The following is a 222100-nucleotide window of genomic DNA, read 5'->3' as shown; positions in this document are numbered from 1 at the left end:
ACTCGGGCAGGAAGTGCGCACTGCACTCCTCGCAGAAGTAACTGGCGATGCCCGCACCGCACTCGGGGCAGCGGCCCTGGAGCCAGCCGCCCACCACCCAGCGGTCCGACGCCGGGCAGTGGGGCACGCGCTCGGTACGCGTCAGCACCGCGCCCCGGGCCGTCAGCCGCTCGATCGAGGCGGCGACCTCCTGCTCGAACTGCTCCCGCCAGGGCTCCTGATCGGGGACGATGAACGCGTCCACGCCGATGCGCATCGCGGCCAGGTCGTCCTGGATGCGCTGCCCGTAGCGGGCGGCGACCTCGCCGGGCGTGGAGTCCTCGGCGTGCGCCCTGAGCGACACGTACGACTCGTACACATCGCTGCCGGTGATCACCAACGGCAGGTCGCCCCGGACCCGCAGATGCCGCGCGATCATGTCCGACCACAGGAAGGGGCCGCCGATGTGGCCGAGGTGCAGGGGGCCGTTGGGAGTGGCCTCGGGCGGCACCAGGAGGTAGTGCCGAGGGGTGTGGGTGCCCCCGGTCAGCAGGCTCATGTGCGCGCTCTCCCGTCTAGCAGGTTCAGTGCGTCCTCGGCCATGGCCGGGGCGAGTCGGTAGCCGGAGCCGGAGCCGCCGATGGCCATGACCACGCCGTCGCCGACCGTGTCCACGACCGGCAGATGGCCGGGGGTGAAGCAGTCGCTGAAGACCCGGCCGCCGAGCAGGTGCGGCAGGAATCCCGGTACATGCCGGGCGAGCAGGTCCCGGGCGAGTTCCCGGTCGCGGGTGTCGATGGCGAGCGGTTCGTCGGGGCCGCGGTCCCAGTCGGGCGAGGTGATGCTGAAGATCCAGTGGCCGCCGGGGCGGTGGGGCAGCAGGAAGGCGTCGGCGTCCTCCAGGACGAGTGCCGGGGCGCCCGCAGGGGGCGGCGTCATGATGTGGAACGCCACCACCTTCTTGACCCGGGCCCCGCGCTCGCGGGCCGCCGCCGCCACGGGGCCGTCGAGGACCCAGGGGCCCGGCGCGAGGACGGCCTGGGCGGCGGTGATCCGGCTGCCGTCGGCGGCGACCAGTTCGACGCGCCCGCCCGTACGGCGTACTTCGGTGACCCGAAAGCCCTCCAGGAGGACGTTGTCCGGGCGGCCGAGGACCTCGTCGAGAAGCCGGTCGGCGAGCCATTGGGGCCGGCCCGCCGTCATGGGAGCGGTGGCCAGCAGGACTTGGTCGTCGCCGTGCGAGAGCCCGGGGAACATCCGGTCGAGAAGGGCCCGCTGCTCTTGGGTGACAGGGCGGGTGCGGCCGCCGTCGGCCATGGTCGCGTCGAGGGCGGCCGCGTGCTCGCGCGCCACCAGCCAGCGGACGTCCACCGGGGCGCGTCCGGCGTCGCCGAGTCCGGCCGAGAGCTCGTCGAAGAGCGCGGTGCTGCGGGCGGCCAGGGCGCGCTGGGCCGGGTTGTGCCCCGTGGGCGTGTCGAACCCGGCCGAGAGACGGGTCGCGCCCGCCCCCCGTCCGGCGTGCGTGATCACGACGACGCGGCGGCCCGGATCCCGGCGCACGGCGTAGTACGCGGCGAAGGCACCCACCGCCCCCGCGCCGACGACCGCGAGGTCGTAGTGGGGCGCCTCACCGGCCCCCGTGGTGCGCTCACTCATCGGTCGCCGACCACCAGAAGGAGTAGATGACCAGTTCCTCGCCCTGGTCGGCGAAGATCTCATGGACGCTTTGCGAGGCGAAGCCCACCAGGGAGCCGGGCCCGACGAGCGACCGCTCGCCGTCCACCTCCAGGGTGCCGGATCCGGCGTGGACCACCCAGATCTCCTGGACCGCGTGCTGGTCGGGCGAGCTGGTACCGCCCGGCGGCACGGTGAAGCGGGCCGCCTTGAACGGCACGTGCGGGAAGACCGACCGGGCGAAGTCCGCCTCGGCGACGGTCACTCCGTCGGGTTCCACCTCGGTCGGACCGAAGGGGACCAGGGCGCCGAGCGCCTCGGGCTGGAACCGCGGGACCTGACGAGCGGTCATACCGGATACCTCGTCTCACCGAGCATGCTGTTGAGGATGACCGCGCTGCGCCAGGGGAGCAGGCTGAGGTTGGGATCGGCGACGCCCCAGGAGTGCCGGGCGCCGTTCTGGAGGTAGATCCGGTTCTCCGCGGGCCCGTCCCATGCGACCGAGAAGTCGTCGCCCACGACGAGCATCCCGCCGTCCCGCCGCAGCCGCGCCTGCAGCGGAGCCATGAACTCCGGCAGCTCGTAGGCGTATCCGGTGCTCAGGATCACGATGTCGGCGGCGAGCACGGCGGGTGCGTCCGGGCCCGAGGACTCGACGACGAGCTTCCATTCGTCGGGGCCGCCCTCGATCGCGGTGACCGCGCAGTCCGCCAGGAAGCGCAGCCTGCCGGGGTTGTTCTCGATGAACTCGTCGCGGTAGCTCAATCGGTAAATGTCCTGGAGGACTTGGAGGTCGATGCCGTCGCTGGTGTACTTCTGCCGCTCCAGGAGACGGACCTTGTGGTCGGCGGGCAGCGCGTGGAAGCGGCGTACGTAGTCGGGCGTGTAGAGGTCGTTGGCGAACGGTGAGTCGTCCATCGGCAGGAACGACGGGCGCCTGCTGACCCAGGTGATGCTCCGGGGCGCCGCGCCGGCCGCCAGATGGCGCACGATCTCCGCGCCGCTCTGGCCGCCGCCGACCACGACGACCCGCTGTCCGGTCACCTCGGGGGCCCGCAGCAGGAACTCCCCGGAATGGAAGACGGTGGGGCCGAGGAAGGGGCGGAACGGAGTGGGTACGGACGGGGTGAGCCCCGTACCGAGCACGAGGTGACGTGCCGTCACCTCGTCTTGTGCGGTGCGGAGATGGAAGGCACCGTCGTGGAAGTCCACGCTGTGCACGTCCGCCCCGAACGTCAGGCTCGGCAGCCGCCCGGCGACCCACTGGAGGTACTGGTTGAACTCGGAGCGCAGGACGGCCGGGAAGTCCGCGGCCAGGAACCGGTAGAGCCGGCCCTCACTCGCGAGGAACGACAGGAACGAGAAGGGGCTGGTCGGATCGACCAGCGTCACCAGGTCCTTGAGCAGTGAGACCTGGAGGGTGGCCTCGGGCAGAAGCAGTCCGGGGTGCCAGGAGAAAGTCTCACGGCGTTCCAGGTGGGCGCCGCGCAGCCCTTCGACCGGATGCGCGAGCGCGGCGAGGCTCATGTTCGCGGGGCCGACGCCGACGGCCGCGTAGTCGAGTATGTGTGCGTTCATGGTGGGAACCGCCGGCTCAGGCCGGGACGACGAGGTCGCCGAGCGCCTGCCAGCGGTCCAGGGCGCCCTGCGGCGAGTCGGCGGTGAACAGGGCGTGTCCGAGGCGCGAGCGGCAGTCCTCGACGCCCGGGATGGTCTCACCCGGTGCGAAGTACACGGCGGTCTCGGTGACTTCGGGCAGTGCCTCCAGCTCGGGCCACCCGGTGAGCTCCCGGTACGAGGAGCGGCCCGCGGCGGTGAAGAAACGGATGCCGGCGCTCGCGGCTTGCGGCCGCGCGAAGGCACCGGCCGCCTCCAGGCCGACGCCGAGCGCGGTGGCGACGGCCACCCTGGGCAGGCTGACGCCCGTCACGAGCCGCAGCAGCTCCACGATCCGGTCGCCCGGAAGCCGGGCGCCGATCTCGATGAGCACCGGGCCGTCGGCGGTCACACGCAGTTCGCAGTGGAAGGGGCCGCTGGTGATGCCGACGGCCCGGACGACGTCGCCGACGTACGCCTCGACGTCCTTCAGGGTGGCGTCGTCGACGAGCGCCGGGGTCAGGTGGCCCAGCTCCACGAAGTCGGGCTCGGGGCCGAGCAGCGTGCGGCTGAGGGCGACGACGGTGACCTCGCCGCTCTCCAGGACATAGCCGTCGGCGCTGAACTCGGGCCCTTGGACGTACTCTTCGACGAGGACCCGGTGCTCGTGCAGCTTGCCCATGTCGGGCTCCGGGTCGGTCACGAGCCGCTGGAACGCGGCGGTGAGCTGGTCGAGGTCGTCGGCGCGGCTGACGTGGATGCTGCCGGAGCAGGCGACCGGCTTCAACACGCAGGGGAAGCCGACCCGTTCGGCCGCGGCGCGCAGTTCGGCGTCGGTGGTCGCCTGGGCGAAGCGCGGGGTGCGCAGCCCGGCCTCCGCCACGGCGGCTCGCATGACGCTCTTGTCCCGGACCCGGTCGACGGTCGCCACGGGCAGACCGGGCAGGTCCAGGGCCGCGGCGACGCGCGCGGTCGCCGTCACGTAGATGTCGGAGCCCGGCAGCACGGCCTCGAACGGCTCGGCCCGGTGCAGTTCGAGGACGGCCGCTTCGAGGGCGGCCTGGTCGTTGGTCTCCACCGTCAGCACCGAGTCGGCGGCCGCGCGCACGGCGTCGGAGAGCCGGCGGTCGCCGGAGTCGGCGGTGGCGACGACGACCCGCAGTCCCATCTCGGCCGCGACGCCGATGAGCGTGGCGCCTCCGGAGGAGGCGGGTTCGACCACCAGAACGCGGGCAGGACGAAGTGCATCTGTGTGCGGCAAAGCGAAATCCCCCGGGGTGCAGCTGTTGGACCGGACTCGGATCGCGGTCCTGGTCGTGATCTTTCTATCCGGGCGTCTTGGTCCCGGTCAATGGATCACCGCAAAATCGTCTGCGAGAGCGAGCCCGGGCCGAACATTTTCCGGAACGGGGGCCCCGTCAGTGTCAGTTCGACTCCCGGAAGCGACCGAACGCCTTGGTGAAGGTGCTCAGCGGCGCGACGTCCCCTCGGCCGGCCGGGCACGGGCCAGGTATCGCCCTGCTCCACAAGGAACAGCACTCTCTCGCGGCCCGGCTCGCGTGCTCCTGACGACAGAATCGCGATCGCGCATCCCCGAGCACCTGCGGCGCGACCCGGTGGCCGGGTGGTCTCGCGCACCAGCGCGGTGCACCCGTACGCCGACTGTGCGGCAACCGTGGGACCCGACCTGCCGCGGCAGTCCCGCAGGCCGGCAGGAGCGGTCGCGTGTGGCAAGAATGACCCCATGCACATGGTGATCGCGGGTGGACACGGAAAGATCGCGCGCCGGCTGACCAGGCTGCTCTCGGCACGCGGCGACAACGTCACAGGGTTGATTCGCAACCCGGACCACGCAGACGACCTGCGCGCGGACGGTGCGGAACCGGTGGTGTGCGATCTGGAGCACGCCTCGGTGGACGAGGTGGCCGGCCACCTTGGCGGTGCCGACGCGGCACTGTTCGCGGCGGGCGCCGGACCGGGCAGCGGCGCGGCCCGCAAGCAGACGGTGGACCGGAACGCGGCCATCCTCCTCGCAGACGCGGCCGAGCGCGCCGGTACGCGCCGCTTCCTGGTGATCTCCGCGATGGGCGTGGACAGCCCGCCGCCGCCCGGCACCGACCCGGTGTTCGCCGCCTACCTGAAGGCCAAGGGCGAGGCGGACGCCGACATCGCCTCCCGTCCGGGACTGGACTGGACGATTGTGCGCCCGGGCACGCTGACCGACGACCCCGGTATCGGCCGCGTCACGCTCGCCGAGCACACCGACCGCGGCCAGGTGCCGCGCGACGACGTGGCTGCGGTGCTCGCCGCCCTGCTCCACGAGCCCAGGACCGCCGGCCGCATCCTCGAGCTGATCAGCGGATCCACCCCGGTCGAGGAGGCGGTGCGCGCCGTGGCCGGCGGCTGACGGTACACCCTTCGAGCACCAGTCGATCGGCTTCGCCTTCGGGTACGTCGAGGCGATGTCGGAGAAGGCGCACGTCGCGGAGGCCCCGGAAAGGCTGGGAGGATGGACGGGAGCGACGAAGGAGGCCCGTCATGAAATCCGGAGCCCCTGATTACGACGCCTGGTACTCGCGCACACCCTCGCAGGCCGAGGGCGAGCGGGACGAGACGGGCGAGCGCACCGCAACGGAACGGCACCCGGACGTCCCCCGGAGCGAGCCGTCCCAGGCCGAGGGCGAGCGGGGCGACGACGCTTAGCGCCACCTGGGCGAACCACCGCTGCACCCACCGGAAGGGCAGCCTTCCGCGGGGCAGCGCCGGGCGTCCACGAACTGGTCGGTCTCTCCCGCGGCCTGTTCGGCACTCCGTACGTAGTCGAGATCTTGCGCCTGGCCATGGACCACATAACCGCCGCGGGGCCTACAGGGCCGAGGCCGGATACCTCAACGTGTGCGGCGGCCTCCCCAGTCCAAGGCGCCGCCACGTGAGGACGCGCTGGAGCGTCGCATACCTCGGAATGGGCCTGCCCTCCGGCCTGTCCAGCATCGCCCGCTCGCCCCTCCTCACCTCCCTCCAGCGCGTGCGACACGGCCGTCTGGGAGGCGCGGACCTGGGCACCCGGTGCTGGTGCGCGTGACACGGATCCGCGGCGGACGGGAGGCCCGAGATGTCTGCGGAATCGGCCAGAACGATCGCGCTCCCCGCCGGTGAGGAGATCGCGGCGCTCGGGCAGGGCACCTGGTACCTGGGCGAGGACCCGGCCCGGCGTGAACAGGAGATCGCCGCACTGCGGCTGGGCGTGGACCTGGGGATGACCGTCGTCGACACGGCGGAGATGTACGGCGACGGCGCAGCCGAGGAACTCGTCGGGGAGGCCCTGCGCGGACGCCGGGAAGAGGTCTTCCTCGTCAGCAAGGTGCTGCCCGGACACGCCGACCGGAAGGGCACCGTCGCCGCCTGCGAGGGCAGCCTGCGCCGGCTCCGTACGGAACGGCTGGACCTGTACCTGCTGCACTGGCGGGGACGGTGGCCGCTCGAGGAGACCCTGGCCGGATTCACCGACCTGATGGAGGCGGAGAAGATCCGTTACTGGGGCGTGAGCAATCTGGACGTGGCCGACATGAGCGAGCTGACCACCCTCCCCGGAGGCGATGCCGCGGCCGTCGACCAGGTGCTGTACAACCTCTCCCGGCGCGGCATCGAGTGGGACCTTCTCCCTTGGTGCCGCGAGGCCGGGGTGGCGGTCATGGCCTACTCCCCGATCGAGCAGGGGCGGCTCCTGAAGGCCGAGGCACTGGGTGCCGTGGCCCGGGCCCTCGGAGCAACGCCGACCCAGGTGGCACTCGCCTGGGTGCTGGAACAGGGGGTGGCCGCGATCCCGCGTTCCGGATCACCCGACCACGTCCGGGAGAACAACGGCGCAGTGGATCTCCACCTTCCCACCGAGGCGCTCGACGCCCTCGACGAGGCGTTCCCGCCACCCGGCGGGCCCACGCCCCTGGAGATGCTCTGAAGGAGTTGACAGGATGACGCGCCCACTCGTCGTCGGCATGGGGGGTTCGCTGCGCACCCCGTCGACCAGCCTCACCGCACTGAGTGTGGCGGTCGAGGGGGCGGCCGACGCGGGCGCCGGCACCCTGGTGATCGACCTCAAGCGGCTGGCTCTTCCGTTCTACACGTCCGAGGACGGGGCCCCCGCCTCCGCCCGCCGGCTCGCGGACACCGTTCAGGCCGCCGACGCCCTGCTGTGGAGCAGCCCGACCTACCACGGGTCGGTCAGCGGCGCGTTCAAGAACGCGGTGGACTGGCTCGCCCTCCTGGCCGACCACGACCCGCCCTACCTCAGCAACAAACCCGTGGGGATGCTGACGACCGCCGGTGGAGTGCAGGGCCTGCAGGCGATCAACGCGATGGAATTCATCGTGCGGTCGCTGCGCGGCTGGGCCGTGCCGCTGGTGCTCGCGGTCCCGCGGTCCTCCCGGGTCTTCGACGGCGACGGACGCCTCACCGACCAGGCGGTCGCGGACCAATTGCGCGGCCTCGGCGCGGAGGTGACCAGGGCGGCCCTGCAGTTCCGGGCGGAGGGTACCTGCGACTACGCGCAGGAGCGGCCGTCCGGGGCCGTCCGTGACTGACCCCGGCCCTGTCACGCAGGGGGCGCCGGGGTCGTGCTTCCTCGGGGCCCGGTCCGCTCCACGGGCCGGCTCTCGCCGCGCGCCCCGGAGCGCCCGGGTGGGAAGTGCGGCAGCACATGTTCGGCCAGTTCGTCGATCACCTCGGCGACCGGACGGCGGCTGTGCTTGAAGTTGATCATCAGCTGGTCGATGCCGATGCCCTGCCAGGCCCGCATCATCGCCAGGAACGACACCCGGCCCACCGAAAAGCCCTGGTGGATGCGCCGGGGCAGGGCCAGCGGGTCCTCGGTGAGGTCCAGATAGGTGGCCTGCGCGAACGGCTTGAACCCGTCGCCGTCGCCCCGGGTCAGCTCCCGCCACCGCTCGATGTTCTCGGCCTGCTGCTGGAGCGGCGGGGTGTAGTACAGCCAGCCGTCCGTGTTGTCGGCGATCCACCGGACGTCCTGCCGGCCGCGTCCCGTCATCAGTACGGGGATCCGCCGGTACACCGGCTTGGGCAGCAGATCGGTGCCGCGCATCCGGCCGAGCGGCGATTCCACGTGCGGGAAACGGTGCTCGAGGACGACACGAAAGTACTCCAGCGACTCACGGAACCTCTCGGCCCGGCCGCCCAGGTCCTGACCGAAGGCCGGGAACTCCACGGGCCGGTCACCGGTGGCCACCCCGAGCAGGAGCCGTCCGCCTGACAGCTGGTCCACCGAGGCGGCCGCCTTGGCGGTGTGCAAGGGATGCCGCAGCGGCATGACGATGCTGGCGGTCCCCAGAGTGACCGAGGTGGTGCGGGCACTGAGCAGCCCCAGGTACACCCAGGGGTCGAAGACCTGCCCGGCGTCCCCGAAGCTCGGGTCCAGCAGCGGCACGTCACGGACCCACACCGAGGCGAAGCCAGCCCGCTCGGCGTGCTGGATCCGCTCGATGTGCCCGGCCAGGGACGGCACGGGCCCTTCGAAGCCCTCCAGGGGCGTGATGGCACCGACGGTCATCCTGCCGCCGGGATACGCCCTGGCCATGGCCGCGTGCTCGGAGAACGGCCGCTGCGCCCCGCCTTCGACGTCCACCGGTGCGCCGGCTGAAGGAACTGCCGATTGCGTCATGCGATCCTCCGGCGATTTCATGCCGAGTCCGAGTCCGCCTCGGACGGATCTGCCAGTCGGAGATGACCCGCACGTCACGGAGAAACGGCCCCTGCGAGACCTCGGCCTCGATGTCGCCAGAGGTGCCCGGGACGCACGACGTCCGCCCCTCGACCAGGGTGAAGGTGGCCGCTGTGAGTCCGGCCGTTTCCGTCTCCTTGAGGGCGCCGACCTCGTCGGTCATGGCTCCTTCTAGCCCGGGGCGCCGACGAGAGCCTCGAAGTCCCGGGGCAGCTGGGACATCACCTGGCGGAACTCGCCGTCGCTGACCGCGTCCTTCAGGGTGCTCAGCTCGGCCCGTACGCCCTCGCGGGCCTCGTCCGGGCTCACCCCTGCTCGCTGGCTCACCCGGTTGATGAACTCGTCGAGTCCGAAGCGTTCGGCCTCCGGAGTGGGGGAGACCAGCGGTTCCTTCATCGGCTTGGGCAGTTCGGACGCGAGGTCCTCCGCCTCACCCCTGGTGAGCCGCTCGGCCAGGGTTGTCAGGGTGGCGCGGGTGAGGGGCTCCGCCTTCTCCGGGGGGACGGGGGCGCGCCGGGTGATGGTGTCGAGGAAGGTGTTGTAGTCCATGAGCCGTTCCCTTTCCGAAGCTTTGCCACTGCCTGGGGTCGGACCTGAGACAGCCGCCGAAAGGTGCGTCGTGCGTGTGGGGCGACGGGCTGATGCGCGTCACGCTGCATGCGCCTCAGCAGGGGCCATCTCCATGCTCCGGATGTAGGCCACGCCCTGCCTGCTCCCGACGGGCGGAAAAGCGGCGGGCTCCATGGACCTCGGAGCGCAAGTCCAGACGGTTCCGCCCGATCTCCTCGCGCCAAGGCGACGTTCGCGTCCCGACAGCCGCCAAGCGAGCCGGGCGACGCCGGTCCCCGGAGTCAAGCCCCGTCGAACGGGCCGAAGGGGCTCGTTACGCCGGACATGCCGCTGTCCATGGCGCCCGGGGTCAAGGTCGGCTCACAAACCGGGATCATCGAACTGGTCGAGGTCGAACTGGTCGAGAAGGAAGTCGACCGGTGCGAGGCCCGAGGCGGTGGATTCGCCGTCGTGAAGAAGCTGCTCCGTCCAGATGACCTTGCCGCGGGTCGTGTACCGCGTTCCCCATCGCTGCGCGAACTGCGCCACCAGAAAGAGCCCCCGCCCGCCTTCGTCGGTGGTCGCCGCCCGCCGCAGGCGCGGCGAGGTACCGCTGCCGTCCGAGACCTCGCAGATCAGACAGCGTCCGTGCAACAACCGCACGCCGATCGGCGGCGAGCCGTACCGGATCGCGTTGGTGACCAACTCGCTGACGATCAGCTCCGTGGCGAATCCGGTCTCCTCCAGCCCCCACTCCCGCAACGTCTCCCTGCAGCGCGCCCGCACCGAGGGAACCAACGCCGGATCGGGCGCCACGTCCCACTCGGCCACGCGCGAGGGCGGGAACACCCGGGTACGTGCCGTCAGCAGCGCGATGTCGTCGGAGGGGCGTGACGGCTTCAGCGCGTCGATCACCGCCTGACACATCTCCTCCGGGGTGCGGTTCCCGGACCCGCCCAAAGCCCGGCGCAGCCTCTCCAACCCGACGTCGAAGTCGTGGGCGCGGTTCTCCACCAGACCGTCGGTGTACAGCACCAGTTGTGAACCCTCCGGCAGGGACACCTCGGCGCTCTCGAAGGGGTAGCCGCCCAGACCGAGGGGCGCCGAGACCGGCACCCCGAGGCAGGTGACCGTCCCGTCCGGGCGCACCACCACCGGTTCGGGGTGTCCCGCACGAGCCATCGTGCAGGTCCCCGCCACCGGGTCGTAGACCGCGTACAGGCAGGTCGCTCCCGTCACCGCCTCCCCTTCGTGGCCCTCCATGGCATCACCGCTGTTCTCCTCGTTGTCCATGCGCACGACCAGGTCGTCCAGGTTCCCGAGCACCTCGTCCACGGGCAGGTCCAGGGTGGAGAAGTTGTGCACAGCGGTGCGCAGCCGACCCATCGTCGCCGCCGCGTGCAGCCCGTGACCGACGACGTCACCCATCACCAGCGCCACGCGCGCACCCGGAAGCGGGATGACGTCGAACCAGTCCCCGCCCACCCCCGCCTCCGAGGGCAGATACCGCCAGGCCACCTCCAGCGCGTCCTGCTCCGGCTGTCCCCGCGGCAGCAGACTGCGCTGCAGCGCCACCGCCATCGCGTGCTCCCGGGTGAACCTCCGGGCGTTGTCGATGGCTACCGCCGCCCGTACGGCCAGTTCCTCCGCGAAGGTGACATCCTCCGGCTCGAACGCAGGGGAGTCCGCCGTCCGGTAGAAGTTCGCCACGCCCAGCGGTACGTTCCGCGCCTGCAGCGGCACGGCCACCAGCGACCGCAGCCCGCCCTCCAGGGCCTTCCGGGCACGCTCCGGGTCCTGTTCCCGCCAGCCGTCTGCCCGGCGCAGGTCGGTCTCCAGCATCCCCCGCCCCTCCTGCAGCGTCCGCATCTGCGGGGTGCGGGGCGAGAACGCGATCACTTCGTCCAGCGGATACACCGGCATCATCCGCTGTTCGCCGCCGATCGCCGCCCGGCGCAGATGCCGCCAGCCCCCCGCCGTCGGCTCCCACCCCCGCAGCACCGCGTCGAGCAGATCCACCGTCACGAGGTCGGCGAACTGCGGCGCCGCCACGTCGGCCAGTTCCTGGGCCGTATGCCTCACATCCAGCGTCGTCCCGATCCTCACCCCGGCCTCGTACAGCAGCTTCAGCCGCTCCCGCACGACCTCGGCCCGACCCGAGACCTCCGCCAGCTCCGTGGTGTCCCGGAGGGTCACCACGCTGCCTCCGCGGTCGCCCTGCGGGTACGTCGGCCGTTTGTTCACCGCCAGCAGTCGGTCCCCCGCGCGAAGCACCTCGTCGGTGACCTCCTCCCGCGACGACAGCAGGCTCATGACCGGCTCCGGCAGTCCCAGCTCCCGCACCGAGCGCCCCCGCACGTCAGCCGGCAGTCCGAGAAGCCGCGTCGCCTCGTCGTTCGCCAACAGCAGCCGTCCGTCGGAGTCGGTGATCAGCACCCCTTCCCGCACCGCGTGCAGGACCGCGTCGTGGTGTTCGTACAACTGTGCAAGCTCCACCGGAGCCAGGCCGAAGGTCTGCCGCCGCAGCCGCCGGGACACCAGCGTCGTTCCCGTCACGGCCAGCGCCAGCGCGACCGCGCCGCTGGCCAAGATGATCGGCAACTGCGGCAGCCACAGCCCCACCACGTTCTTGACCGTGATTCCGGCGGAGACCAGGCCGACCACCTTGCCGCGCGAGTCGGTCACCGGGACCACCGCCTGCACGCCCGTCCCCCGGCCCGTGGGCAGAGGCGGCCCGCCGGCCTGCTCGACGACGGTACGGCCCTTCAGGGCCGGTGCGATGGCGCCGACGAACTTCTTCCCGATCTCCCGCGGATAGGGGTAGGTGTAACGAATCCCCTTCGTGTTCATGACGACGACGAAATCCATGCCTGTGCGCTTGCGCGCCGCCTCGGCCCGCGGCTGGAGCACCGCTGAGGGGTCCCGGCTCTGCAGTGCCGCGGCCACGCCGGGGGCACTCGCGAACGACTGGGCCGCGATGACCGACTCCCGTCGCCCCTGCTGCAGAGCGTCATTCGCCGCCTGGAGCACCATGCCCACCACCGCGGCCACCACCAGCAGGACCACGATGACGACCTGGAGGAGGAACACCTGACCGGCCGCACTGCGCAGGGCGCGACCTTTGCGCGAGCGTCCGACGGGTGGATGACGTTCCGGGCTCAGAGGGCGTCCGGAGAATGCCTCCATACACCCTTGATAGCACCATTGTGGGCAAGCCGACGCTGATCCGATCCGTCGCGCGGCTGCCGCGTCGCAGCAGCACAGGGCGTCGGTGCAGGAAGGAACGAGCTGATGAGCGGGGGCAGGGCGTCGAGAGCAGATACCCCTCGGCGCCGCATCGCCGGCGAGGTCGTCTGCTCACCGGGAGCAGACCCAGCCGTAACACGGCTTCCAGCCACCTACGCGGAGCGCTCCGGAGCCCCGGGGCGCCCACAGCGGACGGCGACGGCCGCGATGTCGTCATCAAGCCGTCCCCCGCTGTAACGGAGTCGGTCTCGGTGAAGCCGGTCCAACCGAGGCTGATGGAACTATGGAAGTCCCCCTTTCCGGCCTGGTGACCTGGCGGCGGGAAGGGACGCGGCCTCTTCGTGTTGTCGGGTTCGGCCGGGCGGCGGTAGGCGATGTGAACCGCCCCGTGATCGCTGAGCGAGGGCAACCGCACGGCACTGGCCGGGGCGTCTTCCGCTACGGCGTCGAGCGACGATCGCCTGGCTCCGCGGCTGTTCTGGTCCCTCGACTCACCTGATGACTCACCAGGTGAGTCGAGCGATCCAGTCAGCATGGGGCCCGGACAGTCATCCGCGGGCGAAGGCATGCCGATGTACACTACGGGCGCCCCTGACCTGCAGAAGCCGGCAGGGAGCCGTCTTCCAGGAGTTCAACATGCTGCGCACCATGTTCAAGTCCAAGATCCACCGAGCCACCGTCACCCAGGCCGACCTGCACTACGTGGGGTCCGTGACCATCGACGCCGATCTGCTGGACGCCGCCGATCTTCTGCCCGGCGAGCTCGTGCACATCGTGGACATCACCAACGGCGCCCGCCTCGAGACGTACGTCATCGAGGGCGAGCGCGGATCCGGCGTGATCGGGATCAACGGTGCCGCCGCCCATCTCGTCCACCCCGGCGACCTCGTGATCATCATCAGCTACGCCCAGGTGACGGACGCCGAGGCGCGGGCACTCGCCCCCCGGGTCGTGCACGTCGACCACGACAACCGGATCGTGGCCCTGGGCGCCGACCCGTCCGAGCCGGTGCCGGGCTCGGACCAGCAGCGCAGTCCGCAGGCCGTCGGGGCCTGACGGACGCACCCGCAGCACAGGAGGAGCGTGTCCATGAGCGACCCGGAGATCCGCGACGACCGGGCGGCAGGCCGGCTGGAGGCCGTGTCCGGCGGCGAAGTCGTCGGCCGCATCGAGTACTTCGTGCTCGAAAGCCCCCGGCGTGCGCTGGTGCCCGTCCACACGGTCGTCGAGCCGGCCCACGAGGGCAAGGGCATCGCCGGTTCGCTCGCGCGCGAGCTGTTCGCCCTCGCCGGGCGTGAGCACAGCGCGGTCGCCTCGCTCTGCCCGTACGTCACCAAGTGGATCGAACGCCACCCCGACGAGGCCTCCCCGGCCGATCAGGACCTGCTGGCGGCGGCAAAGGACTGGCTGAGGGCCCACCCCGGCCGCTTCTGACCCCGGTTGCTGCTGACCCGGGCCACCGTCGCCACCCCAACGCCCTTACCTCCACCTGGTCCCGTCACCGTCCTGCGCGGGAGTGACTGTCGAGGCGGCGGCCGGGTAGGCGGGGAGAAGTCCAGAGCCGGAGTCGTCCTACTGGCTGGAGGACCTGATGACGAACCCGATCCCCGACCCCGTGCCGCCCGCGCCCACGCCGGGCCCGGATCCGCAGCACCCGGATCCGCACCCCGACCCCGTGCCGAACCCGCAGCCCCCGCCCGGCCCGGAGCCGACCCCGCCGCCGCCTGCGCCCACCCCTCCGGCGCCCCCGGGCCCCGGCCCCGTGCCGGGCCCCGACCCGTCTCCGATCCCCCCGGGACCGGAACCGGTGCCGAACCCGGAGCCCGGGCCGCCCCTGTCCTGAACCCGGGTACGCGTGCGGGGCGGTGGACGGCCTTTCCTGCCGTCCACCGCCCCGCGCCGCTGCGTCGGCGGCGCCGCCTACGCGGAGGTCTCCGACCGGTCCCCGCCCCACAGGGTGTGGAACGAGCCGTCACGGTCAACCCTCCGGTACGTGTGCGCACCGAAGTAGTCCCGCTGCCCCTGCGTCAGGGCCGCCGGCAGCCGCTCCGCGCGCAGGGCGTCGTAGTAGGCGAGAGCCGCGGCGAAGCCGGGCGTCGGCACACCCTGGCGGGTCGCGGAGACCAGCACCTCACGCCAGTCGTCCTGCGCGTCCGCGATCTCCTGCGCGAACGTCGCGTCCGACAGCAGGCTCGGCAGGTCCGGCCGGGCGTCGTACGCGGCCCGGATCCGGTCCAGGAACGCCGCACGGATGATGCAGCCGCCCCGCCACAGCGCCGACACCGCACCGAGGTCGATGTCCCAGCCGTACTCGTCGCGCGCCGCGTCGATCTCGTGGAAGCCCTGCGTGTACGACACGATCTTCGACGCGTACAGGGCCTGCTCGACCCGGTCCGCGAACGCCCGGGCCTCCGCCTCGCTCAGCGGCTTCGCCTTCGGGCCGGCCAGCTCGCGCGAGGCCTCCCGCAGCGCCGCGTGGCCCGACAGGGAGCGCGCGAACACCGCCTCGGCGATACCGGACACCGGCACGCCCAGGTCCAGCGCGATCTGCACGGTCCAGCGGCCGGTGCCCTTCTGCTCCGCCTGGTCGACCACGACGTCCACGAACGGCTTGCCCGTCTCCGCGTCCACGTGCGACAGCACCTCGGCCGTGATCTCGATCAGGTAGGAGTCGAGACGGCCCCGGTTCCAGGTCCGGAAGATTTCCGCGATCTCGGCGGGGGAGTACCCGGCGACGTCCCGCAGGAGCTGGTAGGCCTCACCGATGAGCTGCATGTCGGCGTACTCGATGCCGTTGTGCACCATCTTCACGAAGTGCCCGGCGCCGTCCGGACCGACATGGGAGACGCACGGTGAGCCGTCGGCCGCCTTGGCCGAGATCTTCTCCAGCATCGGGCCCAGCGAGTCGTAGGACTCCTTCGGGCCGCCCGGCATGATGCTCGGCCCGTTCAGCGCGCCCTCCTCGCCGCCGGAGACGCCCATGCCGACGAAGTGGATGCCCTGCTCGCGCAGGTCCCGCTCCCGGCGCCGGGTGTCCGCGAAGTGCGCGTTGCCACCGTCGATGATCATGTCGCCGGGCTCCAGCAGCGGCGCGAACTCCTGGATCACCGCGTCCGTCGGCTCACCGGCCTTGACCATCACGACCAGACGCCGCGGCCGCTCCAGCGCCGCGACGAAGTCCTTCGCGCTCTCGCACGCGACGAACTCCCCCTCGTCGCCGAACTCGTCCACCAGGGCGTGCATGCGCGCAGGCGTCCGGTTGTGCACCGCGACCGTGTAGCCGTTGCGGGCGAAGTTGCGGGCGAGGTTGCGGCCCATGACCGCGAGACCCGTGACGCCGATCTGCGCTGTACTGCTCATTCGGTTCGCTCCTAAAGACCTCGGTATCGGTGCTGCTGGTGGGGCCCCACCAGCATGCCCCCGTCGACCATCCTGACGTGCCGCTACTTCGTCCGCACGCGCGGGTCGCACGACGTCGCGCAGGCTGATACGGACGAGAGCCCCGACGCACTCAGCCGAGGCATGCGTCCCCGCGCACGCCGCACCCGCGCACCGGGTGCCGTACACGGTGCACCGCCGGGGCGCACGTCGCGCAACAGGGGCCTCATACCGGCCATTTGGGCTCCCGGGCGGCGAAAAGCCGTCTTGTTCTGGCCGGTTCGCAGCGCTTACTTTTGCCCCTCCTGACGCATGTCTAGGGGGGCTTTCGATGGCCGTACGCGGCCGGCACCGCCGGTATCAGCCGAACAGGATCAACCGCGCCTCACTCACCGTCACGGCGGGCGGGGCGGGCATGGCACTGCCGTTCATGGGCACCGGCGCCGCCCAGGCGGCGGACATGGACACCTGGAACAAGGTCGCCGCCTGCGAGTCGACCAACAACTGGAGCATCAACAGCGGCAACGGCTTCTACGGCGGACTGCAGTTCACCCAGTCCACGTGGGAGGCCTACGGCGGACGCGCCTACGCGGCGCGCGCCGACCTGGCGAGCAAGGACCAGCAGATCGCCGTCGCCGAGAAGGTGCTCGACGGGCAGGGCCCGGGCGCCTGGCCCATATGTTCCGTACGGGCCGGACTGACCCGGGGCGGCGGTGAACCCGACATCCGGCGGGCCACCGAGCGCACGAAGCAGAGGGAAGCGAAGCGGGACACGAAGAAGAAGACCTCCATCGAGGAGGTACGGCCGCAGTCCACGCCGCAGTCCCGGGCGGGCAACGCCGAGATGTACACCGTGGTCCGCGGCGACACCCTCTCCGGCATCGCGGACGACCAGGACGTCCGGGGCGGCTGGCGGGGCCTGTACGCCGCCAACCGGTCGGCCATCGGGTCCGACCCCGATCTGATCGTGCCCGGCCAGCGCCTCGCGCTGCGCGGCGAGGGCGCCACCCGGACCCGCCCGGCGCACAAGCCGTCGGCGAAGCCCACCACGAAGAAGCCGGCCCAGGACCGGGTCACGGAGCGGTCGAAGGAGCGGACCCGGGACAAGAGCGACGAGCGGGCCGGCCGGTCGACGGCCACCCGGCACGGTCTGGTCGCCCCCGTGAGCGCCTCCCTCGGGACGCCCTACCGCAAGGCGGGCTCCTCCTGGTCGAAGGGCTACCACACCGGCATCGACTTCCCCGTGCCCACGGGCACGTCGGTCAAGTCGGTCGCGGCGGGCAGCGTGGTCAGCGCCGGCTGGGGCGGCTCGTTCGGCTACCAGGTCGTCGTCCGGCACGCCGACGGCCGCTACAGCCAGTACGCCCACCTGTCCGCGATCTCGGTGCGCGACGGGCAGTCGGTGAGCGCCGGCCAGCGCATCGGCCGTTCCGGTTCCACCGGCAACAGCTCGGGCCCGCATCTGCACTTCGAGGTGCGGACGGGGCCCGGTTTCGGCTCGGACGTCGACCCGGTGGCGTACCTGCGGGCCGGCGGCGTCACGATCTGACGCGTATGCGATGCCGGTCGACCGTGGGGAGCGGGACGAACGGGATGTCGTAGAAGGGCACGTAGGGGAGCGGGCGTTCGTCGGCGGCGGCCGGCGCCGCCGGCTCCCCGCTCCCGTAGTCGGCATCCGTACCCGTCGCCCCGGCGGCACCCGGCACCAGCACGGCGGCCGGTGCCGGTACGCGCACGGCGGCGGGCGACCTCGGCACGGGGGCGAGCAGCGCCGCCGCCGTCCCGGGTACCGGCACGTCCTCCGCGAGCGGCCGACCACCGGCACGCACCGCCCCGGCCGGCCCGGGCACACGTCCCGGACGCTGCGGGAGCCCGTCCAGCGGCCCGGGCAGGGCCGCAGCGCTCTCCGCCGCCCCGCCCACCGACTCGGGCAGATCGCGCACGTCCGTCTCGTCCGACTCCTTCGCGGAACCCGGCACGGCCGCCGGCTGCTCGTGCGTGAGGCGCTCCGTGGTCAGCAGGATCAGGCCACCCGCCGCCACCACACCGCAGCTCAGGGCGAGCGCCGTCCCCGTCGTGCCGTAGCGGAAGGTTTCACCGAACATCGTGATGCCGATCGCGGCCGCCACCACCGGGTTCACGACCGTCAGCGTGGCCAGCGGCGCCGCGAGGCCCGCACCCCGGTAGGAAGCCTGCGACAGCAGCATGCCGGCCGTGGCGAGGACGCCGATCACGGCGAGGGAGGGCACGTCCGCCGCCGACACACCGCCGGTCCAGTCGACCGCGACGGTCTTGGTGAACACCGAGGACATGCCGAACGCGATACCGGAGGCCGTCGCCAGCAGCAGGCTGCGGACCGCCGGATGACGGTGCGCCGCCCGCGCGGCGGTCATCAGCGCCACGACGACACCCGCCGTGGCGACGGCGACGGCCACCCGCTGGGTCGTGTCCAGGGACCGCGCGTCGGACGCGGCGACCAGGGACAGCAGACCGGCGAGTCCGACGGTCGCCATGATCGCGCCCCGCCAGGCCGTGGCACCGGCCCTGCGGCCGACGAACAGTGCCGCCATGGGCAGCGCCAGCACGATGGTCAGCGCACCGAGCGGCTGCACCAGGCTCAGCGGACCGTAGGCCAGCGCCACCACGTGCAGCAGTCCACCGAGGCCGTTCAGCGCGACCGCCGCCCACCAGCCCGGCCGGCGCAGCGGCGCGTACTGCTCACCCGGCGAGGTCTCCGCGACCCGCTCCTGCACGATCGCCCCGCCCGCGTAGGCGAACGCGGAGACGACGGACAGCAGAACGGACAACGCGAGGGCGCTCATCGGCTGCTCCTCTGCGGGAGGCGGGGGCGCTCGGCCCGGCGCGGCGAAAGGTCGGCTTTCATGACCAACACCCTGCCCTGTCCGGGTGTTCCCGTCGTCGTCCCTGAGCACTCATTGGGTCCTACTGCCGATGGAGTACGAAGGGACCCCCGTCATCCCCAGGGTGGGGGAGTCCGGGCGGGGGCCACCGGGTCACGTCCCTTAGGGGCCTTGGTACTACTGCTCTTCGTGGACCTCGACCCCGAACTCGCGGCGCTCCGCCCGCTCGCCGGCTTCTTCGTGCTGCGCACGGGAGGAGCACCGGGCGGGTCTCTTCCCACTCTCGCACAGGCGTACGCCGCCGCGTCACCGGACGTGTCAGGAAATCCGCTGATTTTTCGTGTTCGGAAAGTGGCGACCGCCCTGCGGGTCCCGGAGGCGCGGGTCGCCGCGTCCCTCACTCACCAGGGCCTCGCGGCCCGGCTGTGGTCGATCGCCCTCGGCTGCGCCGCGCTGTACGGCCACGTCCCGGACCTGGACGCCCGGTTGCTGCACTGGGACGCCGACGGCAGCGCCCCCGACGACCTGTGGCTCACGGCCGTGAGGCCCCTTCCCGGCGACGCGCCGACGGTCGCGGGCGTCGTCCTGCGCGGCCACCTCGTCCCCCTGGCGACGGCCCTGCGCGCCCGCCACGGCCTCGCCCCGGGCCTGCTGCGCGGCAACGCCGCCTCCGCGCTGGCCGGCGCTGCCGGGGAACTGGACCGCTGGGCCCGGCGGCACGGCCGTACGGACGCCGCCGCCCGGGCCCGTTCCCTGGCCGCCGAACTCCTCGCGCACCCGCTGCTCGACGGCACCGGGACCCTCACCGGCACCGCCTTCCGGCGCCGCAGCTGCTGCCTGTACTACCGGGTGCCCGGCGGGGGCGTCTGCGGCGACTGTTGCTTCACACGGCCTCCCCGCTCTTCCCCGCGCGCGCCATCTGGGTGACCATGAAAGGGAACGGCCGCTGAGAGCAGGGAGTTGCGGGTGCGCGTCGGACTGCTGACCCGGGAGTACCCGCCGGACGTGTACGGCGGTGCAGGCGTCCATGTGGAGTTCCTCGCCCGCGAGCTCAGAGCGCTCGTCGACCTGGACGTGCACTGCTGGGGCGAGGGCCGCGCCGACGGCGTACGGCGGCACCGGACCTGGTCCGCGCTCGACGGGGCCAACGACGCGCTGCGCACGTTCTCCGTCGACCTCGCCATGGCCGCCGCCCTCGAAGGCCGCGAACTGGTCCACTCCCACACCTGGTACGCCAACCTCGGCGGCCACCTCGCCAAGCTCCTGTACGGCATCCCGCACGTGATGACCGCGCACTCCCTGGAGCCGCTGCGCCCGTGGAAGGCCGAGCAGCTCGGCGGCGGCTACGACCTGTCCAGCTGGGCCGAACGCACCGCGATCGAGGCCGCCGACGGGGTGATCGCCGTGTCCGCCGCCATGCGCGAGGACATCCTCGGCTGCTACCCGGCGCTGGACCCCGAGCGGGTCCACGTGGTGCACAACGGCATCGACACGAGCCTGTACCGGCCCGACCACGGCACGGACGCCCTGGACCGGATCGGCCTCGACCGCACCCGCCCGTACGTGCTGTTCGTCGGCCGGATCACCCGCCAGAAGGGCGTGCCGCACCTGCTGCGCGCGGTGCGGGACATCGACCCGGCCGCACAGGTCGTGCTGTGCGCAGGGGCCCCGGACACACCGGAGATCGACCAGGAGTTCCGCGAGCTGTTCGGGGAGCTGAGCGCGGTCCGCGACGGTGTGTTCTGGATCCCGAAGATGCTGCCGCGCCCGGAGGTGATCCAGCTCCTCACGCACGCCGCCCTGTTCGTCTGCCCGTCGGTGTACGAGCCGCTCGGCATCGTGAACCTGGAGGCGATGGCCTGCGGCACGCCGGTGGTGGCCTCGGCGGTCGGCGGCATCCCCGAGGTCGTGGACGACGGCACGACCGGGCTGCTCGTCCCGGCCGGCGACGGATTCGAGGCGGGTCTGGCCCGGGCCATGGACACCGTCCTGGGCGATCCGGGCGCCGCGCGGCGGATGGGCGAGGCCGGGCGGGAGCGCGCGGTCGGTGAATTCGGCTGGGACGCGGTGGCCCGGCGCACGGTCCGGCTCTACGAGGAGATCGTCAAACAGGCTTAGTGGGTACTGCTCAGGGGCAGGCATCGGGAAATTCGGCGTGAGGGGAGCGGCCATGCGTGGTGGTGGTCCTTCGGTCCTGGGGATCGTGCTGGCGGGCGGCGAGGGCAAGCGGCTGATGCCCCTGACCGCGGACCGCGCCAAACCGGCGGTGACCTTCGGCGGCACGTACCGTCTGGTCGACTTCGTCCTGTCCAACCTCGTCAACGGCGACATCCTGCGCATCTGCGTCCTGACGCAGTACAAGTCGCACTCGCTGGACCGGCACGTCACGACCACCTGGCGGATGTCCAACCTGCTGGGCAACTACGTCACGCCCGTCCCGGCCCAGCAGCGCCTCGGCCCGCGCTGGTACCTGGGCAGCGCGGACGCGATCCTGCAGTCGCTGAACCTCGTCTACGACGAGCAGCCCGAGTACGTCGCCGTCTTCGGCGCCGACCACGTCTACCGCATGGACCCGCGCCAGATGCTCACCCAGCACATCGAGAGCGGCGCGGGTGTCACGGTCGCCGGGATCCGGGTGCCGCGCACCGAGTCCTCGTCCTTCGGGGTGATCACGCCGGGCTCCGACGGGCAGACGGTGGAGCGCTTCCTGGAGAAGCCGACGGAGCCGCCCGGTCTGGCGGACGACCCCGACTGCGTGTTCGCCTCGATGGGCAACTACATCTTCACCACCAAGGCCCTCATCGAGGCGCTCAAGCGGGACGCGGAGGACGAGTCGTCCGTGCACGACATGGGCGGCTCGATCCTGCCCCAGCTCACGGACCGGGGCGAGGCGGCGCTGTACGACTTCAGCGCCAACCACGTCCCGGGCGAGACCACCCGCGACCAGGGCTACTGGCGCGACGTCGGCACGCTGGACGCCTACTACGAGGCCCACATGGACCTGATCGCCGAGCGCCCCGCCTTCAACCTGTACAACCGCAGCTGGCCGATCTACACGCACTCGTACCAGCTCTCGCCGGCCCGCTTCAACGCCGGTGGCATCGCCAGCGAGTCGATCATCAGCGCCGGCTGCCTGGTGCGCGGACAGGTCACGCGGTCCGTGCTGTCGCCGGGCGTGGTGGTCGACCCGGGGGCCGTGGTGCAGGGCTCGGTGCTGCACGACAACGTGCACATCGGCCGGGGAGCGGTGGTGCGCGGCGCCGTCCTCGACAAGAACGTCGCGGTGCCGCCCGGCGCGACGATCGGCGTCAACCCGGAGCGGGACGCGGAGCTGTACACCGTGTCGAAGGGCGGGGTCATCGCCCTCGGAAAGGGGCAGTTGGTCACCTGAGGCGGGGCGGCCCCGGGACTTTGTCCTGCCTCTGGACGAAGAGCGGAATCCGTGGTGGCATGCAACCTCCTGTACATGACAACGTTGGCATGGAGGTTCCGTGCGTCCCCGACGCCCCAGAAACCGCCTCGCGTTACTGCTCTGTGCGCTCCTCGCCCTCACCGGCCTGGCCGCGGCACCCGCCCCGGCGGACGACCCCTCCGAGATCCACGGCCTCAAGGGCGAGTACTACACCCAGTCCGCCCCCGGCGCCTTCGACTTCCACACCCTCAAGGCGACCGCCTTCGACCAGGACCTCGACTTCGACAACCTGGAGCCGCGCCTGAACTTCACCACCGGACGCTTTGACGACGTCAGCGTCCGCTGGACCGGCAGGATCGTCCCGGCGGAGACCGGCCCCCACACCTTCTCGATCACCGGCGACAACGGCTTCCGCCTCTGGATCGACGGACGGCTCGCCATCGACCACTGGGTCGACGACTGGGACCGCGAGCAGACGTCCGAGCCCGTCGACCTGACCGCCGGCCGGGCCCACGACATCAAGGTCGAGTACTTCGAGCACTACGGCGGCTCCAGCCTCCACCTGCGCTGGACCCGGCCGGGCGCCGCCAAGGAGCCCGTCCCGCAGTCGGCGTTCCGCCTCCCGGACGATTTCGACTACGACGGAGCCCTGGCGGCCACCGTCCAGGCAAGCGGCCGCAGCCTGAAGCTCGACTTCGCCCAGCCCCTCGCCGCGCCCCCGGCGGACCTCACCGATCACCTCGACGCCGTGATCGGCGGCGCCGTGTGGCCCATGGGCTCGGCCCGGCTCGACCCGTCCGACCCCACGTCCCTCCTCGTCGCGCTGGACGAACCGGTCGTCGGAAACAAGACCGGCACGGCCCGCGGCACGGCGGACCTCCGCTACGACGGCGAGGGTGGCCTCTCCGACACCGAAGGCAACGTTGTCAAGGCCTTCTGGACCAGCGGCCCCAACCGCTCGACCCACCAGCTGCGCACCCGCTGGGCCGACGACGTTGGCCCGGGCAACGCCCACCCCGAGTACCCGCGTCCCCAGCTGACCCGGGACGCCTGGCAAGGTCTCAACGGCCGCTGGCAGTTCGCCGCCGCCGAGCCGGGGGAGCAGCCGCCCGTCGGGAAGATGCTGAAGGAGCGCATCCTCGTCCCGTACCCGGTGGAGTCGCAGCTCTCCGGCATCGAGCGGCACGAGGACCGCATGTGGTACCGCCGCACCTTCACGGTCCCGGCCGGCTGGGACATCGGCTCCGGCAAGCGGCTCAAGCTCAACTTCGGCGCCGTCGACTGGCGCGCCGAGGTCTACGTCAACGGCACGAAGGTCGCCGTGCACGAGGGCGGCTACGACAAGTTCAGCGCCGACGTCACCGACGCGCTGAAGCCCGGCCGCACCCAGGAACTGATCGTCGGCGTGTACGACCCGACCGACGCGGCGTCCGGCGAGAACCCGCCGCTCGGCAAGCAGCGCCTGGACCCGAGCGGCATCTGGTACACCCCGTCCTCCGGCATCTGGCAGACGGTCTGGATGGAGCCGGTGGCCCGCGACCACGTGGACTCCCTGAAGCTCACTCCGGACGTGGCCGGCGAGAAGCTGACCGTGGAGGCCCGGGGCGTCCGGGACGGCGTACCGATCACGGCGACGGCGTACGACGGGCGGCGCAAGGTGGCCACGGCGAGCGGCCGCACCGGCCGGCCGCTGACCCTGGCCGTCCACGACCCGCACCTGTGGTCACCCGACGACCCCTTCCTCTACCGCCTGGAGGTGAAGGCCGGCGCCGACCGGGCCGGCAGCTACTTCGGGATGCGCTCGATCGCCGTCGAGAAGGTGAACGGCGTCCCGCGCACGGTCCTGAACGGCGAGCCGGTCTTCATGATGGCCACCCTCGACCAGGGCTTCTGGCCGGACGGCCTGCACACCGCACCCACCGACGAGGCCCTCGCGTACGACCTGAAGGCGCACAAGCGGCTCGGCTTCAACTCCGTCCGCAAGCACATCAAGGTCGAGCCGGACCGCTGGTTCTACTGGGCCGACCGGCTCGGGCTGCTGGTGTGGCAGGACATGCCCGCGATGACGGCCGGGGTGAATCCGAGCGCCGCCTCCCGGGCCCGCTACGAGCGCGAGATGAAGGAGATGATCGACGAGCACGTCAGCAGCCCGTCCGTCGTCATGTGGGTGACCTTCAACGAGGGCTGGGGTCAATACGACGTGGGCCGGGTCGCCGACCAGGCCAAGGCCTGGGACCCGACCCGGCTGGTCAACAACCAGTCCGGGCTGAACCTCGGTGCCGACGGCGGCACCGGCGACCTTATGGACGAGCACGGCTACCCCAGCCCCGCCCTGCCGCCCCGGCCGGACGGCGAGCGCGCCCTGGTCAGCGGCGAGTACGGCGGCCTCGGCCTCGCGGTGCCCGGCCACGCCTGGTCGGTGCAGCAGTCCTACGTCGACGTCGACCCCGCCACCTACACCGAGGACTATCTGACGAAGCTGGACGAGGTCCGCGCGCTGGTCTGCAAGGGGAGCAACGGGGCCGTCTACACCCAGATCACGGACGTCGAGGGTGAGCTCAACGGCTTCCTCACCTACGACCGCGCGGTGCTGAAGCCCGACACGGGAAAGCTGAGGGCGGCGCACGAGGCGTTGATCCGTGACGCCTCCCGGGTGACTCCCACGAGGTGCCCGGCGGCGCAACCTGTGCTGGACTGACGGCACATGCACCATAAGTCCCGCCCCATATCCCGGGGTGGGACTTAATCTGCTGTTAACTGTACGTAGCCTGATCGTACTTGACCGTAATCGGCTGGGGGCGGTTGACTGCTGGCCCACCCGTCGTCGACGCGAGGCAAGCCCTTGACTGCTGATCTGCTCGCCCCTCTGGACCTGGCGTTCTGGAACCTCGAGTCCGCCGAGCACCCGATGCACCTCGGCGCGCTCGGGATCTTCTCGGCCCATTCGCCCGCCGCGGGCGCCCACGCGGCGGACCTGCTCGCGGCCCGGGCCGCCGGGGTCCCCGGGCTGCGGATGCGCATCCGCGACGTGTGGCAGCCGCTGCCCGCCGCGCTGCGCCGCCCGCTCGCCTTCGGCGGCGCGGCCCGCGAGGCGGACCCGGACTTCGACCCCCTGAACCACGTACGGCTGCACGCCCCGACCGCCGACTTCCACGCGGTGGCGGGCCGGCTCATGGGACGCCCCCTGGAGCGCGACCGGCCGCCGTGGGAGGCCCATGTGCTGCCCGGCGAGGACGGCGTCTGCTTCGCCGTGCTGTTCAAGTTCCACCACGCCCTGGCCGACGGGCTGCGGGCGCTGACCCTCGCGGCCGGCGTCATGGACCCGATGGACATGCCCCCGCCCCGGCCGCGCCCCACCGCGGCCCCGCGTGGCCTCGTGCCGGACGTGCGCGATCTGCCCGGGATGATGCGCGGGGCCCTGTCCGACATGAGCCGCGCCCTGGACATCGGCGCCGCCGTCGCCCGCTCCTCCCTCGACGTGCGCTCCACCCCCGCCCTGACCTGCGAGCCGAGCGGCACCCGCCGCACCGCCGGCGTGGTGCTCGACCTCGACGACGTCCACCGCGTGCGCAAGACCGTCGGCGGCACCGTCAACGACGTCCTCATCGCGGTCGTCGCCGGCGCCCTGCGCCGCTGGCTCGACGCGCGCGGGGACGGCAGCGAGGGCGTCGCGCCCCGTGCGCTGATCCCCGTCTCCAAGCGCCGCCCGCGCACCGCGTACCCGCAGGGCAACCGGCTCTCCGGGTACTTGATACGGCTTCCGGTGGACGACCCGGACCCGCTGGCCCGCCTGGCCTCGGTCCGGGACGCCATGGACCGCAACAAGGACGCCGGCCCCAACCGGGGCGCGGGCGCCGTCGCCCTGCTCGCCGACCACGTCCCCGCCCTCGCCCACCGGCTCGGCGGCCCCCTGGTCGGCCAGGCGGCCCGCCTCTGGTTCGACCTGCTGGTCACCAGCGTGCCCCTGCCCAGCCTGGGCCTGAAGCTCGGCGGCCACCCCCTCACCGCCGTCTTCCCCTTCGCCCCGCTGGCCCCTGGCCACTCCCTGGCGGTCGCTGTCTCCACGTACCGGGGCAGCGTCCACTACGGCCTGGTCGCCGACGGCGAGGCGGTCCCCGACCTCGATCTGTTCGCCACGGCCGTGTCGCAGGAGGTGGCGACGCTGATCAAGGCCTGCCGGTCGTGATCGGGGCGGGTTTGGCGGTGCGGCCCGGCCCTGAAGTAAAATCCGCCCTTCGAAAGCGGGCGCGACCGGCGCGCCGCGAGGGCAGAGCAGGGAACGACAGCGGCGATGACGGTGACACAGGACGGTCCGCAGGCCATGGACGAGGCCGACGGGCTCTCGTACGGACCCGGCATCGACCCGGAGCGCCTGGCCGTCTGCCTCAGTGTGCTCGAGGAACTCGACAAACTGGAGGTCGACCACCCGGACGCCATCGCGGTGCGCCGGGCCACGGCCGGTATCTACCGCACGGTCAAGCAGCGCCGCCGCCAGGAGCGGCGGGCCGCCAAGACCGCCCACGACAAGGCGGTCACGGAGGCCACGGCGACCGGCTCCGCCCAGCGCATCGACGACGAGACCGAGGGCCTGCTGCCGACGTCGGCCACCGAGGAGGGCAGGATCGCGGGGATACTCCAGCGCCCGCGCTCCTGCTACACCTGCAAGACCCGGTACGTGGAAGTCGACTACTTCTACCACCAGCTCTGTCCGGACTGCGCCCGGCTGAACCGCGACAAGCGCGACGCCCGCGCCGACCTCACCGGCAAGCGCGCCCTGCTCACCGGCGGCCGCGCCAAGATCGGCATGTACATCGCGCTCCGGCTGCTGCGCGACGGCGCGCACACCACCATCACCACGCGCTTCCCCAAGGACGCCATCCGCCGTTTCAAGGCCATGGACGACTCCGCGGACTGGATGCACCGCCTGGAGGTCGTCGGCATCGATCTGCGCGACCCCGCACAGGCCGTGGCCCTCGCGGAACAGGTCGCCGAGTCCGGCCCGCTCGACATCCTCGTCAACAACGCGACGCAGACCGTGCGCCGCCTGCCCTCCGCGTACGCCGCCCTCGTCGAGGGCGAGAACGCCCCGCTGCCCGCCGGCGAGCTGCCCGCCCACCACGTCATCGGCGCCTTCAACTCCGGCGCGGTCGACGGCATCGCCGCGCTGCCGCTCGGCACCAGCGGGCTGGATGCGCAGAAGGTCGCCGACCTCGCCCTGGTCGCGGGCAACGCCAGCGTGGAACGGCACCTGGACGGCACGGCGATCGACGCGGGCGGCCTCCTGCCCGACGTGGTGGACTCCAACACCTGGGTGCAGACCATCGAGCAGATCTCGCCCGTGGAGCTGCTGGAGACGCAGCTGTGCAACTACACGGCGCCCTTCATCCTGATCAGCGCGTTGCGGCCGGCCATGGCCGAGGCCGCGAAGAAGGCGGAGAGCGGACGCGCGTACGTGGTCAACGTGTCCGCCATGGAGGGTGTCTTCGGGCGCGGGTACAAGGGCGCCGGGCATCCGAACACCAACGCCGCCAAGGCCGCGATGAACATGGTGACGCGGACCAGCGCGCAGGAGATGTTCCAGACCGACGGCATCCTCATGACCTCGGTCGACACGGGCTGGATCACGGACGAGCGGCCGCACTACGACAAGCTGCGGCTCGCCGAGGCGGGGTTCCACGCGCCGCTCGACCTGGTCGACGGCGCGGCCCGGGTCTACGACCCGATCGTGCGGGGCGAGGCGGGAGAGGACCTGTACGGGATCTTCCTGAAGGACTACGCGCCCGGCAAGTGGTAGGCACGGCCCCCTGGGGAGCATGCCGCCTGCCAGGAGCCCGACTTGGGGCTCCCGGCAGGCGGGTCGTGACCCGGCCAACCGGGCTTGAACTGCGCAACCGTCCGGAGAGCGCGGTGGCCGACGTACGCCGTTCGAGTGATTCGCACATCGCCCGCACCTCTACAAATCAGGACGTAGACCGGAGTTGAACACCGGATGACGCGCGATCGTTACCGGTTGTTTTCAGCCCCATCGAGCGGGGCCCTGCTCATTTGGTTAGTCTGATGCGGACGGACAGCAGCACGGGGTCCTACCCACACCCACGGTCCGTCATGGGACCAGCCGGTTCACCACGGCCTGCTCTCCCGTGAGTCGACCGGCGCCACCGCGTCCGAACTGCATTTGACATAGAGGCCCGAGTGGGCGTCAGGCGCAGCAGGACCGGCGCGTACGTCCCGAGGGTGACCGACACATAAGGAGTGCGCGGTGACACCGGAGAAGACGAATCGCGATCAGCGCCCCAAGGAACGTAGCGAGCGCGCCGGCCGACGGGCCGACGAGCTCGGCAGCCTCGACGTGTGGGCCCGTTCGGCCCCGATCCGCCTCGCGGGCTACGAGGACGACCTCGCAGAGCCCCACATCCTGCCCAGCGTCGACTGACATCGGGCGCACCCCTCCGCGACCTCCGAGCGCAGGGCCGTGCCAGACTCACGGCCATGCTGATCAGGGAAGCGACGGCTGACGACTGGCCTCGCATCTGGCCCTTCTGGCACCGCATCGTCGCCGCGGGCGAGACCTACGCATGGGACCCGGGCACCTCCGAGGAGGAGGCCCGGGTCCTGTGGATGAACCCGGCGAAACGCGTCTACGTCGTCGAGGACGACACCGGCGCCGTCGTCGCCTCCGCCTACCTCACCCCCAATTACGGCGGCCCCGCCGCCGGTATCGCCAACGCCGGTTTCATGGTCGACCCCGGCAAAGGCGGCCGGGGCTACGGCCGGGCCCTGGCCGAACACCTCCTGACCGAAGCCCGGACCGCCGGCTTCCGGGGCATGGTCTTCAACGCCGTCGTCGAGACCAACCCCGCGGTGGCACTGTGGACTTCCCTCGGCTTCACGATCCTCGGCACGGTCCCGGAGGCCTTCGACCATCCGCGGCACGGCCTGGTGGGGCTGCACATCATGTACCGGGCGTTGTAGAGCGACGGAGGAACCCATGACCGGCCTTCGGACGGAGCCCCTGGACGCCTCCGCCTGGCCGGACTTCGCCGGTCTGGCCGAGCGGCACAAAGGCGTCCGGGGCGGCTGCTGGTGCATGGACTTCCACTCCGAGGGCCCCAGCCGTGACCGGTCCCCGGACCGGAACCACTCCGCGAAGGAGAGCCAGGCGCCTGGGCGAGCACCACTGGGTGGTCTCCCGCGACGTCCCGGCGGAGTCCGTCAGGGCCGGGCGTACGGCCGGGTCATGATCTCCATGTTGTGGCCGTCCGGGTCCTCGAAGTAGGCGCCGCGGCCGCCGAAGAGGTCGTTGACCCGGCCCGCGCGGGTGTGGTTCGGGTCTGCGTAGTAGGTGACACCGAGCGCCTCCAGGCGGTCGATCATGCCGTCGAACCGATCCTCGGGCACGAGGAACGCGTAGTGCTGCGACTGGATCGGCTCGTCGGTCTTCTCGTAGTAGTCCAGGGTCACGCCGTTGCCCAGGTCGACGGGCAGGAACGGGCCGAAGGGGGCGCCGACCTCCAGACCCAGGACCGCCGCGAGGAACTCCGCGGACAGGCGGCGGTCGGAAGCGTAGACGGCGGTGTGGTCGAGGCGGGCGACCGTGGTCGGGAGTGCGGGGGCCTGAGGGGTGTAAGACATGCGTGCGTTCGTCTCCGGGTGTCGGGATCCGTGCGGAAGCGCCGATGAGGGGCGCGGGGAGGAGGACACGAAGACGGGAGGCGGGGCGCGTGCCCTCTCCGGCTCTCGGGCGGGCCCGGGCGGGGTGATCCCCGCCGCGCTCACTCCGAGGCCGGGCGCCTCACTCGTGCATGGCCTACGGCCGACCCGGCAGTCACCCGGCCGACCCTAGTCCATCGGCGCCGTGCGCTGCCACGGGTTTCGCTCCTCCAACTGCCCGGCCAGAGCCAGGAGTCGGGACTCAGTGCCGGGGCGGCCCACCAGCTGCACGGCGCACGGGGCGCCTGAGGGGAGGGTGCCGCAGGGGACGGACATGGCGGGCCAGCCGGTCAGGTTCCACGGCGGCGTCAGGGGCGAGTAGGTGGTGTTCGCCAGCACGTTCCTCAGCCAGCCCCGCTCGTGCCATGGCCCGGCCTTCGGAGAACGGCGGGCGAGCGCGGGCGTCAGCAGCACGTCGTGCTCGGCGAAGAACGGCTCCAGCCGGCGGCGCAGCCGCTCACGGCTCGACCCCGAGCTCACCGTGCGCAGGAAGGGCCGGCCGAGCCGGGCGTGGACGCGGGTGCGGCGCGTCAGCAGCCGGGGGTCGAGCGGCAGGGCGTCCGCGGCGGTGCCCGCCGTCCAGTGCGTCAGCGAGGTCGTGGCGAGGGACATCGGGTAGGGCGGGTCGGCACGCCGGACCTGATGGCCCGCCCTCATCAGCAGCCCCGCCGCGTCCCGGGCGGCCGCCGCGAACGGACGGCTGACGGTGACCCCGGCCAGCGGACTGCGCAGCGACACGGCCACCCTGAGGACGCCGGGCTCGGGCGCGGGGCCGGGCTCGGTGCCCGCCAGGACCGAGAACATCAGGCGTGCGTCCTCGACGGTCGTGGCGAGCGGCCCGTTCTCCGCCATGCCGAACCAGGTGCTGTCCCCTTCGCCGGTGGGGATCACTCCCTGGCCCGGTTTGATGGTCACGAGGCCGCAGTTGGCGGCCGGAATGCGCAGGGAGCCCATCCCGTCGTTGCCGAGGGCGATCGGCACCATCCCGGCGGCCACGGCCGCCGCGCTGCCGCCCGAGGAACCGCCTGCCGAACGTGTGGGGTCCCAGGGGTTGCGGGCGATGCCCAGCACGCCGTCGGTCGTGCCGAAGACGCACAGCTCGGGGACGTTCGTGACCCCCACGACCACCGCGCCCGCCGCCCGCAGCCGGGCGACCGTCACATGATCGCGCGCGGCCGGCGTGTCCGGGGTGGCGGCCGAGCCGATCCGCCGGGACTCGCCGCGCACGGCGAGGTTGTCCTTGACGGCTACGGGCACCCCGGCCAGGGGCAGTTCGGCGAAGTCGCCGCGCGCCGCGACCTCGTCGGCCTCGGCCAGGGCCGCCTCGGCGCGCACCGCGCGGAACGCGCCGACCCGGCCGTCGAGCCGCTCGATCCGGGCGAGGTGCTCGGCGACCACCTCGCGGGGCGTGACCCGCTTGTCGCGTACGGCGGCGGCTATCTCGGCGGCGGTACGGCCGGCCCAGGTGGTCACAGCGGCTCCTCGGAGGGGAGAGGGCGGACTTACTGACGAGTACGTAGGGAGAAACTGTGCACCAGGCGGGGACCGCGCGTCGAGGCCGCCGACCGCGCCGGGCCGGCCGGTGCCGCCGGCGAGGGGCCTGCCGCGGCCGGCTCAGCGCAGGTGGCGGGCGAGGAAGGCCTCGGTGACGTCCATCGAGGCGGCCCACTTCGGCCCGAACGTGTGCCCCTCACCGGAGACCGTGCGCAGTTCGACGTCCTTGCCCGCCTTGCGGAACGCGGCGGCGGCCTCGCGCGACCAGGCCAGGGGGCAGGTGTCGTCCGCGGTGCCGTGCTGGATCAGCAGCGGCTCGGTCATGCGGGCGGCGTGGGTGAGGGGCGAGACGCCCCGCCAGAACGCCGGGTCGTCCGCGGGCGTGCCGTGCCTGTCCTCGATCTCGGCGACGAGGGGGTCGCCGTCGGGCCGCTGGAAGTGGTCGATGTTCTCGTCCGGCCGCGCGCTGACCGGGGCGTACGCCACCGCCGCGTCGAACAGGCCCGGCGCCACGACCAGGGTGTTGTACACGACCCCGCCGCCCATCGAGCGCCCGAACAGCCCGATGCGGTCGCCGTCGATCTCCGGTCGCCCGGAGTCGCGCAGGGCCAGGGCGGCGCCGATGACGTCCTCGGTGTAGCCGAGCCGCAGGTTGACGTCGTTGTCCGGGTCCTTGCCGGAGCGGGCGTGATTGCGGTAGTCGGTGTGCAGGACGACGTATCCGCTGCGGGCCAGGCGGTCCTGCTCGCGCGGCATGCCCTGGCCGCTGACGTAGACGTCGGGGTCGATGTAGCCGTGCGCCAGCACCACCGCCGGGAACGGGCCCTCGCCCCGGGGGATGTTCATGATCCCCGAGATCGTCAGGCCGTTCGCCTCGTACGTGACGGCGTACCGGGTGTAGGCGTCCGTGCGATCGAGCACCGCGCCGAGGCGCAGGCCGGAGCCGGTGTGCTCGCGCCGCATCAGGGCCTGGAGGGAGACGGGGTCGGCGGGGGTGGGGGAGGGCGCGCTGCGCGGGCTCTCCCCGGTGGCCCGTGCCGGTGTCGGCGCGGCCTCGGACACACCGTCCCCCGCACCGCCGGTACAGCCCAGCGCGACGGCCAGCAGCAGTCCGGCGGCCGCGTGGGCCGTGCCCCGAAGCCGCATACCGCCCAGTGTGACCCCCGTCGGCGCCGCAGGACAGGGCCGGCCCTCCCCGGGCCCCAGTGCCTATGGCGCAGGTCACATACGCCCGTGTCACATCGGGAGGGGGCCGCCGCCTCATAGGGGTGAACGGCACCGACAACGGCAGAGGAGCTCACCATGAGCGCACGACTGGACGTCTTCGCCATCCCGAGCGCGAGCAAGGTCGTCAAGCAGTTCCACTCCCTGGGACGGCTGGTGGCGGAGTCGCCGCTGCCGGCCACCACCCGGGAACTGGTCTCCCTCCGCACGAGCCAGATCAACGGATGCGCCGTCTGCATCGACATGCACACCAAGGAAGCCACCGCCGCCGGGGAGAGTTCCGTACGTCTCCATCTCGTCGCGGCCTGGCGGGAGGCCACGGTCTTCACCGAGGCCGAGCGGGCCGCGCTGGAGCTGGCCGAGCAGGGCACCCGGATCGCCGACGGCGCCGGTGGCGTGCCGGACGCGGTGTGGCGGCGAGCCGCCGAGCACTACGACGAGGAACAGCTCATGGCGCTGGTGATCCTGATCGCCTTCATGAACACCGCGAACCGGCTCAACGTCATGCTCGAGCAGCCGGCGGGCGACTACCGGCCCGGCCAGTTCGGGTAACCGCCCAGCGCCGGGGCCGGGTCACGCCCTTGGCCCCGGCCCCGTCAGCCGGGTCGGCGGCAGGTACTCCCGCACGTACGTCCGCTCCCACCACGCGCCCGTCTCCCGCAGCTCGCGCCACGACGTGAAGCGGTAGCGGAACAGGCGGGCGCGCACGTACCGCGGGGGTTCGTCCGGCGGGAACGGGGAGCGCCGCAGCAGCTTGAGGGTCTCCCGGTCGTTCTCCAGCAGCCGTTCCACCAGCACCCCGAACCAAGACTCCGCGTAGGCGGGGGAGAGGGCCGCGAACCACATGAGCCAGTCGAGCCGCAGATGGTAGGGCGCGAACTGGCGCGGCCAGCGCCGCGGATCGCCCGGCTTGCCCTTGAACTCGTACTCCCGCCACCCCGACTCCGCGTGCGGCACGTCGTCCGCGGTGCCCTCCACCACTACCTCGTACCGCACCCGGCTCACACTGCCGAACGCCCCGTAGGTGTTGACCAGATGGAGCGGGTCGAAGGAGCGGTTCATGACCTGGCGGCGGGAGAGCATGTTGCGTACCGGCCGGTAGCCGAGGCCGAGCAGCAGCGCCGACACCGCGAGCACCACGACGACGTACCACAACGGGGCGTCGGGCACCTGCGGCGGATCGGCAGGGAACCGCACCGCCGACAGCGCCAGCACGATCGTGATCCAGTTCAGCCAGGCGAAGTTGCCCGAGAGCACCAGCCACAGCTGGGTGACGATCATCAGGCAGGCGGCGGCCGTCGCGACCGGCTGCGGGACGAACAGCAGGAAGGGCACCGCGAGCTGGGTGACGTGGTTCGCCGCCACCTCCACGCGGTGCAGGGGCTTCGGCAGACGGTGGAAGAACCAGCTGAGCGGGCCCGGCATCGGCTGGGTCTCGTGGTGGTGGTCCAGGCAGGTGAGCTTGCGCCAGCAGACGTCGCCGCGCATCTTGATCAGCCCCGCGCCGAACTCCACCCGGAACAGGATCCACCGCAGCAGGAACAGCACGACGACCGGTGGCGCCACCTCGTCGTTGCCGAGGAACACCGCGAGGAACCCGACCTCCAGCAGCAGCGACTCCCAGCCGAACGCGTACCAGGTCTGCCCGACGTTGACGATCGACAGGTACAGCGCCCACGGCACCAGCCACAGCGCCATGCCGGCCCACAGCGGCAGCAGCGAGTCCAGACCGGCCAGCAGCGCCGCCGACACCGCGCAGCCGGTCCAGGCGCACACCGCGAAGAAGCGGTCCGAGTAGTGCCACTGGAACAGGCTCGGAGCCCGCTTGAACGGCACGCGCTCGACGAACCGCGGCACCGGCAGCATGCCGCGCCGGCCGATCAGCGCGCGGAACTGGAGCGCCGCCGTCAGGAAGGCGACCAGATACACGGCCGCCAGGGCCCGCTGGAAGACCAGCCGGGTCACCCAGTAGTCGGATGCGGCGAACCATTCCACGGCCGTGGGGCCCTCCTTCCCGTACGACGTGGGGCCCGGCCGTCACGCTCGGTGTCACGTCGCCCCGGTTACGTGACCGTGAGCGACCGAAGCACACCATAGCGCCGGGCCCGGCCTCGTACCGGACACCCCCGATCCGGCCGTTGAAACCGGGCCGGTGTCCGGCGACCGGGCCACCGAGCGCATCCCCGGCGGCCCCTCGGGTGTCTTCAGTAACCGAGGGCCGATCCGGCACAGCGGCCCGTAGACTCGGCCCATCCGGTCGAAGAATCGGACGAACCCTGGCAAGGTGGGCCCATGGCTGATCGGGGAGCGAGCGCCCTGTCCCTCCCGGACGACTGGCCCGCCCACCCGGATCGGATCCTCGCGCTCAACCGGATGGGCAGCTTCGACTGGGATCTGGACACCGGCCTGATGCAGATGGACGCCCAGGCCCACGAGGTCTTCGACGTGCGCGCCGACGAGTACGACGACCACCCCGAGACCCTCGCCAAGCGCGTGCCGCCCGACGAGTCCCGGCGCCTGGACACGGCGGTCTCGCAGGCGCTCAAGGACGGCAGCGAGAATTACGGCGCGTACTTCCGCATCCGCCGCCGCGACGGCAGCCTGCGCTGGACGCACACCCAGGGCTACATCCGGCGCGACGACACCGGCCGCCCCCGCCGCATCATCGGCATCATCCGGGACGCCACCCAGGAACTCGGCGAGATCGACGCGCGCCGGGACCAGGCCGCCAAGGACGAAGCCCGCCGGCAGCAGACCAGCGTCGTCGAGCTCACCACGGCCGCCCTCGCCCACGCCCGCACCGTCCAGGACGTCATCGACGTCCTGAAGGACACCCACGGCCTGGTCCACCTGGGCGCCACCAGTCTCGTCATGGGCCTGGTCGAGGCCGGCCGCATCCGCCTGGTCGCCGAGGGGCCCTCCGACAGCTTCGTCCCCGGCACCCGCGTCACCCGGATCGACGAGCCCTATCCGATGAGCGAGGCCGTCCGCACCCTCGGTCCGTGCTTCATCGAGTCGCCGGAGGAGTTCGCCGAGCGCTATCCGATCCTGTGGCCGCACATCACCGGCCTCGACATCACCTCGGCCGCCTATCTGCCGCTGATCGTCCAGGCCCGGCCGATCGGCGTCATGGGCCTGCTCTACAGCGACCGGTACGGCTTCACGTCCGAGGAGCGCAACATCCTCGTCGCCCTCGGCAGCAGCATCGCGCAGAGCCTGCAGCGCGCCATGTTCTACGAACAGGAGATGGACCTCGCGCAGGGCCTCCAGCAGGCCATGCTGCCCCGGACCATCCCGAGCGTGCCCGGCGCCGACGTCGCCGTGCGCTACCGCGCCGCCACCATCGGCGGCTCCGTGGGCCGGGACATCGGCGGCGACTGGTACGACCTGATCCCGCTGCCCGGTGGCCGGGTCGGCGCCGTCATCGGCGACGTCCAGGGCCACGACACGCACGCGGCCGCCGTCATGGGCCAGCTGCGCATCGTGCTGCGCGCCTACGCCGCCGAGGGACACCCCCCGGCCACCGTCATGGCCCGGGCCTCCGTCTTCCTGCGCGAACTCGACACCGACCGTTCCGCGACCTGCCTCTACGCGGAGGCCGACCTGTCCACCGGCGTGCTCCAGGTGGTCCGGGCCGGCCACATCGACCCGCTGGTGCGCCACCCCGACGGCTCCTGCCGCCGCGTCATCGTCCCCGGCGGGCTGCCGCTCGGCCTGTCCGCCGAGTTCGGCCGCCTCGACTACCCCGTGACCACTCTGGAGCTCGACCCCGGCGACACCCTGCTGTTGTGCACCGACGGCCTCGTGGAGCAGCCGGGCGCCGACCTCGACGACGGCATGCGCACCCTGTGCGTGCTCGTCGGCACCGGCCCCGACGACGTACGGGACCTCGCCGAGCGGCTCATCGACGTGGCCGACGAGCGCGGCGGCGACGACGACGTGGCGTTGCTCCTGCTGCGCCGGCGCGGACCCGAGGGCCCGCAGTCCGGCCGTCGGCTCCAGCGGCGCGTGGCACCCGGCGACCCCGGGGCCCTCGCCGAGACCCGGCACATGATCCGCACCGCGGTCGCCGCCTGGGGTGCGGGCGAGCGCGCCGACGAGATCGAACTGGTCGCGGACGAGCTGATCACCAACGCCCTGATGCACACCGAGGGCTCCGCGGTCGTCACCCTGCGGGCCTTCACCGGCTCCGAGCGACGGCTGCGCGTCGAGGTCGAGGACTCCTCGAGCGCTCTGCCACGCCGCCGTGAGGCGGGCGACTCGGGCGTCTCCGGGCGCGGCCTGCTCCTGGTCGAGCTGCTCACCGATGTGTGGGGCGTGGAGGCCCGGGGCGGCGGCAAGGCCGTGTGGTGCGAGTTCGTGGTGCCCGGCCGGGACTGACCCCGCGTGGCACTCTGGACCTATGCCGGAACTCCCCGAGGTCGAGGCGCTCAAGGACTTCCTGACCGAGCACCTCGTCGGCCACGAGATCGTACGGGTGCTGCCCGTCGCGATCAGCGTCCTGAAGACGTACGACCCTCCCCTGTCCGCGCTGGAGGGCCAGGAGGTCACCGCCGTACGCCGCTACGGCAAGTTCCTCGACCTCGTGACCGCGGACGGCCCGCACCTCGTGACGCACCTGGCCCGCGCGGGCTGGCTGCACTGGAAGGACCGCCTCCCCGACGGCCCGCCCCGCCCCGGCAAGGGCCCGCTCGCGCTGCGCGTGGCCCTGGAGACCGGCGCCGGGTTCGACCTGACCGAGGCCGGCACCCAGAAGCGGCTCGCGGTGTACGTGGTGGGCGACCCGCAGGAGGTCGAGGGCGTGGCCCGGCTCGGCCCGGACCCGCTCGCCGACGACTTCGACGAGCGGCGCTTCGCGGAGCTCCTGGCCGGGGAACGGCGGCAGCTCAAGGGCGCGTTGCGCGACCAGAGCCTGATCGCGGGCGTGGGCAACGCCTACAGCGACGAGATCCTGCACGTGGCGAGGATGTCACCCTTCAAACTGGCGGCGTCCCTGACCGACGAGGAGACCGGGCGGCTGTACACGGCGCTGCGCGAGACGCTCACCGAGGCGGTCGAGCGTTCCCGCGGTGTGGCGGCGGGGCGGCTCAAGGCCGAGAAGAAGAGCGGACTGCGTGTGCACGGCCGCACCGGTGAGCCCTGCCCGGTGTGCGGCGACACCATCCGTGAGGTGTCGTTCAGCGACTCCTCGCTCCAGTACTGCCCGACCTGCCAGACGGGCGGCAAGCCCCTGGCGGACCGCAGGATGTCCCGGCTGCTCAAGTGACCGGCGCCTGGGGCCCGCGTCACCGGGACGGCGGCGACCACTCGAACATCAGGATGGTCGCGTCGTCCCGCAGCCGGCTGGTCGGCGAGTCCAGGATGGAGTGGACGAGCCGCCGCAGCGTCTCGGACGGCAGCTCGCCCGCGGCCAGGGCTCCGATGATGTAGTCGGCGAACTGCTCCAGTCCGAACTCCGCGCCGTCGACGGCCCTGGCCTCCGTGACCCCGTCGGTGTACATCAGTACCCGGTCGCCGGGCTTCAGCGCGATCTCGTGCGTCTCCCGTCTCCGCCCGGTCAGCAGGGACGGCATCCCCATCGGCAGGTCCGGCTCGCGCCGCATGGCGTCGACCAGCGGCCGCCGGTCGCGGATGAGCAGCGGGGTGGGGTGCCCGCAGTTCACCCACCGCAGCATCCCGGACGCCAGGTCCAGCTGGGCGAGGACACCCGTGCAGAACTGGTCGGGGAGCCACTGCGACAGCGCGTCGTCGACGCTCTCCACCAGCTCGGGCAGGTCCGCCCCGGTGCGCCGGGCGTTGCGGCACGCGGCCAGCGACACCGCCGTGGTGAGTCCGGACGCCAGGTTGTGTCCCATGGCGTCGAGCACCGCGACGTGCAGCGTGGTCTCCGTCAGGGAGTGGTCGAACCCGTCGCCGCCGAGTTCGTAGGCGGGCTCCAGCACGGCCGTCGACACGACGTCGGAGGTGCCGATGGTCCGGGGCGGGAGGAAGGCCCGCAGCATCTCGGCGGGCAGGCGCATCGGCCGGGTGCGCAGACGCCGTACGAAGGAGTCCTGGTACGCCCGCGTCGACGTGATCATCATGGCGAGCAGTGTGGCCAGGGCGCGGGCGCGGCGCAGCACGTCCGGTGTCAGCGCGGGGGAGTCGACCGCGATGACGCCCAGGCGTTCGGCGCCGTCCACGAGCGGGATCCAGGCCGTCATACCGCCCTCCTCGGACACCGCCACGCGCAGGGACTGGGTGCGGTAGGTCCAGCCCGCGAGCGAGTCGTCGACGAGCAGCGGGGTGGCCACGTCGGTGAGCGGTACCAGCCGGCGCTGCTGGATGTCCGAGAGGTAGACCACGGAGCTCTGCAGGCCGAGGGCCCTGGTGCAGCGGGCCGCCGCGGTGGGCAGGTCCAGGGTCGCGTTCTCCGGGTCGGCCAGGAACTCCTCCAAGCGGCCGTCCCCGGTCGCTGCCGTCACCGCGTCTCCCCTCGCCGGGACCCCCGGTACCGGGCGGTCTCCCGGGTCCGTCGTCCAGCAGTCTCACACCGGGGCGCGCCGGGCGCCCGGTGACAGGGGCGGACGGATGGTCAGCTCGGCTGGATCCTCCACAGGACCTCACCGGCCGCCGAGCGGATCTCGTAGCGGGCGATGTCCTCCGGATGCAGGGAGGAGCTGGCCATCATCGTGTTGGGGTGGTCGTGCCCGGGCCCCTGCCAGCTGGTGGCGGTCTCCTCGGTGCCGTCGTGCCCGATGATCACCAGATGGCAGGCGCGCGGGCCCGAGCCGTCCTTGACCTTCAGCTCGACCTGGCTGCCCGAGGCCTCGTCCTCCGTCGTGACCTGCGCCCACACTCCCGTCCGAGTGTCGGTCGCCGCGACGATCCGGGGCTGCTCCTCGGCGCTGCCCTCGGCCATCATCGCGATGCCGGGGACCGACGCCGCGAAGACGACCGAGGCGGCCAGTGCGAACAGCAGCCGTCTGCGTCCGGCCCGGCGCCGGGTCGCCACCTCGGCCAGCAGCCCGTCCAGCATGCGCGGCCCGGGCTGGGCCAGCGGGTGCACGAACCGTGGCGTCGACCGCCGGTACAGCATCAACTGCCGTGTGGTCGCGCCGAATTCCGTCACCTCTGCAGCGCACCGAGGGCACTCCATGAGGTGGTCCTCGAAGCGGAAGGCCTCCGCCTCGTCCAGCACGCCGAGCGCGTAGGCCGCGACGTCGCGATGCCTCTCCAGGGACCTCATGCCGAATCCTCGTGCCGTTGGGTGCGGGTGGGGTTACTCCTTGCTCCCACCGGTACGGACCAGGCAGCGGAATCACTCAAGCCGGTGACACAATCGCAACCAAAGGATTCGGAGCCCTCCGGCCCGCGGATTGGTCCGGGACCGCAGAAATCTAAAAAAGATGGATCGCGAGGTGTCCCAGCGGCAGCCCGAGCTGCCAGGCGGGCGTCCAGACCTTCGGCCCCTCGTCCTCCCCGACCACCGGCGCGCCCCCCGGCACCGCGTTCAGATCGGGTGCGAGCAGCTCCGTCTCCTGCAGCCAGCGCCAGGCCTCCTCGGCGAGGTCGAGGTCCGGCGCGGACCCGCCCGACGCCGCGGCGCCGGTGGCGAGCTCGGCCAGCCGCTCGCGCACCCACTCCTGCCACGGCTGGTCGTAGGCGGTCAGCGACAGCCACGTCTCCAGCTGGGTGACGACCCGGATGCCGGAGAGCTCCCCGTCGGTGTCGGACAGGAAGATGGTCAGCGCCAGGGCATCGCGCCCGGCGCGGAACTCGAAGGACGTCGGCGGCATCAGATCGCCGGTCCGCAGGAGCTCGTCGGCGATGTACTCGGCGTACAACCACGCCATGGGGACGGCCAGTTCACCGTCGGCACCGTCCGTGCTCCCCTGCTCTTCGTCCAGCATCCCTTCCTGCCTTCCTCCGGTACGTGCGCGTCGCCCGACACCGGGCCCCGGGAGCGCTGACGGCCCCCTCCGGAACACGGATGAGAACAGCCGATTACTCAACCGGGGTCATCGGCAAGGCGCTTTACGGAGGCTTGACCCACCCATCGGTTTCAACGCAGGTCGGCGGCGTATCCCGGTAGCACCCTGCGCAGGGCGCGCAGCGCGTAGTACGCGCGGGACTTCACGGTACCGGGCGGGATCCCGAGGGCTGCCGCTGCTTCCGCCACACTCGCCCCCTGGAAGTACACGAGCACCAGGACTTCACGGTGCTGCGGAGTGAGTGTCTTCACAGCCTCGCGGACGTCGAGCATCGCCGCGGCCCGCTCGGCGTGGTCGGAGATGACCCGCGCGTGCTCCAGCACCGCGTCGCCGACCTCGGGCGGACGGGCCTGGCGGGCCCGCCGGGCGTCGATCGCGAGCCGGCGCGCGACGGTCATCAGCCAGGGCCGCACGGAGTCGAAGTCGTCGGCGCGCAGGGCCTCGGGGTGCTGCCAGGCACGCACCAGCGTCTCCTGGACGAGGTCCTCCGCCCGCTGCCGGTCGCCGTCGCAGAGCCGCAGCAGCAACGCGAAGAGGGGCCGGCCGTGCTCGCGCTGCAGTGCTGCGAGCTCGTGCTCGGCGGTCGTTCCGTTCGTGAGAGTGGATCCGGCCGTCATGGCCGTATGGCACCGCAGCGCGCGGCCCCGGCACAGGGCACGTACCGGGCTGTGCGACGGACGGTCGATCGCGTCGACGAACGGTTCGACGAACGGTCGGGCCCCCGGCCATGCGGGTGCCGGACGGGCTGATGAGCGTGTCGGAGACACGCGGGACACCAGAAGCCTTCTTTCCTGATGGTGCGTAAATATGACCACAACGCCCATAGTGGGGTGAATGCATGCTCGCGCGCAGTCGACAGATCGCCCTGGTCCTGACCGTCGTCCTCGCCGCAGGCGCCGCCTGCCAGGCCCGCGACCACGACAAGCCCGACCGCGGACGCCCGGCACCGGCCGCCGGGCCCCGCGGCTTCACACTCGTCGCCTCCGGTGACGTCCTCCCGCACAGCACGATCATCGACCGGGCCGGCTTCGACGCCGGCGGCACCGGCTACGACTTCCGGCCGATGCTCGCCGGGATCCGCTCCGTCGTCTCACGTGCCGACGTGGCCCTGTGCCACATGGAGACGGTCTACGGCGCGAACGGCGTCTACACCGGCTACCCCACCTTCAAGTCTCCGCCCGAGGTGGCCGACGCCCTCGCCGCCACCGGCTACGACGGCTGCTCCACCGCCTCCAACCACACCCTCGACGACGGGGCCGACGGAATCCGCCGCACCCTCGACGCCCTCGACCGCGCGGGCGTACGGCACGCCGGCTCGGCACGCACCGAGGAGGAGGCACGCACCACGACCGTCCTCCGAGCGGGTCCGGCCGAGATCGCCCACCTCGCCTACACCTACGACACCAACGGCATCCCGTTCCCCGACGGGCAGCCCTGGGCCGTCAACCTCACCGACGAGAACAGGATCGTCGAGGACGCCCGGGCCGCGCGCCGGGCGGGCGCCGACGTGGTCGTGGTCTCCCTGCACTGGGGCACCGAGTGGCAGGACGCCCCCGACGACCGGCAGCAGACCCTGGCCCGGAACCTCACCGCCGCGCGCACCGGCAACCGCCCCGACATCGACCTGATCCTCGGCACCCACGCGCACGTCCCGCAGGCCTACGAGAAGGTCAACGGCACCTGGGTGATCTACGGCATGGGCGACCAGATCGCCGGCGAGATGACCAACTACGAGGGCGCCAAGGACCCGCGCGGCAACCAGTCCACCCTCGGCCGCTTCACCTTCGCCCCGCCGGCCCGGCCGGGAGAGCGCTGGCAGGTGACCAAGGCGGAGTTCGTCCCGCAGCTCTTCGACGTCGACGCCGGACGGGTCGTGAACCTCAACCGGGCGCTCGCCCGGGGCGCCGACGTCGGAGCCGTGCGCGACCGCATCCGCGACGTGGTGCTCAGCCGCGGCGCGGCCCAGGACGGACTGGTGATGGGGGAGTAGCGGCCCCGACGGCCCGGGTGCCGTACGGCCCTACGGCACCACCGTCACCGGCCAGCGCCCCGCCTTCACCAGGCGCACCGCCACCGAGCCCACGATGCGGTGGCCCGCCTGTTCCGAGGCGCCCACGACCACCGCGTCCGCCTTGAGTTCGTCGGCCGCCGTCACCAGGCCGTTGTAGGGGTCGCCGCGGAACGTGTGAAACTCCCAGCGGACCTCGAATATCCCCTTGAGCCGCTCGGCCGCGTCCCGGATCTGCGCCACCAGGTCCTCGGCGATCTCGTCCGTCGCCTCCGCCACCGGCACCCCCAGCGCCGCACCGGCCGCCAGCACCGGCTGCACGTACACCACGGCGAGCAGCGCGTGCTGGCGCCGCGCCAGGCCGGCGGCGTAGGCCGCGGCCCGCAGGGAGGAGTCGGAGCCGTCGACCCCGGCCACGATCACCTTCGGCCCGTCCGTGCCCCGCTCGAACCGGGTGGAGTGCTGTTCCGTCACGCCGCGAGGCTATCGGAACCGTCAGGGCCGGCCGCCGGGCGGGACGGGGTCCGGCGGACCGCACCCGGGGCCGGTGAGCCGCCCGCCGCCACGCAGGACTCGTGGTCTCGGGCCGGGGTTCCTGTGCCGCGTGGGACGTGAGCGCTCGACGGGCGAGGTGGCGCGGGTGTTCCTAGAGTCGAAAGCATGAGTGTCATCGCGGACACCCGGACGGCCGAGGACACCTCCGGCGCCATACCACCGCCCCACCGGGCGCACGGCTTCCTCAGCCGGGTACCCCAGGGCTTCGCCGTCCTCTTCGGCGCCCTCGGTCTGCTCTGCGCACTGCTGGCGCTGATCCCCCCGCTGCGCACCGGGCTCCGCCCCCTCGTCCACTTCCTGGACCTCCTGCTCGTCCCGGTCAGCGCCAACCTCGCCTACGCGGTCTTCCTGTTCCTGCTGGCCGCCGCCACCGGCGCCCGCAAGAAGATCGCCTGGTGGCTGGTCGTCGTCTACCTGGGCCTGCTGGTCCTCACCGACATCCTCGGCATGGCCGTCGGCGAGTTCGCCGAGTCGGTCCCCTCCTTCGTGGTGTGCGGCCTCGCCCTGATCCTGCTGATCCACGCCCGCAAGGAGTTCTACGCCGCCTCCCGCCGGGCCGCGGTCCGCCGGGCCCTGGCCGTCCTGGTCGCCGGACTGGTGGTGGCGATCCTGGTCGGCTGGGCCCTGGTCGAGGCCTTCCCGGGCAGCCTGCCCAGCGGACAGCGTCTGGCCTGGGCCGCGAACCGGGTCTGCGGCGGTCTCGTCCCCGCCGGCAGCTTCGACGGCCGGCCCCCGCACGCCCTGTACTTCCTGCTCGGCCTGTTCGGCGCGCTGGCCCTGCTCAACGCCGCCACCACCCTGTTCCGCTCCCAGCGCCTCGAAGCCGCCCTGCACGACGACGAGGAGACCCGCATCCGGGCCCTCCTCGGCCGCTACGGCGACCAGGACTCGCTCGGCTACTTCGCCACCCGCCGCGACAAGGCCGCCGTCTTCTCACCCAGCGGCAAGGCCGCCGTCACCTACCGCGTCGAGGCCGGGGTGTGCCTGGCCAGCGGCGACCCGGTGGGCGACCGCGAGGCCTGGCCGCGCGCGATCGCCGCCTGGCAGGAGGTGGCCCGCCGCTACGCCTGGGTCCCCGCCGTGATGGGCGCCTCCGAGGAGGGCGCCCGGGCCTACGTCCGCGCCGGGCTCGGCGCGCTCCAGCTCGGCGACGAGGCCATCCTGCACGTCCTCGACTTCGACCTCGACGGCCGCGACATGCGCGTCACCCGCCAGGCCGTGAACCGGGTCCGCCGCACCGGCGTCACCTGCCGGGTCCGCCGCCACTCCACCCTCTCCGAGGAGGAGATGCGCCAGCTCGTCGAGCGCGCCGACGCCTGGCGCGACACCGAGACCGAACGCGGCTTCTCCATGGCCCTGGACCGCCTCGGCGACCCCGCCGACGGCGACTGCCTCCTCGCCGAGGCCCTCGACCGGGACGGCCGGCTCCTCGCCATCCAGTCGTTCGTGCCCTGGGGCAAGGACGGCGTCTCCCTGGACCTGATGCGCCGTGACCGCACCGCCCCCAACGGCGTCATGGAGTTCATGGTCGCCGAACTGTGCGCCGTCGCCCCGAAACTGGGCGTGCGCAAGGTCTCACTGAACTTCGCCGTGTTCCGCTCCGTGTTCGAGGAGGGCGCCCGCATCGGCGCCGGTCCGGTGCTGCGCCTGTGGCGCCGCCTGCTGCTGTTCTTCTCCAAGTGGTGGCAGCTGGAGGCCCTGTACCGCTCCAACGCCAAGTACCACCCCGAGTGGTACCCCCGCTTCCTCTGCTATGCGGAAGCCGCCTCCCTCGCCCGGGTCGGCCTCGCCTCCGGCATCGCCGAGGGCTTCGTCTCCGTACCGTCGATGCGCACGTTGTGGGGAAAGGGAAAGGGGCACCCGAAGGGCGGGCAGCGGCCCGCCACCACGGAGGGGCTGCCGTCGTTGGCGGCGCTCGGCCTCGCCGGAGGGGACGGGACCGAGCCCGCCGACCCCCTCTCCGGTCTGTCCGACCAGGTCCGCGTCCGGCACCACAAGCTCGACCGGCTGCGCGCCGACGGGACCGACCCCTACCCGGTGGGCATCCCGGCCCGCACCCACACCCTCGCCGAGGTCCGGCAGGGCGAGGAGGTCACCGTCGCCGGCCGGATCATGCTGGTCCGCGACTTCGGCGGCATCGTCTTCGTCGTCCTGCGCGACTGGTCCGGCGACCACCAACTCGCCCTGACCCGCGCCGGCTCCGGCCCCGCCCTGGACCGCTTCACCGCCGACACCGACATCGGCGACCACATCACCGTCACCGGCCGGGCGGGCGTCAGCGACAAGGGCGAGCCGACCGTCTTCGTCACCTCCTGGCAGCTCACCGGCAAGTGCCTGCGCCCGCTGCCCGACAAGCGCAAGGGCCTCGCCGACCCGGAAGCCAAGGTCCGCCGCCGCTACCTCGACCTGGTCGCGAGCCCCGACGCCCGCGAGGTGATCCGCGCCCGCTCCACCGCCGTCCAGGCCGTGCGCCAGGGCCTGCTGGCACGCGGCTACCTGGAGGTCGAGACGCCGGTGCTCCAGCAGATCCACGGCGGAGCCAACGCCCGGCCCTTCACCACGCACATCAACGCCTACGACCTCGACCTCTACCTGCGCATCGCCCCCGAGCTGTACCTCAAGCGGCTGTGCGTGGGCGGCGTGGAGAAGGTCTTCGAGATGGGCCGCACCTTCCGCAACGAGGGCACGGACTACAAGCACAACCCCGAGTTCACGATCCTGGAGGCCTACCAGGCGTACGCCGACTACGACGTGATGCTCGACCTCGTCCGCGAACTCATCCAGGGCGCCGCCACCGCCGCCTTCGGCAGGCCCGTCGCCCACAAGGACGGCAAGGAGTACGACATCTCCGGGCAGTGGCCCGTCAAGACCGTCTACGGCGCCATCAGCGAGGCCCTCGGCGAGGAGATCCACCCCGGCACCGAACTGCCGGAGCTGCTCCGGCTCTGCGACCGCGCCGACGTGCCGTACACCCCCGACGACGGCCACGGCGACGTCGTCCTGGAGATGTACGAGCGGCTCGTCGAGGAGAGGACCGAGCTGCCCACCTTCTACAAGGACTTCCCGACCGACGTCTCCCCGCTCACCCGCCAGCACCGCACCGACCCGCGGCTCGCCGAACGCTGGGACCTCGTCGCGTTCGGCACCGAACTCGGCACCGCCTACTCGGAACTCACCGACCCCGTCGAGCAGCGCCGCCGCCTCACCGCGCAGTCCCTGCTCGCCGCCGGAGGCGACCCCGAGGCGATGGAACTCGACGAGGACTTCCTCGACGCCCTCGAATACGCCATGCCCCCCACCGGCGGCCTCGGCATCGGCGTCGACCGGCTGGTCATGTTCCTCACCGGCCTGACGATCCGCGAGACCCTGCCCTTCCCCCTGGTGCGCCGCCGCTGACCCACTCGCGTGAGCCGGACGGGTGAATGTGTGCCGCCGCACCGGTGTTGCTCGTGTGCGTCGGCCGTCCGCCGGGCGACTGATGAGTCATGAAGAAGGATCAGTTGCTCACCCGGTTGCTCACCCGGCGCCGGGCGTTGCTCGCGGGCGCCGGAGCCGTGGGAGCGGCCGCGACGGCCGGAGTGGTCACGGCGGTCACCGGGGACGCACCCGCCCCCTCCACCCCCGCCGCGGGCCCCGAGGCCCGACGCCCCGTCACGTCGTCGGCGTACCGGCTGCAACCCCTGACCGGCTTCGGCCCGCCGCGCGCCGCGCCCCACCGGACCCTGGTGCGCCGTGAGGCGCCGCTGCGCGTGTCCGGCCGCGGCCGCACCCTGGTGCTGACCTTCGACGACGGCCCCGATCCCCGCTACACCCCGCACATCCTGGACACCCTGGCCGAGTACGACGTGCGGGCGATGTTCTTCGTGTGCGGCCAGATGGTCGCCGGCGGCCGGAACCTGCTGGCCCGCATGGCCGACGAGGGCCATGTCGTGGGCAACCACACCTGGTCCCACCCGTTGCTCACCCGGCTCACCCGACGCCAGATCCGCTCCGAGATGGAACGCACCAGCGACGTCATCGAGGACGCCTACGGGCAGCGCCCCGAGTGGTTCCGCGCGCCCTACGGCGCCTGGAACCGGGCCGCCTTCCAGATCGGCGCCGAACTGGGCATGGAGCCCCTCGCCTGGACGGTCGACACCCTCGACTGGGCCACCCCCGGGGTCAGGACCATCGCGAACCGGGTGGAACGGGGCGCCGCACCCGGGGTCGTGGTGCTCTCGCACGACGCCGGCGGCGACCGCTCGCAGAGCGTGCGGGCCCTGCGCCGCTATCTGCCCGAACTGCTGGACTCCGGCTACCACGTCACCGTGCCCCGGCGGAACTACGCCTGAGACGCCCCGGGGCCTTCGCCCGCCGGGCCGGGAGCGCTCAGCGCACCGCGACCAGACGGGCGAAGGCCACGACGTTCCCCGCGTACCCGTCCTGCTTGGAGAAACCGCCGCCGCAGGTGATGACCCGCAGTTCCGGAGCGCCCTTGGAGGCGTAGACACGGTCGCCGGGGAAGTTGTTCTTCTCGAACACCTCGACGCCGTAGATCTCGAACTCGGCGGTCTTCCCGTCCTGCCGCGCGACCTCGACGCGATGGCCCTTCCTCAGCGCCCCCAGTCCGTAAAACACGGCGGGGCCCTGCTGGTTGTCGACATGGCCGACCACGACCGCCGTGCCCTTCTCGCCGGGAGTGACGGCACCGGTGAACCAGCCGGCCAGGTTGGGGTCCTCCGGCGGCGGCGCGCCGACCCAGCCGTCCGTGTCCAGACCCACCGGGATCATCGGTGCGTCGACCTGGATCGCCGGGATCCTGACCCGGTCCGGGAGGGCGTAGGGCAAGGGACGGACGGCACCCGCGAACATGCCGCCCGGTACCCGGCTGTCCGCAGCGGCCGCCGTCGCCGGCTGGGGCGGACCCTCGTCGAACTCCCCCGAACCGTTGCGGATGAGCGCGAGACCGGTCAGCAGAACCAGCGCTATCACGCCCCACGGGGCGCGCTTCCTGGGCCGGGCCTCCTCTTCCGCCTGGGCCAGCTCGGACGCAGACATTCGCCATCCCCTCTCGACGCGGCCGTCGCCGTGTCCATCGCGCATAGCGACACGCTAAGTGGCGTGCGGGAAACCGGCGACGGGGCGGCGGCGAACGGGTGGCCGGGGGCGGTGAGGGGCGGTGCGGCGACATGAGGTGCGCCATCCGAGTTGCCACCGCAAGGAAAATTATGACGGTACGTGACCTGCGGCGATGTCCGCATGGGAGCTATTCGGGCACGGCCTTCGCTCACCGGGACGGACCATTCCCGAAATGCGACGCGGGGCACGGCAACTGACTGTCTTTCTGGGAGGCGCTTTCTCGCCGATCGACCGGGGACGGGTCCCGGGGCGTCTTCCGCGGAGGTTCACATGCGTAACACTCGTGCCCTGGCGGTCGCCGGCGCAGCGGTCGCCGCCCTCGGCCTCTCCGCCCCCGCGGCCGTCGCGTGGGACACGCCCAGCAACATCACCGCCCTGCCCAGCGTGATCGCCCCCGGCGGCCAGCTGACCATCACGGTCGACGGCTGCCGGGGCGGTGGCACGGCGACGTCCAACGCGTTCTCGCCGACGAGGCTCTCGCCGGTCGGCGGCGGCGGTAAGGGCAACGAGGGCGACCGTGGCGGCGGCGGCAACGGGACCGCGCGGGGCACCGCCGTCATCAACAGCGACGCCCGCCCGGGGTCGTACGACATCACGGTCGACTGCAACGGCAGGCAGATGACCAGGCCGCAGGCCTTCACCGTCATCGGCGGTGTCCGCGGCGGTATCGGCGGCAGCAGCACCACGGGTGCGACCCCGACGGACATGGCCATCGGCGGCGGTCTCGTGGCCGCGGCGCTCGTCGGCGGAGGCGTGTTCTGGATGCGCCGCCGGGCCGAGCGGCGCATCTGACGCGGAGGCGTGTTCTGGATGCGCCGCCGGGCCGAGCGGCGCATCTCACACGGACGCCTCGCCGCCCGTCGTCCCGACGGCAGGACGTCGCCCCGCACGGGAACGCCTCTCGCCCCGGCTCCCTCTCACCAGGAGAGCCGGGGCGAGAGCCTGCCGCGGGGTGTGTCAGCCGGCGTCCTCGTCGGTGCGGCGGCGTGAGAAGTGGTAGGCGACGCCGAGCGACCCGGCGATCAGAGCGGCGCCGAGGCCGATCTCCTTGAGGTCGAAGCCGGCGAGGGTGCCGCCCTCACCGGCGTGCACCCCCTTGTGGGGGTGGTGCGTCGGGTGGTGGGTGGGGTGGTGGGTGGGGTGGTGCGTCGGATGGCCGCCCGCGATCGTCAGCCGCGCGGTGCCGCTCGACTTGTCACATTCGAACTCGACGTCGTACACGGCACCGGGTTTGGCGTCCCAGTCGACGACCGCCGTCGCCCAGGACTCGTCCGGCGGGATGGTGACCAGGTCGAACACCTGCGAGTTGACCGCAGCCTCACCCTGGCACGCCCGGTTGCGCACCACTTGCACGGTGACCTCGCCCCCCGGCGCCACGGTGGAGGGCATGACGCTGAAGCCGAAGTCGCTCCGCGTCGCCGCGTCGGCGGGCACGCAGGAGGTGAGGGCGCCGGCGCCCAGCAGTACGGCCGAGGCGAGGTGTATCGCGCGCATGGTCAATCCTCCGGGTTCCGAGGAGCAGCCGCGGACCTGTTCCGCTCACGTCATACATGCACCTCGATGCCCGAAACGCTAAGAAAGTGCGCTTTCCGGCGCGATCGCAGTAGCGCAAATGGGGCACGCGTGTGGGCCGCTCGGGGGAACGCCGCTGACGCGGCCGGGGGACCGCGACGGCGTGTCGCGCGTCCCCCGGCCGGTGCCCGTGGTGCGGGGCGCCGTCAGTCCCCGACGCCCGGGAAGAGGTTCAGGAACGGGTCCGCCGAGGCGGTCACGCCCCTGCTGTAGGGCGCATCGAAGTCCCAGATCAGGAACAGCAGGAAGGCGATCAGCGCCGAGAACAGCCCGGCGAGGACCAGTTCGCGTGTCGTTCTGCGGATCTGCAGCGCGAAGATCATCCCGATGGTGATGACGGCCCCCGCGATCAGCCCGAACCACACCACTCCCGGCATGGTCTCCCCGGTCGACTCGGCCCGGGCGATCCGGGCCTGGCTCGCCGCGGTCACCTGGTCCAGCAGCGGCTGGTAGGCCTGCGCCTCGAAGTCCGTCGCCGGCTCGTAGTCGGTGACGTCCTGGCGGATCCGCTCGAAGAGCTCGGTGCCCCGCCCGGTGACCTCGCCCCTGTCGGCCATGGTGTCCCACTCGGTGGTCACGACATGGCTCACGTACGTCCGGATGTCGTCCCGGATCCGGTCGCGTTCCTCGGCCGGATACACCCGGACCCGCTCCGAGATCTCGTGCAGCGCGGTCGCCTCCGCCTGGACGTGGTCCTGCGCGGCGCTGCGGCCCTCCCATACGCCGGCGATCGCCAGGCCCAGGACGATGGCGTAGACCACGCCGATCCACATGGTCATGTACTCGATGACGTCCGGGGTCTCACTGGGATCCTCGTCCTCGGGTGCCGCGCGGTGGCGTACGAAGGTGATGACGACCACCACGGCGCAGGCGGCCAGCATCGCGAGGGTGAGAACAAGCCATTCCGGCAAGAGGTACCTCCAGGGCTTCCGGGATCAGCGCGCGCGCAGCGCGGCGACGGTCATCACCGCGGGCACCGTGACGAGCAGGACGAAGGTGAGCGGCGACACTGTGCCGTTCGCCCGCCGTGGCCGCGGCGGTGCGGCGCGGTAGCGCGGGTAGTGCACGGGCGCCGCGGACGGCCCGGGTGCGGCCGTGGCCCGCGGAGCCGGTGCCGGGGATGCGGGCGTCGTCGTCACGGGCCGCGCGGCCGGCCGGGACGTGACCGGCGTCGGGCGGGGCGTGGGGCGCGCGGGCGCGGGCCCGGCCGTGGGGGTCGGATCCGGGGGCCGGGGCTTCGGTGAGGGCCGCGGATCCGGCGGCGGCTTCGACGGCGTCGGCTGGTGCGTGGGGGAGGGGGACGGACTCGCCGTGGGGGAGGGAGTCGGACTGGGGGAGGGGGTCGGCGTGGGTGTCGGGCACGGCCAGGTCTTCCTGCTCCCGGCGTACGCCACCGCCTCCGTGCCGTCCGGCCCCGTCGAGGCGTACGCACAGGCGTCGGCCACCGCGACCCCGGCCGGTGCGCCGACGAGCGCCCAGGTCAGCGTCGCCGCCGCCAAGGTCCGTGCCGCCAGGGCGGTTTGCGTCGAAAGGGGTCCATGCACGACGAAGATCATGAGCCCTGCGCCGCCCGGACGTGCCGGGGAGCAAGGGGATTGCCCCGAAAGAGGGGCATCCGCGCATCGCCGGTTTGATCGGTGGCTGCCTGTGAGGGGACCGAGGCGCGCAGATGTACGAGGGCGCGGCGGAGGTTGTCGGGGGCTCCGGAAAGATTTTTGGCCGACGGTTGAACACAATCGGTGTCCCCATGCGTACTCATGACCGTGCGGCGGCGCAGCAGGGCGCTGCAACACCCTTGCGAATATGGGGAGTTGACGATGAAGACCTCCTGGCGGAGCGCCTCACTCGTGGCGAGCGCCGCGGCGGTCCTGGCGCTGACGACGGCGTGCGGTCAGGACAGCCCACCGGCGGCAAGCCAGAACGTGGGCGCCACGGCCGCGCCCGGGGACTACGGAAACATCGGTGCGGGCACCGGAAACGGAGCCGCCGGCACCGCGACCGGCCAGCCGGCCGCGCCGAGCGCCTCCAGCTCAGTCAATCCCGCCGGCAAGCTGTCCGTCTCCACCGCCGAGAAGGTCGGCAAGGTGGTCACCGACAGCCTCGGCCTCACCCTGTACCGGTTCGACCAGGACACCGAGCAGCCGCCCAAGTCGAACTGCGACGGCGACTGCGCCAAGACCTGGCCGCCGGTCCCGGCCGACGACGCCGAGGCCGGCGAGGGCATCGACAAGGCGCTGCTCGGTTCGGTGACCCGGTCCGACGGTACCAAGCAGCTCACGGTCGGCGGCTGGCCCGCCTACCGCTACGCCAAGGACGTCAACGCCGGTGACGTCAAGGGCCAGGGAGTGGGCGGCAAGTGGTACGCGCTCGCCCCCGACGGCAAGAAGGCGCAGGGCGGTGCGGGCGGCGCCGGTGAGGCGGACCAGGCCGGGCTGTCCACGCGCAACGACCCCAAGCTCGGCGAGATCGTCGTCGACAAGAACGGCATGACCGTCTACCGGTTCAAGAAGGACGAGGCCTGGCCCAAGCCGGTCTCCAACTGCACCGGTGCCTGCCTGGAGAAGTGGCCGCTGGTGGAGCCCGTCGACTTCGCCGACACCAAGGGCATCCAGAAGAAGGGCTACATGATCTTCGACCGGACCGACGGCAAGGGCAAGCAGCAGACGATCAACTGCTCGCCCATCTACACCTTCGCCGGGGACAAGGCTCCCGGCGACACCAACGGCCAGGGCGTCGGCGGCACCTGGTACGCCGTCCGGCCCGACGGAAAGCTGGTCGGCGCTTCGGAATAGCGGTGAAACCTCCCCAGGGTTGATCGTCTCGTCCACCCGAAGCGCAGACCCGGTCCGCCCCTCCGTTCCCCACGGAGGGGCGGACCGTTTTACCGTGGTTCACCGGAACTCAGCGAATTCCCCCCGTTCTCTCCCCTTCCGTGCCTGAACTCTCCGGAATGCCTCGGACACGGTTCGTCGCATGTTCGAAGGGCATGTTCAGGGGTATCAATGCGGCACGTGCCGCAGGCAGTGACCGGGAACGGATGGTCAATTTCCGTTTCGGGTCGCTCCATTGGCGGGCGATCAGTAGCCTCTGCTCGAACACCGGATCGCCTACGCCTTGGAGAGATAGATGGAGCGTCCCGCCTGGGCCCCACGGAGCATCGACGTCTCGGTGCCCAGCGTTTCCCGGATGTACGACTACTACCTGGGCGGATCGCACAACTTCGAGGTCGACCGGGAAGCGGCCCGCAGGGCCATGGAGTTCATGCCGGGGCTTCCCAAGATCATGCAGGCGAACCGCGCGTTCATGCGCCGCGCCGTGCGGTACGCGGTCGACCAGGGCATCTCCCAGTTCCTCGACATAGGCTCCGGCATCCCCACCTTCGGCAACGTCCACGAGGTGGCACAGGCCGCCCGGCCCGGAGCCCGCGTGGTCTACGTCGACCACGACCCGGTGGCCGTCGCGCACAGCGAGGCGGTCCTGGAGGGCAACGAGGACGCGGGCGTCGTCGCCGCGGACCTGCGCAAGCCCCAGGAGATCCTGCGCAGCCCCGAGGTGGAGCGGCTGATCGACCTGAATCAGCCAGTGGCGCTGCTCCTCGTTGCCATACTGCACTTCGTGGAGGACGAGGACGACCCGTACGGGGCCGTGGCCGAACTGGGCGAGGCGCTCGCCCCCGGCAGCCTGCTCGTGCTGACCCATGCCTCCTACGAGGGGGTCCCGCTGCCGCAGGAGCGGGCCGGGGGTGCGGTGGACGTGTACAAGAACATCCGCAACCCGTTGATCATGCGCTCGCGCGAGGAGATCGCGCGGTTCTTCGAGGGGTACGACATGGTGGAACCCGGACTGGTGGCGATGCCGCGCTGGCGGCCCGACGCCGCACCGGAGGACGAGGATCCGTACGCGTTCTCCGGGTTCGCGGGCGTGGGGCGTACCGCGTGACCGCGGAACCGGACGGGCCGGAGGACAGACTGCGCCGGTTCGCGACGATCTGGAGCCGGGCCGTCTTCCCCGTCACCTCGACGTCGTCGACCCGCCCCGAGTTCGAGGCTCAACTGCTGCCCCAGGCCCGGCGGCTGAGCGAGGCGCTGCGGGCCCGGAGCTTCGACCCCGAGGCGGGCCGTGCGGTGGGCGCCGCCCTGGTGGACGTGCACTGCACCGACCCGGAGGCGCTCAGTCGCACCCTGGACTGCGTCGACGCCTACCTGGTCCTGTACTGCGGGGGCGACGGCGACCAGGAGGACCTGCGGGCCCGGTGCGCGCGGCTCCAGCACGCGATGGCCGCCGGCTTCGCCCGGGCGCTGCGCGAGCGGACCCTGGCCGAGCAGGAGGCCGTCGCGCAGGCCGCCCTCACGGCACAGGGCGTGGTGGCGCAGGCGCTGCACGCGAGCGAGGCACGGTTCCGCGCCGTGTTCGAGGGCGCGGCCATAGGCATCGGCATGGCCGACCTGGAGGGCAACATACTGCAGGTCAACGGCGCGCTGCTGCGCATGTTCGGGGTCTCCGAACAGACGCTGCGCAGCCGCAACGTCCGGGACTGGACCCATCCCGACGACGCCCCGCAGACCTGGCGGCTCTACGACGAACTCGTCCGCGGCGAGCGGGAGCACTACCACCTGGAGAAGGCGTTCTACCGCCCCGACGGGACCGTGCTGTGGACCAATCTGACGGTCTCCCTGCTGCGTGACGCCGACGGCGATCCGCAGTACCAGCTCGCGCTGATGGAGGACACCACCGAGCGGCGGCTGCTCAACCTGCGGCTGCGCTACGAGGCCACGCACGACGCGCTGACCGGGCTGCCCAACCGGACGTTCTTCTTCGAACGCCTGGAGAAGGCCCTGGGCGCCGGGGAAGGCCAGCGATTCGGGCTGTGCTACCTGGACCTCGACGGCTTCAAGACCATCAACGACAGCCTCGGCCACGCCGCCGGGGACCGGCTGCTGGTGGAGGTCGCCGACCGGCTTCAGTCCTGCGCCACCGCGCCGGGCGAGATGGTCGCGCGGCTCGGCGGTGACGAGTTCGTGGCGCTGACCACGGGGCCCGACACCCAGCGTGGCGTCGACGAGCTCGCCGGGCGCATCATGAACGCGCTGCTCGCGCCGATCAGCGTGGACGGCCGGGAACTCACCGTGCGCGGCAGCATCGGCATCGTCGAGGGCCCGGCCGGGGAACGCAGCCCGGCGGAGGTGCTGCGCAGCGCGGACATCACCATGTACCGGGCCAAGTCGGCGGGCGGCAACCGCTTCGAACTCGCCGACCCCGAGGCCGACGCCCGGGCCATCACCCGGCACGGACTGACCACCGCGCTGCCGACGGCGCTGGAGCGGGGCGAGTTCTTCATCGAGTACCAGCCGCTGGTCCACCTCGGCGACGGCAGTGTGCGCGGCGCGGAGGCCCTGGTGCGCTGGCTGCACCCGCAGCACGGGGTGCTGGGCCCGGACCGGTTCATCCCGCTCGCGGAGCACACGGGACTCATCGTGCCGCTGGGCCGCTGGGTGCTGGAGCAGTCGGTGCGGCAGGCCCGCGAGTGGCGGGAACTGCAGGGGGGCGCCGAGGTGGTGGGGCCGCTGCGGATCAACGTGAACCTGTCGCCGTGCCAGTTGACGCACCCCGGCCTGGTGCAGGACACCGTCGACATCCTGGAGCGCACCGGTGTAGAGCCGGACGCGCTGTGCCTGGAGGTCACCGAGTCGGCGCTGATCGGGGCGGACGACGATCTGCTCAAGCCGCTGCGGCGGCTGGCGGAGATGGGTGTCGACATCGCCCTGGACGACTTCGGGACGGGGTACTCCAACCTCGCCAACCTGCGCCGGCTGCCGGTCAGCATCCTGAAGCTGGACCGCTCCTTCACACAGAGCATGCAGCAGTTCCCGGCCGACCCGGTCGACGTGAAGATCGTCGAGGGGATCGTCTCCCTGGCCCACAGCCTGGACCTCGCGGTGACGGTCGAGGGCGTGGAGACCGGCGCCCAGGCCGAACAACTGCGCGTACTCGGCTGCGACACGGCCCAGGGCTGGTACTACGCAAGGCCGGGCCCACCGGAGAGACTGCACGAGCTGGCGCTGGTCGACGCCACGGGCTGAGTCGACCTATTCGGGGGCGCGGGGAACGGCGCGAACAACCACGATGCACCCGCACCCCCGAAGCCAGCGCACCCCCTACGGCGCTCCCGGCCGGAAACCGCCTCACCGCTCGAGCAACATCCGCTGCAACTCCCGAGCGGCCCGGGGCGGGGCCACGTCACTGCGATGCGCCAGCGCGATCGTGCGGTGCAGGCCGGGTCTGGCCAACGGCGTCACCCGAAGGCCACGCCCCGACCTCGCCGCCACCATCCGGGGCACCACGGCGACCCCCAGCCCGGCCCGCACGAACCCCAGCACCGCATCCATCTCCCCGCCCTCCACGGCGAAATCGGGTTCGAACCCCTCGGCGCGGCACGCGGCCACGGTCAGCTCCCGAAGGTCGTAACCGTGCCGGAACATCACCAGCCGCTCACCCTCCAGGTCGGAGACCCGCACGGTGCGGCGCCCCCGGCCCGGGGGCGAGGCATCCGGCGAGGAGACCACGACGAGATCCTCCCGCAGCAGCTCCACCGTGGTCAGCGCGGGCGACGGGGTCGGCAGGGGCAGGACCACCAGCGCCAGGTCCAGCGCACCGCGCGCCAGTTCCCGTACCAGGTCGTGCGAGCCGCCCTCCTCGATCAGCAGCCGGATGCCGGGATAGCGGTCGTGGAAGGCCCGCAGCACGTCCGGGAGCAGGCCCGTGCAGAGGCTGGGCGTGGCCCCCAGCCGGACCCGGCCCCGGCGCAGCTGCACGAGCTCCTGCACCTCGTGCCGGGCGGTGTCCGCGTCGGCCAGGATGCGCCGGGCCAGCGGCAGCAGCGCCTCACCGGCGTCCGTGAGCGTGATGTTACCCCGGGCCCGCAGGAACAGGTCCGCACCCAGCTCCCGCTCCAGCGCCTTGATCTGCTGCGACAGCGACGGCTGCGCGACGTGGACCAGATCGGCGGCCCGGGTGAAGTGCCGGGTCTCGGCGACGGCCACGAAGTACTGGAGCTGCTGGAACTGCATGCTCCTACGATAGCCCCGGCCTATGGAATCAAGCCGGACCATGTCTTGGACCGATCAGCTGTGCGTCCGTAGCGTGCTGTGCATGGCTCTGGCAACGCGGACGGACCGGCGGCCGTCCTTCGCACGCACCGTGTGGGACTCCACCGTCGGCAAGAAGACCGTGATGGCGGTCAGCGGTCTGATCATGCTGCTGTACCTGGTCGTCCACATGATCGGGAACCTGAAGATCTTCTTCGGGGCGGGCGAGTTCGACCACTACGCCCACTGGCTGCGCACCGTCGGCGAGCCGTTCATGCACTACGAGTGGACGCTCTGGCTGGTCCGCGTCGTGCTCGTGGCCGCGGTCGTCGCCCACGCCGTCTCCGCGTACCAGCTCAGCCGCCGCGACATCCGGGCACGGCCGGGCAAGTACGCGCACAGGAAGGCGCGGGCGAGCTACGCCACGCGCACCATGCGCTGGGGCGGGATCATCCTCGGCCTGTTCATCGTCTGGCACATCCTCGACCTGACGACCGGCACCGTGCACCCCGGCTTCCGGCACGGCCACCCGTACCGGAACGTCGTGGACACCTTCTCCACCTGGTACGGCAACGTCGTCTACATCGTCGCGATGCTCGCGCTCGGCCTGCACGTCCGGCACGGCTTCTGGAGCGCCGCCCAGACCCTCGGCGTCGGCAGCCGCACCCGCGACCGCGCCCTGAAGACCCTCGCGAACGTCCTCGCGCTGCTGCTCACGGCCGGCTTCATCGCCGTACCCGTGGCCGTCATGACCGGAGTGGTGAGCTGACATGACCTCTTACGCGGACTACGTGACCGGCGAGCCGGTCGTCGACGCCAAGGCGCCCTCCGGCCCCGTCCACGAGCGGTGGGACAAGCGCCGGTTCGAGGCCAAGCTGGTCAACCCCGCCAACCGGCGCAAGCACACGGTGATCGTCGTGGGCACCGGCCTCGCCGGCGGCTCCGCCGGGGCCACCCTCGCCGAACAGGGCTACCACGTCGTCCAGTTCTGCTACCAGGACTCGCCGCGCCGCGCCCACTCCATCGCCGCGCAGGGAGGCATCAACGCCGCGAAGAACTACCGCAACGACGGAGACTCCGTCCACCGGCTGTTCTACGACACCGTCAAGGGCGGCGACTTCCGGGCCCGCGAGTCCAACGTCCACCGGCTCGCGCAGATCTCCGTCGAGATCATCGACCAGTGCGTGGCCCAGGGCGTGCCCTTCGCCCGGGAGTACGGCGGACTGCTCGACACCCGGTCGTTCGGCGGCGTGCAGGTGTCCCGCACGTTCTACGCCCGCGGCCAGACGGGACAGCAGCTCCTCCTCGGCGCGTACCAGGCGCTCAGCCGGCAGATCGCCGCGGGCAACGTCGAGATGCACCCGCGCACCGAGATGCTCGACCTCATCGTCGTCGACGGGCGGGCGCGCGGGATCGTGGCGCGTGACCTCGTCACCGGCAGGATCGACACGTACGTCGCCGACGCGGTGGTGCTGGCGTCCGGCGGCTACGGCAACGTCTTCTACCTGTCGACGAACGCCATGAACTCCAACGCCACCGCCGTCTGGCGGGCCCACCGGCGCGGCGCGTACTTCGCCAACCCGTGCTTCACCCAGATCCACCCGACGTGCATCCCGCGCACCGGCGACCACCAGTCCAAGCTGACGCTGATGAGCGAGTCGCTGCGCAACGACGGGCGGATCTGGGTGCCGAGGGCGAAGGGCGACCGGCGGCCCCCGAACGAGATCCCCGAGGACGAGCGCGACTACTACCTGGAGCGCATCTACCCGTCCTTCGGCAACCTCGTACCCCGGGACATCGCCTCCCGCGCCGCGAAGAACGTCTGCGACGAGGGCAGGGGAGTAGGCCCCGGCGGCCAGGGCGTGTACCTGGACTTCGCCGACGCCATCGCGCGGATGGGACGCAAGGCCGTCGAGGCCAAGTACGGCAACCTCTTCGACATGTACCAGCGGATCACCGACGAGGATCCGTACGAGGTGCCGATGCGGATCTACCCCGCCGTGCACTACACCATGGGCGGGCTGTGGGTCGACTACGACCTCCAGACCACCGTCCCCGGCCTGTTCGCGATCGGCGAGGCCAACTTCTCCGACCACGGCGCCAACCGGCTCGGCGCCTCCGCGCTGATGCAGGGACTCGCGGACGGCTACTTCGTCCTCCCCTCCACCATCAACGACTACCTGGCCCGCAACCCGCACCACGAGGCGGTCACCGACGAACTCCCGGTCGTCCAGGAGGTCCTGGCCGACACCCAGGACCGGCTCAACCTGCTGCTGTCCGTCGACGGCGACCGCACCCCCGACTCCTTCCACCGCGAAGTCGGCGAACTGATGTGGGAGTTCTGCGGCATGGCCCGCACCGACTCCGGACTGCGCAAGGCCCTGGAGCGCATCCCGCAGATCCGCGAGGAGTTCTGGCGGCGCATCAAGGTGCCCGGCACCGGCGAGGAGTTCAACCAGTCGCTGGAGAAGGCCAACCGCATCGTCGACTACCTGGAGCTCGCCGAGCTGATGTGCCTCGACGCGCTGCACCGCGAGGAGTCCTGCGGCGGCCACTTCCGCGAGGAGTCCCAGACGCCCGACGGCGAGGCCGCCCGCAAGGACGAGGAGTTCTCCTACGCCGCCGCCTGGGAGTTCACCGGCACCGGCGCGGCTCCCGTCCTGCACAAGGAAGACCTGGTCTTCGAGTACGTCCACCCCACCCAGCGGAGCTACGCATGAAGCTCACCCTGCGCGTCTGGCGGCAGCGCAACGCCGACGCCGACGGCACGATGTCCACGTACGAGGTGGACGGGATCTCGCCCGACATGTCCTTCCTGGAGATGCTCGACACGCTCAACGAGGAACTCATCGTCAAGGGCGAGGACCCCGTCGCCTTCGACCACGACTGCCGCGAGGGCATCTGCGGCGCGTGTTCGCTCGTCATCAACGGCGACGCGCACGGCCCCGAGCGGACCACCACCTGCCAGTTGCACATGCGCTCGTTCAAGGACGGCGACACGATCGACGTGGAGCCGTGGCGGGCCTCGGCGTTCCCGGTGATCAAGGACCTGGTCGTCGACCGGTCGGCGTTCGACAGGATCATCCAGGCCGGCGGGTACATCACCGCGCCGACGGGGGCGGCCCCCGAGGCGCACGCCACGCCGGTGCCGAAGCCGGACGCCGACCTCGCCTTCGAGCACGCCGAGTGCATCGGGTGCGGGGCGTGCGTGGCGGCCTGCCCCAACGGGGCGGCGATGCTGTTCACCTCCGCCAAGATCAACCACCTGAACGTGCTGCCGCAGGGGGCGCCGGAGCGAGAGACGCGGGTGCTGGACATGGTGGAGCAGATGGACGAGGAAGGGTTCGGGGGATGCACGCTCGCGGGGGAGTGCGCCACCGCCTGCCCGAAAGGCATTCCGTTGATGTCCATCACCAGCATGAACAAGGAGTGGTTGCGGGCCGCGCGGAAGGTGAAGCGGTAGCGCCGCTGTGAGGACGGCCGTTGGGCGGCTGCGGGTGGGTCGTGGCCGGTCGCGCGGTTCCCCGCGCCCCTTGCGGGGCGTCGTCACACGCCGGGATCGGCCAGGAGGGGCCCCAGGGGGCCCAGGTCCAGGTTGAGGTCGCTGCGGCGCAGGCCGTGCTGTGCGCAGAGTTCGTCCATCCGCTCGTCCAGCAGCATCAGCGCGGTGCCGAGCCGGTCCTCCTGCTCGGCGCTGAGCGTGCCCTCGTCGAAACGGCGCACCGCCTGGCGTTCCATGAGCTGCCGCAGCAGTTCCACCACGGTCAGGACCAGGGCCGCCAGGTCGTTCGTGACCCGCTCGGGATCGAGGTCCAGCGCGTGGGTGCGCGGCGCGGTCACAGCGGCCCGCTGTCCGGCCACGGCGCGGGGACCCGCTCACTGACCGACGCCAGCAGGGCGTGCAGGGAGATCCGCACCAACGGCACGTCGGCGATGGCCAGCACCAGGTCACCGCTGACCACGACACCGGTGGCCAGCACCCGGTCGAGCAGGTCGACGAGCGGCACCCCGACGGGCGCATACGGGTCCGGGCCGTCCCAGGGCACCGCCGTGCGGCCGGCACCGCCGGCGACCGGTACGGTCATGCGCCGGCCTCCTTCCGCGCGGCGTACTCGTTCTCGTCCGTCCGGGCGAAGGAGTACGGGATCCAGGGCCCTGACATGGTGACCTCCACGGCGGACCGCCGGGCGGCGCGGGCCAGTTCGCCGACGGCCCGGACGAACTGCTCACGCCGTCCGTCGTCGACCAGGTAGGCCGCGTTGAGGAGCTGGGGGACGCCGCGGCCGCTCAGCTGCTCGCTCTGCGGCCGGTGCCGGGTCGCCGCGACGGCGTACCGTCGCAGCTCCCGGTCGACGGCATGGGCCCGTACCAGGGCCTGCTCGCGCTCCTCACGCTCGGTACGCCGCCGGGCGCTCGCCCGCCGCAGGTACGACCGGCCGTCGAGCGGTCCGTCGCCGGTGGCGGCCGAGGCCGGCGCGATCACCGGGCCGTGCACCTTCACCGCCCACTCGGTGCGGTCGCGCAGCCGGTCCAGCACGGCGCGCAGGGAGGCCTCCCGGGCGGTCACGGCCCGTACCGCGTTGTCGTCGTCCAGGTACAGCGTCGCCATCGGCAGGGGGACGGCCGGGCCCGCGCCCGCCGCCGTCTGCACGCCCCGGTGGTGGGCACGGGCGCAGCGCTCCAGCTCGTCGGGCCGGTTGAGCCGCTCGGCGAGCGCCTCCTCGCGGAAGGCCGCCGCGGGCACGTCCTGCACGACCAGGTGCAGCGGACCGGCGGCGAGGACACGCAGCGGACCGCCGCCGTCGTGGCCCGGCGTCGCCGCGCACACCCCGTCCGGCACCGGGGTGTCCGTCACGGCGAAGACACAGGTGAGGGTGGGGCCGGGCAGGGCCGGCGGTGCCGCGTCCGACCGGTCCGCGGAGAGGGTGCTCATCGGGTCGCCTCCGTGGTGTCGGGGTCGGCTTCTCCCAAGGCCTCCAGCCGGGCGCGCAGCCGCGCGTTCTCCTCGCCGAGCGCGTCCCGCGCGGCGCGCGAGGACAACGCGGGATCCGTCTCCCACCAGTCGATGCCCGCCTTCTTGGCGGTCTCGACCGAGGCGATGAACAGGCGCAGACGGATGGTGAGCAGTTCGATGTCGAGCAGGTCGATCTTGATGTCGCCCGCGATGACGATGCCCTTGTCCAGAACGCGTTCGAGCAGGTCCGCGAGGCTCCCGCTGGGCGGCCCGGCGGGCAGTGTCTCCGGTCCCGCGGGCCAGGTGCCGAGGTCGGTCACGAAGCGCCCCCGCGGTGGTGGCCGGTGTACCGGACGGGGCTGTCGAGGCGTGCCAGCAACCGTTCCTCCTCTTCCTCGAAGGCCGCCTCGTCGATGGCGCCCTCCTCCAGGGCCCGGTTGAGCGCCGCCAGCCGGGCCTGCACCGCACGCGGGTCGCCCGTCTGGCGCCGGGCCTCCTGGAGCAGGTGGTCGGCGACCCAGAGCGTGCCGCGCACCGGGGCCAGGGGCAGCAGCAGGAGCCCGCTCACGAGTCCCACCGCGTCACCGGCCTGCCGGAGCGGACGGCGCGTCGACGAAGCTGTAGCACGGCAGCGGACCGGTCACGCCGAGCGTCAGCCGGTCCCCGACGGCACGTGCCCGCTCCGCCACGGCCTGCCGGAAACGCTCCTCGTCGGCGGAGCGCACCAGGAACGACGTGCTCAGCACCTGCTCGTCGTCGACCGGGCCCTGCACCGAGCGCACGGCGAGCGGGCCCAGCCGTGCCAGGACGTCCCGGGCCGCGCTGCGGGCCTCACGCGCGACCCCCTTGGCCAGCGCCTCGCCGAGCCGTACGTTCGCCTCGTAACCGGGACGCTCGCGCGTCCGGCGGGCGAGGGCGCGCAAGGCCTCGTCCCTGCGTACCAGGTCGGCGAAGTACCCGGGCACCACGGTGCCCTTCACGTTCAGCTCGACACAGTCCCGGACCGCGTCGAGCTGGGCCGCCAAGTGGGCCCGGTCGGAGCGCAGTTGGCCGCACAGCGCCTGCGCGTCGGGGGTGAGGACGGCGAACCGCATGGGCAGGACGGGCCCCTGGGCGAGGAGTTCCCCGAGCACCGCCTGGTGGGCCGTCAGGTCGCGTCGCCGCGCCCGGACCGACGCCGGGGCGTCCGAGACCGCCGCGCACAGCCCGCCCTCGGTCAGCAGCCGCACCTCCGCCCCGGCCACCCCGGGGGCACGCGGAGTCCGGATGCCCGCGGGGGCGATGCCGTAGACGTACAGGGTGCCGAGCGTGCCGGCGGTGGTGAGGGCGGCGGTGGCCGTCACGGTCAGTCCTCCTCGGCCTTGCGGCGCCGGGGCCGCGGGCGGTCGTCGTCACTGCGGCGCTTGCGCGCCGGCCGTGCGGCGCGCTCGGTAAGGGCGTCGTCGGCGTCGTCGCGCGCGGTGTCGTCCGCCTCGTCGTCGCCCTGGTCCGGGGTGAGCACGTCGCGCACCTTGTCGGTCAGGGAACGGGCGGTGCGCTTGGCACCCGCCTTGCCGACGGTTCTGGCGACCGGACCGCCGAACAGCTCGGGGACGGTCTTGGACCGCGAGTCGTGCTCGAGGTCCAGGCGGTTGCACGCCTCCGCGAAGCGCAGATACGTGTCGACGCTGGCGACCACGATGCGGGCGTCGACCTTGAGGATCTCGATCCCGACCAGGGAGACGCGCACGAAGACGTCGATCACCATGCCGCGGTCGAGGATCAGTTCCAGCACGTCGTAGAGGGTTCCGGCGCGGGGCGCACAGACGATCTCGTCGCTGTAGACGGTCATGCGGCGGTCCTTCCCGTGGGCGGTTTCGACGGTCCGGTCACTGGTCCTGGGCGCCGCGCCGGAAGCGCGCGACCCGGCGGTACTGCACCAGCTCGCCCGCCGCGTCCAGTTCCACCCGGTACGTCGCGAGCAGACTCGTGGTGTCGGGGATGCGGGCCAGTTCGAGCACGTCGACGTCGACGACCCAGCCGTCGTCCTCGCCCCGGCACACCGCGGACACCCCTTCGAGGCGGTGGCGGATCAGCTCCGTCAGCTCCCCGGCGGCCCGCCGGCCCGCCTCCCCGGCTCCGCGCACGGGACGTCGCCGCTTGGTGGACGGGGCCGAGCCACCTCGTCGCCCGTCGGCTCCGGCTTCTGTCATGCAGCTCACTCTGGCCGCACCGGCCGGTGGGCGCGTGCGCAGCTAGGCCATCCGGGCCGTGCGCCCCGGGCGCGAGCCGTTCAGCAACCTCACACCCGTTCTCTCTGCACATGACACGCGAAGGTCAGCCGGCATCGGAAGAACAGAGTCGTACGACCGCACGACACCGCTCAGCGCCCCGCACCGCCTCACCGACCGGCCCGTGACCAGGAGAGTGCCATGACCGGCGTACTGACCGCCGACCTCCCCGCGCAGCCCGCGGCCCCCACCCGCTACACCGTCGCCCTCGCCCGGAACGAGGAGGACGTGCGCGCCGCCCAGCGGCTGCGGCACGACGTCTTCGCCGGGGAGATGGGCGCCCTGCTGGCCGGCCCGCAGCCGGGCCTGGACGCCGACGCGTTCGACGCGTACTGCGACCACCTGCTCGTCCGGGAGGAGACGAGCGGCCAGGTCGTCGGCACCTACCGGCTGCTGCCGCCGGAGCGCGCGGCGGTCGCCGGGCGGCTGTACTCCGAGGGCGAGTTCGATCTGACCGCGCTCGACGGGATCCGGCCGCAGCTCGTCGAGGTCGGCCGCTCCTGCGTGCATCCCGACCACCGTGACGGCGCGGTCATCAGCCTCATCTGGGCAGGCATCGCCCGCTACATGGTCGACCGCGGCCACGAATGGCTCGCCGGCTGCTGCTCCGTCCCGCTCGCCGACGGCGGCGCCCTCGCGTCCGCCACCTGGGACCGGGTCAGCGAAAGGCACCTCGCGCCGGAGGAGTACCGGGTGCGGCCGCTGCAGCCCTGGGCACCGGGCCCCGCACCCGCCGCCCGCGTCGAACTGCCCGCCCTGCTGCGCGGCTACCTGCGCCTGGGCGCCTGGGTGTGCGGCGCACCGGCCCACGACCCGGACTTCGGCGTCGCCGACCTGTACGTGCTGCTGCCGATGAGCCGCGTCAACGGGCGCTACCTGCGCCACTTCCTGTCCCTCGTGCCGGCCTGATGAGCGCCTGGCTGCCCACCGCACCCTGCACGCCCGAGGCCTGTGTCCGGGCACCGGCGGCCGTGCGGGCGCGGGACGTGCCGCGTGCCGTGCTGCGGCTCGGCGCGGTCGTCCTGCTGCTGCTCGCGGGGATCGCCCTGACGCCCCTCGGGGCCCGGATCCCGGCGTCGCTCATCGGGCGCTGGTGCCGGTGGATCGTACGCGCCGCCGGTGTCCGGGTCCGTATCACCGGCGCCGCCGCCCCCACCGGCGGACTGCTGCTGGTCGCCAACCACATCTCCTGGCTGGACATACCGCTGCTCGCCGCCGTGCGTCCCGCCCGGATGCTGGCCAAGACCGAGGTGCGGCGCTGGCCCGTGGCCGGCGCGCTGGCCGCGCGCGGCGGCACCCTGTTCATCGAACGGGACCGGCTGCGGGCCCTCCCGGACACCGTCGCCCGGATCGCCGGGGCACTGCGCCAGGGCACCGCGGTCGCGGCCTTCCCCGAGGGCAGCACCTGGTGCGGCCGGGCCCAGGGCACCTTCCGCCGGGCCGTCTTCCAGGCCGCCCTGGACGCCGGGGTACCGGTCCAGCCGGTCCGGCTCGGCTACCGGCTCGGGGACGGCACGACCACCACGGCGCCCGCGTACGTCGGCGCGGACACCCTGCTCGCCTCCCTGTGGCGGGTGGCGACGGCCCGCGGCCTGGTCGCCGAGGTCGAGGTCCGGGACCCGATCCCGCCGGGCACCGGCACCGACCGCCGCGCCCTGGCGCGCGCCGCCCAGCCCCCGGAGACGACGGCACCGTCGTGGACGCACACCGTGCTGGTGGCGTAGGCGGCCGCCCCCGGTGCGCTCAGGCGATTCCGGGCCGCCGGCCGGCGGACCCGGACAGCGTGCGGGCCAGATACGGTGCCGTCCGGCTGTCCGTCGCGCGTGCGACCTCGCGCGGCGGGCCCGCCGCCACGATGCGACCGCCCGCGTCGCCGCCGCCGGGGCCCATGTCGATCACCCAGTCCGCGCCCGCGACGACGGACATGTCGTGCTCGACGACGACCACGGTGTTCCCGGCGTCCACGAGGCCGTGCAACTGGCGCATCAGGACGTCCACGTCGGCCGGGTGCAGTCCGGTCGTCGGCTCGTCGAGGAGGTAGAGCGTGTGGCCGCGCCGGCCGCGCTGCAGCTCGCTCGCCAGCTTGATGCGCTGCGCCTCGCCACCGGAGAGCTCGGTCGCGGGCTGGCCGAGCCGGAGATAGCCCAGGCCGACGTCGAGCAGGGTGCCCAGGCTGCGGGCCACGGCCGGGGTGTCCGCGAAGAACTGCGCCGCGCCCTGCACCGTCAGATCCAGCACCTGCGCGATGTTCCGCCCCCGGTACGTCACCTCCAGCGTCGGCGGGTTGTACCGCGCCCCGCCGCAGTCCGGGCACGGCGCGTACGTGCTCGGCAGGAACAGCAGCTCCACACTGACGAACCCTTCACCCTGGCAGGTCTCGCAGCGCCCGCCCGCCACGTTGAAGGAGAACCGCCCGACGCCGAAACCGCGTGCGCGGGCCCCGTCGGTGGCGGCGAACACCTTGCGCACGACGTCGAAGAGGCCCGTGTAGGTCGCGAGGTTCGACCGCGGGGTGCGGCCGATCGGCTTCTGGTCGACCGAGACGAGCCGGCCCACCCCCGCCGACTCCTCGGTGATCTCCCCGATCAGCGTCGACTTGCCCGAGCCGGACACCCCGGTGACCGCGGTGAACACGCCGAGCGGGAACTCCGCCGTCACCCCGTGCAGGTTGTGCCGCGTGGTCGGGCCGGTCTTGAGCCGGCCGGTCGCCTCGCGCACCTTCCGCGCCGGGGCGGGGGAGTGGTCGAACAGGTAGCGTGCCGTCGCCGACTCCGCCACTGCCGCCAGCCCGGCCACCGGGCCGCTGTGCAGCACCCGCCCGCCGTGCTCGCCCGCGCCCGGACCCACGTCGACCAGCCAGTCGGCGCCGCGCATCACGTCCAGGTGGTGTTCCACCACGAACACCGAGTTCCCGGACGACTTCAGCCGCTCCAGCACCGTCAGCAGCGCCTCGGTGTCCGCCGGGTGCAGCCCGGCCGACGGCTCGTCGAGGACGTAGACGACGCCGAACAGGCCCGAGCGCAGCTGGGTGGCGAGCCGCAGGCGCTGCAGTTCGCCCGCGGAGAGGGTGGGGGTGGGCCGGTCGAGGCTGAGGTAGCCGAGGCCCAGCTCGACGACCGGCGCGATGCGGGATCTCAGGTCGTCGGTGAGGACCCGGGCGGCCTCCGAGGTCGCGTCGAGACCGGCGGCCAGCTCCACCAGCGGCAGCGCCGCCAGCTCGGCGATGGTCCGGCCGCCGAACGTCACCGCCATGGCCTCGGGACGCAGCCGGGTGCCCCCGCACGCCGGACAGGGCGCGCTGGTGAGGAACCGCTCGGCCTTGGCCCGCAGGGTCGGGCTCCTGGAGTCCGAGAACGTCTTCATCACGTACCGGTGGGCGCTCATGTACGTTCCCTGATACGGACGTTGGATCCGGTCGGCGTCCCGCACAGGGTGCACGGTGACCACCGGCTGTTCGTCCGTGAACAGGATCCACTCCCGGTCGCCCGCGGGCAGCTCCCGCCAAGGCCGGTCCACGTCGTGGCCGAGCGCGTCGAGGATGTCCCGCAGGTTCTTGCCCTGCCAGGCGCCCGGCCACGCCGCGATCGCCCCGTCCCGGATCGACAGCGACGGGTCGGGGACCAGCAGCTCTTCGCTGGTGCGGTGCACCCGCCCGAGCCCGTGGCACTCCGGGCAGGCCCCCACCGCCGTGTTGGGGGAGAAGGCGTCGGAGTCGAGCCGCTCGGCGCCGGGCGGGTAGGTACCGGCCCGCGAGAACAGCATCCGCAGGGAATTGGAGAGGTTGGTGACCGTGCCGACGGAGGAGCGCGAGGTGGGCGCCGCCCGGCGCTGCTGGAGCGAGACGGCCGGCGGCAGACCGGTGATCTCCCCGACCTTCGGCGCGCCGACCTGGTGGATCAGCCGGCGTGCGTACGGCGCCACCGACTCGAAGTAGCGGCGCTGCGCCTCCGCGTAGATCGTGCCGAACGCCAGCGACGACTTGCCCGAGCCGGAGACGCCGGTGAACACGGCCACTATGTCCCGGGGGAGGTCGACGTCGACGCCCCGGAGGTTGTGCTCTCGGGCTCCGCGGACACGGACGAACGGGTCATGGGGGTCGCGGTCGTGCATGGAAGACGACTCTAACCGGAGGTGATCGCGGCCAGCCGCCGGTAGGAGTGCAGCAGGGCCTCACGGTCGTAGGTGCTGGTGGTGACCAGTACCTCCTGCGCGCCCGTCTCCTTCAGCAGGGTCTCCAGCTCGTGCGCCACCTGCTCCTCGGTGCCGGCGATGTGGCCGTTCAGTCCGGATTCGTAGAAGTCGCGCTCCTTGCCCGTCATGGTGAGTGCCTCCACGCGCTCGGCGGGCGGCAGTGGTGGGAAGGTGCCGTGGGTGCGGGAGTGCGCCATGGACCAGGCCTCGGGGATCAGCAGCCGCCGGGCCGCCTCGGGGGTGCCGGCCACGGCGACGGTGCCCGAGACGACGACGTAGGGCTCCGCGGCCCAGGGGGAGGGGCGGAACGACTCGCGGTACGCGTCGATGCCGCGCCGCATCCGGTCGCGGTTCCTGAGGTCGCCGATGACCATGGGCAGGCCGGCGCGGGCGGCGATGCCGGCGCCCTCGCCCATGGCCAGGACGAACGGCGGTACGGTCAGGCCCTCGGCGGGCCGCGCGTGCACCCCGGTGGGGGAGGTGCCGCGGAACCAGCCGAGCAGCTCCGCGAGCTGGGCCTCGAAGTCGTCGGCGTGGTCCTTGTCACGGCCCAGGGCCCTGCGCACTCCGCCCGTGAAACCGACGGACCGGCCGAGACCCATGTCGATCCGCCCGGGGAACAGCGACTCCAGCACGCCGAACTGCTCGGCCACGACCAGGGGACGGTGGTTGGGCAGCATCACCCCGCCGGTGCCGACCCGGATGGTCCGGGTCGCGCCCGCCACGGCCGCGGCCAGCACCGTCGGCGCGGAGCCGGCGACCCCGGGCACGCCGTGGTGCTCCGAGACCCAGAACCGGTGGTAGCCGAGCCGCTCCAGCTCCTGTGCGAGCCGCAGGGTGTCGCGCAGCGCCTCGGGGTGGGTGTGCCCCTCGCGGGTGCGGGAGCGGTCGAGGACGGACAGACGCACGGAATCCATATCCGGTTCTACGCCGGGCGGGGCCGCCCGTATTCCGCCGCCCCGCCTCGCCCACCGCCGAAAAAACGAGGTGACCGGGCCCGGGCTGGCCAGGACACTGTTCCGGTACCCGTAGCGAAAGGCGGCCGACCGTGACCGTCCCCAACATCCTGCTCTCCGGCATCGTCGGATCGACCGCCTACGGACTGGCCCGCCCCGGCTCCGACATCGACCGTCTCGGCCTGTTCGCCGCGCCGACCGAAGAGCTGCACGGTCTGCGCCGGCCGAAGGAGTCACACGTCAGCACGGCGCCGGACCGCACCCTGCACGAGGCCGCCAAGTGGTGCCGGCTGGCCCTCGGCGGCAACCCGACCGCGATGGAGCTGGTGTGGCTCCCGGACGACCTGTACGAGATCCGCACGCCGCTCGGCGACGAACTCATCGGCATACGTACGGCGTTCCTGAGCGCCAAGCGTGTACGGGACGCCTATCTCGGTTACGCCACCCAGCAGTTCCGGCGACTGGAGGCACGCGGCGACGGCTCGTTCTCCGCCGACACCCGCAAGCGCACCGCCAAGCACGCACGGCACCTCAAACGGCTGTGTGCGCAGGGCCTGGAGCTGTACACCACCGGGCGGCTGTCGATCCGCGTCGAGGACCCGGACGAGTACCACGCCTTCGGCGAGCGCGTCGCCGCCGACCCGTCGGCCGCCCTGCCCCTGCTCAGGCACTACGAGGCCGCGTTCGACGAGGGCCCCACGGCACTGCCGGACGAACCCGGCGAGGCGCCGGTCGAGGCCTGGCTGCGCCGGGTCCGGGCCGGTTTCTGGGCGCAGGCGCGCTCAGCCGTCGGGGCGTAGCAGGCCGCGTTCGCAGGCCTTCACCAGGTTCTGCGGTACGAGGTGCCGGACGCCGTCCACGGTGACGGGGACCAGCGCCGGTGTGGCCGCCTTCCACTGGGCGCGGCGGTGGCGGGTGTTGCTGCGGGACATCTTCCGCTTCGGGACGGCCATGGGGGTCTCCTCCTCGGTGGTCGGGCACTGAGACGCTACATGAAAATGGATCCCATTAACAGTATGCGTCCCGGTGCTCGCCACCGCTGCCCCGGCGAGGTGCCTCAGTCGTCCGCGCCCACGAGCATCCGCACCTCGAACTCCTCGTGCGTGGCGGGATCCTCGCCCGGGCCCCGGTCCAGCACCGTGCCGAGCCAGCCCAGCAGGAAACCCGCGGGGATGGAGACGATGCCGGGGTTCTGGAGCGGGAACCAGGCGAAGTCGGCCTCGGGGTAGAACGAGCCCGGGGCCGAGGAGACGACGGGGGAGAAGACGGCCGGCAGGACGGAGCAGAACAGCCCGCCGTACAGGCTGAGCAGGGCCCCCTTCGCGCTGAAGCGCCGCCAGAAGAGGGTGTAGACGATCGTCGGCAGGATCGCGGACGCCGCGATGGCGAAGGCCAGGAAGGCGAGCGTCGCGGTGTTCGCCCCCCGGGCGACGAGGGCCAGCAGGATGCCGAGGACCCCGATGACCGCCCCGGACAGCCGGGCGACGGTCAGCTCCTCAGTCTCGCCGGCCCGGCCCCTGCGGATCACCCCGCCGTACACGTCGTGGGCGAGGGAGGAGGCCGCGGCCAGGGTGAGTCCGACCGCCACGGCCAGCAGCGTCAGATACGCCAGACAGGTCAGCAGCGCGGTCAGGACACTGCCGCCCAGCTCGTGCGCGAGCAGCAGGACGGCGGCGTTGCCGGTGCGGTCCGTGCTCTCGATGGCGTCCCGGCCCAGCAGCGCGGTGGCGCCGAGCCCCAGGACACCGGCGCCGAGGCAGACCGCCCCGACCAGTCCGACGGCCCACACCACCGAGGAGCGCAACACCCCGGCATTGCGCGGGGTGAGCAGCCGCATCAGCACATGGGGCAGGGCGGCGAGGCCCAGCACGATGGCCAGTTCCAGGCTGAGGAAGTCCAGCTTGTTGCTGACCGTGCCGCCGTAGCGCAGCCCGGGCTCCAGGAAGCTCAGGCCCGAACCGCTGCGCTCGGACGCCCGCTCCAGCAGCGCGCCGGGGTTCCAGTCGAAGCGGTGCAGCACCCAGCCCGCGGTGAACAGCACGCCCGCCACCAGCATCACGGCCTTGATGATCTGGATGACCGTCGCGCCCGGCATGCCGCCGAGAGAGGCGTACAGGATCACGAACACACCGATCACGACCACGCACAGGGTGCGCGTGGTGCCGCTCGGCACACCGGTGAACTGGGTCAGCAGGGCCACACTGCCCACGAGTTGGGCCACCAGGTAGAGCGTGGCGATCGCCAGGACGCACACCGCCAGCGCCACCCGGACCGGCCGCTGCCGCCGCGGCAGGCGCAGCGCCACGGTGTCTCCGAGCGTGAACCTGCCCGTGCGGTGCAGGGGTTCGGCGATCAGCAGCAGCACCGTCATCCAGGCGACCGTGGTGCCGCCGAGGTACATCAGCCCGTCGTACCCGGTCAGGGCGACCAGCCCGGTGCTGCCCAGCAGGGTGGCGGCGGACAGGTAGTCACCGCACAGGGCGAGACCGTTGCGCAGCGGCGACATGGCACGGTCGCCGAGGTAGAACTCACTGATCTCGTCGCGCTGAGGCGCCGTCAGCAGGGCAGTGAACAGGGTGATCACGACCACGGTCAGGAACAGGACGAACGTCAGCTGCAGACTGCTGTCGTCGATGGCGGCGGCGCTCACCACGTGCGGAACCCCCGCGACCCGTGCCGGAGCGGCCGCTGCCCCGCAGTCTGCGGCGGCGGCGCCGAACGGGCACGGCGGCTCTCGGTCTCGCGCAGCCGGGACCGCAGCCCGCGGGCGAGCGGATCCACCCGGGTGCGCATGTGCCGCACATGGCACCGGACGGTCACGCCCATGAGGACGAACTGCCCCAGCCCGAGGACCAGTCCGACCGTGAGACGGCCGAACAGCGGCTGGTTCATCACCGCCGGCACGAAACTCGACAGCAGCACGTACAGCAGGAATCCGCCGACGGACAGGACGGTCGCCCGGACGCCGAACCGGCGCTGCGCACGGCGCAGGGAGTGAAATTCGGGATGGTCGGATATACGAGACGGCGCAGTGTGTTCGATGTGCGGAAGCGGGAATGCGGGAATGTCGTCCCGTTGCGGAGAGAATTCGGGCACAGGCGCACCTTCTTCGCTGCATCGTGCCCCGCACTCGACCCCGAGGGGTCAGTGGACGCGTCCGGTTTCCGGGCAGGGTGAAGGGGCGCCGGACGCGGGATGGGGGTGCGGGCTCTGTGGGGGGCGTGAATCCGTAAAACTGAGAGCGGAGTATGTCAGTGCTGTGCTTTAGACATCAACTGTGAGGGCCTGATTCACCGGTGCCCATGGCTTGTTCACACCCCGCCGAACAGTACGGGCCATTTCCCGGTTCACGCTGTCCCGCATGCGTTTAGGGTGGGCGGTGTGAGTGACGACCGCAGCACGGCCCCGCTGGCCGTGTTCGACCTGGACAACACCCTCGCCGACACCACGCACCGGCAGGGCTTTCTGCAGCGCAGGCCGAAGGACTGGGACGGCTTCTTCTCGGCGGCGCCGCAGGACCCGCCCGTCCCGCAGGGCGTCGCCCTGGTCCGGGAGCACGCGCAGCAGTGCGAGATCCTCTACCTGACCGGGCGGCCCGAGCGCTGCCGGCGCGACACCCTCGACTGGCTCCGGGCGCAGGGCCTGCCCGAGGGACGCGTGTACATGCGGCGGGACGCCGACCGGCGCCCCGCCCGGTTCACCAAGCTGGAGATCCTGCGGCGGCTGGCCCGCACTCGCGAGGTCCGCGTCCTCGTCGACGACGACGAACTGGTCTGCGCCGACGCCCGCCGCGCGGGCTTCACCGTCGTACGGGCCGACTGGGTGACCCGGTCCGCCGAGATGAAGGCGGCGCAGGAGCGCGAAGGGCGGACCTGAGCACTACTGCGTCTCGTCGAGCCGGAAGCCCACCTTGAGCCCCACCTGCCAGTGGGCGATCCGACCTTCCTCGAGCTGGCCGCGCACCTGCGTCACCTCGAACCAGTCCAGGTTGTGCAGTGTCCGGGAGGCCCGGTCGATGCCGTTGCGGATGGCCTGGTCGACGCCGTCCGGTGAGGTGCCGACGATCTCCGTGACCCGGTAGGTGTGGTTCGACATGCCGCTGCTCCTCTTCCAGTGACGTTCCGGTGACGGGAGTGTCACGGTCCTTCCACCGTGCCCCAGGCGGCGGCGATGCGCGAGACGTCGTCTCCCGGCCTCGCCGCCACCCGGGCCTCACCGGGTCAGCGCGCCACGCTCAGCGACAGCGCGAACCGGCCCGGAGCGTCCGTCCACCAGTGGGTCAGGTCGAGGCCCACCGCCGACAGTTCGGCGCGCACGCCCTCCTGGCGAAACTTCGCCGAGATCTCGGTCCGCATCTCCTCACCCGCGGCGAAGTCGACGGCGAGATCGAGCGCCGGCACCTTCACCGTCTGTGCCCTGCGCGAGCGCAGCCGCATCTCGATCCATTCGTGCTCCGCGTTCCACAGCGCCACGTGGTCGAACGCGCCGGGATCGAAATCGCCGCCCAGCTCGCGGTTGATCACCGACAGCACGTTCTTGTTGAACGCGGCAGTCACCCCCGCCCCGTCGTCGTACGCCCGGACCAGCACCTCCTCGTCCTTGACCAGGTCCGTGCCCAGCAGCAGGGCGTCCCCCGGGGCGAGCAGGGCGCGTACGGACGTCAGGAACGCGGCGCGTTCGGCGGGGAGCAGATTGCCGATCGTGCCGCCGAGGAACGCCACCAGCCGCGGCCCCGGTGTGTCCGGCAGGGTCAGCTCCGCGGTGAAGTCGGCGATCAGCGCGTGCACGTCCAGGCCCGGCCGCTCGGCGGCGAGTGCCTCCCCGGCCTGGGTGAGGGCGCTCTCACTGACGTCGACCGGGACGTAGGTGTGCAGGTCGGTGAGGGCATCGAGCAGATGCCGGGTCTTCTCCGAGGATCCGGAGCCGAGCTCGACCAGGGTGCGCGCCCGGGTCGCCGCGGCGATGTCCCCGGAGCGCGCGAGGAGGATCTCCCGCTCCGCGCGCGTCGGGTAGTACTCCTCCAGTTCGGTGATCTTCTCGAACAGGTCGCTGCCGTGCGCGTCGTAGAACCACTTCGGCGGCAGTGACTTGGGGCGGCCCGTCAGACCCCGGTGGACGTCGGCGCGCAGCGCGGCGTCCGTGGCGTCCTCGGGCAGGGTGCGGGTGAGGTGGAACGGGCTCACGTACGGGGCTCCTTCGGTGAGACGGGTACGAAGGCGTCGGCCGGCTCCTTCAGCGGCGTCAGCAGCACATCGGTGCGGCTCGCCGCGAGGAGGGTGCGGTCGGGGACCTCCCGCCAGTACGGATCGTCGTCGTAGGGCTCGGAGGCCACGACGGTGCCGCCGCCGGGCCGGGTGAGGTACCAGAGGGTGTCGCCCCAGGCGGTCGCGGTGATCGTGTCGCCGTTGGTGAGGAGGAGGTTCAGCCGGGAACCGGGGGCCGCGGCGGCGACCTCCAGGACGGTGTCCGCCAGCGCCTGGCCCTCCTCGTCGCCGCCGCGCAGCCGGGCCAGCACCAGCGCCCACACGAGCGCCGAGTCGTTGCGGGCCTCCAGGGACAGCAGGTCCTCGTGCGGCAGCGTCCGGGAGACGGCGGCCAGCGAGCCGGGCCAGCCCTTCACCGCCCCGTTGTGGCTGAACAGCCAGCTCCCGGCGGCGAACGGGGCCGCGGCGGCCTCCGCGTCCGCTCCCGACAGGGTCGCGTCCCGCACCGCCGCGAGCAGCGCCGTGGACCGTACGACCCGGGCGAGATCGGCGAAGGAGAGGTCCGCCCAGACCGGCCCCGCCCGGCGGTAACGCGCCGGCACCGGGTCGCCCTCGGCGTACCAGCCCACGCCGAACCCGTCGGCGTTGACCGTCCCGTACTTCTGGTGCCGGGGCGCCCACGACTGCCGGTACAGCCCGTGCGGGGGCTCGACCAGGAGTCGGCCCAGCGCCTCCGGCGGTCCCACGTACGCCACATGACGGCACATCAGACGTCCTCCGACCGGGCCGTGCGGAACCCGGAGAAGATCTGCCGGCGGATCGGGTAGTCCCAGTTGCGGAACGTGCCCCGGCAGGCCACCGCGTCCACGGCGAACGAACCACCGCGCAGCACCTTGTACTCGGGCCCGAAGAAGACCTCCGAGTACTCCTTGTACGGGAACGCCTTGAAGCCGGGGTACGGCAGGAAGTCGCTCGCCGTCCACTCCCACACATCGCCGATCAACTGCCGTACGCCGAGCGGCGACTCACCGGCCGGGTAGCTCCCGGCGGGCGCCGGACGCAGGTGCCGCTGGCCGAGGTTGGCGTGCTCGGGCCCCGGCTCGGCGTCGCCCCACGGGTAGCGCATCGAACGGTCGCCGGCCGGGTCGTAGCGGGCGGCCTTCTCCCATTCGGCCTCCGTGGGCAGCCGGCGTCCCGCCCAGCGGGCGTAGGCGTCGGCCTCGTACCAGCACACGTGCAGCACCGGCTCGTCCGGTGGGACGACCTCGGTGACGCCGAACCGGCGCCTGAGGAACTGCTTCCCGTCGCGCCGCCAGAACAGCGGGGCGTCGATGCCGTGCCCGCGGATGTGCGCCCAGCCGTCGGCCGCCCACCAGCGCTGGTCGTCGTAGCCGCCGTCCTCGATGAACGCCTGGTAGGCACCGTTCGTGACCGGCGTGGTGTCGATGCGGAAGGGCGCCACCTCACGCCGGTGCGCGGGGCGTTCGTTGTCCAGCGCCCAGGGCTCGGCGGAGGTGCCCATCGTGAACGGGCCGCCCGGGACGAGTACTTCAGAGGGGCCGGTGAACAACGGCGCCGGCTCCGGGTCGGGTGCCGTCAGGGCCTGCGGACCGGTGCGCAGCTGATGGGTGATCAGCATGGTCTCGTCGTGCTGCTGTTCGTGCTGCGCGATCATCCCGAAGGCGAAGCCGGCCTCCGTCAGCCGCGTCCCGTGGAACGCGTGCGACTCCAGCACGTCCAGCGCCCGGCCGCGCACGTCGGCCGCGTAGGCGCGGGCCTCGGCGGGCGACAGCAACGGCAGCTTCGGCCGCTCGGAACGCGGGTGTTCGAAGGCGTCGTAGAGGCCGTCTATCTCGGGGCGTATCGCCTCGTGCCCGGCGACGGCCCGCAGCAGCCACTGCTCCTCCTGGTTGCCGATGTGCGCGAGGTCCCACACCAGCGGCGACATCAGCGGCGAGTGCTGTGCGGTGAGGTCGGGCTCCTCCACACAGCTCGTCAGCAGGGTGGTGCGCTCGCGGGCGACGACGAGTGAGGCGACCGCCCGCTCACGGAGCACCTCGGGGTCGACGGTCCCGGCGTCGACAGCGGATTCGGTGTCGGTCATCGGCGGAAGTCCTTCCCGTGCGCGCGACCGTCGGCGCCGCGCTGTCGGTCGAGCAGGTCGTCGGCGGGACAGCGGCCCAGGACGACGTAGCGGTCCAGATAGGCCGTGACGGCCTCGACGACGTCGGGGCCGGCGCCGAGCCGGGGCAGGGCCTCCAGCGCGGTCGTGAAGCACGTGACGGCGACCTCGCGCAGTTCCGCGTCGGCCAGACCGCCACGGGCCGCGTCGAGCCACAGCGGGTTGTGCGGCGCGGGCAGCCCCAGCGTCCGCTCGGCCAGTGGCTTCACGGCCCGGTAGACGGTCTCGGTGGCCTCAGGATCGTCGAACAGGGCCGCCGTCACGGCCAGCGGCACGACCCAGCCGTCGTCGCCGGGCTGCGCGTCGATCATGCGCAGTTCGAGATGGCCACGCGGCCTGACCGGCGGGAACAGCGTCGTGACGTGGTAGTCGAGATCCTCCCGGGTGGGCGGCCGGGGCTCGCCGGTGCGGATCCAGTCCCGGAGGCTGAGCCCCTCGGGGACGTCCCAGGGGCCGCCCTCCCGCCGTATGCACATCACGGGGGAGTCCAGCACGTGCCGGGCCCAGGCGCCGCGCGGGTCGGTGTCCAGCCGCGGTCCGCCCGCCCGGCCGGCGCCGATGCGGGTCCACACCAGCTGCCGGGTGGACAGCCAGCCGGTCGGCCGGTTGCCGGCGAGCGGGGAGTTGGCGAACGCGGCCACCAGGACCGCGCCCAGGTGATGGGCCAGCCACCAGCGCCGCACCAGGCCGAGCGGCCCGGGCTCCTCGTGACCGGCGTCCAGGCACACCTGCACGGAGGCGGACGTGCACATCATGGCGCGGCCGGCGGGGCCGGTGCGGTCCAGGCACGCCTCCATGGCGTCGTAGCGCGGTTCACGCAGGTAGCGGCGGGGTTCGTGCCAGGGATCCTGGCCGAGGCCGACGAGGCAGAGGCCGTCCTTGCGCAGCACGGCGCGGACGGCGTCCAGGTCGGCGGAGACGGTGGCGACGACCTCCGTCAGGGAGGCGGCGGGGGGCGAGCTCAGCTCCAGCTGGCCGCCGGGTTCCACGGTGAGCGCCGACCTCAGGGGAACGGTGCGCAGGGCGGCGTAGGCCGCTTCGAGCCGTTCGGGTGTGACGGGGAGCTGCGGTGCGCGCAGCTCGTGGACGAGCCATTCCACCTCGACACCGAGGCGGCGTGGCGGGCCGGTCTTGAAACAGATGCCGCGGACGAGAGCCTCGACCTCGGCTTCGGACAGTGAGGTGCGTGGCCGGGTACAGCCACCTACCGAATCGGACATGTCGGGATCCTCCTGAGATTCCACCATGCCACCGGTCCGGGCTCTTCGGCGGCCCGGGCCGGGATCACCGTCCTACCCAAGACGTTCATGCCGCTCCGCACAAGGGGGCGAAGCAGGGCGTTCCCGGGCGGCGACAGCGCGCGGCCCGGCGTTTCCAGGCACTTTCCCCGGCGTTCTCCCTCGGCGAAAACTCTGTTGCACCGGCGATCGGCCATCACCCACGATGCATGCGTGAACATGGCAAGACGGGCCGCGCGGGGCGCGGTCACGACGTGGACGGGGGTCGCGTCGTGAGCGCGCGTCTGCGCGGTATCGCGCGGGAGACCGAGCAGATCGTCGCGGCCGGGGCCTACCGCGCACCGGACGGGCGCGAGGTCTCGATCGCGGCGGAGCTGCGGGCGGCGCGCGAGGGGACGCGCCTGTACGGGCCGGAACCGGTGCCGGTACCCGCCGATCGGGTGACGGGCAGGCGGACGCCCCTGGTCGAGGTCACGGGCGAGAGCAGCCTGGAGGCGGCCCGCCGGCTGGGCGGCCGGGTGGCCGTGCTGAACTTCGCCTCCGCCCGGAACCCCGGTGGCGGCTACCTGAACGGCGCCCAGGCCCAGGAGGAGGCCCTGTGCCGCGCCTCCGCGCTGTACACCTGCCTGGTCGGCGTCCGGGCCTTCTACGACCATCACCGGACCCACCGGGACCCGTTCTACACGGACCGTGTCATCCACTCACCGGCCGTGCCCGTCTTCCGCGACGACCGCGGCGGCCTGCTGGCCGAGCCGTACACCGCGGGTTTCCTGACCTCGCCGGCGCCCAATGCGGGCGTGGTGCTGCGCACGGCGCCCGAACGGGCCCACGAGCTGCCGCGGGTGCTCGCGGTCCGGGCCGAACGCGTCATGGAGACGGCCGCCGCCCACGGCTACCCCCGGCTCGTCCTGGGCGCCTGGGGCTGCGGGGTGTTCCGCAACGACCCCGCGGAGGTGGCGGAGGCCTTCCGGGCGCTGCTCGGGCCCGGCGGCCGGTTCGCGCGGATCTTCGAGCACGTGGTGTTCGGGATCCTGGACCGCACACGGGACCGTGCGACCCTCGCCGCCTTCGAGACCGCGTTCAGCTCCAGCCGTAGCGCTCCTGCAGCCGGCGCCTGACCAGGTTGAACCGCATGCGGTCCAGGGCGCAGGCCTCCCGGCGCATGCCGTCCTCGTGCAGTCGCAGCACCCGGTCCACGTCGACCCACGAGTCCCGGCCCGTACGGTCCCACGGCCCCGTGCCGATCGGCACCCACTCCAGGTCGCCGTCGTGCCGCTTGCTGGACAACTGCACGGCGAGGAACGTCCCGCCCGGCTCGCGGGCGACCACCAGCACCGGGCGGTCCTTGCCCCGGCCGTCGTTCTCCTCGTAGGGCACCCACGTCCACACGATCTCCCCGGGATCGGGGTCGCCGTCGTGCGCGGGGGAGTACTCCGTCCGCACCCGGCCCACCTCGCGCGGGTCGGCCTGGACGGTGGCGGAGGGGCCGTGACGGCCGGGGACGTTCTCGTCGGCAAACGTGCTCACGGGGGCACCTTAGAGGCCGCCGCCGTGAGCACGCCGCCCCGGGTTCACTTGTCGTCCACCGGCACCTCCCGGGCGTGCCCGTTGAGGGTGGAGGCGGAGGCGTCCTGCGGCGCCTGCCCGCCGCGGTCCATCGACGCGAGCAGCTGACGGGCCAGGCCCAGCCCCGTGCCGCCCATGGTGAGCGCCTTGGCGAACAGGTCCGCCATGCCGTCGGCGCCGTTGAGCAGCACCATGTTGTCGACGTTGCCGAACGCGGACGCACCGGCCTGCACGATCTCCGGCCAGTTCTCGGCGAGTTGCTGGGCGACGACGGCCTCCTGGTTCTCCGCCAGCGCGGCGGCACGGGCCTTGATGGCCTCCGCCTGCGCGAGGCCCTTGGCCCTGGCCGCCTCGGCCGCGGCCAGGCCCCTGGCCCGCGCGGCCGCGGCCTCCGCCTCACCGGTGGCCCGGGTCGCCTGCGCGGCCGCCTCACCTCGGGCCTTGGTCGCCTCCGCGTCGGCACCCGCGGCCGTCTTGACCCGGGTCGCCTCGGCGGCCGCCGCGAGCTCCGTCTCCTTCGCCTGCGCCTGGGCCGACGAGATGCGCGCGTCGCGGTCGGCCTCGGCCAGGGTGCGCGTCTCGTAGGCCGCCGCGTCGGCGGGTTTGCGGACATCCGCCTGGAGTTGCTGCTCGCGCCGGTGCGCCTCCAGCTCCGCCACCCGCGTCTCCTGGACCACGACCTCCTGCCGGGCGCCGGCCTCCGCGAGCGGTCCGGCCTGCCGGGCCTTGGCGGCCGCCTTGTCGCGCTCGGCCTGGTAGCCGGCCTGGAGGATCTCGCTGTCCCGGGTGGCCTCCGCCATCCGGGCGAACGACTGCTGCTCGGCCTCGGTGGCCAGCCGGTTCGCCTCGGCCTGCGCGATGCGCGCATCGCGCTGCACGGCCGCCGCGTGCGGCATGGCGAGGTTCTGGATGTACCCGGTCGGGTCCTCGATCTCGTGGATCTGCAGCGAGTCCACGATCAGGCCCAGCTTCTCCATCTCGGTGCCGCACGCGGCCCGTGTCTGCCCGGTGAGTTTCTCCCGGTCCCGGATCATGCCTCGACCGTCAACCCGCCCACGATGGACCGCAGATGACCCGCGAAGACGTTGTGCACCCGTTCCGACATCAGCTTCTGCTGGTCGAGGAACCGGCGGGCCGCGTTGGCGATCGACACGAAGTCGTCGCCCACCTTGAAGATGACGACCCCCCGCACCTTCAGCGGAATGCCCTGGTGGGTCACGCAGTCCACCTGGAGTTCCGTCTCGTTGAGATCGAGCGAGAGTTTGCGCACCGCCTGCACCCCGGGCATCACGAGCGTGCCGCGACCGGTGACGATGCGGAACCCCATGCCCTCCTCGAGGCCCTCCGTGCGGTGCTTGGATCCCGAGATGATCAGTGCCTCGTTGGGTTCGGCGACCCGCCACATGAGCTTGAACAGACCGATCAGCACGAGGACGGCGGCGACCGCCACCCCCGCAACGACGCCGACGACCATCGGCATTCGCCCCCTTTGGATGGTGCCCTCTCGGCACCGAACGAAGGGGAGTGTGCTCCTCGGGGGAGCGCGGGTACAGCCACCGGCGCATCCTTGGCACAAGCTTGACGCGTACGGCTCTCACCTGCGTCGCAGCGGGCTCAACTGGCGTACGCCGCGGTGACGTAGACCGTTCTCGGGGGCAGGTACTCGACCACCATGACGACCGTGCCCGTCTCGATGCGGTCCGTCGCCGACGCCGGGTGGGCGAGGAAGTGCTCGGCGCCGCCGCGCACCCGGACGATCACCTCGCCGACCAGCCCGGGCCCGATCGTTCCGGTGACCCGCCCCATGAGCCCGACCATCGACGCGTCCGCCATGACAGCAGCGTACGGTCGCTCAGGCGGCTGCGGAACGCTCCGGGACCGGCGGCGACGGCCACTTCTCGGCCCAGCGCAGCTCCGCCTCCAACTGCGCGGCCACCTGCACCAGAAGCGGCTCGCTGTTCGCCGGGCCCAGCAGCTGCGCGCCGACCGGCAGCCCGTCCGGCGTGAATCCGGCGGGCACGTTGACGCCCGGCCAGCCCAGCACGTTCCACGGCCAGGCGTAGGGACACGCGGCGATCATCGCCCGGTCGGTGGCGAACCCGCTGAGTTCCAGCAGGGCCCCGATCCGCGGCGGGGGAGCGGCGGTCGTCGGAGCGAGGACGACGTCGTACGAGGTGAAGAAGCCGCCGATACGCCGGTGCAGCACGCTCTCCGCACGCCGGGCCGCCCGCAGCGGGGCCCCGCGCAGCAGCCGCCCCAGCCGGGCCGCGCCCCGGGTGCGCCGGTCCAGCAGGGCCGGGAAGGGCGCCTCGCCGACGCGCTCGGCGATCCCGGCCGTGGCGCGCGGCACGAAGGTCAGCCCGATCTGCCCGTACGGGGGGTCCGCCTCCTCGACGAAGTGCCCCAACGCGCTGAGCCGCTCGGCCAGTTCGACGACCCGGGTGCGCACCTCGGGCAGGAGCCGGGCGGGCACCGCCGTGAAGGGCGGCTTGAGGGAGAGGGCGATGCGCAGCCGCCCCGGGTCGCGGCCGACGGCCCCGGACACGTCGACGGCCGGGGGCCGGTGCGGGTCCTGCGGGTGGTTGCCGCCGGCCGCGTCCAGCAGCAGGGCCGCGTCGGCCACCGTGCGGGCCAGGGTGCCGTTGACGGTGATGCCCTGGAAGGACTCGCCGCGCGGCCAGGTCGAGATGCGGCCGCGCTGCGGCTTGATGCCGACCAGATGGGTCCAGGCGGCCGGGATCCGCACCGAGCCGGCGCCGTCCGAGCCGAGCGCGGCGGGCACCAGACCGGCGGCGACCGCGGCGGCCGAGCCGCCCGAGGAACCGCCGGGCGTGTGGTCGGTGCTCCAGGGGTTGCGGGTCGCGCCGAAGGCGGGCCCCTCGGTGAAGGGCCACTGCCCGAACTCGCAGGTGTTGGTCTTGCCGACGATCACGGCTCCGGCCGCGCGCAACCGCCGCACGGCCTCGCCGTCCTCGGTGACCGGCGGGAACTCCCCGCAGCAGCCGAACGCGGTCGGCTCACCGGCCACGTCCATGTCGTCCTTCACCGCGACCGGTACCCCGAGCAGCGGCTTCCGCGCGCCGTGCGAGGACAGTTCGCGGTCGGCGGTGTCGGCTTCCGCGAGCGCGGCCTCCGCCCGGACGATCCGGAAGGCGTTGAGACTTCCCTGCGTCGCCTCGATCCGCGCCAGCGTCCGCTCGACCAGCTCCCGTGAGGTCACCTCCCCGGCGGCGAGCGCACGGGCGGTCTCCGTCAGGCCTTCGCAACGGTCGAGCGTCATGGGCACCTCCGGAAGCGGCTTCTCTACCGAACGGTAACGTCCGGCGGCCGGTGGTGGAATGCCGACGACGGCAGTGGAGGTACATCCACCGACCGCTCCTTCCTCACTGGGCGTGTGAACCCCGGTTCAAACCCTTGACCGCCCTCCGCCTCGCCTCTACCTTCTGAGCTCCCATATGTGGCCGAGTAGCCGAACCCGGTTCGATATGTCGCACAACGAGCCTCGGTGTCTAAAGGGACCCTCAGGAGATCGTCCCCGGCCTCGCCGACGGCAACGGCTGCTCCTTCCGGGACGCGGCCGGCCCTTACCAGCTCCGCGCGGACCGCTTCCGCCAGGACGGCTCGTTCGTACCGGTGACGGCCGGGGCGTAGGGCCGGCACGGAGAAGCCGGGCCCCACGGTGGCCCGTGGAGCCCGGCTGGAGAGGGGGTCAGCGGGTGAAGGTGATCCGGTGCTCCTTCAGGGAGCCGCAGTTGGAGCCGTACACCTGCACGTAGGTGTTGCCGATGCTGCCGCCCCAGTCCACGCAGTGGCCCTTGCCATAGGCGTACGTCGGTCCGGCGTACGACGTGAACAGGCCCTCGTCGTAGTGGCTTTCCTCGGTGTCCGGGACGGAGACCCAGGCCGACATGTTCACGGCCTTGCCCGGGTTGTTGCGGATGGTCGTGACGCAGTTCTGGCCGTTGGAGGCGTTGTAGGTCAGGTAGACGGTCCCCAACGAGCCGACGGTCGCCGAGTTGACCGTCTTGTAGCCGCTGCCGCAGACCTTCTGCGGTGTGGTGTTGGGCGCGGCCGAGGCCGGCGACGCCATGGCGGTCATGGTTCCCACGGACAGCGCCGCCACGGCGGACGCGGCCAGAACGGAACGGGTGAATCGCATATTTCCCCCATGCAACTCTTCGAGGTGGTTGCTCCTGCATGGTGTGACCCGTCGGGTATCCAAACGGTTGTGCGTCGGTTGCGAGGAAAATCAGGGGAGTTGAGGGATACGGCGGCGCCAGGAGCGGCTGAAGGGCGTGGGCGCCCGAGGGTTCCCCTCCGGCGTCGGTTCTACTCGTGAGTCAGGTGTGGCACACGCGAGATCCAGAGGATCTGTGCAGGGGTGTCACACCGGCTGCACACCGCCCTTTCAAAGTCTCGTTAGCGTTACGGCTCGATCCCACGTGCGAACGTGACCAGGGCGCGGCCGGCGAGCCGCCGGAACAGCCAGATCGGGAACACCACACATGGACTACTGCTCGTCGTGCCGTCGGCACCTCAACGGCGCCCTGGTCTGTCCGGGCTGCGGCGCCTACGCCCCGGACATCGACCCCTCCGTCATCGGAGTCCGTGGCGGCCCGGCCCCCGCGCCCGCCACCACCCCGGGCGGACCGGCCTCCTGGGAACACCCGGCCGACCCCGGCACGTGGCCCGACGGCACCGCGCGGGACGAGCTCCCCGTCCCCGTATCCGCACCGCAGAACCCCGGCGCCGGTCCGTCCGGCGAGTACGAGGCCCCGGACACCGACACCGCCGAGGGCTTCGAAGCCCGGCCGCAGGGGCGCGCGGCCCGGCGCCGTCAGATGGCCCGCTGGAAGAAGAACCAGCGCCGGGCCGTGGTGGCGACCGCGGTCGCGCTCGTCGGCGGCGGCCTGACCGTCGCCGCGATGAACGGGAACGGCAAACCCGGCGTCCAGGCGGCCGCGACGCCGGGCGACACCCCCATGGGGGGCACCCTGAAGGAGGCGCCGACGCTCACCGAACCGACGGCGAGCGAGGCCGACACCCCGGATACCCCGTCGCACACCGACCGCGCGTCGCGCCACCAGCAGTCCCGGGCCGCGGACCCCCGCACCACGCCCACGGACGCGCGGACTGAGGCCGCCGCCACCCCCCGCGAACTGCCGCTGACGACCTCGCCCCGACACAAGACCGTCACGGACAGCGTCGGATCGACCACGAACGACTCCGCTTCGTCGGCGCCGCGGGCCACCGAACCGACGACACCCCCGGCCGCCGCCTCCGGCTCGGACGCACAGCAGCCGCAGTCGCCCTCCGCGCCCCCGCCCGCCGCGACCACGCCAGCCGCAACGTCCCCCTCCGACTCGCAGCCGAAGGAACTCTGCCTGCTGGTCGTCTGCCTCGGCTGACGGCCCGCGGCGGCCGCGGGCCCGCCCTGCCGGACCGGAACCGCAAGCCCCCCCCACAACCGTCTCCGAGCACGTCGCGTGACGTCCGGAAACCGCTCCCCCGAGGCGGCCCCGCCGCCTCCGCGGCAAGCGGAAGCCGACCGTACAATCCTCGCGACCAAAACGGGGGCGACATCAGCGGGGGAGTCCGCGTGGAAACGATCATCGTGCAGTTGCCCGGTACCGCCCAGTGGGGCGGGCACGAGACGGGCAGTCCCGAACTGATCCATCTGGGACCGGGGGACATCGCGGACTTCGGACGCGGCGGGGCGGGGGTCCGCATCGTCCTGGCCGACCCCGGGATCTCCCGCCGGGCCGGGCAACTGGAAGCCGCCGGGGACTACTGGCGGCTGTCCAACTTCAGCCGCAGCGTGTCGTACGTGGTGGAGAACCTGGAGGGTGCCGGCGAGTACCTCACCGTCGCGCCCGGGCGGCTCGGGGCGCCCGTGCCGTTCGAGTTCTCCCGCGTGGTGCTGCCCGCCCTGTCCGGCACCGCCACCTTCAAGGTGTTCGCACCCCAGCACGCCTACCTGGGCGAGCAGTCCCTGCCCGGTGGCGGCGAACAGACCGTCCACCCCTTCGCCCTGGACACGACGTCGAAGTACTTCCTCGTCCTGGTGGCCCTGTGCGAACCCCGGCTGCGCGACCCCTCCGACTCGGCGCTGCCCGGCGTCGGGCAGATCGTGGAGCGGCTGCGGCCGCTGGAGTCCTGCCGGGACCTGACCCGCTCCGCGGTCAACTACCACATCGACTACCTCGCCTTCGCCAAACTCCGCCTGGATCTGGGCGAAGAGGCCACGGCCGCGGCCGAGGGCGGCCGCACCGGCGCCAAGCGCACCCGCCTCGCCTCCGTCGCCCTGCGCTTCGGCCTGGTCCGCGAGGAGCACCTCGGGCTGCTGCCGCCGCGCGGCGCCGGCCGCCTGGGCGCCCCGCAGGAGGCCGGCGCATGACCCCACCGGAGGAACAGGACGACGAGCTGCGGGCACCCCGTCCGCCCGGCCTCCCCGCGGGCTTCCGCATCGAGGACTGGGAGGTGGGCGCGGTCATCGGCTCCGGCGGCTGGGGAACCGTGTACGAGGCAGTGACGGTCGCCGACGGCACGCCCGTCGCCGTGAAGGTGCTCCCGACCGGCGCCCTCGGGCCCGGGCAGCGCGCGGCCCTCGGCGAACTCGTCGCCCGCGAGGTGCGGTTCAGCTCCGAGGCCGACCACCCCCACCTCGTCCGCACCCACGCCGTGTGCACCGTCGAAGCACCCGAACTGCCCACCCTGGACGGTGCCATCGCCCTGGTCATGGACCGGGCCGAGGCCAGCCTCAAGGACGTGCTGGACGCCGCCGGGACGGGCGGGCCGATCGCCGACGCCGACCGCGTCCTGCGCGGGGTCGCCGCCGGACTCGCCCACATGCACGACGCGGGCTGGGTGCACGGTGACCTCAAACCCGCCAACGTCCTGCTGGGACCGGGCGGCCGGGTGTGGCTGGCGGACTTCGGCCTGGCCACCGAACTCGACGGCACCCACGCCCACTTGCCGCCGCTCGGCACCCTCGACCACCTGCCGCCCGAGTGGTGGTCCCAGCGCACCGGCACCCAGGGCGCCGTCGTCCGGCCCACCGCCGACATCTGGGCCTTCGGGGTCCTCGCCCACCAGGTCCTCACCGGCGGGCTCCACCCGTTCCCCGGCGCGACGGCCCGGGCCCGCTCGCTCGCGGCCCAGACCTACGCGCGCGGCGCCGCGCCCCTGCGCCTCGACGCCGGCCTCGACGAGGACATGCGGCGGCTCATCGCCGACTGCCTCGCCCCGGACCACGCCGCCCGCCTCCCGCTCACGGCCGACATCGTCGCCGCCCGGGTCGAGGGCGCCACCGGCGGTCCGCAGCGGCGCCGAAGAGGCCTGGTGCCCGCCGTCGCCGCCGGAGTGGTCGTCCTGACCGCCGCCGCGGTCGTCGGGGCGGCCGTGCTCGGGGGAGGCGGCGGCGCCCAGGACGACGAGCGCGACCGCGGCACCCCCAAGGTCTCCGACACGGCCCGCCCGCCGGCCGGTGAGATCCCCGAGAACTCCGACGTACCCGAGGCGCTGCGCCCCGTCATCGCCCGCGCGGCCCACCGCTGCACCGACGAGGAGATCACGCCCGCCCTGCTCGCCGCGGTGATCAAGGCGGAGAGCAACTTCGACACCAAGGCCTCCCGCCCGCAGAGCGAGGAGTACGGCATCGCCATGTGGACACCGTCGGTGTTCCGCGCCTGGGCGGTGGACGGGGACGGCGACGGCGACAAGGACCACATGTCGCCCCCGGACGCGATCTCCACCATGAGCCTGTACCTGTGCTGGCTCGACCAGCGCTTCAAGCAGGCCGGCCTGCCGAAGAAGGACCTTCCCGCGCTGGTCGCGGCCGGCTACCGCACCAGTGACCGCACGGTCATCGAGGAGCGCGGCGTACCGGAACGGGTACAGCCGCACGTGGACAGGGTGCTGCGCTACCTCGCCGAGTACCAGGGCCCGGACGCGTGAACGCGAGCGGTGGGCAGGGCCGCGGCCCCGCCCACCGCTCGTCCCCCGTTCCCGTCACGGCTGCGGCGCGCCGCACTCCGGGACGTTCGGCAGCCGGTTGTCCGGCGAACTGATGTAGATGTTGGAGATGTAGCCCCCGTACTGCGGCAGATAGGCCCACCACTCGTTGGTGTACGGCGGCACGCTGACCTCCTCGCCGCGGATCTGGCAGCCCACCAGCACCTCGACACCGGCCGGGAGTTGCGTGATCCGGTCGTCGCGCGTGGCCGGGCCCTTGCGGACGTTCACGAACTCGCCCCACGTCCCGAACCAGGTCCCGGCGGGCCGTACGCCGCCCGGCACGATCAGCGAGCGGGTCAGCCGGCCGACGTCGGTGTACGCCTTGCCGTAGGACGTGCCCTCCTGGTGCAGCGTCAGCACGGCCACGATCGTCCGGTCGTCCGCGCCCACCGTGCCGGTGGTGTGCAGAGCGGGTCGGGCGAGGTCCACGGCCGCGGCGGCACGCGGAGCCGGGGCGGCCGGCTCCGCCCGCGTGCCCGAGCCCCCGGCCCCGGGGCCGCACGTGCCCTTCGCGTACGCCCCGGACCAGCCCTGCTTCACCGCCCAGGGCCGGTCGAACGACCCCGCGATGCCGAAGTGCTGGTCGAAGTGGTCGGTGGAGGAACAGCGGGTGGAACGGCGCAGGTTGTCCATGATGAAGTCACGCACCGGCGCGGGGGCCTTCTCCAGGATGTACCGGTAGACCGCCACCGTGTCCCGGGCGGAGAGGGCGGTGTACCCCCAGAAGTCCTCGTACCCGCGGGGCGGTGGCGCGGTGTCGCGCAGACCGAGCGCGGGCCGGGCCGTCATCCGGTCGATGATCGCCGGACCGCCGTACGTCGACCAGTAGTGGTCGGCGGCGTCGTCGTCGCTGCTGCGCAGCATCGGCTCCAGCCGGGCGCGGTCGGCCGCGGGGACGGTGTAGTCGGGCCCGCGGTCCCACAGGAAGTCCAGGACCAGCAGGAGCTTGACGACCGAAGCGGACCGGAACCGCGCGCTGTCGTCGACCTGTTCGGTGAACGTGCCGGTCCGGCGGTCGAAGACGGCCACGCCGGCGGTGACACCGGGCGGGATCCGGGCGGCTTCGGCGGCCCGGACGGCCCCGGCTGCGCCGGAGGCCTGTCCCGACCGGGGGCGTGCCGCCGCACCGCTCGTGAGGGACGCGACCGTGACGACGGCCGCGAGCGCGGCGGCGCCGCGCAGGAGCATGCGCATGGTTGCCCTTTCTGGCTCACCCGGTTGTCCGACGGGACCTCGGCCCGCGTCGCCACCCTAGGGGCGAGGGCGGGGAGGGCGGTCCTGACGAATGTCAGGACTCCGCGGGAGCGGGAGCAGCACGGGCGCACCCTGATAAGTGTCAGGTGCCGGTGGTGCGGTGCCCCCGCTTACGGTCACGACCAGCGAGGACGGCCGAGCCGGGGGCCGGCCGTCACGCACGACCGTTCCATCCGCCGACACAGGAAAGAGGGCTCATGAGCCGCCGATCACTCAGGACACTGCTGGCCGCGGGGGGCGCCGCCGCGGTGATGGCGCTCCTCCCGGTCTCCGCCCAGGCCCAGCCGTTCTCGGGCGGCAACTACGGCCTCTACGGCATGGAGGGGCAGTACCCCACCACCTCGTTCTGCGCGGGCACGTTCCGCCAGATCGGGGCGACCAAGTACGCCGAGGGCATGGCCCTGAAGTACTTCTACTCCGACAAGTGCGGTTCGTTCGCCCGGATCGAGAACTCCCGGCCCGGCTGCGCGGCCGTCCTGCAGCGTTCCGACAACGGCGTGGGCCGCAACGACGGCTGGGTCTCCGAGACCGTCGACTCCGGCATCGACTACGCCTACACGCAGATCGGCAACAACCTCAACGGCCGGGTCTCGCGTGCCCTGCTCGCCTGCGACGGCCACGACCTGGTGAACACCGGCTGGTACTGAGCCGCACCACACCTCGCCGCACGACGAGGAGGAGTCGGTCATGGCGGGGCGACACGGGGCCGACGGGCTCCTGCTGACCCCGCACACACCCGCGGCGGACCACCGTGACACCGGTGGTCCGCCGCAGGCATGTGGGGGGAAGGGACGACGTCAGCAGTCCGGAACCCCGGCGATCTTCTCGCCACCCCGGATGTAGAGGTTGTTCACCCAGGCGATGTCGCTGCCCGAGAACTCCATGACGGCGGTCCACCAGTTGTTGGTGCCGACGGCCGGGTCGTGCACGGTCTGGCCCTGCTTCTGGCACAGTGCGTCCGCCCACCACTGCGAACGCACCGCGAGCCGCGGGGAGTCGGTGGTCGGCTGCTGGCGCAGGTTGACGTCGGTGGCCCAGATGTAGACGTCGGTGAGCGTCGGGTCGCCGCCGTCGGCGGTGGCCGGGGCCGCCTGGGCGGTGGCGGCGAGGCCGCCGACGGCGAGCGCGGCCACGGCGAGGCCCAGGGCGGTACGGCTGATCAGTCGCTTCATGTGTCTGTCCCCCGAAGGACGAAAGGCGAGGATGGTGTGGTCGGAACCGGTCTCGTTCCGGTTCGGCGGTGCGCCGGGACCGGCTGCCTGCCGACGTGCAGAACTGTAGGGAGACCGTGGGCCGCACGGTCCTGACAACTGTCAGGAGCGGAACGCCGGTCGGGGATCGGCGAGACGCGGCGGGCGCTTCGAACACGGCCGAAAACAGCTCGACGGCCCCGACCGCCCCTGCCTACGATCCAGCGCGCGGCATCGCGTGCCGGTCACCGGCCGGGTGAGGCATGGAGGCGCCGCGGAGATGCCCGTGGAGGCATTCAACCGTGTCAGTCGAGTTCAATCACACCATCGTTCTGTCCCGGGACCGGGAGAAGTCGGCCCGGTTCCTCGCCGAGATCCTGGGGCTGGAGGTCGGGGCACCGACGGGGGTGTTCCTGCCGGTGACGACCGCCAACGGCGTCACGCTGGACTTCCTCACCATTGACGCCGACATCCCCATGCAGCACTACGCGTTCCTCGTCTCCGAGGACGAGTTCGACCAGGCGCTGGCCCGCCTGGTGAAGGCCCGGATCCCCGTCCAGGCCGACCCGCACGGCAACCACCCCCGCCGGATCAACCGCAACGACGGCGGCCGGGGCGTCTACTTCCTCGATCCGGCGGGCCACGGACTGGAGATCCTCACCCGCCCCTACGGGACCGATCCCGCCTCCGAGTTGAACGGAGTCACGGAGGACGTGCCCGGGGCGGTGTAGGCCAGACCCGGACGGTCCGGTCCGGGGCGCCGCTGTTCACGCCCCGGACCGTCCCGCGGTCCCGGCGGCGAGGGTCAGCAGCCGTCCGACTCGACCGCCACGGGGGCCGGTTCGGCACCGGCCCCCGTGGCGTCGCTCCGGCGGGGCAGCAGCAGCGGTGTGAGCAGGAGCAGGACACCGGCCAGTGCGATGGCCGTGCGGGGGCCGGTCCGGGCGGCCAGGACACCCCACAGGGCGGTGGCTGCCGCGGTGGTCGCCTTGCCGGTGGCCGACCAGGCGGACAGGGTACGGGTGACCCGGCCGGCCGGGGTGCGGTCCAGACGGTGGGTGGCGAGCACCGGGTTGAACACGCCGCACGAGGTGATCAGCCCGAATTCGACCAGCATGACCAGGACCAGACCGGGCACGCCGGGTCCGGTGAACGCCAGGCCGATCGACCAGCAGGCCCGCAGCGCCCCGGCGGTGACCAGGACCCGGTGCCTGCCGTGGCGCGCCACCAGCCGCGGGGCCAGACGGGACCCGAGCAGACCGCCGGTGCAGGGCACGGCGAAGGCGAACGCGTACTGCCAGGCGGCGAAGTGCAGGTCGTCCACCATCAGCACCAGCAGCGGCGGGGACGCCGCCATGATCAGGGAGTTCACCGGGAGCGTGTTGAGGAAGAGCGGACGCAGCACCGGATCGGCCAGGATGTGCCGCCAGCCCTCCAGCAGGTCGCCGGGCCGTACGACGCTCGCGTGCCGTCCTACGGGCTGCTTCTCCGCGTCACCGATCGCGCGCAGTCCGAACGCCGAGAGCAGATGGCTCACCGCGTCGGCCACCACCGTCGTCACCGGGCCGAACAAGCCGATCGCGGCGCCGCCCAGCGGCGGACCGACCATGCTGGCGGTCCAGCTCGTCGCCTCGAACCGGCCGTTCGCCACGAGCAGGTCCTGCCGCGGCAACAGTTCCTTCAGGAACGCCCCGGCCGCCGCGTTGAAGGTGATGTCGGCCGCCGCGACGGCCACCGACACCAGCAGCAACTGGGCAAGGGTGAGCCGGCCGAGCGCGAACGCCACGGGAACGCTCAGCAGGACGACGCACCGGACCAGGTCCGTCGCCACCATCACCGGTCGTTTGCGGCGGACCTCCACCCACGGCCCGAGGGGCACGGACACCGCCGCGCCCACTGCCGGCCCCACCGCGGCCAGCAACGACACCTGCGCCGGACCGGCGTCCAGCGCCAGGACCGCGATCAGGGCGAACGCGTCGAAGGCGAGCCAGGTGCCGGCCGTGCTGACCGCGTACGCGCCCCACAGCCACCGAAACCGCCGCCCCAGCGATCGCCTGCCCGCCATACCCGGCGCACTCCCCGCTCCCATGGACAACCCGGCGTTGTCCGGGAGTCATCCAAACCAGGAGCGGGCGCGCCGGGCAAACAACCGTCCGGCCCCGCGTCACAACCGACCGTTGTGACGCGACGGTGGGCACGGGCGGCGGGTCAGCGCTGGTACAGCCCCACCAGCGTCCCGTCCGCGATGCGGCGCTTGTCGACCTCCTCGTGCACCTGGTCGGCACGCGGCGCGTCGGGCAGGACACACGGTTCGGACAGGGCGTAAAGCCGGAAGACGTAGTGATGGGCGTCGTCACCCGGCGGCGGATGCGGACCGCCCCAGCCGTGCTGGCCGTAGCCGTTGACGAGTTCCGTGCCGCCCGGTGGGCTCTGCCCGGCCTCGACGCCGTGGCTGCGCGGGTCGATGCCGACCACGACCCAGTGCGTGAAGATGCCCGACGGGGCGTCGGGGTCCTCGCACAGCAGGACCAGTTCCGTCGCGTCGTCCGGTACACCGCTCCAGGACAGCGGCGGAGAGACGTTGGGTCCCTCGTACGCGTACCGGCGCGCGATGAAGGAGTGGTCGTTGAACGCGTTGCTGCTGAGTTCGATGCCGGTCATGTGCCCCGGGGTACCCCCGAGGGCTCCGGGGCACACGGTTCGGGACCGATCCCCCGGGTACCCGCCAGGGCGGGCCGGACCGAGGCGGGGGAGAGAGGAGCCCGACGATGTCTCCCCTGGCAGCAGACTCCGCGACGGACGTCCGCGAGGACCGGCGCGCCCCCGCCCGCACTGCCCGGCTGCGCAGCCGCATCCCCGAGCCCGACGAGGAGCCCGACCTGCTCGGCCAGTACCTCGCGCAGATCTCGGCGACGGCGCTGCTCACCGCTGAGGACGAGGTGTGGCTGGCCCGGCGGATGGAGACCGGCGTGGGGGCGCTGGAGGAGCTCGACCGGGCCGACGCCGGGGAGCATCACCTCGCGGCTTCCCGGCGCCGGGAACTGGAGGAGGCCGTCCGCGACGGGCAGGCCGCCAAGGACCACATGGTCCGGGCGAACCTCCGGCTCGTGGTGTCGATGGCCAAACGGCACGCCCACCGCGGTCTGCCCCTGCTGGACGTCATCCAGGAGGGCAACCTGGGGCTGATCCGGGCCGTGGAGAAGTTCGACCACACCAAGGGCTTCAAGTTCTCCACGTACGCGACCTGGTGGATCCGCCAGGCCATCGAACGGGGCCTGGCCGCGCACGCGCGTTCCGTCCGGCTGCCGATGCACGTCGTGGAACAGCTGCAGAAGATCGCCAAGGTCGAGCGGCGCCTCCGGCTCGACCTGGAGCGTGAGCCGACCGTCGAGGAGGTGGCCCGCGAGAGCGGCTTGGCCGAGGACCGGATCGGCTGGCTGCGCCACGTCGGACGGGACGCGGTCAGCCTGGACACGCCGGTCGACGAGAAGGGCGAGACGGTCGTCGGCGACCTCATCGCCGACACCGAGGTGCTCCAGGCTCCGGAGGTGGCCGAGTTCCGGGCGCTCGCCGAGGAACTCCGCGAGGCCGTCGGCACGCTCGCGCCCCGCGAGGCCATGATCCTCAGCCTGCGGTACGGACTGCACGACGGGCACACCCGCACGCTGAACGAGGTCGCCCGGCGCGTGGGTCTGACCCGGGAGCGGGTGCGCCAGCTGGAGAAGGAGTCGCTCGCGAAGCTGCGGGAGCCGGAGAGCCGCGAACGGCTCGTGGCATGGGCGGGCTGACCTCCGGCACACCCCGCCTCACGCGGCCGGCGCCGCACCTCACGCGGTCGGCGCCGCACCTCACGCGGTCGGCGCCGCACCTCACGCGGTCGGGTTCGCTCCTGGCGCGGTCGGGTCCGCTCCTGGCGCAGTCGGGTCCGCTCCTCGCGCGGTCGGCGTCGCGAGGACCAGCGAACCGTCGGCCGCCACCCGTACCTGCACTCCACCGCTGATCCGGTCCAGCGTGGCGCGCAGCCAGGCACGGTCCGCCCCGGACGCGGGCTCCAGCCGCATCCGCCGGACCCGGAACGGCACCATGCGCAGCCCCGCCAGGCGCCCGCTGTCCGCCTCGACCGACACGAGGAAGGCCACACGCAGGTCGTCGCGGTACTCCTCGTAGCCGGAGATGCCCTCGTAGTCGTCGATGAAGTCGCCGCAGCCGTACAGGACCAGCCGGCCCCGGTACACCTCCAGCGGCCGGGGGTGGTGCGAGGAGTGCCCGTGGATCACGTCGGCCCCGCCGTCGATCAGCGCGTGCGCGAAACGGACCTGCTCCCGGGGCACGCGGAATCCCCAGTTCGAGCCCCAGTGCACGGACACCACCGTCAGGTCACCGGACCGGCCCAGCCGCCGCACCACGGTGTCGGCTGCGGCCGGCGAGAGATCGGGCAGGTACGCGACGCCCGGCCGGTCCGCTGTCGCCGCCCAGCCGGACGGGACACCGCTGGAGTGCGCTCCGAGGGCGAACACCCGCAGCCGCCGGCCACCGGGCAGCGGGACGACCGCCGGTGCGTACGCCTCCTCGGCGTCGCGGCCCGCGCCCGCCGTCCGCAGGCCCGCCCGGGCCAGGGTGTCCAGGGTCTCCAGCAGGCCCCCGCGCCCGAAGTCCAGGACGTGGTTATTGGCGAGGACGGTCACATCCGGCCGGACCACGGCGAGGGCCGGCAGGTTCGCCGGGTGCATCCGGTAGTGGATCTCCTTGCCGGGCGCGAAGGTGCCCGTGCGGGTCACCGACGTCTCCAGGTTCACGATCCGCGCGTCCGGGGCGGCCTCGTCCAGAACGCCGAGCGCCGCACCCCACGGCCACGACGCGGGCGCGGGGACGGGCACCGGGCCGTGCGCCGACTCCGCCAGCCGGACGTAGGAGCGCGCGTCCTCCACGTACGCCTCCCGCAGTGCCGGGTCACCGGGGTGCGCGAGGATCTGGTCGACGCCGCGCCCGAGCATCACGTCACCGCACAGGAACAGCGTCACGACACCGCCGCCCACCACTCCACGGTAGGCGTGCCCCGGCTGCCGGGGTCAGGCCTCGACCCTCACCGCGCACGACCAGCCGTACGGATCGGGCCACATCCGCAGATCGTCCCAGGCCACCGCCGGGACCGCGCCCGTGACCTCCACGTCCGCGAGGCCGGCGACCGCCAGCCGCACGTCCAGTCCGCCGTCGGCCTCGTCCGCCTCCACGTCGACGGGCACCTGACCGTAGACCTCCAGCCGGAAGAGCACCTCGTCCAGCAGCGCGGCGAGCAGGTCGTCGTCGCAGGCTTCCGGCAGCCTCACCCGGTCCACGGCGGTGGGCCGCACCCGGGAGACGTCCGCGAAACACTCGACCACCGCCAGGACGGCCTCCGCCAGACAGTGCTCTCTGCACGCCGCCCACGCCTCGATCCGGATGTCGCCGGGATGGGGCACCGCCCGGTGCCCCCACTCGCCCGGCTGCCGCCCTTGCCCTCCGTCGCTCGTGTCACCACCCATCCACATCGCCTGCCCGAGGCCCGCCCACCCATGCGGCCCCGAACCGGCACGCCACTCAAACGGGCTCGTCCGCCAGGTACGGCGGCGCCGGGTCGTACTGGATGCAGCGCCGCACCGCCCGCGCGTGCTCCCGGCCGTGCAGCCGCCCGACCAGCCACAACGCACTGTCGATCCCGGCCGATACGCCCTGGCTGGTGACCAGGTGGCCATCGACCACGTAGCGGGCGTCCCGGACCACGGTCACGTCCCCCCGCGCCTCCAAGGTGTTCTCCTGGCTCCAGTGCGTGGCGACCCGGCGCCCCCGGGCGGGTCCGGCGGCATGCAGCAGGAACGTGCCGGTGCACACGCCGTGCACCCAGGCGGCCCGCTCCGCCGTCCTCGCGATCCAGTCGGTGACCACTGGGTTGCGCAGCTGTGTCTCCCGCGCGCCCAGCCCGCCCGGCACGTGCAGCACGTCCAGCGGCGGATGGTCGTCGAAGGTGTGGTCGGGCAGCACGCGCAGGCCCTTGTTGCAGCGCACCGGCCCAGGGCGCTCACTCACCAGCACGGCCGAGTCGGCACTGTCCCTCAGTCGCGCGGAGACCGTGAAGACCTCCCAGGGCCCCACGAAGTCGAGCTCCTCGGCGTCCTCGAAGACCAGCAGGCCGTAGGTCGTCATGCGGTTCGTCCTTCCTCTGCCGTGGCATCCGCCGGGGACCCCAGGGACCCCGTGGTGGAGCGGAATCTGGCGCGGTAGTCCGAGGGTGTGACACCGAGCCGGCGGTGGAACGCGCGGCGCAGGGTCTCGGCGGTGACGAAGCCGCAGCGACGGGCGATGGCCTCGACCGGCTCGTCCCCGTCCGTGAGCGCCCGCCGGGCCGCCTCGACGCGCACGCGTTCGACGTACGCCGCCGGGGGCGAGCCCAGTTCGGCGGTGAAGCGGCGCTGCAGATGACGGGGGCTCAGCCCGGCGTGCGCCGCCAGGCCGGCGATGTCGTGCCGGGCACCGGGATCGGCGTGGATCGCGGTGACGGCGGCCCGCACCGGGTCGGTCGCCGGTTGCCGGGACCACAGCGCCACGCTGAACTGCGACTGGCCGCCCGGACGGCGCAGGAACAGCACCAGCCGGCGGGCCACCTCGTGTGCGGTGTCCCGGCCCAGGTCGTCCTCCACCAGGGCGAGCGCCAGATCCATCCCGGCCGTCACGCCTGCCGACGTCCAGATCCGCCCGTCGCGGACGAAGATCGGGTCGCAGTCCACCCGCACCCCGGGGTGCTCCCGGGCCACCTGCTCCGCACGGGCCCAGTGCGTGGTGACCCGCCGCCCGTCGAGCAGCCCCGTGGCGGCCAGCAGAAGTACGCCGCTGCACACCGAGGCCACCCGCCGGGCACCGGCCGCCGCGGCGGCGACCCAGGCGACCAGGTCCGCGTCCTCGCGGGCCCGGTCGACGCCTTGGCCGCCGACCACCACGAGGGTGTCCGTCCCGGCCGGATCGAGGTCGGCCACGCCGTGGGCGGCCTGCACCACCAGCCCGCCGGCCGACCGGACCGGCCCCGCCCGGGTCGCCACGACCTCGCAGACGTACTCGCCCGCGCCGTGGAACACCTCGTGCGGTCCGGTGAGGTCGAGCGGCTGGAAACCGTCGAAGACGACGAAGACGATGCGGCGATCGGTCATGTGCCTCACGCTCCACCGGCGCGCGGCGTGGCGTCAACGACACGCACCGCACAGATCGCGCCATGGGACGTCCGGCCCGGCGTGGGTACCACGGACAACGGGGGAGAGAAGGCCGAAGCGGGGGAGAGGAGGCTGACGATGATCTCCCGGACGGTCACCCTGCCCGTCGGCGGTGCCGGTATCACCGGCGACCTGATGGTGCCGCCGGACGCCCGAGCGGTCGTGCTCTTCGCGCACGGCAGCGGCAGCTCCCGGCACAGCCCCCGCAACCGCGAGGTCGCCGCCGGTCTGCGCGCGGCCCGGCTCGGCACCCTGCTGATCGACCTGTTGACCGAGGAGGAGGAACGCCAGGACGCCGTCACCGCCGATCTCCGCTTCGACATCCCCCTGTTGGGCCGTCGGCTGGTGGCCGCCCTGGACTGGCTGGCGCAGGACCGGGACACCTCGGGCCTGCCCGTCGTCCTGTTCGGCGCCAGCACCGGCGCGGGCGCGGCCCTGGTCGCCGCCGCACACCGTCCCGACCGGGTACGGGGTGTCGTCTCGCGCGGCGGACGGCCCGACCTGGCGGGCGACGCGCTGGACGCCGTGCGGGTCCCGGTGCTGCTGATCGTGGGCGGCCGGGACACGCACGTGCTGCGGCTCAACGAGGAGGCGGCCCGTCGGCTGCCCGGCCCGCACTCCCTGCACGTGGTGCCCGGCGCCACCCACCTGTTCGAGGAACCCGGCGCACTGGACCAGGTCACCGCCACCGCCCGGCAATGGTGCGACGAGCAGCTGACACGAAGCGGAGGTGACCGTCATGCGGTTCCGTGACCGCCGGCAGGCCGGTGAGGAACTGGCCGAAACACTGCGCACCCGGCAGCGTGCAGGGGAGCTGCCCGATCCACTCGTGCTCGCTCTGCCCCGCGGCGGGGTCGCCGTGGCGCGCGAGGTCGCCGCCGCGCTGGACGCTCCGCTCGACGTGCTCGTCGTACGGAAGATCGGGGCGCCCCGCCACGAGGAGCTCGGCGTCGGCGCGATGGCGGGGGACGAGGTGCCCCTCCTCGACGCGGACGCCCTGCGCCACCTGGGGATCCGTGAGGCCGCCCTCGCCCCCGTCATCGAGCGCGAACGCGCCGAACTGCGGCGCCGCGAGCGGTTGTACCGGCAGGGCCGGCCGGCCCCTGACCTGCGAGGGCGGACCGTGATCGTCGTCGACGACGGCCTGGCGACCGGCTCCACCGCCCGCGCCGCGGTGCGCCACGTACGCCGTCAGGCACCCGCGCGGGTGCTGCTGGCCGCGCCCGTCTGCTCCCCGGAAGGAGCCGACGCGCTGCGCGCCGAGGCCGACGAGGTGATCTGTCTGCACCGGCCGGCCGCGTTCATGGCCGTGGGGCTGTGGTACGAGAACTTCGAGCAACTGACGGACCAGGACGTCCTGGAGGCGCTGCGCGTGCCCCATTGACCCGTGGCTCAGCTCACAGGAATGGCGAAAACAAGCCACACGGGCGACGATGCGCCCTCCCCAGTGCCGCCAGGCGGCCGCCGCGGGGCTGCGCTCAGACGACCCCCTCCGCGCGCAGGGCCGCCACCTCCTCATCGGTGCGGCCCAGTTCGGCGAGGATCGCGCCCGTGTGCTCGCCCACCGCCGGTACGGGGTCCATGCGCGCGGGCAGACCGGCCAGGTCGGCGGGTGGGAGCAGCGCCTCCACGGTGGCGCCCGGCACCTCGACCTCGCTCCAGCGGCCCCGCGCGGCCAGCACGGGGTGGTCCAGGAAGGCGGCCACGTCGTTGACCCCGGCGCAGGCGATGCCGATGCGGTCCAGGTCCTTGAGGATCTCGTCGGAGCCGGAGCGGCGGACCCGCTCGGCGACGAGGGCGTTGAGCTCATCGCGGTGGGCGACGCGGTCGGACCCGGTGGCGAAACGCGGATCCTCGGCCAGCTCCGGCCGGCCGAGGAACTCCGCGCACAGTGCCACCCATTCGCGCTCGTTCTGGATGGAGAACAGCACCTCCTTGCCGTCGGCGGCGGCGTACGTCCCGTACGGCGCGATGGTGGCGTGCTGGGTGCCGAGCCGCGGGGGCTGGGTGCCGCCGTGGCGGGTGTAGTAGGCGGGCTGGCCCATCCACTCCGCGAGCGCCTCGAACAGGGACACCTCCACCGGGTGGGCCTCGCCCGTGGTGGCCCGCGTGTACAGGGCCGTGAGGATGCCGCTGTAGGCGTACATCCCGGCGGCGATGTCGGCCACGGAGATCCCCGTCCGGGCGGTCCCCTCGGGGGTCCCGGTCAGCGACACCAGCCCGGTCTGGCACTGCACGAGCAGGTCGTAGGCCTTGCGGTCGGACCAGGGGCCGGTCGTGCCGTAGCCGGAGATCGTGCACGGGATCAGGCCCGGCCGGCGGCTGGTGACCGCGGCGGCGTCGAGACCGAGCCGGGCGGCGGCGCCCGGGGCGAGGTTCTGCACGAAGACGTCGGCGCCGTCGAGGAGGTCGTGGAGGATCTCGTGGCCGCGGGGGTCCTTCAGATCGAGGGTGAGGGACTCCTTGGAGCGGTTGAGCCAGACGAAGTAGCTGGAGTGCCCGTGCACGGTCGTGTCGTACCGGCGGGCGAAGTCGCCGTCGCCCGGCCGCTCCACCTTGATCACCCTGGCTCCGAGGTCGGCGAGCTGCCGGGTGGCGTAGGGCGCGGCCACGGCCTGCTCCAGACTGACCACCGTCACCCCGGCCAGGGGGTACCGCTGCACACTCATGCCTCAAGCTCCCGATCGTGTACGGAGGGCGCTCGGACAGTCTGCCGCAGCGCGGCGGCGAGAAGGCGGCCCGCCGACGCGATCCGGATCACGCCGGTGGGCGGTTTCACCGGCGGGGGTGTCGCTGACGTGCGGCTTCACCGACGCGCGACTTCCACCGACGTGCCGCGTGGCTGTCGCGCGGCGGCCGGTGATGGTCCCGGGGTGTTCAGAGGTGGCGGTGACGACGGCGTTCAGGAGTGCCGCAGGCTCGACGCGGCGCCCGTACGAACGCGGCGACGGCCCCGGGCGACCGCCCTGCTGCGACGGTCACGTGGCGACCAGGCAGCGAGCATGCGACCACTGCCGGACTCACCGGCCAGGGGAGCGGCCTGCCGCCACCCGGCCCGATCGGACCCGCAGGACCTCCGACGCTTCGCGGGGCCCGCCGCCCGGCCCGGCGGGACCGCAGCGCACGCCGCTTCGCGGGGCCCGCCACCCGGCCCGGCCGGACCCGCAGGAACTCTGCCGCTTCGTGGGGCCCGCCGCCCGGCCCGGCGGGACCGCAGAGCTCCGCCGCCCAGCCCGCCGGCCTGGCCGGACTCGCAGGGACTCGGTCGCCCGGCCCAGCCCCCACCCGCCGGGACTCAGTCGTCTCGCAGGGCCCGCTGACCACCCCCGCTATACCCTTTCCTATTACTCAGGCCGATTGATGCGGATCGGTAGTCATCCGGCAGGGATGAGAATGCGGTGACGAGGGAGCAGCGGACGCCTGGGCTGCCCGGCGCACACGACACAGCGCAGACCGACGTGCTGCCGTTCCACCCGCGCGTTCTCACCGCCGCCCGGCGCGTGGCCGAGGGCACGGCGCTGGCGGCCGGTCTGCTGGGTCTCGTGAGCCTCATCGGATGGATGTCGGGGGCCGACGCCCTGAAGGAAGTGCTGCCCGGTGTCTCGGTGGCCATGAAGGCCAACACCGCCGTGGCCCTCGTCGCACTCGGCCTGTCCCTGTTCGTGATCGTCCGGGGCGGGCCCCGGACGGCGGCGCTCATCGTGTCCCGTGCGGCGGCGGTCCTGGTCGCCGTGCTCGGCGCGCTCACGTTCGTCGAGTACGCGACCGGAGGGAGCCTGGGGATCGACGAGCTCCTCTTCCACGACGACACCGCCCACCAGGGCACGGGCCCGCCGGGGCGGATGGCGCCGAACACGACGGGGGCGCTGATGGCCGCGGGGGTGGGTTCGCTGTGCGTCGGTGCGGCCCGCGTCCCCGCCTGGGTCAGTCAGGTCCTGGGCCTGACCGTCGGTGCCCTCGGCATGCTGAGGCTGTACGGGGCCGCCTACGCGGTGCCGGAACTGGAGCAGTTCGGCCCGTACTCGGGCATGGCCCTGCACACCGCCGCGGCGCTGGTGCTGATCGGGACCGCTCTCCTCCTGGCCCGTCCGGGGGAGGGCCCCGCGAGCCTGCTGCTGAACGCGGGTACGACCGGTGCGCTGGGCCGCTGGTTGTTCGTCACCGTCGTGATCGTGCCGCCGCTGCTCGGGTGGGCCGTCCTGAAGGGCGAGGACGAGGGGGTGTTCGGGGAGCGGCTGGGCACCGCGCTGCTCGTCTGCGGCCACGTGGCCGTGTTCACGGCGGTGATCTTCACGACCCTGGCCGTGGGCCGTCGGGTCGAGGTGGCGCACGGCCGTCTGGAGTGGCAGGTACGCCAGAACGAACTGCTGCAGGCCTTCATGGACCACACGCCCGCGGTGGTGTTCATCAAGGACCTGGAAGGCCGCTTCCTCGCCGTCAACACGACGTTCGAGCAGAGTCTTGACCTGCCCCGGCACCGGGTCCTGGGCCGCCGGGACGACGACGTCATGCCGTCCGACCTGGCACGGCAGGCGCGAGCTGCCGACCTGGCGATGCTGGCGGAGGGCAAGCCCGTGCAGCGGGAGGAACAGCTCGTCCTGCCGGGCGGCCCGCGTGAGTTCCTCTCCACCCTCTTCCCGCTCAAGGACGCCTCCGGCACGCCCTACGCCTTGTGCGGTGTCGTCACCGACATCACCGAGCGGGTCGTGGCCCAGCGCGAGGTGCAACGGTCGCACCAGCGGTTCGTCGCGCTGCTGGAGTCCGCCCCAGACGCCACCCTGATCACGGACGGCGACGGCACCGTCGTCATGGCCAACCCGCAGGTCAAACGCTTGTTCGGGCGTGAGCCGGGCGACCTGGTCGGTACCGGGGTGACCGGCCTGGTGCCCGCCGCCCGGCGCCGACGGCACGGCGCCCTCCTGGAGGCGTATCTCCGTCAGCGCGATCCGAGGCCGACGGTCCTGGACACCGACCTGTTCGGGCTGCGCGACGACGGCTCCGAGTTCCCCGTCGAGGTGAGCGTCAGCAGCCTGCGGTCCGAACAGGAGACGCTGGTGCTCCTGACCGTCCGGGACATCACCGAGCGCAGACGCCTGGAGGCCGAGCGCGCCGAGCGTTACGAGCAGCAGCGCCACATCGCCTACACCCTCCAGCACAGCCTGATGGGGGAGCCGCCGCGTCTGGCACACCTGCCGTCCGCCTACCGGTACCTGGCGTCCGTCCAGGACCCGGGTGTCGGCGGGGACTGGTTCGACGTGATCCCGCTCGACGAGCGCCGTACGGGCGTCCTCATCGGCGATGTGATGGGCCGGGGCCTGGAGGCCGCGGCCGTCATGGGGCAGTTGCGTGCCGCATCCCACGCACTGGCCGGCACGGGTGCCACGCCCAGCGGCCTGATGGCGGCCCTCGACACGTTCGTCGGCGACTTGGGGGACCAGCTCGTCACCTGCGTCTACCTGGTCCTGGACCAGGGCAGGCACGAGGTCACCCTGTGTTCGGCGGGGCACCTGCCCGTCATCGCCCTGCCGCCCGACGGGCCGGCCCGCAGACTGAGGGCACCGGTCGGCGTGCCGCTGGGCGTCAACGACGCGAGGAGCGCGGTGCCGTTCGAGGAGGCGACCGAGCCGCTCCGGCCGGGCAGTGCCGTGGTGCTGTACACCGACGGGCTGGTCGAGAGACCCGGCACCGACATCGAGGCCCAGGTCGACATCCTGACCCGCACGGTCGACGTCGTACTGAGGGGCGCCGTCGTCGAGGACCCCGGCACCCTCGACCAGGCGGCGGACCACCTGCTCAAGGCCCTCATCGCGGACACGGACACCTCCGACGACGACGTGACGCTGCTGCTGCTCGGTGTGCCGGGCCCGGCGGCGAAGGGACCCCGGGTCTGAGCGGGCGTCCCGGTTGGCTGCCCTCAGTGGCACGACGGGGTCTTTGTCACGGTCCGGGTACGCCTCGCGCGTCTTTCTGGCCATGCAACCGCAGTGGCCGAAAGATGTGTCTCCGAGCGTGTGGCCCGCCGCTGGGGAGCGGCCGCCTCGGGGGTGGGAAATGAACGCATGGGCGGTGCCCGGGTACACCGAGTCGCTCGAACTCGGTTCAGGGGCCAGCGGCCGGGTCGTGCTCGCCGTGCACGAGGAGACCGGCGTGCCGGTCGCCGTGAAGTACCTGAGCGAATCACTGCGCACCCGGCCGGGGTTCGTGCACGACTTCCGGGCCGAGGCCCGGCTGCTCGGCGGGCTGGAGAGCCCCCATGTCGCCGGCTTGTACGAGTACGTGGAGAGCCCGGACGGCGCCGCCATCGTGATGGAGCTGGTCGACGGCGTCCCGTTGCGCACGCTGCTCAGACGGGAGGGCCCCCTGGACCCCGAGGCCGCGCTCGTCGTCCTCAAGGGATCCCTGCTCGGCCTGGCCGACGCGCACCGCCTCGGTGTCGTCCACCGCGACTACAAGCCGGAGAACGTCCTGGTCGTACCCGACGGGTCCTCCAAGCTCGTCGACTTCGGCATCGCGGTGGACGTGGGCACCAGCGCGGGGGTGGCGGGGACCCCGTCCTACATGGCCCCCGAGCAGTGGACCGGCGCACCCGCCTCGCCCGCCGCCGACGTGTACGCCGCCACGGCCACCTTCTTCGAGTGCCTGACGGGTCACAAGCCGTACGAGGGGGACAACCTCGCGGAACTCGCGCTGCGGCACCTCGACGCGCCCGTGCCCGCCGAGGAGGTCCCCGAGGCGGTGCGGGAGCTGGTGCGGCGCGGGCTGGCCAAGGACCCGGTGGAACGACCCGCGCGGGCCGAGGTGTTCGTCACCGAGCTGGAGACGGTCGCCGGCACCGCCTACGGCCCCGACTGGGAGGAACGCGGCCGGGGCAGGCTCGCCGCGCTGGTGGCCCTGCTGCCGCTGCTCCTGCCGTCGGCCCGCACAGCCCCCCGGAGCACCACGGACACCGCTCGCACGGTGCTGAGCCGGACACCGGGCCCGGGCCGGGCGCGCCCGTGGCTGCCCGGCCGCGCCGGACTGCTCGTGTCCGCCGCGGCCGTGCTCCTCGGCGCCCTCCTGACGTACGGGCTGCCGTTCGATCCCGGCACCGCGGCACAGCGGGCGGCGCAGGCCCTGGCCACCACGGGTGCCGGATCGGGTGCCGGTCCGGCGGCTTCCGGCGCACCCGCCGCCGACTCCCCGACGCCCACGCCGACCACCTCGGACGGCGGGTCACCGTCCCCCACGCCGTCGGACTCCGACCCCGCGGCCACCGGCACGCCCGCGGCTTCCGCCGCCCCGCCCGGCGGCGGCTCCGGCGGCTCCGGTGCGGGGACGGCCACTCCCGCGGTGACGGCCACCGTGACACCACCCACGGCCACGACCACCGCCCCGGCAACGCCCACCGGCCCGGCGGTGGAAGACGTCACCGTGTCCGGCTTCCGGCAGACGGGCCCGACGACCGCCACGGCGACCCTCGGCGTCACCACGGACGGCACCGGCCCGGTGACCATCACCGTCTCCTGGTTCGCGGGCGACACGGCGGGGCAGCCCGGCACCGCGGACGGCGCGTCGCAGACCTTCGAGCGCAGCGGCGCCACCCAGTACACGCTCAGCGTCGACCACACCTTCCAGAACACCGGCTGCTACTGGACGGTGCAGGCCACCACGACTCCGGCCGCCGCCGACGGCGGAGCCTCGCAGCAGCTCCTGACCCGGCGGTGCGACCTGCGATGACCGCACCCGACGACGACCACCGCCCCGACGCCGACGCGGAGTACAGCGCGACGGTGCTCGCCAGCCACTGGATCCAGCGGCCCGGAGCAGACGAGACCCTCGTGGAGCAACCGGAGACGGGGCCGACGCTTCCCGACCGCGTCGAAGGAACCGTGCTGCGTTTCGGGCCGGGCGTGACCGCCGCCGCCCACCGGCGCACCCACCGGACGCTCCCCGCCGTCCCACCGCCGACCCCGGCACCCCGGTCCCGGCGGCTGCGCAGACACGCCCTGCCCGTGCTGGTCCTGGTCTGCGTCCTGGCGTTCCTCGCCTGGCAGCGCCTCGGGCCGCCGCTGAAGGTGAGCGCGGTGACGGTCACGGCCCGGCCCACGTCCCTGGGCTGTGACGCGACCGCGGACCTCGTCGCCGTCGTCACCACCAACGGCCGCCCCGGCACGCTGTCCTACCGCTGGGTCCGGAGCGACGGCACCGCCTCGGGCGTCCTGAAGGACGTGCTGGCCCGGGGCCGGACACAGACCCGTCTTCAGCTGCGCTGGACCTTCCAGGGCCCCGGTCACCGCACCGCACGGGCCGAACTGCGCATCCTCTCGGGCACTCCGCGCACGGCCGGCGCCGCCTTCACGTACGACTGCCCCTGACGACCCACCGCCGCTTTCACGACGACCGCGCCGAAGTGGGCCCTGGTGGCGGACTCAGGCGCTCGCGGCACCCACCGCTGCCGCGGGCCTGCTGCGCGAGACGACGCGTGTCCCGCGCCCGTCGGCCACCCGTACCTGCAGCGAGCCGCATCGGCAGCGTGCCCATTCCGTGTGGCCCGTCGCGGTGAGGTGGCGGGACAGCACCCGGAACGGCCCGGCGCCGTCGGGTCGGCCGCAGTGCGGGCAGGAGGTGGTGTCGGTGCTGGTCATGGCCGGCTCCTCGTCCGTCGTGGCTGGTGGGATCGTCGCGACACACCCAGCGTGCGGCCGCGGATCCGTGTACGTCCAGGTTGACTTCGCGGACCTCACTGTGAAGCCTGGGCTTCATGATTGACCTGCGCAGGCTGCACGTCCTGAGGGCGGTCGCCCACTACGGCACGGTCACCGCGGCCGCCCGGGCCCTGCACTTCACGCCCTCCGCCGCCTCCCAGCAGGTCCGGCAACTCGCCCGGGAACTGGGCGTCGAGCTGCTGGAGCCGCAGGGGCGCGGGGTGCGTCTCACCGCGGCCGCCGAGAGCCTGCTGGCGCACGCCGACGCCATCCAGGCCCGGTGGGACCAGGCCGAACTGGAACTGCGGGCCGATCACGGGGCGCCCTCCGGGGTGCTGCGGGTGACCGGGTTCCCGGTGGCCGTCTCGGTACTGCTGGCGCCGATGACGGCCCGGCTGCGGGAGCTGTATCCGCAGCTGTCCGTCCGGATCACCGAGGCGGGTGTGCCGGAGAGTTTCGACCTGCTCTTCGAGGGCGAGAGCGACCTGGCCGTCGTCGAAGTGACCCCGTACAACCCGCCGTTGAGCGACGCACGGTTCGTCCAGCAACCCCTGCTCGACGACCCGTTCGACCTCGTCGTACCCGAAGGGCACCGGCTGGCGGGGCGGGCACGGATCGATCTCGCCGAGGCCGCGCGGGAGGCGTGGATCGCGCCCGTGCAGGACAGTCCCTGCCGTCCGCACGTCCTGTCCGCCTGCGGCGCGGCCGGATTCACCCCCGAGGTCGTCCACCACGCCCTCGACTGGAACGTCTGCGCCCATCTCGTGGCCCACGGGCTCGGCGTCGCCCTCGTGCCGCGCCTGGCCCAGCTGTCCCCGCAGCTGCCGATCACCCGGGTCCGCTGCACCGGCAACCCTCACCGCAAGTTCCTGACCTGCACCAGGAGCGGCGGCCACGCCCGGCCGGCGGTGACGGCGGCACTGGAGGAACTGCGGACCCTGGCGGCCGCGGCGGTCGCCTGACGGGAGGCCGGAGCGCTCGCGGGTGCCGGCCGGGCCGGCGTCTCACCCCCGGGGCGCACCCACGCGCAGCCCGTCCATGACGAAGTCCAGCAGGCGCGTGGCGCGCGGCTGCCAGTCGGTGCGGGGGTCGATCGTCCAGAGCCCCCCGATGACGAGGAAGAGGTCGTCCGCGGTGACCCCCGGGCGGATGGTGCCGGCCTCCTCCGCGGCCCGGAGCAGCAGTTCGGCCGCCTCGGTCACCGGGGCGTGCCCGGGCTTCGCCGGCTGCCCCGGTGCGCTGGTGGCCTGGCGGATCGCGTCGGCGAGGCCCGCCTTGGCCATGGCGAACCGCGCCAGCCGGTCCATCCACTCGCGCAGCGCCCGGTCCGGCTCCCGGCCCTCCAGCAGCGGCGCCGCGGTGTCGGCGACCTGCTGCATCTCGTGCCGGTAGATCTCCAGGACGAGTGCCTCACGGGTGGGGAAGTGGCGGTAGAAGGTGCCCTGCCCGACGCCCGCCTTCTTCGCGATCGCGCTCAGCGGGACGTCCGCCGCACGCGTCAGTTCCTCCAGTGCCACGGCCAGGATGCGCTCGCGGTTGCGCTGCGCGTCCGAGCGCAGGGGGGTGTCCTTGTTCTGCCGCACTCGTACTCCTCGCGGTCCGCGGCCGAAACCGGACCTTGCTAACCGGACAGTTGTCCGTTACGTTTCCCGAGTAACGGACAACTGTCCGCTTGTTCCATCGTATCGGCGGGCCATCCCTGCGGACACCCCACGTCCGGCGCGCTGTGCTCAGGCGCGCCCCGCCTCCCGCACGGCCGCCGCCCGGCGCCACCGCCGGGCAGCGACACCGCCCCAGACCTCGCGATGTGAGAGAGAAGGCTTCCATGCCCCCATCGACGTCCAGCGACCTCACCCTGTCCGTCAACGGCGAGAAGTACGCGCTGACCGTCGACCACCGCACCACCCTGCTCGACGCCCTCCGTGAGCGCCTGGACCTGACCGGCACCAAGAAGGGCTGCGACCAGGGGCAGTGCGGCGCCTGCACCGTCCTGGTCGACGGCCGCCGCAAGGTGGCCTGTCTGCACCTGGCGGTCGCGGCCGAAGGACGCGAGATCACCACCATCGAAGGCGTGGCCGAGGGCGAGCGACTGCACCCGGTGCAGCAGGCGTTCCTCGACCTGGACGGCTTCCAGTGCGGCTACTGCACTCCGGGGCAGATCTGCTCGGCCATCGCCGTGATCGAGGAGCACGCGGCCGGCTGGCCGAGCGCGGTCACCGGTGACGTCCGGCCCGAGGCGGGTCCCCCGCCGCTGACCCCGGAGGAGATCCGCGAGCGCATGAGCGGCAACCTGTGCCGCTGCGGCGCGTACGTGTCGATCGTCCAGGCCGTGGCCCGGGCCGCTCAGGAGACGAACGGAGCTGCGGCATGAGGGAGTTCGGCTACCAGCGGGCGTACGACGTCTCCGGCGCCGTCGCACTGCTCGACGGCGACCGGGAGGCCCGGTTCCTCGGCGGCGGCACCAACCTCGTCGACCTCATGAAGACCGGCGTCGAACGGCCCGCCCGGCTCGTCGACGTCACCGAACTGCCCCTGAACCGCGTCGAGGAGACCGCGGACGGCGGGCTGCGCATCGGCGCGACCGTCACCAACAGCGACCTGGCCGCCCACCCCGAGATCAGACGCCGCTACCCGGCCCTGACACAGGCGGTGCTGGCGGGCGCCTCCGGTCAGCTGCGCAACATGGCCACCGTCGGCGGCAACCTGCTCCAGCGCACCCGCTGCGGCTATTTCACCGACGTCAACTCCCCGTGCAACAAACGCGTTCCCGGAAGCGGCTGCCCCGCGATCGAGGGCGAGCACCACAACCACGCCGTCCTGGGCGCCTCGGATCACTGCGTGGCCACCCACCCGTCCGACATGGGCGTGGCCCTGGCCGCCTTCGACGCGCGCGTCAGCTACGAAACGGCGGCCGGGCCGGGGGAGTTGCCGCTCACCGACCTGTACCTGCCGGTGGGGGAGACCCCGCACCTGGAGACCGCCCTGCGGCCGGGTGCCCTCATCACCGGCGTGACCCTCCCGGCCACCGCCACAGCCGCCCACTCCCGCTACCGCAAGGTGCGTGAGCGGGCCTCGTACGCCTTCGCCATCGGCTCCGTCGCCGCCGCGCTCGACGTACGGGACGGCCACGTCCACGACGTGCGTCTGGCGTTCGGCGCGGTCGCCTCCCGTCCCTGGCGCGCCCGCACGGCCGAACGCGTCCTGACCGGTGCCCCGGCCGACGCCGGGAACTTCGCGGCCGCCGCCGACGCCGAACTGACGGCCGCCCGGCCCCTGCCCCACAACGGATACAAGGTGACCCTGATGCGCAACCTCGTCGTGGCCGTCCTGAGCGAACTCGCCGAGGAGGCCGCCCGATGACCACCGCCACCAAGGGCGGCGCCGGCACCGCGCACACCCGCGTGGAGGGCCGCGACAAGGTCACCGGCGCGGCCCGTTACGCCGGCGAGATCCCCTTCGCGGACCTCGCCCACGGCTGGCTGGTGCTGTCGACCGTGGCCCGCGGCCGCGTCCGCGCCCTGGACGCCGAGGCCGTGCTCGCCATGCCCGGCGTCCTCACCGTCCTCCACCACGGCAACGCCCCGCGTGTCGACACCGGCTTCACCGGCATGATGGGCGTCCCGCCGGACCCGAGCACCGGTCTCTTCCAGCACGACCGGGTGCCCCACATGGGCTGGCCGGTGGCCCTGGTCGTCGCCGAGACGTCCGAGCAGGCCCGCGAGGCCGCCGAGGCCCTCGTGGTGCACTACGAACGGGAGCCGCACGACGTGGCGTTCTCCGCGCGGCGCGAGTCCGAGGCGTACCCGCTCGACGGGCACGTTCCGGCCGTGATGGAGAAGGGCGACCTGGAGGCCGAGCTCGCGGCGTCCGCCGTCGTGGTGGACGCCGAGTACACCACCCCCGAGGAGCACCACAACCCGATGGAGCCGCACGCGGCGGCGGCCCGCTGGGAGGGCGGACGGCTGGAGGTCGTCGACTCCAACCAGGGCACCGGCTGGGTCGCCGGCGAACTCGCCCACCTCTTCTCCCTCGACCCGGCGTCCGTGCGTGTCCGCTCCGAGCATGTCGGCGGGGGCTTCGGCAGCAAGGGCACCCGAGCGCACCAGGTGGCCGCCGTGATGGCCGCGACCGTGCTGCAGCGCCCCGTCCGGGTCGTGCTGACCCGCCGACAGATGTTCTCCCTCGCCGGCCACCGCAGCCCCACCGCCCAGCGGGTCAGGCTCGGCGCCGACGTGAACGGGCGGCTGCGCGCCCTGGAGCACCGCTCGCTGAACCAGACCTCGACCGTGCACGACTTCGTCGAGCCGAGCGCGGCCGCGAGCCGCTCGATGTACGCCGCCGACGCCCACCACACCGCCAGCCGGCTGGTGAAGCTCGACGTCCCCACCCCCACCTGGATGCGCGCCCCGGGTGAGGCGCCGGGCTCGTTCGCCCTGGAGTCGGCGCTCGACGAGCTCGCCGAGCGGTGCGGCGTCGACCCCATCGACCTGCGGATCCGCAACGAGCCCGCGGTGGGCCCGGTCTCCGGGCTGCCGTTCGGAGGCCGCAACCTGGTCGCCTGCTTCCGCGAGGGCGCCCGGAGGTTCGGCTGGGCCGGGCGGGACCCGCGGCCCGGGTTGCGCCGGAAGGGCCGCTGGCTGCTCGGCACGGGCATGGCGGCGGCCTCCTTCCCCGTGATGGCCATGCCGTCCACGGCCTCCGTGACAGCGGAGACGGACGGCACCTTCACGGTGCGGATCAACGCCGCGGACATCGGCACCGGCGCCAGGACCGCGCTCACCCTGGTCGCCGCGGACGCCCTGGAGGTGCCCGCGGACCGCGTCCGGGTGCGCATCGGGGACAGCGACCTCGGCCCCGCGATGATCGCCGGCGGCTCGGCGGGCACCCGCTCCTGGGGCTGGGCCGTCACGGAGGCGGCCGAGGAACTGCGCCGCAGCCTCGCGCCCGGCGCCGACATCCCGCCGGAGGGCGTCACCGTACGCTCGGACACGAGCCGGGCCCTCGGCGCCCTCGCCCAGAAGGAGCGGCACTCCTTCGGCGCGCAGTTCGCCGAGGTCGCCGTCGACCCCGCCACCGGGGAGGTCCGCGTCCGCCGGATGCTGGGCATCTTCGCGGCCGGCCGGATCGTGAACCCGCTGACCGCCCGCAGCCAGCTCGTCGGCGGCATGGCCTGGGGCATCTCCATGGCCCTGCACGAGGAAGCCGTCCGGGACCGCGCGAGCGGCGGCCTGTACGGCGCGGACCTGGCCGGATACCACGTCGCCGCGCACGCCGACGTACCGCACATCGAGGCCGACTGGGTCGACGACCGCGACCCGGACGACCCGGTGGGCATCAAGGGCATCGGCGAGGTCGGCATCGTGGGCGCGGCCGCGGCGGTCGCCAACGCCGTGTGGCACGCGACCGGGGTGCGCCACCGCGACCTGCCGATCCGGCCGGACCGGGTCCTGCTGGCTGGCGCCGATGCTTGATCTCGCGGGGCCCCTGCACGAGTGGATCGAGGAGGGCCGGGACTTCGCCGTCGCCACGGTGGTCGCCGTCGGCGGCAGCGCCCCGCGCCCTCCCGGCGCCGCGCTCGCGGTCCGGGCCGACGGCACGGCCGTCGGCTCGGTCTCCGGGGGATGCGTGGAAGGAGCGGTGTACGACCTGTGCCTCCAGGCCCTCCAGGACGGCGAGACGGTGGTCGAGCGGTTCGGCTACAGCGACGAGGACGCCTTCGCGGTGGGTCTGACCTGCGGCGGGACGATCGATGTCATGGTCACCCCGTTCACGGGCGGTCGGGCGGCCGAGGCGGCCGCCCTGGCGGCCGCCGCCCGGCAGGAACCCGTGGCCCTGGCCCGGGTGGTCCGGGGCCCGTCCGGCCTCCTCGGCCGGGCCCTGCTGGTCCGCCCCGACGGCTCCTGCGAAGGCGGCCTCGGCGGTGCTCCGGGCCTGGACCGCACCGTGCTCGACCGGGCAGGCGCCCTGCTCGCCGGCGGACGTACCGGCACCGTGGACCTCAGCGAGGACGGGTCACACTGCCCCGGCGGTCTCACGCTGCTCGTCGAGTCGGCCGCCCCACCGCCGCGCATGATCGTCTTCGGCGCCATCGACTTCGCCGCGGCCCTGGTGCGGGCGGGGAAGTTCCTGGGCTACCACGTGACCGTGTGCGACGCCCGTTCCGTCTTCGCGACCCGGGCCCGCTTCCCGGAGGCCGACGAGGTCGTCGTCGACTGGCCCGACCGCTACCTCCGGCGGACGGTGACCGACGGGCGCACGATGCTGTGCGTGCTCACCCATGACGCGAAGTTCGACATCCCGCTGCTCACGGAAGCGCTGCGGCTGCCGGTGGCCTACATCGGCGCGATGGGCTCGCGCCGCACCCACGCGGACCGCGAACGGAGGCTGCGGGAGGCGGGGCTGGGCGAGCCCGAAATCGCCCGGCTCAGGTCTCCGATCGGCCTCGACCTGGGGGCCCGTACGCCCGAGGAGACCGCCGTGTCGATCGCCGCGGAGATCGTCGCGGCACGGCACGGGGGCACGGGCGCTCCCCTCACGGGTTCGGCCAGACCGATCCACCGACGCGACCGCGAGCCGCAGCCGGCCTGAGGTCACCGGTTCGGGCACGCCGATCCCGCCGACCGGGCCCACAAGCCGCAGCCGGCCCTGACGGCTGCCGCCGACGCGCCGGAGGGGCCAGGGCCGCAAACGGCCCCGGCCCCTCCACGGGCGTGAGGGTGTGCGTCAGGCCGCGGCGGGCTCCGAGGCGTGACCGTGCAGACGGGCGATGACCTCGGTCAGCTGCTCGGCGACCTCGGCGTCGTCGGCCGGGTGCGTCTCGGCGAAACGGGTCATCGAGCCGGGGATGGACAGCTTGACGTCCTCCAGGACCTTGCCGCCGGCCACACCGACGGACTTGCGGGTCTCGTCGTGCGCCCAGACACCGCCGTACTGGCCGAACGCGGTTCCGACCACGGCGACGGGCTTGCCGCTGAGGGCACCGGCACCGTACGGGCGGGACAGCCAGTCGATGGCGTTCTTCAGCACGGCCGGGATGGTGCCGTTGTACTCGGGGGTGAACAGGATCAGGCCGTCGGCGGCGTTCGCGGCCTCGCGCAGCCGTGCGGCGGCGGCCGGGACGCTGCCCTCCACGTCGATGTCCTCGTTGTAGAAGGGGATCTCGGCCAGGCCCTCGAACAGGTTCACCTCGGCACCTTCGGGGGCGAGCTTCACGGCCGCCTCGGCCAGCTGGCGGTTGTGCGAACCGGCACGGAGGCTGCCGACGAGGGCAAGGATACGAACGGACATGCTGACTCCCACATCTGAGGCGCTGGTTAGGTCACTGACGATCCGGACCGGGGTCCGTTTATTCGTTCTAGCATCCTAACCGGACCGCGGTCCAGTTTTGTTCCCGATGCTTTACGCTGGCTTCATGTCCGCCGCACCGCCCCCTTTCCCGACGCCCCAGGAGCCCGTCGCCCGCCCCGAGCTGCTGCAGCTCGACACCGCCCTGGAGGGCGACGAGCCGTGCCTGCGGGCCGATGCCGCCCGCAACCGCGCCCGGCTGCTGGAGGCCGCCGGTCGCCTGGTGGCGGAGCGCGGCGCGGAGGCCGTCACGATGGAGGCCGTGGCCGCCGAGGCCTGTGTCGGCAAGGGCACCGTCTTCCGCAGATTCGGCGACCGCACCGGCCTGCTGACGGCCCTGCTCGACCACTCCGAGAAGAAGTTCCAGGCCGCCTTCCTCACCGGTCCGCCGCCGCTCGGGCCCGGAGCACCGCCCGTGGAGCGACTGCGCGCGTTCGGCTGCGCCATGCTGCGCCGCTCCGCCGACGACCTGGAGCTCCAGCTGGCGGCCGAGCCCGGCGCCAGCCGCCGCTTCGTGGCCCCCGCCCGCCGGGTGCTGCGGCACCACATCGAGATGCTGCTGCGCCAGGCCGTCCCCGAAGCGGACTGCGATCTCCTCTCCCATGCGCTGATGGGTCAGCTCGACCCCGCCCTGATCCACCATCTGACCAGGCAGTGCGCGATCCCCCTGGCCCGTCTGGAGGCCGCGTGGATCGACCTGGTCGACCGGGTGACGGGTGCGGGCACCACCTGCCCTTGAGTGCCACCGTACCCCGTGAGCGCTCACGGGTTTCTCACAACTCCCCCGCCGCGAGGGGGCCTTGGGGCTTCTGCCAAGATGCCGTACGTCATGGTGCAGATACCGAAAACGCCCGCGCCCCCGTCCCCCGCACCGTCGCGCTCCGTGCCCACGAGCGCCGATGTGGCCCGCCTGGCCGGCGTCTCGCGCGCGACCGTCTCCTATGTCCTCAACAACACCAGCGCCGTACGGATCAGCGAACCCACCCGACGCCGCGTGCGCGAGGCCGCGAGGGAACTCGGCTACGTCCCCCACGCGGCGGCCCGCAGTCTGCGCGCCGGGCACAGCCGCATGGTGCTGATCCCCGCGCCGACCTTCCCCGTCGGCCCTCTCTACAGCCGGTTCCTCACCGACCTCCAGGCCTCGCTCGCCGCCCTGGACTACACCGTCGTGCAGCACGGCACCGGCGGCCCGCACGGTGACGAAGCGGCCCGCGCCTGGGCCGAGTTGCGGCCGGTGGCCGTGCTCGTACCCGGCTCCGGGCCGGGCCCGCGCGGGGTGGCGGTGCTCAAGCGCTCCGGAGCGCGGGCCGTGGTCACCCTCGGACCGGAGACCATCGAGGGCGCGCACGCGCTGCTCATGGACCACGACGTCGTCGGCCACAGCGCGGGCGCCCACCTCTACGACCGCGGCCGGCGCCGGATCGGCGTCGTCGTCCCGCAGGAGCCGGGCCTGGAGGCGTTCTCCGCACCGCGCCTCGACGGCGTGCGCCAGTCGGTGCGCGGCACGGACGCCACGGTGACCGAACTGCCCCTCGCCTATGACGAACAGGCGGCGGCGCGTCTCGCCGCGCGCTGGCGCATCCTGGGTCTGGACGCCGTGTTCACCTACAACGACGAGTACGCGATGCTGCTGATGCGGGCCCTGCTGGACGAGGGGATCCGCATCCCCGAGGAGACGGCCGTGATCGGCGCCGACGACCTGATGCTCGGCCGGCTGCTGCGGCCCCGCCTCAGCACGGTCCGGCTGCGGCTGCCCTCCGGCCGTGAACTGGCCGAACTGGTCGACCGCGCGGTGCGCAGGCCCGCCACCGAGCCGGAGGCGCACAAGGTGCTGGGGGCCACGGTGCTGCACCGCGAGTCCAGTTGACCCGCAGAGGTGCGCGGCTTGACCTGTAGGGGTTACGACTGACGTGCGCAGTACGCGACTTGACCCGGAGGTGGGCGCGGCGGCCGGCGGTGGACAACGAGGCGGATGGCCCGTTCCGCGGGCGCGGCACGGCTAGGATGTTGCATGCTCAACTAATGGGGACGCGTTCCCGCGCGGGCAGCGGTGCACACCGCCGCGCCCGCACGGTCCGTTCCGCCATGTGACCGCCGAACCGGCCGCGCACGTACGGGAGTTCCGCTTCACCCGTCAGCCGGTGACCGATCGATCGGAGAGCCGTCATGCCGTTGCTCGACACGAGGACCTGGCAGCCCCGCACGCTCACGGGGCCCGGGTACACGGTCACCGAGCCAGCCACCGGCCAAGCCCTCGGCCCCCTCACCCTCGCCGGCCCCCAGGACGTCGAGGCCGCCGCCGGACGGGCCGCCGCCGCCCGGACCGCATGGGCCCGCACCCCGCACTTCGCTCGCGCCGCCGTCCTGCGCAAGGCCGGCGACCTGTTCACCGAACACGCCGCCGAACTGCGCGAATGGCTCGTGCGGGAATCGGGGTCCGTCCCCGGCAAGGCCGACTTCGAGCTGCACGTCGCCGCCCAGGAGTGCTACGAGGCCGCAGCCCTCGCCTCCCGCCCGGCCGGCCAGGTCCTGCCCAGCGAGGCGCCGCGCCTGTCGTACACGCGCCGCGTCCCGGCCGGCGTGGTCGGTGTGATCTCGCCGTTCAACGCGCCGCTGATCCTGTCCATCCGCTCCGTCGCACCGGCCCTGGCGCTGGGCAACGCGGTCCTGCTGAAGCCGGACCCGCGCACCGCCGTCTGCGGAGGGCTGTCCCTCGCCGCGGTCTTCGCCGCCGCGGGCCTGCCGGAGGACCTGCTGCACGTGCTGCCCGGCGGCCCGGACGCCGGACAGGCCCTGGTCGCCGACCCCCGCGTACCGGTCATCTCCTTCACCGGCTCCACCGCCGCCGGGCGGGCCGTGGGCGAGGCCGCCGGCCGTCACCTCAAGCGGGCCCACCTGGAACTGGGCGGCAACTCGGCCATGATCGTGCTGGAGGACGCCGACCTCGACGCGGTGATCTCCACGGCCGCCTGGGGCTCGTTCTTCCACCAGGGCCAGATCTGCATGACCACCGGACGCCATCTGGTGCACGCGTCCCTCTACGACGAGTACGTCGAGCGACTGGCCGCCAAAGCCGACTCACTCGCCGTCGGCGACCCGTACCGGGACCAGGTCCACCTCGGCCCCATCATCGACTCGGGTCAGCTCGCCAAGATCAGCGGCCTGGTCGACGCCAGCACGGCCGCGGGCGCGAAGCTCGCCGCCGGCGGCACCCACGACCGGCTCTTCTACCGGCCGACGGTCCTCGCCCACGTCGACGACCGCACCCCCGCCTACACGGAGGAGGTGTTCGGCCCGGTGGCGCCCGTCCGTTCGTTCACCACCGCCGACGAGGCGGCGGCCCTGGCCGCGCAGAGCCCGTACGGGCTCTCCCTGGGCATCGTCACCAGGGACCCGGCCCGCGGCCTCGACCTCGCCGAGCGCATCCCGACCGGCATCGTCCACATCAACGACCAGACCGTGAACGACGAAGCCGTGGCGCCCTTCGGCGGGGTCGCCGCCTCCGGCACCGGCGCCCGGTTCGGCGGCGAGGCCAATCTGGAGGCCTTCACCGAACTGCGCTGGACGACGGTACGCGGAGACGTCGCTCCCTACCCCTTCTAGGAGCTCCGCCCCCCGCCCGAGGGCCCGGCCGTCCGGGCCCCGTGCCGGGTCACTCGGCCGGCTGCTGGGCCTGCTGCTCGGCGACCGCCTTGCGGACCTCGTCCATGTCGAGATTGCGGGCCTGCCCGATCACGTCCGTCAGGGCGGCCTCGGGCAGGGCGCCCGGCTGGGCGAACACGGCGACCTGGTCACGGACGATCATCAGCGTGGGAATGGACTGGATACCGAAGGCCGCGGCCAGCTCGGGCTGCGCCTCGGTGTCCACCTTGCCGAACACGAGGTCCGGGTTCTCCTCCGCCGCCTTCTCGTAGACCGGGGCGAACTGCTTGCACGGCCCGCACCAGTCGGCCCAGAAGTCGATCAGGACGAACTCGTTGTCCGTGACCGTCTGGTCGAAGTTCTCCTTGGTGAGCTCCACGGTGCTGCTCATGGCGTACATCCCTCTTCCTGGTGTGGGGTCAAGCCGTCGGCACAACACGGCCGACCGGACACGTATTCCGCGCCCCTACCCATGTGGCCAGGGCGCACACCACCCACCAGACTGACCCCATGACGGAAACGGAAACCAACACGTACGACGTCGTGGTGCTCGGGGCCGGGCCCGTGGGGGAGAACGTCGCCGACCGCACCCGCGCGGCCGGACTGACCACCGCGGTCGTGGAGAGCGAACTGGTCGGCGGCGAGTGCTCCTACTGGGCGTGCATGCCCAGCAAGGCCCTGCTGCGGCCGGTGATCGCCCGCGCGGACGCCCGACGCGTGCCGGGCCTGCGCCAGTCCGTGCAGGGCCCCCTCGACGCCTCCGCGGTCCTGGCCCACCGGGACTACTACACCTCGAACTGGAAGGACGACGGCCAGGTCGGGTGGCTCGACTCCATCGGAGCCGACCTCTACCGGGGCCACGGGCGCCTCACCGGCCCCCGCGAGGTGACGGTCACCGGCCCGGACGGCGGTGAGCGCGTCCTGACCGCCCGGCACGCCGTCGCCGTCTGCACCGGAAGCCGCGCCGCCCTGCCCGGCCTGCCCGGACTGGACACCGTCAAGCCGTGGACCAGCCGGGAGGCCACCAGCTCGAAGTCGGTGCCCGGCCGGCTGATCGTCGTCGGCGGCGGAGTGGTGGCCACCGAGATGGCCACCGTCTGGCAGGCCCTGGGCTCGCAGGTCACCCTGCTGGTCCGCGGCAAGGGCCTGCTCCCGCGGATGGAGCCCTTCGCCGGAGAACTGATCGCCGAGGCGCTCACGGAGGCCGGAGCGGACGTCCGCACCGGCACCTCGGTGGAGTCCGTGACCCGGGAGAACGGCACCGTCATCGCCGTGACCGACAAGGGCGACCGTATCGAGGCCGACGAGATCCTCTTCGCCACCGGCCGCGCCCCGCGCACCGACGACATCGGCCTGGAGTCGATCGGCCTCGACCCCGGTTCCTGGCTGCCGGTCGACGACAGCCTCCGGGTGACCGGCCACGACTGGCTGTACGCGGTCGGCGACGTGAACCACCGGGCCCTCCTCACCCACCAGGGCAAGTACCAGGCCCGCATCGCGGGCGCCGCCATCGCCGCGCGGGCAACCGGTGAGACCCTCCTCGGCGAGCCCTGGGGCGCCCACGCCGCGACCGCGGATCACGCGGCCGTTCCCCAGGTCGTCTTCACCGACCCGGAGGCCGCGGCCGTGGGCCTGTCCCTGGCCGAGGCGGAACAGGCGGGCCACCGGGTGAAGGCCGTCGACGTGGACCTGTCCACCGTCTCCGGGGCAGGCCTGTACGCCGACGGTTACCAGGGCCGCGCCCGCATGGTCGTCGACGTCGAGGAAGAGATCCTGCGCGGCGTCACCCTCGTCGGTCCCGGAGTCGGTGAACTCATCCACTCCGCGACGATCGCGGTCGCCGGCCGCGTCCCGATCAGCCGCCTGTGGCACGCCGTCCCGTCCTACCCGACGATCAGCGAGGTGTGGCTGCGGCTGCTGGAGGCGTACCGGGACGCGTGAGGCCCCTCCGCCGACCCCGAGGCGGTCCCGACACCCGCGGGACAGCCTCGGCCGCATGAAGACGACGCCCTGCCGGGCGCCGACGGCGAGGAACCAGATCACGCCTCCGCGGGCACCACCAACTCCCGGTAGTCGTCGTCCCACAGATCCTCCTCCGCCTCCGGCAGCAGCAGCACCCGGTCCGGCCGCAGCGCGTCCACGGCGCCCTCGTCGTGCGTGACCATGACGATCGCGCCCGGGTAGGTGCCGACCGCTGCAAGGACCTCGGCGCGCGAGGCCGGGTCCAGGTTGTTGGTGGGCTCGTCGAGGAGCAGGACGTTGGCGCCCGAGTGCACCAGACCCGCCAGGGCCAGCCGGGTCTTCTCACCGCCCGACAGGACACCGGCCGGCTTGCCGGTGTCGTCGCCGGTGAACAGGAACGCGCCCAGCACCTGGCGGACTTCACCGTCGGTGAGGTGCGGTGCGGCACCGGCCAGGTGCTCGCGGACCGTCGACTCCGGGTCCAGGGTGTCGTGTTCCTGCGCGAAGTAGCCGAGGCGCAGACCGTGCCCGTGCACCACGCGGCCGCCGTCCGGCGTGTCCCGCCCGGCGAGCAGGCGCAACAGGGTGGTCTTCCCGGCGCCGTTGGGACCGAGCACCACCAGGCGGCTGCCCCGGTCTACAGCCAGGTCGACGCCCCGCAGAACGTGCCGGCCGCCGTACGACCTGGTCAGGCGCACCGCGCCGAGTGGGATGCGGCCGCAGGGCGCCGGCTCGGGCAGCCGGATTCTGGCCGTCTTCGCGGCGCGCCGGGCCGGTTCGAGGTCGGCGAGCAGCCGGTCGGCACGGCGGGCCATGTTCCGCGCGGCCACCGCGGTCGAGACCCGGGCCCGCATCCTGCCGGCCTGGGCGTGCAGCGCCGCCGCCTTGCGCTCGGCGTTCGACCGCTCCCGCGCCCGGCGCCGCTCGTCGGCCTCCCGCTGCGTCAGATAGGCGTCCCAGCCGGTGTTGTGGACGTCGAGCGCGGCCCGCCCGGGGTCCAGATGGAAGACCCGGTTCACGGTGCCGGCCAGCAGGGAGGTGTCGTGGCTGATCATCACCAGACCGCCCTGATGGCTCGTCAGGAAGGTGCGCAGCCAGGCGATGGACGCCGCGTCGAGGTGGTTCGTGGGCTCGTCCAGCAGCAGTGTGCCGTACCCGGCGAACAGGATGCGGGCCAGTTCGACGCGGCGGCGCTGACCGCCCGACAGCGCGCCGAGCCGCCGGTCCATCAGCTCTGCCGGCAGGCCGAGACCGGCGGCGACCCGGGCGGCCTCCGCCTCGGCCGCGTAGCCCCCGCGGGCCTGGAACTCGGCCTCGGCCCGCACGTAGGCGTTCATCGACCGTTCCGTGCCGTCGGCCATCGCGGCCTCGGCGCTCCGCAGCGCCCGCACGGCCAGGTCCAGGCCGCGTGCGGACAGGATCCGGTCGGTCACGGTGACCGACTGGTCGGCGGCGCGGGAGTCCTGGGGGAGGTGGCCGACGCCGGCCGTGCGGACGACCGAGCCGGCGGCGGGCCGCAGTTCGCCCGCCAGGGTGTGCAACAGGGTGGTCTTCCCGGCGCCGTTGCGGCCGACCAGGCCGATGCGGTCGCCGGGGGAGACGTGGAAGGAGACGCCGGACAGCAGCAGACGGGCGCCCACGCGCACGTCGACGTCACGAACGGTGATCATGAGAAAACGCTCCGAACCAGCAAGAGGACACACGGGTGGCGTGGAAGTGGGTCCTCGGCTAGGAAATTCGGGGCGTAGACATGCGGATACGGTAACGGGGGCACCGCGTCGGGCGCCTGCCGATTTCGGCGGCACCGCCTGCCGGGCTGTGGCGGCTCGGTTCGCTGCCGGGTGCCTGCGCATCCCGCCGGCAGGCCTGCCGGGCTGTCTCCGTCGCAGGCTCGCCGGGCTACGGCAGGTCGAAGCCGAGTGCCCGTGCCGCCTCGTCGGGGGTCGGCTGGGCCCAGCGCTCCGCCATCGCCTGGTGGGACGAAAGGGAACGCGGCTCGGCGCGGTCCAGGTACAGGACACCGTCGAGGTGGTCCGTCTCGTGCTGCACGATCCGTGCCGGCCAGCCCGTGAACACCTCGTTCAGCGTCCGCCCCTGCTCGTCCTGCCCGGTCAACCGGACCTCGGCCGGCCGCGCCACCACCGCCTGCCAGCCCGGCACGCTCAGGCAGCCCTCGAAGAACGCGGCCCGCGCGTCCCCGACGGGCTCGTAGGCGGGATTGACCAGGACGCGGAACGGCTGCGGCACCCGCCCACGCGCCAGACGTACGTCGTCCGGAACCGGTGCGGGGTCCTCGATCACCGCGATCCTGAGCTCCACGCCGACCTGCGGCGCCGCCAGGCCGACCCCGGGTGCCGCGCGCATGGTGACCCGCAGCGCCTCGACGAACCGGTCCAGCAGGGCGGGCCCCAGTTGACCGTCGTACGGCACGGTGCCGTGCCGCAGCACCGGGTCGCCCGCCGCGACGATGGCCAACGGCAGGCCACTGTCGAGGAGTTGCTCGACCCGCTCGGCCAGGGGTGCGCGATCGCCCGGAGTTCCCATCGCGCCAGGATGGCACGGCACTCCCCACCTCAGTGTGACGCACGTCACGCATGCCTGCCGGGAACTGAACGCCCCGCGGCCCCGACTACTGCACCGCAACAGACGCCGTCCGCACCGCGACGGCCCAGTAGACGTCCCCCGGAGAAGCCCGCCGATGACCACCGCTCCCTCGACCACCACGGACGAGGCCCCGCAACCAGCCGCCCCGGCACCGTCGAGGAGCAGCTGGGCCTCCCTGCGCCCGCTGATCCTCCGCCTGCACTTCTACGCCGGGGTGCTGGTGGCGCCGTTCCTCCTGATCGCCGCCGTCACCGGCCTGCTCTACGCCGGCGCCTTCCCGGCCGAGAAGCTCGTGTACGACCATGAGATGACCGTCCCCGCGGGCGAGCGGAAGCTGCCGATCAGCGAGCAGGTCGCCGCCGCGCGCAAGGCCCACCCCGAGGGCACCATCTCGGCCGTGCGTCCCTCGCCCGAGGCCGACGCGACGACCCGCGTGATGCTGTCCGGCGTCCCGGGCGTCGACGAGGGTCACACGCTCGCGGTGTTCGTGGACCCGTACACCGCGAAGGTGCGCGGCTCCCTCGAACAGTACGGCTCGACCGGCGCGCTGCCGCTGCGCACCTGGATCGACGAGTTCCACCGCGACCTGCACCTCGGGGAGCCGGGGCGGTTGTACTCCGAGCTGGCCGCCAGCTGGCTGTGGGTGATCTCGGCGGGCGGGCTGGTGCTGTGGTTCTCCCGCCGCCGCGCCCTGCGCAAGGTACGGGGCACGAAGGGGCGGCGTCGCACCCTCGGACTGCACGGCACGATCGGCGTGTGGGCCGCGATCGGCTTCTTCTTCCTCTCGGCGACCGGCCTGACCTGGTCCGCCTACGCGGGGGCCACCATCGACGAGCTGCGCACCTCGCTCGGCCAGGCCACCCCGTCGGTGTCGGCGGCCGCCGGCGGTGAACACGGCGGCCACGGCTCCGCAGCGGGGCAGGCGGGCGACGCCGCGCACGGCGTGGGCCTGGACAAGGTCCTGTCGGCCGCACGGGCCGAGGGTCTGGGCGACCCGGTGGAGATCGTGCCGCCCGCCGACGCGAACTCGGCATATGTCGTCAAGCAGGTGCAGCGCAGCTGGCCCACCAAGCAGGACGCCGTCGCGATCGACCCGGCCGACGGGCAGGTCACCGACGTGGTGCGCTTCGCCGACCACCCGGTGCTCGCGAAGCTCACCCGCTGGGGCATCGACCTGCACACCGGCGTCCTGTTCGGCCTGGCCAACCAGATCGCCCTGATGCTGCTCGCGCTGGCCCTGATCCTGCTGATCGTCTGGGGCTACCGCATGTGGTGGCAGCGCGGCCGGGGCAGTGCCTTCGGCCGTCCCGTCCCGCGCGGCGCCTGGCAGCAGGTACCGCCGCAGATCCTCGTACCGCTGATGGCGGGCATCGCCGTACTCGGCTACTTCCTGCCCCTGTTCGGCATCCCGCTGGCGGCCTTCCTCGCCGCCGACATCCTGCTGGGGGAGATCGCCCACCGGCGGGGGAAGCGGTCGTACGGGGCGCCGGCCGGGTAGCGGTCCCGCGGAGCCACGGATGCCCGGCTCCGTACGGAGCCGGGCATCTCCCTGGGGAGGTGCGGGTCAGTGCGGGCCGAAGTCACCCGCGAGCGCCGAGGCGATCCGCAGGTGCGACTCCGCCTCCTCGTGCCGGTTCTGCCGCTGGAGCGTACGGCCGAGCATCAGCCGGGCGTAGTGCTCCACCGGGTCCCGCTCCACGATCGTCCGCAACTCGCTCTCGGCGCGCCGCAGTTGAGCCGAGTGGTAGTAGGAGCGCGCCAGGAGCAGCCGGGGCCCGGTCTGCTCGGGCACCTCCTCGACCAGCCCGACCAGGACGCGCGCGGCGGCGGCGTAGTCCTTGGCGTCGAAGAACAACTGCGCACGCTCCCAGCGCTCGGCCGGGGTTCCGTGGGCGTAGTACGTCGTGTCCTGCGTCGTCGTGTCGTGGGTCGTGTTCACTCGGTGCCTCCTTCGGGGCCGTCAACCGAGCCCCCCGGCCGCTTATTCCGCCGGTCGGAGCGTGGCCGGGGCCGGAGGGCGCGGTGCCCTCCCCGCACCGCACGACCTAGCGGGTCAGGGCGGTCAGCTCGGCGCCGGCCCGCTCCGTGATCAGGCTCAGCACCCGGCCCGTGACGGCCAGGTCCTCCGCCGGGATCCCGTCGTAGACCCGGGCGGTGAGGGGCGCCGTCTCACGGGTGGTCGTGGCGTACAGCTCCCGCCCGGCGTCGGTGATCCGCAGGTCGGACGCCCCCTCCGGGGCCAGCCACTGGGCGGCGATCAGCTGGTCGAGCACGCCGTGCACCTCCGACGCGTCGATCTTCAGCGCGCCGGTGACACCGTCGACGAGCTGCTCGCGCCCGACCGGGCCGTCGGCGACGGCGGCGAGCCGGAGGGTGACGGACTGCTGGAAGGTGATGCCGTGCCGGGCCAGCACGTTCTCGAGGAGGGCGCGGCCGGCGTAGTGGGCCAGGGCGATGACGCGGGGGTCGGCGAGGGGCGTGGTGGTCATGACTGCTCCGTCTCGTTCCGGATGGAGGGATCAAGGGGTGCGTCGAGCAGGGCGGTCAGCTCGCGCTTGAACTCCCGGGTGCGCGCGCTGTCGAGACCGCCGAGTGGGTCGAGGAGCTGCTGGAGGAGTGTGTGGACGACCTCGATCGCCTGACGGGTGACCTCGGTGCCCCGCTCCGTGAGGGCGAGCTGCACCGCGCGCGGGTCGCGCGGGTCCCGGGTGCGCTCCAGGAGGCCGGCCGTCTCCAGGGCGCGGGCCAGCTTCGACACGTAGAGCGGTTCGAGCCCGGTGCGGTCGGCGAGCCGGCGCTGGCTGGGCCGTTCGCCGGAGCGCTGCATGCCGTGCAGCGAGGCGACCAGTGAGTACTGCGCGTGGGTGAGCCCCAGCGGGGCCACCGCGCGGTCGACCGCGACCCGCCATTTCATCGACAGCCGCCACACCAGGAACCCGGGCGTCGCGCCCTCGTAACCGTCGCTCATGAGGAATACCATACATGGCTACTATATCCATGGCTACTAAATGAGGGTGGTCGGTGAGCGCGGCCGCGGAGCGGCCCGAACCCGACGCTGACGCAAACCGTCGCGCCGGACTAGGTTGGGCGTCATGAGCAATCTTGAGCGCGAAGCGGCCCCTTCCCTGTGCGGCGGCCGTGGCTTCGTGGTGGCGGAGCCGGTGCGTGAACTCCTCAGCCCCCGCCGGGTGAAACTGGGCGAGTCCAGCGAGGTCCGCCGGCTGCTGCCCAACCTCGGCCGTCGCATGGTCGGAGCCTGGTGCTTCGTCGACCACTACGGGCCCGACGACATCGCCGACGAGCCCGGCATGCAGGTCCCGCCGCACCCCCACATGGGTCTGCAGACCGTGAGCTGGCTGCACGAGGGCGAGGTGCTGCACCGCGACTCCACCGGCAGCCTCCAGACGATCCGCCCGCGTGAACTGGGACTGATGACCTCCGGCCGGGCCATCAGCCACTCCGAGGAGAGCCCGCGCTCGCACGCCCGCTTCCTGCACGGCGCGCAGCTGTGGGTCGCGCTCCCCGACAGCCACCGCCACACCGACCCGCGCTTCGAACACCACGCCGGTCTCCCGGTCGTCACGGCGCCCGGCCTCACGGCCACCCTGATCCTCGGCGACCTCGACGGGGCGACCTCGCCGGGCACCGCGTACACACCGATCGTCGGGGCCGACCTGGCCCTGACCCGAGGCACGGACGTCCGCCTGCCCCTCGAACCGGACTTCGAGTACGCCGTCCTGTCCATGTCGGGCGAGGCCCACGTCGACGGCGTCCCGGTCCTGCCCGGCTCCATGCTCTACCTCGGCTGCGGCCGCAGTGAACTGCCCCTGCGGGCGGAGTCGGACGCGGGCCTGATGCTCCTGGGCGGCGAACCGTTCGAGGAGGAACTGATCATGTTCTGGAACTGGATCGGACGGACGCAGGGGGAGATCGAGCAGGCGCGGCGGGACTGGATGGAAGGGACCCGGTTCGGGGAGGTGAAGGGCTACGACGGGCACCCGTTGCCGGCTCCGGACCTGCCGGCGACGCCTCTGAAGCCGCGGGGGAGGGTGCGCTGATCCGCAGAAACGGCTGATTGGTGAGTGACGGGTGATGACTCGCCGCCGTGCGTTGTCTTGCGCCGTTCCATCGTGCGCTCTACCGGGTCGGTCCTGATGACATCGGGGCCCACCGCGCCTTGGTGGCCGTCGGCGCCGACGAGCATGGAGGCCGGGTCCTCGGGTGCTACGCGCTCGTCCTCGCCATCGGTGAAGCCCACCCTGAAAACAGTCGGCGGCGGGGAGCACCTGCCTCGCCGTCGCCTTGTGAAGAAGAAGGGCGCAACCGCTTGATCACCCTCGGCCGAGCCTCATGGGCGATCCAGCCCTTCGTTCCGGGCCGGATGTCGGCGCGTTTTGGCTAGCGGCTTCCGTCACGCCGTTATAGCGTTGTGATCAGCAGTCGTGGTTCCGAAGTTCCGTTCGCCCGTGATCGCCATCACGGGCGTTCTTGCTGTTCAGCGCCTCTCCGGACCAGGGCGATCACCTCCCGGTCGCGCAGGGTGCGTGTCCGGTTTCCCGCAAAGGAGCCAGCCATGGCCAAGGGCACAGTGAAGTGGTTCAACAGCGAGAAGGGCTTCGGCTTCATCGAGCAGGAGGGCGGCGGCCCCGACGTCTTCGCCCACTACTCCAACATCGCCAGCCAGGGCTACCGCGAGCTGCAGGAGGGCCAGAAGGTCGAGTTCGACGTCACGCAGGGCCAGAAGGGCCCGCAGGCGGAGAACATCCGCCCCGCCTGATCGCGCGCCTCAGTCAGGGCCCGGCATCCCGGCTTCGGGAGGCCGGGCCCTGCTGCCGCAGTGGTCAGCAGTCTCCATGGGGTCACCTTTGGGGTCACCTTCTCTGAGGGTCGGCGACAGCGTTTTCGCTGCGGGGCGCGTACTCGCCGTGCGCTCGGAGATGGTCGAGCAGCAGGTGGCTCAGCGGCTCGGGCGCTTCCTCGGGGATCCAGTGGCTGACGCCTTGGAGGATCTCGAATCGGTACGGCCCCTTGACCCATCGCTCGGTCTCCTGCGCGGCTGCCGGGCCGAACGCGCTGTCGTCCGTGCTCCAGACGTACAGCGTGGGAACGTCGATGACGCCGATCGCGCCGTCGGGGCGGCCGGCGCGGTACCAGTTCAGCGCAGCGGTGAGAGCGCCAGGCCGGGACAGGTGACGCACATAGGCGTCCGCGCTGTCTTGCGGGACCTTTCCGGCGTAGAAGTCGCGAAGCTCTTGGGCGCCGTGGGCCAGCATGCGCTCTTCGGTCGCGGGCGTTTCGCGCCAGTCGATCATGTAGTGCGAGCGACTGCGCTGGTCCTCATCCGTGCGCAGGGTGGTGGCCAGGGCGCCGGGGTGCGGGGTCGAGACGACCGTGAGGGTGCGCACGCGGCCGGGGTGGGCATCAGCCGTCCACCAGGCCACCGCGCCGCCCCAGTCGTGGCCGACCAGGTCGAACGTTTCCCAGCCCAGTTCCTCCGTGATCGCGACGACGTCGTCGACGAGATGGCTGATCCGATAGTCCTCGGGCCGCTGGGGGCGGGCCCCGGGTGAGTACCCACGCTGGTCGGGTGCCACCACCCGGAAGCCGTGCGCGGCCAACGCCTCGATCTGCCGCCGCCACACCACCCCCGTCTGCGGGAATCCGTGCAGCAAGAGCACCGGGCGGCCCCCGGCGGGACCGGCCGCGATCGCGTCGAACACGCCCGCATGCGTGGAGATGCTCAGCTGAGTCACGATCCACCCCTTCGTACCGACTGGTCGGTACCCTTGCGGTGAGGAGAGGGGCTGTCAAGAGGCCGCGACGGTTGAACCTGACGTCGAATTCAAATATAACCGGTCGGAAGGCCGATACCTGTCACCCCTGCGGCCATGACATGTCCTCGGATCACCCGAGGAGACGGTCAGAGCCATATCCGCACGGCAGTTGGCGTTCGGCACCGTCTACCGGCAATCGAGCCCGGCTCACGGAGCTCGGAGTTTCGGCACCGGAGTCCCCGGACGCACCGGACCGACAGGAAACAGCGAGGCGACATGAGGGAAGCAGTCATCGTTTCGACGGCACGGACGCCGATCGGAAAGGCCTACCGCGGCGCGTTCAACGACACCCAGGCGCAGGAACTCGCCGCCCACGCCCTTTCGCACGCGGTGCGGCGCGCCGGTCTCGAGGGAGGCGAGGTCGAGGACGTCCTCTTCGGCTGCGCCGTGCAGCAGGGGTCCTCCGGTTTCAACGTGGCGCGTCAGGCCGCTCTGCGGGCCGGACTTCCGGACACCGTGTCGGGGATGTCGATCGACCGGCAGTGCTCGTCGGGTCTGATGGCCGTAGCGACGGCCGCCAAGCAGATCGTCACGGACGGCATGCAGGTCGCCGTCGGCGGCGGTGTCGAGTCGATCTCCCTGGTCCAGAACGACCACATGAACACCCATCGCATGACGGATCCCTGGCTGGTCGAGCACAAGCCGGCCATCTACCTGCCGATGCTGCAGACGGCGGAGATCGTCGCCGAGCGCTACGGCGTGAGCCGGGAGCGCCAGGACGAGTTCGCGCTGCTGTCACAGCAGCGCACCGCGGCGGCGCAGGAGGCCGGCCGGTTCGACCAGGAGATCGTCGCGCTCAGCAGCGTCAAGAAGGTCCTCGACAAGCAATCCGGGCACGTACGGGACGAGGAGGTCACCCTGACCCGGGACGAGGGCAACCGCGCGTCGACCACCCTCGACGGCCTGGCCGGCCTGGCACCGGTGCTGCCCGACGGTCAGGTGAGCGCGCACTCCAGCGTGACGGCGGGCAACTCCTCGCAGCTGTCGGACGGGGCGTCGGCCTCGGTGCTGATGGAGGCGAAGGAGGCCGAGCGCCGCGGCCTGGAACCGCTGGGCGTCTACCGGGGTATGACCGTCGCCGGGTGCGCGCCGGACGAGATGGGCATCGGCCCGGTCTTCGCCATACCGAAGCTGCTGAAGCAGCACAACCTCACCATCGACGACATCGGCCTGTGGGAACTCAACGAGGCCTTCGCCTCCCAGGCGCTGTACTGCCGCGACGAACTGCACATCGACCCGGAGCGGTTCAACGTCAACGGCGGCGCGATCTCGGTCGGCCACCCGTACGGCATGACCGGCGCCCGACTGGTGGGGCATGCCCTCATCGAGGGCAAGCGCCGCGGCGTTCGGTATGTGGTGATCTCCATGTGCATCGGCGGCGGAATGGGCGCAGCCGGACTGTTCGAGGTCGCCTGAGCATGGACACGTTGTCGAACGAGGTGGAAAAGACCCGGAACGCGGTCCTGGTGGACTTCGGCGGTGTCATCACCTCCAGTGTGTTGCGGGCCTTCACTGAATTCGGCGCCTCGCTCGGGGGCGATCCGCGCCTTCCGCTGGACCTCCTGAGCCGGGATCAGCCCTCACGCACCCTGCTGGCCGACCACGAGTGCGGCCGTATCGACGCCCCGGCCTTCGAGCGGGGATTCGCCGAACGCCTCCGTGTCCATGGCGCGGAGGTGTCGGCCGAGGGGCTCACGGCCCGGATGCAGGCGGGAATGTCGATCGACGGGGACATGCTCGCGCTGCTCGGTGAGGTGCGAGCCGCCGGTCATCCTGTCGCGTTGGTGTCCAATGCGTTCGGCACCGGGACCTACGACGGCGTCGACCTCGCGGCCGTCGCCGATGTGGTCGTCATTTCGTCCGAGGCCGGTATCCGCAAGCCTTCCCGACGGATCTACGCGATCGCGTGTGAACGCCTCGGCATCGACCCCGAGGAGGCGGTCATGATCGACGATCTGCAGCAGAACCTCGACGGAGCGGCACGGATCGGAATCGGAGGCGTACTGCACACCAGCGCCGCCGACACCCGCCGCCAACTCGCCGAACGCTTCGGGATCGCTGCCTGACCGATACCCATCGATTGACCGGCCGGACGCGCTGAGGTCGGTCATCCGGCCACACCGCCCGAGGACTTGATGGCCAAGCCGGGCAAAGTCACCTCGTCGGCGAGGGTGCGGCCGCACCATCACCTGCTCACATCCCGGAAGGCAGCACCGCCCCATGACCAGCGTTTTCGATCCTGTGTGCCGCCACGCGGCCGTCACCCCCGACAACATCGCACTGCGCGGTGCCACGGATCAGTGGACCTACCTTCGGCTTCGGGACGCGACCATGCGGTACGCGGGCGCCCTGGCAGCAGCCGGCCTGGTTCCGGGGGACCGGGTGCTGCTCGCCGCGCCCTCGGTGCCCGAGTTCGTGGTGGCCTACCTGGGGATCCAGGCGGCGGGCTGTGTCGTGGTGCCGGTCAACACGATGTCCACCCGGGCCGAGGTCGAGTACGTCCTCGGCGACGCCGGATGCTCCTTGGCGATCGCATGGCACGCCCTGGGCCCCGCTGTCGCGGAGGCGGCCGCGGCGCTCTCGGTGCCCTCCTGGGAGTTGTCCCCGGGCACGCCGGTCGGCGCTGCCCCTGCCGACGTCGTCGACCGTGACCGCGACGAGACGGCGGCCATCCTGTACACGTCGGGCACCACCGGGCGGCCGAAGGGGGCCCAACTCACCGTCGGGAACCTGCTGTCCGCCGGGGAGATCGGCGCCGAGTGCAGCCGAGCGTCGAGCGCCGACCGCACCGGCACCGGACTCCCGCTGTTCCACGTGTTCGGCCAGGCATCGGTCATGATGGCGACCTTGACCGTGGGCGGCTCGATGTCGTTGCTGGCCCGATTCGACCCGGCGTCGATGCTGGAGATGCTGCGCCGCGACCGGCTCACCATCATGGCCGGCGTACCGACCATGTGGAACGCGATGCTGCACGCGGCGGGTGATGCGAACCCGGCGGACTTCGCCGGGCTCCGTGTCGCCGTCTCCGGCGGCGCGTCGCTTCCCGGGGAGATCGCCCGGGCCTTCGAGGCCCGCTTCGGCTGCACGATCCTCGAAGGGTATGGGCTCACCGAAACCACCGCGTTCGGCACCTTCAACGACCTCGACCGCGGCGCCAAGACGGGGTACACCGGCAGAGCGGTACCGCGGACGCGGGTGCAGGTGTGTGACGACAACGGCAACGAGTGCCCGCCGGGTACCGTCGGCGAGGTCCGCATCAAGGGGCCCACGGTGATGCGCGGCTACTGGAACCGCCCCGCGGACACCGCCGCGGCCATCTCCGCAGATGGCTGGTTCCGCACCGGCGACCTCGGTGAAACCGACACGGACGGCGACCTGCGCATCGTCGACCGTGTGAAGGACCTGATCATCCGCGGCGGCTACAACGTCTACCCCGGCGAGGTCGAGGAAGTCCTCTACGAGCACCCCGACATCGTCGAGGCAGCCGTGATCGGCGTTCCCGACGACCACTACGGCGAGGAGGTCGCCGCGCTCGTCGCCGCCCGGCCCGGTGCGGACCTCTGTGCCGCCGAGGTGTCGAACTGGGCACGAGAGCGGCTGTCCGCCTACAAGATCCCGCGCATCGTCCGGTTCGTCGACGCGCTGCCCAAGGGGCCGACGGGGAAGATCCTCAAGCGGTCCATCGACCGTAGCGCTCTGACCCGCGACACCGCCCTCGGTGACCTTGCCGTCCGCCGCCCCTGAACCCACGGGAAACCCGGACATCAGCCTGCTCCGTCTGCCCTTGGGGATTCATGACTATGGCGTCGGATTCAAGTAAAGTCGCGGGGATGGACACTACTGCGCCCGAGGAGACCGACAGCGAGCAGGCACCGCCCGTGGCGCCCTTCTCGCAACTTCGCGAGCCGCCCACGACGCAGCGCGGAGCGCGGACCCGGGCCGCTCTGGTGAAGGCAGCGCGCAAGGTGTTCGAACGGGACGGTTACCTCGACACCCGCCTGACCGACATCACCAAAGAGGCCCGGTGCGCGGCGGGATCCTTCTACACCTACTTCGCCAACAAGGAAGAGGTGCTCGCCGCCGTCCTCCTGGAGGCGCAGGAGGACATGATGCACCCCGGCATGGGCCGGGTGCAGGGCACCGACGATCCCCATGCGGTACTCGAGGCGAGCAACCGCGCCTATCTCGCGGCGTACAAGCGGAACGCGAAGCTGATGGCACTGCTTGAGCAGGTCGCCCAAGTGGAGCCGGAGTTCCGTGAGTTCCGAAGGCGGCGCGGGGACGCGTTCATCCGCCGCAACGCCCGCGGTATCGCCGACCTGCAGGCGCGGGGTGTCGCAGACCGTGAGGTCGATCCGATGATGGCGTCCCGTGCGCTGTCCGGCATGGTCAGTGTCATGGCTTACAACGCCTTCGTGCGCAGTGAAGAGCAAGAAGAAGACGCGCCGGTGGACTTCGAGGAACTCGTGTCCACGGTCACCCGCCTGTGGGCGAACGCCCTGCGGTTCCCCGGCCACCGCTGATCCGCCCGCCTCGCAGCCGCTCGTACCCCTGGGGTCGGGCGGCTTCTTCATGGGGTCCGTGCGGCCGGCTATTGAACTTGACGTCGGATTCAATTATACAGGTCGGACGCATCGCACGCCCCGTCAACGGAGAGGGTTGCCGTGAACCTTGCAGACAGAGTCGCCATCGTCACCGGTGGGGGCGGCGGCATCGGCAGCGCGCTGGTCGCACGGCTCGCTCGCGAGGGCGCCCGGGTCGTAGTCGCAGACCTCGACGCGGAGGCCGCTCGGGCGGTGTCGGAGACAGTCAACGCCGGCCATCGGGGCACCACCGTCAGCGCCGGAGCGGACGTGTCGGACACCGAGCAGATCCAGCAGGTGATCGACCTGGCGGAGAGCGCCTTCGGTCCGGTCGACTTCTACTTCGCGAACGCGGGCATCGGCGGCGCGCTCGGCCTCGACGTGAGCGAGGAGGACTGGGATCGCTCGATCGACGTCAACCTGCGAGCCCACATCCGTGCGGCAAGGCTGCTGGTACCCCGGTGGCTCGAGCGCGGTGAGGGCTACTTCGTCAGCACGGCTTCGGCGGCCGGACTGCTCACCCAGGTCGGCTCCGCCACGTACGCCGTCACCAAGCACGCGGCCGTCGCCTTCGCCGAGTGGCTGAGTGTCACCTACGGCGACCGCGGCGTTCGGGTCAGCTGTCTGTGCCCGATGGGCGTGAACACCAGGATGCTGACCGCCGGGGAGGACTCCGGGGACGCGCTGGGAAGAGCCGCGACGCGGGCCGTCACCTCCGCCGGTGACGTCCTGGAGCCGGCCGAAGTCGCCGACGCCGTCCTGGCCGCCATCGAGGACGAGCGCTTCCTCGTCCTGCCGCACGAAGACGTTCTCGAGATGTACCGGCAGAAGGGCTCGGACTACGACCGCTGGGTACGCGGGATGCGCCGCTACCAGAGCTCCCTGCTGGCGCAGGCATGACCGGCGCGCCGGGCGAGCTCGTCCTCGCCGAACGCCGCGGGCAGGTGCTGCTGGTCACGTTCAACCGGCCCGCCAAGCTGAACGCCTGGACCGACGAACTCGAGGACCGCTACTTCACGCTGCTCGACGCCGCCGAGGACGATCGGGACGTACGTGCCGTCGTGGTCACCGGCGCGGGACGCGGATTCTGCGCCGGAGCCGACCTGCAACGGCTAAAGGCGGTCGGCGAGGTCTCCGAGGCGGGCCGGGCCCGGCGCCGTCCCCGGGACCTTCCGCGGACCCTGCGCAAGCCGCTGATCGGAGCGGTCAACGGAGTGGCCGCCGGCCTCGGCATGGTGGAGGCGCTCTACTGCGACCTCCGCTTCGGCTCGCCCTCGGCCCGGTTCACCACGGCATTCGCGCACCGTGGGCTGATCGCCGAATACGGGATCTCCTGGCTGTTGCCCCGGCTGGTGGGGCACAGCCGAGCAACGGACCTGCTGCTGTCGAGTCGCATGGTGGATGCCGAGGAGGCCTTCCGTGTCGGACTCCTCGACCACCTGGTCACCACCGGCAGCGTGGTCGATGCCGCTGTCGCGTACGCCGCCGATCTGGCGGAGCGCTGCTCTCCGGCATCCATGGCCACCATCAAGAGGCAGCTGAGCAACGACGCGGACGGCACCTACGCCGATTCCGTGACCCGGGCGGAGGGCCTGATGCTCCAGGCCTTCGGCGGGTCCGATGTCGTCGAAGGCGTGGCCAGTCACCTGGACAAGCGCTCGCCCGACTTTCCCTCCCTACCCGTCAGGAGTTCGGATGTCCCTGTTTGATGTGTCGGATCGTGCCAAGAAGTACCGGGCGGATCTGCTCGCGTTCATGGATGAGCACATCTACCCCGCCGAGGCGGTGTACGACGAGCAGATGCGCGCGTCGGGCGACCCGCACTTCCACCCGCCGATCCTCGAGGAGCTCAAGGCGGAGGCGCGCAGGCGCGGACTGTGGAACCTGTTCCACCCGCACCCGGAGTGGGGCCCCGGCCTGACGAACCTCGAGTACGCGCCGCTGGCGGAGATCATGGGCCGCAGTCACATCGCCTCCGAGGCGTGCAACTGCAACGCGCCCGACACCGGCAACATGGAGGTGCTCACCCTCTTCGGCACCGACGAGCACAAGGAGAAGTACCTCAAGCCGCTGCTCGACGGGACGATGGCCTCGGCCTTCGCGATGACCGAGCCGCGTGTCGCCAGCTCCGATGCCACCAACATCGAGCTGCGGATGGAGCGCGACGGCGAGGAGTACGTGCTCAACGGCCGCAAGTGGTTCGCCTCGAACGCGATGCACAAGAACTGCAAGGTGCTCATCGTGATGGGCAAGACCGACCCCACGGCGGCCCCGCATCGCCAGCAGTCGATGATGGTCGTGCCCGTGGACGCCCCCGGCGTCACCGTGGTCCGCAACCTCCCGGTGTTCGGGTACGCGGACCGCGAGGGCCATGCGGAGATCATCTTCGAGAACGTCCGGGTGCCGGCCAAGGACCTCCTCAAGGGCGAGGGCGAGGGTTTCGCCATCAGCCAGGCCCGGCTCGGGCCCGGCCGCATACACCACTGCATGCGGGCCATCGGCGCGGCCGAGCGGGCACTGGAACTGATGTGCCGGCGCGCACAGTCACGGGTGACCTTCGGCAGCCCGGTCGCCGAACGGTCGAACATCCAGGACTGGATCGCGGAAGCGCGGATCGACATCGAGATGATCCGCCTGCTCACGCTCAAAGCCGCGTATCTGATGGACACGGTCGGGAACAAGGAAGCGCGTACCGAGATCGCGGCCATCAAGGTGGCCGCCCCCGACATCGCGTTGAAGATCGTCGACCGCGCGATCCAGGTGCACGGGGGAGCGGGAGTGACCGACGACTTCCCCTTGGCGATGATGTACGCCCATCTGCGGACGCTGCGGCTGGCTGACGGTCCCGACGAGGTTCACAAGCGGGCCATCGCCAAGCAGGAACTGCGGCGGTACCGCGACGCGGCGGCGGTGAACTGAGATGGCAGGACTCGACCTCACCGGTCGTACAGCCGTCGTCACCGGGGCCTCGCGCGGTATCGGGCTGGCGGTGGCCCAGTCCATCGCCGAGGCCGGCGCAAACGTCGTCCTCACCTCCCGGACCCAAGAGGCGGCGGAGGCCGCCGCGGCCCAGGTCAAGGGCACAGCGGTCGGCGTGGGAGCGCATGCGGTCGACGAAGAGGCGGCCCGGCGCTGTGTGGATCTGACGCTCGAGCGCTTCGGCAGTCTGGACATCCTCGTCAACAACGCGGGGACCAACCCGGCCTTCGGGCCGGTCATCGACCAGGACCACGGCCGGTTCGCGAAGACCTTCGACGTGAACCTGTGGGCGCCCCTCCTGTGGACGGGTCTGGCCACGCGGGCCTGGATGGGGGAGCACGGCGGGGCGGTCGTCAACACCGCGTCGGTGGGCGGCATGGCCTCCGAGGCGAACATCGGGCTGTACAACGCCTCGAAGGCCGCGCTGATCCATCTCACCAGGCAACTGGCCCTGGAACTCTCGCCGAAGGTCCGCGTCAACGCCGTGGCACCGGGGGTGGTGCGCACAAAGCTGGCCGAGGCTCTGTGGAAGGAGCACGAGGAGGAGGTGTCCGCCTCGGTGGCGCTGGGCCGCATCGGGGAGCCTGCCGACATCGCGTCCGCGGTGGCCTTCCTCGTCTCGGACGCCGCGAGTTGGATCACCGGCGAGACGATGGTGATCGACGGCGGCCAACTGCTCGGTGATGCGCTCCCGTTCAGGCAAGGAGCCGGTATCGGTGTCTAGCGCGGACATCGTCGGAGTCGACGCCGGGGCGGTGGGCCGCTGGTTCGCCTCCCTCGGCGTCGACTTCGCCGGACCCTTGGCCTTCGAGCGGATCGGGCTGGGCCAGTCGAACCTGACGTATCTCGTAAAGGATCAGGACGGCCACAGATGGGTGCTGAGGCGCCCACCGCTGGGTCACCTGCTGGCGTCGGCGCACGACGTGGCCCGCGAGGCGCGGATCATGACCGCCCTGGAAAGCACCGCCGTCCCGACTCCGCGGGTGCTCGGGCTGACCGACGACCCCGCCGTGACCGACGTCCCGCTGCTGCTCATGGAGTTCGTGGACGGCCAGGTCGTCGACACGATGGCGATCGCGCGGTCGTTGACGCCCGAACGTCGCCGGGCGATCGGGATGTCGTTGCCGCGGACTCTGGCGAAGATCCACGCGGTGGATCTCCAGATGACCGGGCTGACCGGTCTCGCCGGCCACAAGCCGTACGCGCAGCGTCAGCTCAAGCGCTGGTCGGCCCAGTGGGAGAGGTCCAGGACCCGCGAGCTGCCCTCCCTGGAGGACCTCACCCGGCGCCTCGTCGCGGCCGTCCCCGAGCAGCGCGAAGTGACCCTCGTGCACGGCGACTTCCATCTGCGCAACGTCATCACCTCCTACGACACCGGGGAGGTGACCGCGGTGCTCGACTGGGAACTGTCGACGCTGGGGGATCCGCTCGCGGACCTCGGCAGCCTGCTGGCCTACTGGCCGGCCAAGAGCGAGAACACCTCGGGCGACTTCGCCGCGACCGCTCTCGACGGCTTCCCGACCCGTGAGGAACTCGTGGCGGCCTACTCGGCGGCGTCGGGACGCGACCTGACGGCGCTGGGCTACTGGCACGCGCTGGGACTGTGGAAGGTCGCGATCATCGCGGAGGGCGTCATGCGCCGCGCGATGGACGAACCGCGGAACAAGGCCGCGTCCGGGACCCCGACCGCGGAGCGCATCGACGCACTGGTGACGAAGGCCCACGACGTCGCGGACACGGCAGGTGTCTGAACCGCTCGCCCGCACACGGGACCTTGACACTCACATACACAGAAAAGGAGCGGTGATGAGCCGAGCAGTCCTCGCGCGTACGCCGATCGGTAAGGCGTGCATGGGTGCGGCAGAGCTGATCGGGGTGGTGTGGTGAACCCCGCCGCGCTGTTCGACGTCAGTGGAAAGACCGTGGTGGTGACCGGCGGTTCACGCGGAATCGGGCTGATGATCGCGCACGGTTTCGTGGCGGCCGGGGCTACGGTGATCATCAGTTCCCGCAAGGCCGACGCGTGCGAAAAGGCGGCAGCGGAGTTGAACGCACTGACGTCCGCCGGCGCCGGAACCTGTCTGGCGCACCCGGCGGACCTGTCCACCACCGAGGGCCTGGAGAGCCTGGCCGAGCGGGTCGCCGAGGTCGCGCCGCGGCTGAATGTCCTGGTCAACAATGCGGGAGCCGTCTGGGGTGCGCCGCTCGGCGAGTTCCCCGACTCGGGCTTCGACAAGGTGCTGAACGTCAACGTCAAGGCCGTCTTCTCGCTGACGCAACGCCTGCTTCCGCAACTGCGGGCGGCCGCCACCGCGGAGGACCCCGCGCGAGTGATCAACATCGGGTCGATCGACGGGCTCGTGGTCTCCGCGTCCGACAACTTCTCCTACGTCGCGAGCAAGGCGGCGGTGCACATGCTGACCCGCAAGACGGCCGCCACACTGGCGAGTGATCACATCACTGTCAACGCCCTTGCGCCGGGCCCGTTCCCGACCAAGATGATGGCGCACGCCCTGGACGACCCCCAGTCGCGGGACGCCGTGGTCGAGCGGGTGCCCCTCGGCCGCGTCGGCACTCCCGAGGACATCGCGAGTTCCGCGATCTTCCTCGCCTCCCGCGCGGGCGCCTACCTGACCGGCACGGTGATTCCCGTGGACGGCGGGATCTCCGGGACGCGGTGACCGGTCGCAGGTGAAGTGATCCGCGCCCCGCGCAAGCCCCTCCACACCCTCCTGAAAGGCGGTTCGGCGGCGATGAGCTGGTTCGACGACAGGCCGTGGACGGCGCAGTACCGAGAGCGGGTCGCCCACTGCCGTGAGCGCCTGGCCGCCTGCAAGGCCCCCCGGACCGTCAGTGTCCGGGGCGAGCTGCCCAAGACCACCGGCGGCAAGATCCTGCGCCGCGAACTGCGCGGGAAGACGTCCGCGTGACGAGTGAGAGGAGCCGAAGCATGACCGGCCTGCCAGAGGTCCTGGCCCTCGACGAGACCGGGCCGGACCGGTTCCGGTCAGGTCCGATCCCCAGCGAGTGGGCGCGGACGTTCGGTGGTCAGATCGCCGCCCAGTCGCTGATGGCAGCGGCGCGCACCCTCGACCGGTCGTACTCGGCCCACTCGCTGCACGGTTACTTCCTGCGGCCCGGCCGCCCGCACGAGCCGACCGGCCATCTGGTCGAGCGGCTCCGCGACGGCGGCAGCTTCTGCACCCGCCGGGTGACCGCGCTCCAGGCGGGGGAGGCGATCTTCACGGTGACGGCGTCGTTCCATCGCGGGGACGAAGGGTTCTCCCACCAGGTGGACATGCCGGCCGTGCCGGCGCCGGACGACATCCCGGAGTCCGACCGCATCAACGGCTGGGGCATGCCACGGCCCGCGGAGTGGAGCCACTGGGAGATGCGATGGGTGCCGGGGGGCGAGAGGGGCCACGTCCCGGGGGCGCCGGCCTGCCAGCGGATGTGGATCCGGTACGGACGCCCGCTGCCGGACGACGGTGCCGTCCACGCCTGCGCACTGACCTATCTCAGCGACATGGCGCTGCTGGGCTCCGCGCGGCTGCCGCATCCCCCAACCGCCGTACAGGGGGCGTCGTTGGACCATTCGCTGTGGTTCCTGCGCCCCTTCCGCGCGGACGAGTGGCTGCTGTACGACCAGGTCTCCCCTTCGGCCGAGCACGGCCGGGCGCTCACCCGCGGAAGGCTGTTCGATACGGGCGGGCGTCTGGTGGCCGCCGTCGCGCAGGAGGGACTCATGCGCTTCGACCGGCCGCGTCCGACGGAGGGCGGTGACCGGGAAATCTCCCTGTCACCCCCCGCTTCAACTGTCCCCGACCCGCGTTGACGACGCGGAAGACCCCGGCATGCCCTGGGACGAGATCGCGCATCGACGTGGTCCACATCACGGGGTACGGCTTCCCGACGTACGGCGGCGTACCGATGTTCTACGCCGAAAGGGTGGGTGCCGCCCAAGTCCTCTCCGCTCTCAGGCGGTTCCACGGAGATGAGGGTTCGGAGCCCGCGTCGTTGCTGATGCGGATGGCTGACGAGGCCGGGTCATTCAACTGACGCCACCATGGCCGGGGTGGGATCCGGCGGTCCCGCGGTCCTGGCTCGGTGCCCCAGACCCCTGGGGACCGGCCCCGCTCAGCCCGTCGTAACCCTCTTGCCCGCCGTGCCGCGCGCCGGACAGGGCCGCGGCCCCTGCCGGGTTTCAATAGGCTTACCGGGTCAGCAGGAGACATCGGCGACCGAGTACGCGGTGGTGTCCAGCGGTGGAGAAGCCGATGACGGAACTCAGCGAAAGCCACGACGATCCGTTCGCCCCGCACCTCGCTGGCTTGGTGGTGCTCGACGACCGGGGAGTAGTGGTCGGGTGGAACCGGCGGGCTCAGGAGCTGCTCGGCCATTCGGACACAGCCGTGATCGGTCGTCCGGCATTGGAGGTGCTGGTCGATCCTCCTGATCTGCCGGCTGTCACCGAGGCCGCGGCGAAGTGCAGGAGAGCCGGTGGCTGGTTCGGCGTGCTCACACTGCGCCACCGCGACGGGCAGCTCGTGGAGCTGGGGCTCAGGGCCCATGAGCTGTCACGCGGTGACCGGGGACGTGAGTGGTTTGTCGCGGGGGCACCCGCGGGTGACGTCCTCGAATGGCAGAGGGACCGGGCGGTCCTCGACGGGTTGTACCGCCAGTGCCCGATCGGCTTGGTCATTCATGGCCCCGACCAGAGGATCCTCCGGGTCAACCGGGCCATCGAACGGTTCAGCGGCGTCCCGGCAGCGGACTTCCGGGGGCTGTCCACCGGCCGGTTCCTCCTCGCCGACGACGCGCGCAAGGCTGTGGACCGTGTGCGCCAGGTGATGCAGACCGGAAGACCCCTGGTCTACTCCGAGCAGTTCGTCCGCCTGGAGCAGGATCCGGCACGAGAGCGGGTCGCGTTGGTCTCGTCCTTCCGGATGGAGGATCCCTCCGGCCGTGTCCTGGGTGTGGCCGAGATGATCGAGGACATCACCGAACGCCATCGGGCCCAGCGTCGGCTCGCGCTCCTCGACCAGATGGGCAGCCGTATCGGAACCACGCTCGACGTGGCCGAGACCGCCCGGGAACTGGCCGAAGTGATGGTGCCCCACCTCGCCGACCATGTGTCGGTGGACCTGCTTCAGGCGGTGACGCGCGGTGAGGAACCGACGCGCGCCGTGGCAGGGCCCGTGGTCCGGCTGGGGACCTGCGGCGTTGGTGCCCAGCAACCCGGCCCGCCCCACCCCGAGGGCCACCCCGTGGAGTTCGGGCCCGACACACCACAGGCCGGATGTCTGGCCGAGGGACGGCCCGTGCTGGAGCCGGTTCTGCCGCCCGACTGGGTGTCGGCGGCGGGCCGTCAGGGGGCCCAGGCTCCGGACCTGGGCGCCCACTCCCTGATCGTGGTACCTCTTGCCGCGCGCGGCCTGGTGCTCGGTGTGATGACCCTGTGGCGCTCGCGCCGCCCCGATGCCTTCGAGACGGACGATCTCACCCTCGCTCAGGAACTCGCCTCGCGCGCCGCCGTCGCCATCGACAACGCCCGGCGCTTCACCCAGCAGCAGCAGACCGCGTTCACCTTGCAGAGCAGCCTTCTGCCCCGGACGGTTCCGGACCAGTCGGCCGTCGAGGTGGCCCTGCGGTACCTGCCGGCCAGCGCGGGCCCGGGCCTGGGCGGCGACTGGTTCGACGTCATTCCCCTGTCCGGGGCCCGGGTCGCCCTCGTCGTCGGCGACGTGGTGGGACGCGGCATTCATGCTGCCGCCACCATGGGCCGGCTGCGCACCGCCGTCCATACGCTCGCCAGCCTTGACCTGGAACCGGACGAGGTCCTCTCCCGCCTCGACGACCTGGTCGACCTGCTGGCGGCCGAACACGAAGCCGTCGGCGAGCGACCCGTGGGTGAGCAGGTCGTCGGCGCCACGTGCCTGTACGCCGTCTACGACCCGGTCTCCGGACGCTGCTCCGTGGCCCGTGCCGGTCATCCGCCGCCGGTGGTGACTGCCCCGGATGGACAGGTGGCGCTGCTCGACCTGCCGGCCGGCCCACCGCTGGGCCTGGGCGGTCTGCCGTTCGAGACCCGGGACATCGAACTGGCCGAGGGAAGCCTGCTGTCTCTGTACACCAACGGGATCATCGGCGAGCGCCACATCGATGCCGACGCCGCCCTGACGAAGCTGTGCGCAGCGCTCGCCCGTCCTGCGGGCGCGCTGGAACGCACCTGCCAAGCGGTGATCGACGCGCTGGTGCCCTCGCGCCCCAGCGACGACGTCGTACTGCTGATCGCCCGTACCCGCATGCTGCCACGGGCCGACGTCGCCTCCTGGCATCTGCCGCCAGAGCCTGCCAGCGCCGGCCGGGCCAGGGCGTTGACCTCGGCCAAGCTGACCGAGTGGGGTCTGGAACACTTGGCGTTCACCACGGAGTTGATCGCCAGCGAACTGGTCACCAACGTCTATCGCTACGCCGGCGGCCCTGCGACCCTGCGGCTGATCCGTGAGCAGTGTCTGGTGTGCGAGGTCAGCGACACCAGCCACACCTCACCACACCTGCGCCACGCCCGTACGACCGACGAGGGCGGGCGCGGCCTGTTCCTGGTGGCCCGGATGACCGAACGCTGGGGTACCCGCTACACCCGCGAGGGCAAGACCGTGTGGACGGAACAACCGCTGACCGGCACGCCCGTCTGACCGTCTCGGGCCGCGGCGCGGGAGGCCGCCTGGAGTCGGCCCGCCCGCGCCGCGGTGGTCATTCGGCTGCGGCGAGAAGCCGTGCCTCGCTCTCCTCGTACAGGCGCCGCTGCTCACGGCTGTCGGCGGCACGGCGTCGGTGGTCCAGACGGCTGCCCAGCCAGCCCGCGAGGTAGCCGAACGGGATGGAGACCAGCCCGGTGGACTGCATGGGGAACAGGTCGAAGTCCGCATGGGGGAAGACGGCGGACGGCGTGCCCGAAACGGCCCTGGAGAAGACCATGAGCAGCAACGCGCACGTCGCGCCGCCGTAGAGGGCGGCGAGCAGGCCGGTGCGCGTGAACCCGCGCCAGAACAGGGAGTAGGTGAGCGCGGGTGCCACCGCTGATGCCCCTATGCAGATGGCCAGAGTGGTCAGCACGCCGACGTCCCAGTTCTGCACCGTGGTGGCGAGCCCGATGGCGACGATCCCGACGGCCACGCTCGTCCAAGCCGCCACCGTCATCTCGGTACGGGGCTCGGCCTGTCCCCGCCGCACCGCGTGGGCGAACAGGTCGTGGGCGAGTGACGAAGCCGCGGCCAGGGTCATCCCCGCGACCGACGACAGCAGGGTGATGAACACCATGCCCGCCACGGCCGAGTACAGGATCGCCGCGCCCGCGGAGCCGGGGGCCCCGCCGAGGACCTGGGACAGCATGAGCACCGACGTCCTGCCGTGCGGGTCCGCCGCGGTGATGTGCTGCGATCCCACCAGGGCCGCCGCGCCCGTACCCATGATGATCACGAGCAGGCAGAACGTGGTGACCGTGCCGACCGCCCATGACATGGAGCGCCGCACGGCCGGTACGTCCTGCGCGGAGTACAGGCGCATCGTGATGTGCGGCAGGCAGGCCACGCCGAGGATGATGGTGATCTGGAGACTGACGAAGTCCAGCCGGCCGCCGGTGGACGTGCCGAGCTGCAGGCCCTGCTGAAGGTACGCGGGGCCCGCGCCGCTGCCGTGCTGAGCTGCCCTGAGGATGTCGCCGGGGCTCCAGTCGAAGCGGTTGAGGACGAGAGCGGCGACGACGATGCTGGTGCCGAGCAGGAGCACGATCTTGATCATCTGGATGAGCGCGGTGCCCCGCATACCGCCGATCGCCGCGTAGATGATCATCAAAGTGCCGACGATGACGATGCACGCCGTCCTGGCGCCCGCAGCGTACGGAATGTCCAGGATGAAGGTGAGCAGCGACCCGGCTCCGGAGAGCTGGACGACCAGGAAGGGCAGGGTCGCCGAGAGTGTCACCACGCAGGCCGCGATCCGCACGGCCCGTCCGGACATGTTGCGGGCCAGGACGTCGCCCATGGTGAACCTGCCGGCATTGCGCAGGGGTTCGGCCAGGAGGAACATCAGCAGCACCAGGGACAGCGCGGTGCTGACCGCAAGGACGTAGCCGTCGTATCCGGTGAGCGCGATGATGCCGGTGGTGCTCAGCACCGTGGCGGCGGAGATGTAGTCGCCCGCGATCGCCAGGCCGTTCTTGAGCGGGGTGAGCGACAGGTAGCCGGTGTAGAAGTTCGCCAGGTCGTCGCGGTCCGGTCCCGCCATGACGCACATCAGCAGCGTGACGGTGACCAGCGTGGTGAACAGAACCAGGATGATGGCCTGCGTCCCGGAGCTGAAGTCGTTCATCTTGCCATCCCCGCGTTCCGGCCGGTCGGGACCGCACGCTCCCGGACGGCGCGGGCCAACGGATCCACGGAGCGTTGTGCGCTGCGCCCGTACCAGAAGACCGCCGCGAAGGTGACGACGAGTTGAAGGATGCCCAAGGCCATGCCCAGGCTCAGCTCACCGGTGACCTTGGATCCCATCAGACCGGGCGCGTAGCAGGACAGGACGACATACACGACGAAGGAGCCGAGCGCGGTGAGGGTGGAGATCCGGCGGAGCAGGCGGTAGGCCGAGCGGAGGGCGGTGAGGTCGGCGTCGTCTCGATGGGGCTCGTGCGCGTAGGGGGCGTCCCAGGGGGCTTGCCGACCGTACGAGTCGTATCGCGCGGCGTCGTGCCCGTACGGCTCCGGCCACGGGTTCTGTCCGTACGTCTCGTGTCGAGGGGGGATCCCGTAGGACTGTGCTGGGGGTGGGTACCGGTTCTCGTCGGCGTATGTCATTGCCTGGCCTTCCACTACGGCTCGGATCCTTGCGGCAAACGGGAAAGAGTGCTTCAGGCGGCGCACCATACCGACTGGTTGGAATGCCTGTAAGTCCGCCGTAGGTCACATTTCGGCGTTGATGTGATCCCCTGGGCGCGGAAGCATGGGATACATCACAGGCAGTTATGTTGTGCACAATTTAATTGCTGGCTAGCGTCTGAGGTCAGGAGAACCCACACAGGGAGGCAGCACGATGGATCCCGTCCGCTACGAGCATTACCGTCCCGTCGAACGCCCGACCTATCAGGAAGAGTTGGACGCCGTGGTCGCGCAGGTGGCGCAGCGCACCCGCGCCTCGGTCGATCGTGAGGCCGTCGGCCGCGCCGTCCGTACGGCCCACGGAAAGACCTACGGCCTGCTGAAGGCCACTGTCACGGTCGGTGACAATCACGGCTTCCACGGGCAGGGCATCTTCGCCCGGCCCACCGAGTACGACGCCGTCGTCCGCTACTCCAACGGTCTGGGCCACCAGCGTCCCGACCATCAGCTGGGCGCGGCGTGCGGGATGGGCATCAAGCTGTTCGGGGTCCCCGGGCCCTCATTGCTGGCCGACGAACCCGACACCGGTACCTTCGACCTTAACCTGATCAACAACGACGTCTTCTTCGCGAACACGGCCTATGACTACATGGTCATCGAGGACCTGTTCGCGGAGCTGCCCGAGGCCCTGGTGAACCCCGCCCGCCGCAAGACCTGGATGGCGGAGTTCCTGACCCGCCGGGGCACGCTCACCGACCCTGACGGCTGGCTGTGGGACGAACTGTTCGCCATGCTCTCGTTCACCACCGTCCCCCGCAGAAACCTGCTGTCGTACACCTACAACAGCATGGGTGCCTTCCGGTACGGCGATCACATTGCCAAGATCCGCACCGTGCCGACGGCCGAGTCCCTGGCCGCTCTCAAGCACCAGATCGTGGACGTGCGCGCGGACAACGAGGCGTTTCGCCGCACCCTCGTTGCCGAGGCCGCGGAACGGGACCACTCCTTCGAGCTCCAAGTGCAGCTGAACACCGATCTGGCCCGTATGCCGGTGGACAACACTTCCGTGAAGTGGCCCGACGAGTTGTCCCCCTGGGTGACCGTCGCCCGTGTGGACCTTCCGCGTCAGGACATCGGCGGGGACGACAACGTGACGGCCGCCGACGCCACGTCGATCACACCGTGGCGCTCACGAGAGGAGCACCGGCCCATCGGCGAGATCCAGCGGGTGCGGCAGGAGGTCTACCGGCGCTCGTCCATCGAGCGGCACCGCATCAATGGACAGCAGCGGCGCGAACCGGTCAGCAGCGCGCACGTGCTCGGCTGAGCCGGCCGAGCCGCGTCCCGTCACCTGTGCCGACCGTGCTCGGCCACCGCACTGGCTCGACGGCCGGCCCCGGCGCTTCCCTCGACGAGGGCGAGGAACCGGTCGTCGACGGGACTCCGGTGCGCGGTGGGCGGGTTGCCGGGCGGACGGAAGCCGTCAGCGGGCCAGTGCGCCCAGGAGCTGCCAGGTGCGTCGGCGGTCGGCCTCTCCGGCGATCTCGGTGCTCGAGAACACCACCTCGGTGGCGCCGGCGTCGCGATAACGGCGTACCTCGGCCTCGACCGTCTTCTCGTCGCCGATCACGGCCAGATCGGCGGCCCGCCTGCCGCCGGAGAGTCCGATGACCCGCGCGTAGGACGGGATCTGCTCGTAGAAGGCCAGGTTCTCGACGGCCTTGGCCCGCACCGCGTCGACGTCGTCGGTGACCACGCCGGGCACCAGGGCCACGATCCTGGGGGCGGGACGGCCGGCGGCCTCGGCCGCGGCGGTCACGGCGGGGACGATGTGTTCCGCCAGGGCGCGCGGTCCCGCCAGGTAGGGCAGGATCCCGTCCGCCAGCTCACCGCTGACCCGCAGGGCCTGCGGCCCCATCGCGGCGACCAGCACGGGGACACCGCTCTCGGCACCCGGCACCCGGGCGGAGATCGGGGTGGTGGCGGTGAGCAGCTCGCCGTGGAAGTCGGCCGTGCCGGTCTCCGTCAACTGCCGCAGGGCGGTGAGGAATTCACGCAGCCGGGCGATGGGGCGTTCGAAGGGCAGACCGAAGCCGGTCTCCGTCAGGAGTCTGGTACCCAGGGCCAGCCCGAGGTGGTAGCGACCGTGGGTCGCGGCCTGGGCGGTCTGGGCCTGGCTGGACACCAGCAGCGGGTGGCGGCCGAAGACGGGGATCGCGGAGGTGCCGACCTGCAGTCCGGGCACCTCGCGTCCGACGATCGCCGCGAGCTGGGGTGAGTCCGCGCCGAAGGTTTGCCCGAACCAGGCCGATGCGAGTCCCGACTCCGAGGCCTCGCGGGAGAGTTGCACGGTGGCATCGATCTGGTTCGGCGCGTCGGACGCGTTGAGCGCTACTCCAACAGTCATGTCGGTCAGAACGACCGCGGGCCGAACCCGCATTCCGGCCGTGTGTGACAGCTTCTTGTCAGTCATGTGTACAGGACCCGGCGCCGCGCGGGGCCCGCCGTCCAGCGGCGCGTCCGAGATGCGGGACGGACCTCTTGACGCCGGTGCCCGACGGATCGACACTCACTGAGGTAATCCCAGTGAAGAGGTAGGGAAACATGAGGCGTCTGGAACCGGTCACCGTCCGAGTGAGCCGTCCGCCTCTCCTTCTCACCTCCCGCCGCCACATCGACCTGCAGCGCGTCTGCAGCGCGATCAGGTCCCAGGGCTGAGCCGCGCCCATCCCGCGCCGACAGCGTCCCCCTTCCCTGAGGTTTCGTCCTGTCCGGTGCGCACGGGTGAGCCCTGCTCCCTCGTCCGACGTCGCTTCCGCCGCGCGTACGTCCGCGCCCGCTCCCGGGGAGAACCATGACCGTCACACCGCTGGCCGCCCACGCGTCCGACCGCCCCGTACCGGCCTTCCGCGGCCGTATCGGCAGGGACGCGCGCAGCGGCCACTACGCCGTTCCCGGCCGCTACCGCCTCCATCTGTCGACCGCATGTCCGGACGGCCTGCGCATCGCCGTCGCCCACAGCCTGCTCGGCCGGGACACCGCCTGTCCGGTGACCCTCCTGCCCGCCGTGCCCGACTCTCCCGACGGCGGGCACTCGGCCCTGCGTTCGCTGTACGAGGCGAGTGCCCACCGGTACACCGGTCCGGCCGTCGCGCCCGTGCTCAGTGACGACTGGTCCGGACGGATCGTCAGCACCCACGCCCCGGACATCATGCGCGACCTCGCCCGCCGCTTCGCCACCGGCGGCCCCTCGCTCTATCCGTGCGGCGCGGAGTCGGAGATCGAGGCCGTCGAGCGGATGTGCGCGCAGGGCGTCGAACAGGCCGCGCAGCGCGCCGGATCGGCCGACGGCGGACCGGCCGACCGCGAGGCGGCTCTTGGCGTACTGCTGGACGCACTGGGCGCGCTGGAGCGCTGGCTGGTCGGGCGGACGTACATGATCCGCGACGACGTCACGGCCGCCGACGTCGAGTTGTGGGTCGCCCTGGTCCAACTCGACACCGTGCACCGCAACCATCTGGACGCCTCCGCCGTCCAGCGCATCGCCGACCACCCCACCCTGTGGGCCTACGCCCGCCGTCTGACCACCCACCCGGCCTTCGGCACCCACCTCGACCTCGGCGGCATCGAACGCCGCCACCACGACCGCTGCCACGGCCTGGAGGCCGCCGGGGCAGCCGTACAGATCCTGGACTGGGCGGCACACGCGGCCCGTTGACCGTTCCACCTGGTGGACCGGCGTTGACATTCGTTCGGGCCGTTGTCTTAACTACGGGCCAGAACGGTCATGAGCGTCAGCGACAAGCCCTGGCTTGCTGACCGGCAACCCTCGCATCGCGGTGGGGTGCCCCAGGTGAAGACCGGACCGAAGATGTTTCGGTAAGCGCGAGGCCCACAGGGCCGGAAGAGTGACGGTGACGCCATGTACGCAGCTCCCAGGACGGCCGCACGCCGCCCCCAGGGCTGCGTACGGTCGTACCCGAACCTGCTCGTCGCCGATCGTGCCGTCGATCTGCTCCGCGTGAACAGCGCACTGTGTACCGCACCGGGCCGTGCCCGCTGCCGGGGCTGACACCTCCCCGCAGCCCCCGCCTTCCCTGACGACCACCGCTCACTCGGTGTGCCGTCGTCCTCCCCGGTCCCGGTACCTCGCCGGCGTGCGCGCCCCCGCATGCCGCGCGCTTCCGGGATCTCCCCTCCCAGCCGGAGCCCACCATGAGTGAACCCCCTGGCGCCACCGTCACCCTCCCCGGGGCGCGGGCCGCCGCCGAACCGCCGAAAGCCGTCACCGCCCAGCGCGTTCTGCCGCTACGGCGGCCGGGACGCTGGATCGCCACCGCGGTCGTCCTGGTCCTGGCGGCCCAGTTCGTGCACGGTCTGGTCTCCAACCCCTTCTACCAGTGGGACCGCTTCGGCTACTGGTTCCTGCGGCCGGCCATCCTCGACGGGCTCCTCATCACCCTCGAAGTCACCGTCTACAGCGCGGTGCTGGGCCTCGCCGGCGGCATCCTCCTCGCGCTGGCCCGGCTCTCCGGGAGCCCGGTGCTGCGGGCGGTCAGCTGGCTCTACGTCTGGGCGTTCCGCTCCGTCCCGCTCATCGTGGTGCTGATCTTCCTCTACAACTTCAGTGCGCTGTACAAGACGTTGAGCGTCGGTGTCCCCTTCGGACCGGCCTTCTTCTCCTTCGACGAGTCGAAACTCGCCACGGACATGGTCATCGCGGTCGTCGGGCTCAGCCTCCACGAGGCCGCGTACGCCGCCGAAGTCGTCCGGGGCGGCATCCTCTCCGTCGACCAGGGGCAGCACGAGGCGGCCTCCGCGCTCGGCCTGCCCAAGGGCTACCAGTTCCGGAAGGTCGTCTTTCCGCAGGCGCTGCGCTCCATCGTCCCGAACTACGTCAACCAGCTCATCGGCCTGATCAAGGGCACCTCGCTGGTGTTCTACGTCTCGCTGCTCGACCTGTTCGGCGCCGCCCAGACCATGGGCTCCACCTACCCCGGCGACATCGTGCCGCTGCTGCTGGTCGTCACCGTCTGGTACCTGGTCCTGACCAGTGTCGTCTCCGTCGTCCAGTTCTACGTCGAGCGGCACTACGCCCGCGGTGCCACCCGCAGCCTGCCGCCGACACCGCTGCAGAAGCTCCGCGCCGGCCTCGCCGGCCTGCGGGTCCGCATCCGCCAGGAGGCCGCCGTATGACCGCCACAACGCATCGAGCCCCGGCGGACACCGAAGCCGCCACCGTCGAGATCCACGACGTGCACAAGTGGTACGGCACCCACCGGGTCCTGGACGGTGTCGACCTGACCGTCCGCCCCGGGGAGGTCACCGTCATCCTCGGCCCGTCCGGATCCGGCAAGTCCACCCTGCTGCGGGTCGTCAACCACCTGGAGAGGCCCGAGATCGGCCACGTCAGCATCAACGGCGAGCTGATCGGCGTACGGCGGCAGGGCGAGCGGCTGAAGGAACTGAGCGAGCGGGCCATCCTCACCCAGCGCAGCCGGATCGGTTTCGTCTTCCAGAACTTCAACCTCTTCCCGCACCTGACGGTCCTGGACAACGTGGCCGCCGCCCCGGTCGCCACCGGGAAGCTCGGCAAGCCCGAGGCCGTGGAACTCGCCCGCGAACTCCTCGGCCGGGTCGGCCTCGCCGACAGGACCGGCGCCTACCCGCGCCAGCTCTCCGGTGGCCAGCAGCAGCGCGTCGCCATCGCCCGCGCCCTCGCGCTGCGCCCCGGCGTCATCCTCTTCGACGAGCCCACCTCCGCCCTCGACCCGGAACTGGTCGGTGAAGTCCTGGCCGTCATCAAGGACTTGGCGACCAGCGGAACCACCCTCCTCATCGTCACCCACGAGATCGGTTTCGCCCGCGAGATCGCCGACCGGGTCGTCTTCATCGACGGCGGCAGGATCATCGAGCAGGGCCCGCCCTCCGAGGTCCTCGACAAGCCCCGGCACGAGCGGACCAGGGACTTCCTCAGCAAGGTCCTCTGACCGCCGCCCCCTCGACTTCCCCCCACGCCACCCGCATCACTCCCCGCATCACTTCCCCACCGACAAGGAACGGCCATGTCTGTCCACTTCACCCGACGCAGCCTGATACGCGGCATCACCGCGGCGACCGCCGTCGCCACCCTGGCCACCGGGCTCGCCGCCTGCGGTGGCGACAGCGACGCGGCCACCACGACGAGCGACAGCGCCGGCACGGTCACCGTCGGCCGGCTGTCCAACGGCGCCGCCGAGGAGACCACCCTCAAGGTCTCCGAGGTCAAGTCCATCAGCGCCCAGCTGCCCGACGCGATCAGGAAGAGCGGCAAGCTGGTGATCGGGTCCGGCACCCTGCCCTCCGGCTCCCCGCCGCTGGGCTTCGTGGGCAGCGACCAGAAGACACTCACCGGCTCCGAGATCGACCTGGCCAGACTGGTCGCGGCCGTCCTCGGCCTGGAGCCCGAAGTGAAGCGGTTCACCTGGGAGAACCTCTTCGTCGGCATCGACAGCGGCAAGGTGAACGTCGGCTTCTCGAACATCACCGACACCGAGGAACGCAAGAGGAAGTACGAGTTCGCCTCCTACCGCAAGGACGACCTCGCCTTCGAGACACTCAAGTCCTCGAAGTTCGCCTTCGACGGTGACTACGAGGCCCTCGCGGGGAAGACCGTCTCGGTCGGCGCGGGCACCAACCAGGAGCGGATCCTGCTGGGGTGGAAGGACAAGCTGGAGGAGGAGGGCAAGAAGCTCACCATCAAGTACTTCCAGGACAACAACAGCCTCTACCTGGCCCTGAACAGCGGCAAGATCGACGCCTATCTGGGCCCCAGCCCCAACCTCGCCTACCACGTCACCCAGACGGAGAAGACTCCCGACGCGACCAGGATCGCGGGCCAGTACTCCGGCGCCGGCGCGAGCCTCCAAGGGCTGATCGCGGCCACCGCGAAGAAGGACAGCGGCTTGGCCGAGCCGCTCGCCGACGCCATCAACCACCTGATCGACAACGGTCAGTACGCCAAGTGGCTCGCCGCCTGGAACCTCTCCAGTGACGCCGTCACCAAGTCCGAGGTCAACCCGCCCGGGCTGCCGCTCGACAACTCCTGACCCGTTCCTCATCAGCCGTACGCAGCGTCCCGCGGACCGCCGATCCAGTACGGACCTCCAGGAAGGCAGCCTCGTGTCCTCAACTCCCGTGTCCTCTCTGCACCTTGCCGTCGCCCTCGACGGCACCGGCTGGCACCCGGCCTCCTGGCGCGAGCAAGTCGCCCGGCCCCGCGACCTGTTCACCGCCGGATACTGGGCGGACCTCGTCGCCGAGGCCGAGCGCGGCCTTCTCGACTTCGTCACCTTCGAGGACGGACTCGGTCTGCAGTCCTCGCACTACGGCGAGCCGGACGGCCGCACCGACCAGGTCCGCGGCCGTCTGGACGCCGTCCTGACCGCCTCCCGCGTCGCACCCCTGACCCGGCACATCGGCTTGGTGCCCACCGTGATCGCCACCCACACCGAGCCGTTCCACATCTCCAAGGCCATCGCCACCCTCGATCATGTGAGCACCGGCCGGGCGGGCCTGCGGGTGCAGATCAGCGCCCGGCCGTACGAGGCCGACCACTTCGGCCGCCGCCGCTTCCCGCCGATCAGCCTGGAGGAGCTGCGGACCCCGGCCGGACAGGAACGGCTCACCGGCCTCTTCGACGAGGCCGCCGACCACGTCGAGGTCGTGCGCCGGCTCTGGGACAGCTGGGAGGACGACGCCGAGATCCGTGACGCCGCGACCGGCCGCTTCATCGACCGCGACAAACTGCACTACATCGATTTCCAGGGCAAGCACTTCAGCGTCAAGGGCCCTTCCATCACCCCACGCCCACCGCAGGGCCAGCCGGTGGTCACCGCCCTCGCCCACCAGACCGTCCCGTACCGGCTGGTGGCCCGCCAGGCCGACGTCGGCTACGTCACCCCGCACGACGCCGGGCAGGCCCGCGCGATCGTTGCCGAGATCCGCGCCGAACAGGAGGCAGCCGGACGCGCCGGTGAACTGCTGCACGTGTTCGGCGACCTGGTGGTGTTCCTCGACGACGACCGGGCAGCGGCAGAGGACCGGCGCGCACGCCTCGACGCGCTCGCGGGCGAGCCGTACGACAGCGACGCCCGGGTCTTCACCGGCACCTCCTCCCAACTCGCCGATCTGTTGCAGGAACTGGCGGGAGAGGGACTGAGCGGATTCCGGCTGCGGCCCGCCGTCGCCGGACACGACCTGCCGGCCATCACCCGCGGCCTGGTTCCCGAGCTCCAGCGCCGGGGCGCCTTCCGCACCGCCTACGAGGCCGACACCCTGCGTGGCCTGCTGGGCCTGACCCGCCCCGCCAACCGCTACGCCACCGCCTGAGCCGGAGGGACCGCACCCACCATGAGCAAGCCGCTGAAGCAGATCCATCTGGCCGCGCACTTCCCCGGCGTCAACAACACCACCGTGTGGAGCGACCCGCAGGCCGGCAGCCACATCGAGTTCAGCTCCTTCGCCCACTTCGCACGCACCGCCGAACGCGCCAAGTTCGACTTCCTGTTTCTCGCCGAGGGCCTCAGGCTGCGCGAACAGGGCGGGCAGATCTACGACCTGGACGTCGTCGGCCGCCCCGACACCTTCACCGTCCTCGCCGCGCTCGCCGCCGTCACCGAACACCTCGGACTGACCGGCACCATCAACTCCACCTTCAACGAGCCCTACGAGGTGGCCCGCCAGTTCGCCAGCCTCGACCACCTCTCCGGCGGCCGTTCCGCCTGGAACGTGGTCACCTCCTGGGACGCCTTCACCGGTGAGAACTTCCGCCGTGGCGGCTTCCTGCCGCAGGAGGAGCGCTACTCCCGTGCCAAGGAGTTCCTGGCCACGGCGAACGAGCTGTTCGACTCCTGGCACGGCGACGAGATCGCCGCCGACCAGGCCGCGGGTGTCTTCCTGCGGGACGCGAAGGCCGGCTCCTTCGTCCACGCCGGTCAGCACTTCGACATCCACGGGCAGTTCAATGTGCCCCGCTCACCCCAGGGCCGCCCGGTCGTCTTCCAGGCCGGTGACTCCGAGGAGGGCCGCGAGTTCGCCGCGTCGAGCGCCGACGCCATCTTCAGCCGGTACGCCTCCCTCGAGGAGGGCCGGGCGTTCTACACGGACGTCAAGAACCGCCTCGCCAAGTACGGCCGCTCCCACCGCGATCTGCTCATCCTGCCCGCCGCCACCTTCGTGCTCGGCGACACCGACACCGAGGCGGAGGAGCTGGCCAGGGAGGTGCGCCGGCAGCAGGTCAGCGGCGCCACCGCCCTCAAGCACCTGGAGTTCGTCTGGAACCGTGACCTGTCGACGTACGACCCGGAGGGGCCGCTGCCCGACATCGACCCGGACGTCGGCGACGAGCACATCTCCCAGGGCCGCGCCCAGGTGCGTATGTACCGCGACCCGCTGGCCACCGTACGCGCATGGCGGGAGCTGGCCGCCGCGCACGACTGGTCCATCCGGGACCTGGTCATCAACACCGGCAACCGGCAGACCTTCGTCGGCTCGCCGGCCACCGTCGCCCGCACCATCAACGACTTCGTCCAGGCCGATGTGTCCGACGGCTTCATCCTCGTCCCGCACATCACCCCCGGCGGGCTGGACCCCTTCGCCGACAAGGTCGTACCGCTGCTGCAGGAGCAGGGAGTCTTCCGCACCGAGTACGAGGGCACGACCCTGCGCGACCACCTCGGACTCGCGCACCCGGACGACGTCCGGGGCGAGCGGGTGGCGTCGTGAGGTTCATCGCGATCACCCTGATCGTCCATCGGCCGGACCCGCTCACCGGGGTGCGGAAGCCGACGCACGACCGCTTCCGAGAGGTGCTCGACAGCGCCCTGCTCGCCGAGGAGCTGGGCTTCGACGGCTTCGGCGTGGGGGAGCGGCACGAGCGGCCGTTCATCTCCTCGTCCCCGGCCGTCGTACTCGGCCATGTGGCCGCCCTCACCAAGCGGATCCGCCTGTTCACGGCCGTGACGACGCTCAGCCTGCTGGACCCCGTCCGTGCCTACGAGGACTACGCCACCCTCGACCACCTCTCCGAGGGGCGACTCGACCTGATCATCGGCAAGGGCAACGGCGCCGCCCAACGCGAGCTGTTCCACGTCACACCCGAGGACCAGTGGGACCGCAACGCCGAGAGCTACGAGGTCTTCCGGCAGCTGTGGCGGCAGGACAAGGTGACGGCGGCGACCCGCTTCCGCCCGCCGCTGACGGACGCCGAGGTGTGGCCACGGCCCTACCAGCAGCCCGTCCGGGTCTGGCACGGCAGCGCCACCAGCAAGGACTCCGTCGACCTGGCAGCCCGCTACGGCGACCCGCTGTTCTCGGCGAACGTCACCCACCCCGTCGAGCCGTACGCCGAGCTGACCCGCCACTACCGGGAGCGGTGGCAGCACTACGGCCACGACCCGGCCGGCATCGCCATCGGCGCCGGCACGGCGGGCATCCATGTCGCTCCCACCTCACAGGAGGCACTCGCCGCGTACCGGCCGGTCTTCGAGGCCGACCTCGCCTTCTCCAGGAAGGCGGGCCTGCCGGTGGTCTTCGAGACCCTGGAGGACTTCGTCGCGCGCAGCTCGGAGCTGATCGGCAGCCCGCAACAGGTCGTCGACAAGGTGCACCGCTACCACGAGCGGCTCGGCCACACGGTCGTCCACCTGCACGCCGACGCGGGCGGGCTGCCGGAATCCCGGCACCGCGCCTCCCTCGAACTGTTCCAGTCCGAGGTCGCCCCCGTGCTGCGCCGCGAGATCCCCGACCCGCCGTTCGCCTGGAGCCCCGTGCTTCCGGCATCACCGATCACCCAGGAGCCCGCCCGTGCCTGACATCTCCCTCGGCGTCCTCGACCTGGTCCCGGTCTCCTCCGGATCGACGGCAGCCGACGCCCTGCGCAACTCCATCGACCTCGCACAGCAGGCCGAACGCCTCGGATACGCCCGCTACTGGTTCGCCGAGCACCATCTCAATCCCGGCGTGGCCGGCACCTCACCCGCCGTCGTCCTGGCGCTGACCGCGTCCGCCACCTCCACCATCCGGCTCGGCTCCGGGGCCGTGCAGCTCGGGCACCGCACGGCGCTGTCCACCGTGGAGGAATTCGGCCTGCTCGACACCCTGCACCCGGGCCGCTTCGACCTGGGCCTGGGACGCTCGGGCGGCCGCCCGCCGGGACAGCCGGCCGCACCGCTGCCCACGGCGACCCCCGTCGTCGACGGCCGCACCCCGAACGGCCTGCGGATCCCGCCCCGCTTCTCCTTCGAGCACCTGCTCGGCTCACCTCGCATCGCGCTGCAGCGCAGGCTGCTCCTGCTGCCGGGCGCCGAGTCACAGGACTACGCCGAGCAGATCGACGACATCCTCGCTCTGCTGGCCGGCACCTACCGCTCCCCGGAGGGCGCCGAGGCACACGTGGTGCCGGGGGAGGGCGCCGACCTGGAGCTGTGGATCCTGGGCAGCAGCGGCGGCCAGAGCGCCGAGACGGCCGGCTCCAGGGGGCTGCGGTTCGCGGCGAACTACCACGTCAGCCCGGCCACGGTCCTGGAAGCGGTGGAGGGTTACCGGGCCTTCTTCCAGCCTTCCGAGTTCCTCGACAAGCCGCACGTCAGCGTCTCGGCGGACGTCGTCGTCGCCGAGGACGACGCCACCGCCCGTGAACTCGCCGCCGGCTACGGCCTGTGGGTGCGCAGCATCCGCACCGCCGAGGGCGCCCTACCGTTCCCGACGCCGCAGGAGGCGCGTGCCCACACGTGGACCGACGAGGACCGGGCCCTCGTCCAGGACCGCCTCGACACCCAGTTCGTCGGCTCACCGGGCCGCGTGGCCGACCAGCTGGAACAACTCCAGGAGGCCACGGGCGCGGACGAGTTGCTCATCACGACGATCACCCACGACCACACGGACCGGGTCCGCTCCTACGAACTGCTCGCCCGGGAATGGCGCCGACGGGGTCACTCCCTCCAGTCGGGCTGACCCTCGTATGTACACCGCCGAGGGCCGCACGCGACGACGAGCACCGGATCATCCCTTCGTCCGCCGTCGCCAAGCAGCGTCGGACGCCTGGGCGTTGCGCACGAAGAGCTCGTGCAGGTCGCGAACCGCCCGCGGTACGGACGCCGAGGGGCGGCGCTGCAGCACCAGCAGCACGTCCGTCGCATCCCCCGCGAGGGGACGCACGGTGATCGCGCCACGTCGCTCCAGAGGGTCGCCGACGACGCTGAAGTCCGGCAGCACCGTGGCCCCCAGGCCCTCGGCGACCATCAGCTTGCCCATCTCCGCACCGTCGGTGGAGTACGAGAAGGACGGTGACCGGCCGCGGAGCAGCCGGTGCACGAAACGGTGCATGACATAGCCGGACCGCATCACGACCAGCGGCTCGGTCAGCAGGCTGTCCGTGTCCACCGCGTCCAGGGCCGCCAGCGGACTGTCCGGGCGCACGCACACCACCGGCCTGCCGCACACCAGCTCCGTCGTCTCGAAACCGGGCGGCATGTCGTCGCCATGCAGGTAGTTCACCAGTCCCAGATCGAAGGCGCCCTCCAACAGCCCGCGGTGGATGTCCGCCTGCTGCGCGCCGACCAACTCCACCTGCGTGAGCGGATGCGAGGCCCGGAACTCACGCACGGTCGGGATGACCAGCGGCACGGTGGCCGTGTTCACCGTGCCGAGGCGGACCATGCGACTGATGCGGTGCTGGTCGCCGGCCGCGCCGCGCAGCCGGTCCACCGCGTCCAGCACGCTCATGATGTGCGGCAGCAGCTCCCGGCCCTCGTCGCTGATCTTCGCCCCGGTCCGCTTGCGCTCCAGCAGATCCACGCCGAGCTCACGCTCCAGATTCCGCACGGTCTCGCTGAGCGCCGGCTGGGACAGATGGAGTTCCTCGGCCGCGCGCCGCAGCGAACCGAGCCGAGTGACGGCAGCCATGTATTCGAGCTGTTCGATACGCACGCCCTGGAGAGTGCGCTCTCCCGGGGACGGAGTTCAAGGGAATCCCTGTCACAACCTCGTGAATACCGACTCTCAGCATGTGGAATCACCTTCGGGCATTCTTGACCGGCCGGACTCTCCCCTGGTTCGATCGATGGCATGAAGCGACAGGACCTCACGCGGCGACGCCACGTCGACCTTGCGCGTGTCTCCAGCGCCTTCTGTCGCTGTCGGCTCTGAGCGCACCCGAGGGAAACCCTCCCACTCGCTCCCACCGCGCCTTTCTTCCGCGCATTCCGGCTCGGACCCCCTTTCCGTCGTGACGACGGCTTTTTCGTGAACGCCGCTTCAGCGCGCCCGAATTCCGCACAGCCCTTTCGTCGTCCTGCCCTCGCCGCATTCTCCTGCCAGGAGTTCCCATGCCCGTTCCTCCCGTACCCTCCGCAACCCCTGGATCCGACCCCGTCCGCTTCGCCTACTGGGTCCCGAACGTCAGCGGCGGCCTGGTCACCAGCACCATCGAGCAGCGCACCGACTGGGGTTACGACTACAACCGCGAACTGGCCGTCCTCGCCGAGAACAACGGCTTCGACTACGCCCTCAGCCAGGTCCGCTACATGGCCAGCTACGGCGCCGAGTTCCAGCACGAGTCGACCAGCTTCAGCCTCGCCCTGCTGCTCGCCACACAGCGGCTCAAAGTCATCGCCGCCGTTCACCCCGGCCTGTGGCACCCGGGGGTACTCGCCAAACTCGGCGCCACCGCCGACCATCTGTCGAACGGCCGCTTCGCCGTCAACGTCGTCAGCGGCTGGTTCAAGGGTGAGTTCACCGCCCTGGGCGAGCCCTGGCTGGAGCACGACGAGCGCTACCGCCGCTCGGAGGAGTTCATCCGCGCCCTGCGGACGATCTGGACCGAGGACCACGCCGAACTCGCCGGCGACTTCTACCGGGTGCGCGACTTCACCCTCAAGCCCAAGCCGCTCAACACCCCCGAGCGCCCGCACCCGGAGATCTTCCAGGGCGGCAACTCCACCGCCGCCCGCGCCATGGCCGGCCGTGTCTCCGACTGGTACTTCAGCAACGGCAAGGACTTCGACGGCGTCACCGAACAGATCGCCGACGTCCGCGCCTCGGCTGCCCGAGTGGGCCGTACGGCACCGAAGTTCGGCCTCAACGGCTTCCTCATCGCCCGCGACACCGAGGCCGAGGCCCGCGACACGCTCCGCGAGATCGTCGCCAAGGCCGACTCCGACGCCGTTCACGGCTTCCGCGACGCCGTACAGCAGGCCGGCCCGTCCACCGCCGACGGCAAGGGCATGTGGCAGGACTCGAGCTTCGAGGACCTCGTGCAGTACAACGACGGCTTCCGTACGGGCCTGATCGGCACCCCGGAGCAGATCGCCGAGCGGATCGTCGCCTACAAGCGGCTCGGGGTCGACCTCTTCCTCCTCGGCTTCCTGCACTACCTGGAGGAGGTCGAGTACTTCGGCAAGCGGGTGCTGCCCCTGGTGCGCGAACTGGAGGCACCCCGAGCCGGTCGCCGCCCACGCCTGACCGCCGCCCGCCCACGAACACGACGAACCGAAAGGTCCTCCCATGGCCACGATCCTGTCCGTCTCCGGAAGCCCCTCCGCCGCCTCCCGCACCGCCCGGCTGCTGCGCCACCTGGACGAGCGCCTCATCGAGCAGGGGCACGAGGTGATCCCGCTGGACGTCCGCACCCTTCCCGCCGAGGCGCTGCTCGGGGCCGACTTCGGTCACCCGGCGATCGTCCGGGCCACCGCCCTGTTCGAGCAGGCGGACGGGGTGGTGATCGGTACCCCCGTCTACAAGGCCGCCTACTCCGGGCTGCTGAAGTCACTGCTCGACCTGCTGCCCCAGTATGCGCTGGCGGGCAAGACGGTCCTGCCGCTGGCCACCGGCGCCAGCACCGCCCACGTCCTGGCCATCGACTACGCCCTGCGCCCGGTCCTCGCGTCCATGGGCCCCGCCCACATCACGCCGGGCTGGTTCACGCTCGACAAGGACATCACGGTGGGCGAGGACGGCACACCGGCCGTCGCACCGGGCTCGGCGGAGGCACTGGTCCAGGTCACGGACCGGTTCTCCGCCGCGCTGGGCGGCCGTACGACCGTGCTGGCGGCCACCGGATGAGCGGCGCGACCGTCATCGCGGACGACACCGAGGCCCTTGCCGTGGCCGCCGGGCTGGCCGCGGACTTCCGCAAGGGCGCCGCCGAGCGCGACGCACGCCGCAGGCTCCCGCACGCGGAGCTGGAACGGCTGTCAGCCTCCGGGCTGCTCGCCGTGACGGTGCCCGCCGAGTACGGCGGCGCGGACGTCCGTGCGGAGACGCTCGCCGAGATCTTCCGGCTCCTCGCCGCCGCCGACGCCAGCCTCGCCCAGATCCCGCAGAGCCACTTCGTGTACGTCAACGTGCTGCGCCGGCAGGGCACCGACGAGCAACGGGAGTTCCTCTTCGGCGAGGTCCTGGCCGGCAAGCGATTCGGCAACGCCCAGTCCGAGGCGGGCACCCGGCACGTCCAGGACATCCGCACCCGGCTCACACGGCTCCAAGACGGCAGTCACGTCCTCGACGGCGTCAAGCACTACTCCACCGGCGCCCTGTTCGCCCACTGGATCCCCGTCCTCGCCCGCACCGAGGACGACACCCTGCACGTGGCGTACGTGCCGAGCGACGCGCCAGGCCTCACGGTCGTCGACGACTGGGACGGCATGGGACAGCGCACCACCGCCAGCGGAACCGTCCGCCTGGAGGCGGTGCCCGTCCCCGCCGACCGGATCGTGCCGCACCACCTCACCTTCCACGGGCCGCAACTCCACGGCGCGGTCGCCCAGTTGCTGCATGCGGCCATCGACGCCGGGATCGCCGCCGGGGCACTGGCCGAGGCCGTGGAGTTCGTCCGTACGAAGAGCCGCCCCTGGTTCGAGAGTGTCGGCGAGGGACACGAGAGCGCGCCGGAGGATCCGCTGCTGATCCAGCGGTTCGGAGAACTGGCGATCCGGGTACGGGCCGCCGACGCGCTGCTCGCCGCCGCGGCCCGCTCCGTGGACGCCGCCCGCGCCGACCTGACCGACGACACGGCCGCCGAAGCCTCGATCGCGGTGGCCGCGGCGAAGGTGACGGCGGCCCAGGCCGCCGTGGACCTCGGCAGCGCCCTCTTCGAAGTCGCCAGCACCCGCTCCGCGCGCGACTCGCTGGGCCTGCACCGCCATTGGCGCGACGCCCGCACCCACACCCTGCACGACCCGGCCCGCTGGAAGGTCCAGCACATCGGCCGGTACACCCTCAACGGCACCAGGCCACCCCGGCACGGCCTGCTCTGACGAACGCGGCTCCGACGAGCGCAACACCGACGGGCGCTGCTCCACGAGTGCCCAGCGGCGAACACCTGCCCGGCGAAACCCTGGTCCCGCCACCCCCGACCGTCGTCCCTGATCGGAGACCCCTGTGTCCCTCACGTTCCACTGGTTCCTGCCCACCAACGGCGACAGCCGCCATGTCGTCGGCGGCGGTCACGGCACCCCGGCCACCGCCTCCGGGCGGGACCGGCCGCCGACGGTGGCCTATCTGAGCCAGATCGCCCGCGCCGCCGAGGACCTCGGTTTCGTCGGCGCGCTCACCCCGACCGGCGCCTGGTGCGAGGATGCGTGGCTGACCACGGCCATGGTCAGCCAGAACACCGAACGCCTCAAGTTCCTGGTCGCCTTCCGCCCCGGCTTCGTCTCACCGACGCTCGCCGCCCAGATGGCGTCCACGTTCCAGCGGCAGACCGGCGGGCGCCTGCTCCTCAACGTCGTCACCGGTGGGGAGAGCCACGAGCAGCGGGCCTACGGCGACTTCCTCGACAAGGACGACCGGTACCGCCGTACCGGTGAGTTCCTGGATGTCGTACGGCAGTTGTGGGAAGGCAAGACCGTCGATCTGCGCGGCGAGCACCTCCAGGTCGAGGACGCGAAGCTGGCCAGGGTGCCCGACCCGGTGCCCGAGGTGTACTTCGGCGGCTCCTCGCCGATCGCGGGCGAGATCGCCGCCAGGTACGTGGACACCTACCTCACCTGGGGCGAACCGCCGGCGCAGGTCGCCCGGAAGATCGCGTGGATCCGCGGCCTGGCGGCCGAGAAGGGCCGCACCCTGCGCTTCGGCATCCGGCTGCACGTCATCGCCCGCGACACCGCCGAGCAGGCGTGGGCGGAGGCGAACCGCCTCCTGGACGGCTTCGACCCCGAGACGGTGCGGTCGGTCCAGGCCGGCCTCGCCCGCAGCGAGTCGGAGGGCCAGCGGCGGATGCTCGCCCTGCACGGCGGCGGCAGTCGCGACGCTCTGGAGATCCACCCCAATCTGTGGGCCGGCATCGGCCTGGTGCGCGGGGGCGCGGGCACCGCCCTGGTCGGCAGCCACGACGAGATCGCCGAGCGGATCAAGGAGTACCACGCCCTCGGCATCGACGAGTTCGTCCTGTCCGGCTATCCCCACCTGGAGGAGGCGTACTGGTTCGGCGAGGGCGTGCTGCCCCGTCTGGCCGCCCAGGGCCTGTGGCAGCACCCGCACGGGCAGCAGGCGGCTCCCGCAGCCCAGGTCCCCTTCGCCGCCGCGGGGAGTCCGCGATGACCCACTGATCGCCACCGACGGCGAGACGGTGAGCTCATGACGGCCCTGCTCGCGCCCTGCCACGGGCGCACAGGCGTCGACCGGACAGCCGTCGGCCGGATCGCCGCCGAGGCGCTCCGGGAAATCACCCTCGTGATCGCCGAGGACGACGTGCCCGGCATGACCGCGTGGCGCATCGAGGACGACCGTGTCGCCGACGTCCCCCTGACCGGGGGCAACCGGGCGGGCGCGGCCGTCGGGCCGGCGGCGTGGCGTGCGGCGAAGAACGCCCCACCGATGAGTTTGCGCCGGCCGCGCAGTCCACCCGTCGACACGAAGGGAGCGCACCATGCGCAAGATCATCGTTTGCACGTTCCTGTCGCTGGACGGCGTCATGCAGGCGCCGGGCGGTCCGGACGAGGACGCCGAGAGCGGCTTCGAGCACGGCGGCTGGCAGAAGCCGGTGTCCGACGACGAGGTCGGTGCGGCCATCGCCGGCTGGTACGAGCCCTCCGACGCGATGCTGCTCGGCCGCAAGACGTACGACATCTTCGCGGCGTACTGGCCGACCGCCGACCCGGGCAACCCGTTCACCGAGCGGATGAACCGCATGCGCAAGTACGTGGCGTCCCGGACCCTGACGTCCCTGGAGTGGCAGAACTCCACCCTGCTGGAGGGCGACGCCGCCGACGCCGTGCGCGCGCTGAAGGCGTCCGACGGCGGTGACATCAACGTCGTCGGCAGCGGCGACCTCGCCCAGACGCTCATGCGGCACGACCTGGTCGACGAGTACCGGCTGACCATCCACCCGGTGATCATCGGCACCGGCAAGCGGCTGTTCGCCGGCGGAGCGGTCCCCACCGCTCTGGAGCCGGTCAGTGTCACGACGACGAAGAGCGGCACCGTCGTCGGCGTGTACCGCCCGACCGGCAAGCCCGGCTACGACAGCTACTAGGGTCTGTCCGTCGTCATCGCGCGCCGTACACCGGCTCCGGTGGCGTCGCCTCCGCGAGGAGCTTCAGCGCCGTCTCCCCGGCTTCCGCCGGGGACCAGCGGGCGCCCTTGTCCGCCGTGGGGCCGGGGCGCCAGCCCTCCATGACGGTGATGCGGCCGCCCTCCGCCTCGAAGACCCGCCCCGTCACGCCCGCCGAGGCCGCGGAGCCGAGCCACACGACGAGCGGGGACACGTTCTCCGGTGCCATGGCGTCGAAGCCCGTGCCGGGGACCGCCATGGTCTCGGCGAAGGTCGCCTCGGTCATCCGGGTGCGGGCCGCCGGGGCGACGGCGTTGACCAGGACGCCGTAGCGGCCCAGCTCGGCGGCGGCGACCAGCGTCAGGCCCACGATCCCCGCCTTGGCCGCCGCGTAATTCCCCTGGCCGACGCTGCCCAGCAGTCCCGCCCCGCTGCTGGTGTTGACGACCCGGGCCTGCGGGGCACGGCCCGCCTTGGCCTCCGCCCGCCAGTGCGCCGCCGCGTGCTGCAGCGGCAGGAAGTGCCCCTTGAGGTGGACGCGCAGGACGGCGTCCCAGTCGTCCTCGCCGAGGTTCACCAGCATGCGGTCGCGCAGGAAACCGGCGTTGTTGACCAGGGTGTCGAGGCGGCCGTAGGTCCCGACGGCGGTACGGATCAGCGAGGCCGCGCCCTCGGTGGTGGCGACGTCCCCGCCGTGGGCGACCGCCTGCCCGCCCCGGGCGACGATCTCGTCGGCGACCAGCCGGGCGGGACCCGCCTCGCTTCCGGTGCCGTCGAGGCCGACCCCGAGGTCGTTCACGACGACCTTCGCGCCCTCGGCGGCGAGAGCGAGGGCGTGCGCCCGGCCGAGTCCGCGCCCGGCCCCGGTGACGATCGCGACACGTTCGCTGCACAGTCCGGACATGCTGGGTCCTCTCGTCGGACGGTCCCGGGATTTCGGGGGGTCAGTTGCCGGCGGTGGCGGCGTCGAGGAACGCCGGGCGTTCGCCACCGCCGTGGACGAGCAGGCTCGCACCGCTGACGTACGAGGCGCGTGCGGAGGCGAGGAACACACAGGCGTCGCCCACCTCGGCGGGGTCGGCCAGCCGGCCGAGCGGCACCGTGCGTCCCACGGCCTCGATGCCGCTCTCGTCGCCGTAGTGCAGGTGGGACAGCTCGGTGCGGACCATGCCGAGGACCAGGGTGTTGACCCTGACGTCCGGGGCCCACTCCACGGCCATGCTGCGGGCCAGGCTTTCCAGCCCCGCCTTGGCTGCGCCGTAGGCCGCCGAGCCCGGGGACGGACGGCTGCCGCTGACACTGCCGATCATGACGATGGAGCCGCCGCCCGGCTGGGAGCGCATCTGTTCGTAGGCGGCGAGGGAGGCGGTCAGGGGGGTCAGCAGGTTCAACTCGACGACCCGGGCGTGCCGTGCGGCTCCGCCGTCCTCGAGCAGCCGGTACGGCGTGCCACCCGCGTTGTTGACGAGGACGTCCAGCCGGCCGTACTCGCCGCTCACCCGCGCGAAGAACGCGGCGACGGCGTCCGCGTCACGCAGGTCCACCGGAAGGAACCGGGCGGTGCGGCCGGCGGCTTCGACGGGCCGGTCCGCAGGTCGCCGGGCGCAGGTCATCACCTCGGCGCCCGCCTCCAGCAGGGCCCGCGTGACACCGGCGCCCACCCCCCGCGTTCCGCCCGTGACGACCGCGACCCGTCCGCTCAGATCGGTGACCGCTGCCATGAGGGACCTCCCGCGCCGGGCACTGCGCTGCTACCTTCGTGCCTAACAAACGTTTGGTGGAAAGGTAGCTGATCCACTCATGGGTGTCTCCACCGCACGCCCCGAAGAGGGCATCACCGTCATCACCGTGGACTTCCCACCCGTCAACGCCCTTCCTGTCCAGGGCTGGTACGACCTGGCCGCCGCGGTGCGCGCGGCCGGCGCCGATCCCCGCGTGCGCTGCGTGGTCCTCACCGCGACCGGACGTGGATTCAACGCCGGGGCCGACATCAAGGAGATGCAGCGCACCGAGGGGTACACGGCGCTGGTCGGCACCAACCGCGGCTGCTACGAGGCGTTCGCCGCGGTCTACGACTGCGAGGTCCCGGTGGTCGCCGCGGTGCAGGGGTTCTGCGTGGGCGGCGGCATCGGCCTGGTGGGCAACGCCGACTCGATCGTGGCGAGCGACGACGCGACCTTCGGGCTGCCCGAGCTGGACCGGGGTGCGCTCGGCGCGGCCACCCATCTGGCGCGACTGGTCCCGCAGCACCTGATGCGGACGCTCTACTACACCTCGCGCACCGTGACGGCCGGGGAACTGCACCGCCACGGCTCGGTGTGGCGGGTCGTCCCGCGCGAGCACCTGCACGCCGCGGCCATGGACCTGGCCAGGGAGATCGCCGCCAAGGACGGGCAGCTCATCCGCTTGGCCAAGGCGTCGATCAACGGCATCGACCCCGTGGACGTCCGCCGCAGCTACCGCTTCGAGCAGGGCTTCACCTTCGAGGCCAACCTCAGCGGCCTCTCGGACCGGCACCGCGAGGCATTCGTGTCGTCCAAGGCGTGTGAGGGGGAGTCCCGTTGAGCGACAAGACGATGACCGCCGAGGAGGTGGCCGGCCGGCTGCGCAACGGCATGACGATCGGGATCGGCGGGTGGGGTTCGCGCCGCAAGCCGATGGCACTGGTCCGGGCCCTGCTGCGCTCCGACGTCACCGGCCTGACCGTGGTGTCCTGCGGCGGCCCCGACGTCGGCCTGCTCGCCGCGGCGGGACGGATCCGCACCCTCGTGGCCCCCTTCGCCACCCTGGACTCCATCCCGCTGGAGCCGCACTTCACCGCGGCACGGCAGCGTGCCGCCTTCGACCTGGTCGAGCTGGACGAGGCGATGTTCATGTGGGGCCTGACCGCCGCCGCGCAGCGGCTGCCCTTCCTGCCGGTCCGGGCGGGTCTCGGCTCCGACGTGCCGAGGGTCGGCCCGCACCTGCGCACGGTGGTCTCGCCCTACGCGGACGGCGAGGAGTTCGTCGCGGTCCCGGCGTTGCGCCTGGACGCGGCGCTGGTGCACCTCAACCGGGCGGACGCACAGGGCAACGCCCAATACCTCGGGCCCGACCCGTACTTCGACGACCTCTTCTGTCAGGCCGCCGACACCGCGTACGTCTCCTGCGAGAAAATCGTCGACACCGCCGACCTGCTCAAGGACGCCGCCCCCCAGTCCCTCTTGATCCAGCGCCCCTTCGTGACCGGCGTGGTCCAGGCCCGCCACGGCGCGCACTTCACCTCCTGCGCCCCCGACCACGACCGCGACGAGCCCTTCCAGCGCGCCTATGCCCGGGCAGCCCGTGACCCGGAAGCCTGGCAGGCCTTCACCGATCGCTACCTGTCCGCCGACGAAGAGGCCTACCAGGCCGAGGTCGCGGCATTCCACGAGGAGCGGACGTGAGCAGTCGTTCGACGAACGAGACGACCCGCGCCGAGTACTGTGTCGTGGCCTGTGCAGAGGCCTGGCGTCACGCCGGGGAGGTCCTGGCGACCCCCACGGGCACCGTGCCCACGATCGGCGCCCGGCTGGCGAAGCTCACGTTCGCACCCGACCTGCTGCTCACCGACGGCGAGGCACTGCTGATCGGCGACGTCCCGGCGCTCGGCGCCCGCGCCCGGGTGGTGGAGGGCTGGCTGCCCTACCGCCAGCACCTGGCCCTCGCGGCCACCGGACGGCGGCACGTGATGATGGGCGCCAGCCAGATCGACCGCCACGGCAACCAGAACATCTCCTGCATCGGCGACTGGGCCCGCCCCACCCGGCAACTGCTGGGCGTACGGGGCGCACCCCTCAACACCCTCAACAACCCCACGAGTTACTGGGTGCCCAAGCACTCCCCGCGCGTCTTCGTCGAGCAGGTCGACATGGTCTGCGGAGTCGGCTACGACCGCGCCGCCGCGGCCGGTCCGTCCGCCACCCGCTTCCACCACGTCCCGGAAGTGGTCAGCAACCTGGGCGTCTTCGACTTCGCCACGCCGGACCACTCGATGCGGCTGCGCTCGCTGCACCCGGGCGTCACGGTCGAGCAGGTGCTGGAGGCCACCGGTTTCGCACTCACCGTCCCCGACGACGTGCCGTACACCCGTGCGCCCACCACCGGGGAACTGCGCCTGATCCGCGAGGTCATCGACCCGGAGCGCGCACGTGACCGTGAGGTGCCCGCATGAGCAGCGGTGCCGCGATCACCACGGCCCTCACCGAACTCGTCGGCGTGCGCACCCCCATCGTCCAGACGGGCATGGGGTGGGTGGCCGGGCCCCGCCTGGTCTCCGCCTCCGCCGCCGCCGGAGCCCTGGGCATCCTCGGGTCCGCCACCATGACCCCGCAACAGCTGCGTTCGGCCGTGCGCGAGGTCAAGTCCCGCACCGACGCGCCCTTCGGAGTCAACCTGCGGGCCGACGCCTCCGACGCGGGGGAGAGGGTGCGGATCATCCTCGACGAGGGCGTGAAGGTCGCCTCGTTCGCGCTCGCGCCGAGGCCGGAGCTGATCACCCGCCTGAAGGAGGCGGGGGTGGTCGTCATCCCCTCCGTGGGCGCCCGGCGGCACGCCGAGAAGGTCGCGGCCTGGGGCGCGGACGCCGTGCTGGTACAGGGCGGTGAGGGCGGCGGCCACACCGGCGGCGTCGCCACCAGCGTGCTGCTCCCGCAGGTCGTGGACGCCGTCGGCATCCCGGTGATCGCCGCCGGCGGCTTCCGGGACGGACGCGGACTGGTGGCGGCCCTGGCCTACGGCGCCGCCGGCGTCGCCATGGGCACCCGCTTCCTGCTCACCTCCGACAGCACCGTCCCCGACGCCGTCAAGGCCCGCTACCTCGCCGCGGGCGTCCAGGACGTCACCGTCACCACCAAGGTCGACGGCCTGCCCCACCGGATGCTGCGCAGCGACCTGGTGGACGCGCTGGAGCGTTCCGGCCGCGTGACCTCCCTGCTGCGCGCCCTGCGGCACGCCTTCGCCTTCAGGCGGGAGTCGGGCATGAGCTGGACCGCCCTGGTGCGCGACGGTCTGGCGATGCGCCACGGCAAGGACCTGACCTGGAGCCAGGTCCTGCTGGCGGCCACCACCCCGATGCTGCTCAGGGCCGCGATGGTCGACGGCCGCAGCGACCTGGGTGTGATGGCCTGTGGCCAGGTCGGGGGACTGATCGACGACCTGCCGTCCTGCGCCGAACTCGTCGAAGGAATCATGGCGGAGGCACAGGCGACTCTGGGCCGGCTGCCGAAGGTCGCGTGAGGGGGGTGCGTGCGCCGCTCGTCCTCGGCCGTGCGCCGCTCATCCTCGGCCGTCGGGCGCGAGGACCCGTGCCCGGCAGGCGGTCGGGGTACCCCATGCGGTGCGCAGGGGGCGGGCCTTGCGGATCCACAGGGACACGTCCAGTTCGTCGGTGTAGCCGACGGCGCCGTGGAGTTGCAGAGCCGTCCGCGCCGCCCCGTACGCCGCTTCGCAGGCCGACACCTTCGCCGCGGCCACCTCCCGGCCGGCCGCCGGATCGTCCGCCGCCAGGGCCAGGGCGGCGGCGTGGACCAGTGGCTGGGCGAACTCCAGGGCGATGAGGGTGTCGGCCAGACGGTGCTTCACCGCCTGGAACGAGCCGACGGCCACCCCGAACTGGGTGCGCTGCCGCACGTACTCCACAGTGCGTTCCAGCAACGCCCGTCCCAGTCCGAGGGCTTGGGCGGCCGTGGCCAGCGCGGCGACATCCGCGGCGTGTGCGGCGGCCACCTCCACCGCAGGCCCCTGTGCCAGGACCACTCCGCCGAGGGGGCGGGCCAGTCGCCGCGCCGGGTCGGCCGACGGCTGTACCGGGCCGTGCGACCGTGCGAGGCGTACGGTGTCGCCGTCCACGACGAACACCGCGTCGGCGGCGTCGGCGTCCAGGGCGTACGGGCTGCCTCCCGGAGCGAGGACGCACAGGGACGCCACGGCCTTTCCGGACGCGAGCTGCGGCAGCCAGGCCCGGGCCGTGTCGCCCCCGAGCCGGCCCAGCAGGGCCCCGGCGGCGACCGTCTCGACCAGTGGACCCGGCACGGCATGACGGCCCAACTCATCCAAAGCCACGGCCAGTTCGACGGGCAGCGGCCCCAGACCCTCGTGCTCCTCCGGAACGGCGAGGGCGAAGACACCGGCCTGCGCGAGCCGCCCCCACAGGGCGCGTCCAGGGCCGTGATCGCCACAAGCCCAGGACCGTACGACACCGGGTGTGCCGGCGGAGCCGAGCAAGCCGTCGAGGGCGCGAGCGAACTCCCGCTGCTCGTCGTCGAGGAGGAAGCGCATCACCGGCGCCCCTTCGGCAGGCCGAGAAGCCGCTCGGCGATGATGTCGCGCTGGATCTCGTTCGTGCCGGCGTAGATCGGCCCGGCCAGGGAGAAGGTGTGGCCTTCCGCCCAACTCCCGTGTGCCGCTGCCTCGGTGGCCTCGTCGGACAGTTCGCCGCAGGGGCCGAGCAGATCGAGGGCGGTCTCGTGCAGGGCGATGTCCAGCTCGGACCAGAAGACCTTGTTGAGGCTGGACTCGGCGCCGATCGAACCGCCGGCGGCGATGCGTGAGGCATGGGCGTAGGTGAACAACCGGTAGGCGCGCGCACCGATCACCGCGTCGGCGACCCGGTCGCGCAGCGCGGTGTCGTGGGAGCCGGAGCCGGAGCCGGAGCCGGAGCCGGAGCCGGAATCGGTGGCGTGGGCGGACTCGGGGGCGTGGGCGAGGTCGGCGGTGGAGTGCCACAACGCGGTCAGCCGGTCCGCCGCGGCGATGAAGCGGCCGGGGCTGCGCAGGGTCAGTCCGCGCTCGTTGCCGGTGGTGCTCATCGCGATCCGCCAGCCCTGCCCCGGTTCCCCGACGACGTCCTCGTCCGGCACGAACACGTCGTCGAGGAACAGCTCGGCGAAGGCGGGCTTGCCGTCCAGCCGCCCGATGGGCCGCACGGTCACCCCGTCCGCGTCCAGGGGAAACATGAGATACGTCAGACCCCGGTGCGGCCGGTCCGCGTCCGGGTCACTGCGGAACAGGCCGAACGCGCGGTCGGCGAAGGCAGCCCGGGACGACCACGTCTTCTGGCCGCCGATGCGCCAGCCGCCCTCCGTCCGTACGGCGGTGGACCGCAGGGAGGCCAGGTCGGAACCCGCCTCGGGCTCGGACCAGGCCTGTGCCCAGATCACCTCACCGCTCGCCATCGGCGGCAGGATCCGGGCACGCTGCTCGTCGGTGCCGTGCTCGAAGAGCGTCGGCGCGAGGAGGTTGATGCCGTTCTGGGAGACCCGGCCGGGCGCACCGGCCCGGTAGTACTCCTCCTCGAAGATCAGCCACTCCAGCAGCGAGGCCCCCCGGCCGCCGAACTCCCCGGGCCATGACACCACCGACCAGCGGTCGGCGAACAGCGTGCGCTCCCACTCCCGGTGCGCGGCGAACCCCGCCGCGGTCTCCAGCGACGGCAGCGGGACGGACGGCACATGGGAGGCGAGCCAGTCCCGGGCCTCGGCCCGGAAGGCGTCCTCGGCGGCGGTGAAGTCGAGGTCCATCAGCGGCCTGCCTCCTTCATCGCGCGCACGTCCATCCCGCCGAGCGAGTCGGCGCTCGTCTCCGCGTTGTGGGCGTGGGCGAGGTGGTGCAGCCCGAAGACCGAGTCCAGCCCCGCGTGCAGGCCCTGGAGGTCCTCGGCCTGGTTGACGGCCCGCTTCGTAAGCGCCAGCCCCATACGGGGCATCCGTGCGACCCGCTCCGCCAACGCCAGCGTGTGCTGCGCGAGCTCCTCGCGGGGCACGACCCGGTTGACCATGCCGACCTCGTAGGCGCGCCGCGCGCTCATCCGGTCGCCGGTGTAGAGGAACTCCTTGGCGATCCGCGGCGGCATAGCCCACGGGTGGGCGAAGTACTCGACCCCCGGGATGCCCATGCGCACCACCGGGTCGGCGAAGAAGGCGTCCTCGGAGGCGACGATCAGATCGCACACCCAGGCGAGCATGAGCCCGCCTGCCACGCACGCCCCCTGCACCGAGGCGATGACGGGCTTGGGCAGTTCGCGCCAGCGCCGGCACATGCCGAGGTACACCTCGGACTCACGGGCGAAGCGGCTCTCGGCCCCCGGCTTGTCCGAGTGGTCCCACCACAGCCCCGCCCTGCGCTCGAACGGCAGGTGCGCGTCCCGCTCCGGGGTGCCGATGTCGTGGCCGGCGCAGAAGTGCTGCCCCGCTCCGGCCAGGACCACGACCTTCACCTCGTCGTCGTCCGCGGCGCGGTAGAAGGCCCGGTCCAGGGCGTAGGTCATCGCGGAGTTCTGGGCGTTGCGGTACTCGGGCCGGTCCATCGTCACCAGGGCGACGGCGCCGCGGCGCTCGTAACGGACGGGCTCCGGGTGCGTGGTGCGATCGGCTGGCATCCGCCTGCTCCTTCCCTAACAATTGTTTGGTAGGTTAATCTACGGCCCGTCAGCAGTCGAGAGCCGTCGGGAGCCGTCCATGACCTCGGTCCCACCGCCCTACCTCCCCGGCCATGGCCTCCTGACCGGCCGCACGGCCGTCGTCACCGCCGCCGCGGGCGCCGGGATCGGCGGCGCGACCGCCCGGCGGCTGCTGGAGGAGGGCGCCCGGGTCGTGGTCTCCGACGCCCACGCCCGCCGGCTGAAGGAGTCCGAGGCGGTCCTGGCCGCCGAGTTCGGCGTGGAGCGCGTCACCGCGCTGCCCTGTGACGTCACGGACGAGGCCCAGGTCGGCGCGCTGTTCGACCACGCCGAGGAGCGGCACGGACGGCTGGACATCGTGGTGAACAACGCGGGCCTCGGCGGCACCGCCGACGTCGTCGACATGACCGACGAGCAGTGGGACGAGGTCCTCGGCGTCACCCTCGACGGCACCTTCCGCTGCACCCGCGCCGCACTGCGCCGTATGAAGGCCGCGGGCGCGGGCGGCGTCGTCGTCAACAACGCCTCGGTGATCGGCTGGCGCGCACAGCGGGGGCAGGCCCACTACGCCGCCGCGAAGGCCGGTGTCATGGCCCTCACCCGGTGCGCCGCGGTGGAGGCCGCCGCCTACGGGGTGCGGGTCAACGCCGTCTCCCCGAGCCTGGCCCTGCACCCGCACCTCGCCAAGGTCACCACCCCCGAACTGCTGGAGGAACTGACCGCCCGGGAGGCCTTCGGACGCTGTGCCGAACCGTGGGAGGTGGCCAACGTGATCGTGTTCCTGGCCTCCGGCTACTCGTCGTACCTGACCGGTGAGGTCCTGTCGGTCAGCAGCCAGCACCCATGAGGCGAGAATGCTCCGGTGCCGAAAAGCAGCAACAGTGACCAGAAGAAGTCCACGGTGAGCCCGCCCGAGCGACGGGAGGAACTGCTGGCCGTCGCGGCCCGGGTCTTCGCCGAGCAGGGCTACAACGCCACGACCGTCCGCAAGATCGCTGACGCGGCGGGGATGCTGGCGGGCAGCCTCTACTACCACTTCGACTCCAAGGAGTCGATGCTGGACGAGATCCTCTCCGGCTTCCTGGACGAGCTCTGGGCGCGCTACGACGCCGTGCTCGGAGCCGGACTCGGACCCAGGGAAACCCTCGAGGCGCTCGTGACCGAGTCCTTCCGGGAGATCGACCGGCACCTCGACGCGGTCGCCATCTACCAGAAGGAGTCCCGGCACCTCGCAGTGAGACCGGCCTTCGCGTATCTCGTCGAGTCGCAGCGCAAGTTCGAGAAGGCGTGGCTGGGCACGCTGGAGCGCGGTGTGGCGGCCAAGGTGTTCCGTGCCGATCTGGACGTGCGGCTCACCTACCGCTTCGTGCGTGACACGGTCTGGGTCGCCGCGTCCTGGTACCGGCCGGGCGGCCGGCACAGTCCCGAGGAGATCGCCCGCCAGTACCTGTCGATGGTGCTGGAGGGCATCGCCCTGGACGGCTCGTAGGAAGCCCGCACATCGCAGACACCAAGGAGGAGACGCCATGGCCGAGGCCTACATCGTCGAAGCGGTGCGCACGCCGGTCGGGCGGCGGGGTGGCGGGCTGTCCGCCGTCCACCCGGCCGACCTCGGAGCGCATGTGCTGACCGCCCTGATGGAGCGCTCCGGCGTCGACCCGGCCGCCGTGGAGGACGTGGTGTTCGGCTGCCTCGACACCGTCGGCCCTCAGGCCGGTGACATCGCCCGCACCTGCTGGCTGGCCGCCGGGCTGCCGGAGGAGGTGCCCGGGGTGACCGTCGACCGCCAGTGCGGCTCCTCGCAACAGGCCCTGCACTTCGCCGCGCAGGGCGTCCTCTCCGGCACCCAGGACCTCGTCGTCGCGGGCGGTGTGCAGAACATGTCGCAGATCCCCATCGCCTTCGCCACCCGTCAGGCCGCCGAACCGCTGGGCCTGACCCAGGGCCCGTTCGCCGGCTCGGCGGGCTGGCGCGCCCGCTACGGCGACCGGCCGGTCAACCAGTTCCTCGGCGCCGAGGAGATCGCCCGCAAGTGGAACATCACCCGCGAGGCCATGGAGGAGTTCGCGCTGCGCTCCCACCGGCGGGCGATCCGGGCCGTCGACGAGGGCCGCTTCGACCGGGAGACCGTCGCGTACAGGGACGTGGTCCACGACGAGGGTCCGCGGCGCGACACCAGCCGGGAGAAGATGTCGCAACTGCAGCCGCTGGTGGGGGGCGGCCGGCTGACGGCGGCCCTCTCCTCCCAGATCTCCGACGGCGCCTCGGCCGTGCTCCTCGCCTCGGAGCGGGCCGTACGGGAACACGGCTTGACCCCGAGGGCCCGGATCCACCACCTCTCGGTGCGCGGCGAGGACCCGATCCGGATGCTGTCCGCCCCGATCCCGGCGACCGCGTACGCCTTGAAGAAGTCCGGCATGACGCTCGAGGAGATCGACCTGGTCGAGATCAACGAGGCCTTCGCCTCGGTGGTGCTGGCCTGGACGAAGGAGACCGGCGCCGACCCCGAGAAGGTCAACGTCAACGGCGGTGCCATCGCCCTCGGCCATCCGCTGGGCGCCACCGGGACCCGGCTGGCCACGACGCTCCTGCACGAGCTGGAACGCACCGGCGGGCGCTACGGACTGCAGACGATGTGCGAGGGCGGGGGCCAGGCCAACGTGACCATCGTGGAACGCCTTTGACCCACGGCGGCCGGCGCTCATCACGGACGGACCGTGATCTACTTCTCGCCCTGATGTCGATCGACGAGAAGCCGGAGTCATGACCCAGCCCCCCAAGCACTGCTGCGAGGCGATGAACGACCGCGTGAACGTGCGCTGCGACCGGCACGACGATCCCTTCGACTGTCCGGACGTGCTGGTCGGCTTCACCGCCACGTTCCAGGAGTACGGGCTGATCATTCAGGACGGCGGAAGGTCGAGCATCACGATCGAGTTCTGCCCCTGGTGCGGGCGACGCCTCCCCGAGTCGCAGCGGGACCGGTGGTTCGACGAGCTGGAGCGCCGCGGGATCGATCCGGCGGAGGACGAGGTCCCCGCCGAATTCCAGGACGACCGCTGGCTCGCCTCCCGACGCGGCAAGTAGCGAACCAGCAGCGCCTCGGGCGACCTGCCGCGTGCCCGAGGAGACGGGTGTCGCACGGTCAGTTCGGTCGTAGGGCGTCGGCCCGGTCGGTCGAGCCGCGTTCGGTGGGGCCGACCGGTCGTCCCGAGGGGAGGAGCGACGCGGGCAGCAGGGCGAGGACGGCGATCGCGGCCAGGATGAGCAGGGTGGAGCCGAACGCGGGGACCGGCGTCCGGCTCGTGCCGGCCGCGACGGCGATGCCGAGAGTCGGCCCGATGTTCACGGCGGTCTGCTTCAGCCCGCCGACGACCCCGGCGTACCCGGGAGGCGCGTCGCCGACGACCGTCCCCGTGGCGGTGACCATCACGGTGGCGAATCCCGCACCGAGCAGGGCGAAATCCGCACCCGTGGCCGTCCACGTGCCGGCAGGACCCAGCAGGGACAGTCCCACGAGGCCGACGACGACGAGCGCTGTCCCGCACAGCGCGGTGCGACGCGGGCCGTATCGGCGCAGTGCTCTGCCCGCGACGGGTGAGCCGAGCACCATGAGCGCGGTCAGCGGAAGGACGCGCAGGCCGGTGGCGAACGCATCGAGACCGAGCACGTCCTGGAGATGGAACGTCGCGGCGAAGAGCGCGCCGAACAGGCTCGCGGAGGTGAGCAGCAGGAGTGTCATGGAAGCGGTCACCGGCACGGACCGCACCACCGCGTGGGGCACGATCGGGTGCGCGACACGGCGCTCGTGCGCGACCAGCACCGCTGTGAGGCCCGCGACGGCGACGAGTCCGAAGAGTGTCGGAGCGCCGTCCCACCCGTGCCTCGGGACGCCGGCCAACGTGTGCACCAGGACCGCGAGTACGGCCGCGAGCAGCGCCGCGCCCGAGAGGCCGAGCCGCTGGGAGGCCGCCCGGCCGGGCACCGGCTGCCGGAGGGCGAGGGCGAGCGCGGCGAGCAGGAGCGCGATGGGGGCGTTGACCCAGAACACCGCACGCCATCCCAGATGGGCGACAAGGACGCCGCCCAGGACCGGGCCGGTCCCCGCGGCCACCGCGATGGCACTGGTGCGCAGGGCGATCGGCCGACCGAGCCGCTCCGCCGGGTACGCGAGCCGCAGCAACGCGAGGGTGGCCGGCTGGAGCAGCGCGCCGCACACGCCCTGTGCGACCCGCAGGACGATCACCGGGCGGATGTCCGGAGCGAGCGCGATACCGGCGGAGGCGGCCCCGAAGCCGAGGACACCGATGAACAGCAGGCGCGTGTGCCCGTACCGGTCCCCGAGACGCCCGGCGACGACGAGCAACGCGGCCACCGCGACCAGATAGCCGGTGCTCGTCCACTGGATCTGCGCCACGCTCGCGCCGAGGTCGCGCTGCAGGCTGGGCTGGGCCACGAGCAGGATGGTGCCGTCCAGCGCGACGAGCATCGCGCCGACCACGCTGACCAGCAGGGCGAGGCGACGCTGTGCGGGTGCGGTCACGGGGTCACCGGGCCGAGATGGGCGTCCAGAACGGCCGCGATGAGCCGGTCAGGACGGGCGTCGCCGGTGTCGCCGTCCGGCGGTGGATCGCCGAGGGCGAGTTGCAGGCTGCCCCAGGCCCACAGCTGAGCGAGGCCGTGCAGGTTCGACCACAGGGCGGCGGCCGTCACACGGGGTGGCGGTCCGGCCTCGCCCGGCCCGTCGGCGGGTTGCCCGGCATGCCGCTCCGCCCGGCATCGGGCGACGAGTTCGGCGAAGTGCCCGAACAACGGCAGGGTCGACTCGCGCAGCCGCGGCCGGCCCGGTGCCTGCGGCGCGCTGTCCAGCAGATCGTGCCGGAACATGAGCTCGAACATGCCGCGCCGTTCCCGCGCATACGCGACGTACTCCCGCGCGAGGGCCTCCAACCGGCCGCGGGCCGTGGTCGTTCCGGCGACCGCGGTCTCGAACCGCGTGCGGAGGTCCTCGAAGCCGCGGCGGGCGACAGCCGAGAGCAGCGCGTCGTGCGTGGGGAAATAGCGACGCGGGGCCCCGTGTGACACCCCCGCTCGACGGGCGATCTCCCGCAGGCCCACGGATCCGGAGCCCTCGCTCAGCACAAGTTCGACGCCGGCATCGATCAACCGCTCCCGAAGGGAGCCCCCATCAGTCATAGACAGTGTCTACCACATACGTAGACACTGTCTACTCACGTCCCGGTGAGTATTTCGGCGCGCGTACGCGTGGTGGTGAGTGTCCGTCATCGCGAACAAGCGAGCAGCCGGCCGGTGCGAATCCGGCCGGTATCCGAGCGAAGAGAGACCAGGCACATGGACGTCAGCGCCCACATCGAAGCCGTCTACGACGACCTCCGCCGACGCGACCCCGGCGAGGCGGAGTTCCACCAGGCGGCACAGGAAGTCCTGCACACGATGGGGCCCGTGCTCGAAGCGCACCCGGAGTATGTCGAGGCCCGCATCGTGGAGCGGCTCTGTGAACCGGAACGGCAACTGATGTTCAGAGTCCCGTGGGTGGACGACCAGGGCACGGTCCGGGTCAACCGCGGTTTCCGAGTGGAGTTCAACAGCGCTCTCGGCCCGTACAAGGGCGGCCTGCGCTTCCATCCCAGCGTCAACCTCGGCATCGTCAAGTTCCTCGGCTTCGAGCAGATCTTCAAGAACGCCCTGACCGGCATGGCGATCGGCGGCGGCAAGGGCGGCGCGGACTTCGACCCCAAGGGCCGCTCCGACGGCGAAGTGATGCGCTTCTGCCAGGCGTTCATGACGGAGCTGTATCGCCACCTCGGCGAGCACACCGACGTGCCCGCCGGGGACATCGGCGTGGGCGCGCGCGAGATCGGCTACCTCTTCGGCCAGTACAAGCGGATCACCAACCGCTACGAGGCCGGCGTCCTCACCGGCAAGCCGGTCGGCTGGGGCGGCTCCCACGTCCGTACCGAGGCCACCGGCTACGGCGCGGTGTACTTCGCCCAGGAGATGCTCGCCACCCGGGGACAGCACCTGGACGGGCGTCGCGTGGTGATCTCCGGGTCGGGGAACGTGGCCGTGTACGCCGCCGAGAAGGTGCACGCGCTGGGCGGTCTCGTGGTGGCCTGCTCGGACTCCTCCGGCTACGTGGTCGACGAGGACGGCCTCGACCTGGAGCTGCTCAAGGAGGTCAAGGAGGTGCGCAGGTCCCGGATCTCCGCCTACGCCGAGGCCCGCCCGGCCGCGCGGTTCTCCGACCGGGGCTCGGTCTTCGACGTGCCGTGCGACATCGCCCTGCCGTGCGCGACGCAGAACGAGCTGAACCAGCAGGACGCCGTGGCCCTGGTGAAGAACGGCGTGCTCGCCGTGGCCGAGGGAGCCAACATGCCCTGCACGCCCGACGCGGTCGAGGTGTTCCGCGACGCCCGGATCCTGTTCGGCCCGGGCAAGGCGGCCAACGCGGGCGGGGTCGCCACCTCCGCGCTGGAGATGCAGCAGAACGCCGCCCGTGACAGCTGGACCTTCGAGCGCACGGAGGACCGGCTCGCCGCCATCATGCGGCAGGTGCATTCCCAGTGCCGTGTCACCGCCGCGACCTATGGGGGAGACCCCGATGACTACGTGTTCGGCGCCAACGCCACCGGCTTCCTCCGCGTGGCCGAGGCGATGACCGCCCAGGGAGTCGTCTGAGCGCCGAAGGACACGGGGGCGGGTGTCTCCACGGCACGTGCACCCTGCGCTGCCAGTCGGGCAGCGTGTCGCGGCGGGTGCGCGGGCCGATGGGCGGCTTCCCCGCGTGGTCCAGGACCGGCGTCCGTGTCCTCAGGTCTGCTCGTCGGAGCGCTTGTCCCGGATGCGCTGGGCCACGTCGCGCAGCTTGACGTTGTGGTGCTGGGAGATGTTGCGCAGCACGTTGAACGCGTCCTCGTCGCTCATCCCGTGGCGTTCCATGAGGATCCCCATGGCCTCGCCGATGGCGTGCCGGGTCTCCAGCGCGTGTTCGAGCTGGTCGATGGTGCGGGCGTCCGCGAGGGCGACGGCGGCGTGCGAGGCCAGCAGCCAGCCGGCGGTCGCGATGTCCTCGGTGAAGGCTCCCGGGCGGCGGGAGTAGAGATTCAGCGCGCCGAAGTCCTGCTCGTGCGTGTAGAGCAGCACCCCGGTCATGCTGCCGATGCCCAGCTCACGGGCCGCCTCGGCGTACCGGGGCCAGTCCGGCTGCGGCCGGCCCATGTCCACGATCCGGAACACGCGGTCGTCGTCCGCGCGACGGGCGAGATCGAAGCACGGCCCCTCACCCAGCTCACCCTGCAGACGGTCGGACTCCTCGACCATGTCGCCGTAGGAGGACAGCGTGACGGCCCGTCCCTTGCGCACGGCGAGGATCCCCGCCGCGTCACAGCCGTCCACCAGCCGCACGGCCGACGCCGCGATCTCGTCCAGCGTCTGCTGCACGGTGTCCTGCTTCAGCAGGGTCCGTGCGAGCTCGGCCATCTCCTCGGCGAACTTCTGCCAGTCCATGCCCCACCGCCCGCGTCGATCACCAGTACGGCCACCCTACGCGCAGTCGGTCCTTCACCGCCGAAGGCGCTATGAGGGTGGTGTGCGCCCCGGGCGGTCCGGTCCCGGCCGAGGGGACGGTGCCGCGTGCGCCGGCCGCGCCACGAGATCGCCCATCAGGTGCTGTGCCGACGCCCCCGTCCCATAACCTCGTGCCTGGGGACGCCGGAGGCCCGGTGTGTCCGCCGTGAGGAGGCGATGGTGCTCGACATGCGCGCGGGCGGGCGGTTGCTCGCGGGCGCCGTGCTGGCGGTCTGCGTGGTGCTCATCGGCCCCAGCGCACCGAACGGCGCCCTCTTCGCCGGTGCGGAGCCCGCCGTGGCCGCCCGGGACGTCGTGCCGAACCGGGTCATGACGTGGAACATCTGCAACCCCTGCGAGGCGAGCGACGTCGACAAGGCCGCGGAGATCGCCGCGTACGCCCCCGCGGTCATCGGCCTGCAGGAAGCGTGCGTGCGGGACGTCGAGAGGATCCGGGAGTACCTGGAGAACCTGCACGGGCTGGTCTACCACGTCGAGTACGGCTCGGTGCTGCGCAAGTGGGGCCGCTGCGGGGGCGCGCCCTGGAGCCCGGGAGCCTTCGGCCAGGCGATCCTCTCGGCCGCGCCGATGACGGACCGGGTCGCCGTGGAGTATCCCGACGGCGGCTCCGAGGACCGCGGCTACATGGCCGTCACCACCACGGTGGACGGCCGGCCCGTCCGGGTCTTCAACACCCACCTCGCCCAGCGGCGTCAGGAGACCGTCCGGGCCGAGCAGACCCACGTGCTGGCGAGGGCGGTCGCCCGGTACGACCGCGCGATCCTCCTCGGCGACTTCAACGCCGTGCCGGACGCCCCCGAGCTGTCCGGCATCTGGGCACTGGCCACGGACGTCGACCCGCAGTGCCGTCCGTCGCCCACCGTCAGCTGCCGGCCGACGACCGACTGGCAGAGCAAGTTCGACTACGTGTTCCTGCGGGGCGTCGTCCCCCTCCGGCACCGTGTGCATCCCACCGCTTACTCGGACCACGACCTGCTGCACGCCGACGTCGATGTGACATGAGTGCCCGACCGGTCCGTCGGTCCCATTGAAACCTCAGGTCAGCGGCTTGCCCGGGACAGCAGCCGGCAGTGATGTCGAAGTGGCGCGTGGAATCTTCCCCTGTATGGGAATACGGGGAGGGCGAGCAAGCAGGACACGCCGGTGAGCGGGACGCCGGCCGGATGAGCAGGGAGGCCGCGATGGCGGGGCCGGAGCACACGGGGACCGTTGACGGGCCGTCCGTGCCGACAGCGTCCCTCGCGCCGGCCGTACCGCTGGACGCCATCGGCGCCGGCGCCTACATCGTGGACGAGCAGGGCTTCATCGTCGCCGTGAACGCCTACGCCGAGCAGATCCTGGGCCGCACCGCCGCCGAGCTGATCGGACACGACGCGCACGACCTGCTGCACCGCGGCCCGCAGGGACAGCCCCTGCCGAGAACCCAGTGCGCCATGCGGCAGGCCTTCCACGCCGGGCGTACCGCCCAGGGCGAGGAGGACTACTTCGCCCACGCCGACGGCACCGTGCTGCGCATCTCCTGGCTGATCACGCCGTACGACATCGGTGACCACCACGGCGGCACGCTCGTCGTCTTCCACGCCCCCGACGAATCCCATGTGGCCGAGCCGCAACCGGAGCCGAAGGCCCAGCATCTGTCGGAGCTGGCACGGCTCGCCCTCCTGGCCGAGACCACCACCCGGCTGACCTCCACCCTCGACGTCGACGAGGCGCTGCGGCGGCTGGTGAGCCTGGTCCTGCCCCGCCTGGCGGACTGGGTGGTGGTCGACCTGATCACCGAGCGCGACGAGGTGTGGCGCACCGTCGTGGTCCACGCCGACGGTGAGACGCTCACGCACCGCGAGGACCTCCAGGGGCCGATGCCGCCGGTCCCCGAGGAGTCCCAGATGCCCCTGTCCCGGGCCCTGCGCGGGGTCGCCTCCAACCTGGCCGGCCCGCAGACCTACCAGGGCGCGCCGGACTCCGGCATCGCGGTCGAGCAGCGCCGCCTGTTCGACGTCACGGGGATGCACTCCGCGGCCATCGCGCCCATCCGCAGCACCCGCGCCGTGCTGGGAGCGCTGACCCTGGGCCGCGGCGAGAACCCGGCGGCCTTTACACCGGCGGACCTCCCCCTGATCGAGGACATCGCGCGCCGGGCCGGCCTCGCCCTGGACAACGCCCGCCTCTACCAGCGCCAGCGCAAGGTCGCCGAGACCATGCAGAACCATCTGCTGCCGCAGATGCCGAGCCTCTCCGGTCTGGAGATGACCGTCCGCTACCTGCCCGCACCCGACGCCTCCCAGGTCGGTGGCGACTGGTACGACGCCTTCCCCCTGGCCGACGCCTCCACCGCGCTCGCCATCGGCGACGTCGCCGGTCACGACCTGGAGGCGGCGGCCGGCATGGCGCAGGTCCGCAACATGCTCAGGGCGTACGCCTGGTCCCAGCACGAGCCGCCCAGCCGCATCGTGGAGCGGCTCGACGAGGCGATCCAGCACATCACCGACGTCACCATGGCCACGACGATCTTCGCCCGGGTCGAACCGGCCGACGACGGCTATTGGCAGCTGTCCTGGACCAACGCCGGCCATCCTCCGCCGCTGCTGATCAGCCGGGACGGCCTGGCCCACTACCTCACCGACGGCCACGGCATCCTGCTGGGCACCCAGACCGGCACCCGGCGCCCGGACGCCACCGTGCAGCTCCCGCCCGGTTCCACCCTGGTGCTCTACACGGACGGCCTCATCGAAGCGCCCCGCCGCACCCTCGACGAGGGGCTGGAACGGCTGCGCCAGCACGCCGCAGCCCTGGCCCACCGGCCGCTCGCCTCGTTCACCGACCAACTCCTGCGCCGCGTCCGCCCCTCGGGCAACGACGACGACGTGGCCGTCCTCGCCGTGCGCGTCCCCACGGGCTGACCGGGACGGCGTACGCAGGTGTCTGCTGCTCATCCGCTCCGGGTGCCCTGCGCCACGCTGCCGGCGTGGTGCGCGCGCACGGCGATGCGCGCCGCTGCCGACCCCCGGCCCGGCTCACCCGTCCGTACGTGCCGGGCAGGGCGTGGGGGGTGCGACGCGGTGAGGATGGGCCGTGCCGGGTGCCCGCGTCGGCAGCTCCGTGCTGCCCGGTGGGACGCGCGGCTGTCGCTGCCCGTACGCGCGAGGGAGAGGTATGACCGAGACCGACGAGGCCGGGGCCTTCTCTGCCGGGGCCGACTGGCCCGCGGAACACCGTGACCCGAGGACGGGCACGGTCGACCTCCGGCGCGTCGGGGCGAACCCGGACCACTGGTATCCGGTCGCCCTGTCGAGGAACGTGCGGACCAAACGGGCGTTCGCGGCCACGTTCGCCGGGGAGCGCATCGCGCTCTACCGCGGGGAGAGCGGCTCCGTGTACGCGCTGGAGGACCGGTGCGCCCACCGCCAGGTGCCGCTGAGCATGGGCGTCGTGGAGGGCGAGACACTCCGCTGCTGCTACCACGCGTGGGCCTACCGCGGAGACGGCCGCATCTCGCAGATCCCGTACCTCTCCAAGGGCGACGGCCGGCCGCCGCGCGGCGTGCGCGGCTACCCCGTGCGCGAGGCCTACGGCCTGGTTTTCGTGTTCCCCGGCGACCCGGACAAGGCCACCGCCACCCCGCTGCCCGACCTCCCGGCGTTCGGCTCCCCGCGGTACAGGACGATGACCTACTCCCGGACCGTGCACTGCCACTACTCGTTCATGCACGAGAACCTGCTCGACATGAACCACCAGTTCCTGCACCGGGGCGTGGTCGGTCGGCTCCAGCCCGAGCTGCTCGATTCCCGCACCGACGAACGGTCGGTTGAGGCCAGATACCTGTTCAGCCACGCCGGGGGCAGGCGGAACCGCGGGGCCAGTCTGCTGGCCTCCGAGGGCATCGGCGGCAGTGACTCCCGCGACGTCATGACGATCCGCACCGAGTACCCGTACCAGACCCTCGAACTGGTCCCGGAGAACGCCGAGCGGCCGGCCTTCCGCCTCTGGGTGGCCTACGTGCCCGAGGACGCGGAGCAGCGCCGGTGCCACACGTTCGGCCTGCTCATGATCGAAAAGCCGCGCCTGCCCGGTGCCCTGCAGCTGGCCTGGCCCCTCATCAGGCGCTTCACGGAACGGGTGTTCGCCGAGGACCGGATGGCCGTCGAGGCCGAGCAGCGGGCCTGGGACGAGCAGGGACAGGACCTCAACCGCGAGGTCTTCTCCCTGATCCTGGACGTCCGCGAGGTGCTGCGCACGAACGGCGTGCCGATCCGCCCCCGGGCCGGCGCGTGCGGCGCGGCCTTGCTGTGCGACGGGCAGGACCGCGGTCCGACGGCGGTGACGGGCACCCCCTAGCGATCGCACGCGGAGAAGTGCGGTTCAGGCCAAAAAGTCCCGCAACACCCACGTGCGTTCCGCGGGTCCTTCGGCGGGGAGGGACGCCTCGTCGGCGGGAGCGGGCGGCAGGACGGCCCGCCGGGAGAGCGCCGGCCCCGCTCAGGCGCGCGGGCGGCGAGACGGGCCGGCGTCGCGGTGACGGCCCCGCCGCGAGCGAGCGGCCGGGCTCACGTTCCGGCGGGCCCGACCGCCGCCCTCACGGGCGGGGGTTGGTGCGGCGCCACCGCGGGCGGGCGTCGTAGCCCCGGCGTCCTGCCACCGACGCGCAGCGTGGGCACTGGCGCCGTACCCGGTCCGCGGCGCCACCGGACTCCGGGAAGGTATCGGGCCAGCCCACGTGCGGGAAGCGGACCAGCCGGGAGCGGCTGAGGGACAGGCCGCAGACCGTCTCGTTGCGGCCCGGCTCCCAGGCGTGCACCTCGCCGGAGGGCAGCCGGCGCCGCCCCTCCTCCTCGTCGGTCCACTGCCCGGACGCGGCGACGGCGTATCGCTTCGTGCCTGCCACGGCGGGTCAGCCGGCCGGGTGCTCGACGCGCAGTCGCACCTGTTCCTCCAGCCGCCGCAGGCTGGTGTCCAGGGCATCGGCGACGGCGCGCTCGCCCGGGTCGTGGCCGGCGTCGAAGAACGACAGGTGCACGGTCACCTCGCTGGCGCCGCCGTCGAGACCGGCGACCTGGAGCCAGCCCGCGTAGCCGCCGTGTTCACGGGTGCCCCACTCGAGCCGCATCTGCTCCCGCCGGGCGCGCAGCACGGCGGAGGTGTCCTCATCGGTGCGGTCCTCGTGCACGGTGACGGCGGGCAGCTCCTCCGCCTCCACGTGCAGGGCCTCCGGCAGCCAGCTGTCCAGCCGGCCGACGTTCGCGGCCTGGTCGAAGACGTGCTCGGGCTGCGCGGGCATCGTGCGGGAACGTTCGTACTCGGTCATCGCCTTACCGGCCTTGCCTCGGGAGTCCGTAGCGCACCCGCGTTCCCGGCCTGACCGGACCCAACCGTGGAATGCCCCGCCCGCGAGCGCGGGCTCAAACTGACCCCCTCGCGCGGCGTCCGATTGATCGTCCGGCGTGCGGAACGCGTCCTCAGGGCGAGAGGCGGTCCGCCGCTCCGTCCGGGAGGATCTCCTCGGACGGGTGTGTGCCCGGGCCCCGGCGGGGGAACCTGGTTCGCCGGGTGCGTGCCTGGTGAGAGGAGCCCAAGTGACAGCGTCGGCGGCGGGCGGCCGGAACCAGGACGGGCAGCAGGACGGGTACGAGCCCGACCCCAACCGCTGGCGGGCCCTGTGGGTCACCCTGGTGGCCGGATTCATGAGCCTGCTGGACGTCTCGATCGTGGCCGTCGCCCTGCCCACCGTCCAGCAGCAGCTGCACGCCTCCGCCGCCGAGGTGCAGTGGGTGGTGTCCGGCTACGCCCTCTCCTTCGGTCTCGCCCTCGTCACCGCCGGCCGCCTCGGCGACGCCCTGGACCGGCGGCGCATCTTCCTCGTCGCCCTCAGCGGCTTCGTGCTCTTCAGCGCCGCCTGCGGAGCGGCCCCGAACATCACGCTGCTGGTGGTGGCCCGGCTCGCCCAGGGCCTGGCGGCCGGCTTCATGGCCCCGCAGAACTCGGCGCTCATCCAGCAGATGTTCCGGGGCGGCGAGCGCGGCCGCGCCTTCGGCTTCTTCGGTGCCACCGTCGGCATCTCCTCCGCCGTCGGCCCCCTCACCGGCGGCCTCATCCTCGCCCTGGCCGACGGAGCCCAGGGCTGGCGGTGGATCTTCTACGTCAACGTGCCCATCGGCATCCTCGCGGTCCTCCTCGGCCGCCGCCTGCTGCCCCGCACCCCGCGCTCCGGCCGGGAACACGTCGACCTGCCCGGCGTGGCGCTTCTCGGCCTCGGCGTCCTCGCGCTGATGTATCCGCTGGTCCAGGCCGAGACCGGCGGCCTCGCCCGGCTCTGGTGGATGTTCCCGGTCGGGGCCGGCCTCCTCTTCGCCTTCAGCCGCTGGCAGCGCCACCTGGTGAACCGCGGCACCCAGCCGCTGCTCGACCCCCGGCTGTTCACCACCGTCCGCGGCTATGCCATCGGCGCCGGCGTGGGCACGCTGTACTTCATCGGCTTCAGCGGCGTCTGGCTGGTCTTCGCCCTCTTCTACCAGCACGGACTCGGCTTCTCCCCCCTCGAGTCCGGTCTGGCCGTGACACCCTTCGCCCTCGGCTCGGCCTGCGCCGCCGCCCTCTCCGGACGGCTGGTGGACCGGCTCGGCCGCCTGCTCACCGTCGGCGGGCTCACGGGCGTGATCCTCGGACTGGGCGGCACCGCGCTGCTGCTGCGTTTCGCGCCCCTGGACATCGCCCCCTGGATCGCCGCCCCGGTCCTGTTCCTCGGCGGGCTGGGCGGCGGGTGCGTGATCTCGCCCAACATCACCATGACACTGCGCGACGTGCCCGTGCACATGGCGGGAGCGGCGGGCGGCGCCCTGCAGACCGGGCAGCGTCTCGGCGCCGCGGTGGGCACCGCCGCCCTGCCCGGCCTCTACTACCTGGTGCTCGGCAGCAGGAGCGACGACTACCGCGGAGCCCTCTTCCTCGCGATGGCCGCCGGGATCGTCGGCATGGCAGCGTCCCTGGCCCTGGCGGCCTACGACTGGCGGCGCGACCGGCGCGCGCGGGAGCCGCACCGCCCGTGCCCGGACGATGTCGCCCACAGTCCCGTGCACGCCCGGCAGAGCTGAGCCCCAGGCGCTCACGGGACCTGCGGCTGTGGATCCCGCCGGGCGGACGGGCCGCCATCCAGATCGCCGCGCAGCGCGCCGAGGGCGAAGGCCGTCATGGACACCAGGATCAGCAGCGCGAGCGGCGCCCAGATCGCCACAATGGCACACAGCGGCCAGTCGTTGGCCGCCTGCGCCCAGAGCGTCAGGATCGCCGTGCCGCCCAGACCGATGCCGTGCCGGCGCACCATCTTCGCCGCCGCCACGTGACGCGGCTCGCCCCGCGCCAAGAGCGGCCACACACCGCCCACCAGGGCCGCCAGACCGAACGAGACACCGGCCAGCGCACCGCCCAGACGGTCCTGCGGCCATCCCACCGGCCCGTCGGACGTCTGCTGCCGCCGCCCCTCGGCGTCCCGCACCTCGACGACCTGCCCGTGCCAGATCACGCCGACGACCTTCTCGCCCGGCTCCGTCTCGGACAGCACGGGCTCGGTGCGCGGGAACGTCACCTCCCACGGCTTGCCGGACGGCAGCAGCAGTTCCGCCTCCGGCGACTCGCCGCGCTCACCGCGGTGCAGGGCGGCGCTCCGCACGGTGAACTCCTGCTCCCACACGCACCCCGACGCCGTGACGGGAACGGTGGCGCAGACCGGCGCGGCACGGTACTCCCGCTCCCGCTCCAGCGCCCCGCGGACCTGGAAGGCCGAGGCCGCGCCGACACCGAGCAGCACGAGTGCGATCAGCACCCACATCACGGACCGCATGGTCCCGCCCCCCGACGACCCCACCGCGCCTCAGCCCCCTCGGTACGCCCGTTCCCCGGAGCATTGCACCACGCCTCAGCCGACGCCGTGGACCCGTCTGCCTTCCACGAACGTCTCAAGGACGCGGGTCGCGGCGATCTCCTCGGGCGGACCGGCGAAAGGGTCGCGGTCGAGGACGACCAGATCGGCCGCCTTGCCGACGGTGATGCTGCCGGCGACGTCGTCCAGGTGGTTCACATGGGCGCTGCCCGCGGTGTACGCGGCGACGGCGGTGCCCAGGTCGAGGCGCTGCTCCGGGAAGAAGGCCGGGGTACCGGCGGGCGCCTCGGGGGAGACGCGGTTGACGGCGACATGGAGGGCCTGGAGGGGGTCGGGGCTGCTGACGGGCCAGTCGCTGCCGGCGGCGAGGGTCGCACCGGCCCGCAGCAGATCCCCGAACGGGTACTGCCACGCGCCGCGTTCCGCCCCGAGAAAGGGCAGGGTCAGCTCGTCCATCTGCGGTTCGTGGGCCGCCCACAGCATCTGCAGGTTGGCGCTCGCCCCCAACGCGCGAAAACGCCGCAGGTCGTCGGGGTGGACGACCTGGAGGTGCGCCAGGTGGTGCCGTGTGTCGCGGTTGCCGTTGGCGGCCCGGGCGGCCTCCACGGCGTCGAGCGCCTCGCGCACAGCACGGTCGCCGAGCGCGTGGAAGTGGACCTGGAAGCCGTACGCGTCCAGCTCGGTGACGTACTTCCGCAACTCGCCGGGCTCGACGAAGCTGATGCCGCTGTTGTCCGAGGCGCAGCCGCAGCCGGTCAGGTAGGGGGACAGCATGGCGGCGGTGTGGTTCTCGGCGATGCCGTCCTGCATGATCTTCACCGTGCCGGTCCGGAACCGGTCCCGGCTCAACTCATCCCGCTGGGCCACGAGTTCACCGATCTGCTCGGCCCCCCGCTCGCGGTCCCACCACAGGGCGCCGACGACCCGCGCGGTGAGCAGGCCCCGGTCCAGCGCCGTCCGATAGGCCGGGGCCGGGTCGGTCAGGTTGGCGTAGGTGCCGACGATGGCGTCCTGCCAGGCGGTGACGCCGTGGGAGTGCAGCACGGCCTGGGCCCGCAGCAGCCCGGCGAGCTGCTCCTCCGGGGAGGGGTCGGGCACCAGCCGGCCCACCAGGTGGACGGCGCCCTCCTGGAGCATCCCGGTGGGGTTGCCCTCGGCGTCGCGCTCGATCCGTCCGTCGGCGGGGTCGGGGGTCCGGGCGTCGATGCCCGCGCGCTCCAGGGCCCGGCTGTTGACCCAGGCGCCGTGGTGGTCGCGGTTGGGCAGGAAGACGGGCCGGTCCGGGACGACCGCGTCGAGGGCGGCGGCCGTGGGGGAGCCGCCGGGGAACGCCTCCAGGGACCAGCCGCCCCCGGTGATCCACTCGACGTCCGGGTGCTCGGCCGCGTACGCGGCGATCACGCGCAGGTACGCGTCCGCGTCGGTGGTGTCGCCGAGGTGGCACAGGCCGAGTTCGAGGCCGGCGCCCATCGGGTGGACGTGGGCGTCCTGGAAGCCCGGCAGCAGCAGCTTCCCGGCGAGGCCGACGACCTCGGTGCGGGGCCCGATCAGCTCGCGCACCTCGTCGTGGCCGACGGCGGCGATCCGCCCGCCGCGCACGGCCACCGAGGTGGCGCGGCTGCGGGCCGGATCGACGGTGTGCACGGGACCGCCGGTGAACACGAGGTCGGCGGGTCCCGGGACAGGGGGGTGCGTCATGGGGTGAACTCCATGGAGGGTCAGACCGCCGTGCGGTCCATCGGCAGGGTGAGGGCTTCGGCGTCGGTGCCGCGCCCGGTGGTGAAGTAGGGCGAGCGCCGGACGTACTTGGCGACGGCGGCCATGCCGAGGCCGGCGAGCACGATCACGGCGGGCAGCGAGAACATGAACCACCCGTTGTCCGGGCTGAGTTCGAAGTGGTCGCTCATGGTCAGGTACGAGTATCCGAGGTAGCCGCCCAGGCCCAGCAGCACCAGCCCGGACAGGGCCGGCACGACGACGGCGAGCAGCGCCTCGCGCGGTCCCCCGTGCCGGGCGGCGCGGAACCGCACGGCACAGGCCAGCGCGGTGAGGCCGTAGTACAGGGCCACGATCAGGCCGATCGCGTTGACGGCGGCCAGCAGCATGTCGCTCAGCTCGGGGATCGCGAAGGCGAACACGGCGATCACCGCGGCCACCGACATCACGACGGCCGTTCCCGCGGCGGGTGTGCCCCAGCGCGGGTGGACCCGGGTCCACAGCGGGCCCATGGTGCGGTCGCGGCCCATGGCGAGCAGGCCCCGCGCGGTGGGGATCAGGGTGGCCTGCACGGAAGCGACGGCGGAGAACATCAGGGCGACCAGGGGCAGGGTGGCCCACGGCTCGGCGGCCAGCTTCTCCCCGAGGTAGGGCAGGGCCTGCGGGCCGTTGCGGACGAGTTCGGCCAGGCTCATCTCCCGCTGGAAGGCGACCGAGGCGAACAGGAACAGAGCGAGCATCGCGAACAGGGCGATGAGTCCGCCGCGGGCCGAGTCGCCCGGGTCCCTGGTCTCCTCGTTGACGCTGAACGCCGCGTCCCAGCCCCAGAAGAAGAACACCGCGAGGACCATGCCCTGGGCGAAGTGGGTGCCGCTGGAGATCTCGAACGGGTTGAACCACGACGGGGAGACGGCGTGGTCGCCGGTGATCAGGGCCCAGCTGCAGAACCCGAGCAGCACCGCGTACTCGAACACCAGCAGCGCGAACTGGAACCGGGTCGCCCCCCGCACCCCGGGGACGGCCAGGACGGTGAGGGCGAGCAGGATCACCAGCCCGACCGCCGTGCAGACACCCGTGGACGTCGGATCGAGGGCGGTGCCGGCCACGCTGCGCGAACCGGCCTTGTTGGCGAAGGCCAGCACGACCGAGCCCATGATCGCGCTGGTGTAGGCGCAGAAGATGACCGAGCCGACCAGCGTGACCCAGCCGGTCAGGAAGCCCGGCCAGGGGCCGAGGGATCTGCCGACCCAGGTGTAGCCGTTGCCGCAGTTGGGTTCGGAGCGGTTGAGCCGGGCGTAGGCGAGGGCGATGCCCAGCACCGGCAGGAACGCCAGCAGCAGCGGCGCCGGGGCCTGCAGCCCCACGACCGTGGCGATCGTGCCCATGCCGATGGCGATGCTGGTGGTGGCCGCGGTACTGGACGCGGCGATGGCGACGCCGTCGACCACGCCGAGGGAACGGCGCAGCGCGGGGCGGGGCTGGGACGGTGCGGACGGCATGAAGGGCTCCTCGGGGGAGAGGTGGGAAGAGCCGCGCGGGACTGTGATGGAACAGCTGACGGCCACATTGGGTCAACCCTGTTGACGTAAGGCGGCAAGGGCCGTTCACTGCGTACGCGAGGAACCGCCGGCGCGCGAGGAGAGGAGTCCACGTCATGTCCACCCGTGTCCCGCAGGAACGCAGACGGCGCAGACCGACCCGTTCGGGCGTCCTGCTGTCGGAGGACCTGATCGTGGAGACCGCGCTGCGGCTCATCGGCGAGCACGGACCCGAGGCGCTGAGCGTGCGCCGGCTCGGCGCGGCCCTGGGCTGCGACCCGACCGCCCTGTACCGCTACTTCCACGGCACCGACGACCTGGTGCTCGCCATCGCCGACCGGATCATCGGCGACGCCATGGCCGGCTTCGCCCCGGGGGACGACTGGGTGGCGTCGCTGCGCGAGATGGCCCTGAGGGTCCGCGCGGGATACCTCGCCCACCCCCGCGCCGCGGCCATGGCGGCCCACCGCGTGACCCGGCGCCGCAACGAGATCCGCGCCGTGGACATCGGGATCGGCCTGCTGCTCACCGCGGGCTTCCCGCCGGCCGACGCCGCACGGCTCTACCTGGCCTTCATCGACACCGTGCTCAGCCACGCCGCGGCGGAGGCGGCGTTCCAGGCCCTTCCCCCGCAGCAGCGCGAAGCCGACCGGCGGTCGTGGCGCGATGTCTACCAGGGCCTCGATCCGGCGACCTACCCGTCCTTGACCGCGGTGCGCCCGGAGCTGCCCGCCATGGCGGACAGCTCCTTCGAACAGGCGGTGGACCTCCTGCTGGAGGCCCTGGCGGCCCGGGCGCGCGCACGGGGGTGACGAGCCTGCGCTACAGCACCTCGGCCCGCCCCGGGGTGTCGTCGAGGAACCCGCCCGACTGGTGCTGCCACAGCTTCGCGTAGGCACCGTCGAACGCGAGCAACTCCTGATGCGTGCCCTGCTCGACGATCCGGCCGCGGTCGAGGACCACGAGCTGGTCCATGCCCGCGACCGTGCTCAGCCGGTGCGCCACCACCAGCGCGGTCCGCCCGTCCATGAGCCGCCACAGCGCCTCCTGGACCAGCAGTTCGCTCTCCGAGTCCAGGGCGCTGGTGGCCTCGTCGAGCAGCAGGATCGGGGCGTCCCGCAGGATGGCCCGGGCGAGGGCGACCCGCTGGCGCTGCCCGCCGGACAGCTTGACGCCCCGCTCGCCCACCATGGTGTCGAAGCCGTTCGGCAACGCGTCGGCGAACTCGGTGACGTGGGCCGCCTCGGCCGCCCGGAGGATCTCGGCGTCGGTGGCGTCCGGCCGGGCGAAGGCGATGTTGTCCCGCAGAGTGCGGTGGAACATCGCCGGGTCCTGCGGCACGTACGCGATCCGCCCGCGCAGGTCGGCCTGCCGCACCCGGCTGATGTCCTGGCCGCCGACCAGGATGCGGCCGCCGTCGATGTCGGTCATCCGCAGCAGCAGCCGGGTCAGCGAGGTCTTGCCGCCGCCGGACCGGCCCACCAGACCGATCTTCGTCCCGCTCGGAACGGCCAGGTCGAGTCCCTCGAACAGGGGACGGCCACCCCGGTGGGCGAAGGTCACCTTCTCGAAGCGGACGTCGGCGTCCCGGGACCGCAGCGGTTCCGGGGCCGGCGGGTCGAGCACGGTCGGCGGCGTCAGCAGCAGCTCGGTGAACTGCGCGGCCTCCGTCATCGAGCTCTCCAGCCGGCGGTAGATCTGGTTGAACTCGAACATGATCCGGGTCGCGTTGTTGTAGTAGGCGAAGGCCACCACGATCGCCTCCACACCGTGTGTCCCGCCGCCCAGCGAAACCGCGAGGAGCAGGCCCATCGCGTTGGTGAGGACGGACATCGGCGCCACCAGCGTGTCGATCCGCAGATTGCCGTAGTCCCACGACCGCAGGGTGAGCCGGCGGGACGTCGCGACCCGGGAGCGGTGCTCGGCGGCCTCGCGGCGCTCCGCGGCGAAGGCCCGCACCGTGTCCATGTTCATCAGACTGTCGGCGACATGGCCCGACACCCGGGCGATGGCCTCCTCACGCTGGTCCACGAGCGCCTGGCGACGGCGGACGAGCGGTACGACCAGCACCGCGGTGAGCGCGATCATCACCAGGAGACCGACGACGAGCAGCGGTTCGTAGCGCCACAGCACCACCGCCCCGAACGTCAGCGGCACGAAGCTCCCCACGATCTGGAACGTCAGCGTGTCGACGAACTGCTCGAAACGGGAGGCGAAGCTGAGGACCCGCTTGGTCAGCGAACCGGCGAAGTTGTCGTGGAAGAACGCGGCGTCCTTGGCGAACAGTTCGTCCATGCCGATCACGTACAGGTGCTCGATGCCCAGGGCGTCGAGCCGGTTGAGGCAGTGCAGGGCGATGCGCCACAGTGCCTCCGCCACCAGCAGGACACCCGCGAAGGCGAGCACGTACGGCAGCGTCGAACCGGCCGTGACGTCCTCGTGCTCCGCGATGTCGCCGACGAGCTTGGCGACGATCAGCGGCGCGACGTAGTTGATTCCGATGTTGCCCAGCGCCGAGAGCAGCATCGCGGGCGCCGTCCACCGGCGCAGCCGGGACAACTCCCGTCCGTAGTAGCGAAGTGCGAGAAGAACCGAGCGTTTGCCCGGTAATACCCTGTGTGTTTCCGGCGTTTCCATCCCACCCCTGAGTCGTTCTGTGGCCGCCCGCCACGCCGCGCGTGCGGGCAGGGGCCATCGCCGCAACGGATGTGTGAGGTTTCGGGTCGAGTCCGGAAGTGTCCCGCGATGCCGGCCACGCAGTCCAAGCGTTTTCCGGCCGGTCGGGGGTGTGCGGGGAGCGCCAGGAGGCGCGGCGGCCGGGTGCCCGTACGCCGGGGCGGGGCGAGTGCCCTCCGGGGTGCGGTCAGTCGGTGATCGCGGCATGCACGCGTGCCTGCACCTGGGCGGCGGTGTGGTCCAGCGGTCGCGTGCCGCGATTGGCAGCCCGCCCGGAAGTCGCTGTCCAGCACGATCTCGCGCCACAGGGCGAGGAAGGCCCGCAGCCCGGCGACCGGCCCCGCCTCAGCTCATTGCGCAGGCTCCGGGTGGCCCAGACCCCGGTGGCCGTGCTCCACGACGACGGTCGTGCAGCCGCGTCGCCCGACGGCGCACCCGGCTAAGGCCGGTCACGACGCGGCGCTGGAGTCCGGTCGCAGCGTGAAGACCTGGTCGAGGCCGACCAGGGTGAGGACGCGCATCAGGTTCGCCGGTACGGCGGTCAGGACGATGTCGGCGTCGGCGGCCAGTGCGTGCTGGCGGGCGGCGAGCAGGGCGGTGATGCCCGAGGAGTCGCAGAACGCGAGGCCCGACAGGTCGAGGACCAGGCACTGCCCCGCAGACACGGGGAGCTGGTCGAGCCGGTCGCGCAGGACGGGGGCCTGGTCGTAGTCCAGGTCGCCCGCACGTGCAGAACGGGTCCTGTCGCGGTGTCGCGCCGGCTGATGGTGAGCGGATTCATGAGGTGTGACTCGTTGCGGGGACTGTCGGGGAAGCGGGGTCCGGAGTGGATGGGGTGGCGGGAACGCCGAGGGCGAGCAGGGCGGTGTCGTCGTCGAGACCGTCGCCGAAACCCTCGAGCAGTTCGGTGAGAGCGGTGATCACCCCGCGCGGCGAGGCCGGGGCGTGATCGGTGGCGAAGGCGTGCAGGGCGTCCTCGCCGAACAGGTCGTTCCGGCCGGGGCCGATACGGGCCTCGGTGAGACCGTCGGTGTACAGCACGACCGTGTCGCCGGGGGCCAGGACGGTCTCGGCGGTGCCGATCGGCGCACCGGGGACGACCCCGATGAGCAGACCGCCCGGGGTGGGCAGGAACTCCGCGCGGCCGTCCGCCCGCAGGACGAGCGCCGGCGGATGACCGCCCGAGGCGAGGCGCACCACGGCGCGCCCCTGGGCGCCGCCCGGCTCGACGATGCCGAAGATGCAGGTGCAGTACCGGGGGTTGCCGCCACCGGTGTACCGCTCGTGCAGAACGGCGTTCAGCGTGCTCAGCGCCGAGGCCGGGTCCGGGTCGTGGTGGGCCGCGGCGCGCAGGGTGTAGCGGGTCAGCGAGGTGAGCGATGCGGCCTCGGGGCCCTTGCCGCACACGTCGCCGAGGAAGAACGCCCACCGGTCGCCGGCCACGGGGAACAGGTCGTAGAAGTCGCCGCCCAGCTGGTCCGGGGACGCGGTGTGGTAGTGGACGGCCGTCTCCAGGCCCGGCACGTCGGGCAGCGAGTCCGGCACGAGGGAGCGCTGCAGGACGGCGAGGGCGTCGGCCAGCCTGGCACGGTCCGCCTCGGCCTGCCGCCGGGCCTCGTCCGCCTCGGCGCGAGCCCGCTCGGCGTCCTCGCGGCGGCGCAGGAGTTCCTGCTCGTAGGCGCGGCGGTCCGAGGCGTCGAAGACGGTGATCCGGATCAGCAGCGGTTCGCCCTCGGTCCCGTGCTTGACCACCGCGGAGACCAGGACCGGCAGCCGGCCGCCGTCCTGGCGCCGCATCTCCAGGGCGATGCCCCGCAGCTCGCCCTGCATGCGCAGCAGCGGAGCGAAGTGCGTCTCGTGGTAGAGCTTCCCGCCGATGGTGAGCAGGTCGGCGAAGCGCTTGCGGCCCACGACGGCCTCACGGTCCAGACCGAGCCAGTCCAGCAGAGTGGCGTTGATCTTGGCGATCGTGCCGTCCATCATCGTGGACAGGTAACCGCACGGGGCCGATTCGTACAGGTCCTCCACGCTGTCCTCCAACAGCGCGGTGAAGGCCGCGGTCGTGTGCGCCTCGTCCCCCGTCCCGGTGGGCTCCGGCACGCCGCCCGTGCGACACATCACTTCACGGACTCCAGGAAGTCGAGGATCGCCGCGGTGGTCGCCTGCGGCGCGCTGAGCTGCGGGCAGTGCCCGGTGGCGTCGAGCGTGACCAGACGCGAGGCGGGGATCGCCGCGTGCACGTAGGCACCGACCTCGCGGGGGGCGATGGCGTCCTGCTCGCACTCCAGCACGAGGGTCGCCACGGACACGCCCTTCAGGTCCTCGCGGCTGTCGGTGAGGAAGGTCGTGCGGGCGAAGACCCGGGCGATGTCGGGGTCGGTGGCACAGAAGCTGTTCGTGAGCTCCTGACCCAGCTCCGGCCGCTCCGGATTGCCCATGATCACCGGGGCCATCGCGGACGACCAGCCCAGGTAGTTCGCCTCCAGGGAGGCGAGCAGTTCGTCGATGTCCTCCGTGCTGAAGCCGCCGCGGTAGCCCTCGTCGTCGATGTAACAGGGCGAGGGGGTCACCATCACGAGCGCCCCGATCCGCTCGGGGGCCGCCTGCGCCGCCAGCACCCCGACCATGGCACTGACCGAGTGCCCCACGAACACCGCCTGCCGCAGGTCCAGCTCCTCCAGGACGTCCACGACGTCACCGGCGTAACCGTGCAGCGAGGAGTAACGCTCCTCGCTCCACGCCGCGAGCTCCGAGCCGCCGGAGCCGACGTAGTCGAACAGCACCACCCGATAGCGCTCGGCAAGGGCCGGCGCCACCAGCCGCCACATGTTCTGGTCGCAGCCGAACCCATGCGCCAGGAGCAGCACCGGCGCGTCGGCCGGGCCGACGACGTTGACGTTGTTCCTGCGGCGGATGTCCATGGCGGCCATGCTCCCACCCCGGTCGGAGCGGTGCGACGGCACCCCCGCGCACCGCGGCTTCGCGACCGCGACGTCAGCCCAGGTACAGCGGCACCCTGGAGGCCAGGTCACCGAGCACGGCCTGCTCCGCCCCGGTCGGCACACGCCTCCCGGTGCCGATCAGCAGTGCGTCCGTGTCGGTGAAGGAGGCGGGGAACGGGCCGCCCGCGATCCGCTCCAGCATCGTGCGGGACCGGGAGAGCCCTTCCGCGGGCGGCTGCGGCGCGTCCGGGAGGTGGGCGATCAGGTCGAGGTGGTGCAGCGTCCACTCCATGACGTACGTGGAGAGGTAGTCGCCCACGGTGAGGACCTCGTCGCGGGTGCCGACCCGGGCCGCCGGATCGGCGAGCGCGGCCGCGCGCCCGGCGGCGGAGCCGACGTCGTCCAGATGGAACTTCAGCAGGCCCGGGTCCTCGTACGCGGCGGCGAGCCGGACCGTCAGTGCGTCGAGCGGGTCGTCCCCGGTCGGCGGAGTATCCGAGACCTCCCAGTACGTCAGCGCGTCACGGGTCGGTTCCCGGTCCGAGGGAGTGACCAGGGTGATCAGGACGTCCTGGGCGTCGACGACCAGGTGGCACACCAGGTCCCGCACCAGCCAGCCCGTACAGCCGCTGGGCCGCCCGAAGTCCTCGTCGCAGAGACGGGCCACCGCCGCGCGCAACGCCGCCCAGGTACGGGAGAAGAGATCCACCCCGGCAACGTAGAGGCGCGCGGCGAGGCTGCACAAGCGCGTTTCGGCCGACCACGCTCACCGCCACCGCACGGCGCTCACCCTCCGGGCGCGCCGAGCCGTCCACACCGCCGCGGGGCTTTCACGCTCCGGGCGCGCCGGGCCGTCCACACCGCCGCGGGGCTCTCACGCTCCGGGCGCGCCGGGCCGTCCACACCGCCGCGGGGCCACCACGCTCCGGACGCCCTCGGCCGTCTCACCGCCGCGCGAACCTCACCCTCCGGTCGCTCCCAGCCGCCCTCCGGCGAGTGCGGCGAGTTCGTCCGGCGTGCGCGGGCCCGGCTCCGTTTCGGTCAACAGCCCCTGGGAGCGCAGAAGCTCCGCCGTCGCCGCGCCCCACGGCAGACGCAGCCCCGCCTCCCGGAGGAGATCCGGACGGGCCAGTGCCGTGGCCGCGGGCCCGGTGCGGACACCGGACGGGGTGAGCAGCGCCGCGTCGTCGGCCCAGCGCAGCGCGAGGTCGACGTCGTGGGTGGCCATCACCACCGTGGTGCCGGCGGCCCGGAGCCCGTCGAGGGTGGAGAGGAGACGCTCCTGTCCGTCCGGGTCGAGTCCGGCGGTCGGCTCGTCGAGGATGAGGACCCGCGGCCGCATGGCGACCGCCCCCGCGATGGCGGTCCTTTTGCGCTGCCCGTAGGACAGCAGATGGGTCGGCCGGTCGGCCAGGGACGTGATGTCCAGGGCGGCCAGTGCCTCCGCCACCCGCGCCCGGACCTGCGTGTCGTCCAGACCGAGGTTCAGCGGCCCGAACGACACGTCCTGCTCGACGGAGGCCGCGAACAACTGGTCGTCCGGGTCCTGCACCACCAGCTGCACGGTCGTCCGCAGCCGGGTCAGCCCCTTGCGGTCGTACGCCACCGGCCGCCCCTCGACCGTCAGCCGCCCCTCGTGCGGTTTCAGGCCGCCGGAGAGCAGCCGCATCAGCGTGGTCTTGCCGCTGCCGTTGCGGCCGAGCAGCGCGAGCGCGCGGCCCTCCCGGATGTCGAAGTCGAGCCCGCTGAGCACGGTCGGGCCGTCCTCGTAGGCGAAGGACGCGCCCCGCAGGGCGACGAGGGCTGGCTCGCTCATGTCAGCGGCCTTTCCAGGACGAGTGTGAGGACGGCCACCGCCGCGAGCAGCGCGCAACTGGCCGTCGTGAAGCGGACGGAGACCCGGGCCTCGGGCACCAGGACCCGCAGGGTGCCGTCGTAGCCGCGCCCGGCGAGCCCGGCGTGGAGCCGGGTGGCCCGGTCGAAGGCGCGGACGAACGCGGTGGCGCCGAGCCCGGCCAGGGACCGCCACTCCGCGGCCCGGCCGGTGTGGCCGAGCCGGGCCGCCTGGGCCTCCCGGATGCGGCGCATCGAGTCCAGCAGCAGAAAGCTCATCCGGTACGTCACGAGCGCGACGTCGACGACCGGCGCGGGGACCCCGGCCCCGACCAGCCGGGGCAGCAGGTCGGACATGGGCGTGGTGAAGGCGAACAGCAGCACGCCCAGGGAGGCCGCCGAGGTGCGCAGCAGCAACTCCCCGGCCCGGACCGGCCCGTCGGCGGCGAGCGCGACGAGCCCTCCCGGCCCGCCCACCTGGACGAGCAGTGTGAGCGCTCCGGTCACGCAGAAGCCCAGCGGCACCCGGTAGGCCCGCCACAGCCGCCGCCCGGGCACACCGGCCGGACCCAGCAGCACGACCAGGGCCGTCAGGAGGACCAGGGCCGCGCCCGGCCAGGGCGGCAGGGAGATGGCGAGCACGGTGAGGCCGAGCCCCAGCACGGCCTTGTCCACGGGATGGCGGCGGCGCCAGCGACTGCCGTGCGCCGCCGCGTCGATCGGCAGCACCGGGGCTCAGTCCTCTTCCGCGGCGGACTTCCCGGCGGTGCCGGCGAGCGTGCTGCCGGACTGTCGCTCCAGCGCCCGCTGCTCGCCCTGCCTGCGGCCCCGGCGCAGGCCGAAGTAGTAGGCGAGGACACCGGCGCCGAGAGCCGCCTGGAGGGAGAAGAGCGCCGACTCGATCTCGCCGGACGGCGGCTCGTACAGCGGCGAGAACCACGGCTCGTAGTCCGGCTTCAGCTCGGTGATCGCCGTCTCCGCCTCGCCGTCGGAGCCCGTGAACGGCTCCTTCTTGTGGTCGCCGAGCCCGAACGCCAGGGGCAGCACCGCGAGCGCGGCCACGGCGATCAGCAGGAGCAGGTTGATCTTCGTGTTCCGCTTCATCGGCCCACCGCCTCGGTCTCGGTCCCGGTCCGCGCCTGCTTCTGCGCGACGAGCACGCCCAGCCGGGTCAGTTCGCCCTTGCTGGACTGCACCAGCAGCCGCATCACGAGCACGGTCAGCAGGCCCTCGCTCACCGCGAGCGGGATCTGGGTGACGGCGAAGATGGAACCGAACTTGCCGAGCGCGCCCAGGAACCCGCTGCCCGGGTCGGGGAACGCGAGCGCCAGCTGCACGCTGGTGACGCAGTAGGTGGACAGGTCGGCGACGAACGCGGCGAAGAACACGGTCACCATCAGCGGCACGTTGGAGCGCCGCAGCAGCTTGTAGACGGCGTATCCGGCCCAGGGCCCGACGATCGCCATGGAGAAGACGTTGGCGCCGAGCGTCGTGAGGCCGCCGTGCGCGAGCAGCAGCGCCTGGAAGAGCAGGGTGATGGTGCCCAGCACCGCCATGATGGGCGGCCGGAACAGGATGGCGCCCAGGCCCGTGCCGGTGGGGTGCGAGCAACTGCCCGTGACGGACGGGAGTTTGAGGGCGGACAGGACGAACGTGAAGGCACCGGAAGCACCGAGGAGCAGAGTGCTCTCGGGGTGCTCGCGCACTTCACGGGTGAGCGACCGGACCCCGTGGACGACGAACGGCGCCGACGCGACGCCCCAGGCGACCGCGTGCGCCGGAGGAAGGAAACCCTCGGCTATGTGCATGGCTCAGCAGACCCTCTCCAGCACCTCGTGGATGGTTGACGCGCCTTGGCCGGTCTCCTGGCTGACGGGTACCACCGCCCGGACTCCGCCTTCCCGGGTCACGAGGACCCAGTGGCTGCCCGTGAGGGCTGGAGCCGGACTTCCCGATTCACAGTGGCGAGGGCCGCACCGGCATCACACCGGATTTCCCGTTCACCAAGGCGTGGTGACAATAAGGCCGGGGTAAGGGCGATGACAAGCCACCCAAGGGGCGCGCGAGGGGGCGTCCGTTCGCACACCGGCGCATCTCACGGCCGATCCACGCGCGCCGGACAGGGGCCCGTCGCACGCCGCCCGGGCCGCGTCAGTCGTCGGTCCCGTCGTCCCCGCCGTCGTCGAAGTCGCCCTCTTTCCCGCCCTGGCGCGGCTTCTCGGGCTTCGGCTGCGCCGGCTCGCCGCCCGCCTCCTGTGTCGGGGCCGTCGCGCTCGGCACGGGCGCGTCAGGAGCCGGCGAGGAGGGCGACGCGGACGGAGTGACATCGGCCACGGTGCCGGTGGCCGGCGTGTCGGCCGTACCCGGGCCGGCCGCCGGGTCGGCCTGCGGATCGGCCTGCCGGCCGGAGGAGTCGGGCGCGGCGGAGCCTTCGGAGGCCGTGGCGGCGGGGCTGCTCGCCGTCGGGGACGCGTCGGGTTCTGTGCCCTCCGCGGTCGTGTCGGGCGAGAACCAGCGCATGCCGAGGAGCATCGCCGCGAGGAAGAGGGCCGCGGCGGCGGCCGTCGCGGCCACCCTCGTACGGTTGCCGGCACCGCCGCGCCCGCGGGTGCGGCCCGCACGCCCCGCCTGGGCGGCCCGGGCCGCCGTGCGGTGACCCGTGGTCGCGGGCAGCGCGTACGTGGTCGGACTGCCGGTCCCGGAGCCGGCGTACGGGCCCGGCCCGGCGGGCGTCGCCGCGGACGTGGAGGTGGGCCGCAACGGCGGGGAGACCTCGGGCAGCGGCTCGGGCAGGCCTTGCCAGGCGCCTGCGGCGAACCACTCGGCGGCCTGCTGGGCGGTGGGCCGGTCCTCGGGCTGCTTGGCGAGCAGACCGAGGAGGTAGTTCTCGAACGCGGGCGGAAGCCCCGCGACCCCGAGCTCGCGGGGCGGCACGGGAACCGAGTCGAGGTGCTGGTGGAGCAGGGCGACGGCCGTGTCGGCCTCGAACGGCGGTCGCCCGCTGAGGAGCTGGTAGAGCACGCAGCCAAGGGAGTACATGTCGGAGGCCGGCCCGGCGGGCTTGCCCAGGGCCCGCTCGGGCGCGAGGTAGAGACCGGTGCCGATGATCTGCCCGGTGGCGGTGAGGGCGGCGCCGGGGTCGTCGAGGAACCGCGCGATGCCGAAGTCGCCGATCTTCAGCGTGCCGGCCGCGTCCAGCAGCAGGTTGGCCGGTTTGACGTCCCGGTGCACGATGCCCTGCGCGTGTGCGGCGGCGAGCCCCGCGGACGCCTGCCCGGCGAGACGGGCCACCCGCTCGGCGGGCAGCGCGCCGGAGCCGGCCAGCACCCCGGCGAGGCTGTCGCCCTCGACCAGCTCCATCACCAGATACAGCCGGTTGTCGTACTCGCCGAAGTCCAGGACCCCCACAACGTTGGGGTGGTTGAGACGCCCGGCGGTCTGAGCCTCCAGACGGAACCGGGAGGTCGCCGTGGGATCGGTGTCCTGGGGCAGCAGCAGCTTGAGGGCCACCGCTCTGGCGAGCGTGGTGTCGTAGGCACGCCAGACCTCTCCCATTCCACCGCGCCCGATCTCAACATCCAGCCGGTAGCGGCCCGCTAGCAGCACTCGTCCTCGTCTCATGCGTGTGGGAAGGTCGTCGCCGCAGGCCGAACTCCCCGCTTCGGCACGGGGATTGGTGGGGGGCACCGCAGCCGACCCAGGATACTGGCGCGGCGTGACCACCGAGTTCCGCGGCGGTGTCCCCGGAGGGTGCCGGCAGGGAATTCCGGGGCCGGGCGAGTCGCCCGGCGGAGTGACGTGTCCGTGTGCCCGGTTGCCGCCGGGGGCCCGGAGCCGTGTCAGGCTGCCGCGGGGGCCCGGCGCCGTGTCAGGCCGTGGCGTCCGCGCCCTTCCCGCGGCGCGGCAACAGCGCCACCGCCAGGGCCGGTACGGCCGCGAGGACCAGCCACGGCACGGCGGCCGGCAGGCCCGGATCGAGCAGGAGCCCGGTGGCCGCGCTCCCGGTCAGGACGATCAGCCCGGACACCGACGACAACGCACCGGTGTACAGCCCGAGCCGGCCCTCCTCGGCGAGGTCGGGCACCCACGCCCGGGCTGCGGGCACGACGAGCATCTGCCCCACGGTGAGCAAGATCACGAAACCCGCGGCCGGGAGCAGCCCGGCGGTGCCCGTCCAGCCGGCGGGCCGTGCCGCGGCCACCACCGCGAAGCCGGAGGCGATCAGCAGCAGCCCTGCCGCCATGGAGCGGCGCAGGTCCAGCCGGTCGCCCGCCCAGCGGGTCACCGGCAGCTGGGCGCACACCACCAGCTGGGCGCACACCACCAGCACCGACGACAGCGCGAAGAGCCAGGACAACGGCGCCTGGGAGCCCGCCGCGCGCTGCACCTCGTCCGGCAGGGCCAGGTACAGCTGGTTGTAGGCGAGCAGGTAGGTGCCGTACGCGCAGCACAGGGCGAGGAAGCGGCGGTCGCGCAGCAGGACGCGGCTCCCGCCCCGCTCCCGGACGCGGCTCCCGCCCCGCTCCCGGACGCGGGCCTGGCCCGGGAGGTGCTGCGGCATCAGCCACAGGTGCCGGTTCAGTCCGGGGCGAGCCGGGGGCGACGCCCTGGTTCAGCCCTCGGACGGGGCGAGCACCACGAAGTCCGCGCCCGCCGGGTCGAGGCAGACGGCGAGCCGGCCGACGCCCTCCATGTCCGCCGGGCCCATCTGCACGCTGCCGCCGTTCGCGGTGACCTGGGCGACCGTGGCGTCGCAGTCGTCGACGGCGAACACCGGGTGCCAGTACGGCCGCCCGCCCGTCAGCGTCAGGTCCTCCTTGCCGAGCTGCATGAGTCCGCCGTGCATCCGGTCCTCGGAGAGCCCCGCAGGGGTGATCAGCGTGTACGTGCCCGCGCCGCCCGGCAGCGGCATGTCGCTGAACTGCCAGTCGAAGAGGGAGCCGTAGAACGCGCGCGCGGCCGTGGCGTCGGTCGTGTACAGCTCGGTCCACGACAGTGAGCCCGGCTGGTCGACCAGCTCCATGCCCTTGTTCGTGCCCGGCTGCCAGACGGCGAACTGGCCGCCCAGCGGGTCGCTGTACTGGGCCATCCGGCCCCAGTCGTCGAGGTCCATCGGCGCCACTCGCACGGTGCCCCCGGCCTGTTGCACGGCCTCGGTCGTGGCGTCCGCGTCGGCGACGCTGTAGTAGAGCATCCAGGCCGGACGCGCGCCCTCCTCGGTCAGCTTGCCGAGTCCGGCGACGGTCTTGCCGTCCTTCTTGAACATCCCGCCCTCGAAGTCCTCGCTCTCGCCCATGGACTCGTAGTCCCACCCGAGGACGGCACCGTAGAAGCCGGCGGCGGCCCGGACGTCCGGAGCGCCCAGATCGAGCCAGCAGGGAGAACCGGGGACGTACTCCGTCGTGATCATGGCGATGCTTCCCTTCCGCGGGTCCTGTGCCCAGCGTGACACCGAGCACCGGCCATCGCCCGTCGGCTGCCTACCGTCCGGGGGACTCCCCGCCGACGCGGGGCCCCGGTGACGGACAGTCCGCCGTCAGCGGGAGGGGCGGTCCGCCGTCAGTGGACGGACAGTCCGCCGTCGACGAAGACCGACTGCCCGGTGACGTAGGCGGACGCCCCGCTCGCCAGGAAGACCGCCGCGCCCGCGAAGTCCTCCGCGAGACCGTTGCGCCCGATCATCGTGCGGGCGGCGAGGGCGGCCACCTTCTCCGGGTCCGACGACAGCCGGGCGTTGAGCGGTGTCATGACGAAGCCCGGCACGAGGAGGTTGCAGGTGACGCCGCGCGGCGACCATGCCTCGGCCTGGGAGCGCGTCAACGCCTCGAGGCCGCCCTTGGAGGCGCCGTAGGCCCCGCTCTGGACGAACGCGCGGTGGGCCTGCTGGGAGCTGATGTGGATGATCCGTCCGTGGCCCCGCTCCGCCATCCCGGGGCCGAAGCGCTGCCCGAGCAGGAACGGCGCCTCCAGGTTGACGGCCATCGTGGCGTCCCAGACGTCCTCGCCGAGTTCGTCCATCGGCGGACGCAGGTTGATCCCGGCGCTGTTGACGAGGATGTCGGGCTCCCCGAACGCCTCGACCGCCCGCTCGGCGGCGGTCCGCACGCCCGCGCGGGTGCTCAGATCCGCGCCGACCCAGGCGGCACGGCAGCCCTCGGCCGTCAGCTCCTCGACCGTCGCGGCCAGGCCGGCCTCGCCACGTGCCACGACCACGACGCTCGCCCCGGCGCGTGCGAGGGCGCCGGTGATGGCGCGGCCGATGCCGGAACTGCCCCCGGTGACCACCGCGGTCCTGCCCTCCAGCGAGAACAGTCCGGAGAGGTAGTCCCGGACGTCCCGGGACGGCGTGGGCGCCCCGTTCGGCCGGGCGGGATCGGGGGCTGGGGCCGGGTGTGTCGTCATGGCGACCACTCTAAGTCGATCATGGGACCGCCCGCGGGCGGTGCCGGAGGGCGGACGACCCGCCCGCGAGGTAGGGTCCGGCCTCTCGCCCAGATACCCCTGGGGGGTATATAGTGGGGCTCATGGACCACACCGCTCATGAACCCGAGAAGCAGCCGCACGGGACCGCGTCCTGGGGGACCGCCGTCAAGGCGACGCTGCACTGTCTGACCGGGTGCGCCCTGGGCGAGATCCTCGGCATGGTGATCGGCACCGCCCTGGGGTGGGACAACGTGCCCACCATGGTGCTGGCGATCGGGCTCGCGTTCCTCTTCGGTTACTCGTTCACCCTGTTCGCGGTCCTGCGGGCCGGCCTCGGTCTGCGGGCCGCGATCCGGGTCGCCCTCGCCGCGGACACGGTCTCCATCGCGGTCATGGAACTCGTGGACAACGCGATCATCGCCCTCACCCCCGGCGCGATGGACGCCCACCTGTCCGACGGACTCTTCTGGTCCGCCCTCCTCGGCGGCTTCGCGGTCGCCTTCCTGATCACCGCCCCGGTCAACAAGTGGATGATCGGCCGCGGCCTGGGACACGCGGTGGTCCACGCCCACCACTGACGCGACGTCACTGGCTCAGACCTTGAGAAGACGTACCCGGCCGGCGGGGAGTTTCGGCCACCCGTCTGTCAGGCGCGCGCCGGTTCGATGTTCTGGTTGGCGTGGAAGAGGTTGTCCGGGTCGTAGGTCCGCTTGACCCGGGCGAGCCGGTCGTAGTGGTCGCGGTACGTCGCCCGGACCCGTTCCTGACCCTCGCCCGCGCCCATGAAGTTCACGTACGAGGCGCCCATCGAGTACGGGTGCAGGGCCTCCTGGTAGCCCACGCACCACCGCCTGATCGTGTCGGCGTTGGCCGGGTCGGGATCGACACCGGCGAACACGCCGGACCAGAGCGCGTCCCGGTAGCTCCACGCGGTGTCGTCGGGGCCGACCCGGTGGGCGGCTCCGTCGACCGGGTAGAGGTGCATGAGCGACAGCGGCGTGGGATTGCTCCGGCCGTACTCGAGGTGCACGTCCAGGGCGGCGTCGGGGATGCGGTCGAAGAAGTCGCCCCGCCAGTACCACTGGTAGCCGGTCGGGATCAGTTCGTCGAACATGCCCTGAAACGCGTCGTACGGCATCGGCGTGGTGAAGTGGAAGGCGGGCCGGCCCGCGTCGTTCACCACCGAGAGGGTGTCGTCGAGCCCGTCGAGGTCACCCGTGCAGCACCACACGATGCCGCACACCTTCTTGCCGTGGAGTTCCTCGGGGAAGGGCGGGCCGGGCGGGACGACGAGGACGGCGAAGAAGCCGTAGACGTCCTCGGGCGCCTGCGGGAGGAACTCGCGGTACCAGGCGAGCACTTCACGGGTGCTGTCGACCGGCCAGACCGTCACCCCGACCCCGACCGTGCCCACCGGGTGCAGCCGGTAGGTGAGGGAGGTCGCGATGCCGAAGTTGCCGCCGCCACCCCGCAGGGCCCAGAAGAGGTCAGGGTGTTCGGTCTCGTTCGTGGTGACGAAGCTGCCGTCGGCCAGCACCACGTCCGCGGCGATCAGGTTGTCCACGGTCAGCCCGTACTTGCGGGTGAGGTAGCCGTGGCCGCCGCCGAGGGTCAGGCCCCCGACGCCCGTCATGGAGATGATGCCGGTGGGGGTGGCGAGACCGAACGCCTGGGTGGCGTGATCGAGGTCGCCGAGGTGGCTGCCGCCGCCGACCTCGGCGGTCCGCGCCTCCGGGTCGACCCGCACCCAGCGCATCGGCGAGAGGTCGATGGTCACACCGTCGTCCACCAGGCACAGGCCGGGGCCGCTGTGCCCGCCGCCCCGCACGGCGAGTTCCAGGCCGTGGTCGCGGACGTAGCCGACCGCGGCCATCACGTCGGCGGTGTCCGTGCAGGGCACGAGGGCGGCGGGCCGTTTGTCGATCATCGCGTTGTAGATCTTGCGGGCCTGGTCGTAGCCGTCGTCCCGTGGGCCGATCACCGGCCCCCGCAGCGTGGTGCGCATGTCTTCCAGGGTGGCGGTGTCCATGACGATCTCCTCGGGACGCGTGCCCGTGCCTACATCACCAGGCTCCCGCCGGCCGGGGAACGACGCATGTCCGGAGCACGCGTCGCCGGCGGCGGGGGCCGTGGCCCGCCTCAGGCCAGGGTGACCTCCGCCGGCAACTTTTACGCCGTTGACGAAGTGGGAGCGGACCCTTCGATGGGCGGCTCAGCCGACGATGTCCGCAGGGGACGGGCCGAACTGCGCCGCCCCGAGTCGGCCGGGGCCGGGCCGGTTCCGACGCGCCCTTCGCACCGGGCCGGGCCGCCGACCTGTGCGTCCCGGCCCGGCCGCTGCCGGGATCTCGGTCCGCACACCAAGCCGCTCGTACCACCGCGCGCCGCGCGTGCGGCACAGGGGTGATCGGCGGACATCACACCAGATCGGAACCCATGTCACATGCGGGTGACGGTCGGAGTCATGTGAAAACCGTTGCCGACTGATGAGATTGTTTGGACTGTCTATCCAACTCCTGGACGCATGGTCTAAAGTGATGAGGGTGAAAGGGGGCGGGCATGGACAACGGTCCGGACGCTGAGCGGGACGCGATCCTCGCCGCGCTGAAGCCGGTCGTCGAAGGGATCGCTGCGACCTTCGGGCCGGTCTGCGACGTCGTGCTGCACGACTACCGGCACCCGGAGAAGTCGGTGGTCGCCGTGGCCGGAGCGGTGACCGGGCGGCAGGTCGGCGGCGCCATGAGCGAGATCGGCATGCGGGTCCTCGCCCGCGGCGGCGCGGCGTCCGACGAGCTGAACTACGTCACCCGCACCCGCGACGGGACGCTGGTGAAGTCCTCCACGATGGTGCTCCGGGACTCCACCGGAGCCGTGTTCGGCGCCCTGTGCGTCAACGTGGACGTCGGTGCCGTCACCCGGGTCCACGACCTGCTCGGCGCGCTCGCCGGCCTCGGCGCCGCCCCGGCGGAGCTGCCCACCACCACCTTCGGCAACGACATCGACTCCGTGGTCGACGCCCTCGTCGACGCCCACCGGTCCAAGCAGCGGGGCAGCTGGGCGGAGTTGGACCGTGCGGAGCGCGTGGAGCTGTTCGACGGGCTGGACGCCCGTGGGGTGTTCGCCGTGCGCGGTGCCGTCGAACAGGTCGCCGCCCGGCTCGGCATCTCCCGCGCCTCCGCCTACAACTACCTGTCCCGCGCCAGGGCCGCCCACGACACTTCCACCGGAGGCTCCACGTGACGACCACGACCCCACCGGTCACCCTCGACGACGTCCGGGACGCCGCGGCACGGCTCAAGGGCGTCGCCCACCGCACGCCCGTGCTGCGCTCCCGTACCCTGGACGCGCTCGCCGGAGCCGAGGTCTTCCTCAAGTGCGAGAACTTCCAGCGCGTGGGCGCCTTCAAGTTCCGCGGCGCCTACAACGCCGTCTCCCGCCTCACCCCCGAGCAGCTGTCCCGCGGCGTCGCCGCCTACTCGTCCGGCAACCACGCGCAGGCCGTCGCCCTGGCCGCCCGGGAGCTGGGCACGACCGCCGTCATCGTCATGCCGGAGGACGCGCCGCCGTCGAAGCGGGCCGCCACCGTCGGCTACGGCGCCGAGATCGTCACGTACGACCGCTACACCGAAGACAGGGTCGCGATCGGCGAGGCCCTCGCCGCCGAGCGGGGCCTGGCGCTCATCCCGCCCTACGAACACCCCCACGTCATGGCGGGGCAGGGCACGGCCGCCCTCGAACTGCTGGAGGAAACCGGAGAGTTGGGCGCGCTGCTGACACCGGTCGGTGGCGGCGGGCTGATGGCGGGCAGTGCCACGGCGGCCAAGGGCCTGCACCCCGGCATCCGGACCGTGGGCGTCGAGCCGGAGGCGGGGGACGACACGAAACGCTCCCTGGAGGCGGGCCGGCGCGTCAGTATCCCCGTCCCGCGGACCATCGCCGACGGCCAGGCCCTGCACACCCCGGGTGAGCTGACGTTCTCGGTCAACAGGCGGCTCCTCGACGAGGTCGTCCTGGTCACCGATGACGAGATCCGGGACGCGATGCGGTTCGCCTTCGAGCGTCTGAAGATCGTCGTCGAGCCGAGTGGTGCGACGCCTCTGGCGGCCCTGCTCACCGGCCGGGCGGGCGCACTGCCGCGCCGCGTCGGCGTCGTCGTCTCCGGTGGGAACGTCGACGCCGGGCGCTTCGCCGAGCTCTGCGGCAGCGGCGGCTGAGGGGGCGTTCCCCGAATGGCGGCCCCAGGTGGCGAGGCGGACGATTGAGTAGTAGCGGGCCGGCCGCCCACCGCGGTGTCCAGGGCCCGGGGAGAGCCGGCCCCGGCCGCGGTGCGTCGCGGCCGGAAGGGAGCGCGTCATGCTGGAAGTGAAGACGCTCGACAAGCCCGATGAACGGCGTGATTTCCCGCGCGGCCACCTCGAAGCCATCCACATGACGGAGCTCGACTTCGCGGTGGCCACCTTCGAGCCCGGCTGGCGCTGGACGGAGTCCCTGGCCCCGATCGCGGGCACCTCGACCTGCCAGATGCACCACTACTGCTACATGGCACAGGGCCGCATGCACATCCGCATGGACGACGGCGGGGAGGCCGAGGTCGGTCCCGGCGACGTCTTCGTCGTCTCGCCCGGCCATGACGCCTGGGTCGTGGGTGACGAGCAGGTCGTGGTCTACGACTTCGAGGGACAGACGGCGAAGGAGTACGCGAAGCAGGAGTAGCGAGTCCTGCCCTTGCTCTCGGAAACCGATCGGTTTACGCTTCCCGGCATGGGAAACCGATCGGTTTCCGAGCTGTGAGCGAAGAGAGGGACTCCCATGACCGCCATCGAAGGTTCCGTCGCCCTGGTCACCGGCGGCAGCCGCGGCATCGGCCGGGCGCTGGTCGAGGCCCTGTACGAGCGAGGCGCGCGGAAGGTGTACGCGACGGCCCGCGACCCGCGCACCGTCACGCACCCCGACGCCGTGCCGCTGGCGCTGGAGGTGACCGACCCCGTGTCCGTCGCCGCGGCGGCCGAGCGGGCACAGGACGTCACCCTGCTGCTCAACAACGCCGGCGCGTCGGTGAACGCGAACTTCCTCGACTCGCCCGTCGAGGACGTGCGCCGCGAGTTCGAGACCAACTTCTACGGGCCGCTCCTGGTGACCCGGGCCTTCGTCCCCGTCATCGAACGCAACGGCGGCGGCCACATCCTCAACGTCCACTCCGTGCTGTCCTGGATCGGCCTGGCCGGCTCCTACAGCGCCTCCAAGGCCGCGTTCTGGTCACAGACCAACTCGCTGCGCCTGGACCTGAAGCCGCGCGGGATCGACGTCACCGGCCTCCATGTCGGCTACGTCGACACGGACATGACCGCCGGGGTCGACGCGCCCAAGTCCACCGCCCGCTCCGTCGCGGCCCAGGCCCTCGACGGCATCGCGTCCGGCGCCTACGAGGTCCTCGCCGACGACCTGTCGCGGCAGGTCAAGGCCGGACTGGCAGCCGACCCCGCCGCCCTCTACCCGCAGCTCGCCGCCGCCTGATCACACCGGCAGCAGCCGCGCCACCAGCGCGCTCAACTGCCGGGCGTTGCGGCACTCGTGCATCTCGACCAGCTCGGCGTAGGCGGGCGCCACCGAGTCGCCCGTACCCCAGCGGGAGCGCTGCTCGGGGTTGAGCCAGTGGACGCGACGGGCGCGCTCGGCGATCTGCCGCAGGGCCGGCAGATTCGGGTCGCTCCGGTTCGTACGGGCGTCACCGAGGACGAACACCGTCGTGCGGGAACCGGCCGCGTCCGCGTACCGCTCGGCGAACTCGCCCAGCGCCATGCCGTAGTCGCTGCTGCCGTGGTAACCCGTGACCGCCGCCTCCGCCTGGATGCGGGCGCCCAGCCCTTCCGGGTCGGCCCGCCCGTGCTCCAGCAGCCCGGTCACCTCGTCGATCCGGTTGACGAAGGCGAACACGCGCACCTTGCTGAACTGGTCGTGCAGCGCCTGCACCAGCAGCATCGTGAAATCGGAGAAGCCGGAGACCGACCCCGACACATCGCACAGCAGCGCCAGCTCGGGCCGGGCGGGACGCCGTGCGCGCAGCACGGGCTTCATCGGCACTCCGCCCGTCGACAGCGAACCGCGCAGGGTCCGCCGCAGATCGATCGCGCCCCGCGCGGCGCGACGACGCCGGGCCGCCAGCCGGGTCGCGAGCTTGCGCGCCAGGGGCTGCACCGTCCTGCGCAGCTCGGCGAGCCGGTCCTGCCCGGCGAACAGGAAGTCGAGCCGGTCCGCGGTCGGGGCCACCGCCCGCCGGGCGATCTCGTCGCGGCCGCGCCGCTCGGCGACCCGCCGCCGCGCCTCGGCGGCCACCAGGGCGCGGAAGGCATCGATGCGCCGCCGGATCTCGTCCTCCAGCAACCGGTCCGTGAACCCCGTGGCGCCGCCCTGCCCACGGACGGTGTCCCGCACGCGGGCCATCAGCGTCTGCGGCCGCAGCCGTTCGAGTGCCTGGTACGACGACCAGCCGTCCGACTCCGGCGAGGAACCGTACCCGCCGAACCCGTCGACCGCCTCGATGGCCAGCCGGCCCAGCATCGCCCGGTCGTCGGCGGCCAGCGCGTCGGCCAGCCGGTCCCGCAGCTCCTCACGCCCCGCCGCCGGCTGCTCCGGGCCGCCGACCCCGCGCGGGAAGTACAGGTCGAAGACCGCGTCGAACACCTGCCGTTGGGCGGGCCCGTGCAGCAGCGTCGCCGCGATTCCCTCGCGCAGCAGCTCCCGGTCGGCGAGGCCGAGCTCCCCGACGGCCCGTGCCGCGTCGACCGTCTCGCCGGTGCCGATCCGCACACCGTGCGCGCGCAACGCCCCGACCAGGGACGTCAGCCGCTCGGCGACGCCCGCCTGCGTGGTCACAGGGCGTCCAGGTCGAGCTTGGCGGACGCCTTGAGGACGTCGTCCTGGTGCTTGAGGAGCACCCCGAGCGTGGCCCGCACGACGGTCTCGTCCAGCGACTCGGCGCCGAGCGCCAGCAGAGTGTGCGCCCAGTCGACGGTCTCGGCGACCGACGGCTCCTTGCGCAGGTCCATCGCCCGCAGCGCGCCCACGACCCGGACGACCGAACGGGCCAGTGTCTCGTCGAGGCCCGGCACCTTCAGCCGTACGATCCGGCGCTCCAGCTCCTCCTCGGGGAACCCGATGTGCAGGAAGAGGCAGCGTCGGCGCAGCGCCTCGGACAGCTCCCGGCTCGCGTTGGAGGTGAGGACGACGAACGGGCGGCGCGTCGCCGTGATGGTGCCCAGTTCGGGGACGGTCACCTGGAAGTCGCTGAGCACCTCCAGCAGCAGGCCCTCCACCTCGACGTCCGCCTTGTCCGTCTCGTCGATCAGCAGCACCTTGGGGTCGTCGCCCCGGATGGCCGTCAGCAACGGCCGGGTGAGCAGGAACTCCTCGCTGAAGATGTCCGTACGGGCCTCGTCCCACGTCTCGTCGCGGCCCGCGCTGATGCGCAGGAGCTGCTTGGCGTGGTTCCACTCGTACAGGGCGCGGGACTCGTCGACCCCTTCGTAGCACTGCAGGCGGACCAGCCGGGCCCCGGCGACCTCGGCGACGGCCTTGGCGAGTTCCGTCTTGCCGACGCCGGCGGGTCCCTCCACCAGGAGCGGCTTGCCGAGCCGGTCGGCGAGGAAGACGGTCGTGGCGACGGCCCGGGACGCGAGGTATCCGGCCTCGGCGAGGCGCGCGGAGACGTCGTCGACGGATGTGAACAACGGTGGCCTCCTGGGACGGCGGCTTCGGTAGGACGGGCAGGGCACTATCTAAGCGCTTGTTCACCCGTGCTGTCACGGGGTTCTTCTCGGGGCAGGCGACAAGACCGACACCGGGCGGGCGGTTCCCCCGGATCCGGACCAAGGGTTAAACCGATCGGTTTCCCCTGAGTGTCGGGCCGGGTACTCTCGCCCGTATGGCCACAACCGACAAGGCGTCCACCCGGGACCGGCTCCTCGACGCGGCCGCCGAGTTGTTCTACCGCGAGGGCGTCTCCCTCGGTGTCGAGACGCTGTGCCGGAGCGCCGGGGTCTCGAAGCGGTCCATGTACCAGCTCTTCGGAAGCAAGGACGAGGTCCTGGCGGCGAGCCTGGCCCGGCGGCTGCCGGAGTACGAGCAGCGGCTGGCCCCCGGACCGCAGGAGCAGGACGGCAGCCCGCGCGACAGGATCCTGGGCGTCTTCCAGCGGCTGGAGAAGGCTTCCGCCGAGCCCGTCTACCAGGGCTGTCCCTATCTCGCCGCCCTGGTCGAACTGAAGGATCCCGAGCACCCGGCGAGTGCCGTGGCCCGCGGGGCCAAGGAGTGGCTGCTGGGCTTCTTCCGTACGCAGGCCGAGGAGGGCGGGGCGCGGGACGCGAAGCTGCTGGCCCGTCAGCTGATGCTGGTCTTCGACGGGGCCAGCGCCCGGGCCGGCGCCGGGATCGAGACACTGGACGGTCTGACCACGACGACCGTGACCGCGCTGCTGGACGCCTCCGGCGCCCGCTGACCGGGCAGGACGCGCAGCCGGTCCGGCGTGCCGCCCGCCCGGCTCCGCGGCGGGACCGACCGCGCACGTCGATCGGCGACACGCCCTGTGTTCCGTCCTCGACGTGCCGGGGAGGGGCCGTGACCACACTGGCTCCAGAACCCGTGTCGCGGGACGCACGCGGCGGCACCCGCGGGGTACCCGATCACTCCCGTACGGAGAGGGCTGACACCGCATGCAGATCGATCTGAAGGGCCGCACCGCCCTGGTCACCGGTTCCACACAGGGCATCGGCGCCGCGATCGCCGCCGGTCTGGCCCGGTCGGGCGCCCGGGTGGGGGTCAACGGCCGCTCACGCGGGCGGGTGCAGGACGCCGTGGAGCGTATGCGGGGTGACGTGCCCGGTGCCGAGCTGGTGCCCCTCGCCGCCGACGTCACCACCGACGAGGGCGCACGGCAGGCGGTGGACGCGCTGGGACAGGTGGACATCCTCGTCAACAACCTCGGCGTCTTCGAGTCCGCCGACCCCTTGGAGATCAGCGACGAGGAGTGGCGCCGCTACTTCGAGGTCAACGTCCTGTCCGCGGTGCGCCTCACCCGGCTCGTCCTGCCCGGCATGACCGAACGCGGCTGGGGGCGGGTGCAGAACGTCGCCAGCGACTCGGCGGTCGTCATCCCCGCCGAGATGATCCACTACGGCATGTCGAAGACCGCCCTGCTCGCGGTGAGCCGTGGCTTCGCCAAACAGGCCGCCGGCACTGGAGTCACGGTGAACTCGGTCATCGCGGGACCGACCCACACCGGCGGCGTCGAGGACTTCGTCTACCAGCTGGTCGACCGCGACCTGCCCTGGGACGAGGCCCAGCGCGCGTTCATGCGGCAGCACCGGCCGCAGTCCCTGCTCCAGCGGCTGATCGAGCCAGAGGAGATCGCCAACATGGTCGTCTACCTCGCCTCCGACCACGCCTCGGCGACCACGGGCGGTGCCCTGCGGGTCGACGGGGGCTACGTGGACTCGATCCTGCCCTGACTCACCAGCACCACCTCCAGGGTGCGCGGACCGTGCACCCCCTCGACCCGGTCCAGCTCGATGTCACTGGTCGCCGACGGGCCCGAGATCCACGTCAGCGGACGGGCCGGGTCGAGGCGTTCCAGCCCCTGCGGCACGGACGACACGACCTGATCGGGCACCCGCACCACACAGATGTGGTGGTCCGGGACGAGGGTGATCCGGCGGCGGCCCTGGTCGGGTGAGCCGTCCAGCACCAGGGTGCCGGTCTCGGCGATCGCGACCGCACAGGCCGTCACCACACTGTCCACCCGGTCCAGTTCGGCCGGGGTGCTCTCGGCCCGGTCCGCCACCCGTTTCACCCCGGTCGCGGCGAGCCACTCCTCGTCCAGCCCGGGCGGCACCAGCACCGACGCCGACCCGCGTTTCTCCAGCAGCCCCGCGATCAGACCGGCCAGCCCGCCGGTGTCCGTGCGGTGCACGAGAGCCCGGTAGTCCGCCAGGTTCTCGGCGAGCAGCTCCACCGTCTCCGCGACGGTCCGCCGCCCGTGCTCGCGCAGGTAGTCCCGCGCGATCGGCTCCTCGTCGGCCGGTGCGTCCGCCAGCGCGCGCCGTACCCGCCCCAGGATCCGTTCCCTGCTGTTCACTTGGCCCCGCCCTTCCCGCCGTGTGTGCGCTGCCACCAGTCCCGGAACGGTTCGGCGGGGACCGGGGGCAGGTCCCGGGTCCCGCTCCAGGCCCGGCCCGGGCCGGGCAGCGTCCGGGGATGGAAGCGGCGCGTCCGGGAGGCGGCGCGCTGGCCGGCGCGCAGCGCGCCCGCGTGCGAGAACGCCCAGCGCGCCGCACGCATCGCCGTCCGCTCGGCGGCATGCCCCTTCGCCGGCCGCAGCACCACCTTGTTGCCCGCCCGCGTGACCTCACCGCCCTGCACCACCCGCTCCCGCAAATGCACCAGCACCTCGGGGATGTCGATGGCGACCGGGCACACCTCGTAACACGCCCCGCACAGCGACGAGGCGTACGGCAGTGAGGCGTCGATCTCACTGCCCGTGCCCCGCAGTTGGGGGCTGAGGATCGCGCCGATCGGACCCGGGTACACCGAGCCGTAGGCGTGGCCGCCGGCCCGTTCGTACACCGGGCACACGTTGAGGCAGGCCGAGCAGCGGATGCAGCGCAGGGCCTGCCGGCCCACCTCGTCGGCGAGGGTGTCGGTGCGGCCGTTGTCCAGCAGTACCAGGTGGAAGGCGCTCGGACCGTCCTGGTCGGTGGTGCCGGTCCAGGTGGAGGTGTACGGGTTCATGCGCTCGGCGGTCGAGGAGCGGGGGAGCGTCTGCAGGAAGACCTCCAGGTCCTGCCATGTCGGCACGACCTTCTCGATGCCGACGACCGAGATCAGCGTCTCGGGCAGCGTCAGGCACATTCGGCCGTTGCCCTCGGACTCCACGACCACGAGCGTGCCCGTGTCGGCGACCATGAAGTTGGCGCCGGAGATGCCGACCTTGGCCCGCAGGAACTTCTCCCGCAGGTGCAGGCGGGCGGCCTCGGCCAGTTCTGCCGGGGAGTCGGTCAGGCCCTCGGGAGCGGGGCGCCCCCACTCGCTCATCTCGCGGGCGAAGATGTCCCGGATCTCGCCCCGGTTGCGGTGGATGGCCGGGACCAGGATGTGCGAGGGCCGGTCTTTGCCCAACTGCACGATCAGCTCGGCCAGATCGGTCTCGTAGGCGTGGATGCCCTCGGCCTGAAGCGCCTCGTTGAGCCCGATCTCCTGCGTGGCCATCGACTTGACCTTGACGACCTCCGACTCCCCGGTCGTCTTCACGAGCCGGATGACGATCTCGTTGGCCTCGTCCGCGTCGGCGGCCCAGTGCACCACGCCGCCCGCGGCGGTGACCGACTCCTCCAACTGGACGAGATAGCGGTCGAGATGGCGCAGCGTGTGGTCCTTGATCTGCTTGCCCGCCTCGCGCAGTCCGGCCCAGTCGGACACCTCCGCGACGGCCTTCGCCCGCTTGGCGCGGATGGTGTGCGTGGCGTGCCGCAGATTGCCGCGCAGGGTCGTGTTCGCCACGGCCTCCCGCGCGGCCTCCGGAAACGCCGGCATGCCGAGATACGTCCCGCTCATACGGCCGGTTCCTCCTCCGTGCTCGCCAGGATCTCCGCGATGTGCACCGGCCGCATGCCGGTCCGCAGCCGGGTCATCGTGCCGCCGATGTGCATCAGGCAGGAGTTGTCGGCCGCGCACAGCACCTCGGCGCCGGTCGACTCGGCGTTGCGCACCTTGTCGGTGCCCATCGCCGCCGAGACGTCCGGGTTCTTCAGCGCGAAGGTGCCACCGAACCCGCAGCACTCGTCCGCGCCCGGCAGCTCGACGAGCTCCAGCCCCTTCACCGACCGCAGCAGCCGCCGCGGCCGCTCGCCCAGTCCGAGTCCGCGCAGCCCGTGGCAGGTCGGGTGGTAGGTCACCTTGTGCGGGTAGTACGCCCCGACGTCCGTCACGCCCAGCACGTCGACCAGGAACTCCGTCAGCTCGTACGTCTTGGGCACCACCGGCGCCAGCGTGGCCGCGAGGGTGTCCCCGCGTCCCTCGGCCCGGGCCCGCTCACCCATCCGCGGATACAGTTCCCGCACCATCGCCCCGCACGACCCGGAGGGCGTCACGATCGCCTCGTACTCCCCGAAGACATCGGAGAAGTGCCGGGCGAGCGGCTCGGCCTCATAGCGGTATCCGGTGTTGTAGTGCGCCTGCCCGCAGCAGGTCTGCGCCCTCGGGAAGTCGACCTCGACACCCAGTCTGGTCAGCAGTTTCACCACCGCGCGCCCGGTGTCCGGATACAGCGTGTCGTTGACGCAGGTCAGGAACAGGGCGACACGCATCACGGCTCCTCGTGCTCGATCATCGGACGTGTGCAGCGTAGTAGGCGGCCGAGGCCCGAGGCAGACCCCGTCAGTGGCCGGCCAGCCGGGCCTGCGCGGCGTGCCACCGCCCTGTTCCGCCCCGGGGCTCGTACGCCGTGAGGGGCTGCGTGTTGACGAGCAGCCGCCGCATTCCGGCCAGGTCACCGACCAGCCCGTCCGACCGCGCCTGGACCAGCACGTTCCCCAGCGCCGCCGCCTCGGTGGGCCCGGCCACCACCGGCAGACCGCACGCGTCGGCGGTGAGCTGGCACAGCAGGGCGTTGCGCGTACCGCCGCCGACCATGTGCACGACCTCGACCGGGTGCCCGGCGAGCCGCTCGGCGTCCCGGACGGCCTTGCGGTGCGCGAGGGCGAGGGAGTCGAGGATGCAGCGCGTCACCTCGGCCGGGGACTGCGGCACCGGCTGCCCCGAGACCCGGCACGCCTCGGCGATCCGCTCCGGCATCCGCCCGGGCGCGAGGAACGCCGCGTCGGACGCGTCCACGACCGACCGCAGTGCCGGCGCCTTGGACGCCTCCAGCAGCAGCCTGCCGAGATCCGGGTCGCCCCAGGCCCGTACGCACTCCTGGAGCAGCCACAGCCCCATGATGTTGCGCAGGTAGCGGACGGTGCCGTCCAGCCCCAGCTCATTGGTGAAGTTGGCGGCCCGGCTCTCCTCGGTCAGCACCGGCGCGTCCAGCTCCAGGCCGGCCAGCGACCAGGTGCCGGTGCAGATGTAGGCGAACCGCTCGTCCGGCGCGGGGACGGCGGCGACCGCCGACGCGGTGTCGTGGGACCCGACGGCGGTCACCGGCACGGGACCGGTCAGTCCCGTCTCCTCCAGCACCTCGGGCCGCAGCACCCCCGCCGGATCACCGGGCCGCCGCAGGGGAGCGAACAGCCCGAGGTCGATACCGAGGCGCTCCGCGACGCCGTACGCCCAGTCGCGGGTGCGCGGGTCGATCAGCTGGGTCGTGGACGCGTTGGTGAGTTCCGTGCCCTGCTCGCCGGTCAGCCAGTACGTCAGCAGGTCCGGCATCAGCAACAGTCGCCGGGCCTGGGCGAGTTGGGCCGTCGACCGGGCGGCGGTCACCTGGTACAGGGTGTTGAAGGGCGCGTACTGCAACCCGGTCGCGGCATACAGCTCCGCGGCGGGCACGGTCGCCCACACCTTCTCCGCGACACCCTGCGTCCGGGCGTCGCGGTAGTGCACGGGGTTGCCGAGCAGTGCCCCGTCCTCATCCAGCAGTCCGTAGTCCACGGCCCAGCTGTCGATGCCGACGGAGTCGACCTGCCCCGCCGCCCGCAGCCCGTCCAGGACTCCGGCGTACAGGCCGAGCACGTCCCAGCGCAGCCCCTCGGGCACGCGCACCGGCCGGTTGGGGAAGCGGTGGGCCTCGCTCAGCTCCAGCGAGTCGAGGCCGACCCGGCCGACCATGACACGCCCGCTCGACGCGCCGAGGTCGACCGCGGCGTACGACGTCACGCTCGCGCTCATCGCAGGAAGGCGGCGGCGACGCCGGCGTCGACCGGGACGTGCAGCCCCGTCGTGTGGGTGAGGTCCCCGCCGGTCAGCGCGAAGACCGCGTTGGCCACGTGCTCGGGGAGCACCTCCCGCTTGAGGATGGTCCGCTGCGCGTAGAACTCACCCAGCTTCTCCTCCTCCACCCCGTACACGGCGGCCCGCTGGGCGCCCCACCCGCCGGCAAAGATCCCCGAGCCGCGCACCACACCGTCCGGGTTGACGCCGTTGACGCGGATGCCGAACTCGCCCAGCTCGGCCGCGAGCAGCCGCACCTGGTGGGCCTGGTCGGCCTTGGTGGCGGAGTAGGCGATGTTGTGGGGGCCGGCGAACACGGCGTTCTTCGAGGCGATGTAGACGATGTCACCGCCCAGTTCCTGGGCGATCATCACCCGGGCCGCCTCCCGGGACACGAGGAACGACCCGCGCGCCATGATGTCGTGCTGGACGTCCCAGTCCTCGGCGGAGGTCTCCAGCAGCGGCTTGGAGATCGAGATCCCCGCGTTGTTGACGACGAGGTCCACTCCGCCGAAGGCCAGCACGGCCTCCCGGAACGCCTCGGCGATCTGCTCCTCGGACGTGACGTCCACCGTCACGGCGACGGCCTTGTCGGGCCCGCCCAGCTCCTCGGCGACGGCGGCGGCGTTCTGCGCGTGGAGATCGGCGACGACCACGCACGCGCCCTCGGCCACGAGCCGGTGCGCGACGGCCTTCCCGATCCCGCTGCCGGCACCCGTCACCAGCGCCACCCGGGTCGCCAGGGCCTTGGGCCTCGGCATTCGCCGGAGCTTGGCCTCCTCCAGCGCCCAGTACTCGATGCGGAACTTCTCGGACTCCTCGATCGGCGCGTAGGCGGACACGGCCTCGGCCCCGCGCATCACGTTGATGGCGTTGACGTAGAACTCGCCCGCGACCCGGGCGGTCTGCTTGTCCTTGCCGAAGGAGAACATGCCCACGCCCGGGATCAGCACGATCGCCGGGTCGGCGCCGCGCATGGCGGGGGAGTCGGGCCCGGCGTGCCGCCGGTAGTAGGCGGCGTACTCCTCGCGGTACTCGGCGTGCAGCTCCTTCAGCCGCGCGATCGCCTCCTCCAGCGGGGCGCTCGGCGGCAGGTCCAGGACCAGCGGCCGGACCTTGGTGCGCAGGAAGTGGTCCGGGCAGGAGGTGCCGAGCGCGGCGAGCCGCGGGTGTTCGGCGCTCGCGAGGAAGTCGAGCACGGCCCGGGAGTCGTCGAAGTGCCCCACCTGCGGCCGGTCCTGCGAGGCGACGGCCCGCACGTACGGGGCGAGCGCGGCGGCCCGCTCCCGCCGCTCACCGGCGCTCAGCGCGGCGTACCCCTCGATCACGGGTCCGAAGGGCTCGGCCTCGCCCCGCTCCGCGAGGAACTTCTCGGCGGTCCGGATGATGTGCAGCGAGTTACGCTCGCACTCCTCGGAGGTCTCCCCCCAGGCCGTGATTCCGTGCCCGCCGAGAACGCACCCCACGGCCTGCGGGTTGCCCCTCTGCGCGGCGGCGATGTCCAGTCCCAGCTGGAACCCCGGCCGCCGCCACGGCACCCACACCACGCTGTCCCCGAAGCACTCGGAGGTCAGCTTCTCCCCGTCGGCGGCGCAGGCCAGCGCGATCCCCGAGTCCGGGTGCAGATGATCGACGTGCGCGGCCTCGACCAGCCCGTGCATGGCGGTGTCGATGGACGGCGGGGCGGCCCCGCCCTTCCCGTGCAGGCAGTAGTCGAACGCGGCGACCATCTCGTCCTCGCGTTCGACACCGGGATAGACGTCGACGAGGGCCCGCATCCGGTCGAGCCGCAGCACGGCGAGCCCGCCCTCGGTCAACGTCCCGAGATCCCCACCGGACCCCTTGACCCACATCAGCTCGACGTCCCCACCGGTGACGGGATCCGTCCCGACGCCCTTGGCGGAGGCGTTGCCTCCCGCGTAGTTGGTGTTCCGGGGATCGGCCCCGAGCCGGTGCGACCGTACGAGCAGAGCGTCAGCTGCGGGATGAACAGCCATGAACAGTTCCTTTGCAACGGAGAGTGTTTATCTCAGGGGCGCGGGGAACTGCGCGACCAGCCACAACCGGTCCGCAGCCTGCATCGAACAGAACCCGGCAGACGCTCAGGCTCCCCAACCGGCCTGCTGCCCACCCACCCGCTCGGCGACGATCCGCTCGGCCCACCCGCACCGCCGGTACGCGGCAAGAGGCTCCGGATCCAGCCCCATCTCCTCCCGCACCTCCCGCAACAACGGCCGCACATCCGTGTTGTACGCATCCATCAGCACCGCATTGGCCTCCAGCACATCCCCACCGCGCTGCGCCGCCTCCAGCGCCTTCCCATCGACCAGCAGCGCCTTCGCCGTGGCCTCCTGCACATTCATCACCGACCGGATGATCGCCGGAATCTTCGCCTCGATGTTGTGGCACTGGTCGAGCATGAACGCGACCTCGGGCGTGAACCCACCGCCCCGCACGACCTCGTACATGATCCGGAAGAGCTGGAACGGATCCGCCGCCCCGACCATCAGGTCGTCGTCCGCGTAGAACCGCGAGTTGAAGTCGAACCCGCCGAGCTTCCCCTCCCGCAGCAGCGTTGCCACGATGAACTCGATGTTGGTCCCCGGGGCGTGATGCCCCGTGTCGACGACGACCTGCGCCTTCGGGCCGAGCTTCAGGCAGTGGGCGTAGGCGGTGCCCCAATCGGGCACGTCCGTCGTGTAGAACGCCGGCTCGAAGAACTTGTACTCCAGCAGCATCCGCTGCCCGTCCCCGAGCCGCTCGTAGACCTCGGCGAGCCCCTCGGCCAGCCGGTCCTGCCGCCCCCGGATGTCGTCCTGGCCGGGATAGTTCGTCCCGTCGGCGAACCACAGCTTCAGATCCGTCGAGCCCGTCGCATCCATGATGTCGACGCACTCCAGCAGGTGATCGACGGCCTTGCTCCGCACGGAGGCCTCCGGATGACAGATGCTCCCGAGCTTGTAGGCGTCGTCCTGGAAGGTGTTGGAGTTGATCGCCCCTAGCTTCACGCCCCGCTGCTCGGCGTGCTTCGCCAGCGCCGCGTAGTCGTCGACCTCGTCCCACGGAATGTGCAGGGCCACCGTCGGGGCGACGCCGGTGAACTCGTGCACCTTCGCCGCGTCGTCCAGCTTCTCGAACGGGGTGCGCGGCACGCCCTCCTGTGCGAAGACCTTGAACCGCGTGCCCGAGTTGCCGTACGCCCACGACGGCGTTTCGACGGCCTGTGTTTTGAGAGCGGCCTTCGCCGCGGCGAGCTCGGTCACGTCAGGCTCCTGTGACATCGGGTCGTGACGACTTACTGAATGAAACGATTCATGACGCGAAGCTATGGACCCCCCGAAGGGGTGTCAACCCCTCCGGCCGAGACGATTCCCGGTGACCCATTGGGCGCGATCCTGCTCTTGAACCGGCCCCAAGACCTTTTCGACCGGGACCCATTGACGTGACATGCGCGGCCCGCCTAACGTCCCGGCAACCCGGTTGAAACCTTTCACGACGTCTGAGGGCCGACCCGCCGACGTCGTCGAGGAGCCCGGACTTCGCCGCCGCCCAGGCCGGCACGGAGACCACCGGCGTCAACGCCCGAAACCGCTCACGGAAGAGTTCCACTTCGCACGACGACGGAGTCCACGAGATGCACCGACGTACCCTGCCGGCCGCCGCCCTCACGGGTGCTGTGGTGACCCCCGCTCTGGCCTCCGGCGCCGCGCGGGCCGCCGACCCCGGCCCCTCCGTCACCCGGACCGGCACCACCACCCTCGACGGCCGGGCGATCTTCTTCGTGTCGTACGACGGGCTGGTCAACAACAACGCGTTCCAGAAGAACGGCCTGCTGACCTGCAAGGGCCACCAGTACGCCGTCTGGTACACCGCAGACCGCAACGCCGTCGCCGGCCGTCGCGCCCTCGGCGGCAGCACCTGGTCGACCGTGAAGGTCGGTCACACCCTGCGCTACGACGACTCCCACAACGTCATCTGCATGGGCGTCTCCGAGGTCGACGGCCGCCTGCACCTCATCATGGACTCCCACAGCGACGGCTTCACCTACGTCAAGTCGGTCGCCGGGCTGATGGACGACCCCGGCGGGCTGAGCTGGACCGCCAGTCGCTTCGGGGCGCCCCGGGCGACCCTGGACGGGCTGGCCCTCACCTCCCGGTTCACCTACCCGCAGTTCGTGTCCACGCCCGAGAGCAAGCTCCAGCTGAGCTACCGCGTCGCCGTCTCCGGCAACGGGCGCAACGCCCTCGCCGAGTACGACGGCATGAAGTGGACCGACCTCGGCGAGTGGTCGAGCTCCACCGGCACGTACACCAGCGAGCACGGCTCCTCCACCGCCCGCAACATGTACCTGCACGGCATCGACTACGACCGCAACGGCCGGCTGCACTCCTTCTTCACCTGGCGCGAGCAGAACGGCGCCGTGATGTGCAGCAGCGGCGGCATCACCAACCACGACACCGGCTATGTCCACTCCGACGACCGGGGCCGCACCTGGCGCAACGACGCCGGCACCGTCGTCGGCGTCACCGGAGGCTCCGACCAGGTGTCCGTGACCGACGCCGGTCTGGTGATCGACCCGCTCAACCCCGACCACTGTCTGATGAACCAGGAGAGCCAGTTCACCGACTCCGCGGGCCGGCCGCACGCGATCATCTCCTACGTCCCCGGCCGCTTCGGCCAGTGCACCACGAGCTACG

209 protein-coding genes, 5 pseudogenes and 2 riboswitches (2 of these 216 cut by a window edge) are annotated in these 222100 nt (G+C 72.3%); of the genes and pseudogenes, 107 read left to right on the top strand and 107 right to left on the bottom strand.

Features of this window, described 5'->3' with window-relative positions; all coding sequences use genetic code 11:
• The 5 genes in view from ACFZDI_RS14755 to ACFZDI_RS14735 are tightly spaced (at most 16 nt apart) and all read right to left on the bottom strand, a layout consistent with a single transcriptional unit that may run on beyond the window.
• On the bottom strand, positions 1 to 538 hold the start of the coding sequence (locus ACFZDI_RS14755; RefSeq protein WP_391250620.1) for a class I tRNA ligase family protein. The gene continues 1094 nt to the left of window position 1, outside the view; the window shows 538 of its 1632 coding nt (coding positions 1-538); its start codon is at positions 536 to 538; its stop codon lies beyond the left edge, outside the window.
• Positions 535 to 1635, bottom strand: a complete 1101-nt coding sequence (locus ACFZDI_RS14750; RefSeq protein WP_391250617.1) for an FAD-dependent oxidoreductase — start codon at positions 1633 to 1635, stop codon at positions 535 to 537. The genes ACFZDI_RS14755 and ACFZDI_RS14750 overlap by 4 nt, the downstream gene beginning before the upstream one ends.
• Entirely contained in the window at positions 1628 to 2005 is a 378-nt protein-coding gene (locus ACFZDI_RS14745; protein ID WP_391250614.1) for a cupin domain-containing protein, read from the bottom strand. Before ACFZDI_RS14745 ends, ACFZDI_RS14750 begins: the two co-directional genes overlap by 8 nt.
• Positions 2002 to 3231, bottom strand: a complete 1230-nt coding sequence (locus ACFZDI_RS14740; RefSeq protein ID WP_391250611.1) for a SidA/IucD/PvdA family monooxygenase — start codon at positions 3229 to 3231, stop codon at positions 2002 to 2004. The genes ACFZDI_RS14745 and ACFZDI_RS14740 overlap by 4 nt, the downstream gene beginning before the upstream one ends.
• 16 nt (positions 3232 to 3247) lie before the next feature.
• Complete coding sequence (locus ACFZDI_RS14735; protein WP_391250608.1) at positions 3248 to 4471, bottom strand: ATP-grasp domain-containing protein; 1224 nt, start codon at positions 4469 to 4471, stop codon at positions 3248 to 3250.
• A 522-nt stretch (positions 4472 to 4993) separates the two neighbouring features.
• On the opposite strand from ACFZDI_RS14735, the gene ACFZDI_RS14730 reads away from it, so the two are divergent.
• The 4 genes from ACFZDI_RS14730 to ACFZDI_RS14715 all read left to right on the top strand — a co-directional run bounded on the left by ACFZDI_RS14730 (position 4994) and on the right by ACFZDI_RS14715 (position 7829).
• Positions 4994 to 5656, top strand: a complete 663-nt coding sequence (locus ACFZDI_RS14730; protein WP_391250605.1) for an NAD(P)H-binding protein — start codon at positions 4994 to 4996, stop codon at positions 5654 to 5656.
• A gap of 131 nt (positions 5657 to 5787) precedes the next feature.
• Positions 5788 to 5952, top strand: a complete 165-nt coding sequence (locus tag ACFZDI_RS14725) for a hypothetical protein (RefSeq protein WP_167545802.1) — start codon at positions 5788 to 5790, stop codon at positions 5950 to 5952.
• 409 nt (positions 5953 to 6361) lie between these two features.
• On the top strand, positions 6362 to 7207 hold the full coding sequence (locus ACFZDI_RS14720; protein ID WP_391250602.1) for an aldo/keto reductase: 846 nt from the start codon (positions 6362 to 6364) through the stop codon (positions 7205 to 7207).
• A gap of 13 nt (positions 7208 to 7220) precedes the next feature.
• Positions 7221 to 7829 carry an NAD(P)H-dependent oxidoreductase gene (locus tag ACFZDI_RS14715; protein ID WP_391250599.1) on the top strand — a complete coding sequence of 203 codons (609 nt, stop codon included), beginning with the start codon at positions 7221 to 7223 and terminating at the stop codon, positions 7827 to 7829.
• A gap of 11 nt (positions 7830 to 7840) precedes the next feature.
• On the opposite strand, the gene ACFZDI_RS14710 is transcribed toward ACFZDI_RS14715, so the two are convergent.
• The 4 genes and pseudogenes from ACFZDI_RS14710 to ACFZDI_RS14695 form a co-directional block, all read right to left on the bottom strand.
• The gene (locus ACFZDI_RS14710; protein WP_391250595.1) at positions 7841 to 8923 is read right to left on the bottom strand and encodes a TIGR03571 family LLM class oxidoreductase; all 1083 of its coding nucleotides are present in this window, start codon (positions 8921 to 8923) and stop codon (positions 7841 to 7843) included.
• A 55-nt stretch (positions 8924 to 8978) separates the two neighbouring features.
• Positions 8979 to 9146: pseudogene (locus ACFZDI_RS14705) on the bottom strand (hypothetical protein); the annotation flags it as partial.
• An 8-nt stretch (positions 9147 to 9154) separates the two neighbouring features.
• Positions 9155 to 9532 (bottom strand): DUF2267 domain-containing protein, encoded by a 378-nt coding sequence (locus tag ACFZDI_RS14700; RefSeq protein ID WP_391250592.1) that lies wholly within the window; start codon positions 9530 to 9532, stop codon positions 9155 to 9157.
• Positions 9533 to 9913: 381 nt separating this feature from the next.
• Positions 9914 to 12718, bottom strand: a complete 2805-nt coding sequence (locus ACFZDI_RS14695) for a SpoIIE family protein phosphatase (protein WP_391250589.1) — start codon at positions 12716 to 12718, stop codon at positions 9914 to 9916.
• A gap of 696 nt (positions 12719 to 13414) precedes the next feature.
• Between ACFZDI_RS14695 and panD the strand changes: the two genes are divergently transcribed.
• Positions 13415 to 13834 (top strand): aspartate 1-decarboxylase, encoded by a 420-nt coding sequence (gene panD / locus ACFZDI_RS14690; protein ID WP_361123867.1) that lies wholly within the window; start codon positions 13415 to 13417, stop codon positions 13832 to 13834.
• A 33-nt stretch (positions 13835 to 13867) separates the two neighbouring features.
• Positions 13868 to 14212, top strand: a complete 345-nt coding sequence (locus ACFZDI_RS14685; RefSeq protein ID WP_361123870.1) for a GNAT family N-acetyltransferase — start codon at positions 13868 to 13870, stop codon at positions 14210 to 14212.
• Positions 14213 to 14698: 486 nt separating this feature from the next.
• Here ACFZDI_RS14685 and gndA read toward each other — a convergent pair whose 3' ends face one another.
• Positions 14699 to 16138 carry an NADP-dependent phosphogluconate dehydrogenase gene (gene gndA, locus ACFZDI_RS14680; RefSeq protein ID WP_391250584.1) on the bottom strand — a complete coding sequence of 480 codons (1440 nt, stop codon included), beginning with the start codon at positions 16136 to 16138 and terminating at the stop codon, positions 14699 to 14701.
• Between the two features lie 349 nt (positions 16139 to 16487).
• Between gndA and ACFZDI_RS14675 the strand changes: the two genes are divergently transcribed.
• Positions 16488 to 17705 carry a transglycosylase family protein gene (locus ACFZDI_RS14675; RefSeq protein ID WP_391250581.1) on the top strand — a complete coding sequence of 406 codons (1218 nt, stop codon included), beginning with the start codon at positions 16488 to 16490 and terminating at the stop codon, positions 17703 to 17705.
• Here ACFZDI_RS14675 and ACFZDI_RS14670 read toward each other — a convergent pair.
• Entirely contained in the window at positions 17695 to 18978 is a 1284-nt protein-coding gene (locus tag ACFZDI_RS14670) for a DMT family transporter (protein ID WP_391250578.1), read from the bottom strand. The genes ACFZDI_RS14675 and ACFZDI_RS14670 overlap by 11 nt on opposite strands.
• A gap of 210 nt (positions 18979 to 19188) precedes the next feature.
• Here ACFZDI_RS14670 and ACFZDI_RS14665 point away from each other — a divergent pair, with 210 nt between their 5' ends.
• The 8 genes from ACFZDI_RS14665 (at position 19189) to ACFZDI_RS14630 (ending at position 29401) form a co-directional block, all read left to right on the top strand.
• Positions 19189 to 19944: a (2Fe-2S)-binding protein gene (locus ACFZDI_RS14665; RefSeq protein ID WP_391250574.1), complete on the top strand. Its 756-nt coding sequence runs from the start codon at positions 19189 to 19191 to the stop codon at positions 19942 to 19944.
• Between the two features lie 39 nt (positions 19945 to 19983).
• Positions 19984 to 21135 (top strand): glycogen synthase, encoded by a 1152-nt coding sequence (glgA, locus tag ACFZDI_RS14660; RefSeq protein ID WP_391250571.1) that lies wholly within the window; start codon positions 19984 to 19986, stop codon positions 21133 to 21135.
• Between the two features lie 52 nt (positions 21136 to 21187).
• Positions 21188 to 22408 (top strand): glucose-1-phosphate adenylyltransferase, encoded by a 1221-nt coding sequence (gene glgC / locus ACFZDI_RS14655; RefSeq protein WP_234848839.1) that lies wholly within the window; start codon positions 21188 to 21190, stop codon positions 22406 to 22408.
• A 100-nt stretch (positions 22409 to 22508) separates the two neighbouring features.
• Positions 22509 to 25127: a PA14 domain-containing protein gene (locus tag ACFZDI_RS14650; RefSeq protein WP_391250568.1), complete on the top strand. Its 2619-nt coding sequence runs from the start codon at positions 22509 to 22511 to the stop codon at positions 25125 to 25127.
• A gap of 144 nt (positions 25128 to 25271) precedes the next feature.
• Positions 25272 to 26615, top strand: a complete 1344-nt coding sequence (locus ACFZDI_RS14645; protein ID WP_391250565.1) for a wax ester/triacylglycerol synthase family O-acyltransferase — start codon at positions 25272 to 25274, stop codon at positions 26613 to 26615.
• A 105-nt stretch (positions 26616 to 26720) separates the two neighbouring features.
• A complete protein-coding gene (locus tag ACFZDI_RS14640) occupies positions 26721 to 28223 on the top strand; it encodes an SDR family NAD(P)-dependent oxidoreductase (protein ID WP_391250562.1) in 1503 nt (500 codons plus the stop codon).
• A gap of 465 nt (positions 28224 to 28688) precedes the next feature.
• A complete protein-coding gene (locus tag ACFZDI_RS14635) occupies positions 28689 to 28862 on the top strand; it encodes a hypothetical protein (protein WP_234848835.1) in 174 nt (57 codons plus the stop codon).
• A gap of 56 nt (positions 28863 to 28918) precedes the next feature.
• Positions 28919 to 29401, top strand: a complete 483-nt coding sequence (locus ACFZDI_RS14630) for a GNAT family N-acetyltransferase (RefSeq protein WP_234848834.1) — start codon at positions 28919 to 28921, stop codon at positions 29399 to 29401.
• Positions 29402 to 29641: 240 nt separating this feature from the next.
• Here the strand turns inward: ACFZDI_RS14630 and ACFZDI_RS14625 are convergent, their stop codons facing one another.
• The 3 genes from ACFZDI_RS14625 to ACFZDI_RS14615 all read right to left on the bottom strand — a co-directional run bounded on the left by ACFZDI_RS14625 (position 29642) and on the right by ACFZDI_RS14615 (position 32779).
• Positions 29642 to 30061: a VOC family protein gene (locus ACFZDI_RS14625; protein WP_234848833.1), complete on the bottom strand. Its 420-nt coding sequence runs from the start codon at positions 30059 to 30061 to the stop codon at positions 29642 to 29644.
• Positions 30062 to 30268: 207 nt separating this feature from the next.
• Entirely contained in the window at positions 30269 to 31612 is a 1344-nt protein-coding gene (locus ACFZDI_RS14620; protein ID WP_391250558.1) for an amidase family protein, read from the bottom strand.
• A 141-nt stretch (positions 31613 to 31753) separates the two neighbouring features.
• Positions 31754 to 32779: a prolyl oligopeptidase family serine peptidase gene (locus ACFZDI_RS14615; RefSeq protein ID WP_391250555.1), complete on the bottom strand. Its 1026-nt coding sequence runs from the start codon at positions 32777 to 32779 to the stop codon at positions 31754 to 31756.
• A gap of 156 nt (positions 32780 to 32935) precedes the next feature.
• Here ACFZDI_RS14615 and ACFZDI_RS14610 point away from each other — a divergent pair, with 156 nt between their 5' ends.
• Positions 32936 to 33409, top strand: a complete 474-nt coding sequence (locus tag ACFZDI_RS14610) for a carboxymuconolactone decarboxylase family protein (RefSeq protein WP_391250552.1) — start codon at positions 32936 to 32938, stop codon at positions 33407 to 33409.
• 21 nt (positions 33410 to 33430) lie between these two features.
• On the opposite strand, the gene ACFZDI_RS14605 is transcribed toward ACFZDI_RS14610, so the two are convergent.
• Positions 33431 to 34852 (bottom strand): lipase maturation factor family protein, encoded by a 1422-nt coding sequence (locus ACFZDI_RS14605; protein WP_391250548.1) that lies wholly within the window; start codon positions 34850 to 34852, stop codon positions 33431 to 33433.
• A gap of 297 nt (positions 34853 to 35149) precedes the next feature.
• Between ACFZDI_RS14605 and ACFZDI_RS14600 the strand changes: the two genes are divergently transcribed.
• Entirely contained in the window at positions 35150 to 37237 is a 2088-nt protein-coding gene (locus ACFZDI_RS14600; RefSeq protein WP_391250545.1) for a SpoIIE family protein phosphatase, read from the top strand.
• A 22-nt stretch (positions 37238 to 37259) separates the two neighbouring features.
• A complete protein-coding gene (locus ACFZDI_RS14595) occupies positions 37260 to 38123 on the top strand; it encodes an Fpg/Nei family DNA glycosylase (RefSeq protein ID WP_234848827.1) in 864 nt (287 codons plus the stop codon).
• 19 nt (positions 38124 to 38142) lie between these two features.
• On the opposite strand, the gene ACFZDI_RS14590 is transcribed toward ACFZDI_RS14595, so the two are convergent.
• The 4 genes from ACFZDI_RS14590 to ACFZDI_RS14575 all read right to left on the bottom strand — a co-directional run bounded on the left by ACFZDI_RS14590 (position 38143) and on the right by ACFZDI_RS14575 (position 41447).
• Entirely contained in the window at positions 38143 to 39321 is a 1179-nt protein-coding gene (locus tag ACFZDI_RS14590) for a SpoIIE family protein phosphatase (protein WP_391250541.1), read from the bottom strand.
• A gap of 110 nt (positions 39322 to 39431) precedes the next feature.
• Positions 39432 to 40085: a zf-HC2 domain-containing protein gene (locus tag ACFZDI_RS14585; RefSeq protein WP_234848825.1), complete on the bottom strand. Its 654-nt coding sequence runs from the start codon at positions 40083 to 40085 to the stop codon at positions 39432 to 39434.
• 151 nt (positions 40086 to 40236) lie between these two features.
• The gene (locus ACFZDI_RS14580) at positions 40237 to 40749 is read right to left on the bottom strand and encodes a hypothetical protein (protein ID WP_234848824.1); all 513 of its coding nucleotides are present in this window, start codon (positions 40747 to 40749) and stop codon (positions 40237 to 40239) included.
• 152 nt (positions 40750 to 40901) lie between these two features.
• On the bottom strand, positions 40902 to 41447 hold the full coding sequence (locus ACFZDI_RS14575) for a sigma-70 family RNA polymerase sigma factor (RefSeq protein WP_234848823.1): 546 nt from the start codon (positions 41445 to 41447) through the stop codon (positions 40902 to 40904).
• 221 nt (positions 41448 to 41668) lie between these two features.
• Here ACFZDI_RS14575 and ACFZDI_RS14570 point away from each other — a divergent pair, with 221 nt between their 5' ends.
• Positions 41669 to 42820, top strand: coding sequence for a CapA family protein (locus ACFZDI_RS14570; protein WP_234848822.1), 1152 nt, complete (start codon positions 41669 to 41671; stop codon positions 42818 to 42820).
• A gap of 30 nt (positions 42821 to 42850) precedes the next feature.
• Here the strand turns inward: ACFZDI_RS14570 and ACFZDI_RS14565 are convergent, their stop codons facing one another.
• Positions 42851 to 43312: a universal stress protein gene (locus ACFZDI_RS14565; protein ID WP_234848821.1), complete on the bottom strand. Its 462-nt coding sequence runs from the start codon at positions 43310 to 43312 to the stop codon at positions 42851 to 42853.
• A 186-nt stretch (positions 43313 to 43498) separates the two neighbouring features.
• Here ACFZDI_RS14565 and lysX point away from each other — a divergent pair, with 186 nt between their 5' ends.
• Complete coding sequence (gene lysX, locus ACFZDI_RS14560; protein ID WP_391250534.1) at positions 43499 to 46789, top strand: bifunctional lysylphosphatidylglycerol synthetase/lysine--tRNA ligase LysX; 3291 nt, start codon at positions 43499 to 43501, stop codon at positions 46787 to 46789.
• Between the two features lie 89 nt (positions 46790 to 46878).
• Positions 46879 to 47724 carry a polysaccharide deacetylase family protein gene (locus ACFZDI_RS14555; RefSeq protein ID WP_391250531.1) on the top strand — a complete coding sequence of 282 codons (846 nt, stop codon included), beginning with the start codon at positions 46879 to 46881 and terminating at the stop codon, positions 47722 to 47724.
• Positions 47725 to 47761: 37 nt separating this feature from the next.
• On the opposite strand, the gene ACFZDI_RS14550 is transcribed toward ACFZDI_RS14555, so the two are convergent.
• Positions 47762 to 48430, bottom strand: coding sequence for a class F sortase (locus tag ACFZDI_RS14550; RefSeq protein WP_391250528.1), 669 nt, complete (start codon positions 48428 to 48430; stop codon positions 47762 to 47764).
• Between the two features lie 351 nt (positions 48431 to 48781).
• On the opposite strand from ACFZDI_RS14550, the gene ACFZDI_RS14545 reads away from it, so the two are divergent.
• On the top strand, positions 48782 to 49303 hold the full coding sequence (locus ACFZDI_RS14545; protein ID WP_234850906.1) for a hypothetical protein: 522 nt from the start codon (positions 48782 to 48784) through the stop codon (positions 49301 to 49303).
• Positions 49304 to 49468: 165 nt separating this feature from the next.
• Here the strand turns inward: ACFZDI_RS14545 and ACFZDI_RS14540 are convergent, their stop codons facing one another.
• The 3 genes from ACFZDI_RS14540 to ACFZDI_RS14530 all read right to left on the bottom strand — a co-directional run bounded on the left by ACFZDI_RS14540 (position 49469) and on the right by ACFZDI_RS14530 (position 51627).
• Entirely contained in the window at positions 49469 to 50005 is a 537-nt protein-coding gene (locus tag ACFZDI_RS14540; protein ID WP_391250524.1) for a hypothetical protein, read from the bottom strand.
• Positions 50006 to 50229: 224 nt separating this feature from the next.
• On the bottom strand, positions 50230 to 50994 hold the full coding sequence (locus tag ACFZDI_RS14535; protein WP_391250521.1) for a DUF4239 domain-containing protein: 765 nt from the start codon (positions 50992 to 50994) through the stop codon (positions 50230 to 50232).
• Between the two features lie 24 nt (positions 50995 to 51018).
• A complete protein-coding gene (locus tag ACFZDI_RS14530; RefSeq protein ID WP_391250517.1) occupies positions 51019 to 51627 on the bottom strand; it encodes a hypothetical protein in 609 nt (202 codons plus the stop codon).
• 273 nt (positions 51628 to 51900) lie between these two features.
• Here ACFZDI_RS14530 and ACFZDI_RS14525 point away from each other — a divergent pair, with 273 nt between their 5' ends.
• From ACFZDI_RS14525 to ACFZDI_RS14515, 3 genes are all read left to right on the top strand, one after another.
• Positions 51901 to 52875 (top strand): SCO0930 family lipoprotein, encoded by a 975-nt coding sequence (locus ACFZDI_RS14525; protein WP_391250514.1) that lies wholly within the window; start codon positions 51901 to 51903, stop codon positions 52873 to 52875.
• Positions 52876 to 53209: 334 nt separating this feature from the next.
• Entirely contained in the window at positions 53210 to 54022 is an 813-nt protein-coding gene (locus ACFZDI_RS14520; RefSeq protein WP_234749654.1) for an SAM-dependent methyltransferase, read from the top strand.
• Positions 54019 to 56163 carry an EAL domain-containing protein gene (locus tag ACFZDI_RS14515; protein ID WP_391250510.1) on the top strand — a complete coding sequence of 715 codons (2145 nt, stop codon included), beginning with the start codon at positions 54019 to 54021 and terminating at the stop codon, positions 56161 to 56163. The genes ACFZDI_RS14520 and ACFZDI_RS14515 overlap by 4 nt, the downstream gene beginning before the upstream one ends.
• A 102-nt stretch (positions 56164 to 56265) precedes the next feature.
• On the opposite strand, the gene ACFZDI_RS14510 is transcribed toward ACFZDI_RS14515, so the two are convergent.
• The gene (locus ACFZDI_RS14510; protein WP_391250507.1) at positions 56266 to 57150 is read right to left on the bottom strand and encodes a LysR substrate-binding domain-containing protein; all 885 of its coding nucleotides are present in this window, start codon (positions 57148 to 57150) and stop codon (positions 56266 to 56268) included.
• A gap of 82 nt (positions 57151 to 57232) precedes the next feature.
• Between ACFZDI_RS14510 and ACFZDI_RS14505 the strand changes: the two genes are divergently transcribed.
• The 3 genes from ACFZDI_RS14505 to ACFZDI_RS14495 are packed head-to-tail and all read left to right on the top strand — an operon-like array spanning position 57233 to position 60631.
• Positions 57233 to 57937 carry a succinate dehydrogenase gene (locus ACFZDI_RS14505; protein ID WP_391250504.1) on the top strand — a complete coding sequence of 235 codons (705 nt, stop codon included), beginning with the start codon at positions 57233 to 57235 and terminating at the stop codon, positions 57935 to 57937.
• Position 57938: 1 nt separating this feature from the next.
• Positions 57939 to 59888, top strand: coding sequence for a fumarate reductase/succinate dehydrogenase flavoprotein subunit (locus ACFZDI_RS14500; protein WP_391250501.1), 1950 nt, complete (start codon positions 57939 to 57941; stop codon positions 59886 to 59888).
• Positions 59885 to 60631: a succinate dehydrogenase/fumarate reductase iron-sulfur subunit gene (locus ACFZDI_RS14495; protein WP_234749664.1), complete on the top strand. Its 747-nt coding sequence runs from the start codon at positions 59885 to 59887 to the stop codon at positions 60629 to 60631. The genes ACFZDI_RS14500 and ACFZDI_RS14495 overlap by 4 nt, the downstream gene beginning before the upstream one ends.
• Before the next feature lie 83 nt (positions 60632 to 60714).
• On the opposite strand, the gene ACFZDI_RS14490 is transcribed toward ACFZDI_RS14495, so the two are convergent.
• The 8 genes from ACFZDI_RS14490 to gvpO are packed head-to-tail and all read right to left on the bottom strand — an operon-like array spanning position 60715 to position 64314.
• A complete protein-coding gene (locus ACFZDI_RS14490; protein ID WP_003994569.1) occupies positions 60715 to 61008 on the bottom strand; it encodes a gas vesicle protein K in 294 nt (97 codons plus the stop codon).
• Positions 61005 to 61253 carry a gas vesicle protein gene (locus ACFZDI_RS14485; protein WP_234749666.1) on the bottom strand — a complete coding sequence of 83 codons (249 nt, stop codon included), beginning with the start codon at positions 61251 to 61253 and terminating at the stop codon, positions 61005 to 61007. The genes ACFZDI_RS14490 and ACFZDI_RS14485 overlap by 4 nt, the downstream gene beginning before the upstream one ends.
• On the bottom strand, positions 61250 to 62101 hold the full coding sequence (locus ACFZDI_RS14480; RefSeq protein ID WP_391250496.1) for a GvpL/GvpF family gas vesicle protein: 852 nt from the start codon (positions 62099 to 62101) through the stop codon (positions 61250 to 61252). The genes ACFZDI_RS14485 and ACFZDI_RS14480 overlap by 4 nt, the downstream gene beginning before the upstream one ends.
• Positions 62098 to 62442 carry a gas vesicle protein gene (locus tag ACFZDI_RS14475; protein WP_234749670.1) on the bottom strand — a complete coding sequence of 115 codons (345 nt, stop codon included), beginning with the start codon at positions 62440 to 62442 and terminating at the stop codon, positions 62098 to 62100. Before ACFZDI_RS14475 ends, ACFZDI_RS14480 begins: the two co-directional genes overlap by 4 nt.
• Positions 62439 to 62699 carry a gas vesicle protein GvpG gene (locus tag ACFZDI_RS14470; RefSeq protein WP_234749672.1) on the bottom strand — a complete coding sequence of 87 codons (261 nt, stop codon included), beginning with the start codon at positions 62697 to 62699 and terminating at the stop codon, positions 62439 to 62441. The genes ACFZDI_RS14475 and ACFZDI_RS14470 overlap by 4 nt, the downstream gene beginning before the upstream one ends.
• Positions 62700 to 62703: 4 nt before the next feature.
• Positions 62704 to 63471, bottom strand: coding sequence for a GvpL/GvpF family gas vesicle protein (locus tag ACFZDI_RS14465; protein ID WP_391251117.1), 768 nt, complete (start codon positions 63469 to 63471; stop codon positions 62704 to 62706).
• Complete coding sequence (locus tag ACFZDI_RS14460; RefSeq protein ID WP_234749676.1) at positions 63468 to 63953, bottom strand: gas vesicle structural protein GvpA; 486 nt, start codon at positions 63951 to 63953, stop codon at positions 63468 to 63470. The genes ACFZDI_RS14465 and ACFZDI_RS14460 overlap by 4 nt, the downstream gene beginning before the upstream one ends.
• Positions 63954 to 63990: 37 nt before the next feature.
• Positions 63991 to 64314 (bottom strand): gas vesicle protein GvpO, encoded by a 324-nt coding sequence (gene gvpO, locus ACFZDI_RS14455; RefSeq protein ID WP_391250490.1) that lies wholly within the window; start codon positions 64312 to 64314, stop codon positions 63991 to 63993.
• 219 nt (positions 64315 to 64533) lie between these two features.
• Here gvpO and ACFZDI_RS14450 point away from each other — a divergent pair, with 219 nt between their 5' ends.
• Both ACFZDI_RS14450 and ACFZDI_RS14445 read left to right on the top strand, forming a co-directional pair.
• Complete coding sequence (locus tag ACFZDI_RS14450) at positions 64534 to 65301, top strand: GNAT family N-acetyltransferase (protein ID WP_234749680.1); 768 nt, start codon at positions 64534 to 64536, stop codon at positions 65299 to 65301.
• Positions 65301 to 66116 (top strand): 1-acyl-sn-glycerol-3-phosphate acyltransferase, encoded by an 816-nt coding sequence (locus ACFZDI_RS14445; RefSeq protein WP_234749682.1) that lies wholly within the window; start codon positions 65301 to 65303, stop codon positions 66114 to 66116. Before ACFZDI_RS14450 ends, ACFZDI_RS14445 begins: the two co-directional genes overlap by 1 nt.
• Positions 66117 to 66135: 19 nt before the next feature.
• Here the strand turns inward: ACFZDI_RS14445 and ACFZDI_RS14440 are convergent, their stop codons facing one another.
• On the bottom strand, positions 66136 to 68502 hold the full coding sequence (locus ACFZDI_RS14440) for an ATP-binding cassette domain-containing protein (protein ID WP_391250485.1): 2367 nt from the start codon (positions 68500 to 68502) through the stop codon (positions 66136 to 66138).
• A gap of 11 nt (positions 68503 to 68513) precedes the next feature.
• Entirely contained in the window at positions 68514 to 69500 is a 987-nt protein-coding gene (locus ACFZDI_RS14435; RefSeq protein ID WP_391250482.1) for an MsnO8 family LLM class oxidoreductase, read from the bottom strand.
• Positions 69501 to 69631: 131 nt separating this feature from the next.
• Here ACFZDI_RS14435 and ACFZDI_RS14430 point away from each other — a divergent pair, with 131 nt between their 5' ends.
• Positions 69632 to 70339: a DNA polymerase beta superfamily protein gene (locus ACFZDI_RS14430; RefSeq protein WP_391250478.1), complete on the top strand. Its 708-nt coding sequence runs from the start codon at positions 69632 to 69634 to the stop codon at positions 70337 to 70339.
• On the opposite strand, the gene rpmF is transcribed toward ACFZDI_RS14430, so the two are convergent.
• The 3 genes from rpmF to ACFZDI_RS14415 form a co-directional block, all read right to left on the bottom strand.
• Positions 70322 to 70492 (bottom strand): 50S ribosomal protein L32, encoded by a 171-nt coding sequence (gene rpmF, locus ACFZDI_RS14425; protein ID WP_234749690.1) that lies wholly within the window; start codon positions 70490 to 70492, stop codon positions 70322 to 70324. The genes ACFZDI_RS14430 and rpmF overlap by 18 nt on opposite strands.
• A 104-nt stretch (positions 70493 to 70596) precedes the next feature.
• Positions 70597 to 72192, bottom strand: a complete 1596-nt coding sequence (locus tag ACFZDI_RS14420) for a cation acetate symporter (protein ID WP_391250474.1) — start codon at positions 72190 to 72192, stop codon at positions 70597 to 70599.
• Positions 72186 to 72635: a DUF485 domain-containing protein gene (locus ACFZDI_RS14415; protein WP_391250472.1), complete on the bottom strand. Its 450-nt coding sequence runs from the start codon at positions 72633 to 72635 to the stop codon at positions 72186 to 72188. Before ACFZDI_RS14415 ends, ACFZDI_RS14420 begins: the two co-directional genes overlap by 7 nt.
• A gap of 285 nt (positions 72636 to 72920) precedes the next feature.
• Between ACFZDI_RS14415 and ACFZDI_RS14410 the strand changes: the two genes are divergently transcribed.
• Complete coding sequence (locus ACFZDI_RS14410; RefSeq protein ID WP_234749696.1) at positions 72921 to 73415, top strand: HAD family acid phosphatase; 495 nt, start codon at positions 72921 to 72923, stop codon at positions 73413 to 73415.
• A gap of 3 nt (positions 73416 to 73418) precedes the next feature.
• Here the strand turns inward: ACFZDI_RS14410 and ACFZDI_RS14405 are convergent, their stop codons facing one another.
• The 5 genes from ACFZDI_RS14405 to egtA form a co-directional block, all read right to left on the bottom strand.
• The gene (locus tag ACFZDI_RS14405) at positions 73419 to 73634 is read right to left on the bottom strand and encodes a dodecin (RefSeq protein ID WP_234749698.1); all 216 of its coding nucleotides are present in this window, start codon (positions 73632 to 73634) and stop codon (positions 73419 to 73421) included.
• Positions 73635 to 73759: 125 nt separating this feature from the next.
• A complete protein-coding gene (gene egtD / locus ACFZDI_RS14400) occupies positions 73760 to 74722 on the bottom strand; it encodes an L-histidine N(alpha)-methyltransferase (RefSeq protein ID WP_391250468.1) in 963 nt (320 codons plus the stop codon).
• On the bottom strand, positions 74719 to 75510 hold the full coding sequence (gene egtC, locus ACFZDI_RS14395; protein ID WP_391250466.1) for an ergothioneine biosynthesis protein EgtC: 792 nt from the start codon (positions 75508 to 75510) through the stop codon (positions 74719 to 74721). Before egtC ends, egtD begins: the two co-directional genes overlap by 4 nt.
• Positions 75510 to 76847: an ergothioneine biosynthesis protein EgtB gene (egtB, locus tag ACFZDI_RS14390; RefSeq protein WP_391250464.1), complete on the bottom strand. Its 1338-nt coding sequence runs from the start codon at positions 76845 to 76847 to the stop codon at positions 75510 to 75512. Before egtB ends, egtC begins: the two co-directional genes overlap by 1 nt.
• Positions 76844 to 78145 carry an ergothioneine biosynthesis glutamate--cysteine ligase EgtA gene (egtA, locus tag ACFZDI_RS14385; RefSeq protein WP_391250462.1) on the bottom strand — a complete coding sequence of 434 codons (1302 nt, stop codon included), beginning with the start codon at positions 78143 to 78145 and terminating at the stop codon, positions 76844 to 76846. The genes egtB and egtA overlap by 4 nt, the downstream gene beginning before the upstream one ends.
• Positions 78146 to 78435: 290 nt before the next feature.
• Between egtA and ACFZDI_RS14380 the strand changes: the two genes are divergently transcribed.
• Positions 78436 to 79281 carry a TIGR02452 family protein gene (locus ACFZDI_RS14380; RefSeq protein ID WP_391250460.1) on the top strand — a complete coding sequence of 282 codons (846 nt, stop codon included), beginning with the start codon at positions 78436 to 78438 and terminating at the stop codon, positions 79279 to 79281.
• On the opposite strand, the gene ACFZDI_RS14375 is transcribed toward ACFZDI_RS14380, so the two are convergent.
• The 5 genes and pseudogenes from ACFZDI_RS14375 to ACFZDI_RS14355 form a co-directional block, all read right to left on the bottom strand.
• Positions 79244 to 79690: a type II toxin-antitoxin system PemK/MazF family toxin gene (locus tag ACFZDI_RS14375; protein WP_344369656.1), complete on the bottom strand. Its 447-nt coding sequence runs from the start codon at positions 79688 to 79690 to the stop codon at positions 79244 to 79246. The two genes, ACFZDI_RS14380 and ACFZDI_RS14375, sit on opposite strands and share 38 nt — an antisense overlap.
• A 44-nt stretch (positions 79691 to 79734) precedes the next feature.
• Positions 79735 to 81209, bottom strand: a pseudogene (locus ACFZDI_RS14370) (SPFH domain-containing protein).
• Positions 81210 to 81343: 134 nt separating this feature from the next.
• Positions 81344 to 81562, bottom strand: coding sequence for a hypothetical protein (locus ACFZDI_RS14365; RefSeq protein WP_361111988.1), 219 nt, complete (start codon positions 81560 to 81562; stop codon positions 81344 to 81346).
• A 19-nt stretch (positions 81563 to 81581) separates the two neighbouring features.
• The gene (locus tag ACFZDI_RS14360) at positions 81582 to 83009 is read right to left on the bottom strand and encodes an amidase (RefSeq protein WP_391250457.1); all 1428 of its coding nucleotides are present in this window, start codon (positions 83007 to 83009) and stop codon (positions 81582 to 81584) included.
• 429 nt (positions 83010 to 83438) lie between these two features.
• Positions 83439 to 83888 (bottom strand): spore-associated protein, encoded by a 450-nt coding sequence (locus ACFZDI_RS14355; RefSeq protein ID WP_234749707.1) that lies wholly within the window; start codon positions 83886 to 83888, stop codon positions 83439 to 83441.
• Between the two features lie 346 nt (positions 83889 to 84234).
• Here ACFZDI_RS14355 and ACFZDI_RS14350 point away from each other — a divergent pair, with 346 nt between their 5' ends.
• From ACFZDI_RS14350 to ACFZDI_RS14340, 3 genes are all read left to right on the top strand, one after another.
• Positions 84235 to 85137, top strand: coding sequence for a hypothetical protein (locus ACFZDI_RS14350; RefSeq protein ID WP_391250454.1), 903 nt, complete (start codon positions 84235 to 84237; stop codon positions 85135 to 85137).
• Between the two features lie 191 nt (positions 85138 to 85328).
• Positions 85329 to 86126, top strand: a complete 798-nt coding sequence (locus ACFZDI_RS14345) for a serine/threonine protein kinase (protein WP_234749711.1) — start codon at positions 85329 to 85331, stop codon at positions 86124 to 86126.
• Positions 86123 to 87685, top strand: a complete 1563-nt coding sequence (locus tag ACFZDI_RS14340; protein WP_391250451.1) for a protein kinase — start codon at positions 86123 to 86125, stop codon at positions 87683 to 87685. The genes ACFZDI_RS14345 and ACFZDI_RS14340 overlap by 4 nt, the downstream gene beginning before the upstream one ends.
• A 54-nt stretch (positions 87686 to 87739) precedes the next feature.
• Here ACFZDI_RS14340 and ACFZDI_RS14335 read toward each other — a convergent pair whose 3' ends face one another.
• A complete protein-coding gene (locus tag ACFZDI_RS14335; RefSeq protein ID WP_391250449.1) occupies positions 87740 to 88939 on the bottom strand; it encodes a hypothetical protein in 1200 nt (399 codons plus the stop codon).
• Between the two features lie 257 nt (positions 88940 to 89196).
• Here ACFZDI_RS14335 and ACFZDI_RS14330 point away from each other — a divergent pair, with 257 nt between their 5' ends.
• Positions 89197 to 89646 carry a hypothetical protein gene (locus ACFZDI_RS14330; RefSeq protein ID WP_234749715.1) on the top strand — a complete coding sequence of 150 codons (450 nt, stop codon included), beginning with the start codon at positions 89197 to 89199 and terminating at the stop codon, positions 89644 to 89646.
• Positions 89647 to 89796: 150 nt separating this feature from the next.
• On the opposite strand, the gene ACFZDI_RS14325 is transcribed toward ACFZDI_RS14330, so the two are convergent.
• Positions 89797 to 90171, bottom strand: coding sequence for a peptidase M23 (locus ACFZDI_RS14325; RefSeq protein WP_391250447.1), 375 nt, complete (start codon positions 90169 to 90171; stop codon positions 89797 to 89799).
• 320 nt (positions 90172 to 90491) lie between these two features.
• Here ACFZDI_RS14325 and ACFZDI_RS14320 point away from each other — a divergent pair, with 320 nt between their 5' ends.
• Positions 90492 to 90920, top strand: coding sequence for a VOC family protein (locus ACFZDI_RS14320; RefSeq protein WP_391250445.1), 429 nt, complete (start codon positions 90492 to 90494; stop codon positions 90918 to 90920).
• Positions 90921 to 90994: 74 nt separating this feature from the next.
• On the opposite strand, the gene ACFZDI_RS14315 is transcribed toward ACFZDI_RS14320, so the two are convergent.
• Positions 90995 to 92254 (bottom strand): MFS transporter, encoded by a 1260-nt coding sequence (locus tag ACFZDI_RS14315; RefSeq protein ID WP_391250443.1) that lies wholly within the window; start codon positions 92252 to 92254, stop codon positions 90995 to 90997.
• A 143-nt stretch (positions 92255 to 92397) separates the two neighbouring features.
• Positions 92398 to 92850, bottom strand: a complete 453-nt coding sequence (locus ACFZDI_RS14310; RefSeq protein WP_234749722.1) for a YbhB/YbcL family Raf kinase inhibitor-like protein — start codon at positions 92848 to 92850, stop codon at positions 92398 to 92400.
• 107 nt (positions 92851 to 92957) lie between these two features.
• Here ACFZDI_RS14310 and ACFZDI_RS14305 point away from each other — a divergent pair, with 107 nt between their 5' ends.
• Positions 92958 to 93977: a sigma-70 family RNA polymerase sigma factor gene (locus ACFZDI_RS14305; protein WP_391250440.1), complete on the top strand. Its 1020-nt coding sequence runs from the start codon at positions 92958 to 92960 to the stop codon at positions 93975 to 93977.
• 81 nt (positions 93978 to 94058) lie between these two features.
• Here ACFZDI_RS14305 and ACFZDI_RS14300 read toward each other — a convergent pair whose 3' ends face one another.
• From ACFZDI_RS14300 to ACFZDI_RS14285, 4 genes are read right to left on the bottom strand one after another with little or no spacing between them, the layout of a single operon-like run.
• Positions 94059 to 95225, bottom strand: coding sequence for a CapA family protein (locus ACFZDI_RS14300; RefSeq protein WP_391250438.1), 1167 nt, complete (start codon positions 95223 to 95225; stop codon positions 94059 to 94061).
• Positions 95226 to 95258: 33 nt separating this feature from the next.
• On the bottom strand, positions 95259 to 95711 hold the full coding sequence (locus ACFZDI_RS14295; RefSeq protein ID WP_234749728.1) for an archease: 453 nt from the start codon (positions 95709 to 95711) through the stop codon (positions 95259 to 95261).
• A gap of 55 nt (positions 95712 to 95766) precedes the next feature.
• Entirely contained in the window at positions 95767 to 96369 is a 603-nt protein-coding gene (locus ACFZDI_RS14290) for a DJ-1/PfpI family protein (RefSeq protein ID WP_391250435.1), read from the bottom strand.
• Positions 96366 to 97367 carry a DJ-1/PfpI family protein gene (locus tag ACFZDI_RS14285; RefSeq protein ID WP_391250432.1) on the bottom strand — a complete coding sequence of 334 codons (1002 nt, stop codon included), beginning with the start codon at positions 97365 to 97367 and terminating at the stop codon, positions 96366 to 96368. Before ACFZDI_RS14285 ends, ACFZDI_RS14290 begins: the two co-directional genes overlap by 4 nt.
• A gap of 138 nt (positions 97368 to 97505) precedes the next feature.
• On the opposite strand from ACFZDI_RS14285, the gene ACFZDI_RS14280 reads away from it, so the two are divergent.
• Both ACFZDI_RS14280 and ACFZDI_RS14275 read left to right on the top strand, forming a co-directional pair.
• Positions 97506 to 98180: an alpha/beta family hydrolase gene (locus tag ACFZDI_RS14280; RefSeq protein WP_391250430.1), complete on the top strand. Its 675-nt coding sequence runs from the start codon at positions 97506 to 97508 to the stop codon at positions 98178 to 98180.
• On the top strand, positions 98167 to 98811 hold the full coding sequence (locus ACFZDI_RS14275) for a phosphoribosyltransferase (RefSeq protein WP_234749730.1): 645 nt from the start codon (positions 98167 to 98169) through the stop codon (positions 98809 to 98811). The genes ACFZDI_RS14280 and ACFZDI_RS14275 overlap by 14 nt, the downstream gene beginning before the upstream one ends.
• A 94-nt stretch (positions 98812 to 98905) precedes the next feature.
• On the opposite strand, the gene ACFZDI_RS14270 is transcribed toward ACFZDI_RS14275, so the two are convergent.
• On the bottom strand, positions 98906 to 100096 hold the full coding sequence (locus ACFZDI_RS14270; protein WP_234749731.1) for a CaiB/BaiF CoA-transferase family protein: 1191 nt from the start codon (positions 100094 to 100096) through the stop codon (positions 98906 to 98908).
• Between the two features lie 729 nt (positions 100097 to 100825).
• On the opposite strand from ACFZDI_RS14270, the gene ACFZDI_RS14265 reads away from it, so the two are divergent.
• From ACFZDI_RS14265 to ACFZDI_RS14255, 3 genes are all read left to right on the top strand, one after another.
• Entirely contained in the window at positions 100826 to 103318 is a 2493-nt protein-coding gene (locus ACFZDI_RS14265; RefSeq protein WP_391250426.1) for a SpoIIE family protein phosphatase, read from the top strand.
• A gap of 160 nt (positions 103319 to 103478) precedes the next feature.
• A complete protein-coding gene (locus ACFZDI_RS14260; protein ID WP_391250424.1) occupies positions 103479 to 105143 on the top strand; it encodes a protein kinase in 1665 nt (554 codons plus the stop codon).
• Positions 105140 to 105781: a hypothetical protein gene (locus tag ACFZDI_RS14255; RefSeq protein WP_391250422.1), complete on the top strand. Its 642-nt coding sequence runs from the start codon at positions 105140 to 105142 to the stop codon at positions 105779 to 105781. The genes ACFZDI_RS14260 and ACFZDI_RS14255 overlap by 4 nt, the downstream gene beginning before the upstream one ends.
• Positions 105782 to 105835: 54 nt before the next feature.
• Here ACFZDI_RS14255 and ACFZDI_RS14250 read toward each other — a convergent pair whose 3' ends face one another.
• Entirely contained in the window at positions 105836 to 106051 is a 216-nt protein-coding gene (locus ACFZDI_RS14250; RefSeq protein WP_391250420.1) for a hypothetical protein, read from the bottom strand.
• Between the two features lie 116 nt (positions 106052 to 106167).
• Here ACFZDI_RS14250 and ACFZDI_RS14245 point away from each other — a divergent pair, with 116 nt between their 5' ends.
• On the top strand, positions 106168 to 107073 hold the full coding sequence (locus tag ACFZDI_RS14245; protein WP_391250418.1) for a LysR substrate-binding domain-containing protein: 906 nt from the start codon (positions 106168 to 106170) through the stop codon (positions 107071 to 107073).
• Between the two features lie 42 nt (positions 107074 to 107115).
• Here the strand turns inward: ACFZDI_RS14245 and ACFZDI_RS14240 are convergent, their stop codons facing one another.
• Complete coding sequence (locus ACFZDI_RS14240) at positions 107116 to 107694, bottom strand: TetR family transcriptional regulator (RefSeq protein ID WP_391250415.1); 579 nt, start codon at positions 107692 to 107694, stop codon at positions 107116 to 107118.
• A gap of 242 nt (positions 107695 to 107936) precedes the next feature.
• Here ACFZDI_RS14240 and ACFZDI_RS14235 point away from each other — a divergent pair, with 242 nt between their 5' ends.
• From ACFZDI_RS14235 to ACFZDI_RS14220, 4 genes are read left to right on the top strand one after another with little or no spacing between them, the layout of a single operon-like run.
• Positions 107937 to 108482: a (2Fe-2S)-binding protein gene (locus ACFZDI_RS14235; protein ID WP_234749739.1), complete on the top strand. Its 546-nt coding sequence runs from the start codon at positions 107937 to 107939 to the stop codon at positions 108480 to 108482.
• Positions 108479 to 109471 carry an FAD binding domain-containing protein gene (locus ACFZDI_RS14230; RefSeq protein WP_391250413.1) on the top strand — a complete coding sequence of 331 codons (993 nt, stop codon included), beginning with the start codon at positions 108479 to 108481 and terminating at the stop codon, positions 109469 to 109471. Before ACFZDI_RS14235 ends, ACFZDI_RS14230 begins: the two co-directional genes overlap by 4 nt.
• Complete coding sequence (locus ACFZDI_RS14225) at positions 109468 to 111582, top strand: molybdopterin cofactor-binding domain-containing protein (protein WP_391250411.1); 2115 nt, start codon at positions 109468 to 109470, stop codon at positions 111580 to 111582. Before ACFZDI_RS14230 ends, ACFZDI_RS14225 begins: the two co-directional genes overlap by 4 nt.
• Positions 111575 to 112699 (top strand): XdhC family protein, encoded by a 1125-nt coding sequence (locus tag ACFZDI_RS14220; protein ID WP_391250409.1) that lies wholly within the window; start codon positions 111575 to 111577, stop codon positions 112697 to 112699. Before ACFZDI_RS14225 ends, ACFZDI_RS14220 begins: the two co-directional genes overlap by 8 nt.
• A gap of 135 nt (positions 112700 to 112834) precedes the next feature.
• On the opposite strand, the gene ACFZDI_RS14215 is transcribed toward ACFZDI_RS14220, so the two are convergent.
• Positions 112835 to 113398 (bottom strand): NAD(P)H-dependent oxidoreductase, encoded by a 564-nt coding sequence (locus ACFZDI_RS14215; RefSeq protein WP_030851110.1) that lies wholly within the window; start codon positions 113396 to 113398, stop codon positions 112835 to 112837.
• A 124-nt stretch (positions 113399 to 113522) separates the two neighbouring features.
• Between ACFZDI_RS14215 and ACFZDI_RS14210 the strand changes: the two genes are divergently transcribed.
• The 3 genes from ACFZDI_RS14210 to ACFZDI_RS14200 all read left to right on the top strand — a co-directional run bounded on the left by ACFZDI_RS14210 (position 113523) and on the right by ACFZDI_RS14200 (position 117058).
• Complete coding sequence (locus ACFZDI_RS14210) at positions 113523 to 114194, top strand: TetR family transcriptional regulator (protein ID WP_391250406.1); 672 nt, start codon at positions 113523 to 113525, stop codon at positions 114192 to 114194.
• 78 nt (positions 114195 to 114272) lie between these two features.
• Complete coding sequence (locus ACFZDI_RS14205; protein ID WP_372486508.1) at positions 114273 to 115322, top strand: LacI family DNA-binding transcriptional regulator; 1050 nt, start codon at positions 114273 to 114275, stop codon at positions 115320 to 115322.
• A 299-nt stretch (positions 115323 to 115621) separates the two neighbouring features.
• On the top strand, positions 115622 to 117058 hold the full coding sequence (locus ACFZDI_RS14200; protein WP_391250404.1) for an aldehyde dehydrogenase family protein: 1437 nt from the start codon (positions 115622 to 115624) through the stop codon (positions 117056 to 117058).
• 49 nt (positions 117059 to 117107) lie between these two features.
• Here the strand turns inward: ACFZDI_RS14200 and trxA are convergent, their stop codons facing one another.
• Complete coding sequence (gene trxA / locus ACFZDI_RS14195) at positions 117108 to 117488, bottom strand: thioredoxin (protein ID WP_234749753.1); 381 nt, start codon at positions 117486 to 117488, stop codon at positions 117108 to 117110.
• Positions 117489 to 117607: 119 nt separating this feature from the next.
• Here trxA and ACFZDI_RS14190 point away from each other — a divergent pair, with 119 nt between their 5' ends.
• Positions 117608 to 119038: an FAD-dependent oxidoreductase gene (locus ACFZDI_RS14190; protein ID WP_391250402.1), complete on the top strand. Its 1431-nt coding sequence runs from the start codon at positions 117608 to 117610 to the stop codon at positions 119036 to 119038.
• Between the two features lie 98 nt (positions 119039 to 119136).
• On the opposite strand, the gene ACFZDI_RS14185 is transcribed toward ACFZDI_RS14190, so the two are convergent.
• Both ACFZDI_RS14185 and ACFZDI_RS14180 read right to left on the bottom strand, forming a co-directional pair.
• Positions 119137 to 120729 (bottom strand): ATP-binding cassette domain-containing protein, encoded by a 1593-nt coding sequence (locus ACFZDI_RS14185; protein ID WP_391250400.1) that lies wholly within the window; start codon positions 120727 to 120729, stop codon positions 119137 to 119139.
• Between the two features lie 229 nt (positions 120730 to 120958).
• On the bottom strand, positions 120959 to 121603 hold the full coding sequence (locus ACFZDI_RS14180; protein WP_391250398.1) for a peptide deformylase: 645 nt from the start codon (positions 121601 to 121603) through the stop codon (positions 120959 to 120961).
• A 154-nt stretch (positions 121604 to 121757) separates the two neighbouring features.
• Between ACFZDI_RS14180 and ACFZDI_RS14175 the strand changes: the two genes are divergently transcribed.
• Complete coding sequence (locus tag ACFZDI_RS14175) at positions 121758 to 123161, top strand: PepSY domain-containing protein (RefSeq protein WP_391250396.1); 1404 nt, start codon at positions 121758 to 121760, stop codon at positions 123159 to 123161.
• Positions 123162 to 123227: 66 nt separating this feature from the next.
• Here the strand turns inward: ACFZDI_RS14175 and ACFZDI_RS14170 are convergent, their stop codons facing one another.
• From ACFZDI_RS14170 to ACFZDI_RS14160, 3 genes are all read right to left on the bottom strand, one after another.
• On the bottom strand, positions 123228 to 123602 hold the full coding sequence (locus ACFZDI_RS14170; RefSeq protein ID WP_391250394.1) for a tetratricopeptide repeat protein: 375 nt from the start codon (positions 123600 to 123602) through the stop codon (positions 123228 to 123230).
• Between the two features lie 106 nt (positions 123603 to 123708).
• Complete coding sequence (locus tag ACFZDI_RS14165; RefSeq protein WP_391250392.1) at positions 123709 to 124152, bottom strand: MarR family transcriptional regulator; 444 nt, start codon at positions 124150 to 124152, stop codon at positions 123709 to 123711.
• Complete coding sequence (locus ACFZDI_RS14160) at positions 124149 to 124631, bottom strand: MarR family transcriptional regulator (protein WP_391250390.1); 483 nt, start codon at positions 124629 to 124631, stop codon at positions 124149 to 124151. Before ACFZDI_RS14160 ends, ACFZDI_RS14165 begins: the two co-directional genes overlap by 4 nt.
• 124 nt (positions 124632 to 124755) lie before the next feature.
• On the opposite strand from ACFZDI_RS14160, the gene ACFZDI_RS14155 reads away from it, so the two are divergent.
• Both ACFZDI_RS14155 and ACFZDI_RS14150 read left to right on the top strand, forming a co-directional pair.
• Positions 124756 to 125721 carry a pirin family protein gene (locus tag ACFZDI_RS14155; RefSeq protein ID WP_234749769.1) on the top strand — a complete coding sequence of 322 codons (966 nt, stop codon included), beginning with the start codon at positions 124756 to 124758 and terminating at the stop codon, positions 125719 to 125721.
• Positions 125722 to 126236: 515 nt separating this feature from the next.
• On the top strand, positions 126237 to 126440 hold the full coding sequence (locus tag ACFZDI_RS14150) for a cold-shock protein (protein ID WP_014670069.1): 204 nt from the start codon (positions 126237 to 126239) through the stop codon (positions 126438 to 126440).
• A 94-nt stretch (positions 126441 to 126534) separates the two neighbouring features.
• On the opposite strand, the gene ACFZDI_RS14145 is transcribed toward ACFZDI_RS14150, so the two are convergent.
• Positions 126535 to 127407 carry an alpha/beta fold hydrolase gene (locus tag ACFZDI_RS14145; RefSeq protein WP_391251115.1) on the bottom strand — a complete coding sequence of 291 codons (873 nt, stop codon included), beginning with the start codon at positions 127405 to 127407 and terminating at the stop codon, positions 126535 to 126537.
• A gap of 306 nt (positions 127408 to 127713) precedes the next feature.
• Between ACFZDI_RS14145 and ACFZDI_RS14140 the strand changes: the two genes are divergently transcribed.
• The 13 genes from ACFZDI_RS14140 (at position 127714) to ACFZDI_RS14080 (ending at position 141757) form a co-directional block, all read left to right on the top strand.
• Positions 127714 to 128913 carry an acetyl-CoA C-acyltransferase gene (locus tag ACFZDI_RS14140; RefSeq protein WP_391250387.1) on the top strand — a complete coding sequence of 400 codons (1200 nt, stop codon included), beginning with the start codon at positions 127714 to 127716 and terminating at the stop codon, positions 128911 to 128913.
• A gap of 2 nt (positions 128914 to 128915) precedes the next feature.
• Positions 128916 to 129563, top strand: a complete 648-nt coding sequence (locus ACFZDI_RS14135; protein ID WP_391250385.1) for an HAD-IA family hydrolase — start codon at positions 128916 to 128918, stop codon at positions 129561 to 129563.
• A gap of 154 nt (positions 129564 to 129717) precedes the next feature.
• Positions 129718 to 131241, top strand: a complete 1524-nt coding sequence (locus ACFZDI_RS14130) for an AMP-binding protein (RefSeq protein ID WP_391250383.1) — start codon at positions 129718 to 129720, stop codon at positions 131239 to 131241.
• An 86-nt stretch (positions 131242 to 131327) separates the two neighbouring features.
• Entirely contained in the window at positions 131328 to 132020 is a 693-nt protein-coding gene (locus ACFZDI_RS14125) for a TetR/AcrR family transcriptional regulator (protein WP_358563708.1), read from the top strand.
• 141 nt (positions 132021 to 132161) lie between these two features.
• Complete coding sequence (locus ACFZDI_RS14120; protein WP_391250381.1) at positions 132162 to 132980, top strand: SDR family NAD(P)-dependent oxidoreductase; 819 nt, start codon at positions 132162 to 132164, stop codon at positions 132978 to 132980.
• On the top strand, positions 132977 to 133789 hold the full coding sequence (locus ACFZDI_RS14115; protein WP_391250379.1) for an enoyl-CoA hydratase-related protein: 813 nt from the start codon (positions 132977 to 132979) through the stop codon (positions 133787 to 133789). The genes ACFZDI_RS14120 and ACFZDI_RS14115 overlap by 4 nt, the downstream gene beginning before the upstream one ends.
• On the top strand, positions 133776 to 134999 hold the full coding sequence (locus ACFZDI_RS14110) for an acyl-CoA dehydrogenase family protein (protein WP_391250376.1): 1224 nt from the start codon (positions 133776 to 133778) through the stop codon (positions 134997 to 134999). The genes ACFZDI_RS14115 and ACFZDI_RS14110 overlap by 14 nt, the downstream gene beginning before the upstream one ends.
• Position 135000: 1 nt before the next feature.
• Positions 135001 to 135783: an SDR family oxidoreductase gene (locus tag ACFZDI_RS14105; protein WP_234749784.1), complete on the top strand. Its 783-nt coding sequence runs from the start codon at positions 135001 to 135003 to the stop codon at positions 135781 to 135783.
• The gene (locus tag ACFZDI_RS14100) at positions 135776 to 136810 is read left to right on the top strand and encodes a phosphotransferase (protein ID WP_391250374.1); all 1035 of its coding nucleotides are present in this window, start codon (positions 135776 to 135778) and stop codon (positions 136808 to 136810) included. The genes ACFZDI_RS14105 and ACFZDI_RS14100 overlap by 8 nt, the downstream gene beginning before the upstream one ends.
• A gap of 132 nt (positions 136811 to 136942) precedes the next feature.
• Complete coding sequence (locus ACFZDI_RS14095) at positions 136943 to 137740, top strand: SDR family oxidoreductase (RefSeq protein WP_391250372.1); 798 nt, start codon at positions 136943 to 136945, stop codon at positions 137738 to 137740.
• Between the two features lie 72 nt (positions 137741 to 137812).
• Positions 137813 to 137989, top strand: a complete 177-nt coding sequence (locus tag ACFZDI_RS14090; RefSeq protein ID WP_391251161.1) for a hypothetical protein — start codon at positions 137813 to 137815, stop codon at positions 137987 to 137989.
• Positions 137990 to 138009: 20 nt separating this feature from the next.
• Positions 138010 to 138894, top strand: a complete 885-nt coding sequence (locus ACFZDI_RS14085; protein ID WP_234749789.1) for an acyl-CoA thioesterase II — start codon at positions 138010 to 138012, stop codon at positions 138892 to 138894.
• Positions 138895 to 139336: 442 nt separating this feature from the next.
• Positions 139337 to 141757 carry a SpoIIE family protein phosphatase gene (locus tag ACFZDI_RS14080; RefSeq protein ID WP_391250369.1) on the top strand — a complete coding sequence of 807 codons (2421 nt, stop codon included), beginning with the start codon at positions 139337 to 139339 and terminating at the stop codon, positions 141755 to 141757.
• 58 nt (positions 141758 to 141815) lie between these two features.
• Here the strand turns inward: ACFZDI_RS14080 and ACFZDI_RS14075 are convergent, their stop codons facing one another.
• Both ACFZDI_RS14075 and ACFZDI_RS14070 read right to left on the bottom strand, forming a co-directional pair.
• Positions 141816 to 143432, bottom strand: a complete 1617-nt coding sequence (locus ACFZDI_RS14075; protein WP_234749791.1) for a cation acetate symporter — start codon at positions 143430 to 143432, stop codon at positions 141816 to 141818.
• Positions 143429 to 143911: a DUF485 domain-containing protein gene (locus ACFZDI_RS14070; RefSeq protein WP_391250367.1), complete on the bottom strand. Its 483-nt coding sequence runs from the start codon at positions 143909 to 143911 to the stop codon at positions 143429 to 143431. Before ACFZDI_RS14070 ends, ACFZDI_RS14075 begins: the two co-directional genes overlap by 4 nt.
• A 235-nt stretch (positions 143912 to 144146) precedes the next feature.
• Between ACFZDI_RS14070 and ACFZDI_RS14065 the strand changes: the two genes are divergently transcribed.
• A complete protein-coding gene (locus tag ACFZDI_RS14065; RefSeq protein ID WP_391250365.1) occupies positions 144147 to 145259 on the top strand; it encodes a catalase family protein in 1113 nt (370 codons plus the stop codon).
• A gap of 156 nt (positions 145260 to 145415) precedes the next feature.
• Here ACFZDI_RS14065 and ACFZDI_RS14060 read toward each other — a convergent pair whose 3' ends face one another.
• A complete protein-coding gene (locus tag ACFZDI_RS14060) occupies positions 145416 to 146339 on the bottom strand; it encodes an LLM class F420-dependent oxidoreductase (protein ID WP_234749794.1) in 924 nt (307 codons plus the stop codon).
• Positions 146340 to 146536: 197 nt separating this feature from the next.
• On the opposite strand from ACFZDI_RS14060, the gene ACFZDI_RS14055 reads away from it, so the two are divergent.
• The 9 genes from ACFZDI_RS14055 (at position 146537) to ACFZDI_RS14015 (ending at position 155926) form a co-directional block, all read left to right on the top strand.
• Positions 146537 to 146650, top strand: coding sequence for a putative leader peptide (locus tag ACFZDI_RS14055; protein WP_344369967.1), 114 nt, complete (start codon positions 146537 to 146539; stop codon positions 146648 to 146650).
• A 136-nt stretch (positions 146651 to 146786) separates the two neighbouring features.
• The gene (locus ACFZDI_RS14050) at positions 146787 to 147650 is read left to right on the top strand and encodes a glutathione S-transferase C-terminal domain-containing protein (protein ID WP_234749795.1); all 864 of its coding nucleotides are present in this window, start codon (positions 146787 to 146789) and stop codon (positions 147648 to 147650) included.
• Between the two features lie 65 nt (positions 147651 to 147715).
• Positions 147716 to 147824: riboswitch (SAM riboswitch) on the top strand.
• A gap of 323 nt (positions 147825 to 148147) precedes the next feature.
• Positions 148148 to 149128 (top strand): ABC transporter permease subunit, encoded by a 981-nt coding sequence (locus ACFZDI_RS14045; RefSeq protein WP_391250361.1) that lies wholly within the window; start codon positions 148148 to 148150, stop codon positions 149126 to 149128.
• Positions 149125 to 149922, top strand: a complete 798-nt coding sequence (locus tag ACFZDI_RS14040; RefSeq protein ID WP_391250358.1) for an ATP-binding cassette domain-containing protein — start codon at positions 149125 to 149127, stop codon at positions 149920 to 149922. Before ACFZDI_RS14045 ends, ACFZDI_RS14040 begins: the two co-directional genes overlap by 4 nt.
• 75 nt (positions 149923 to 149997) lie before the next feature.
• Positions 149998 to 151020, top strand: coding sequence for a transporter substrate-binding domain-containing protein (locus ACFZDI_RS14035; RefSeq protein WP_391250356.1), 1023 nt, complete (start codon positions 149998 to 150000; stop codon positions 151018 to 151020).
• Positions 151021 to 151093: 73 nt separating this feature from the next.
• Positions 151094 to 152302 (top strand): LLM class flavin-dependent oxidoreductase, encoded by a 1209-nt coding sequence (locus ACFZDI_RS14030; RefSeq protein ID WP_391250354.1) that lies wholly within the window; start codon positions 151094 to 151096, stop codon positions 152300 to 152302.
• Positions 152303 to 152323: 21 nt separating this feature from the next.
• Positions 152324 to 153697 (top strand): NtaA/DmoA family FMN-dependent monooxygenase, encoded by a 1374-nt coding sequence (locus ACFZDI_RS14025; protein ID WP_391250352.1) that lies wholly within the window; start codon positions 152324 to 152326, stop codon positions 153695 to 153697.
• On the top strand, positions 153694 to 154785 hold the full coding sequence (locus tag ACFZDI_RS14020; RefSeq protein ID WP_234749804.1) for an LLM class flavin-dependent oxidoreductase: 1092 nt from the start codon (positions 153694 to 153696) through the stop codon (positions 154783 to 154785). The genes ACFZDI_RS14025 and ACFZDI_RS14020 overlap by 4 nt, the downstream gene beginning before the upstream one ends.
• The gene (locus tag ACFZDI_RS14015) at positions 154778 to 155926 is read left to right on the top strand and encodes an LLM class flavin-dependent oxidoreductase (protein WP_234749806.1); all 1149 of its coding nucleotides are present in this window, start codon (positions 154778 to 154780) and stop codon (positions 155924 to 155926) included. Before ACFZDI_RS14020 ends, ACFZDI_RS14015 begins: the two co-directional genes overlap by 8 nt.
• 48 nt (positions 155927 to 155974) lie before the next feature.
• On the opposite strand, the gene ACFZDI_RS14010 is transcribed toward ACFZDI_RS14015, so the two are convergent.
• Positions 155975 to 156901 (bottom strand): LysR substrate-binding domain-containing protein, encoded by a 927-nt coding sequence (locus ACFZDI_RS14010; protein WP_391250350.1) that lies wholly within the window; start codon positions 156899 to 156901, stop codon positions 155975 to 155977.
• A gap of 138 nt (positions 156902 to 157039) precedes the next feature.
• Here ACFZDI_RS14010 and ACFZDI_RS14005 point away from each other — a divergent pair, with 138 nt between their 5' ends.
• The 6 genes and pseudogenes from ACFZDI_RS14005 to ACFZDI_RS13980 all read left to right on the top strand — a co-directional run bounded on the left by ACFZDI_RS14005 (position 157040) and on the right by ACFZDI_RS13980 (position 162446).
• A complete protein-coding gene (locus tag ACFZDI_RS14005) occupies positions 157040 to 157120 on the top strand; it encodes a putative leader peptide (protein ID WP_361112682.1) in 81 nt (26 codons plus the stop codon).
• A gap of 179 nt (positions 157121 to 157299) precedes the next feature.
• Positions 157300 to 158424, top strand: a pseudogene (gene sfnG, locus ACFZDI_RS14000) (dimethylsulfone monooxygenase SfnG); the annotation flags it as partial.
• A gap of 52 nt (positions 158425 to 158476) precedes the next feature.
• Positions 158477 to 159034: an NADPH-dependent FMN reductase gene (gene ssuE / locus ACFZDI_RS13995; RefSeq protein WP_391251113.1), complete on the top strand. Its 558-nt coding sequence runs from the start codon at positions 158477 to 158479 to the stop codon at positions 159032 to 159034.
• The gene (locus ACFZDI_RS13990; RefSeq protein WP_391251111.1) at positions 159031 to 160227 is read left to right on the top strand and encodes an SfnB family sulfur acquisition oxidoreductase; all 1197 of its coding nucleotides are present in this window, start codon (positions 159031 to 159033) and stop codon (positions 160225 to 160227) included. The genes ssuE and ACFZDI_RS13990 overlap by 4 nt, the downstream gene beginning before the upstream one ends.
• Positions 160228 to 160351: 124 nt before the next feature.
• Complete coding sequence (locus ACFZDI_RS13985) at positions 160352 to 161512, top strand: LLM class flavin-dependent oxidoreductase (RefSeq protein ID WP_391250348.1); 1161 nt, start codon at positions 160352 to 160354, stop codon at positions 161510 to 161512.
• Positions 161513 to 161840: 328 nt separating this feature from the next.
• Positions 161841 to 162446: a dihydrofolate reductase family protein gene (locus ACFZDI_RS13980; protein ID WP_391250346.1), complete on the top strand. Its 606-nt coding sequence runs from the start codon at positions 161841 to 161843 to the stop codon at positions 162444 to 162446.
• Between the two features lie 13 nt (positions 162447 to 162459).
• On the opposite strand, the gene ACFZDI_RS13975 is transcribed toward ACFZDI_RS13980, so the two are convergent.
• Together ACFZDI_RS13975 and ACFZDI_RS13970 are read right to left on the bottom strand one after the other, a co-directional pair.
• Complete coding sequence (locus ACFZDI_RS13975) at positions 162460 to 163368, bottom strand: SDR family oxidoreductase (RefSeq protein WP_234749818.1); 909 nt, start codon at positions 163366 to 163368, stop codon at positions 162460 to 162462.
• A 40-nt stretch (positions 163369 to 163408) separates the two neighbouring features.
• Positions 163409 to 164185: an SDR family oxidoreductase gene (locus tag ACFZDI_RS13970; RefSeq protein WP_234749821.1), complete on the bottom strand. Its 777-nt coding sequence runs from the start codon at positions 164183 to 164185 to the stop codon at positions 163409 to 163411.
• Between the two features lie 79 nt (positions 164186 to 164264).
• Between ACFZDI_RS13970 and ACFZDI_RS13965 the strand changes: the two genes are divergently transcribed.
• From ACFZDI_RS13965 to ACFZDI_RS13950, 4 genes are read left to right on the top strand one after another with little or no spacing between them, the layout of a single operon-like run.
• Positions 164265 to 165029 carry an enoyl-CoA hydratase family protein gene (locus ACFZDI_RS13965; protein WP_391250343.1) on the top strand — a complete coding sequence of 255 codons (765 nt, stop codon included), beginning with the start codon at positions 164265 to 164267 and terminating at the stop codon, positions 165027 to 165029.
• Positions 165026 to 165889, top strand: coding sequence for a CoA-transferase (locus ACFZDI_RS13960; RefSeq protein WP_391250341.1), 864 nt, complete (start codon positions 165026 to 165028; stop codon positions 165887 to 165889). Before ACFZDI_RS13965 ends, ACFZDI_RS13960 begins: the two co-directional genes overlap by 4 nt.
• Positions 165886 to 166656 (top strand): CoA-transferase subunit beta, encoded by a 771-nt coding sequence (locus ACFZDI_RS13955; protein ID WP_234749827.1) that lies wholly within the window; start codon positions 165886 to 165888, stop codon positions 166654 to 166656. The genes ACFZDI_RS13960 and ACFZDI_RS13955 overlap by 4 nt, the downstream gene beginning before the upstream one ends.
• Entirely contained in the window at positions 166653 to 167720 is a 1068-nt protein-coding gene (locus ACFZDI_RS13950; protein ID WP_391250339.1) for a nitronate monooxygenase, read from the top strand. Before ACFZDI_RS13955 ends, ACFZDI_RS13950 begins: the two co-directional genes overlap by 4 nt.
• A 39-nt stretch (positions 167721 to 167759) precedes the next feature.
• On the opposite strand, the gene ACFZDI_RS13945 is transcribed toward ACFZDI_RS13950, so the two are convergent.
• Genes ACFZDI_RS13945 through ACFZDI_RS13935 form a run of 3 tightly spaced genes read right to left on the bottom strand, consistent with a single transcriptional unit; the run spans position 167760 to position 170859 of the window.
• A complete protein-coding gene (locus ACFZDI_RS13945; RefSeq protein WP_391251109.1) occupies positions 167760 to 168761 on the bottom strand; it encodes an acyl-CoA dehydrogenase family protein in 1002 nt (333 codons plus the stop codon).
• Positions 168761 to 170002, bottom strand: a complete 1242-nt coding sequence (locus tag ACFZDI_RS13940) for an acyl-CoA dehydrogenase family protein (protein ID WP_391250337.1) — start codon at positions 170000 to 170002, stop codon at positions 168761 to 168763. The genes ACFZDI_RS13945 and ACFZDI_RS13940 overlap by 1 nt, the downstream gene beginning before the upstream one ends.
• Complete coding sequence (locus ACFZDI_RS13935; RefSeq protein WP_234749833.1) at positions 170002 to 170859, bottom strand: enoyl-CoA hydratase; 858 nt, start codon at positions 170857 to 170859, stop codon at positions 170002 to 170004. The genes ACFZDI_RS13940 and ACFZDI_RS13935 overlap by 1 nt, the downstream gene beginning before the upstream one ends.
• Before the next feature lie 79 nt (positions 170860 to 170938).
• On the opposite strand from ACFZDI_RS13935, the gene ACFZDI_RS13930 reads away from it, so the two are divergent.
• The 4 genes from ACFZDI_RS13930 (at position 170939) to ACFZDI_RS13915 (ending at position 173967) form a co-directional block, all read left to right on the top strand.
• Positions 170939 to 171727 carry an SDR family oxidoreductase gene (locus tag ACFZDI_RS13930; RefSeq protein WP_234749835.1) on the top strand — a complete coding sequence of 263 codons (789 nt, stop codon included), beginning with the start codon at positions 170939 to 170941 and terminating at the stop codon, positions 171725 to 171727.
• Between the two features lie 15 nt (positions 171728 to 171742).
• Positions 171743 to 172369 (top strand): TetR/AcrR family transcriptional regulator, encoded by a 627-nt coding sequence (locus tag ACFZDI_RS13925; protein WP_234749837.1) that lies wholly within the window; start codon positions 171743 to 171745, stop codon positions 172367 to 172369.
• 37 nt (positions 172370 to 172406) lie between these two features.
• Positions 172407 to 173564: an acetyl-CoA C-acetyltransferase gene (locus ACFZDI_RS13920; RefSeq protein WP_391250334.1), complete on the top strand. Its 1158-nt coding sequence runs from the start codon at positions 172407 to 172409 to the stop codon at positions 173562 to 173564.
• Positions 173565 to 173643: 79 nt separating this feature from the next.
• Complete coding sequence (locus ACFZDI_RS13915) at positions 173644 to 173967, top strand: DUF6980 family protein (RefSeq protein ID WP_391250332.1); 324 nt, start codon at positions 173644 to 173646, stop codon at positions 173965 to 173967.
• Positions 173968 to 174025: 58 nt separating this feature from the next.
• Here the strand turns inward: ACFZDI_RS13915 and ACFZDI_RS13910 are convergent, their stop codons facing one another.
• Positions 174026 to 175369, bottom strand: coding sequence for an MFS transporter (locus ACFZDI_RS13910; RefSeq protein WP_391251107.1), 1344 nt, complete (start codon positions 175367 to 175369; stop codon positions 174026 to 174028).
• Between the two features lie 50 nt (positions 175370 to 175419).
• On the bottom strand, positions 175420 to 176076 hold the full coding sequence (locus ACFZDI_RS13905) for a WHG domain-containing protein (protein ID WP_391250329.1): 657 nt from the start codon (positions 176074 to 176076) through the stop codon (positions 175420 to 175422).
• Between the two features lie 156 nt (positions 176077 to 176232).
• Between ACFZDI_RS13905 and gdhA the strand changes: the two genes are divergently transcribed.
• Complete coding sequence (gene gdhA / locus ACFZDI_RS13900) at positions 176233 to 177579, top strand: NADP-specific glutamate dehydrogenase (RefSeq protein ID WP_234749845.1); 1347 nt, start codon at positions 176233 to 176235, stop codon at positions 177577 to 177579.
• A gap of 132 nt (positions 177580 to 177711) precedes the next feature.
• Here gdhA and ACFZDI_RS13895 read toward each other — a convergent pair whose 3' ends face one another.
• A complete protein-coding gene (locus ACFZDI_RS13895) occupies positions 177712 to 178407 on the bottom strand; it encodes a GAF and ANTAR domain-containing protein (protein WP_234749847.1) in 696 nt (231 codons plus the stop codon).
• A 237-nt stretch (positions 178408 to 178644) separates the two neighbouring features.
• Between ACFZDI_RS13895 and ACFZDI_RS13890 the strand changes: the two genes are divergently transcribed.
• The 3 genes from ACFZDI_RS13890 (at position 178645) to ACFZDI_RS13880 (ending at position 182823) form a co-directional block, all read left to right on the top strand.
• On the top strand, positions 178645 to 179490 hold the full coding sequence (locus tag ACFZDI_RS13890; protein ID WP_234749849.1) for an endonuclease/exonuclease/phosphatase family protein: 846 nt from the start codon (positions 178645 to 178647) through the stop codon (positions 179488 to 179490).
• 179 nt (positions 179491 to 179669) lie between these two features.
• Complete coding sequence (locus ACFZDI_RS13885; protein WP_391251105.1) at positions 179670 to 181388, top strand: SpoIIE family protein phosphatase; 1719 nt, start codon at positions 179670 to 179672, stop codon at positions 181386 to 181388.
• A 253-nt stretch (positions 181389 to 181641) separates the two neighbouring features.
• On the top strand, positions 181642 to 182823 hold the full coding sequence (locus ACFZDI_RS13880) for a Rieske 2Fe-2S domain-containing protein (protein ID WP_391250326.1): 1182 nt from the start codon (positions 181642 to 181644) through the stop codon (positions 182821 to 182823).
• A gap of 238 nt (positions 182824 to 183061) precedes the next feature.
• Here ACFZDI_RS13880 and ACFZDI_RS13875 read toward each other — a convergent pair whose 3' ends face one another.
• On the bottom strand, positions 183062 to 183370 hold the full coding sequence (locus ACFZDI_RS13875) for a hypothetical protein (protein WP_234749854.1): 309 nt from the start codon (positions 183368 to 183370) through the stop codon (positions 183062 to 183064).
• A gap of 6 nt (positions 183371 to 183376) precedes the next feature.
• Positions 183377 to 183790, bottom strand: a complete 414-nt coding sequence (locus tag ACFZDI_RS13870) for an SRPBCC family protein (RefSeq protein ID WP_234749856.1) — start codon at positions 183788 to 183790, stop codon at positions 183377 to 183379.
• Positions 183791 to 184058: 268 nt separating this feature from the next.
• Between ACFZDI_RS13870 and ACFZDI_RS13865 the strand changes: the two genes are divergently transcribed.
• Positions 184059 to 185573, top strand: coding sequence for an MFS transporter (locus tag ACFZDI_RS13865; RefSeq protein ID WP_391250323.1), 1515 nt, complete (start codon positions 184059 to 184061; stop codon positions 185571 to 185573).
• A gap of 11 nt (positions 185574 to 185584) precedes the next feature.
• Here ACFZDI_RS13865 and ACFZDI_RS13860 read toward each other — a convergent pair whose 3' ends face one another.
• The 3 genes from ACFZDI_RS13860 to ACFZDI_RS13850 all read right to left on the bottom strand — a co-directional run bounded on the left by ACFZDI_RS13860 (position 185585) and on the right by ACFZDI_RS13850 (position 189573).
• A complete protein-coding gene (locus ACFZDI_RS13860; protein ID WP_391250321.1) occupies positions 185585 to 186319 on the bottom strand; it encodes a hypothetical protein in 735 nt (244 codons plus the stop codon).
• A 75-nt stretch (positions 186320 to 186394) separates the two neighbouring features.
• Positions 186395 to 188056 (bottom strand): amidohydrolase family protein, encoded by a 1662-nt coding sequence (locus tag ACFZDI_RS13855; protein WP_391250319.1) that lies wholly within the window; start codon positions 188054 to 188056, stop codon positions 186395 to 186397.
• Between the two features lie 20 nt (positions 188057 to 188076).
• Positions 188077 to 189573 carry an APC family permease gene (locus tag ACFZDI_RS13850; protein ID WP_391250317.1) on the bottom strand — a complete coding sequence of 499 codons (1497 nt, stop codon included), beginning with the start codon at positions 189571 to 189573 and terminating at the stop codon, positions 188077 to 188079.
• A 155-nt stretch (positions 189574 to 189728) separates the two neighbouring features.
• Here ACFZDI_RS13850 and ACFZDI_RS13845 point away from each other — a divergent pair, with 155 nt between their 5' ends.
• A complete protein-coding gene (locus ACFZDI_RS13845; protein ID WP_391250314.1) occupies positions 189729 to 190424 on the top strand; it encodes a TetR family transcriptional regulator in 696 nt (231 codons plus the stop codon).
• A gap of 10 nt (positions 190425 to 190434) precedes the next feature.
• Here the strand turns inward: ACFZDI_RS13845 and ACFZDI_RS13840 are convergent, their stop codons facing one another.
• From ACFZDI_RS13840 to ACFZDI_RS13775, 14 genes and pseudogenes are all read right to left on the bottom strand, one after another.
• Positions 190435 to 192249, bottom strand: a complete 1815-nt coding sequence (locus ACFZDI_RS13840; RefSeq protein ID WP_391250312.1) for an ATP-binding cassette domain-containing protein — start codon at positions 192247 to 192249, stop codon at positions 190435 to 190437.
• A gap of 302 nt (positions 192250 to 192551) precedes the next feature.
• Positions 192552 to 192655 (bottom strand): annotated as a pseudogene (locus tag ACFZDI_RS13835) (TetR/AcrR family transcriptional regulator); the annotation flags it as partial.
• Positions 192656 to 192737: 82 nt separating this feature from the next.
• Positions 192738 to 192953: an STAS domain-containing protein gene (locus ACFZDI_RS13830; RefSeq protein WP_391250310.1), complete on the bottom strand. Its 216-nt coding sequence runs from the start codon at positions 192951 to 192953 to the stop codon at positions 192738 to 192740.
• Between the two features lie 112 nt (positions 192954 to 193065).
• Positions 193066 to 194406: a SpoIIE family protein phosphatase gene (locus ACFZDI_RS13825; RefSeq protein WP_391250308.1), complete on the bottom strand. Its 1341-nt coding sequence runs from the start codon at positions 194404 to 194406 to the stop codon at positions 193066 to 193068.
• Positions 194406 to 195209, bottom strand: coding sequence for an alpha/beta fold hydrolase (locus tag ACFZDI_RS13820; RefSeq protein WP_391251103.1), 804 nt, complete (start codon positions 195207 to 195209; stop codon positions 194406 to 194408). Before ACFZDI_RS13820 ends, ACFZDI_RS13825 begins: the two co-directional genes overlap by 1 nt.
• Before the next feature lie 73 nt (positions 195210 to 195282).
• The gene (locus tag ACFZDI_RS13815) at positions 195283 to 195939 is read right to left on the bottom strand and encodes a maleylpyruvate isomerase N-terminal domain-containing protein (RefSeq protein ID WP_391250306.1); all 657 of its coding nucleotides are present in this window, start codon (positions 195937 to 195939) and stop codon (positions 195283 to 195285) included.
• A gap of 252 nt (positions 195940 to 196191) precedes the next feature.
• Positions 196192 to 197046, bottom strand: a complete 855-nt coding sequence (locus ACFZDI_RS13810) for an ATP-binding cassette domain-containing protein (protein WP_391250304.1) — start codon at positions 197044 to 197046, stop codon at positions 196192 to 196194.
• Positions 197043 to 197792: a cobalt ECF transporter T component CbiQ gene (cbiQ, locus tag ACFZDI_RS13805; protein WP_391250301.1), complete on the bottom strand. Its 750-nt coding sequence runs from the start codon at positions 197790 to 197792 to the stop codon at positions 197043 to 197045. The genes ACFZDI_RS13810 and cbiQ overlap by 4 nt, the downstream gene beginning before the upstream one ends.
• Before the next feature lie 6 nt (positions 197793 to 197798).
• Entirely contained in the window at positions 197799 to 198167 is a 369-nt protein-coding gene (locus ACFZDI_RS13800; RefSeq protein ID WP_391250299.1) for an energy-coupling factor ABC transporter substrate-binding protein, read from the bottom strand.
• On the bottom strand, positions 198164 to 198871 hold the full coding sequence (locus ACFZDI_RS13795) for an energy-coupling factor ABC transporter permease (RefSeq protein WP_234845816.1): 708 nt from the start codon (positions 198869 to 198871) through the stop codon (positions 198164 to 198166). The genes ACFZDI_RS13800 and ACFZDI_RS13795 overlap by 4 nt, the downstream gene beginning before the upstream one ends.
• 29 nt (positions 198872 to 198900) lie before the next feature.
• Positions 198901 to 199086, bottom strand: a riboswitch (cobalamin riboswitch).
• Positions 199087 to 199214: 128 nt separating this feature from the next.
• Complete coding sequence (locus ACFZDI_RS13790; RefSeq protein ID WP_391251100.1) at positions 199215 to 200669, bottom strand: protein kinase; 1455 nt, start codon at positions 200667 to 200669, stop codon at positions 199215 to 199217.
• Positions 200670 to 200931: 262 nt separating this feature from the next.
• Positions 200932 to 201636: pseudogene (locus ACFZDI_RS13785) on the bottom strand (MFS transporter); the annotation flags it as partial.
• A 39-nt stretch (positions 201637 to 201675) separates the two neighbouring features.
• Positions 201676 to 202473, bottom strand: a complete 798-nt coding sequence (locus ACFZDI_RS13780) for a VOC family protein (protein WP_391250296.1) — start codon at positions 202471 to 202473, stop codon at positions 201676 to 201678.
• A 149-nt stretch (positions 202474 to 202622) separates the two neighbouring features.
• Entirely contained in the window at positions 202623 to 203465 is an 843-nt protein-coding gene (locus ACFZDI_RS13775; RefSeq protein ID WP_391250294.1) for an SDR family oxidoreductase, read from the bottom strand.
• 122 nt (positions 203466 to 203587) lie between these two features.
• On the opposite strand from ACFZDI_RS13775, the gene ACFZDI_RS13770 reads away from it, so the two are divergent.
• A complete protein-coding gene (locus ACFZDI_RS13770) occupies positions 203588 to 204064 on the top strand; it encodes a DUF4396 domain-containing protein (protein ID WP_391250292.1) in 477 nt (158 codons plus the stop codon).
• Positions 204065 to 204132: 68 nt separating this feature from the next.
• Here the strand turns inward: ACFZDI_RS13770 and ACFZDI_RS13765 are convergent, their stop codons facing one another.
• Positions 204133 to 205515: an FAD-binding protein gene (locus ACFZDI_RS13765; protein WP_391250290.1), complete on the bottom strand. Its 1383-nt coding sequence runs from the start codon at positions 205513 to 205515 to the stop codon at positions 204133 to 204135.
• 530 nt (positions 205516 to 206045) lie between these two features.
• Here ACFZDI_RS13765 and ACFZDI_RS13760 point away from each other — a divergent pair.
• The 4 genes from ACFZDI_RS13760 to ACFZDI_RS13745 all read left to right on the top strand — a co-directional run bounded on the left by ACFZDI_RS13760 (position 206046) and on the right by ACFZDI_RS13745 (position 209000).
• Positions 206046 to 206726 carry a PAS domain-containing protein gene (locus ACFZDI_RS13760; RefSeq protein ID WP_391250288.1) on the top strand — a complete coding sequence of 227 codons (681 nt, stop codon included), beginning with the start codon at positions 206046 to 206048 and terminating at the stop codon, positions 206724 to 206726.
• Positions 206723 to 207700, top strand: coding sequence for a threo-3-hydroxy-L-aspartate ammonia-lyase (locus ACFZDI_RS13755; protein ID WP_234845810.1), 978 nt, complete (start codon positions 206723 to 206725; stop codon positions 207698 to 207700). The genes ACFZDI_RS13760 and ACFZDI_RS13755 overlap by 4 nt, the downstream gene beginning before the upstream one ends.
• 139 nt (positions 207701 to 207839) lie before the next feature.
• Positions 207840 to 208199 (top strand): cupin domain-containing protein, encoded by a 360-nt coding sequence (locus tag ACFZDI_RS13750; protein ID WP_234845809.1) that lies wholly within the window; start codon positions 207840 to 207842, stop codon positions 208197 to 208199.
• Between the two features lie 96 nt (positions 208200 to 208295).
• Complete coding sequence (locus ACFZDI_RS13745; RefSeq protein ID WP_391250285.1) at positions 208296 to 209000, top strand: SDR family oxidoreductase; 705 nt, start codon at positions 208296 to 208298, stop codon at positions 208998 to 209000.
• Here the strand turns inward: ACFZDI_RS13745 and ACFZDI_RS13740 are convergent, their stop codons facing one another.
• Complete coding sequence (locus ACFZDI_RS13740; RefSeq protein WP_391250283.1) at positions 209001 to 210359, bottom strand: VWA domain-containing protein; 1359 nt, start codon at positions 210357 to 210359, stop codon at positions 209001 to 209003.
• On the bottom strand, positions 210356 to 211213 hold the full coding sequence (locus ACFZDI_RS13735; protein ID WP_361112266.1) for a MoxR family ATPase: 858 nt from the start codon (positions 211211 to 211213) through the stop codon (positions 210356 to 210358). Before ACFZDI_RS13735 ends, ACFZDI_RS13740 begins: the two co-directional genes overlap by 4 nt.
• A 194-nt stretch (positions 211214 to 211407) precedes the next feature.
• Between ACFZDI_RS13735 and ACFZDI_RS13730 the strand changes: the two genes are divergently transcribed.
• Together ACFZDI_RS13730 and ACFZDI_RS13725 are read left to right on the top strand one after the other, a co-directional pair.
• Positions 211408 to 211980: a TetR family transcriptional regulator gene (locus tag ACFZDI_RS13730; RefSeq protein ID WP_391250281.1), complete on the top strand. Its 573-nt coding sequence runs from the start codon at positions 211408 to 211410 to the stop codon at positions 211978 to 211980.
• Between the two features lie 214 nt (positions 211981 to 212194).
• Entirely contained in the window at positions 212195 to 212989 is a 795-nt protein-coding gene (locus tag ACFZDI_RS13725) for an SDR family oxidoreductase (RefSeq protein WP_391250279.1), read from the top strand.
• Here ACFZDI_RS13725 and ACFZDI_RS13720 read toward each other — a convergent pair.
• From ACFZDI_RS13720 to rhaI, 6 genes are all read right to left on the bottom strand, one after another.
• Positions 212965 to 213615: an LUD domain-containing protein gene (locus tag ACFZDI_RS13720; protein WP_391250277.1), complete on the bottom strand. Its 651-nt coding sequence runs from the start codon at positions 213613 to 213615 to the stop codon at positions 212965 to 212967. The two genes, ACFZDI_RS13725 and ACFZDI_RS13720, sit on opposite strands and share 25 nt — an antisense overlap.
• Positions 213612 to 215090: a LutB/LldF family L-lactate oxidation iron-sulfur protein gene (locus tag ACFZDI_RS13715; protein ID WP_391250275.1), complete on the bottom strand. Its 1479-nt coding sequence runs from the start codon at positions 215088 to 215090 to the stop codon at positions 213612 to 213614. Before ACFZDI_RS13715 ends, ACFZDI_RS13720 begins: the two co-directional genes overlap by 4 nt.
• On the bottom strand, positions 215087 to 215842 hold the full coding sequence (locus ACFZDI_RS13710; RefSeq protein ID WP_391250273.1) for a heterodisulfide reductase-related iron-sulfur binding cluster: 756 nt from the start codon (positions 215840 to 215842) through the stop codon (positions 215087 to 215089). Before ACFZDI_RS13710 ends, ACFZDI_RS13715 begins: the two co-directional genes overlap by 4 nt.
• A gap of 70 nt (positions 215843 to 215912) precedes the next feature.
• Positions 215913 to 217361 carry an FGGY-family carbohydrate kinase gene (locus ACFZDI_RS13705; protein WP_391250271.1) on the bottom strand — a complete coding sequence of 483 codons (1449 nt, stop codon included), beginning with the start codon at positions 217359 to 217361 and terminating at the stop codon, positions 215913 to 215915.
• Entirely contained in the window at positions 217358 to 219400 is a 2043-nt protein-coding gene (locus ACFZDI_RS13700; RefSeq protein ID WP_391250268.1) for a bifunctional aldolase/short-chain dehydrogenase, read from the bottom strand. The genes ACFZDI_RS13705 and ACFZDI_RS13700 overlap by 4 nt, the downstream gene beginning before the upstream one ends.
• Before the next feature lie 105 nt (positions 219401 to 219505).
• On the bottom strand, positions 219506 to 220666 hold the full coding sequence (gene rhaI, locus ACFZDI_RS13695; RefSeq protein WP_391250266.1) for an L-rhamnose isomerase: 1161 nt from the start codon (positions 220664 to 220666) through the stop codon (positions 219506 to 219508).
• A gap of 371 nt (positions 220667 to 221037) precedes the next feature.
• Between rhaI and ACFZDI_RS13690 the strand changes: the two genes are divergently transcribed.
• Positions 221038 to 222100, top strand: partial view of a BNR-4 repeat-containing protein gene (locus ACFZDI_RS13690; protein WP_391250264.1) — the 5' portion only. Its footprint extends 362 nt past the window's final position; 1063 of the gene's 1425 nt are visible here — the first part of the coding sequence; its start codon is at positions 221038 to 221040; the stop codon falls past the right edge of the window.

This window comes from Streptomyces sp. NPDC007907, assembly GCF_042959365.1.
Taxonomy (GTDB): domain Bacteria; phylum Actinomycetota; class Actinomycetes; order Streptomycetales; family Streptomycetaceae; genus Streptomyces; species Streptomyces indiaensis.
Note: the sequence above shows the minus strand (reverse complement) of the source record. Positions and strands in the feature narration are given on the sequence as shown.

What these genes read in the sequence shown, in the direction of transcription:
- ACFZDI_RS14750 (WP_391250617.1), bottom strand. Translation starts at nt 1,635, where the DNA reads ATGAGTGAGCGCACCACGGGGGCCGGTGAGGCGCCCCACTACGACCTC.
- ACFZDI_RS14745 (WP_391250614.1), bottom strand. Translation starts at nt 2,005, where the DNA reads ATGACCGCTCGTCAGGTCCCGCGGTTCCAGCCCGAGGCGCTCGGCGCC.
- ACFZDI_RS14740 (WP_391250611.1), bottom strand. Translation starts at nt 3,231, where the DNA reads ATGAACGCACACATACTCGACTACGCGGCCGTCGGCGTCGGCCCCGCG.
- ACFZDI_RS14730 (WP_391250605.1), top strand. Translation starts at nt 4,994, where the DNA reads ATGCACATGGTGATCGCGGGTGGACACGGAAAGATCGCGCGCCGGCTG.
- ACFZDI_RS14725 (WP_167545802.1), top strand. Translation starts at nt 5,788, where the DNA reads ATGAAATCCGGAGCCCCTGATTACGACGCCTGGTACTCGCGCACACCC.
- ACFZDI_RS14720 (WP_391250602.1), top strand. Translation starts at nt 6,362, where the DNA reads ATGTCTGCGGAATCGGCCAGAACGATCGCGCTCCCCGCCGGTGAGGAG.
- ACFZDI_RS14715 (WP_391250599.1), top strand. Translation starts at nt 7,221, where the DNA reads ATGACGCGCCCACTCGTCGTCGGCATGGGGGGTTCGCTGCGCACCCCG.
- ACFZDI_RS14710 (WP_391250595.1), bottom strand. Translation starts at nt 8,923, where the DNA reads ATGACGCAATCGGCAGTTCCTTCAGCCGGCGCACCGGTGGACGTCGAA.
- ACFZDI_RS14700 (WP_391250592.1), bottom strand. Translation starts at nt 9,532, where the DNA reads ATGGACTACAACACCTTCCTCGACACCATCACCCGGCGCGCCCCCGTC.
- ACFZDI_RS14695 (WP_391250589.1), bottom strand. Translation starts at nt 12,718, where the DNA reads ATGGAGGCATTCTCCGGACGCCCTCTGAGCCCGGAACGTCATCCACCC.
- panD (WP_361123867.1), top strand. Translation starts at nt 13,415, where the DNA reads ATGCTGCGCACCATGTTCAAGTCCAAGATCCACCGAGCCACCGTCACC.
- ACFZDI_RS14685 (WP_361123870.1), top strand. Translation starts at nt 13,868, where the DNA reads ATGAGCGACCCGGAGATCCGCGACGACCGGGCGGCAGGCCGGCTGGAG.
- gndA (WP_391250584.1), bottom strand. Translation starts at nt 16,138, where the DNA reads ATGAGCAGTACAGCGCAGATCGGCGTCACGGGTCTCGCGGTCATGGGC.
- ACFZDI_RS14675 (WP_391250581.1), top strand. Translation starts at nt 16,488, where the DNA reads ATGGCCGTACGCGGCCGGCACCGCCGGTATCAGCCGAACAGGATCAAC.
- ACFZDI_RS14670 (WP_391250578.1), bottom strand. Translation starts at nt 18,978, where the DNA reads ATGAGCGCCCTCGCGTTGTCCGTTCTGCTGTCCGTCGTCTCCGCGTTC.
- glgC (WP_234848839.1), top strand. Translation starts at nt 21,188, where the DNA reads ATGCGTGGTGGTGGTCCTTCGGTCCTGGGGATCGTGCTGGCGGGCGGC.
- ACFZDI_RS14640 (WP_391250562.1), top strand. Translation starts at nt 26,721, where the DNA reads ATGACGGTGACACAGGACGGTCCGCAGGCCATGGACGAGGCCGACGGG.
- ACFZDI_RS14630 (WP_234848834.1), top strand. Translation starts at nt 28,919, where the DNA reads ATGCTGATCAGGGAAGCGACGGCTGACGACTGGCCTCGCATCTGGCCC.
- ACFZDI_RS14625 (WP_234848833.1), bottom strand. Translation starts at nt 30,061, where the DNA reads ATGTCTTACACCCCTCAGGCCCCCGCACTCCCGACCACGGTCGCCCGC.
- ACFZDI_RS14615 (WP_391250555.1), bottom strand. Translation starts at nt 32,779, where the DNA reads ATGCGGCTTCGGGGCACGGCCCACGCGGCCGCCGGACTGCTGCTGGCC.
- ACFZDI_RS14610 (WP_391250552.1), top strand. Translation starts at nt 32,936, where the DNA reads ATGAGCGCACGACTGGACGTCTTCGCCATCCCGAGCGCGAGCAAGGTC.
- ACFZDI_RS14600 (WP_391250545.1), top strand. Translation starts at nt 35,150, where the DNA reads ATGGCTGATCGGGGAGCGAGCGCCCTGTCCCTCCCGGACGACTGGCCC.
- ACFZDI_RS14595 (WP_234848827.1), top strand. Translation starts at nt 37,260, where the DNA reads ATGCCGGAACTCCCCGAGGTCGAGGCGCTCAAGGACTTCCTGACCGAG.
- ACFZDI_RS14585 (WP_234848825.1), bottom strand. Translation starts at nt 40,085, where the DNA reads ATGAGGTCCCTGGAGAGGCATCGCGACGTCGCGGCCTACGCGCTCGGC.
- ACFZDI_RS14580 (WP_234848824.1), bottom strand. Translation starts at nt 40,749, where the DNA reads ATGCTGGACGAAGAGCAGGGGAGCACGGACGGTGCCGACGGTGAACTG.
- ACFZDI_RS14575 (WP_234848823.1), bottom strand. Translation starts at nt 41,447, where the DNA reads ATGACGGCCGGATCCACTCTCACGAACGGAACGACCGCCGAGCACGAG.
- ACFZDI_RS14570 (WP_234848822.1), top strand. Translation starts at nt 41,669, where the DNA reads ATGCTCGCGCGCAGTCGACAGATCGCCCTGGTCCTGACCGTCGTCCTC.
- lysX (WP_391250534.1), top strand. Translation starts at nt 43,499, where the DNA reads ATGAGTGTCATCGCGGACACCCGGACGGCCGAGGACACCTCCGGCGCC.
- ACFZDI_RS14555 (WP_391250531.1), top strand. Translation starts at nt 46,879, where the DNA reads ATGAAGAAGGATCAGTTGCTCACCCGGTTGCTCACCCGGCGCCGGGCG.
- ACFZDI_RS14550 (WP_391250528.1), bottom strand. Translation starts at nt 48,430, where the DNA reads ATGTCTGCGTCCGAGCTGGCCCAGGCGGAAGAGGAGGCCCGGCCCAGG.
- ACFZDI_RS14545 (WP_234850906.1), top strand. Translation starts at nt 48,782, where the DNA reads ATGCGTAACACTCGTGCCCTGGCGGTCGCCGGCGCAGCGGTCGCCGCC.
- ACFZDI_RS14540 (WP_391250524.1), bottom strand. Translation starts at nt 50,005, where the DNA reads ATGCGCGCGATACACCTCGCCTCGGCCGTACTGCTGGGCGCCGGCGCC.
- ACFZDI_RS14525 (WP_391250514.1), top strand. Translation starts at nt 51,901, where the DNA reads ATGAAGACCTCCTGGCGGAGCGCCTCACTCGTGGCGAGCGCCGCGGCG.
- ACFZDI_RS14520 (WP_234749654.1), top strand. Translation starts at nt 53,210, where the DNA reads ATGGAGCGTCCCGCCTGGGCCCCACGGAGCATCGACGTCTCGGTGCCC.
- ACFZDI_RS14510 (WP_391250507.1), bottom strand. Translation starts at nt 57,150, where the DNA reads ATGCAGTTCCAGCAGCTCCAGTACTTCGTGGCCGTCGCCGAGACCCGG.
- ACFZDI_RS14505 (WP_391250504.1), top strand. Translation starts at nt 57,233, where the DNA reads ATGGCTCTGGCAACGCGGACGGACCGGCGGCCGTCCTTCGCACGCACC.
- ACFZDI_RS14500 (WP_391250501.1), top strand. Translation starts at nt 57,939, where the DNA reads ATGACCTCTTACGCGGACTACGTGACCGGCGAGCCGGTCGTCGACGCC.
- ACFZDI_RS14495 (WP_234749664.1), top strand. Translation starts at nt 59,885, where the DNA reads ATGAAGCTCACCCTGCGCGTCTGGCGGCAGCGCAACGCCGACGCCGAC.
- ACFZDI_RS14485 (WP_234749666.1), bottom strand. Translation starts at nt 61,253, where the DNA reads ATGACCGTACCGGTCGCCGGCGGTGCCGGCCGCACGGCGGTGCCCTGG.
- ACFZDI_RS14480 (WP_391250496.1), bottom strand. Translation starts at nt 62,101, where the DNA reads ATGAGCACCCTCTCCGCGGACCGGTCGGACGCGGCACCGCCGGCCCTG.
- ACFZDI_RS14460 (WP_234749676.1), bottom strand. Translation starts at nt 63,953, where the DNA reads ATGACCGTCTACAGCGACGAGATCGTCTGTGCGCCCCGCGCCGGAACC.
- gvpO (WP_391250490.1), bottom strand. Translation starts at nt 64,314, where the DNA reads ATGACAGAAGCCGGAGCCGACGGGCGACGAGGTGGCTCGGCCCCGTCC.
- ACFZDI_RS14450 (WP_234749680.1), top strand. Translation starts at nt 64,534, where the DNA reads ATGACCGGCGTACTGACCGCCGACCTCCCCGCGCAGCCCGCGGCCCCC.
- ACFZDI_RS14445 (WP_234749682.1), top strand. Translation starts at nt 65,301, where the DNA reads ATGAGCGCCTGGCTGCCCACCGCACCCTGCACGCCCGAGGCCTGTGTC.
- ACFZDI_RS14440 (WP_391250485.1), bottom strand. Translation starts at nt 68,502, where the DNA reads ATGCACGACCGCGACCCCCATGACCCGTTCGTCCGTGTCCGCGGAGCC.
- ACFZDI_RS14435 (WP_391250482.1), bottom strand. Translation starts at nt 69,500, where the DNA reads ATGGATTCCGTGCGTCTGTCCGTCCTCGACCGCTCCCGCACCCGCGAG.
- rpmF (WP_234749690.1), bottom strand. Translation starts at nt 70,492, where the DNA reads ATGGCCGTCCCGAAGCGGAAGATGTCCCGCAGCAACACCCGCCACCGC.
- ACFZDI_RS14405 (WP_234749698.1), bottom strand. Translation starts at nt 73,634, where the DNA reads ATGTCGAACCACACCTACCGGGTCACGGAGATCGTCGGCACCTCACCG.
- egtC (WP_391250466.1), bottom strand. Translation starts at nt 75,510, where the DNA reads ATGTGCCGTCATGTGGCGTACGTGGGACCGCCGGAGGCGCTGGGCCGA.
- egtB (WP_391250464.1), bottom strand. Translation starts at nt 76,847, where the DNA reads ATGACCGACACCGAATCCGCTGTCGACGCCGGGACCGTCGACCCCGAG.
- egtA (WP_391250462.1), bottom strand. Translation starts at nt 78,145, where the DNA reads ATGTCCGATTCGGTAGGTGGCTGTACCCGGCCACGCACCTCACTGTCC.
- ACFZDI_RS14365 (WP_361111988.1), bottom strand. Translation starts at nt 81,562, where the DNA reads ATGGCGGACGCGTCGATGGTCGGGCTCATGGGGCGGGTCACCGGAACG.
- ACFZDI_RS14360 (WP_391250457.1), bottom strand. Translation starts at nt 83,009, where the DNA reads ATGACGCTCGACCGTTGCGAAGGCCTGACGGAGACCGCCCGTGCGCTC.
- ACFZDI_RS14355 (WP_234749707.1), bottom strand. Translation starts at nt 83,888, where the DNA reads ATGCGATTCACCCGTTCCGTTCTGGCCGCGTCCGCCGTGGCGGCGCTG.
- ACFZDI_RS14350 (WP_391250454.1), top strand. Translation starts at nt 84,235, where the DNA reads ATGGACTACTGCTCGTCGTGCCGTCGGCACCTCAACGGCGCCCTGGTC.
- ACFZDI_RS14340 (WP_391250451.1), top strand. Translation starts at nt 86,123, where the DNA reads ATGACCCCACCGGAGGAACAGGACGACGAGCTGCGGGCACCCCGTCCG.
- ACFZDI_RS14335 (WP_391250449.1), bottom strand. Translation starts at nt 88,939, where the DNA reads ATGCGCATGCTCCTGCGCGGCGCCGCCGCGCTCGCGGCCGTCGTCACG.
- ACFZDI_RS14330 (WP_234749715.1), top strand. Translation starts at nt 89,197, where the DNA reads ATGAGCCGCCGATCACTCAGGACACTGCTGGCCGCGGGGGGCGCCGCC.
- ACFZDI_RS14325 (WP_391250447.1), bottom strand. Translation starts at nt 90,171, where the DNA reads ATGAAGCGACTGATCAGCCGTACCGCCCTGGGCCTCGCCGTGGCCGCG.
- ACFZDI_RS14315 (WP_391250443.1), bottom strand. Translation starts at nt 92,254, where the DNA reads ATGGCGGGCAGGCGATCGCTGGGGCGGCGGTTTCGGTGGCTGTGGGGC.
- ACFZDI_RS14310 (WP_234749722.1), bottom strand. Translation starts at nt 92,850, where the DNA reads ATGACCGGCATCGAACTCAGCAGCAACGCGTTCAACGACCACTCCTTC.
- ACFZDI_RS14305 (WP_391250440.1), top strand. Translation starts at nt 92,958, where the DNA reads ATGTCTCCCCTGGCAGCAGACTCCGCGACGGACGTCCGCGAGGACCGG.
- ACFZDI_RS14295 (WP_234749728.1), bottom strand. Translation starts at nt 95,711, where the DNA reads ATGGGTGGTGACACGAGCGACGGAGGGCAAGGGCGGCAGCCGGGCGAG.
- ACFZDI_RS14290 (WP_391250435.1), bottom strand. Translation starts at nt 96,369, where the DNA reads ATGACGACCTACGGCCTGCTGGTCTTCGAGGACGCCGAGGAGCTCGAC.
- ACFZDI_RS14285 (WP_391250432.1), bottom strand. Translation starts at nt 97,367, where the DNA reads ATGACCGATCGCCGCATCGTCTTCGTCGTCTTCGACGGTTTCCAGCCG.
- ACFZDI_RS14280 (WP_391250430.1), top strand. Translation starts at nt 97,506, where the DNA reads ATGATCTCCCGGACGGTCACCCTGCCCGTCGGCGGTGCCGGTATCACC.
- ACFZDI_RS14275 (WP_234749730.1), top strand. Translation starts at nt 98,167, where the DNA reads ATGCGGTTCCGTGACCGCCGGCAGGCCGGTGAGGAACTGGCCGAAACA.
- ACFZDI_RS14270 (WP_234749731.1), bottom strand. Translation starts at nt 100,096, where the DNA reads ATGAGTGTGCAGCGGTACCCCCTGGCCGGGGTGACGGTGGTCAGTCTG.
- ACFZDI_RS14260 (WP_391250424.1), top strand. Translation starts at nt 103,479, where the DNA reads ATGAACGCATGGGCGGTGCCCGGGTACACCGAGTCGCTCGAACTCGGT.
- ACFZDI_RS14255 (WP_391250422.1), top strand. Translation starts at nt 105,140, where the DNA reads ATGACCGCACCCGACGACGACCACCGCCCCGACGCCGACGCGGAGTAC.
- ACFZDI_RS14250 (WP_391250420.1), bottom strand. Translation starts at nt 106,051, where the DNA reads ATGACCAGCACCGACACCACCTCCTGCCCGCACTGCGGCCGACCCGAC.
- ACFZDI_RS14245 (WP_391250418.1), top strand. Translation starts at nt 106,168, where the DNA reads ATGATTGACCTGCGCAGGCTGCACGTCCTGAGGGCGGTCGCCCACTAC.
- ACFZDI_RS14235 (WP_234749739.1), top strand. Translation starts at nt 107,937, where the DNA reads ATGCCCCCATCGACGTCCAGCGACCTCACCCTGTCCGTCAACGGCGAG.
- ACFZDI_RS14230 (WP_391250413.1), top strand. Translation starts at nt 108,479, where the DNA reads ATGAGGGAGTTCGGCTACCAGCGGGCGTACGACGTCTCCGGCGCCGTC.
- ACFZDI_RS14225 (WP_391250411.1), top strand. Translation starts at nt 109,468, where the DNA reads ATGACCACCGCCACCAAGGGCGGCGCCGGCACCGCGCACACCCGCGTG.
- ACFZDI_RS14220 (WP_391250409.1), top strand. Translation starts at nt 111,575, where the DNA reads ATGCTTGATCTCGCGGGGCCCCTGCACGAGTGGATCGAGGAGGGCCGG.
- ACFZDI_RS14215 (WP_030851110.1), bottom strand. Translation starts at nt 113,398, where the DNA reads ATGTCCGTTCGTATCCTTGCCCTCGTCGGCAGCCTCCGTGCCGGTTCG.
- ACFZDI_RS14210 (WP_391250406.1), top strand. Translation starts at nt 113,523, where the DNA reads ATGTCCGCCGCACCGCCCCCTTTCCCGACGCCCCAGGAGCCCGTCGCC.
- ACFZDI_RS14205 (WP_372486508.1), top strand. Translation starts at nt 114,273, where the DNA reads ATGCCGTACGTCATGGTGCAGATACCGAAAACGCCCGCGCCCCCGTCC.
- ACFZDI_RS14200 (WP_391250404.1), top strand. Translation starts at nt 115,622, where the DNA reads ATGCCGTTGCTCGACACGAGGACCTGGCAGCCCCGCACGCTCACGGGG.
- trxA (WP_234749753.1), bottom strand. Translation starts at nt 117,488, where the DNA reads ATGAGCAGCACCGTGGAGCTCACCAAGGAGAACTTCGACCAGACGGTC.
- ACFZDI_RS14190 (WP_391250402.1), top strand. Translation starts at nt 117,608, where the DNA reads ATGACGGAAACGGAAACCAACACGTACGACGTCGTGGTGCTCGGGGCC.
- ACFZDI_RS14185 (WP_391250400.1), bottom strand. Translation starts at nt 120,729, where the DNA reads ATGATCACCGTTCGTGACGTCGACGTGCGCGTGGGCGCCCGTCTGCTG.
- ACFZDI_RS14180 (WP_391250398.1), bottom strand. Translation starts at nt 121,603, where the DNA reads ATGGGAACTCCGGGCGATCGCGCACCCCTGGCCGAGCGGGTCGAGCAA.
- ACFZDI_RS14175 (WP_391250396.1), top strand. Translation starts at nt 121,758, where the DNA reads ATGACCACCGCTCCCTCGACCACCACGGACGAGGCCCCGCAACCAGCC.
- ACFZDI_RS14165 (WP_391250392.1), bottom strand. Translation starts at nt 124,152, where the DNA reads ATGACCACCACGCCCCTCGCCGACCCCCGCGTCATCGCCCTGGCCCAC.
- ACFZDI_RS14160 (WP_391250390.1), bottom strand. Translation starts at nt 124,631, where the DNA reads ATGAGCGACGGTTACGAGGGCGCGACGCCCGGGTTCCTGGTGTGGCGG.
- ACFZDI_RS14155 (WP_234749769.1), top strand. Translation starts at nt 124,756, where the DNA reads ATGAGCAATCTTGAGCGCGAAGCGGCCCCTTCCCTGTGCGGCGGCCGT.
- ACFZDI_RS14150 (WP_014670069.1), top strand. Translation starts at nt 126,237, where the DNA reads ATGGCCAAGGGCACAGTGAAGTGGTTCAACAGCGAGAAGGGCTTCGGC.
- ACFZDI_RS14140 (WP_391250387.1), top strand. Translation starts at nt 127,714, where the DNA reads ATGAGGGAAGCAGTCATCGTTTCGACGGCACGGACGCCGATCGGAAAG.
- ACFZDI_RS14135 (WP_391250385.1), top strand. Translation starts at nt 128,916, where the DNA reads ATGGACACGTTGTCGAACGAGGTGGAAAAGACCCGGAACGCGGTCCTG.
- ACFZDI_RS14130 (WP_391250383.1), top strand. Translation starts at nt 129,718, where the DNA reads ATGACCAGCGTTTTCGATCCTGTGTGCCGCCACGCGGCCGTCACCCCC.
- ACFZDI_RS14125 (WP_358563708.1), top strand. Translation starts at nt 131,328, where the DNA reads ATGGACACTACTGCGCCCGAGGAGACCGACAGCGAGCAGGCACCGCCC.
- ACFZDI_RS14115 (WP_391250379.1), top strand. Translation starts at nt 132,977, where the DNA reads ATGACCGGCGCGCCGGGCGAGCTCGTCCTCGCCGAACGCCGCGGGCAG.
- ACFZDI_RS14110 (WP_391250376.1), top strand. Translation starts at nt 133,776, where the DNA reads ATGTCCCTGTTTGATGTGTCGGATCGTGCCAAGAAGTACCGGGCGGAT.
- ACFZDI_RS14105 (WP_234749784.1), top strand. Translation starts at nt 135,001, where the DNA reads ATGGCAGGACTCGACCTCACCGGTCGTACAGCCGTCGTCACCGGGGCC.
- ACFZDI_RS14090 (WP_391251161.1), top strand. Translation starts at nt 137,813, where the DNA reads ATGAGCTGGTTCGACGACAGGCCGTGGACGGCGCAGTACCGAGAGCGG.
- ACFZDI_RS14085 (WP_234749789.1), top strand. Translation starts at nt 138,010, where the DNA reads ATGACCGGCCTGCCAGAGGTCCTGGCCCTCGACGAGACCGGGCCGGAC.
- ACFZDI_RS14080 (WP_391250369.1), top strand. Translation starts at nt 139,337, where the DNA reads ATGACGGAACTCAGCGAAAGCCACGACGATCCGTTCGCCCCGCACCTC.
- ACFZDI_RS14075 (WP_234749791.1), bottom strand. Translation starts at nt 143,432, where the DNA reads ATGAACGACTTCAGCTCCGGGACGCAGGCCATCATCCTGGTTCTGTTC.
- ACFZDI_RS14070 (WP_391250367.1), bottom strand. Translation starts at nt 143,911, where the DNA reads ATGACATACGCCGACGAGAACCGGTACCCACCCCCAGCACAGTCCTAC.
- ACFZDI_RS14065 (WP_391250365.1), top strand. Translation starts at nt 144,147, where the DNA reads ATGGATCCCGTCCGCTACGAGCATTACCGTCCCGTCGAACGCCCGACC.
- ACFZDI_RS14060 (WP_234749794.1), bottom strand. Translation starts at nt 146,339, where the DNA reads ATGACTGTTGGAGTAGCGCTCAACGCGTCCGACGCGCCGAACCAGATC.
- ACFZDI_RS14055 (WP_344369967.1), top strand. Translation starts at nt 146,537, where the DNA reads ATGAGGCGTCTGGAACCGGTCACCGTCCGAGTGAGCCGTCCGCCTCTC.
- ACFZDI_RS14050 (WP_234749795.1), top strand. Translation starts at nt 146,787, where the DNA reads ATGACCGTCACACCGCTGGCCGCCCACGCGTCCGACCGCCCCGTACCG.
- ACFZDI_RS14045 (WP_391250361.1), top strand. Translation starts at nt 148,148, where the DNA reads ATGAGTGAACCCCCTGGCGCCACCGTCACCCTCCCCGGGGCGCGGGCC.
- ACFZDI_RS14040 (WP_391250358.1), top strand. Translation starts at nt 149,125, where the DNA reads ATGACCGCCACAACGCATCGAGCCCCGGCGGACACCGAAGCCGCCACC.
- ACFZDI_RS14035 (WP_391250356.1), top strand. Translation starts at nt 149,998, where the DNA reads ATGTCTGTCCACTTCACCCGACGCAGCCTGATACGCGGCATCACCGCG.
- ACFZDI_RS14025 (WP_391250352.1), top strand. Translation starts at nt 152,324, where the DNA reads ATGAGCAAGCCGCTGAAGCAGATCCATCTGGCCGCGCACTTCCCCGGC.
- ACFZDI_RS14005 (WP_361112682.1), top strand. Translation starts at nt 157,040, where the DNA reads ATGAAGCGACAGGACCTCACGCGGCGACGCCACGTCGACCTTGCGCGT.
- ssuE (WP_391251113.1), top strand. Translation starts at nt 158,477, where the DNA reads ATGGCCACGATCCTGTCCGTCTCCGGAAGCCCCTCCGCCGCCTCCCGC.
- ACFZDI_RS13990 (WP_391251111.1), top strand. Translation starts at nt 159,031, where the DNA reads ATGAGCGGCGCGACCGTCATCGCGGACGACACCGAGGCCCTTGCCGTG.
- ACFZDI_RS13980 (WP_391250346.1), top strand. Translation starts at nt 161,841, where the DNA reads ATGCGCAAGATCATCGTTTGCACGTTCCTGTCGCTGGACGGCGTCATG.
- ACFZDI_RS13975 (WP_234749818.1), bottom strand. Translation starts at nt 163,368, where the DNA reads ATGTCCGGACTGTGCAGCGAACGTGTCGCGATCGTCACCGGGGCCGGG.
- ACFZDI_RS13970 (WP_234749821.1), bottom strand. Translation starts at nt 164,185, where the DNA reads ATGGCAGCGGTCACCGATCTGAGCGGACGGGTCGCGGTCGTCACGGGC.
- ACFZDI_RS13965 (WP_391250343.1), top strand. Translation starts at nt 164,265, where the DNA reads ATGGGTGTCTCCACCGCACGCCCCGAAGAGGGCATCACCGTCATCACC.
- ACFZDI_RS13950 (WP_391250339.1), top strand. Translation starts at nt 166,653, where the DNA reads ATGAGCAGCGGTGCCGCGATCACCACGGCCCTCACCGAACTCGTCGGC.
- ACFZDI_RS13945 (WP_391251109.1), bottom strand. Translation starts at nt 168,761, where the DNA reads ATGCGCTTCCTCCTCGACGACGAGCAGCGGGAGTTCGCTCGCGCCCTC.
- ACFZDI_RS13940 (WP_391250337.1), bottom strand. Translation starts at nt 170,002, where the DNA reads ATGGACCTCGACTTCACCGCCGCCGAGGACGCCTTCCGGGCCGAGGCC.
- ACFZDI_RS13935 (WP_234749833.1), bottom strand. Translation starts at nt 170,859, where the DNA reads ATGCCAGCCGATCGCACCACGCACCCGGAGCCCGTCCGTTACGAGCGC.
- ACFZDI_RS13930 (WP_234749835.1), top strand. Translation starts at nt 170,939, where the DNA reads ATGACCTCGGTCCCACCGCCCTACCTCCCCGGCCATGGCCTCCTGACC.
- ACFZDI_RS13920 (WP_391250334.1), top strand. Translation starts at nt 172,407, where the DNA reads ATGGCCGAGGCCTACATCGTCGAAGCGGTGCGCACGCCGGTCGGGCGG.
- ACFZDI_RS13915 (WP_391250332.1), top strand. Translation starts at nt 173,644, where the DNA reads ATGACCCAGCCCCCCAAGCACTGCTGCGAGGCGATGAACGACCGCGTG.
- ACFZDI_RS13910 (WP_391251107.1), bottom strand. Translation starts at nt 175,369, where the DNA reads ATGCTCGTCGCGCTGGACGGCACCATCCTGCTCGTGGCCCAGCCCAGC.
- ACFZDI_RS13905 (WP_391250329.1), bottom strand. Translation starts at nt 176,076, where the DNA reads ATGACTGATGGGGGCTCCCTTCGGGAGCGGTTGATCGATGCCGGCGTC.
- gdhA (WP_234749845.1), top strand. Translation starts at nt 176,233, where the DNA reads ATGGACGTCAGCGCCCACATCGAAGCCGTCTACGACGACCTCCGCCGA.
- ACFZDI_RS13895 (WP_234749847.1), bottom strand. Translation starts at nt 178,407, where the DNA reads ATGGACTGGCAGAAGTTCGCCGAGGAGATGGCCGAGCTCGCACGGACC.
- ACFZDI_RS13890 (WP_234749849.1), top strand. Translation starts at nt 178,645, where the DNA reads ATGGTGCTCGACATGCGCGCGGGCGGGCGGTTGCTCGCGGGCGCCGTG.
- ACFZDI_RS13885 (WP_391251105.1), top strand. Translation starts at nt 179,670, where the DNA reads ATGGCGGGGCCGGAGCACACGGGGACCGTTGACGGGCCGTCCGTGCCG.
- ACFZDI_RS13880 (WP_391250326.1), top strand. Translation starts at nt 181,642, where the DNA reads ATGACCGAGACCGACGAGGCCGGGGCCTTCTCTGCCGGGGCCGACTGG.
- ACFZDI_RS13870 (WP_234749856.1), bottom strand. Translation starts at nt 183,790, where the DNA reads ATGACCGAGTACGAACGTTCCCGCACGATGCCCGCGCAGCCCGAGCAC.
- ACFZDI_RS13860 (WP_391250321.1), bottom strand. Translation starts at nt 186,319, where the DNA reads ATGCGGTCCGTGATGTGGGTGCTGATCGCACTCGTGCTGCTCGGTGTC.
- ACFZDI_RS13855 (WP_391250319.1), bottom strand. Translation starts at nt 188,056, where the DNA reads ATGACGCACCCCCCTGTCCCGGGACCCGCCGACCTCGTGTTCACCGGC.
- ACFZDI_RS13850 (WP_391250317.1), bottom strand. Translation starts at nt 189,573, where the DNA reads ATGCCGTCCGCACCGTCCCAGCCCCGCCCCGCGCTGCGCCGTTCCCTC.
- ACFZDI_RS13845 (WP_391250314.1), top strand. Translation starts at nt 189,729, where the DNA reads ATGTCCACCCGTGTCCCGCAGGAACGCAGACGGCGCAGACCGACCCGT.
- ACFZDI_RS13840 (WP_391250312.1), bottom strand. Translation starts at nt 192,249, where the DNA reads ATGGAAACGCCGGAAACACACAGGGTATTACCGGGCAAACGCTCGGTT.
- ACFZDI_RS13825 (WP_391250308.1), bottom strand. Translation starts at nt 194,406, where the DNA reads ATGTGTCGCACGGGCGGCGTGCCGGAGCCCACCGGGACGGGGGACGAG.
- ACFZDI_RS13820 (WP_391251103.1), bottom strand. Translation starts at nt 195,209, where the DNA reads ATGGACATCCGCCGCAGGAACAACGTCAACGTCGTCGGCCCGGCCGAC.
- ACFZDI_RS13810 (WP_391250304.1), bottom strand. Translation starts at nt 197,046, where the DNA reads ATGAGCGAGCCAGCCCTCGTCGCCCTGCGGGGCGCGTCCTTCGCCTAC.
- ACFZDI_RS13800 (WP_391250299.1), bottom strand. Translation starts at nt 198,167, where the DNA reads ATGAAGCGGAACACGAAGATCAACCTGCTCCTGCTGATCGCCGTGGCC.
- ACFZDI_RS13795 (WP_234845816.1), bottom strand. Translation starts at nt 198,871, where the DNA reads ATGCACATAGCCGAGGGTTTCCTTCCTCCGGCGCACGCGGTCGCCTGG.
- ACFZDI_RS13780 (WP_391250296.1), bottom strand. Translation starts at nt 202,473, where the DNA reads ATGATCACGACGGAGTACGTCCCCGGTTCTCCCTGCTGGCTCGATCTG.
- ACFZDI_RS13775 (WP_391250294.1), bottom strand. Translation starts at nt 203,465, where the DNA reads ATGACGACACACCCGGCCCCAGCCCCCGATCCCGCCCGGCCGAACGGG.
- ACFZDI_RS13770 (WP_391250292.1), top strand. Translation starts at nt 203,588, where the DNA reads ATGGACCACACCGCTCATGAACCCGAGAAGCAGCCGCACGGGACCGCG.
- ACFZDI_RS13765 (WP_391250290.1), bottom strand. Translation starts at nt 205,515, where the DNA reads ATGGACACCGCCACCCTGGAAGACATGCGCACCACGCTGCGGGGGCCG.
- ACFZDI_RS13760 (WP_391250288.1), top strand. Translation starts at nt 206,046, where the DNA reads ATGGACAACGGTCCGGACGCTGAGCGGGACGCGATCCTCGCCGCGCTG.
- ACFZDI_RS13750 (WP_234845809.1), top strand. Translation starts at nt 207,840, where the DNA reads ATGCTGGAAGTGAAGACGCTCGACAAGCCCGATGAACGGCGTGATTTC.
- ACFZDI_RS13745 (WP_391250285.1), top strand. Translation starts at nt 208,296, where the DNA reads ATGACCGCCATCGAAGGTTCCGTCGCCCTGGTCACCGGCGGCAGCCGC.
- ACFZDI_RS13730 (WP_391250281.1), top strand. Translation starts at nt 211,408, where the DNA reads ATGGCCACAACCGACAAGGCGTCCACCCGGGACCGGCTCCTCGACGCG.
- ACFZDI_RS13725 (WP_391250279.1), top strand. Translation starts at nt 212,195, where the DNA reads ATGCAGATCGATCTGAAGGGCCGCACCGCCCTGGTCACCGGTTCCACA.
- ACFZDI_RS13715 (WP_391250275.1), bottom strand. Translation starts at nt 215,090, where the DNA reads ATGAGCGGGACGTATCTCGGCATGCCGGCGTTTCCGGAGGCCGCGCGG.
- ACFZDI_RS13710 (WP_391250273.1), bottom strand. Translation starts at nt 215,842, where the DNA reads ATGCGTGTCGCCCTGTTCCTGACCTGCGTCAACGACACGCTGTATCCG.
- ACFZDI_RS13705 (WP_391250271.1), bottom strand. Translation starts at nt 217,361, where the DNA reads ATGAGCGCGAGCGTGACGTCGTACGCCGCGGTCGACCTCGGCGCGTCG.
- ACFZDI_RS13700 (WP_391250268.1), bottom strand. Translation starts at nt 219,400, where the DNA reads ATGGCTGTTCATCCCGCAGCTGACGCTCTGCTCGTACGGTCGCACCGG.